The sequence below is a fragment of the Klebsiella sp. K-Nf6 genome, assembly GCF_002806655.1.
Taxonomy (GTDB): Bacteria; Pseudomonadota; Gammaproteobacteria; order Enterobacterales; family Enterobacteriaceae; genus Klebsiella; species Klebsiella variicola.
The window spans coordinates 170875-401016 of the sequence record NZ_PIBN01000002.1 but is presented as its reverse complement, the minus strand read 5'-3'; the positions used below and the strand labels follow the sequence as shown (position 1 = coordinate 401016).

Here is a 230142-nt window from a genome sequence, read left to right as displayed (position 1 = left end):
GCGCTGTCACATCCTCTCCCGTTGTGGTTGCGCTCGACTATGATAATCGCGATAAAGCGCTGGCATTTGTCGACCGCATCGACCCGCGAGACTGCCGCCTGAAGGTGGGCAAAGAGATGTTCACCCTGCTGGGCCCGCAGTTTGTTCGCGATCTACATCAGCGTGGGTTTGAGGTGTTCCTTGACCTTAAGTTTCACGATATCCCCAACACCACGGCTCGCGCGGTGGCGGCGGCGGCCGAACTCGGTGTATGGATGGTGAATGTTCATGCCTCCGGCGGCGCGCGGATGATGACCGCCGCGCGTGAAGCGCTGCTGCCGTTTGGCAAAGACGCTCCGCTGCTGATCGCCGTCACCGTACTCACCAGCATGGAGGCCAGCGACCTGCAGGATCTGGGCATTACCTTATCCCCGGCTGATTACGCGGCGAAGCTGGCAGCGTTGACCCAACGCTGCGGCCTTGACGGGGTCGTGTGCTCAGCTCAGGAGGCGGTGCGCTTCAAACAGGAGCTGGGACAGGCGTTTAAGCTGGTGACCCCGGGGATCCGTCCGCAGGGGAGCGAGGCCGGGGATCAGCGGCGGATTATGACCCCCGAGCAGGCCCTGGCGGCGGGAGTGGATTATATGGTTATTGGTCGCCCGGTGACTCAGTCGGCCGATCCTGCCGCAACGCTGCGGGCAATCAACGTCTCGTTGTCAAAGGAGGCATAATGAGCGATTCCAATAGCCGCCTGGTCTACTCCACGGAAACCGGGCGTATCGACGAGGCGAAACCGGCGCCGGTGCGGCCTAAAGGCGATGGTATTGTCCGTATTCAGCGCCAGACCAGCGGTCGCAAGGGCAAAGGCGTGTGCCTGATTAGCGGCATCGATGCTGACGATGCCGCGCTTAACGCTCTGGCAGCAGAGCTGAAAAAGAAATGTGGTTGCGGCGGCGCAGTGAAAGATGGCGTGATCGAGATCCAGGGTGATAAACGGGATTTACTTAAGTCGCTGCTCGAGGCGAAAGGGATGAAGGTTAAGTTAGCCGGTGGTTGAATGCTATTTCGACACTAATTAAATAGAGTGCTGAAATAACAAGGCCGCGGTGAATGCCGCGGCCTTGAATGATTTAACGTGCGTAAGTCAATTCGTGTGAATTATTCTTTTATTTCGTCAGGTAATTATATTATTTGCCAACCTGGTGACCAATAATACCACCGACTGCCGCGCCACCCAGGGTACCGAGTGCGCTACCGTCAGTTAACACCGCACCACCGATGGCGCCGGCGCCAGCACCGATCGCGGTGTTACGGTCGCGTTTAGACATGTTAGAACAAGCGCTCAGAGACATTGCTACAGTGACAGCCAGAACGACGGCAGCCATTTTTTTGCTCGTTGAAGTCATCATTTTTTTCTCCTGAATAATCTATTCATGGATACTACGCTCCTTTAAGCATAGCCTGAAATAGCAGCTTTAGGGCAATTCCATGAAGTTAGGGTGCGCAGGTGTCACGAAAATCACGCAGGTGATAGTCACTTCCTGTTATATCGCTAATAATAATTTTACTTTTTTTTAAATGTATCGTCAGGTAAAAAATCTTAATTAGCGGCTCGGAATACTCTCAGAGCGTAATAACGCCCCGAACGGCGCTATGGCATGGCTCGGGGCAGGGTAAACATCAGGCGTACGGCACAATATCGACGGTCAAGCCGCTGTGCAGTAACTGGTCGCGGCAGGCTGCCGGCAGGCGATCGTCGGTAATAACGCGGTTAAAGCGCCCGGCGGGACCGAGGGGATAGGGATGAACCGCGCTGAATTTTGAACTGTCGCTGAGAATAATCGCTTCACAGTGCTTTTCCAGCACGGCGTTAACCACATCCGCACGCATCATATCGCGACCGGTAAAGCCGGTTTCTGCCTGCCAGCCATCGATCCCAATGAAGGCTTTGCTGAAATGCACCTGCTGGATGAACTGGCGGGTCAGCGGGCCCACCATGCTTTCACTGCGTTTCTGGTAAATCCCGCCCAGCAGGATCACCTCTCCCGGCGTCTCTTTCAGCAGATGGGCGATATAGCTGCTCACGGTAATGATGGTGATATCGCCGCGTTCGGCGAGGGTGCGCGCCAGCAGGGCGTTGCTGCTGCCGTTTTCGATGAATACCGTTTCGCCGGCGCTCACCAGCGCCGCCGCCCGGCTGGCCAGTTCACGCTTAATGGCAAAATGGGTCATCATGCGGGTTTCGACATCTTCACTGTCCAGTGGGACTGCATAGCCATGGGTGCGGCGCAAATAGCTCTGCTTTTCCAGCAGATTCAGATCCTGGCGAATAGTGACCTCTGAGACACCGGTCATCTTCGCCAGATCGGCGACGCTCATCCGGCCTTTATCAATGACCACTTGCAAAATACTTTGTTGTCGGGCGTTCATAGCAACATCACTGTTAGGGGGCTATATGGCGAGCAACCGGTATGAGTCACCGGTTGCGGCATGGGCGATAATCAGATTTCCCAGGGGGCCTTGGGCTGGTTTTTTTGCTCAGCGTCGTCCGCTGCCAGTGCCAGCAGCTCCGCTTTGAGGATTTCCAGATTATGGATCGCAGAGTGGTAATCACCGGCAACCAGAATATCCAGCACGGTATCGATACGTTGGGCGAGCAGGTGGGCATTCACATCTGACATGGCATTATCCTGGTAACAAAAACGAATGAAATCAATGATGCTAAAAATGAGTGAAAAAGAGAAGCGAAAAAAACGCACAACCTTAATCGGTACGACGGAAATCGCTGGATGGAGAGGAAAGAAGCAGCGGTTCCCGGAGGAACCGCTGTGAAGGGGCGTCAGACTGCCGGACGCGCAATAATGCTGCGGGTTTCCATGCGGACTTCAGCGATGGTGACATCGATAACGTCAGTCACTTTGTAGACCACCTCGCCCTTGATCTGCACGGTGCCGTTCTCCTGGCTGCACACCAGTTCGTCGCGTACCGCGTGAAGGAACGGAGCCGGAATAAAGGCGACCGCGCCATTGTCCACCAGGCGCACGCGCATCCCGCCGCGGCTGATGTCGATGATCTCCGCCGCAAAGCGGGTATCGGTCCCGGCTTTATCGTTGAGGAAACGAGCATACAGCCAGTCGGCGACATCGCGCTCTGCCATCCGGTTAAGACGACGGCGCTCCGCCATCTGCACGGTGGCATCATCCTGCGGGCGCGCAATGGTCTCGCCTTTGATGATGGCCTTCAGCAGACGGTGGTTGATCATGTCGCCATATTTACGGATCGGCGAGGTCCAGGTGGCATAGGCCTCAAGGCCGAGGCCAAAGTGCGGGCCTGGCTCGGTGCTGATTTCCGCAAACGACTGGAAGCGGCGGATGCGGCTGTCGAGGAATCCGGTCGGCTGGGCGTCCAGTTCCCGGCGCAGCTTGCAGAACCCTTCCAGCGTCAGCACCTCCGTCGGGTCGACGTGCACGTCGTGGGTTTTCAGCAGCGCCGCCAGCTGTTCGGTATTCGCCGGGTCGAAGCCGGTATGGACGTTATAAACGCCGAAGCCGAGCTTGTCGCGCAGAACGCGGGCGGCACAGATGTTGGCGGCGATCATCGACTCTTCGACAATACGGTTGGCAATGCGACGTGGTTCCGCGACGATATCCAGCACTTCGCCTTTTTCGCCAAGAACGAAACGGTAGTCCGGACGGTCTTTGAACACCAGCGCATGGGTCTGACGCCATTCGCTACGACGCTGGCACACATCTTTCAACAGCGTAATTTGCTGCGCGATGGCGTCGCTGCCCGGCTGCCAGCTGCCGCGGCCTTCCAGCCAGTCAGAGACATCGTCATAGGCCAGCTTGGCTTTCGACTCGATGGTGGCGGCAAAGAACTCGATGTTGTCTTCGATGGTGCCATCGGCCGCCAGAGTCATCTGGCAGGCCAGCACCGGGCGCACTTCGTTAGCGCGCAGGGAGCACAGGTCGTCTGACAGCTCGCGGGGCAGCATCGGAATATTGAAGCCCGGCAGATAGTTGGTAAAGGCGCGCACTTTTGCGGCCTTATCCAGCTTGCTACCTTCGGCAATCCAGGCGGTCGGGTCAGCAATGGCGACCGTCAGCAGCAGTTTGCCATCAGCAGTGGATTCGGCATACAGCGCATCGTCCATATCTTCGGTGCTGGCGCTGTCGATAGTGACGAAGTCGAGAGCGGTTAAATCGCGGCGCGTCAGCCCTTCATCGAGCATTTCCGCGGCCACGCCGTCCGGCGCTTCTTTTTCAAGGTTATGGCGCGCCAGGGTTACCCACCAGGGGACGAAGTGATCGTCGCTGAAGGTGATGAACTGGGTCAGCTCCGCGTAAAACCCGCGGTCGCCTTTTAACGGATGACGGCGCATCTCGGCGACGGCCCAGTCACCCTGTTTGAAATCATGCTCAACGCCACGGGCGGCGCGGCAGGGAATGGCATCTTTCAGCAGCGGATGGTCAGGAACGATAGCGAGGCGATCGTCTTTCTTCTGGACTTTACCGACGAAACGGGTCAGGAACGGCTCAACCAGGGTTTCTGGTTCGGCGCTTTCGCGATCTTTTTCAGAATGGATCACCGCGACGATACGGTCGCCATGCATCACTTTTTTCATCTGCGGCGGCGGAATGAAGTAGCTCTTCTGAGCGTCCACTTCGAGGAAGCCAAAGCCCTTTTCCGTGCCCTTAACGACCCCTTCAGCGCGCGGCGTCTGGGAATGCAGTTGCTGTTTAAGCTGCGCTAGCAGCGGGTTATCCTGAAACATAATTAGGTATTTTCGTGGCTAAAAGAGCGGCTGACATTTTTACGCGAATATGCCTGCCGCAGCAAGCGCTGTTTCAGCAATTTACGTCTGCTGACGCACATTGCCGAGGGCGATTTTCAGACGATTCATCCATCCGCACAGCCCGCTCCAGGTCAACAGATCGATCGCTTGTTCCGCAGAGAGTCCATATTCCGCGAGGGGAGTTAACTGGGCGGCGCTAAACCGGTCCGGCGAGCGGGTTAACAGCTGCACCGCGGTAACGAGGGCCCGGGACTGAGGATGCTGCTGGAGCCAGCGATGGAGGGCCTGGTCGCCTTCCCGCAGGTGGCTGGCGAACTCTTCTTCACCGTGCCAGTGGGGGAGCCAGGCATCAAAACAGGTAGGGCTGCCATTGGTGCGTGCCGTGAGTAAGGCGACCTGCGGGCCAAAGGCATCATTCGTGCTGAGCTGACGGATCAAGGTCTCCAGAGGCGCGATCAACGGTGGGTCGCAGGCCAGCAATGGGGCCAACTCGCCCCGGCCGGGCAGCGACTGCCAGCCAGCGATACGCCGCTGGCGCTCATCATCGGCATACTGCAGATCGGGGTCCTCAAGGTCGCTCTGCCACTCTCCTGGTGGCGCGGTGAACAGTTCGGCGGGGGCCTCTTCTTGCTGAGGCATGCCGGGGATCCAACGCACCGGATAGCCCAGCGCCGCCTGCAGGACAGCAATCGCCCGGGCCTGGAAGCCGACGAAACCGATAATCTGGTTGATCAGGATAATATCCCGGCTGGTTAAGCCTACTTCGTCCAGCTGGCTGCGTGAGAGGGCGTTAATGACGGAGGGCGAACTGGCGAGCTGACGAGCGTACTGAGTGATCTGCGCCAGGCGACGGTTGCTCTCACGCGAAGAGTCAGGGCCAGGCAAGGGAGCCAGACGGGCGGCATAGTGGTTACACAACCGCTGGACGCCGTAGACCTGGGCGACAGTCAGCGCGGTGCTCAGGCGATCATAGGCGGTAAAAGTTTGCAGTCGGCTCACCGTCACCTGATCGGGAAACAGCCGCACTGCCAGCTCGCGAGCAGGATGTAGCCAGCCTGCGTGGATGTGTAGCCAGGCATCCGGCAGCGTCAGGTCCAGCAAAAAGCGGTCTTCAACATGGGCGGCTTCAGGGACAAGTGGCAGAACATCCACCGGGCAGATTGTTGACTGGGTTTCGTGATACCAGTGGTTTTTGCCATTCACGCGGCGTGGCTCCATGGGCTTTCCTTGTTCGGTATGTGGCGAACCGCCGTTCCGCGGATCGTTTATGCAGAACTATCCTGGCGTAACCCGGAAGCAGGAGAAAATATTGATACGTGCTAACAAATAGCCGATTGGAATAACAAGAGACAGCGCAACGGAAGGGAGTAAGGGATAAGCCCTCCTCACCAGGGTGAGGAGGGTATGGAACTTATTTCAGTTCCAGTTCGTTCATGGCGGCGATGCTGAACCCGCCGTCAACGTGAACGACTTCACCGGAGATCCCCGCAGACAGGTTGGAGCACAGGAAGGCTGCGCTGTTACCCACATCTTCAATGGTGACGGTGCGACGGATCGGGGTGACCGCTTCGCAGTGTGCCAGCATTTTACGGAAATCTTTAATGCCAGAAGCAGCCAGCGTACGGATCGGTCCGGCAGAGATGGCGTTGACGCGAATGCCTTCCGGACCCATGGCGTTAGCCATATAACGGACGTTAGCTTCCAGAGAGGCTTTGGCCAGACCCATCACGTTGTAGTTCGGGATCGCGCGCTCTGCACCCAGGTAGGAGAGCGTCAGCAGGGCTGAATCCGGGTTCAGCATGCTGCGGCAGGCTTTAGCCATCGCCACGAAGCTGTAAGCGCTGATGTCGTGCGCGATTTTGAAACCTTCGCGGGTCACGGCATTGACGTAGTCGCCATCTAACTGGTCAGCCGGAGCATAACCGATAGAGTGGACGAAACCATCGAATTTCGGCCAGACTTTTTCCAGCTCGGTGAACAGTGCGGTAATGCTCTCATCTTCAGCAACGTCGCACGGCAGCACAATGTTAGAACCCAGCGCGGCAGCAAATTCTTCTACGCGACCTTTCAGTTTTTCATTCTGATAGGTGAATGCCAGTTCCGCGCCTTCGCGGTGCATTGCTTGCGCAATACCGTAGGCGATGGACAGTTTGCTGGCGACGCCAGTGATCAAAATGCGCTTACCGGAAAGAAAACCCATAGCTTTAATCCTTATCGTTATTGCGTATTTTTACTTTAACAATCATAGCGTTAACATTGTTATTTCAAAATAACTCAAATTTAGCCGGGAATTATATCCCACTGACGACCCCTTGTGTCACGATATTTTTCAGCCGGCCCGCGCCCCGCGGGGCAAAAGCTCATCGCGACGGCTCCAGTATACCATCTCTCCTGACGATTATTTGAGCGCGATCTCCGCCAGCAGCAGACGCCCATTGGCGCCGAGGGGCAATAGCTCGCCTGGGGATTCACCGCGCCAGCAGAGACCGCTGCCGGCCGCGCTTCGCTGCCCGGCCAGATCCCACTCGCCCTGAAGAACATAAGCGACTCCCTCAGTGGCAGGGCGTTGCTGGTCGTTTATCACCTTTACTCTCGCCGAGGCACGTCCGCGCTGAGTCATGATATTGAAGTCCAGCCCTGGCTCAACGATCCCGACGCTGGACAGCGCCCATTCGCCGGGGAACGCCCACGGCTGCCAGAGCGTCAGCGGATGGTCGATGTCCTCGCCGCACAGTCGTAGCGGTTGTCCCGCCAGCAGGGTAATCACCCGGTCGACGCCGGGGAAGGGGGAAAATGGACCATCTGCCTGCAGGGTGGCAATGCTCGCTCGCCAGAGAAAGGGAGCCTCTGTGGAAGGAACGGCGATAATTTCCCGGGTGGCACCGGCACCGTTCTTCCATGGCGTGATGGGTAAGGTGGCGATATCAAAAAAAAAGATCATGGTCTGCTCGGCGGAATTCAGAGGGTGGATGGTATTTGTTACATGTGTGTCTCAACATGCTTACAAATTATTTACAACAGGGCTCACAAATCCATCATCGAGCGCGTGTGTGGGTTTGTCAATGCTTGTATATACATGAGCAGTCATCTACGAATTATCTTATCGCAGTGACCAGAGCCATCATGACAAAACGCGATCGGGAGAATGAAAATGCAACAGCGTATTACTTTCCGCCAGGCCTGCCTGGTCACCCTGTTTTCGGGGCTACTGCTGTCTGGTGGCTCAACATACGCTAAAGAGTGGAAATCAATCACCATCGCTACGGAAGGCGGCTATGAACCTTGGAACCTGACACTTCCCGGAGGGAAGTTGAGCGGCTTCGAACCTGAGCTCATGGCGAATTTATGCCAGCGGATGCAGATCGAATGCAAGCTGGTGGTACAGAACTGGGATGGCATGATTGCCGGACTTAACGCCGGAAAATATGACGTGATCATGGACGCTATTGTCGTCACCCCGGAGCGATCGAAGGTCGTGGCGTTTACCCAGGCCTACGCTGCTACGCCAGCCTCGTTCATTGCGGTAAAAGGGTCACTGCTCCCTCCATCTCCGACGGTCAAGCTTCATGATGATGAGAAAGAGATTCAGGCGGCGATTGCGCCTCTGCGCGCGGCGTTGAAAGGGAAAACTATCGGCATCGCTTCCGGCACCGTGTACACCCCGTTTATTGATAAATATTTCAAGGATATCGCTGACGTCCGGGAATATAACAACTCAGCGGATGCGATCCTCGACCTGCAGGCTGAGCGCATCGATGCGGTGTTTGATGATATTACCTTTGCCAACACCACCCTGTCGCGACCGGAGAATAACAATCTGGCATTGAGCGGTCCGCTGATGAGCGGGCCGATCTGGGGAGGCGGTGAGGCGATGGGCGTGCGCCTGACCGATACCGATCTTAAAGCGAAACTGGATAGCGCCATTCAGGCGGCGCTGGCCGATGGGACGGTAAAAAAACTGAGTGAGAAATGGTTTAAAAGCGACGTTACCCCCTGAGTGAGGCTGTTATGTTGAATCTTCTGAGTTTTGGTGAAAACGGGTGGGGGACGCTGATCCTCAGTGCCACGCTGACCACCTTGCTGCTGTCGCTCGCCGCGCTGGCCGTCGGTGCGGCGGTGGGCGGCGTCATTGCCGCCGCGAAGCTATCCCGGCACGCGCCAGCGCGCTGGTTTGGCGCCGCCTGGTCGGTGGTATTCCGCGGTATCCCCGAATTACTGGTGATCTACCTGTTTTATTTTGGCGGCTCAGGGATGATTTCATGGGTGGGGCGTCTGTTTGGCGCTGATGGCTTTATTGAGGTTCCGCCCTTTCTGATTGGCGCCCTGGCGATTGGTTTGATCTCCTCCTCGTATCAGGCGGAAGTCTACCGTGCTGCTCGCCTGGCGCTGATGCCCGGTGAAGTGGAGGCGGCTACCGCCATCGGCATGCCGCGCTGGCGGATCCTGCAGCGCATTCTGTTGCCGCAGATTGTCCGTTATTCGCTGCCGGGGTTATCCAACGTGTGGCAAATGAGCCTCAAAGATTCGGCGCTGGTATCGGTGACCGGGATGGTTGAACTGATGCGCGCCAGCCAGATTGCCGCAGGCTCGACCCGCGAATATTTCCTGTTCTATCTCATCGGCGGCGGCTGTTATCTGATCCTGACGCTGCTCTCTAACCGCGCGTTTACCCGGGCGGAGAGCCATCTCAACCGCGCCTGGCTGCGTCGCAGCACCGCGCAGGCGTAAGGAGCCCGTATGTTTATCGATTTTGCCTTCCTCGGTGAGACGTTGTTGAAGCTCGGCGCGGCGCTGCCGGTGACGCTGGGGCTCTTTATTTGCTCTTTTATCCTCGGCGGCGTACTGGCCCTCGGCGTTCTGGCGCTGCGAATGAGCCACTGGCCGCTGGCTAGCGGTTTCGCCAAAGGCTATATCCTGATCTTTCGCGGTTCACCACTGCTGATCCAGTTGTTTCTCATTTATTACGGGCTGGGTCAGTTTGGGGTGATCCGTCACAGTTTCCTGTGGCCACTGCTGCGCGAACCCTTTATCTGCGCCGTTCTGGCGCTGGCGCTCTGTACGGCGGCCTACACCGCGGAAATTCTGCGCGGCGGGTTGCTGGCGATACCGCCGGGGCAGATTGAAGCCGGTCAGGCTTGCGGTATGTCGCGCTGGCTGTTGCTGCGGCGGATCATTGCCCCAGTGATGCTACGTTATGCACTGCCAGCCTACTCCACGGAGGCCATTCTGCTGGTCAAGTCGACGGCGCTGGCAAGCCTGGTGACCGTCTGGGACGTCACCGGGGTGGCGCAACAGATTATTCAGCGTACCTACCGGACGATGGAGGTATTCCTCTGCGCGGCGGCCATCTACCTGCTGCTTAATTTCATCATTGTGCAACTGTACGCCCTGCTTGAACGGCGTTTAACGCCGCATACCCGGCAAAACCCGGCGACCGTGTCGCTCAAGCCGATAACCAAAGGAGAGTAAGATGCTCGATTCACGTCCGGTGACCTTATCGGTCAGCGATATTCATAAGTCCTTTGGCTCCCTGGATGTCCTGAAGGGGATCACCATCCAGGCCCAGCAGGGCGATGTCATTTCGATCCTCGGCGCCAGCGGCTCAGGTAAAAGTACGCTGCTGCGCTGCATTAATCTGCTGGAAACCCCCGATGCCGGGGTGGTCAGCGTCGGGGGAGAGACGATTGAAATGAAGCACCACGCCCGCGGGCATCGGCTGGCGGCGAATCCCCGGCAGATAGAGCGCCTGCGTTCGCGGCTGGGGATGGTCTTTCAAAGTTTTAACCTGTGGTCGCATATGACGGTCCTGCAGAATGTCATTGAGGGGCCGCATTATGTGCTCAAACGGGATAAACGGACCTGCATTGAACAGGCTGAGCAGCTGCTGGAGCGGGTGGGGATGTTGAACCGAAAGGATTTCTATCCGGCACAGCTCTCCGGCGGCCAACAGCAGCGCGTGGCAATAGCCCGCGCGCTGGCGATGGAGCCAGACGTCATGCTCTTTGATGAACCCACCTCCGCGCTGGATCCCGAACTGGTCGGCGAGGTGTTAAAGGTCATGCGCAGCCTGGCGGAAGAGGGGCGGACGATGCTGGTGGTCACCCACGAACTGGGATTCGCCCGCCATGTCTCCAATCGGGTGGTATTTATGCACCAGGGGACGATTGACTGCGACGGTGCGCCTGAGGCGCTATTTGGCACTCAGGGTTCCGCGCGCTTTAAGCAATTTATCTCCAGCCATCAACAGCCAGGACAGGTCGTATGAATATGATCCAGTGGGGCGATGCACCGATACGCTGGCAGGAGGTGGCTTGTGTCGCCCGGGGCGAGGCGACCTTGAGCCTTAGCGAAAGCGCCTGGGCGCGTATCGAGCAGGGACGGGCGATTGTCCAGCATATCGTTAACGCCGGTCAGGTGGCCTATGGGATTAACACCGGGCTGGGGGCGCTGTGCAACATTACGCTGCCGGAAGCGCAGTTACACCAGCTGTCGCGCAATACGCTGCTTAGTCATGCCTGCGGGGTGGGTCCGCTGCTGGAGGTCGCCCCAACCCGGGCCATTATGTGCGCCGCGGTGGCCAATTTCAGCCACGGTAAATCCGGTATCTCCGCCGGAATAGTGCGACAACTGCTGACGTTTTTGCAGCATGGCGTGACACCGCAGGTGCCCTCTCAGGGGTCGGTTGGCTATTTAACGCATATGGCGCACGTTGGCCTTGCCCTGATGGGAGTCGGCGATGTGCTATGGCAAGGGCGAACGTGGTCTGCGGCAGAGGTCCTGTCGCAGCTGAATCTGCAGCCCATCGCGCCGGGAGCGAAAGAGGGGCTCAGTCTGGTCAACGGTACGCCGTGCATGACCGGCCTGGCCTGCCTGGCCTTAGACGACGCTGAGCGCTTAATGAACTGGGCTGATGTGACCGGAGCGATGAGCTTTGAAGCGCTGCGCGGCCAGCTTGTGGCGTTTGATGCCGAGATCCTGGCGCTGAAAGCCAGTCCCGGGATCCAGATCAGCGGCCAGCGGCTGCGTGAGCTGCTGGCGGACAGCCATCTTCTGGCCGAAAGCGAAGGTCTTCGCACCCAGGATGCGCTGAGTCTTCGCTCGATGCCTCAGGTGCATGGCGCCTGCCGCGACCAGTTTAGCCATGCAGAGACGCAGATTAATATCGAACTTAACGCCTGTACCGATAATCCCCTAATCCTGGGTACCCTTGAGCAGTGGCGGGTGGTATCCCAGGCGCATCCCCACGGCGAATCGGTGGCAATGGCCTGCGATTTACTGGCCATTGCCATGGCAGAGCTGGGTACCATCGCCGAACGACGTCTTGACCGGCTGGTGAATCCTCTGGTGAGCGGCTTGCCGGCCTTTCTGGTCGCCCGACCCGGTGTGAATTCAGGCATGATGATTGCCCAGTACGTCGCTGCGTCGTTGTGCGCGGAAAATAAGCAGCTGGCGCAGCCGGCGGTGCTGGATAATTTTGTTACCTCGGCTTTGCAGGAGGATCATTTAAGCCTGGGCACCAGCGCCGCGCTGAAACTACAGCGCCTGCTCGGCAACCTCTATCAGATCCTGGGTATCGAATATTTACTCGCGGCGCAGGGGCTCGATTTTCACGAGCCGCAGAAACTGGCGGCGGGGACGCGTCGGGCGCGCGATCTGCTGCGCCAAAGCGTGCCCACCTGGGAGGACGATCGCTGGCTGGCGCCGGACATCGCCAACGCGGTGGCTATCCTCAAGCGGACGGCTGGCCACGCGCCGGTGTGAGGTCACCGGGCGAGGTGAATGAGATGGGGCTATTTCCCGTCTTTGCGCCAGGCGTCGGCGGTGAGGGCTTCACCGAAGTGGCCGGCGATCAGGCGTCGGGTCAGGTCGTGCAGCGGTGAGGCCAGCACATCGGCGGTGCTGCCGCGCTCGACCACTTCGCCGTTATGCATCACCAGCACCTGATCGCTGATGTGCTTCATCATTCCCAGGTGCTGAGTGACATAGATATAGGAGATGCCCTGTTTCTCCTGCAGCTCCAGCATCAGGTTAATGAGCTGGGAGCGCATCGACATATCCAGCGAGGCCAGCGCCTCATCGCAGACGATGACCTTCGGGCGCAGGATCAGCGCCCTGGCGAGGCCGAGACGCTGCTTCTGACCGGGCGCCAGCATATGGGGATAATAGCTGACGTGGTCCGGCAGCAGACCGACCATGCGCAACGTGTCGATAATCTGCTTCTGCCGCGCCTCGGCGTCGAGGTCGGTATTCAGCCGCAGTGGAAAATCGAGGATCTGCGAGATACGCTGGCGCGGATTCAGTGAGGTCGACGGATCCTGAAAGATCATGCGAATCTTCTGGCTGCGGTAGGAGTAATCCCCGAAGGTCAGCGGATGGTCGTCGATCAGCAGCTCGCCGCTGGTGGGTTCCACCATCCCCGCCAGCATCTTCGCGAGGGTGGATTTCCCGGAGCCGTTCTCGCCGATGATCGCCAGCGTCTGCCGTTCGCGCAGAGTAAAACTCAGCGGCTTGACGGCCTCCACCGTCTGGCGGTGAAACCAGCCGGTGCGGTAGCGAAAGGTCTTACTGAGTTGGCGAACTTCCAGCAATGTTTCGACCATTTCACTCTTTCTCCATGTTCAGCGGGAAATGACAGGCGTACAGATGGTTGCGCGCCCCGGTAAGACGCGGCGTTTCAATACACTCGCGCTGGGCGTAAGGGCAGCGCGGCCCCAGCCGACAGCCGATGGGCAACTGCTCCAGCAGCGGGATCGCCCCCGGCAGGGTGTTGAGGCGGCTTTTATGTGGCATGGCGCTGCCAAAATCCGGGATCGCACGGATTAATGCCTGAGTGTACGGGTGGTGCGGGAGGGTGATCAGCTCTTCACTCGGTCCGCTCTCTACCGTCTGTCCGCAATACATGACGTTGATTTTATCCGCCCATTTGCTGAGCATCTGCAGGTCGTGGCTGATCAGCAAAATAGTGGTGTTGTTATTCTGGTTGAGCCGCGTCAGCAGACGAATAATCTGCGCCTGGGTGGTGGGTTCCATGGCATTGGTGGGTTCATCGGCGATCAGCAGACGCGGCTGGTTGGCCAGGGCGATGGCAATCATCACCTTCTGACACTCACCGTCGGTGAGCTGATAGGGGAAGCTGCGCATCGCGTCTTTGTGATCCTTAATGCCGACGCGGTGCAACAGCTCTATCGCCCGGCGCTTACGCCAGCCCAGCCGTTGCCACCAGCGGCCCTTATAGGTCCAGCCGGGGATACTCTGGATCAGCTGCTGGCCGATGCGCTCAGAGGGATCAAGACAGGACTGCGGCTCCTGGAAAATCATCGACACGTTGTGGCCGATCAGTTTCCGTCGCTCGCGGTTCGACAGCCGCAGCAGGTCGATATCATCGAAACGCATGCGGTCGGCGGTGACCCGCCAGTTGTCTTTGGTCACCCCACAGATGGCTTTGGCGATGAGGCTTTTCCCGGAACCGGATTCGCCCACCAGGCCGCGGATCTCGCCTTCAGTCAGGGTCAGACTGACGCGATCGACGGCTTTCACCCAACCTTCGTTGGTTCTAAATTCGATAGTTAAGTGACGAATATCGAGTAACGGCATTATTGTACCCCGGCAATGATCGCCCGGCGAATACCGTCGCCCAGCAGGTTGACCAGCAGTACGCTGAGCATAATCGCGGCCCCGGGCAGCATCACGGTCCACGGTGCGACATAGATAAGCTCCAGCGCATCGCCCAGCATGGCTCCCCATTCCGGTGAAGGCAGCTGGGCGCCGAGATCAAGAAAGCCCAGCGCGGCAATATCCAGAATGGCCATCGACAGGGCGCGGGTGATCTCGGTCACCAGGCCAGAGGCAATATTGGGCAGAATGGCAAACAGCAAAATGTTCAGCGTCGACGCCCCGTCGAGGCGAGCGGCGATGATGTACTCTTTCTCCAGCTCGTCGTGGACCATGCTGTAGACGGAACGCACCATGCGCGGGAGCAGCGCCAGCCAGACGGCGAACATCGCATGGCTGAGGTGCGGCCCGGCGAACGCGACGACGATAATCGCCAGCAGCAGCGAGGGAATAGAGAGCAGGGTATCGAGAATATGGTTCATCACCGCCGAACGCAGGCCGTGGGTCGACCCGGCAATCACGCCCAGCACCAGGCCAAACAGCGTCGCGCCGAGGGTGACGACGAAGGCCCCGCCGACGGTCGGCGCCGCGCCGCTCAGCAGCCGGCTCAGCACATCGCGGCCCAGGTCATCGGTTCCCAGGAAGAAGGAGACTTCGCCATAGCGCGACCACGACGGCGGCAGCAACTGGTAGCCAAGGAACTGCTGATCGATACCATAGGGGGCGAACCAGCCGCCGAAGACGCAGAGCAACAGCAGACCCGCGCAGCCGTACAGGCCGATCATCGCCGTGGTGTCACCATAGAATTTACGCCATACGGTGCGCAGCGCGCCGGGCGGACGCTTTTCCAGATAAACGCTATCGTAGGGCATACCATTCCTTATGTTTCAGCGGGTTAGCCATGGCACCGAGGATATCGGAAATCACGTTGACGATAATAACCAGTGCACCAATCACCATGACGCCGGCGGAGATCGCCGCGTAGTCCTGCTGGCGGATCGCGTTGATCAGCCAGCGTCCCAGTCCGGGCCAGCTGAACACCATCTCAGTGATCATCGCCAGGGTGAGCATGGTGGAAAACTGCAGGCCGAGGCGCGGGATCACCGGCGGCAGGGCGTTGTGCAGTACATGGCGCAGTAAAATTTTGCGTCGCGACACGCCGCGGGTGGCTGCCGCTTTGACATAGTTGGTGTCATACACCTCGCTGGTGCTGATGCGCATCAGGCGGATCACCTCGGTGGTGGGGGCCACCGCCAGGGTCAGCACCGGCAGCACCATATGTCGTGCGGCGCTGACGATCATCTCATGGCGCCATGGCGAGTCCGAGATCCAGGCGTCAATCAGCGCAAAACCGGTGACGGTTTTCACCTCATACAGCAGATCGAAGCGGCCAGAGACCGGAAACCAGCCAAGAGTCAGCGAGAAGAAGAGGGTCAGCAGCAGCGCCAGCCAGAACACCGGAATCGAGAAACCAACCAGCGCGATGGCGCTGATCAACGTATCGGGCCATTTATTGCGCATTACGCCGGCGATCATGCCCACCGGAATGCCAATCAGCAGGGCAAAGCCGAAGGCGAGGATGCACAGCTCCATGGTCGCCGGGAACACGTCGCGCAACTGTTCGGAAATCAGCTGGCCGTTAATGCTGGAGACGCCAAAATCCCAGTGCAGCACCCCTTGAAACCAGAACAGCCACGCATTCCACAAGGAGGCGCCCTGTAGCGGCGCATGAGGGGTAAAATAACTCAGGCTGAAGCCGATAAAGGTCAGAAAAAAGAGGGTGACCAGCAGCAACAGCAGACGACGCAGGGTAAAAATAATCATGGCTTTTTCACCTCTTCGGTTTTCTCCCGCGATACGCCAGCGAACGAAGCGTTACCGAAGGGGCTCAGCACGAGGCCTTTCATATCATAGCGATAGGCCTGCAAACGCAGCGAGGAGGCCAGCGGCAGGACCGGCAGTTCGCGAGCGAGGATCCGCTGCGCCTCTTTGTAAGCGTCCATCCGCGAGGAGAGCTGTTGCGAGAGCAGCGCTTTTTGCAGCACGTCATCAAACTCCCGGTTACACCAGTGGGCAAAGTTGGTTTGTGAGGCGATCGCCGCGCAGCTTAGCAGCGGCCGGAAGAAACTGTCCGGATCGTTGCTGTCCGTCGCCCAGCCGGAGAGCGTCAGATCATGGTTCATGTCCATCAGGCGCGCTTCCTGGAAGCGCCCCTCCACCGGCACAATAATCACCTTGACGCCAATCTGCGCCATATCCGCCTGGATAAGCTCCGCCGTTTTCAGCGGGCTGGGGTTCCACGCCTGCGAGCTGGTGGGCACCCACAGCTTGAGGGTCAGGTTTTCCAGCCCCAGGGCCTTCAGGCGCGTGCGGGCCTCCTTGGGATTATATTCGGTAATCTTAGCGTCGTTATCATAGGCCCACGAGGCGCGCGGCAGCATGGATGCCGCCGTCTCTGCGGTGCCGTAGTAGATGGACTGCATCAGGCGCTGGTTGTTAATGGCCAGCGCCAGCGCGTGGCGCACCTCGGGGTTATCCAGCGGCGGCTTGGCGGTGTTGAAGGCCAGCCAGGCAATGTTCATTCCCGGGCGTAGCGTCAGGCGCAGGCGCGGGTCGTCGCGCAGGATTGTCAACTGGCTGGCGGCGGGCCAGGCCAGCACGTCGCATTCCCCGGTGAGCAGTTTCGACAGTCGGCCGGTACCGCCAGAGCCAAGGTCCACCACCACCTGCGGCATCAACGGTTTGCCGCGCCAGTAGTCGGGGTGACGCTGCAGACGGATATATTGCCCGGAGCGGTACTCGGACAACTGGAACGGACCGGTGCCGACCGGCTGGCGATCCAGTTGTTCCTGGCGGTCGTCTTGCGTTAAGCGGGCGGCATATTCGGCAGAGGTAATCGACGCATAGTGAGTGGCCAGATGCCAGAGGAACGAGGCGTCCGGCCGCTTGAGGCGAAACTCCACGGTCTGATTATCCAGCTTACGCACACTCTCCACGCTGTCAGCAAACTGCAGACTGTCGAAGTAGGGGAAGCTGCTGCCGTTGACGTTGTGCCACGGATGGTCGCGGTTAAAAATGCGACCAAAGGTGAAAATGACGTCATCCGCGTTGAAGTCCCGCGTTGGGGTGAACCATGCCGTGCGTTGAAACGGGACATGGCGGCGCAGGTGGAAGCGGTATGTGGCGCCGTTATCGAGGACTTCCCAGCTCTCCGCCAGCTCGGGGACCAGCCGGTAGGTATAGGGGTCGACGTCAAGCAGACGATCGTAGATCTGAGCGGCCAGCGTATCGACAATCAGGCCGCTGCTGACTTTCTGCGGATTAAAGGTATTCACCTGGCCGCTGACGCAATAGACGAAACCGCTGTCGCGGATATCGGCGCGGTCAGGGAGCACAGGGGCGGCAAAGGCCTGCCCACACAGCAGGGAAACCGCTGCCAGGAGAGATGACAATTTCAGGCGCATATTTTCTGTTTGATTATAGAGTTGAACTCTATCTTATTAAGATTAATAGACATTCACCACCGCCTTCAACAAGCCTGAGGGATAATGCGGTCACCGGGAGCGTATAGTATTCAGTCAATTGATTAAAATAGTAGCGGAACCGAGTCTGTATATTGAAACATGGTAACTTTTTATCGCCGATATCGCCAGTCAGGTCTGTTTGGCCGCGGTTTGCAAGACGATGAAACAGGCGCTGACGCCGGGGAGATGTATTCAGTATAGCGGGGAGAGAGCAGAGGGGCTGACGGGCAGCGGGCGAGCCCGTCAGGAAATAAGCAGGGGCCGTGCCTGCTTATGGTGACAACGTCACTTTTTGGTAATCCATGTTCCGCAGGTCCTCCAGCAGCCCGGGGCCAACCGGCTGCCACTGCAATCGCTCACGGGTCCATGCGGAGCTGGCGCGCAGATCGAGAGCGGTAAATGGCGCAAACCAGCCGAACCAGGCGTCGACCTGCGACTCATCCAGGTGGGTCAGCGGCAGGTTTACTCCCTGAGCAATGAGCGCAGCAATATCCCGCAATGCGATCCCCTCTTCGTCCACCGCATGATAGCGCTCACCGGCCGCGCCCTGCAGCAGGGCGCTAACGTACAGTCGCGCGACGTCATCGACATGGGCGGCGGACCAGCGATTGCTTCCCTCGCCGCGCAGGGCCACCGCCCCGTTGGCGACCGCGCGTTCGATGTAGCTGGTCAGTAGCCCCTGACGCACGGTGTCATGCACCTGCGGCAGGCGGACCACCCGGACATCCACTCCCGCTTCCAGCAACTGCTGGCCGGCAAGCTCAGAGGCGGTGCGTGGGCTGGGGTGCCCTGCGTTAAAGCACGACTCCCGGGCCGGGATGCCGCTCCCGTCGTCGCCCATCAACGTGCCGGAGGTGATGATCAGTGGCCGCGGGCTACCTTGCAGCGCCCGACCCATGGTCAGGATCGCCTGGCGGTCTTTTTCACAGTTGGCGGCAAAGCGGCTGAAGTCGTGGTCGAAAGCGGTATGGATCACGGCGTCAGCGCCCTCGACGCCTGCCAGTAGCGACTCCGGGGCGTCCAGCGTGCCGCGGTGCACCTCGACGCCATGCGCCTTCAGGGTCTGCGCTGCGGTGTCGCTGCGCGCGAGGCCGATAACCTGATGGCCCGACGCCTGTAGCGCCGGAAGAATACGTGAGCCGATAAAGCCGCTCGCGCCGGTAAGAAATATACGCATCATGGATCTCCTGAACGGGTTTCAGGCGTATCCTACCCGCGATGCCATACTATAAAAGTAGAGACATTATCGGGGTATAAATTCTAACAGGCAGATCCCACAGGCAGATGATGAACACTTCTGACAACCATGCTTTAGGCGATTTTCTCCGCGCCCGGCGCCAGCGTCTCGATCCGGTGACGTTTGGCTTCCCTGCGGGACGTCGACGCACGCCGGGGCTGCGCCGCGAAGAGGTCGCGCAGCTCGCCAGTATCAGCCCGACCTGGTATACCTGGCTTGAACAGGGGCGCGGCGGGGCGCCCTCCCGCGAGGTGCTGGAGCGGATCGCCTGCGGTCTGCGGCTGACCACCCCGGAGCGCGAGCATCTGTTTATTCTCGCCTTTGGCCATCCGCCGCAGACGCGTCTGACGGTGACAGATGATATGACGCCGCGGCTGCAGCGGGTGCTTGATGCTTTCACCATTCCGGCGATTATCCGCACCGCCAGCTGGGACGTCATCGCCTGGAACGCGGCGGCGGCCAGGGTGCTAACCGACTACAGCCAGCTTCCGCTGGCGGAGCGCAACGTACTGCGCCGCCTGTTTACCCGACCTGAAGCCCGCAGCACGCTGGAAGACTGGCAGACGGTGGGGCAGCTTATCGTCAACGCTTTTCGCGCCGACGTCACCCGGATGGGGGCGACGGCGGAAACTGACCAGTTGATCGCTGAACTCACGCAGCAGAGCGTTGAGTTCGCCCGTTTCTGGCAAAGCCATGACGTCGCCGGCCACGGAGAAGGCTATAAGCGCATTCACCACCCGCAGATGGGCCCGCTCGATCTGGAGTTCACCTCTTTTGCCGTGGAAGGCCGCCCCGATCTTTCGCTACTGGTCTTTAATCCGGCAACGACGGAAAGTCAGCGGAAAATTCACGGTTTGCTTGCGGGGGCGGGATCCTCGCCTGGTGAGCGCTGAGGCGTAAATTCGTACAGCGCCAGAGCATTGCTCTCCAGCGAGTCGACCCGCAGCCAGTGTCCGTCGAGCCGGGCATCTTCCACGCTGAGCGCCGGACGGGCCTGATGCATCAGCCACTGGTAATCCTCGGCGTCAGGGCCGCTGCGGCTGCGAAAGGCGTCGACCAGCGGGAATAACGCGCCATGATGCTGATCGAACAGGTGCTGTTTGACGCGCCAGCCGCCCTCCAGTCCCTGCAGCCGCACGCTGTAGGGCTGGCTGAAGCGCTGGATAAAAGCCGCTTCGCTGGAGAGCCAGGGATTGTAGACCACCGTATTGCGCAGCAGCAGCTGGTAGTGCCCCTGGTGGTGAAGCAACAGCAGGTTTTTATCCTGAAACAGGATCTCGCCGCGTAGCCGCCGCCAGAGCCACAGTACCCAGTAAACCGGGCGAGGCAGGCCATGCAGATAGTGCAGCGCCAGGCTGGAGGTATCGAGCTTCCCGTTAGCACGGGCTTCGCCCTGGAGGCCTGAATTTAACCAGAAGCCCGCCAGCCAGACCTGGTCCGCCACCCCCAGCAGATTATCCATCAACAGCGCGCCGCGAAAAAAGCGGCCGTTGGTATCCCGCGTATCGCCGGTCAGGGTATTCCAGGAGAGCAGCCACAGCGGCAGGTTAAGCTGTCGCTGGCGCAGGGCGCTGTGGATCTGCCGCAACTTGTGCAGCGGATAATGTTCGCTGGACGCCAGGCGGCTGCTGTCTGCCTGCGCCAGATCCAGCTGTTCGTTGGCATCTGCCTGGCAGGCGAGAAAATCCGCCTCCGCCAGCAGCGGTGAGTGAAACAGCGGATCGTTCCCGGGATCGCTGGGTGCAAAGCGGTGCCAGATCCCCAGCTGCGGCTGCGGCAGCAGGCGGTGAAGAACCTCGCGCTGCTGGCGCCAGGCCGCCTGGCGGGCCGCTTCGCTGGCCTGCGGCGACCAGTGCCAGACAAAGCGCCAGCTGTTGAGCGTGGCCGGCGGAAAATGGTTGGCGGCGAGCAGCAGAAACCGCTGCAGCAGGTCGCTGCGGGTGGTGACGCCGGTGTGAAGGATCACGTTCCAGCCCATCGCCGCCAGCCAGCTAAAAATCTGCTGCAGGTTATACCAGCAGGCGTAGCCGGCCATCTGCGGATCGTCCCAGCCGGTGCCGAACAGCCGGCTGCTGAGAAAGGGATCGTTGATATCGATGGCATACACCGGCAGGGCGCGGTGCAACTGCTCCAGTTCCCGGCGCACATCCTCCCGCAGCAGATCGTCCAGCTCGCGCACGGTCACCACCATCCGGGTATGGCGCAGCACGGCGGCGCGCGCCGGGCGTTCCTGCAGGTTGATCTCCCGGGTCTGCGGCGGATTGATCGGCAGCGGGGGACTTTCCCGGTCGCGTGGTTCCGGTTCATTGAGGCGAGCATAGAGCCGGTCGACAGCGACCGGCTGCCAGCGGTCGGCCTGCGGCGGACGCGGCCGGGCAATCTCCCGGGGATGCTGTTCACGATACTGGCGCGGCGTCACGCCGTGCTGGCGCTTAAACAGATCGCTCATCATACGGGTACTGGCGAACCCCTGTTCGCGGGCGATTTGCTGGGCGGGTTTGCGGGTGGTCAACAACTGTTCGGCGGCGTGGCGCAGGCGCAGCGCGGTGAGGTATTGAACAAAACTCACCCCGACCTCTTTGTGAAATAAGCGTGACAGCCAGGCCTCGGAGACAAATTCCGCTGCCGCCACCTCCTGTAACGAGAGGCGGCGCTGATAGTTGGCGTCGATCCGCGCCACCACGCTGGCGATTCGCCGGCTCCAGTTCTCCGCCCCACGGCGTGGCGTGGAGGCGATGGGCTGGCTGAAGCGCGTGGCCAGCAGGAGCGCTATCTCACTCAGCCAGCGATTGGCCTCCAGCCGGTAATGGCCAGGATGATTGACGAGGCCGCTCACCAGCAGCTGGCGCATCAGGCGGCGCAGGCCGTCCTCCGCATCCCGGGTGCGCGGCGTTATCTGGTAATCGACGGCAAAAAAAGCGCTGTCAATGCGGGTCAACCAGCTGGCGGAAAGGGTCAGGAACATCACCGCATTGGCCCCGTCGCCGCGCAGGTTCCAGCGACGATTGCGGTTAACGATCGCCAGCCCGTCGGCGGCGAGCGGCTGCGCAGCGTCGGCCTCCGTCAGCGTCACAGACCCCTCCAGCACCCACAGCAGCGTCAGCAGATCGCTTTCCGGCTGGTTCAACTGACGGACATCGCGCACGGCAACGCTAAAGTCCCCTGAATGCTGCTCCACGTAACACTCCTCCGCAGACAAAAAACAACCCGTTATTTTTTGTCATAACTGATATGTATGAAAAACAGTCATTGATTTCTCGTCAATATAAAACAAAAAAGCGCACCTGAAAGCTGTTTCACCCGCATAAACTCGAAAGTGTCGTGCAAACACAACACAGGAATAACAAAAATGACACATCCGTTGCTTGAAGCCTTGCAGGTCAACGAGGCGCAATTTATTGCCCTGCGTCGCCAGTTCCACCAGCAGCCGGAGATCGGCTTTGAAGAGCATCAGACCAGCAGCGAGGTCGCCCGACTGCTTGGCGAGTGGGGATACGAGGTTCACCGCGGCCTGGCGGGCACCGGAGTGGTGGGCACGCTGCGCGTCGGCCACGGGAAAAAACGCCTCGGCCTGCGGGCGGATATGGATGCCCTGCCGATGCAGGAGCGGAGCGGGAAGCCGTGGGCAAGCCAGGTCGAGGGGCGATTCCACGGCTGCGGCCATGACGGGCACACCACCACGCTGCTCTACGCGGCAGAATATCTGGCGCGCACCCGCCAGTTTACCGGGACGCTGCAGCTGATTTTCCAGCCCGCGGAAGAGTTGCTGTACGGCGGGCGAGTGATGGTCGAGGACGGTCTGTTTGACCAGTTCCCCTGCGATGCCATCTTTGGCCTGCACAATATGCCGGGTCAGCCGCTGGGCAAGATCGGCCTGCGCGACGGGGCGATGATGGCCTCCTCCGATACGCTGCATATTGAGGTGAAAGGCGTTGGCGGCCACGGCGCGGTACCGGAGCATACCGTGGATGCCACGCTGGTCGCCTGCCATATCACCCTCGCGCTGCAGTCGATCGTCTCGCGCAATATCACCCCGTTCGAACCGGCGGTGGTGACCGTCGGCAGCATCCAGGCCGGACACGCGCCCAATATCATTAACGATCACGTGCTGATGAAGCTCACGGTGCGCACCCTCAATGAGCAGGTGCGCGAGACCGTGCTGCAGCGGATCCATGATATCGCCATGGCTCAGGCGGAGAGCTTCAACGCCACGGCCACGCTGACGCACGTCAACGGCAGCCCGGTATTGCGTAACGATCCGGCGGCCAACGCGATGGTGCGGGAGGTGGCGACATCGCTGTTTGGCGCAGAGCAGGTGGGCGAGGTGAAGCCGTTTATGGGCAGTGAAGATTTTGCCTTCATGCTGGAGCAGCACCCGCATGGCAGCTATTTCACCATCGGCGCCGGCGATGAGCCGGATCGCTGCATGGTCCATAACCCGGGCTATGACTTCAACGACGCGCTGTTGCTGACCGGGGCGGCGCTGTGGTGCGGTCTGGCGGAACACTATCTGCGTTAATCACCGGAAACAGGAGGGCCATGCGATGAGCACTGTCACCGTGAGCGACACCCCCTTTGTCGGCAGCGATCGCCTGCTGGTGGGGATTGTGCTAAGCGTTTTAACCTTCTGGCTGTTTGCCCAGTCGGTGATTAACGTGGTGCCGGCGATGAAAAGCAGTCTTGATATCTCCCTTGAAACCTTAACTCTGGCCGTCAGCCTTAGCGCGCTGTTCAGCGGCTGTTTCGTGGTCGCCAGCGGCGGCCTGGCGGACAAGTTTGGCCGGATGCGGATGACCACCCTCGGACTGGGGCTGAGTATCGTCGGCAGCGCCATGCTGGTGGTCGCTCAGGGACCGGGGCTGTTCCTGGCCGGCCGGGTGCTACAGGGGCTGTCGGCGGCGTGCATTATGCCGGCGACGCTGGCGCTGATTAAGACCTGGTATGAGGGGCGTGCGCGTCAGCGGGCGGTCAGCTTCTGGGTCATCGGCTCGTGGGGCGGCAGCGGTCTCTGTTCCTTCGTTGGCGGGGCCATCGCCACCGGGCTCGGCTGGCGCTGGATCTTCGTCTTCTCCATCGCCGTCGCCCTGCTGGCGCTGTTTTTGCTGCGCGGCACGCCGGAGAGCCGCAGCGCCAGCGCCAGCCAGCATAAGCTGGACGTTGGCGGTCTGCTGAGCCTGATTGCCGCGCTGGTGCTGGTGAATTTGTTTATCAGCAAAGGCCACGGCTGGGGCTGGAGCAGCCCGTTGTCGTTGACCATGCTGGTCGGGGCGCTGGCGGCGGGAGCGGTATTTATCCGCAACGGCATGCGCAAAGGCGAGGCGGCGCTGATTGATTTTGCGCTGTTTCGTAACCGGGCCTACGGCGCGGCAGTGCTGTCGAACTTTCTGCTCAATGGGGCGATTGGCACCATGATGATCGCCAGCATCTGGCTGCAGCAGGGGCACCACCTGACGCCGCTGGAGAGCGGGATGATGACCCTCGGCTATCTGGTGACCGTCCTGGCGATGATCCGGGTCGGCGAGAAGCTGCTGCAGCGCTATGGCGCCCGGCTGCCGATGATGGCCGGGCCGGTGCTGACCGCCATTGCCATCGGCCTGATATCCTGCACTTTTCTCGATAAGGCGCTGTATATCGGGGTGGTGTTCGCCAGCAATGTGCTGTTTGGTCTCGGGCTGGGCTGCTACGCCACGCCGTCAACGGATACGGCGGTGGCCAACGCGCCGGAGAACAAAATCGGCGTCGCCTCGGGGATCTACAAGATGGGCAGCTCGCTGGGCGGGGCAATGGGCATTGCCGTGACGGCGTCACTTTTTGCGCTGTTTTTACCGCTGGGCATGGCCCATGCCGCCCAGTATGCCCTGTGGTTCAACGCCGTCTTATGCCTGGGCGCGATGGCGGTGAGCGCGCTGCTGCTGCCGCGCACCTCTCACAGCTGATGCTTTTTCAGTAGCGCGCGGAGCTGGTGATAGGTCAACCCCAGCAGCTCCGCCGCCTGCTTCTGATGATACTTCGCCTGCTCCAGACTCCGCTGCAGCAGGCGTTTTTCCTGCTGGAGCTGAAAATCGCGCAAATCCAGCGGCAAAGCGGGCAGATCATCGTCGGACGCGGCTTCCGGGGTGGGAGTGGTAGTCTGGCGGAAAGGATTAAGGATAATCGCGTCCAGCTCATGCTCGCTGTCGCCGTGGCGATACACCGAGCGCTCGACGACATTCTTCAGTTCGCGAATATTGCCCGGCCAGCGGTAGCCGAGCAGCGTTGCGGTCGCCCGCTCGCTAAAGCCGGGAAACAGCGGCAGGCCAAGTTCGCGGCACATCTGAATGGCGAACTGGTTGGCGAGCAGCATGATGTCGCTCTGCCGTTCACGCAGCGGGGGGAGCTGTACCACGTCGAAGGCCAGACGGTCGAGCAGGTCGGCGCGAAAATGGCCTTCCTCTACCATCTGCGGCAGATCGGCGTTGGTGGCGCACACCAGCCGGACGTTGACCTGCAGCGGCTGGCTGCCGCCAACGCGCTCCAGCTCGCCATATTCAATCACCCGCAGCAGTTTCTCCTGCACCAGCATCGGCGCCGTCGCCAGCTCATCGAGAAACAGCGTCCCGCCGTCGGCGCGCTCGAAGCGCCCGGGATGGCGCTTGCTGGCCCCGGTGAAGGCCCCGGCTTCGTGGCCGAACAGCTCCGAGTCGAGCAGATTGTCGTTCAGCGCCGCGCAGTTCAGCGAGATAAACGGCCCCTGCCAGCGGCTGGAGAGGTAGTGCAGACGGTTGGCGATAAGCTCTTTCCCGGTACCGCGCTCGCCGATGACCAGCACCGGTTTATCCAGCGGGGCCAGCCGGGAAACCTGTTCCAGCACCTCGAGAAAGCTGTTGGCCTCGCCCAGCAGATTATCCTTGTACTGCGCCATGATGAATTTCGCCATTAAGTAGTGTGATTAACCAGGTGACTGTAGCAACGCCTTGCACAATTCGCAACCACTCTGTTTAAAATCAATAAGATAAAAAGTTGGCACGCCATTTGTATTAGCTAAGCCACAGGTGAATACCTGAAACCAGAACTATGAGGATTGAAATTATGGGTATTTTTTCTCGTTTTGCCGACATCGTGAACGCCAACATCAACTCCCTGCTGGAGAAAGCGGAGGACCCGCAAAAGCTGGTGCGTCTGATGATCCAGGAGATGGAAGACACGCTGGTGGAGGTGCGTTCGACGTCGGCCCGCGCGCTGGCGGAAAAGAAACAGCTGTCCCGTCGTATTGAGCAGGCGGTCGCCCAGCAGGCGGAATGGCAGGAAAAAGCCGAGCTGGCGCTGCGTAAAGAGAAAGAGGATCTGGCCCGGGCGGCGCTGATCGAAAAACAGAAGCTGACCGACCTGATTGCTCAGTTGGACCACGAAGTGCAACTGGTGGATGAAACGCTGGCGCGCATGAAAAAAGAGATTGGCGAGCTGGAGAACAAACTCAGCGAAACCCGCGCCCGTCAGCAGGCGCTGGCGCTGCGCCATCAGGCGGCGAGTTCGTCCCGCGATGTGCGTCGCCAGCTGGACAGCGGTAAACTGGATGAGGCGATGGCCCGCTTTGAATCGTTTGAGCGCCGCATCGATCAGATGGAAGCGGAAGCGGAGAGCCATCGCTTTGGCAAGCAGCAGACGCTGGATCAGCAGTTTGCCGAACTGAAAGCAGATGACGAAATCAGCGATCAACTGGCGGCGTTGAAAGCCAAAATGAACCAGTCGAACCAGTAAGTACGATTGCGCGGCGCGGCGTTGCGCCGCGGCTCACCCCCCTGTAAGGAGTACACATGAGCATGCTTTTTCTCGCCATTCCGCTGACGCTGTTTGTGCTGTTTGTTCTGCCGGTCTGGCTGTGGCTGCATTATAACAATCGCGGCGCCAACGGCAGTCTGACACAAAATGAACAGCAACGGCTGCTGCAGTTGACCGATGACGCGAAGCGGATGCGCGAACGTATTCAGGCGCTGGAAGCGATCCTGGATGCCGAACATCCGAACTGGAGAGACAAATAATGGCCGGACTGGATCTGAATAAAAAACTGTGGCGTATCCCGCAGCGCGGGATGGTGAAGGGCGTCTGCGCGGGCATTGCTCAGCATCTTGATGTCCCGGTGAAGCTGGTGCGACTGATTACCGTGCTGGCGATGATTTTCGGCCTCTTTTTCTTTGTCCTGGTGGCCTACATCATTTTGACCTTTGCCCTGGACCCGATACCGGACAGCGAGCTGTACGGTCATAAAGCGCCGAGCAATGGCGATCTGCTGGCCGCCGTGGATGCCGAGCTGGCCTCCGGTGAACAGCGTCTGCGTGAAATGGAGCGGTATGTGACCTCCGACACCTTTACGCTGCGCAGCCGCTTTCGCCAGCTGTAAATCCTGTTTTTAACGAGTGAGGCAACGCATGAATAGCAAATGGCAACGCGCCGGGCAGCAGGTAAAGCCCGGTCTGAAAATCGTCGGTAAGCTGGCGCTGCTGACCGCGCTGCGTTATGGCCCGGCGGGCGTTGCCGGCTGGGCGGTCAAATCGGTCGCGCGTCGGCCGCTGAAAATGCTGCTGGCGGTGGCACTGGAGCCGCTGCTCAGCCGGCTGGCCAACCGCGTCACGCGCGGGATGAAATAATGCCGCCGTGAGGAAATCCCCCAGGGATGAACGTTGCCCTGCTTATCCTCACCAGATAGCTTATGATAACGAGAACCACCTTCAGGGCATAACGGACTGGCGATGAAGCGACTGAAAACTGAATTGAATGCGCTGGTCAACCGCGGGGTTGACCGGCATTTACGTCTGGCGGTGACCGGCCTGAGCCGCAGCGGTAAAACGGCGTTTATCACCGCGCTGGTCAATCAACTGTTGAATATCCACACCGGCGCCCGCCTGCCGCTGTTGAGCGCCGCACGCGAAGAGCGGCTGCTCGGCGTCAAGCGCGTGCCGCAGCGGGACTTTGGCATTCCCCGATTCACCTACGACGAAGGGCTGGCCCAGCTGTACGGCCAGCCTCCTATGTGGCCAACCCCGACGCGCGGGGTGAGCGAGATCCGTCTCGCGCTGCGCTACCGTTCGAATGACTCCCTGCTGCGCCATTTTAAAGACACCTCCACGCTGTATCTGGAGATCGTCGACTATCCGGGCGAGTGGCTGCTCGACCTGCCGATGCTGGCACAGGATTATCTGAGCTGGTCACGACAGATGACCGGACTCCTGCAGGGACAGCGTGCGGAGTGGTCGGCCCGCTGGCGGCAGCTGTGCGCCGGGCTGGATCCGCTGGCACCTGCCGACGAGGCCCGTCTGGCTGATATCGCCGCCGCCTGGACGGACTATCTGCACGCCTGTAAGCGTGAAGGGCTGCACTTTATCCAGCCCGGGCGCTTTGTCCTGCCCGGTGAAATGGCGGGCGCGCCGGCGCTGCAGTTTTTCCCATGGCCTGACGTCGATGCCGTCGGCGAAGCCAAGCTGGCGCAGGCGGACAAACACAGCAACGCCGGCATGCTGCGCGAACGCTACAAATACTATTGCGAAAGGGTGGTGAAGGGGTTCTACAAAGAGCACTTCCTGCGCTTCGATCGGCAGATTGTGCTGGTGGACTGTCTGCAGCCGCTCAACAGCGGGCCGCAGGCCTTTAACGATATGCGTCTGGCGTTGACCCAGCTGATGCAAAGTTTCCATTACGGGCAGCGCACCTTGTTCCGCCGGTTGTTTTCGCCGGTCATCGACAAGCTGCTGTTTGCCGCCACCAAAGCCGATCACGTCACGGTCGATCAGCACAGCAATATGGTGTCGCTCCTGCAGCAGTTGATTCAGGACGCGTGGCAGAACGCCGCCTTTGAGGGGATCAGTATGGATTGCCTGGGGCTGGCGTCCATTCAGGCGACCCAGAGCGGGTTGATTGAGGTGAATGGCGAGAAAATTCCCGCCCTGCGCGGCGATCGGCTGAGCGATGGCCAGCCGTTGACCATCTATCCTGGCGAGGTACCCGCGCGCCTGCCGGGCCAGGCCTTCTGGCAGCAGCAGGGATTTCAGTTTGAAAACTTTCGTCCGCAGGTCATGGATGTCGATCGGCCTTTGCCGCACATTCGCCTCGACGCGGCGCTGGAATTTTTGATTGGAGATAAACTGCGATGAGCGAACCCTTAAAACCGCGGATTGATTTTGATGGCCCGTTGCAAGCGGAAAAAATACCGCCGCTGAAAAGCGCCCGCGCCTTCGACCGCCTGGAGGCGGACAACTTCGCGCCAGCGCGGCTGGTGACCGGCGAAGAGGAAGAGGGGGCGGCGGAAGCGGTGGTGGAGTCAGTCCTGCGACCCAAACGCAGCCTGTGGCGGCGGATGGTCAGCGCCGGACTGGCGATCTTCGGCGTCAGCGTCGTGGCGCAAGGCGTGCAGTGGACGGCCAACGCCTGGCAGACCCAGGACTGGATTGCGCTGGGCGGCTGCGTCGCCGGGGCGCTGATCGTCGGCGCCGGCGTCGGATCGGTAGCTACCGAATGGCGCCGCCTGTGGCGACTGCGCCAGCGCGCCCACGAACGCGATGAAGCGCGCGATATGCTGCACAGTCACGCGGTCGGCAAAGGGAAAGCCTTTTGCGAGAAACTGGCGCAGCAGGCGGGTCTGGATCAGTCGCATCCGGCGCTGCAGCGCTGGTATGCCGCTATCCACGAAACGCAAAGCGATCGTGAAGTGGTGAGCCTTTATGCGCAGCTGGTGCAGCCGGTGCTGGATGCCCAGGCGCGGCGGGAAATCAGCCGTTCGGCGGCGGAGTCGACGCTGATGATTGCCGTCAGCCCGCTGGCACTGGTGGATATGGCGTTTATCGCCTGGCGTAACCTGCGGCTGATCAACCGAATTGCCACGTTGTACGGCATTGAGCTCGGGTATTACAGCCGTCTGCGACTGTTTCGCCTGGTGTTGCTGAATATCGCTTTCGCTGGCGCCAGCGAACTGGTGCGCGAGGTGGGGATGGACTGGATGTCGCAGGATCTGGCGGCCCGGCTGTCGGCGCGCGCCGCGCAGGGCATCGGCGCCGGACTGCTGACCGCCCGTCTCGGGATCAAGGCAATGGAGCTGTGCCGCCCACTGCCGTGGATCGCCGATGATAAACCGCGGCTCGGCGATTTTCGTCGCGAGCTGATTGGGCAGTTGAAAGAGACCCTGCAGAAAAGCAAAACCCGCCCGGAGAACTGATCCCCGCTGAAAGACATTGCCGGGCGGCGGTTTCGCCTTGCCCGGCCGGCAGGGCACGTCGAATCCCGGCTCGCCGAGGCGGTCATTTAGCCACTGACCGCCTGACTTTACGGCACAACGCCCATTTTTCCGCCATACTGTCAATAATTGTTGACAGTTATCTTCCCGAAAACCCATTCCTGTCCTATTATTCTCCCGTCATTGGCACTTTTAGGGTGAACACTCCCATGCGTCTTGAAGTCTTTTGTGAAGACCGTCTCGGTCTGACTCGTGAATTGCTCGATTTGCTGGTGCTGCGCGGCATTGATCTACGTGGTATCGATATTGACCCTATTGGCCGAATTTACCTCAATTTTGCCGAACTGGAGTTCGCCACGTTCAGCAGCCTGATGGCAGAGATCCGTCGTATCGCCGGCGTGACAGATGTGCGCACCGTGCCGTGGATGCCATCGGAGCGTGAACACCTGGCGCTCAGCGCCCTGCTGGTGGCGATGCCGGAGCCGGTGCTGTCGCTGGATACCAAAGGCAAGGTGGAACTGGCCAACCCCGCCAGTTGTCTGCTGTTTGGTCAAAGCCAGGCGAAGCTGCGTAACCATCCGGTGGCCCAGCTGATCGCCGATTTTAACGTTCAGCGCTGGCTGGAGAGCAACCCGCTGGAGACGCATGCGGAACATGTGGTGGTGAATGGTCAGAATTACCTGCTGGAAGTGACTCCGGTCTATCTGGAGGGGGAGCATAACGAGCGGGTGCTGACCGGCGCCGTGGCGATGCTGCGCTCAACCGTGCGCATGGGACGTCAGCTGCAGACCATGACCAGCCAGGACACCAGCGCCTTCAGCCAGATCCTCGCGGTGGGGCCGAAAATGCGCCACGTGGTGGAGCAAGCGCGCAAGCTGGCGATGCTCAGCGCGCCGCTGCTGATTGTCGGCGACACCGGTACCGGCAAAGATCTGCTGGCGCATGCCTGCCATCTGGCCAGTCCGCGGGCGGGCAAACCTTATCTGGCGCTCAACTGCGGCTCCATTCCCGAGGACGCGGTCGAGAGCGAACTGTTTGGCGACGCGCTGCAGGGCAAGAAGGGCTTCTTCGAGCAGGCCAACGGCGGCTCGGTGTTGCTGGATGAAATTGGCGAGATGTCGCCGCGAATGCAGACTAAGCTGCTGCGCTTCCTCAACGACGGCACCTTCCGCCGCGTTGGCGAGGATCATGAAGTGCACGTCGATGTGCGGGTGATCTGCGCGACGCAGAAAAACCTGGTCGAGCTGGTGCAGAAAGGGCTGTTCCGTGAAGATCTCTACTATCGCCTCAACGTCCTGACGCTGTATCTGCCGCCGCTGCGCGACTGCCCGCAGGACATTATGCCGCTGACGGAGCTGTTCGTGGCCCGCTTTGCTGATGAGCAGGGCGTCCCGCGGCCGAAGCTCTCCGCCGATCTCAGTACGGTGCTCACCCGCTACAGCTGGCCCGGCAACGTTCGCCAGTTGAAGAATGCCGTCTATCGCGCGCTGACCCAACTGGAGGGATTTGAGCTGCGCCCACAGGACATTCTGCTGCCGGACCATGACGTCGCGTCGCTGCCAGTGGGCGAGGAGGCGATGGAAGGGTCGCTGGACGACATCACCCGCCGCTTTGAGCGCTCGGTGCTGACCCAGCTCTATCGCAGCTACCCCAGCACCCGTAAGCTGGCGAAGCGGCTGGGGGTGTCGCATACCGCCATCGCCAATAAGCTGCGTGAATATGGTCTGAGTCAGAAAAAGGGCGACGAATAATCCCGCCAGGCCGGCGACCCTCGTTGCCGGCATCCTGGCCTGCAAAGCGGGCCAAACCTGTATATACTGGTTTTTTAATCCTTTTTCCGGGGTGGTGCATCTTGGCGTCGCGTCGCGCGATCGGGCAATGGCTGGCATTGCTGCTGCTCTCTGTTCTCTTTTCCTCGCTGCTGTTACGCCTTCATCTGCCGGCGGCGCTGCTGCTGGGGCCGCTAATCGCCGGCATCATCTTCAGCCTGCGCGGGGTGACGCTGCAGCTTCCCCGCCCCTGTTACCTGGCGGCGCAGGCCATTGTCGGCTGCATGATTGCCCGGGCGATCAACCCCTCTGTTTTTGGTGTGCTGTTCAACAACTGGGCGCTGGTACTGGCGATCCTGTTGACAACCCTGGCGATTAGCGGCCTCACCGGCTGGCTACTGGTCCGCTATAGCGCGCTGCCGGGCGCCACTGGCGCCTGGGGAAGCTCTCCCGGCGGCGCGTCGGCAATGGTGGTGATGGCCCAGGAGTACGGGGCCGATGTGCGGCTGGTGGCGCTGATGCAGTATCTGCGGGTGCTGTTTGTCGTCGGCGCGGCGGCGCTGGTGGTGCGTTATGCGTTGGGCAATGAAGCGCAGGAAATGACTCAGGATATTGTCTGGTTTCCATCGTTGACCCTGAATTTCCCTTTCACGCTGCTGCTGACGGCGCTAGCCTGTTGGCTGGGCATGCGGCTGCGCATCCCCTCCGGGGCCATGCTGTTGCCGATGCTGCTCGGCGCACTCGCACAGGGCAGCGGTGGGGTGATGCTGGAGCTGCCGGAGTGGCTGCTGGCGATGGCCTATGCGGTGCTGGGCTGGACGGTGGGGCTCCAGTTTAATAAAGCCATTTTTCTGCTGGCGCTGAAGACGCTGCCGCAGATTATCGCCTCTATTCTCGGGCTGATCATGATGTGCGCCCTGATGGCCCTCGGCCTGACTCACATTTTGCAGATGGACTTTATGACCGCCTATCTGGCCACCAGCCCCGGCGGGCTGGACACGGTGGCGATTATCGCCGCCGGCACCCCGGCGGATATGTCGTTCATTATGGCGCTACAGACGCTGCGGCTGTTTACCATTTTACTGACCGGCCCGGCGATGGCGCGGGCTATCTCCCGCTATGCGCCACGGCAATAAAAAGCCCCCGCAGAGCGGGGGCTGAGCAAAGAGAATGTCCGCAGGCGCGATGCGCCCGGGCACGCTGTTATCAGGCTTTCAGAGCGGCCAGCGCGGCGTCGTAGTCCGGCTCTTCGGTGATTTCGTTCACCAGCTGGCTGTAGACGACCTGATCGTTTTCATCGATAACGACCACGGCGCGAGCAGCCAGGCCAGCCAGCGGACCGGCGGCGATGGCGACACCGTAGTCAGCGAGGAACGACGCGCCGCGCAGCGTGGAAAGGGTCACCACGTTGCTCAGGCCTTCCGCGCCGCAGAAGCGGGACTGGGCGAACGGCAGGTCAGCGGAAATGCACAGCACCACGGTGTTGTCCAGTTCAGCGGCCAGCTGGTTGAATTTACGCACTGATGCGGCACACACGCCGGTATCAATGCTCGGGAAAATATTCAGTACTTTACGTTTGCCGGCGTACTGGCTCAGCGCGACGTCAGAGAGATCTTTGGCGACCAGCGTAAACGGCTGCGCTTTAGCGCCTGCCTGCGGAATGGTGCCCTGAACAGAAACGGGGTTGCCCTGGAAATGCACGGTTTGTGACATGGTTATCTTCCTGTTTACATATAGTTAACGTCACGAGTAGTGTATGACATCCGCCAGCTACACGGCAAACCCTATTTAACATCTACCAGAGAGGACAAGGGAATGCGCAACGTGCGAGTGTATGAGGAAGCCTGGCCGCTACATACCCCTTTTGTGATCGCCCGCGGCAGCCGCAGCGAGGCAAAAGTGGTGGTGGTGGAACTGGAGGAGGACGGTGTGAAAGGGGTGGGCGAATGCACACCTTATCCCCGCTATGGCGAGAGCATCGCTTCGGTCATGGCCCAGGTGATGGCGATCGGCGAGCAACTGGAAGCGGGCCTCACCCGCGAACAGCTGCAGCGACTGCTGCCGGCAGGCGCCGCGCGCAATGCCGTTGACTGCGCGCTGTGGGATCTGCAGGCGCGGCGCGAAGGCAAAACCTTGCCCCAGCTGCTGGGTGTGGCGTTACCCAACCGGGTGATCACCGCCCAAACGGTGGTCATTGGTACGGCGGATCAGATGGCAGCCAGCGCCGCGGCGTTGTGGCAGAAGGGGGCCCAGCTGTTGAAAGTGAAGCTTGACGACCGGCTGATCAGCGAGCGGTTAATCGCTATCCGTCAGGCGGCGCCGCAGGCCACCCTGATTGTCGACGCCAATGAATCCTGGCACAGCGAGGGGCTGGCGGCGCGCTGTCAGCTGCTGGCGGACCTCGGCGTGGCGATGCTCGAGCAGCCGCTCCCGGCTGACGCCGATGCGGCGCTGGAAAACTTCGTTCATCCGTTACCGATTTGCGCCGACGAGAGCTGCCATACCCGGGAGAGCCTGCCGAGGCTGCGCGGGCGCTATGAGATGGTCAATATCAAACTGGATAAAACGGGCGGTCTGACCGAAGCGCTGGCTCTGGCCGAGGAGGCGGAACGGCAGGGGTTTGAACGGATGCTGGGCTGTATGCTCTGCACCTCGCGCGGGATCGCCGCCGCGCTCCCCCTGGCGCCGCTGGCGCGCTTCGCCGATCTCGACGGCCCGACATGGCTGGCGGTGGACGTTGAGCCGGCGCTGCGGTTCAGCACCGGCGTGCTTCATCTTTAAGCCTGCCAGCGCAGCAGGTCGGTCATCGCCGGCAGGTAACGCTCCGTTGCCTCGTCGGCGGAGACCGGCGGGAACTCGGCGGTGATGCAGGGGAGTCCGATATCGGCGCACCAGCTGCCAAAGGAGCCCGGCGTGTCGTAGCCCACGCTGCCGACCAGCGGCAGGGAGAAGGCATTAGCCAGCCAGTGCCCCAGCGGGCTGTGGCCCGGGTCTTCGATACAGGCCAGCGGATCGTGAAAGGAGACCACCCACGCCGGATGGATCTGATGGATCAACTGACACAGGGCCTGGGTCTCCCGCTCCGAACCCGGCTGCTCGCCGGTCAACAGCACCACGTCGCGCTCCTCTGCCGCGCTGTTCCAGCGATAAACCGTTTCCCCTTGTCGCCAGTTAGCGGCTGGAAAGTTACGGTTGAGGTCAACCCCGCGGGCATTGGCACGCAGCCCGAGCTGACAGCCGTCAGGATTGACCGTTAGCACCACGTGGTGACGGCGCAGCTCGGGTTTCAGGGTGCGCAGGGCGCAGGAGAGGGTCACAATCGACGAATTTTCATCACCGTGGGTGCCGGCAATAATCAGGCCACTGCGACTGTCGGCCTGCGGTGCAGGAAACCACAGCAACGGCGCGCCCAGTTCCGAGCTGCCGTACTGCCGGGTTCCCGGCGGAAAGTCGCCGCGCTGCGGACGAGGACGTGAAATAGACATAGGGCTTCCTGTGTGTCGTTATTATTCAGTGTTGGCGAAAAGCGTGTCGTGATCAAACCCATTCCCTGAGGCGTGAAATCCGACGACACATCAATTTTCTATCATATGTCGTTTGCAATTTCAGGTGATGAAACAAATAATTATCGCTCTGTTGGCGGTATTTTTTTCATTTTAAAGGGGATCTTATGAAGTATCCTGTCGCTTTGACATGCGGCGCGCTGTGGTTAGCCAGCGTATCTTCTTTAGCCTGGGCGGCGGACGTACCGCCGGGCACGGTACTGGCTGAAAAACAGCTGTTAGTACGCCATATCAAAGATGAACCCGCCTCGTTAGATCCCGCCAAAGCGGTGGGCCTGCCGGAAATCCAGGTGATCCGCGATCTGTTTGAAGGTTTAGTCAATCAGGATGCGAAAGGCAACCTGGTTCCAGGCGTGGCGACCCGCTGGCAGAGCAACGATAACCGCGTCTGGACCTTTACCCTGCGCGATGACGCGCGCTGGTCCGACGGCACGCCGGTTACCGCCGAGGATTTTGTCTATAGCTGGCAACGTCTGGTGGATCCGAAAACCACTTCGCCGTTCGCCTGGTTCGCGGCGCTGGCGGGGATCGCTAACGCGCAGAACATCATCGACGGCAAAGCCGCGCCGGAGACCCTGGGGGTCACCGCCGTCGATGCCCACACCCTGCGGGTACAGCTGGATAAACCACTGCCGTGGTTCAGCAACCTGACCGCCAGCTTTGCCTTCTACCCGGTACAAAAGGCGAACGTCGACAGCGGGGCAAACTGGACGCGGCCCGGCAGCCTGGTGGGCAACGGCGCCTATGTTCTGAAAGACCGCGTCGTGAATGAAAAGCTGGTGCTGGTGCCGAACACGCACTACTGGGATAACGCCAAAACGGTGATCCAGCAGGTCACCTTTGTGCCGATCAACCAGGAGTCTGCCGCCACCAAGCGCTATCTTGCCGGCGATATCGATATCACCGAATCTTTCCCGAAAAATATGTATCAGAAGCTGCTGAAGGATATTCCGGGGCAGGTTTATACCCCGCCGCAGCTGGGCACTTACTATTACGCCTTTAATACCCAAAAGGGGCCGACGGCGGACGAGCGGGTGCGACTGGCGCTGAGTATGACCATCGATCGCCGGGTGATGGCGGAGAAAGTGCTGGGAACCGGGGAAAAACCGGCCTGGCGCTTCACGCCGGACGTGACGGCGGGCTTCACCCCCCAGCCTTCACAGTTTGAGAGCATGAGTCAGGCCGAGCTTAACGCCCAGGCGAAAGCCCTGCTGGCTGCCGCCGGCTACGGCCCGAATCGTCCGCTGAAGCTGACGCTGCTGTATAACACCTCTGAGAACCATCAGAAGATTGCCATCGCGGTGGCGTCGATGTGGAAGAAAAACCTCGGCGTGGAGGTGAAACTGCAGAACCAGGAGTGGAAAACCTATATCGACAGCCGTAACACCGGCAATTTCGACGTGATCCGCGCCTCGTGGGTGGGGGATTACAACGAGCCGTCCACCTTCCTGTCGCTACTGACCTCCACCCACAGCGGAAATATCTCGCGCTTTAACGATCCGGCGTACGATAAAATCCTCGCCCAGGCGGCGGTGGAGAATTCGGCCAAAGCGCGTAACGACGATTACAACGCGGCGGAGAAGATCATTATGGTCAAAGCACCGATCGCGCCGATCTACCAGTACACGAACGGCCGGCTGATTAAGCCGTGGCTGAAAGGCTACCCGATCACCAACCCGGAAGATGTGGCCTACAGCCGTACCATGTATATCGAGAAGCACTAATCGGTCGTGGTTGCCTGATGATGTCAGGCAACCCTTGCTACGCCGGTAGTGCAAAGCCCATCAGATCTGCCGAAGAGGAGTAATACCGAGCCGTTTCCTCCTCCATCACGCTCGTAAGCAGTTCGTTAACCTTTATCTTATGTCCGGGCAAATTTCGCCGCGCTTTGGCAATAATTTCGCCATCGCTAAGCGGGCGTTCGGCGCTGCCGAGGGGTTTGTAGCGTTCCTGCTCTGCACGTTCACCACAGCTGTTTGTGACCACAACGCGCGCGCCAGGCTGGCGTGCCGGACCGTTCATTCGCTGTGTAAATTCAGGTGTGACAGTGGCCGTGACTTTATCCGCCACCGCCAGCAAGGCTGGGTTTTGCATATTGTCTTCTGTATACCAGCCGGCACCAGGTGGCAGGCCAGCGGCGACCGCTGCCAGCGTCCACGGCAGGCTGAACTGCGCGTCGGTCACCGTTTGCGGCCGGTAGTCCATCATATCGTTGACCAGGCGGGGAAAGCTTTGTACCTCAATGGTGCGGAGATCCGCAACAGACCAGCCGGTCTGCTGCATAATGCCCTCCATGCATTCCAGCGCGCAGGCCAGCCAGCGGCAGGCGGGATATCGCTTAAAGCTACCGTAACCAGCGTACCAGTGGCTGCCGAGATCGTCGGTCAACCTGTCTGGCGCGAACTGGTCAGAGCCAATCATCCGCCAGAAGCCCTGTTCGCCATCGAGTACGTCAAGGCTGCCGCTGAGGCCTTGCTGCGCCATTATCACCGCCTGGACGGCGACTTGCGCGGCGGGCGCCACGGCATCTTTGAGCGACAACAGCGGCCGTTGTCGCCAGTTATACTGGTGCAGGCTGGGGAGCGGGGTTAACGCGGCGGCCAGGCCCACCGCGTGATGTAATTGCTCAGGGTTTAACCCCAACAACCGACCGGCCACCACGGCTGCGCCGATAGATTGGTGCTGCGCCACGCCGTAGACCTGGCTGAAGCGTTCTGCCGAAGGTTGAATGGCGTGGATGAGCCGGTTATTCACCTCGAAACCGGCCGTCAGGGTGGTAATCAGCACGTCCTGAGCTACCGGCTCAGGATTGAGGTCAAGCGCAACCATCGCGGCGGCAACCAGCGTGGCTCCCGGATGGCCGAGCCCTTTTCCGTCGATCTCCACACCGTCATCGTGATCCAGGCCGTTTATCATGGCGGCGTTCGCGAACGCGGCCGCTAATGGGCTGAAACCGGACTCACCGAAGACGCTACAGTGACCGTTTCCGCCAAATAGCCGGGAGGCGCGTATCATCGGTTCACTGACCCGGTGACCACTGGCCGCCCAACCGCAGGCGAGAGCATCCAGTAAATGCAGTCGAATTTTGCGCCGAAGGGGAGCCGGGATAGCTGGCGCAGATAAGGTACTGGCAAAATTGACCAGCTGGCGTGTTGCGGAAATAGTCATGGTTACTCAACGTTTGAAGTAGCGGCTGCGGATCCGGCGCTCGGCATAGCTTGCCAGCAGTGACAGCGGAAGAATGGTGGCGACGAAAAACAGCGCCACAAAAGTCAGTGTTTCCAGAGGGCGGAAGGTGGCGGTACTCAGCCGTTGCCCTTGATAGAGGATCTCACCCGTTGCGATATAACTCGCCAGCACGGAATTCTTAACCGACATCACGCACTGGCTGACAAACGCCGGTAGAATTCGTAAAAAGGCTACCGGCCCGGTAATGCGAACTAATACTTTCAGCGGTGACATCCCCACCGACAGGCCCGCTTCGACCAGACCATGATCGACCGACTGCATACCAGAACGAAATATTTCAGCAAAAAATACGCTGCCATATAACGAGATGGCGAGGACACAGGTCAGATACGAGGAGAGGGTCAGGCCGAACAAAATGGGCAGACAGTAGTAGGCCCAGACAATCAGCACCAGAGGGGGGATTGAACGCACAATCTCAATCAACCCCTGGGTGGGTAAGCGGATGACCGCCCTGGACGCGCCGCGCAACGGGGCCAACAGCGCTCCGCCAAGAATGCTTAACGTGACTGAGGCCAGCACAATTTTAAAAGTGGTCAATATCCCTTCCAGCAAAACCGCGTGATATTGCCACAGTATTGAGAAATCCCAGTGATAAGACATTAGCGCAGCTCCTCTGCCGTTACGCCGGACAGCGTCATAAAGCGTCGGATAGGGGCATCGGGCGGTCGTGACCAGATCTCCTGCGGGGATGCTTCTTCCACCAGTTTGCCATTATCCATCAACAGCAGCCGGCTACAGACCTGCAGGGCAAAACGCATTTCATGGGTAACCACCAGCATGGTGGTGCCGCTGGCCGCCAGTTCGGAAATAACGGACAGCACCTCCCCGACAGATTCCGGATCGAGTGCGGAAGTCGGTTCGTCGAACAGGATCACTTGCGGCGCCATAGCCAGGGCGCGGGCGATAGATACCCGCTGCTGCTGACCGCCTGAAAGTTGCACCGGGAAGTCTCCGGCTTTTTCTTGCAGGCCCATACGCGTGAGCAGCGCCATGGCTTTTTCGATGGCTTTTTTACGCGGCACGCCCAGGACCTGTACCGGACCTTCAATAATATTCTGCAATACACTGCGGTGTGGCCACAGATTAAAGTGCTGGAATACCATCGTCATTGAGGCACGCTGGCGCGCTAATGTGCGCTGTGTGACCTGTTTTCTCTGCGCGCCGTGAAAGCCTATTTCTTCCTCACCCAGCCAGATATGCCCACTATCCGGGACTTCAAGCATGTTCAGGCAACGCAGCAGGGTGGATTTACCCGCGCCGCTGCGGCCAATGATGCCAATCACCTCCGAGGGACGAACCGCGAAGGAAACATCATCTATAATTTTATTACCTGAAAATGATTTGCTAAGCGCTTCAATTTTCAGCAACGGTAATAATGATTGTGGGTTCATCAGAGTTATTTCGCTGGGTGAGTATATTTCTGCCAGATTTTTTTCAGCGTGCCGTCTTTATCCAGCTGTTCGAGCCGTCCATTCAGCCACGCCTGTAATTCCGGACGATCTTTACGCAGGCCCATATTGGTTGCCTGTTCTTTGACCGGCTGCGGGATGATCATCGTGCCCTGATGACGCTTTTGAATATATTGCGCCATCTGGATGTCGTTAGTGACGATGGCATCCGCGCGGCCGCTCTCCATCTGGAGCTGCATGTTGTCGCTATCGGGAACGATAATCCACTGGGCTTTGTCCAGTTGAGGCTGCAGCAGCGTGACGGCTGCCGAGCCATCAATCGCGCTGAGTCTGGTCTGTGAAGTGTTGATAGTGTCCCAGCGCTGATATTTCTGCGTCTCTTTCTCCAGAGTCAGGACGCCCATCTGGTGCGAGCCCATTGGGCGGGTAAAGTCGACGGCTTTGGCCCTTTCTGGCGTATTATTAAAACCACCTAAAATATCGAAACGGTCAGATTGTAAACCCGCGACGGCGGTGCCCCATTGCGTATCAACGTATTCAATCTTGATATCGGTGTTTTTAAATATCGCCTGCACAACATCCGGAACCAGCCCGGTCCACTGGTTGGTCAGCAGATCTTTCTGATACCACGGCGGTGCGTTGACCGCACCGACGCGGATCACATGGTCTGGCAGAATCGTATTGATTTCTTCCCCGGCCTGAGCAGGAGACTGGGCTAAGAACATCCCCGGTATAAGCAACAATATCGACATGAAGCGTGACGTGAAAAATTTCATTTTATGCCCTCTGGTGAATATAATTATGGATTCTATAACCCTGAGTGCATATTTTTTAAATGCATAATCAGCATATCGTTATCAGGAAAATGGCAATGACACCCAAGCAACTCGAGGTCTTTATCAGTATTGTTCAGCTAGGTTCAGTGACAGCGGCAGCGGCGCAGCTGGCCATGTCGCAGCCTTCGGTGAGTAAAAGCCTGGCGCTTATCGAGCAGCAGATGGGGTTCAGCCTGTTTGAGCGCTATCAAGGCAAGATGCAGCCAACCGCGGAAGCCAGAGCGCTGTATAAAGAGGCGCTGCGCGTGCATCAGGATCGGCTTCGTTTTGAGCGTTTTGTTGATCACATCCGCCAGTATCGCGTTGGTCAGTTGCGGGTCTGCGCCACGCCTGCGCTGGCGCTGAATATATTGCCACTGGCGGTGGCGCGTTTTCGCCAGACCTTTCCCGATTATGGTGTGGTGGCGGATATGTGTCTCAACAATCAAATTGAGACAGCGGTTGAAGAAGGGCGTTACGATCTCGGTTTTCTGGTGAAACCCGGCTACGAACCAGAGGATAACCCGCTGGCCATCTGCCGGGGCGAAATGGTGTGTGTGCTGCCCGAGCAGCATCCGCTGGCGCAGCAGACGGAAATCCGTTGGCAGGATATCCCGACGCGCGACCTGGTGTATATCACGACCGACGCGCGGCTGGTTGCCATGATTGCCGAAGAGGTGCCGGCGTTCCGCCAGCGCCAGGTGGCGGCGGTAGAAACCAACCGCTACAGCATGGCGATTAATCTTGTCAGACACGGCAACAACAGTATGACTATTGTTGACAGTTTCTCTCTACAGGGCGTCGACACCAGCGGTCTGGCGGTGCGGCCGTTCCGTCATGCGTTGCCGGTTTCTGTCGTCGCGGTGACGGATGGACATAGCACCCTGTCTCAGCCGGGCGAAGTGTTTGCGAAAGTGATGACGGAATTAATGGCTGAAACATGAGATCAGCGTGAGGCTCTGTGGCTGGCCGCTCTTGCAGATTCATCACTATTCTGCAACGCGAACTTTCACTCCCAGTCACCGTGGACTAACTCACCGGGAGTGGTGTCTGTGGTTTACCGCCAGGCCGCCTTCCAGTACTTTTGTTGAATAGTAGAGGGAAGGGAGTGGATCGATGCATCTGGATTTTCGCCAGTTACGCAATTTTGTGGCGCTAGTGGAGTACGGCAGTTTTAATCGTGCGGCGGAGGCGGTTTGCCTGTCGCAGTCGGCGTTTAGCCGCAGCATTCAGGCGCTGGAGCAGAGTGTCGGTCATCCTTTATTCGACCGCCAGAGCAAGCTACCGACGCTCACGCTGCATGGGCAAAAGCTGCTGCCTTATGCGCGCCGTTTTCAGGAACTCAATATCGAGCTCAGTAGCCAGCTGCGTGAGGCGGACGATGCGCAAAATGGCGAGGTCGCTTTTGGCTGCGGCCCGGCCCCCGGCGCGAGGCTGATTCCGGCGGCCATCGGTGAGTTTCATCGTCTTTTGCCGCAGGCGAGGGTGCGTTTTCACATTGATAACTGGCTTGCTCTGCATCAGGCGCTTACCTCCCAGCACTATCCTTTTGTGGTCGCCGATAGCTGGCAGGCCGAGCTTGACCCGCAGTTACGCGTGCAGCCGCTCAGCCCACAACGCTGTTTCTTTGTCTGCCATGCCGAACATCCGCTGGCAAAACAGGGGACGATCTCGATTCAGGAGATGCTGCGCTATCCTTTTGCCGCCCCCTATTTGCCGCCGGGGGTACGCAAGGTACTGGCAACCCTCAGCCAGCAACAGGACTTTACGCCCGCGATCCAGTGCGACCATATTTACGCGCTGCTTTCCACTCTGGCGCAAACCCACGCGATAAGCTTCGCCAGCGAGGACGGCTTCGCGTTGTGCCAGCACAGCCATCGGCTGGTGAAACTGGAACTTAGCGATCTGCCAGATGAGTGGCGGCTAATGCAGACCCGGTTTGCCATTATCTCCCCGGTTCATGCGATTCAGCCGCCGCTGGTTGAGAGGCTGATTGAGATTATCCTCCACACCGACCGTCAGCATCAGCTTCAGCTGCTGGCGCAGGAGGAGGGGGATTAACCGGCGTTTTTCGCCTCACCTTTGGCATCGTACAGTGGCCAGCGGTTTTCCAGTTGCTGCGTTTTCAGCGCCTGCTCGACAAACTGGCCGTCCACCCACTGCTTAACGTCAAAGGCGCTGCGGATCAGACGACCCGATTTAGCCTGCTCGACGCTACTGCTGAAGCTGTCGGTCAGGAACGGGTCAATACGCGGTGAGGTGGTAAAGTTCAGATCCTGCGGCTGCAGCGCTTCCAGAAATAACGCCTTGGGGATCTGGCTTTGCTGCGCCATCTCGGCAGACCAGGCGTCTCGATTAGCCGGATCGCTGATTTCAGCGGCATTCTTCACCAGCACATTAACGATCTGCTGAGTCGCCTGCGGCCAGGTCTCGATAAACGTCTGCGTGCCGAGGAACCCCGCCTGGGTGGTGTTCTGGCGGCCTGAGTCGCCGCTTTTAACCACCACATCAATTTTGTCGCCGCGTAGCGCCAGCAGGGAGACGCCTCCCCATACCGCATCGACGCGACCGGCCGCCAGCGCTGCTTTACCCGCGTTCCAGTCAAGGTTGATGACCTGCAAACTGCGCTCATTGAGGCCGGCGGTTTGCAGCGCCCGGTCAAAGGCCAACTGGTCCGCCGTACCGCGATAGACCGCTACCCGTTTGCCTTTCAGGTCGGCCAGCGTTTTAATACCCGAGGCTTTGGTTACCGCGAGCCAGGATTCCGAGCCGCGGCTGCCCAGAAGCAGGCGTGTCGGCAGACCATTGGCCTTACCGATAATCGCCGCCAGATCGCCGAGGTAAACAAAATCAAGCTGTCGGTTGGCTAACGCTTCATTCACCGCCGGGCCTGCCCCCTTGAAAAACTGCCACTGCACTTCCACACCCTGCGGTTTAAACACCTCTTCCAGCTGATGGCGGATAAACGCCATGCCGACCGGCCCCTCAATAAAAGGTTGACTGCCTGCGCTCTGATCCGGCACGCCGATGCGAATGGTTCGTAGCGTCTCGGCCTGGGCGTTTGCCGCCAGACCGATGACCGTGACCAATGCCAGCAAGGTGCGGCTAAAAAATGCTTTCATCATAACGTATTGCTCCCTTGAGTTTTTTTCTCACCCTAAAGAGCCGGCGGGCGGTGTGTTAAATGCTTTTATTCGCCAAGCATGGGTGAAAAAAAGCTAAATCAGACGCAGCGTGCCCGCCAGGCTGAAATGCATTCGATGCATCGGGATTATTCACCTTACGCAATAGCGGGGCAGCGTGAGTCACGTTTTCATAGCGGCATCACTTTCCGATGAGTGGACCGATATGTCGCAGATGATCTTAAGAACCGATGCCCCTGGCAGGCCGGGTTTCCGGCTTAACGGCTGGCCGTGGCTGCTGCCAACGCTACTGCTATTGCTGTGGTACATCGCCGCCCGCGAGGGATGGATGCCCGCGCAAATTTTGCCCGCGCCGTCGGTGGTTGCCGATACCGCGTTGTCGCTGCTGAGCGGCGATCTGCTGGCGCAGTGGGGATTTAGCCTCCAGCATCTGGCGCTTGGCCTGCTGCTGGGCGCCATCGCCGGCACGCTGCTCGGGGCGCTGTTTGGCCTGGTGCCAGCGGCCGCGCAGCGGGTGGAACCGCTGTTCTACGCGCTGGCGCAAATTCCGACGCTCGGCTGGATCCCGCTATTGATGGTGCTGTTCGGGATTGATAACGGCCTCAAGCTGGCGGTTATCGTGAAAACCACCGTGGTGCCGATGACCATCAACACTCAGCAGGCAGTTGCCAGCGTGCCGCTGACCCTGAGCGAAGCCGGCAGGGTGATGAACTTTTCCCGCTGGCAGCGGCTGCGCTGGCTGGTGATCCCGGCAAGCCTGCCGGGCTGGTTTACCGGTCTGCGTCTGGCGCTTTCGCAGGCCTGGGTATCGCTTATCGTTGTCGAGCTGTTGGCTTCTTCAGAAGGTATTGGCTACCTGATGGTCTGGGGCCGCCAGCTGTTTCAGCTGGATATTGTCTTCGTCACCATCGCGGTGGTTGGCCTGAGCGGCATGTTGATGGAGTGGGCGGCGAATCGGGCCTGTTCCCGACTGGTGTTCTGGCCGCAGCCAGCCGCCGGACGCCTGGCGTGGAAACCGCAGGCCAGCTGGCGGGCGTTGCAGCTGCCGATAGTCCTGCTGGCGCTGTGGCAGCTGGCCAGCCAGTGGGGCTGGATTGATGGCGGATTATTCTCTTCGCCGCTGGCGGTGGCGGCGCGTTTTGTTCAGGGGATCCTGAGCGGAGAGCTGAGCGCCGCGATGCTGGCCAGTCTGGGGAGAGCGGTTGTCGGCGGCGCGCTGGGGATTGCCGGCGGTTTGCTGTGCGGGCTGTTGCTGGCGCTGCGCCCACGCGCCGGACAAATTTTCACCCCCACGCTTAACGTGCTGCGCCATATTGCTCTGTTTGCCTGGCTGCCGCTGCTGACGGCATGGGTGGGTAACGATAACGGCGGCAAAATTGTCTTTATCGCGCTGGCGTCGTTCTTTCCGATGTTCTTCAGCACCCTGCAGGCGGTGCTTCAGCGAAATCCGCAACTCGATGAAGTCGCCAGGGTACTGCGGCTGGGCGAATTCGCGCGCCTGCGCCGGGTCATTCTTCCCGGTGCCGCGCCGGGGATCTTCGCCGGTCTGCGGCTGGCGCTGATTTACGCCTGGCTTGGCAATATCGGCGCGGAATATTTCATGTCCTCCGGCGTCGGGATCGGCAGCCTGATGATCAATGCCCAGCAGCTGCTGGATATGCCCACCATTCTCTGCGGCATGGTGCTGGTCGGTATCACCGGCGCGGCGCTGGATAAAGCCGGACGTTTACTGGAAATGCGCGCCACCCGCTGGCGTCAACAGGAGCAGTTATGACCTCTTCAACTCTGGTCTCTTTTCGCCACGTGCGTAAATCCTGGCAACAGGTGACGGCGCTACAGAATTTCAACCTGGATATCGCCGCCGGTGAACTGGTCGCGCTGGTGGGCAGCAGCGGCTGCGGTAAATCGACGCTGCTACGGATGCTGGTGGGCCTTGAGTCAGCCACCCAGGGGGATATTTGTATTAACGGCGAGCCGGTCACCGGCGTGGGCAAAGAGCGCGGCATTGTGTTTCAGGAGCCGCGCCTGTTTCCGTGGCTTAACGTGCTCGACAACGTGATGCTCGGCCTGGCAGATGAAAAGCTCAGCCGGGCGACGAAGCGCCAGCGGGCACTGGAGATGCTGGCGCGCGTGCAGCTCAGCGAGTTCGCCAGCGCGCTGCCCGCGCAGCTTTCCGGCGGCATGGCCCAGCGGGTGGCTATTGCCCGCGGTCTGGTGGCCCGCCCGCAGATCCTGATGCTCGATGAGCCTTTCGGCGCGCTGGATGCCCTGACGCGTCACACCCTGCAGCAGGAACTTTTACAGATCCACCAAAGCGCGGGAACCACCACGTTACTGGTGACGCACGATGTGGAAGAGGCCGTCGCCCTGGCCGATCGCGTCGTCGTGCTCTCACCGCGTCCGGGGCGGATACGAGAAATCGTGAACCTGGCGCTGCCTCATCCGCGCCAGCGTGATGATGACTCGTTTACCGCCGCCTGCCGCCACATTCGCAACCTGATTACTTCTGTCTGATTTTATTATTTAAGGAGCAACATATGGGACATCCTTCCGTTTACCCGACCGGCGCCACACTTTATGATCCGCAGCGCGCCTGGAGCGGCTACACCCTTTTCCAGGCCACCGAACACGGCGCGGTACTGGTGGATATGAATGGTCACGTGGTGCGGGAATGGCCTGAACTGCATGGGTTTCCCAACAAAATTCTGCCCGGCGGTGCCATCCTTGGCCACAGCGGCGAGCGCGACCCGCGCTATGGCATGCAGGATATGCTCGATCTGATCCAGGTGGACTGGGAGGGCAACGTAACCTGGAAATTCGACCGCTACGAACAGGTCAGCGATCCCGGCAACGAAACGCGCTGGATGGCGCGCGCTCATCACGACTATCAGCGAGCGGGTAACCCGGTCGGCTACTACGCACCGGGGCTGGAGCCGCAGGTGGATGGCGGCAATACCCTGATCCTCGCCCACACCAATCTGGTTAATGAAGCGATCTCCGACAAGCTGCTGCTGGACGACACCATTATTGAAGTCGACTGGCAGGGCAATGTGGTCTGGGAGTGGCGCTGCAGCGACCATTTTCATGAGCTGGGCTTCGACGATGCGGCACGCACCGCGCTGTACAATAACCCGAATATGCGCGCCAGCGGCGGCGGAATGGGCGACTGGATGCATATCAACTCGATGTCGGCGCTGGGACCGAATAAATGGTATGACGCCGGCGATGCGCGCTTTCATCCTGATAACATTATCTGGGACGCCCGCGAATCCAACATTATCGCCATTATCGATAAGCAGAGCGGCAAAATTGTCTGGCAGCTCGGCCCGGACTACAGCAAACCGGAGCTGAAGCACATCGGCTGGATCATCGGCCAGCATCATGCGCATATGATCCCGCAGGGGCTGCCGGGCGCGGGCAATATCCTTATTTTCGACAACGGCGGTTGGGCCGGATACGGTGCGCCGAATCCGGCGTCGGCGGATGGGGTGAAAAACGCCTGGCGCGATTATTCACGGATCCTTGAGATCAACCCGCTGACCCTCGATATTGAGTGGCGCTACTCGCCTTATGAAGCGGATCTGCCGCAACCGACCGACTCCTATCGCTTCTACAGCCCGTATATCAGTAATATGCAGCGCCTGGAAAATGGCAATACGCTGATTAACGAAGGATCGAACGGCCGCATTTTTGAAGTGACCCGCGATCACGACATTGTCTGGGAATATATTTCGCCGTTCTGGGGCAAGACGCTGAATAATAATATGGTTTACCGCGCCTACCGCATTCCTTACGCGTGGATCCCGCAGCTTGCGCAACCGCAGGAGACGCCGATTGCGGCAGTCGATGTCCGCACTCTGCGTCAGCCGGGCGCGGCGGCGGCGGGCCCGGCGCAGAGCGTGGTGCGCGTGGCGGGCGTACAGCCGTACAGTAAAAGCGCCGATGCGCTATGCGTAGCTACCGATAACGATACGCTGCGCCGCAGTCCGAAGCTGTTCCGCGTTGCGGAAAGCGCATTCCGGCCGATAAGCGCGGCGAGTGAACTGCAGGGTGAACGACCCGTGCTGCTGTTCGTTGGCGCGGAGCGCTGTGTGCATTGCCGTAAACTCTGGCAGCTGCTGGCCCATGAAAAACTCAGCCAGCGTATTGCTCAGTTTGAAACGCGCTATCTGGATGCCGATTTGCATCAGGAACTGGCCAGCGACCTCGGCGTACGCGGCCTGCCGACGCTACTGCTGATAACATCGGGCCAACCGATATCGCGCGCACCGACGCAATACTCAGTGGAAAGTCTGCTCAACTGGTTGAACAGTGTCAGCCTGTGATGCTATCCGGTTGAGAGGATAACTGTGGCGCTGCGGCTGAGTCTGGCGCAGCGCTTAACCAGCCAGTGATGAGCAGTGGTTGCCTGATGATGTCAGAAAACCATGGTTAAACCTTACAAGGTCGCGACGTGCCGCGACCTTGTACTATTAGCTATCCATGCTATCTCTCGTTTCACTTAATTAAGTCTTAATATTTCATCCTGATAATTCATGTGGTTTTTAACTAACGAGTAATCTGGCGATGAAGAAAATATTATTCCCCCTCGCGCTTCTGCTACTGGCAGGCTGTGCCAGCAAATCCCCGCAACAGATGAACGGTCGTGAACTGGCGCGGTGCGCATGGAAAGGGAATGCTGATTGCAAAACTGAATTGCAGCACCGCCTGCAGATGAAGCAGGGTACGCCAACGGCGGTAAGCTCGCCAGCACCTGCGGCATAAGCTTATTCCTGCTCTTAACGGACGGGAATTATCCCGGATGTGACTCACTTAAATTTAATAATACGGATAACTATGATGAAACAATTCGCAATGGCGCTGGGTATCTGCGCGCTTATGGTTTGCGGCGCCGCCAATGCAGCAAATGGTCAGATGATTTCAAAAGCTAAATCAGCCTGCCAGAATAACCCGACGCAGTGTTCCCAGGCCAAGTCCACGGCAAAAGCGGATGCGCAAAAAGAAGCGAAAGCGGCTAAAGCAGCCTGCGCTAAAAATGAGACCGCCTGCAATAATGCAAAAAATAACGCCAAAAATGCAGTGAAAAAGTAATAACGAGACGGTGGGGGAACCCACCGTCATCATAGTGACGCTTGTTCTACCATTCTGCCATTATCTTTCAGCAGAACGCTTACGCCAGTCGTGCACCATCAGCCAGGCAATCATGAACATAATCGCGAGCCCGAAAATCAGGCTGGTGAGGTTTGCCCCTAAGCCGATACCACCGTTATCTACCGGTTGTGAAAGTAAATCTCCGCAGGCTGCGCCGAATGGGCGGGTCAGAATATACGCCGCCCAGAAGCAAAATACGCGGTTTGCTTTAAAGATAAAACAGGCGCCGGTGATAATCAGGATCCACGTCCCGAAGAACATTGCCGCACCGTAATAACCCAGACTCACGCCTTCCGCCAGCCAGTCACCTACCGCTGTACCGAGGGCAAATGTGGCCAGAATCGCCAGCCAGTAAAATGATTCACGGCTCCGGTTATCGATGTGATGAATCGACAGCGTACCTTCCCGCCGGTACCACGTGACAAAGATGACCAATAAGAGGACGCTGAACACCAGCGAAGAGAGCGCCAGCGGTACATGCCAGGCATCGGTTAAGTTATCTGTGATCAAGGTGCCGAATACGCTAATAAACACGACCGTGACCCAATACAACACCGGCTGATAGCGTGTGGCCCGCATCTGGAAAAAGATCGACAATGCGAGCAGCGCGCCAGTCACTATTGAAGTATTGGTTAAACCAAACTGCAAATCCATATTAAGGAAATCTGCCGCCGTTTCGCCAACGGTGGTCGACATCATTTTGATTAACCAGAATACAAGCGTAATCTCAGGTACTTTATTGAGCCACACTGAATGACTTTGCGGAATAGTCATAGGGGTCTTCTCATGTCAGGGAAAAGTGAATTTCCGGAATAAATGTTCTGCAATTATTCGCTTCTGACCATGACCAAAACTCAACGCCCGGATGACAATTTTGTCAGGTTGGCTGGCAACCTCATTACAGGGGAAGTACCAGCGTAAAGCAGCTTCCCTGGCCCGGAATACTTTCCACCTGAACGCTTCCTCCGTGTAATTCGGCAATGGTTTTTACCAGGGCCAGGCCCAGCCCGGTGTTATCCGCGCTGCTGCGTGCCGCATCCACGCGATAAAAGCGGTCAAAAATATGCGGCAAATGCTCCGGACTGATGCCCTCGCCATTATCCTGCACCGCCAGTAAGACTGAGCTGTTCGCCTGAGATGCTTTGAGATGTACCGTACCGCCCGAGCGGGTATGGCGAATAGCATTAGACAGCAGGTTAGAGAGCGCTCGCTGCAAATGCAGAGCATCGGCAGGGAAAGAGACATCCCCCTCATGGGTTAAACGGATGTTTTTATCTTCCGCCAGAATGTCGTAGTAACCGATGAGACGTTCAAATTCCGTGACGCTATTGAGTAACTCCCGGTGCAGCGTTTCGCGGCTGTTATCGGCTCGGGCCAGGAACAGCATAGAGGAAATCATGCGCGACAGTCGTTCGCCTTCTTCGACGATGGCGGCCAGGGTCTCCTGGTACTCTTGCGGGCTGCGGTCTTTACTTTGCGTCACGCTGGCGGCCGAGATCAGGTTGTTAATCGGGCCGCGAAGCTCATGAGCGATGTCGGAGGAGAAGCGGCTTAGCTGTTTAAAGGAGGCTTCAAGCCGGGTCATCATCCCGTCAAAGGAGGCCGCCAGCGCGTTCAATTCTGATGGCCAGTTTTGAGTTGCCAAGCGGGTATCCAGGTCTTCGGCATGAATATACGCAATTTCGCGACTGATTTTGCGCAACGGCAGCAGGCCACGCCGTGCGAGCCAGTAGCCAATGGCCGAAAAAACCACAATGGCCAGCGCTACAGCAATCTGCATCCGCTGCCAGTAATCTTCAATGATTTCATTGTTTCGCGAGACATTCAGCGCAGCCTGAACCAGCCACGGTTGATTGCCTTTCAGGATAAAATTGGTTGACGCGATCAGGTACTTTTCCTTTATCTCTCCTTCGTGATAACGCCATGAACGGTACGTAAAGTCACGGGATGGCGGGGGGAAAACTGCTTCTGGCGCCCGCATAGTCTTCGACTGCGCCCAGACTTTCCCATCAGGGCTGATAATGCGCAGCGAAAGCCGGTCCTGGCGGGCGATAAATTCGAACAGTTCCTGTTGCCAGAGGTCGGTTGGCCCCTGACGTTCGCTGATGGTGGTGGCAATCTCCTGCTGGTACTGCAGGGTGCTGCGCAGTTCGTTCTCATCCTTCTGGCTGAGCTGATTGCGCATAGTGGAGTACAATAGTCCGGAGACGCTGTACAGCACCAGCGACATCGCGAGGGTAAAGTAGAGCGTCAGCCGGAGGGTTATCGACATATTACGCGGGATCTGCATCTTGTCTCTCTTCCAGCACGTAGCCTGCGCCGCGAATGGTGTGAAGCAGTTTCACATCAAAACCATCATCAATTTTGCTGCGCAGACGGCGGATAGCGACGTCAATAACATTGGTTTCCGGGTCAAAGTTCATATCCCAGACCTGTTCTGCCAGCACGGTACGCGATAATACTTCGCCGCTGCGACGCATCAACAGGTTAAGCAGTAAAAACTCTTTCTGCGTCAACTCGATGCGTTTTCCATCACGAATAACGCGATGTTTATGGAAGTCGAGCTGCAGATTGCTGATTTGTAATACGGCGTCTTCCAGCGGTGTGCTATGGACGGTTTGACGACGCATGATGACGCGTACTCTCGCCAGCAATTCGCTAAATGAAAATGGCTTAACCAGATAATCTTCCGCACCCAGCTCAAGCCCTCTGACCCGATCCTCTACGTCATCCCGCGCGGTCAGAAACATCACCGGCGTGGCTTTCCCAGCCTGGCGCGCTAACTCAAGGATTTTCCAGCCGTTCATTCCCGGCAACATCACGTCGAGGACGGCCAGATCGTAGTCGTTGGTCAACAGGTAGTGCAGTCCGTCGACACCGTTATTGGCCACGTCCACGACGAAATCATTCTCTCTGAGCCCTTTTGCGATGTAGTCCGCGGCCATTGACTGGTCTTCTACCAACAGTAGTCTCATTGTTCCTCCAGCAATTGTGCTGCATTCTCCTGTGGACGGGCTTTCCGCTCAAACAGCAGGTATAAAACGGGCGTAATAAACAGCGTGATCAGTTGAGAAAAAAGCAGGCCGCCGACAATCGCCACGCCCATCGGCTGACGAAGCTCGGCGCCCGCGCCCCAGCCAAACGCGATAGGCAGGGCTCCCATCATGGCGCAAAAGGTCGTCATCATGATGGGTCTGAAGCGCTGCAGACAGGCCTGAGTGATTGCTTGATGGGCAGATAAATTATGCTGGCGCTGCGCCGCCAGCGCAAAATCTATCATCATGATGGCATTCTTTTTTACGATCCCGATCAGCAGCAGAATGCCAATCATGGCGATAAAGGTGAGATCCAGATTGCATAGCCTTAACGCCAGCAGCGCGCCGACTGCCGCCGAAGGCAGGCCGAGTAAAATGGTCAATGGGTGGATCCAGCTTTCATACAGCACGCCAAGGATCACGTAGATCACCGCCAGCGCCATCACAATCAGCCAAATCTGGCTACTCTGCGACTGCTGGTACAGCGCCGCCTGCCCGGCGTAGCTCCCAAAGACCGAGGCGGGCATCTGCATGTCGTTCTCGACCTGAGCTATCGCGGCGGTGGCATCCGACAGTGACTTACCGGGCGCCAGGTCGAATGAGACGGTTATCGCCGGCAACTGCCCTTGGTGGTTAACCGCGGTAATTCCTTGCGCACGCGAAATGTGGGTGAAGGTGGTTACCGGTAGCAGTGTGTTGGAAGATGAGCGCACATAGATCTTCGCCAGATCGCTTTCGTTCTGACGAAACGGCTGCTTCACTTCCATAATCACTTCATAGCTGTCTTCCGGGGCGTAGATGGTCGAGACCTGCTGAGTGCCAAAGGCGGCATACAAATTGCTGCGGATCTGGCTGGTATCGACACCGAGCAGTGAGGCTTTATTACGGTCTATCTGCAGATCAGCCTCCAGGCCGTTGAGCTGCGAGTCGCTGTTGACGCCCACAAATACGCCGGTTTTTTTCATCCCCTCCATCAGCTTGTTCGCCCAGTTATTCAGCGCTAACCCATCGCTGCTGTTGACGGATTGCAGCGTGTATTGATAGCTACTTTTCGACGAGCGGCCGCCGATTTTCAGATTTTGTACCGGGCTGAAGAACACGGTGATCCCCGGCATATAGCTGGTTTCTGCTCGCATTTGCTGCACCACCTGCGCCATGGCCGGACGCTGCGAACGATCTGTCAGCGTCAGTACCACCTGCGTGGTGTCATGATCGACCTTGGTGACCATGTCAGCCACGACGGGATCGGCGAGCAACGTTTTGCCGATCTGCTGCGCCACGGCGAGGCGACCGTCATAGGACATGTCCTGTGGCGTATCAATATTCGCTGTGATCTGACCGATATCTTCCTGCGGAAAGAAACTTTTCGGCGCGCTCCAGTAAAGGAAGACCGTCAGCAGTACTGTGGTAAGTGCCGTGAGCACCATCCACATTTTATGGGCGATCGCCACCTCCAGGGCACGTGCGTAACCTTTGAGCAGGGCATCAAATCCGCGTTCGAAATAACGGCTCCACGCAGGCTGCGCTTGCTCAATCTCATGGTCTTTAATCAGCAGCGATACCAGCAGCGGCACCAGCGTTAATGACGCCGCCGCCGAGACCAGGATCGCCAGGGAAACCACCCACGCGAACTCATGGAACAGCAGCCCCAGCGTGCCTGGCATCAGGAAAATGGGCAGGAAAACGGCAACCAGCGACAGCGATATGGAAATGACGGTAAACGCCACTTCGCGCACACCCAGCAGCGCCGCCCGCCATATTGTTTCTCCCTGCTCGCGATAGCGCATGATGTTCTCCAGCACCACGATCGCATCATCGACCACCAGCCCGACGGCGATCGTCAGTCCCATCAGGGAGATACTGTTCAGGCTCATGCCCATCACGTACATCAGGGCAAATGCCCCAAGCAGCGACACCGGCACGCTGAGCGCCGGGATCAGGGTCGCGCGCAGCTGACGAAGGAACAGCAGGATCACCAGAATCACCAGCGCGATAGTCACCAGCAGCGTGATGTTGACGTCATGGATCGCCTGACGGATAGATAAAGAACGGTCGTTGAGCAGTTGCAGGTGTACCGACGGCGGCATTTGTGACTGCAGCCGTGGCAGCAGTGCTTTGATGGCGTCGATAGTTGAGACGATGTTCGCGCCCGGCTGGCGGCTGATGTTCAGTACAATTGCCGTGTGGCCGTTTACCGAGCTGTAGCTCAGGGTGTTCTCAATACTATCCTGCACGCTGGCGATATCGGACAGGCGTACCGGCTGGCCGTTGCGGGTCGCAATAATGACCTGGGCAAAGTCGGCGGCATTACGCAGGTCGCCACGGGTTTGCAGCATCATCATTTGTCGCTTACCGTCCAGTTCTCCAATAGGCGCATTCGAATTTGCCGATTTCAGCGCCGACTGCACGTCAGTGAGCGTCAGGTCCATCGCCGCGAGCTTGTCAGGATCGATTTCAACCCGTACGGCATACTTTTTCTGGCCGTTCACGGTAACTTCAGCCACACCTTTAATCGTGGAAAGTGCCGGAGAAATCAGGTTGTCGCTGAAACGGTTAAGATCCGACAGCGTCATTGAGGGCGAGTCGATGGCAATAATGGCAATGGGGGCATCAGCCGGGTTGACCTTGCGAAACGAGGGTGGGGTGGTCATTTCTGACGGCAGATTTTTCATCGTCTGATACAGGGCGGCCTGTACATCCACCGCGGCTGAATCAATATTCACCGATGGGGCGAACTCCATCACAATGGTGGTGGCCCCCTGCAGACTGGTTGAGGTCAGCGTTGATATTCCGGCGATAGTGGAGAGGTTTTTTTCCAGCGGTGTCGCCACCGATGAGGCCATGGTCTCCGGGCTGGCACCGGAAAGCGATGCGTTAACTTTAATCGTCGGGGTATCAAACTCAGGCAGCGCGGCAACAGGCAGCTTCGTCCAGCAAATGATCCCGGTCACCATCACCGCCAGCCACAGCAGCATCACGGCAATGGGCCGTGACAGACACAATTCAGCAAACTTCATGACCTGGGCTCCTGGGTTGCCGCATGGCTTGCCAGCCTGACGGTCATGTCCGGGCGCAACGCGTTAGCGCCTTCCACGACCACCCGGGTTCCCTGCGCCACGCCATTGACGATCGCCATTCCCTGCTGCATGCGCAACAGCGTGATGGCCTGCGTGGACACGCGTCTGCTGCTATCGACGAGAAAGACGAAGTGACCTTCCGGACCGTTCTGTACAGCCTGAGGTGGCAGTACCACGACATGTTGCGAGCCGGCATCGACGCTGACATCCTCAAATGCCCCCGGCCACAGCAGATGGTCGGCATTCGAAAAACGGGCTTTAAAGACGACAGTGCCGCTATCCGTACTCACGGTGTTATTGATGAAATCCAGTTGTCCCGCGACGTCTTCGCCTCTGGCATTTTTCACCCATACTTTTACCGGTCCCTGGCTTTGCGCGGCCAGTACCGCATTGAGGCTGGCTTCAGGTAAGGTGAACGAAACGCCGACAGGATCGAACTGGTTAATGCTTACCATCGGCGAGGTACTCCCGGGCTGTACCAGACTACCGATGTGGACGTTCAACACCCCGGTTTTACCACTGACGGGGGCATAAATTTTCGTGTAGCCCAGTTGCGCCTGAGCCGTCTCGATATCCTGCTGCGCGGCGCTGCTTTGTGCAGCGTACTGCTGCTGAGTACTTTTTAACGTGTCCCAGTCTGACGCCGAAATATAATTCTTCGCCTTTAAGCTGCGGCCGCGGGCGAGATCGTTCTGCGCTTTTGTCAGCTCAGAGTGGGATTCAGCCAGCGTCGCCACCGCATGGCGTAGCGTGGCTTGTTGCGTGCTATCGTCGAGGGTAAACAGCAGTTGTCCCTGCTGAACGAAATCCCCCTCCTTGAAGGCCACCGATTTTACCGTGCCGGTCACCTGAGACTGGATATCGACCTGATTGAGGGAGACCACATGTCCCTGAGTAGAGAGCCGCAGCGGGACGAGTTTCACCTGTGCCTGACTGAGGCTGACAAGCGGTTCGGCGACGTTGTGTGCTGGCGCCGCATCGCTGGTCTGGTGGAGGATACCATACGAAAAAAGGCCAGCGCCTAACATCAGACCAATGATAAGCAGGGGTCTTGTGCGAAGTAGTGTCATGATCATTCGCTGTCTGGAAGAAATAGAGGCAGTCTACTCGTGGGAACCCGACAGAAAGGCGTTAACCAGATGACAATCCTGTCATCTTGCGGTGGAAGACCGAGCAGATAATTCAGTCTGTCCTCGCGGACATGGCTGACGTGAACGCTGCCCGAGGGGGCCGTGGCGGAAGGTGTGGCGTATGACCGTCTGCGATGGCGCAGCACTTTTGACCTGAGTGGGGCATCTCAGCGCACTGCGATTAATGAATTGAATGCATAAGTCAAATCAGGAATGACAGGCTAATCGTGACCGCGTTCCTGTCTTACCATGGTGTTTTAACAAGAGGGGAGCTTCACCGTGGAATATTCCGTATTAAGTAACAACCGTAAAATGCCGATGCTGGGTTTTGGGGTGTTCAAGGTGACCGATAAAGCAGAGTGTAAGCAGTCGGTGCTGAACGCCATTCGTACTGGCTACCGCCTCATCGATACCGCTGCCGTCTACGATAATGAAGATGCGGTGGGTGATGCCGTTCGCGAAGCCATCGCCGAAGGTCTGTGTACCCGAGAGGCGCTATTTATTACCTCCAAACTGTGGGTCCAGGACATGGCCAACACCGGGATGGCGAAAGCCGGGATTGCCGCATCCTTAAAAAAATCCGGGCTGGAATACTTCGATCTTTATCTGTTGCATCAGGCGATGGGCGATTATTTCAGCGCCTGGCGCGCGCTGGAAGACGCGTATGAAGCCGGGAAGCTGAAAGCGATTGGCGTCTCCAATTTCTATCCCCATGTGTTAGCTAACTTCTGCGAAACCGTCAGAATCAGGCCGATGGTGAACCAGGTTGAACTGCATCCCTATTTCGCGCAGCCAGCGGCGCTGGAAACCATGAAGCATTATCACGTTCAGCCTGAAGCCTGGGCGCCGTTAGGCGGCGGGAGACATCACCCGTATGAAGAGGCAATGCTGCAGGGGATTGCCGATGCCCATCAAAAAACCATTGCGCAGGTTATCCTGCGCTGGAACGTGCAGCGTGGCGTCACGGTGATCCCGAAATCCACCCGCCAGGAGCGTATTGAAGAGAACTTTGCCATCTGGGATTTCTCGCTCACCGCGAGCGAAATGGCGCAGATCGGCGCCCTGGATTTAGGTTATGTCGGCGAAGCGGTGAAACACTTTAACCCTGAATTTGTTCGCGGCTGTCTGGGGGTGAAAATCCATGACTGATCGCGGCTAAGCGTGAAGCCGCCTTCATTTAGCCGCCTGAGCTGCGGCGACGGGCTCGGTATGCTGGTTAGCACCCACGCGTTTGCCGCGACGGTTGTCAATGCGGTAGACGATCGTCACGGGCTGCTGGCTGGTGGGGGTGACGGTCAGCTCTCTGATCTTCTGGCCGGCGTCGGGCGGCAGGGTCAGCGTGGTTTCTCCCTGAGCGAGCATCTGGCCATTTTGCCTGACCTGCCAGCTCAGGCGACAATCCTCACAGGCTGCCCAGGTATCGTTAATCGCCCACAGGCGCACCGTCGCCGGGCTTCCCTGACGCCAGCTGGCGGTCACCGGCTCGATCGACGGCAGGATCGGCTGATAGGCGCGCTGCAGGGCATAGTAACCCGCCTTCGGCTGGCGCAGATAATCCACCACCCCCCAGTTGATGGAGGGCCATGGCTCGACAAACATAAAGTGGAACAGGGCGGTCACCGGCTGATAACGCTGGCGGCGATAGCTCTCCGCCGCCAGCGCCACCAGCTGGGCCTGATACGCCTGGGTATTGGCGATCATTTCCTGAATATTATTTCCCCGCGGAACGCCAGCGAATTTAAAGGTCTGGAAAGGCTGAAAATTATGGTACTTCCATCGCACCCAGCCGGGGTCGTCAGCGGCGGTCGTTTTCGGCCACAGCAGATGAGCCGGGATAATGGTCTTCAGGGTGGCGAGCCGGGGCAGCGCCTGGGCGCCAAACTCGGTAATAATCCCGGTCTTCGCCGGGGCGAGCAGGTCGCGTAGGGTACCGAAATACCAGCCGGCCCAGTAGTGTTCTTCGACGGAGGAAAACCGGTGCACGATGCGGGAGGTGTCTTCCGCCAGCGCCTCGCCCACCCGCTGCGTCAAGGTCTGGTTTAAGGTTTTATGCCAGTCGGGGAAGCGTTTTTCCATCCACGGCGAGTTCCACGGTGGTTCGTTGTGACCGCCCCAGACAATAATCGCCGGCGAATTGCCGAACTGCGCCATCATCGCCCGGGTCTGGCGCACGGCGTTATCGGCGAAGGCGACGCTGTCATCGTAACCCCACTGCAGGGGGACATCCTGCCAGATCATCAGCCCCATCTCATCGGCCACCTCATACAGCGCGCGGCCCGCCACGTGGCCGTGAACGCGGATGGCATTGGCGTTCATCGCCGTGACAAGCCTGAAATCCCGACGATACTTTTTCCGCGTCATGGTGCTTAGCCATGGGGAGCCAATATAGTTGCTGCCCTTAATGAACAGCCGTCTGTCGTTGATGCGCCAGCCCTGATTATCCGCCAGCGCTTCCACTTTACGTAATCCGGTGCGGGTGACGGCGGTATCCATCATCCCCCGGTTATCCGCAAGGGTGGCGCGCACCCGGTACAGGTTGGGTTTGCCCGCGCCCACGGGCCACCAGAGCTTTGCGGACGGCATGGGCAGCGAGACGTGCAGGACACCCGCGGTTTTCTCCAGGGTGACCGCGAAGGCCTGTTGAAAACGCGGGCCGGAAAAATTGTCCGGGGTAGCCGTCAGGCGTAGCGTGACGGGGCCGGGCGTCACGGCGCGATAGCGTATTTCGGCACGCAGCATGGGCTGCTCCAGCCCCTGTTGCCAGTCCGGGCGCAGGATCACCTCGTCGATGGTGACGCCGCGGCTCAGATGGAGCTTCACCGGCGCCCAGATCCCCCCGGAGTTGGCATCCTGCCCCTGAACCGACCAGGCGCCGCCCGGGCGGGTGTCGTGCTGATTCAGGATCCCTTTCATCAGCGTTTTGTGCAGCGGCCAGATCTTTTGCGGGTCTTCATAGGGGCTGTCGACCCGCACGGCGAGCTGATTATGGCGGCGTACGGCCCCGCTGATGTCCACCGGGAAGCGCTGAAAATAGCCCTCGTGCCGGGCCAGCGTCTTGCCGTTGAGCGCCACCTCGGCAAAGTAATCGACGCCGTCAAACACCAGCGTCGCCATGACATCCGGCGACAGGCCATGCAGGGTAAACTGATGGCGATACCACAGGGCACCCTGATGATCGTATCCGGCGCTGTACCAGTTTGCCGGTACCCGCAGCGTGCGCCAGTCGCCGTCGGAAGCCTGCGCGCCGTTGAAGGCGCTGTCGTTGGCGTCATGCACCCGCCATTGTCCGGCCAGTGACCAGGTCACCGGCGCAGAACCGGCATGCGCCAGCGGCAGGCAAACGACCAGCAGCAGAAGGCGTCTATGGATCACGGAGAACCTCCTGCGATCTGCGATGTAGCCACCGGTGGCAGCTTGTGGTCGCCTCGGCCAGCGCGTCGCGCAGGTCATCTGGCACGGTCTGGTCGGGCGACGTCGCCTGGCTCTCCAGTTGCTGGAGCACCCCGGCAAGGCGTTGAAAGCCGAGGGTGACCGCCTCGCCGCGCAGCTTGTGGGCGGTACGGCGCCACGTCTCCCGGTCATTGGCGTCAATGGCGTGGGTGAGGGCGATGATTGCGGCGTCAAGCCCTTCAGCGAAGAGTCCCAGCAACTCCTCGACCAGCTCCGGATCGTCGGCGCACTGTTTTAGCAGGTGGGCCTCGTCCGGCAGGCCTGCCTCTTCGTCCGGACCGCTATCTTCCGCTGCGCCGACGCGGGCGATGGCTTCCTTCAGCGCCTCCTGGCTCACCGGTTTGGCGATATAGTCGTCGAAGCCCATCGCCAGACAGCGATCTCTATCGCCCTGCATGGCGTGGGCGGTCATGGCAATCGCGGGCTGGTGCTCCCGGCCCCGCGCCAGCGTCTCTTCGCGCAGCAGGCGGATGGCGGTTTCACCGTCCATCTCCGGCATTTGCAGATCGATCAGCAGGAGATCCCAGCAGGCGGCGCGCCAGCGCTCCAGCGCCTCCCGGCCGTTATTCACCACTTCGCAGCGGTGGCCAAGCTGTTCCAGCAGTCGTCTGGCGACCTTTTGATTCACCAGGTTATCTTCGGCCAGCAGGATATGCAGCCCGGCCTGGGCCTTGATCGGCACCGCAACGGGGGCTGGCGTTGACGCCGCCACCGGTGCGGGAACCAGAATCCCGGCGATAACCTGATGCAGTTCGCGCTGCGCCACCGGTTTATGCAGATAGTGGGCGATACCGATGCGCTTAAGCATATTGGCGTCAAAATGGCGGCTCATGGAGCTGAGCATAATGATTTGGCTTTGTCTGGCCTCGGGCAGGGCGGAGAGCTCCAGCGCCAGCGACACGCCGTCCATATCCGGCATCTGCGCATCCAGCAGGATCAGCGGCCAGGGCGGCCCTTCGGCGGCCCGGCGTAGCGCCTCGCCGGCGTTGTCCACGCAGCTTGGCATCAGCCCCATCTGGCGAAGCATGGTGTCGAGCAGGCGCAGGTTGGTGCTGTTGTCGTCAACCACCAGCACCCGCTGGTTGTTGAAGCGGCTCAGCGGAGCGCTACCGGAGGCCGCGGCGTTCAGGCCTTCCAGCGGCAGGGTGAAGGCAAATTCGCTGCCCGCCCCGGGCTGGCTCTCCACCGTCAGCTCGCCGCCCATCAGGCTGACCAGGCGGGCCGAAATGGTTAACCCCAGCCCGGTGCCGCCGTAGCGGCGGGTGGTGGAGCTATCGGCCTGGCTGAAGGCCTCGAAGATCGCCTTTTGCTTCTCTGGGGCGATGCCGATCCCGGTATCGCGAATGCGAAAGCGCCAGCGGTTTTCGTCGCCGGCCGGCGCTATCGCCAGCAGGACCTCCCCCTGATGAGTGAACTTCAGCGCATTACCCAACAGGTTTGTCAGAATTTGCCGCAGCCGGGGGCCATCGACGATCAGCACCTCCGGTACCGCAGGGGAGATATCCACCAGCAGCTCAATGCCCTTTTCGCTGGCGGCAGGCATATGCGGGCGGATCAGCGACTGGATAAAGGGGCGGATCTCCAGCGGCTCTTCGTCCACCTGCATCTTGCCCGACTCAATGCGTGAGAAATCAAGAATGTCGTTAATAATGTGCAGCAGCGACTGGGCTGAGCTCATCACCAGCGAAAGGTACTCCCGCTGCTCCGCGGTCAGCGGCGTATCGAGGCACAGTTGCGTCATGCCGAGAATGCCGTTCATCGGGGTGCGGATTTCGTGGCTCATATTGGCGAGGAAGGCGCTTTTCGCTTCGTTCGCCTCGCGAGCCTCCTTCGCCGCCTCAATGGCCAGCAGCTCTGCGGCTTTGCGCCGGGTAATATCCTGCAACGTCCCGATCACCCGCTCTGCCTGCTGCTGCATATTGAGAGTGACGATCTGCCCGGAGAGCAGCATCCAGCGCCAGCCTTGCGTCGGGTGCTGGACGCGAAGTTCGCATTCAAAAACCGGCATATGTTCGTTTTGCGAGGCGATCATCGCCTGCTGCAGGGTAGTGCGATCGTCCTCGTGAACCAGATTGAGCATAAAACGCAGCGGATAACGCCACTGTGCGCGCGACTGGCCGACCATCGCCAGCAGGGTGTCATTCACCTGCAGGTTGTCGTGGGAGACCTGCCAGTCCCAGATACCGATCTGGATCGACTCCGCGGTGAATAAAAAATCGTCGTGAAGCTGGTGACGTGCGCGTCGGGCCTCGTCAAGCTCGGTGATGTCGGTATGCAGACTGACAATTCCACCATCCGCCAGCCGCTGATGCTGAACGTAAATCCGGCGGTTGCCCGACTGGCGGACCTCGCAGTGGTTCGTCTGGCGGCAGTTGCGGATAATCATCTCGCGTAGCGTCTGTTGCCGGCCAGGGTCGATGTTATACCCGGCATCGATGAACTTCTCCGCCAGGCTCTCCAGGGGGGCACCGACGGCCAGCCAGGGCGCGATCGCGGGATAAAACAGCGCCACCTTATCATTCCAGGCCTGCAGTCGTTCGCGCTCATCGTAGATCATCACCGCCGAGGGCAGGACGTTGAGGTCGACACGGTTAGCGGCGCACATGATTACTGACCTGCGGTCTGATAGTGGAGCTCCGCCTGGCGGCGTAGATACTCAAGGCCAGGGGCGATCGCCATCGCCCATGCAGTGAGGATCTCTTCATCGCACAGCGGATCGCTGGCGCGGACGGTTTTGAGCATGGCTTCCCGCCACAGTGCAAAAAAACGCGGCGGCAGGCGCAGGCCTTCCTCGCTCTGCTCGCGCGCCAGCCGTTCCAGAAAATCGGGTACGAAGAGATCACCGTTGACCGCCAGCATGGCGAAAAAGCTTTTAAAGATCATCTGCTGGCCTTCCTCGCCCGGGCGTCGTGAAAAGTGCTGCTCCGTCTCGGGAGACATATGGATAAAGGTGCTGTAGAAGGCCTGAAAAAAGCGCTTTTTATCGTGCTCCGGTACGACGCGATTCAGGCTGGCTTCAAAAAGATCGCGATAAAACTTCATGGTGCGTTCCTCATGACCCGTTCGCCCGGCAGGCAACGGCCGGGTGGATTAAATTCGTCCGTCGTGCGGTGGGCAAAATAGCTGTTGTCATCCGCGAGGCCGTTTTTGAACAACGGTCCGGCGTTGTGTTTGTAAAGCAGCGCCTCCAGCACCATGGCGTTGGTGGAGAGGGTGAGGGTGGTGTTGACGTCGCCGGTGGCCTCGACCCGCCCTTCAAACCAGCCGCGCTGTGGGTCGTTAAGATGGGCAGTGACCGCCATTAGCGCATCGGTATACTCGGCCTTCCATAGCGTCCACAGGACAAAGACCGCTTTGGTGGTCACCTGCGCCAGTCGGGGATAGTATTTCCCGTCGTCCCCGAGCGTATTCCAGGCGTAGCCATTCCCCCACACGGTGTCTTCCACGTGCCAGGGCGCCTGGCTAAGCGAAAAATCGGCCCGGGCGGTTAGCACTTTATCCTGTGTCCAGCGCGTTTTCTGGCTGAGCCATATCCCTTCCGCCCGTTCGCGCATGGCTTTTTGTACCTCTTCCGGCACGCCGGGCGGCTGCCAGCCGAACTCCAGTCCCGGTAGCATGGCGGGCAGAGTGGAGAGCACCACGGGTTGCCAGGTGGTGCGCGGGTCGCGGTCGTCAACGGCGAGGCGGCGCTGATACATAATCACATTGCGCGCCGGGGGAGAGAAGGCCTTGCCGACCGGGAATCCCCACAGGCGAAACGCGCTGGCGGCGTATTCACTGTCTCCCAGCCGAAGCTCCTCGCGGATCGTCTGCTGACCGTTCTGCAGTGAGGCGGACCACAGCTCTCCGTCTTTATCGATCACCGGGCAGAAGTTCCAGCGCAGGATAATTTTATCAATGTACTCGCCGTACTGCGGCGCACGTTCGGCGGTGAGCCGCAGGGCGAGCATGAGTCGCGCCATATCTTTCGCTGACCAGCCGCTGGCCGCCGGTTTGCCGCTAAAGTCGACAGGGGTCGCCGTCTGAGTGGCGTATAGCCTGCCCGGCGAACCGCCGTCGGTCAGCGTCAGGCGATTGAGGGTGCCAAGCAGGGGCGTCAGGCGGGCGTCGAATTCGGCTTCCTTTACCAGCCCCAGCTCTCTGGCGGCGAGGAGGGCGATAAGGGTATCGCCCATCTGCCACAGCGTCGCCCGCGGCTGTTTGTCGCTGCCGTTGACCAGGCCGGTTTGCGGCTGGGTATTGTTCTTGACATACTGCCAGGCGATCTGCGCCCACGTCCGCTCCTGCGGCGTCAGGCTGCTGATACGGGCGGTGGTGTGCCAGCCGCCTTTGGTCAGCCAGCGCCACCCCGCGCCTTCGCGACTGAACAGCGCCAGCGCGATAAGCAGCAGGACGACGGCGACAGCCAGCCAGCGAGCTAGGGTTTTAAGCATTGCGCGGTCACCGGCGGAAGTTTAACGGGCTCGTCAGCCTGGCAGGCGGCGCACTGGCAGGCCTGGCAGGCGGGTTTGGTGCGCTGCGTGGTCCCGGTCTGTTCGCACCATGTTTTGACGGCAGGAGTGTTGCTCAGGAACGGACGGTTGCGCGGGCTGTTATTCGGCTCAAAGAGATCCACCAGCTTTTTGTCCCACAGCGATGGGGCGAAATCGCGGTTTTTCGGATTGTCGCTGGAAAACTGCAGCAGTTTGCCCTCTTTTTTAAACAGCAGCGCTTCCAGCATGATGCCGTTATTATTGGCGGTGAATTCATTGATTGGGCCGTCGCCGTTTTCATACAGTCCCTCGTAATAGCCTTTTCCCGCTTCGTTCGCATTTTCAATGGCATCCAGCAGACGATCGGTATAGGGCGAGTTCCACAGCACCCACATCCCCATCGCCGCTTTGAGCGACACCGCGGCGCTGTTCGGTACGAACTGACCTTTGTCGGTTATCGTGTTCCAGTTAAAACCGTCGCTGAACACGGTGTCATAGACAAAGTACGGGGATTTATCGAGCTGATGCTCGGAGCGGGCAGTGAGGATCCCGGTGATGGCGTAGCGATTCTCCTGAGCCTGATAAACCCGGTCGGCGAAGTTTTTCATCCACGGATGGGAGTACTCGCGCGGGCTGTTGTTCCGGTCAGCAGGATTATCAAAGCCAAACTCCATGCCATACAGCACATAGGATTCACTGACCACATAGTTATGCTGGCTGGTTTGCCGCGGGTCGCGAGAATCATAAGGGACCATCACGCAGTAAATCTCCGCCAGCTCATACGGTTGAGGCCGGCTGGCCTGACAGGTGTTAAATCCCCATAGCTGAAAGCCCGCCGCGCCGTACTCCTCGTAGCCGAGGCGCCCTTCCTGAACGTATTTGGGCTGGCCGTTTTCCAGATACGCCCCGTACAGCGTGCCGCAGGGATCGACCACGTGGCTAAAATCCCACCCCAATACTACGTTATCGATGCTGTTGCTGTATTCCGGATAGCGCTCCTTGATCACCTTCAGCCAGATCAACATTCTGCCGATATCCAGCGCCGAATAGCCGATTTCACCCGGTTGGTTCTGGTAGTTCACCTTTTGTCCGCTAATGGTGTTATAGGCTTTGTTGGGCAGCTCATTACGGAATAAAACGAGCTTATTCAGCGTGGCGAGAAACTTCAGCATCCGACGGTCGAATTCCGCTTTGTCAATAATTCCCAGCTCACGGGCCGCGGTCATCGCGGCCAGATAGGAGGCACTGTCCCACATGGTGGTGGAGGGGTATTTATTAACCGCATTAACCAGTCCGGTCGTGGGTTGAAAGTTGGTGACGAAATATTGCCAGGCATTTTTGGCAATAGTCATCTCCCTTGGCGTCAGCTCCCCGCTGCGCGGGGCGTATTCCGCTGCCGGCAGCCCGGTTTCAGCCTGTACGGCAGAAAGTGAGAGCCACAGCGCCATGAGTCCGGCCAGCAGGGGGAAACGGGATAACAGTGTCAGCTTCATGGCGTTGCTCCTGCTGAGGACGTGAGTGGGGGGGCAGGGCTCAGGCAGGCCAGACACAGCATCTGCCCCCGGGAAATGTAGGCCAGGCTTTCGAGCACGATCGCGTTAGTATCGCCGTCAATAACGTCGTTGACGCTGCGGTTGAGATTTAACCCACGCTGCCAGCCCTTGCCCGGGACCTGCAGCGTCTGAACCTGCTGGCGCAGCGCCTCGCTCCAGCTATTACGGAACAGGGCGTACCAGGCAAAGGCGGTGCGGGTGGAGGTGATCGCCGTTTGCTCCGGGGCGGCGCTGCGTGGGGCGAAGGCGCTCGGCGGCTGCCGGTCGGCCAGCGCGCTGGCATAATCCGGGGCAGGCTCGGCGTAGTCGGTGCTGATCGGCGGCTTGCTGACCTTCAGGCTATGCCGCCGTTGTTGAATTTGCATAATACGCCAGGCGATCTCAGCGCTTTGCGCGTCGAAACCCAGCTCAAGCCCGGTTAACAAGTACGGCAGGCTGATCAGCGACGGCTGTCTCCCCCAGGGCGTGCGCAGCCCCTCGTCAGGCACCATGATGCCGTCGATATCGACCATCTGCTGCCCCTGGGGCGGATTGGTCACCGCCAGCCCCGCTGCGCTGTCGATCAGCCGTAATGTATGGCTGGCATAGAGTCGGTAGCCAAAGCTGTCCCGCGGTTCATCCGCCGCCAGCGCCCAGTGGTGCAGCGGCGCCGCGGCCTGGCTGGCGGGGCTGTTGCTGATGAGCGCGCCGACCTGCCACTGATTAAACAGATCTCGCACCGCATCCGCATGCTGAGGATAGCGCCAGAGCAGCGTTTGCAGGGCAGTGAGCAGGCGTCCCATACCGATGGCGGAGGCGTCCGGGTTGCCGAGGATCTGCAGCGTGTCGGCATGGTACTGGGCGGCGGGCAATCCCTGGTCGTTGAGCGGCAGTTGACCGAGTGTAAACAGGGCGGCGGCAATGCGCTCATCACCTTCGGCGACGGTCACAATATGCAGCTGCTGTGCGGCGACCACCGCGAAAAGATAGCTCCCGACGCTCCACAGGCTGAGCCAGGGTTCGCCATCGTGCGCGTTGGCCAGACCGTTTGGCTGGGTATTGTTGACATAATACTGCCAGGCCACCCGCGCCCAGATGGCCTCGTCAAAGGTCAGCGCGCGCGGGGCGGGCAGCGGCGGGAAATCCTGACTCAATATCAACCCGCCGCTGCTCTCGACGCGCGCAGGCATTTGCTTTTCCACCCACACGACAATCGCAAAGCCCAGCAGGAAGCCAATGAGGATGGTGAGATAGCTGCGGGCGGAAAGCAGGGCGTCGCGTATTCTCATTGGCTTGCCTCCTGCTCTTCGGGGGGCGTCCACATGGCGGCGAAGATCAGCGGCAGCATGGCGGCAATATTCACCGCGCCCCAGAAGATGTTGATGACATACCCTGAGGGGTCGTCAACCTGTCCGCGCGCCACCTGAATACCGCCCCATATCAGCCCCGCCAGGGTAAGCAAAACGATGGCAATTTGCGGCTTGACGAGATAGAGAAAGCGGCCCGTCTGTCGCTCTTTCGGCGTGACGTGAAATTTGATCTGCTCGCCGCGCAAAACGGTGTTCAGCGCCCGCAGGTTCATCGAGAAAAAGGAGAGGTAAGAGGCCCGGCCGTCCCAGGCCGAAATGCCCCAGGTACCGAACATAAAGGCCAGTTCGGAGACAATAAAAAAGGGTAAAAAGTGCAGATAGAAAGGGGTAGACCACGCCGACACCGGGGGAATGCCGGTGAAGAGATAGATAATGGGTGAAATCAGGAATACGGTATTCCACACGCAGGCCAGATAGGACCAGAAGGTGGTGGCGTACATCAGCGTTTGCGGCAGCGAGAGTTTAAAGCGGCGTCGGCTGAAGATGTTGTCATGGAACAGGATATCCAGCGATCCCGCGGCGTACTTAAAGCGCTGGATCATCCACGTCAGCATATCCTGTGGAGAGAGCATTTTTGATTCGATCCGCGGGTGCATTACCGAGCGCCAGCGACGCGCGGCGTCGCCGTGCAGCAGGATGGAGGTATAAATATCTTCCGAGACGTGAAACTTGTAGGGGGTGAGTTCGGTATCGAAGGCCACGTGGGGTCGCATGGCATCCTGTAGCGCTTCCCGCGTTGCGGGATCGCGAATGTCCCGCGTATGACGCGCGATCTCTGCCTCAACGCTCCAGACGTAGCTGCGCAGCGCCGCCTGCATTACTGCTTCGCGCCGGTGAACGGAGGCAGCGCCGCAGCAGAACGCGGCGTTAGCCCAGTTGCGGCGGCGTAAAATCACGTCGTAGAACATGCGCGGATCGTTGAAAAAGGGGTCGCGGCCGATGGTCACCGGACCGACGATTTTCTGCGCCAGCCAGCCCACCCCGTAGCCTGCGCTGCCTGCCTTACGCCGCAGCCAGCGCGCCAGGTTTTCGCCTTCTGGTAAATCGAAAAACCACTGCGGGGTTTGCACCCAGGCGACGTCCGGATCACGAAAATAGCCGAGCGTGTGACTGAGCAGAGTCGGGAAAACGCGGGTATCGGCGTCACAGATGATCAGAAAGTCGCCGTCGGTGTGTTCCAGCCCGTTGCGCAGGTTACCGGCTTTATAGCCGATATTGCTCTGACGGGTGATGTAGTTCGCCCCCTCCTGCTCGCAGACCGCCTTCATTTCCGGACGACGCCCGTCGTCAAGGACATGCACCTTATAGTCGAGCGGACCGGGATAGGTCATCTGCATAGCGTCACGAATCGACAGCCTGACCAGCTCCACATCTTCTGAATACGTGGCGATAAACAGATCGACTTTAATCGGCCTCGACTCCACTGCTTCATCCGCGCGCAAACAGTCGTTGATCTCCGTCGGCGGCGCGCTTTGCGGAGGATCTTTTTCCTGCCATAAATTAATGGTGAACAGGACGGTGCCAATCCACGCCAGGGTTTCCGCCAGCACCAGAGGGATCGCATACCACAGGGCGTCAGTGTTTAAGGACGCGGTCCAGCGCCAGTAAATATAATTGGCGCCAAGAACCAGGGCGGCCACAGCGAATACCTGCCAGATCATTCTCACCCAGTTCGGGGTGCTGAGCGGCTCAGGCGGTCGGCGATGTTCAAAACGGGAAAAATAAAAATCCATAGCAAGGATATCCTGATTCCGCGCTGAGTTTGAGTGACAGACCTGTTATCGACTGGGTGCATTCTGCAGGACGCATAAGGGCAGGTAAATAACAGTAAATTGAGTGTAGATGGTGGCGTAAAAATTTCCACAGCGTGAATTGACTGGCGCCTGGATGACTTAACATAGTGTGATGTCTGCAGGCGGAATTTATAAAAGGGGCATTGCAAGATAGCACATTCTACACTATCTAAATAATTTGTAATAAGTGTTGCAGGGTAGACGACAGGATCCCCCATGAGCCAGGCTGCTTCAGCGATTTTGCAAAAAGAAACTGATAAATCAATATCCTGGCGTTATTCCCTGGCCGGTGATCGTGACCTGCGTATCGACTTTATGCGTGGCATTGCCCTCGTTATGATGGTGGTGGCGCATACGGAAGTGATGTCGATATTTAATATTTTCAGCTGGGAACGTTTTGGTTTGACCACCGGCGCCGAGGGCTTTGTGATCCTGTCAGGTTTTATGTTAGGGATGCTAAATCGTGTCAGATTACAAAAAGCAGTATTACTGACGGTGGGCTGGGGACTTTATCTGCGCGCATGGAAAATATACTGGGTTAATATTATTATCATTGTCTCTTTTCTGTTGCTGGGATATTTTCCGTATATTAATGTCTTTGAAGTGACTCATTTTACCGACCGCTTTTCCGGTACCAGCTGGTCGCTCTACCCGCTCACCCCGCAAATAAAAGAAACGTGGTTTAACATTATCCTCTATCTGCAGATTGGCCCGCATCAGACGCAGATCCTCGGTCTCTATATTTTTCTGTTATTGCTCAGCCCGCTGTTTCTGGGAATGCTGCAAAAGGGTCACGTCTATCCATTACTGGGCGTCTCGCTGCTCATCTACGGCTGCTGGCAACGCTGGCCGATACGGGTGACGCTCTGCGAATTTGAATTCGCCTTTCCCCTGCTGGCCTGGCAATTTATCTTTGTGCTGGGGATGTGCTGCGGCTGGTACAAAGCGGAGTTGCTCTCTTTCGCCCGCACACCGCCCGGCAAAGTCGCCGTCGCGGCGCTGGTGTTCATCGCGCTTATCCTTGCGTTTGTCGCCCAGAACCATACCAATCCTTTTATGCCGCCCGCGCTGCTGATGCACGTGATCCCACCGGCGGAGTTTAACGCTTTTTACCATACCTGGGCGGCGAAAAACGGCCTGGGGCCGGTGCGGATCCTGAATGATATCAGTCTGATGGTAACCATTTATCTACTATTGAGCTGGTGCTGGCGGCCCCTTAACTGGCTGGCAGGCTGGTTCCTGATCCCGCTCGGTCAGCGTTCGCTCTACACCTTTATTTTGCATGTTTACGTCGTGCTCGCCGTAAGCCAGGTGGTCACCTTCGATCTGTGGCGCCAGGACTGGATAGTGAACACCCTGATCCACGCGACCGCGCTGGGCGTGCTGTGGCTGATGGCGAAATATCATGTCGCCGCACGCTGGATACCTAACTAAGGAAGGGCAAATGCGGGAGAAATATATGCTGGCCTGTGCGCTATGGTGCGCGGTCTCGGGTGCGGAAGGCGCAGACAAAAACGAGACTGAACCACTGCGCGACAAAAATGGTGAACCGGTGCAGGCCGGTGTGTTTACCAGCCGCTGGGGACGACTTTTTTCCGGTAATGATAAGGTTTTCTCTGGCGCGCTGAGCTTCAGTTCGGGCCTGAAAGAGCAGTGGATGACGATTCCCAACAGCTCCGACAGCGCGGAAAAGAAGAAAAAATATAACCAGACATTAAATCTTAGCCTGCAATATTCGCCTTACAGCTTCTGGTTCGCCAACGTGACATCGCGTCTACCGGTAACTGACACCAGCCGCTATACCGCCGATTTTCGCTATAGTTTTGGCTATGACGACTGGCATGCCAACACCGTCAGCCTGGTTTACAGTAACTATGGTGATAACCATTTCTGGACCTCAGGCAGCACGCGTCATACCTATTTTGAACAGGGAGCCATCACTTTGGCATATAAATTTTCCCTGCCGAAGAAAATGGAGAATGCGCTGCTGATCAATAAAGGCGATGCCATCATGTGCCAGGTGGGCTACAGCTGGGTCCCGCGTTATTACGATCTGGAGAGCGACGATATCCGCAAAAACAAAAACGTGCTGCTCGGGGGATGCGGATATACCTTTAAGCAACATTTCTTTATCCGTGCGACGGCGTTCTGGTACCCCGACAGCAGCCAACAGCAGCCGTGGAACGGTGACTACAGCTACAGCTTCGGCTACGCGGGCTATACGCCAGGGTCATTTTCAGTGCAGTACGCCAACTATGCCGGCACCCGCTATCCGGGCCATGACAGTGGCAGCGGCAAGTTTCGTGAAGGCACGGTCAGCCTTATCTGGTTCCTGCCGATTTAGGAGGCGCGATGTCGGTGCAGCACGTCCTGATTGTTGAAGATTCACTGGTTTATCGTCGGCTGTTGAGTCGAATGTTGACGCAGTGGGGTTATATCGTCAGCGAGGCGGAAAACGGCGTCGCTGCGCTGACGATCCTGGAGAACCAGCCCGTCAGCCTGGTGATTAGCGACTGGGAAATGCCGGAGATGAATGGCCTGACGCTGTGCCGGGAAGTGCGCCGCCGCCACTTTGGTCACTATGTTTATCTGATATTGCTCACTGCCCGCGAAAATCCAGGCGATCTGACGCTGGGGTTTGAGGCCGGTGCCGATGATTTTCTCAGTAAGCCGGTGGAGCAGAGTGAACTGCGGGCGCGACTGCACGCCGGGGCGCGGATCCTCTCCCTTGAAGCCGATCTCGCCGCGCGCAATACGCGGCTAAGCGAAGCACTGCATCAGATTGAACAAGATCTGGAGCTGGCGGCCCGCATCCAGCAGTCGGTTCTCCCGGCCCATCAGCTGCGCCATCAGGGCTTCTTCTCCGACTGGATATTCCTGCCGTCGGCCTGGGTGTCGGGGGATATTTTTAATGTTTTCACGCTGGGGGATCATCTCGGATTTTACTGTGTGGATGTCTCCGGCCACGGTGTGGGGGCGGCGATGATGTCGCTCGCCGTCGCCCGTCAGTTTCTGCATGGCAGAGCGGTTGAGCGTTTTCTTTTTACTGCAGACAACCAGCCGGCGTCACCAGCCGAGGTGGTGCAGATCCTGAATGGTCGTTTTTGTAGCGACGAGGCAGAGATCGTCAGCTATTTCACCCTGATCTATGGCGTCATCGACCTGGCAACCGGCGAGGGGAAACTGTGTCAGGCCGGGCATCCCACACCGTTTATCGTCACCGTGGACGGAGATGTGCGCACGGTCGGCAGCGGTGGGGCGCCGGTGGGGTTGATGTCCAATCTCACGTGGTCAGATGTTAGCTTCTCGCTGGCGGCGGGTGAGCGGCTGTGCTTGTTCAGCGACGGTATAACCGAATGTGAAACCCGTAACGGTGAACAGTTTGGCGAAGCGCGCCTGCAGCGCCGTTTGCAGGATGGCGTAACGCTTTCGCTACCCACGCTGCTGGCGCAGTTTGCCGAGCATCTTACTTGCTGGCGCAATGGTGATGACCGGGAGTCGCAGGCAATGGCTGATGATGTTTCACTCTTGATTATTGAACGTACAGGGGACAGTGATGAAAATTGAAACCGAACGGCAGGCCTCGGTGACGATCCTGACGCCGGCCGTGCGTCGGCTGGATGCTTCCGTCGCAGTAGCCTTTAAATCGGCAATCGCCCAGGAGATAGGCGAATCTCGCACCGATCTGATTGTTGATTTCAGCAAAATCGATTTTATCGACAGTAGCGGTCTGGGAACCCTGGTTTCTCTGATGAAGATGATGAACGGCAAAGGTGAGATGATGCTGTGCGCGCTGAATCCTGGCATCCGCAATATGTTCACGCTGACCCGTATGGATCGTATTTTCCGCATTTGCGAGGATCGTACCTCGGCACTTGCGCAGTTAAATGAGTGACGTGCCCGTGAACAACATCATGATGTTTCCTGCCGAACTCACCTCGCTTTCACCGCTGGCGGAGTGGCTTGCCCAGCGAATGGCGCCGCTGCCTGTTGCGGACGAGTGGCGCTTCGCGCTCGATCTCGCTGCCTGTGAAACGGCAACGAATATTATTCGCTATGCGCTGCATGAGGATCGGGAAAGTCGTTTTGGTGTGGAATTTAGGGTCGCGGACCGACGGGTGACGCTGCGCTTTACCGACGCGGGGGAAATCTTTCCCGCCGAGCGCCTGGCGCTGGCGCGTAGCGATGAGCGCTTCGATGTCGACCCGTTAGCGGAAAGTGGTAGAGGATTGCGACTTATTTTGCGCGCGGTGGACTATTTTAACGTTGAAATGAATGCAGGGAAGAATATCACCACCCTGATAAAAGCGTTGCCTGATCCCGGCGTTAATTATTCAACCGACAAAAACCGCGATTGAAAAAAAGACGTTATCCCCAGGCGGATAACGGGCACTCTTTTCCTGCGCATTCTTATTGTTGCGCGTGCGCGGTGGACAACGCACCCAGATGATGAGGGCGGATAGCATCAAATGTCATCATTGCCGATTTGCAGAAAATGCATTTCGCACCAAAGGGATTTTTTTCAGTCACGTCAAACTGGGACGTTCTGTACTGGGAGCCATGGCAGCATGGGCATCTAAAATGGATATGTTCGATCATAATGTAAACCTTGTATGGGTAATGTTCTGTTGAAAAGACAATGGTCGTTTTCAGGGAAATTAACGCGGCTGATTTTAGTTAGTGGTAAGCCGGGTATTGGGTCAGACGGAGGGCTTTATTAACGAGCCAGCAGGGGTCTGACAGAGCCTGTTTACAGAAAAAGCAAAATACTAACGGGACTGCTCAAAGGAAGGTGGTATCAGGGATAACGCCTGGAGATGAGAACTCGTACTCAGATAATAACTTTTCGTCTGGTAAATCGACACAACGATTAACGCACGTGCCGCGAATAATAGCAAATATTATTTTAGCCTTCCGGATGCCTGCTGTGTCAGGGGTGCCTTCATCAGCGCGGTAACCCAGTCGATAAACACCTGAACCCGGGCAGAGAGCTGCCGATTACTGGGATAGAGCAGGGAGAGCGGCAGCGGCGCAGGGCGAAAATCGGCCAGCACCTCAGTTAACGCGCCTGACGCCAGATCGACCTGAACGCGGGAAGAGGGGGCCTGATACAGGCCAAAGCCAAGCCTTGCCGCTTCGGCGCCGACGTCAGCATCGGAGGTCAGCAGCCGACAGGGCAAACTGACCTCCGTCTGCCTGCCATCCAGGGTAAAGCTCAGCGGCAGGGTCCGGTGGGTACGCGTTGAAACAAACCCGATCATCACGTGGCCTGTCAGTCCGTCGATGGTTTCCGGGGTACCATACCGGGCAAGGTAGGCCGGGCTGGCGCAGGTGATCTCCTGCAGCCTGGCGAGCGGCCGGCAAATCATCTCGCTGTCGGGGAGATGGCCGCCGCGAATAACGCAGTCGACCCCTTCGCGAACCAGATCGACGTCGCGTTCGCTTTCGCCGATCTGCAGCGTAATGGCGGGATAGCGGGCGAGAAACTGCGGCAGCGCGGGCAACAGCAGGGTTCGCGCCAGATTGCCCGCCACGTCCACGCGGATCATACCGGCAATGCTCCCCCCGGCGCTGCGGTTAGCCTCCTCAAGGGCCGCCAGAATGGACACGCAGCGCTGATAATACAGCGTGCCCTCTGCCGTGGGCTGCACGTGCCGGGTGGTGCGCTGCAGCAGTCGCGCCCCGAGGCTGGCCTCCAGCGCCTGAATCGCCGCGGTCGCCACCGGCCGGGAAAGACCGAGGTCCGCGGCGGCGGCGCTGAATGAGCCGCGTTCGACGATGCGCACGAACAGGGTCAGGGTATCCAGTTTATCCATGACATTGTTCCAGCTGGCAAAACAATCCTGTCGCGCAACGCGGTCTTATCGTCGGCATGCAGAAGCCTATAATCGCTCATGTTTTCAGCAGAGATAAAAGGGGGAAACATGAACAATAGCGCAAAAATTGCCCTGGTGACAGGCGGCAGTCGCGGCCTGGGGCGCGCGACCGTTGAAGCGCTGGCTCAGCGCGGCGTGAACGTGGTATTGACCTACAAAACGCGTCTTGCCGAGGCGAACGAGGTGGTCGCGCGGGTTACAGACTTGGGCGCGCGGGCGATCGCGCTGCCCTTCAGCGCCGGCGACATCGACACCTTTGACGCGTTTGTTAGCGCCTTTCAGGGCGCGCTGGCGGAGCTGGGTGCCGATAAATTTGATTATCTGGTCAATAACGCCGGCAACGCCAGCGGTATGGGTTTTCTTAACGCCACGGAAGCGGAATTCGATGCGCTGTATCGTATCCACGTGAAGGGCGTTTTTTTCCTCAGCCAAAAACTATTGCCGCTGATGGCAGATGGCGGACGGATAGTGAATGTCTCGTCCGGGCTAACCCGTATCGTGATGGCGAACCGGGCGCCCTATGCGATCATGAAGTCCGCGGTGGAAACCCTGACCCGCTATATGGCGTTTGAGCTGGGCAGTCGCGGAATTACGGTGAACTGCGTGGCGCCCGGCGCCATCGCCACCGATTTCAGCGGCGGGGCGGTGCGGGATAACCCGCAGGTCGCCCAGGCTGTCGCCGGGATGACGGCGCTGGGGCGGCCTGGTCTGCCAGAGGATATCGGGCCGATGATCGCCTCGCTGCTATCTGACGATCATCGCTGGGTGAATGCCCAGCGAATTGAAGTTTCCGGGGGAATGCGGATCTAAATCGCGGGATATTGCCCGGTCAATGTCATGCGGAGTTGAGTCAGGTTAAGCTGCTGCGGGAACGGCTGATCAAACACCGCCGTGCCGGTGGGCAGGAGAGCACCAGCGCGGCGATGGACAATTCCCTTCGTCAGAACACGCTTTCTCTACAGGCCGTTATTCCGCCAGCAGAGCGGCGAATTTCGCCAGCCACTGCGGGTGGGCCGGCCACGCGGGGGCGGTAACAAGATTGCCGTCCACATGCGCCTGGTCGATACCAATATCCGCATAGTGCCCACCGCTCAGGCGCACTTCCGGAGCGCAGGCGGGATAGGCGCTGCAGGTGCGGCCCTGCAGAATACCGGCGGCGGCCAGCAGCTGCGGGCCGTGGCAGACGGCGGCGATAGGTTTACGCGCGGCGTCGAATGCCTGTACCAGTTTAATAACCTCCTCGTTCAGGCGCAGATACTCTGGCGCCCGGCCGCCGGGGATCACGAGCGCGTCGTAGTCCTCGGCCTTCACTGCGGCAAAGTCGGCGTTCAGGGTGAAGCGGTGCCCCGGTTTTTCGCTATAGGTCTGGGCGCCGTCAAAGTCATGGATTGCGGTCATGACATAGTCGCCAGCGGCTTTATCCGGGCAGACGGCATCGACCTGGTGGCCAATCATCTGCAGTGCCTGGAAAGGGACCATCGTTTCGTAATCTTCGGCATAATCGCCGACCAGCATCAGAATCTTCTTGCTCATCATTTTTACTCGTTGTGGGAGAAAGGTGTCTTAGATATAGCCTGGCGATCCGCAGAATGCGACCCCCTCAGGATGCCGAAGACGGTGGCGTGCGTATCTTGTTATCGGGGTCATGTTTTTCTGGCAATGACAACTTTTTCCGGCATCGCCGCCCTGCGGTCAGTCACCCGGAAAAATATCCTTTTCAGCTACAGACGGCTGTCTGCGGTGGAAAATATCGCGGGTTCCGCAAACCATTCCTCGTCACGTCTGGTGCATGCAGATCGGTAAGTCATAATTTTTACCCGCCAGCAGGGGTTAATTGCGTTGATATCTGGATGATTTTATCCCAGGTGATGCTTTCGCTATGTTTATTATTTTATTTTAATTTTGCGCGGAATTTATTGTGATTATTGTTTGCGGGTTTTGCATTGACTTATTAAATATTCACGTTGAGTGTCGAGGGAAATAAATTCATTCACCTTGTGAGTATGTTTAATCAATCTTCTTGTTAAGTTGATCGATAATCTATTTTTGCTTTATCATCCTCAGGTTTTTTACCGTCAATTCTTCAACAATTATTCCTCAAGGAAAGGAACTACTATGGCTGATACGTTCCAGAATGAAGTCCCCAGGGCGCGCATTAATCTCAAATTATCTCTTCATACCGGCGGCGCGCAAAAGAAGGTCGAACTGCCGCTGAAGCTGCTTACCATTGGCGATTTTAGTCATGGTAAGGAAAGCCGGCCTTTATCAGAAAGAGAAAAAATCAACGTCAATAAAAATAACTTTAACAGTGTACTTTCGGAATTTAGCCCGGAGGTGAATCTCTCGGTGCCAAATACGTTGGCCGGCAACGGCGAAGAGGAGAATGTCAGACTGCGTTTTACCGACATCAAAGATTTTGAACCGGAGCAGGTTGCCCGGCAAATTCCGCAACTCCGCGCCATGCTGGCGATGCGTAATTTATTACGCGATCTCAAATCCAATCTGCTTGATAACGCCACTTTCAGAAAAGAGCTTGAGGCAATCCTGAAAGATCCGGCGCTGTCCCAGGAATTACGTGACGAAATGAGTGCACTTGCCCCGAAATAATTTCGAGGCAAGTCTGTTAATGGATTAACCGGGAAAATGCTAATGTCTGTTACCACAGAAAATGCTCCTGTTCAGGGGCAAACCACGCTGCAGGAAAATAGGGCGGGCGAGGGCGTTTACGCCTCGCTGTTTGAGAAAATTAATCTCGCCCCGGCGTCTCGCCTCGGGGATATCAACGACTTTCTGGACGATGCCGCGCTCTCCGAGGCGCCGGCGGCAGAACGTCTCACCGCGGCGATGCAGGTGTTTATGGAGCGCATCCGACAGTCCGGCCAGCGGGTGGAAAAGCTCGACAAAACGCTGATTGATCACCATATCGCCGAACTGGATTTCCAGATAAGCCGCCAGCTGGACGCGGTGATGCACCACCAGGAGTTTCAGCAGGTCGAATCCCTGTGGCGCGGCCTCAAACAGCTGGTGGACAACACCGACTATCGCCAGAACGTCAAAACGGAGATCCTGGACGTCGCCAAAGATGATCTGCGCCAGGACTTTGAGGACGCGCCGGAGCTTATCCAGAGCGGACTCTACTGGCACACCTATACCGCGGAGTATGACACTCCCGGCGGCGAGCCGATCGGCTCGGTGATCTCGGCTTATGAGTTCGATGCCAGCCCGCAGGATGTGGCGCTGCTGCGCAATATCTCCCGCGTCTCTGCTGCCGCCCATATGCCGTTTATCGGCGCCGTCGGTCCGGCCTTTTTCCTGAAAGAGACCATGGAAGAGGTGGCTGCTATTAAGGATATCGGCAACTACTTTGATCGCGCGGAATATATTCGCTGGAAATCATTTCGTGAAACCGACGATGCCCGCTATATCGGCCTGGTGATGCCGCGCGTGCTGGGCCGTCTGCCGTACGGTCCGGATACCGTGCCGGTGCGCAGCTTCAACTATGTCGAGCAGGTGAAGGGCCCGGACCACGAAAAGTATCTGTGGACCAGCGCGGCGTTTTCCTTCGCTTCCAATATGGTGAAGAGCTTTGTCAATAACGGCTGGTGCGTGCAGATCCGCGGTCCGCAGGCCGGTGGTGCGGTGAAAGATCTGCCCATCCACCTGTACGATCTGGGCACCGGCAACCAGGTGAAGATCCCTTCCGAGGTGATGATCCCGGAAACGCGGGAGTTTGAGTTCGCCAGCCTGGGCTTTATTCCGCTGTCGTACTACAAAAATCGCGATTATGCCTGCTTCTTCTCGGCCAACTCCGCGCAGAAACCGGCGCTGTACGATACCGCCGACGCCACCGCCAACAGCCGCATCAACGCGCGTCTGCCTTACATCTTCCTGCTCTCGCGCATCGCGCACTACCTGAAGATGATCCAGCGCGAGAATATCGGCACCACCAAGGACCGGCGACTGCTGGAGCTGGAGCTGAACACCTGGGTGCGGAGCCTGGTGACCGAAATGACCGACCCTGGCGACGAGCTGCAGGCCTCCCATCCGCTGCGCGATGCCAGCGTGGTGGTGGAAGATATTGAGGATAACCCGGGCTTCTTCCGCGTGAAGCTGTACGCGGTGCCGCACTTCCAGGTCGAGGGGATGGACGTCAATCTGTCGCTGGTCAGCCAGATGCCGAAGGCGAAGGCGTAGGTCCGGACGATGATGAAAACGGAACGTCCGTTGTGGGGTCGGGGCATTATGGTGTCGCCCCAGCATTTTCAACAGCAGGCTGCGTATGCAGCCTGGACTGCGGAAATGATTGCCCGGATGGGGCTTAACCACCCCTGGGGAGTGGTTCAGGTTACCTTCGAACCAGAGATGCTCAAACTGGGCCGCCTGCAGGTTCACAGGCTGCAGGTCCGGTTCCAGGATGGCACGATGATTGATACGGACAATGCCGATGCGCTGCCGTCCGCGCTGTCACTGGACAGGGTGGACGGCGAGGCGGTGATCGTGCTGGCGCTGCCCCTGATGCAGGCGAATGGCGGCAACTGTCTGAAGCCGGAGGAGGTGGCCGAAAGGCCGGTGCGCTTCCGGCAGCGCTGGCGTGATGTCCGCAACCAGTTCGGGGATGATACCCGGCAGATTGCCGTCATGCAGCCGGAGCTGACCCTCCGCTTCGCCCATCAGGACAACAGCGATTACCTGACCTGTCCGCTTGCTCGCCTGCAGCGGGACTCGCAGGGGGCCTGGCTTATCGACGAGACGTTTCTCCCGCCGCTGCTGCAGATCCAGGGCAGCCGCTGGCTGGCGACGCAGCTTGAACAGCTGCTTACTCAGCTTCGGGCTCGTCTGACGCGCCTGATGGCTATGCGTCGCGAGAGCAATGAACGGATGGCTGATTTTGCCGTGGCCGATGTCTCTCTGTTCTGGTTGCTGAATGCGCTGAACAGCGCCGAGCCGGTGCTGGGGTACTTTCTGCGTGACCAACAGAGTCCGCCGGAACGCCTCTATCCGGAGCTGGCGCGCCTGGCTGGCAGCCTGCTGACCTTTTCGCTTACCCATCAGGCGAATACCGTCCCGATCTATCAACATGACCAGCTGAACGCGGTTTTTCCGCCGCTGTTTGATTTACTGAGCGACCTGCTGGAGGCGAGCCTGCCGTCGCGGGTGGTGGCGATTGCGCTGGAGCATGATGCCCGGCTGCACTTCTGGCAGGCGCGCCTGCACGATGCCCGGCTGCGGGAAGGGGCTGATTACTATCTGTCGGTTCGTTCGTCGGTACCGGTCGCCCGGCTGCAGGAGCAGTTTCCGCGACAGTGCAAAGTGGGCAGTCCGGATCATGTCAAAGCCATCGTCAACTCCTCGCGGACAGGGGTGCCCCTGACGCCATTGCGTCATGTGCCGGCGGCGATCCCGCTGCGTCTGGAAAATCAGTATTTCAGCCTCGATGTGTCCCACCCTCTGGCGACGGAAATGCTGCAGAGCGGCACCTGTATGTTTTACGTCCCGGGGATGCTCGGTGAGCCTGAACTTGAACTTTTTGCGGTACTACGAACGTGAATGAGCCTAAACGCGGCAACGCCGCGTCCATTGATATTGATGCGCTGCTGCAGAACACCTGGCTGCAGGTTATCAGCCTGCGCCACGGCCCGCAGTTCCGCGATGAGGAAGGGTACACGCTATGGCAGCGCTGTATTGCTGATGTCGAGCGCGTGCAACATGAGCTGAAGGCGAGCGGGCTTGATGACGCCAGCTGTCAGCATATTCTCACCGCCCAGTGCGCGCTGCTCGATGAAGCCGTGAAAGGGCGCGGGGTGGAGGATGAGGCCTGCCTGCAGTGGTATGACATTCCGCTGCAGGGGCACTTCCTCGGCACCATGGATGCCGGTGATACGCTGTGCGATCGGATGCGTGATGTGCTGCGTGAACCGGCGCCCGACCTGGCCGTGGTCACCTGTTTTCAGCGGGTGATGCTGCTAGGTTTTGTTGGCAGCTTTCGCTCCCTCAACGATCCCGAGCGCCTGAAGCTGATCAACGCGCTCAGTGAGCATGTCCCACCTTTTCAGTGCCCGTCAGCCGCTCCCGTACTGGTAGAGAGTCGGGCCGGACTGGGGATAAGCGGCTGGCTGGCCTCCTGGCCGGTACGTATTGGCCTGAGCGTGATGGTGGTACTCGTCCTGTGGTGGGGGCTGAACCACTGGCTCGATCACCTGCTGCTGACGCTGTTACCGGGGGAGGTGAAATGAGCCCCGCGCAGCAGCGTGGGCTGGCGCTGTGGGCCAGTCTGCTGAGTGCGCTGGTGTGCCTGCTATTTTTGCCGGTTCCCCGCTGGGGGGCGTGGCTCATTCTGCTGGTCACGCTGGCCCTGATCATCGGGATCTGGCGCATCGCCAGTCGTCGTTCCGGGCGTAACGTTACGTCAAGCCTGGACGATCTCCCGGCGGCCGCTTATCGCCAGCCGGTGGTCCTCGTTTGCGGCGATCTGCCGTGTGTCTGGTCGCAAAAGTCTCCGGTGCGGGTCGTCAAACAGGGCTGCTGGATCCGCGTGGAAAAGACGGAGGAGCTGCAGCAGGTCGCGCGTCAGATATTGAGCCAGCGGCCGGAATGGGGGCCTCAGCTGTCGGTGCTGCTCTGCGTCTGCCCGCAGCGGCACGCACAAAGCGATGCGCTGACCAGCGCTCTGCTGGCCCTGCGCTGGCAACTCAGCCAGCTGCGCCAGCAGACGGGGTATGCTGTACCGCTGGCGCTGCAGGGGCAGGTGGGCAGCACGATGAGTCGCGACCTGCTCTGGCAGGCGGCGATGCCGGGTGAGGCGGTGAAAGTCTGGCAGCCCTCCTGCGCCCCCTGTTCCGTACCGGCCTGGGTAAGCGCCGGCGGGGCGGCCGCGCTGGAGCAGCAGGTGCTGATGAACAGCCTGATGGGCTGGTTTGAACAGCACGTCCATGCCGTGTTGACGGAAGAGAATACCGACCTGCCACCTCTGACCCCAGCGGCCGTGCTGTGGGGCCTCGGGCCCTCGCTGCCTGGCAGTCTGGCGTCGTCGGCCTGGACGACGTGGTTATCCCGACATAGCGGCCTGTCGCGGGTAGCTGGCTGGCAGCCTGGCGAGAGTGACACCGAAGACGCTTCAGCATTGCCGGAATTCATCCTGCCGCAGTTACCGGCGGGACGGGGACTCACGCCACGAGGCAGGGCCTGGCGCGCGGCGCTCGCGATTTTCACCCTTGCGGCTGTCGCCGCGCTGCTCAGCAGTGGCTGGAACAATCGACTGCTGCTGCAGCGCGTGGGCGTCGATATTGCCCGTTATGAGCGGATTGCGATGGATGATTATCGGCCAAAAGCCAGCGCTGTCAGGGTGCTGCGTGAAGATGCCGCGCTGCTGGATAGCTGGGCGCGTAACGGTGTCCCGCTGCGCCTGAGTCTGGGCTTGTATCGCGGGGAGCGGATTCGCCTGCCGCTGCTGGAGGCGATTCGCGGTTACGTGCCGCCGCCACCGCCGCCCAGGCCGGTGCAGCGCGTCGCGCCGAACGTCATCCGCCTTGACAGCATGTCGCTGTTCGATACCGGGAAATGGGTACTGAAGCCCGGTTCGACAAAGCGGCTGGTCAACTCGCTGGTGGACATTAAGGCCAGGCCCGGGTGGCTGATCGTGGTGGCGGGCCACACCGACAGCGTGGGTGAGGAAAAAGCCAACCAGCTGTTGTCGCTGAAACGCGCGGAATCGGTCCGCGACTGGATGCGCGATACCGGCGACGTGCCGAACAGCTGCTTTGCCGTTCAGGGCTATGGCGAAAGCCGACCAATTGCAACAAACGATACGCCGGAAGGCCGTGCGCTGAACCGCCGTGTCGAAATCAGTCTGGTGCCGCAGGTAGACGCCTGCCGGTTACCGGACCAACCCTCTGCGTCATCCCAGGATGATGGCGCTTCACTACACAATGGAGAGTAATTCCATGGCAATTCCTGTTTATCTTTGGCTGAAAGACGATGGCGGCGCGGACATTAAAGGGTCTGTCGACGTTCAGGATCGTGAAGGCAGTATCGAAGTGGTGGCCCAGGAGCATAACCTGTACATCCCGACCGATAACAACACCGGCAAACTGACCGGCACGCGTATTCATACGCCGTTCCTGTTCACCAAGGAGATCGACTCCTCCAGCCCCTACCTGTACAAGGCGGTGACCACCGGTCAGACCCTGAAGTCCGCCGAGTTTAAGTGGTACAGAATCAACGATGCCGGCCAGGAAGTGGAGTATTTCAATACCAAACTTGAGAACGTCAAGGTGGTGAAAGTGAATCCCCTGATGCACGACATCAAAGACCCCGCCTACGAGAAGCACAACCATCTGGAACAGATTGAGCTGCGCTACGAGAAGATCACCTGGACCTATAAAGACGGCAACATCATTCACTCCGATAGCTGGAACGAACGCGCCACCGCGTAATTGCCCGTCATATTTCGCGCCGCTGGCGCGCAGGCGACGTTCGCTCACCCCGGCCGCATTGTTATCTCTGCGACCGGGGTTTATTGCGGACTATCGCCTGATGCGGGCAGCGTTTCTCTGCCCGCCGTTTTTTGCTGAGTGCCTGAGATGCGGGTTCTCAGCAAAGAAAAACACAATCTGTCTGCCTGACCTTGTGCGCTTGGGGTTCCTGTTCGGGAACAGCGACGGGCGGTAGCGTGTTCGGAACCAATAAGAGAGGATCTCATGGAAAATCCAGCCAGCCTGTTACGCCGTCTTAATCCCTGCTGTGCCCGCGCAATGGAGGGGGCGGCCTCCCTGTGCCAGACCCGGGCGCATGCCGAGATCCTGCCCGAGCACTGGCTGCTCAAGCTGCTGGAACAGGGGGAAGGCGATCTGACGGTGCTGGCGCGGCGCTATGAATGGGATATGGATGCGCTGTGGCAGGATCTGCTGAGCTGGCTGGATAAACAGCCGCGCTCGGTACGTCATCGTCCCCAGCTCTCTGATCCTATCCTGAGGCTGATGCAGGAGGCCTGGCTGATTGCCTCGCTCAGCGGCGAAGCGCAGATCCGCAGTGTTCACCTGCTGATGGCGCTGGTTGAAAAACAGAATCTGATCCAGTGCGATGGGCTGTGGCCGCTGTTAACGCTGGGCCAGAGCCAGCTGGATCGCCTGCGCCCCTTACTGGATGCCCAGTCCGACGAACGTCCGCCAGCGCTGCAGGAAGCGGCGCTGGCGCAGCGCCATGGCGGGGATGTGGAATTTGTGGGGCGTCCTGCGGGCAGCGAACTGAATGCTGATGGGCTCAACCCGGCGCTGCAGAATGCGCTGGACAAATTCACGCTCGACGTCACCGCCAAAGCCAGAGACGGCCAGATTGACCCGGTGTTCGGACGTGACACGGAAATCCGCCAGATGGTGGACATTCTCTCCCGTCGGCGTAAAAACAACCCGATCCTCGTCGGCGAGCCGGGTGTGGGCAAGACCGCGCTGGTGGAAGGCCTGGCGCTGCGCATTGCCGAAGGCAACGTCCCCGACGCGCTGAAGCCAGTGTCGGTGCGCACCCTCGACCTCGGTCTGCTGCAGGCCGGCGCCGGGGTCAAAGGCGAGTTTGAGCAGCGGCTGAAAAATATCATTGAGGCGGTGCAGCAGTCGCCTTCGCCAGTGCTGCTGTTTATCGACGAGGCGCACACGATCATCGGCGCGGGTAATCAGGCGGGCGGCGCGGATGCCGCCAACCTGCTGAAGCCGGCGCTGGCCCGGGGCGAGCTGCGGACCATCGCCGCCACCACCTGGAGTGAATACAAGCAGTACTTCGAGCGCGACGCCGCGCTGGAGCGCCGCTTTCAGATGGTCAAGGTGGATGAGCCGGACGACGACACCGCCTGCCTGATGCTGCGCGGCCTGAAGCCCCGCTATGCCCACCACCACGGGGTGCATATCACGGATGATGCGGTGCGCGCCGCCGTGACGTTGTCACGACGCTACCTCACCGGCCGCCAGCTGCCGGACAAAGCGGTGGATTTACTCGACACCGCTTCCGCCCGCCTGCGCATGAGTCTTGATACCGTGCCTGAGCCGCTGACTCGCATGAAGGCGCAGCTCACCGCGCTGGCGATGGAGAAGCAGGCGCTGCTGGAAGATATTGCGCTGGGCAACAGCGCCCACGGCGAACGGCTGGCGGCCATTGAGCAGGAGGAGATCCGCCTTATTCTGGCGCTGGATACCCTCGAAACTCAGTATGGTCAGGAGCTGCAGCTGACGGAGGCGCTGCGGGCCTGTCGTCGCGATATCTCCCGCCAGGCGGAAATCAGCGATCTACAAACCGCGCTTATTGCTGTCCAGCAGGGCAATCCGCTGCTCGGGCTGGACGTCGACGTCCGCACCGTGGCGACGGTGATTGCCGACTGGACCGGCGTGCCGCTTTCCTCGCTAATGAAAGATGAGCAGACGGAGCTGCTGAGTCTGGAAGAGAGTCTCGGCAAACGGGTGGTTGGCCAGGAGGCGGCCCTGAGCGCTATTGCCCGGCGCCTGCGCGCCGCGAAAACCGGCCTGACGCCGGAGAACGGTCCGCAGGGGGTGTTCCTGCTGGTCGGGCCGAGCGGCACCGGCAAAACGGAAACGGCGCTCGCCCTGGCCGATGCGCTGTTCGGCGGCGAGAAAGCGCTGATCACCATCAATCTCTCCGAGTACCAGGAGCCGCACACCGTCAGCCAGCTGAAGGGTTCTCCGCCGGGCTACGTCGGCTACGGCCAGGGCGGGATCCTGACCGAGGCGGTGCGCAAACGCCCCTACAGCGTGGTGCTGCTCGATGAGGTGGAGAAGGCCCATCGCGATGTGATGAACCTGTTCTATCAGGTCTTCGACCGGGGGGTGATGCGCGACGGCGAGGGGCGTGAAATTGACTTTCGCAACACCGTGATCCTGATGACCGCCAACCTCGGTAGCGACCTCCTGATGCAGTTGCTGGATGAACAGCCGGAGGCCAGCGAATCAGACCTGCACGAGCTGCTGCGCCCGGTGCTGCGCGGCCACTTCCAGCCGGCGCTGCTGGCCCGCTTCCAGACGGTGATTTACCGTCCGCTGCCGGCGGCAGCGCTGCGCGCCATTGTCGGGATGAAGCTCGGGCAGGTGAGCCAGCGTCTGGCTTGCCATTACGGAATCACCACCACCCTCAGCGAGAGCCTGTTCGACGCGCTGACCGAGGCCTGCCTGCTGCCGGACACCGGCGCCCGCAACGTCGACAGCCTGCTGAATCAGCAGATCCTGCCGGCGCTGAGTCAGCAGCTATTGAGCCATATGGCGGCGGGGCAGAAACCGCGCCAGGTGACGCTGGGGTATCACGAAGAGGAAGGCGTCGTGATGGCGTTTGACGAGGGGGCAATCGCCGATGAGTAGCGTGAAATCGTTGTTGTTCAACCACAACCACCACCTGCTTTCGGTGAAAGGATGTGAAGCCGGGCTTGATGTGCTGGCGTTTGAGGGCGATGAAGCCCTGAGCCAGCCGTTCCGCTACCGTATCGAATTCACCAGCGCAGACCATGCCATCAGCAAAGAGATGATGCTGATGAAGGCAGCCTCCCTGACGCTGCAGGCGCCGGTGGCTCAGGGCTTCGGCATCAATGTTCAGCAACCCGTGCGGGTGATCCAGGGCGTGGTGACGGGGTTTGAACGGCTCAGTACCTCCAGGGATGAAACGCACTACGCGCTGACGCTCCAGCCGCGCCTGGCGCTGCTTAACCGCTCGCACCAGAACGGCATTTACCAGGACCAGTCCGTTCCGCAGATTGTGGAAAAAATCCTCCGCGAGCGCCACGGCCTGCGCGGTCAGGATTTTCTGTTCTCACTGACAAAAACGTATCCGCGACGCGAGCAGGTGATGCAGTACGGCGAGGATGACCTGCGCTTTATCACCCGGCTGCTGGGTGAGGTGGGGATCTGGTTTCGCTTTACCACCGACACGCGGCTGCACATCGACGTCGCTGAGTTCTGCGACAGTCAGCAGGGCTATGAGAAGGGACTGACGCTGCCTTCGGTCCCGCCGTCCGGGCAGCAGTCGGCCGGGGTGGACGCGGTGTGGGAGATGGCATGCCGCCTCCGCGTCGTGGAGCAGCAGGTCAGTACCCGCGACTACAACTACCGCGAGGCGACGGCGGACATGAACGCGCAGGTGGATGTCACCCGCGGGGAGACCACCACCTTCGGGGAGGCTTACCACTGGGGAGATAACTACCTGACCGCGGGGAATGTCCATGACCGCCATCCGGCGCCGGAGTCCGGGGCGTTTTACGCCCGCCTTCGTCATGAGCGTTATCTTAACGGCCAGACCCGGATGCAGGCCACCACCAGCTGCCCGACGCTCTGCCCGGGTCAGGTGCTGAAAGTCACCGGCGGAGAGGAGGTGGCCGGGGAATTTGCTGATGGCGTGCTCATCACGGCGATGCACAGCCACGCCCGGCGCGATGCCGACTTTGCGGTGGAGTTCGCCGGCATACCGGACAGCCCGGACGTCGGCTACCGACCTGAGCCCGGCGCGCGTCCGGTGATGGCCGGGACGCTGCCGGCCCGCGTGACCAGCACCCGGGAAAACGACACCTACGGGCATATCGACAAACACGGGCGCTACCGGGTGAATATGCTGTTTGACCGGGCGCGCTGGGAAACCGGGTTCGAGAGCCTGTGGGTCCGCCAGTCGCGGCCGTATGCCGGAGACACTTACGGCCTGCACCTGCCGCTGCTGGCGGGGACGGAGGTGGCGATTGGCTTTGAGGACGGTAACCCTGACCGGCCGTATATCGCGGGCGTGCTGCACGACTCGGCGCACGGCGACCACGTCACCATCCGCAATGACAAACGTAACGTCCTGCGCACCCCGGCCAACAACAAAATCCGCCTCGACGACGAGCGCGGGAAAGAGCATATCAAGGTGTCGACGGAGTATGGTGGCAAGAGCCAGCTGAACCTCGGCCATCTCGTGGATGCTGAGAAGCGGCAGCGCGGCGAAGGCTTTGAGCTGAGAACCGACAGCCGGGGCGCCATCCGGGCACAGAAAGGGATATTTATCAGCGCGGACGGACAGGCGCAGGCTCAGGGGCAGGTGCTGGCGATGGAGCCGGCGGTCAGCAATCTGGCTGAAGCCCGGGAGCAGATGATGTCCATCTCCGGTGACGCGCGGAAGGCGACCGCGAACCCGGCCGATCTCCAGGCGCAAATTACCCTGCTGGAGCAGCAGCTGACAGACCTCAAAAAATCAGTACTGCTGCTCAGCGCGCCGGAGGGGATAGCGCTGACCAGCGGGGAGCACCTGCAGGTCTCAGCCGGACATAACCTGATTGCCACGGCCGGAAAGAATGCGGATGTCAGCGTGGTGAAAAATCTGTTCATCGGGGTGGGCAGTGCGCTGAGCGTGTTTGTGCGAAAGCTTGGGATCAGGCTGATAGCGAACCAGGGACCGGTACAGATGCAGGCGCAGAATGACCTGATGGCGCTGCTTGCCCGGAAGGAAATCAGCATTGTCAGCACGGAGGATGAAATCAAAATCATCGCGAAGAAGAAGCTGACCTTGAATGGTGGAGGGAGCTATATCAGACTTGATGCAAATGCGATTGAATCTGCTACTGCAGGCGAATATCGCACGAAAGCAGGATATTACGGGCGTCAGGAAAGCGCTTCTGAAAAAGTCAAAATGCCTGTATTTCCTGTAATGGAGCCTGGAGAGCACAGTTTACGTTTTGCTTTTCCAGGTGCGGATAGTGTCAGCCAAAGTATGAACTGGCTGATAAATCAGCCGTACAGTATTACTGATAGCGCTGGAAAAATTCTGTCTACCGGAACAGTAGACAGTTCAGGTCGTTTCCCCAAAATAGTACTTCCTGAAAGCGATACATTAAATTTAATCATTGGCCGAGAAACTTGGAGTAAAGAGGATCATTCTGTCTCATCAACTGAAGACGACAGTATGGAGGATTTTGAGGATGAAGCACCTGATGCCGATCTTTATTTAAGTGAAGTGGGTTTTGAAGATGATAGAACATCAGCATTGACTGAATCAATGATTTCAACTTTATTAAGTTTAACAAAGGATAGTTGATAGTGTTAAGTATGCTTATGAAACTTACGTTGAGTCTGGCTATCTTATTTTATAACTTCGGTGTATATGCTGCATGCCTGAAAGAGGGGGATAAGATTGTACTCACAGGAATAATGAAAGAAGAAATATTTTACGGCCCCCCAAATTGGGGGGAAGATAGGGCGCATGACGAAAAATTACTCTACTGGATCCTGCATATAAATAGTCCGCTAAAGTGCGTGGTTGATGCTAATACTGAGCAAAAAGGTTGGGATAGCAATATTCAGCTCATTGTTAGTGGTGACGATTATAAAACTAAACGCAATCTACTTAATCACCATGTCATTGTAGATGGAAAAGTTATGCTTGCTGTCACAGGCTATCATATGACTTCCGTCTTATTAAACGACACCAGCTTTCAGCCAACAGAATAAAATAAAAAGGATGATGTATGAGATTTATAAAAGCGACATACCATCTTGAAACCAAGACGGTTGAGTACGAAGCTGGTGATGGGACTCGTTTGCTAAAAACTGCAGGGACATTAAACTGGAGATTTAACAACCCCGGAAATATTATGGCATTGCCTGATGCAAGTAAGCAAAAAGGGCGAATAGGTGTCGGTACTGTATATAATCCGAAAGAAAATACATTTGCGATTTTTTCCAGCATTGAAGCTGGGGAGCGTGAAAAATGTGCATTATTGAGGCGAAAATATCAAAATGACACCATATCTGAGATGATGTCGCAGTATGCTCCTGAAACCGCAGGCAATGATCCCGTTGCTTATGCTAACTTTATAAGTTCAGAGAGTGGCGTTGCAAAAGATAAAAAAATATCTGACTTGGATGATAAAGAATTCGGCAAAGTTGTGGATGCGATCAGTAAAAAAGAAGGGGGCCTGAAGGCTGGTACTGAAAAATGGGTGTATGTGACAAACTTGACGGTTTCAGACGGCTCTCGCCCAGTTGCTAATGTGCCATTTAAGGTAACACTAGAAAGTACTAGCTACGAGTGGAAAACAGACGCTTACGGCAAGCTCAAGACAATTATTCATACGAAACAAGGAATGGTTATTGTCGTCAAATATACTAATTCTGCTGGAAAAGAGGATGTTGTTTATTCAGCAGTTGCTGGGGATGAAACGAAGAATATACTGCTCACGCGAAATTTTTCTCAATTCTCTGCAAAAACACTTGCCGAGACTCCCAAAGTGCCACGTGAGAAGAGCGCTCTGAAACCGATAGAGTATATAGTCATGCCAGGAGATTCTCTATCAAAAATTGCCAAACGTTATAAGACAAGTGCTGATGAAATTGCCAAAAACAATAATATAAAAGATGTGAGTAAGATCTTCCCTGGTCAACACTTGATGATTTATGGTGCCAAAACTAATAGCCCCTTAATCTATATCGTTGTACCTGGTGACACGCTGGCGAAGATCGCAGAAAAAAATGGTGCGAATGTTGACGATATTGCGCGTCAGAATAATATATCAGACCCTAATAAAATATATCCGGGGCAATCAATTTCTATAAGAAAAAATGGTAGCAATACTGCGGTCGAGTCCGATAACTCAGCAGTTAATCCTCCAACCTCAAAAACAGTGAGTAAAAAACAACTACAAAACAAAGAAGTAAATTCCAATAAAAAAACGCTGGAATCAGTCGGAGGAAAAAATTCCGGTAATCCGATTGCGTTACTTCCTCATGATCAGCGAGAGGCTCCGTGGATGGCGGTTGCATTCGAGGAGGGAGAGACTCGATGGAAATGGGGGCGTGTAAAGGAAGGCGATGGCGGAATAAACTACCATAAGAAGACAGGCATTAATATGTCATCCATGGTTGGTGACTCTAATCCGTGGTGTGCTTCTTTTGTAAATTATTGCCTTAAAGAATCTGGATATTCAACATCTGGTAGCGCCAGTTCTCAATCTTTCTCGAAAAATAAAAGTTTTATAAAAGTGTCTCAACCTATATACGGTGCAATAGTCGTTTTACGGAAAAAAGGATCTTGGAAAGGGCACGTTGCTTTTATATACTGTCTTTTTGAGGATGGAGAAATAGGTGTGCTTGGCGGAAATCAGGGAGATAGTGTAACAATAAACCCATTATATCAAGTTTATATCAATGGACGGTTACATTATGAGTTGATAGGGTTCTATGTACCTGATTCATATTATTCTTATGCACAAAAAATAATAAATTCTGGCTCGAGAGAAGCAGCGATTTCTAATATTGCAGAGTTGCGTGAAAGCCTTGGAGCCAATCTACTCTCGAACGAGGATGGAAGAACAAGGTGATAAATAAAAATTTAATACTGGAGGTGATGTGAAGTATTATTATGTTTTAGCATTGTTACTTGGTTACAGCTCCTGTGTACTGGCAGAAGAGTGTATGGATAACTCAAATATAGATTCTCTAAGAGAGGTTTTTAAAAAAAACAATAAGAAGTTGTTGATTGAAATGTCTTCAAAAGAAGTGAGGCATTATGTTGAAAGTGATTTACTTATCAAAAATAAATACAGTACACTTGTCAATGTATCTGAGGTTTACTATGGCTGGGGAGTGGACAAAAAATCAAAGTATCTTGTTAACACATCGGCAGTTTTCCCAAATGAAAAAGTGTGTGTATGGAATGTATCTTTTGCACTACCAGAGTCTATTAGAAAAAAATGTGATGATGATGGTGCTTATGGGTATTTTATTGAATTTAAGAAAGTTAATGGGAAAACAGTCCTATATAACTTTACCTCTTTGTTTGATTCTCTTCCCGACGGAACTTTAGCTTGCAAAGCTGCCAATAAATTTATGCTGCAAAAATAGCTTGTGAGTATTGAAGTAAGCATCTCGCTATAAATTAAGGGTGTTGTTGATGAATCATTATTCGGCGTTCTTGCTGCTTTTTAGGTTGTGTTGCATATTATTTTGTAGCCAATAAATTCTACTTTTACTAAAAATCTAATCTTTTCTACAAAGTGGGAAGGTAATTCTGGTAAGCATTTACTGGTGATGAAAAAGGAAATCAACCAGAATAATACTGCAGAGCATTTATCTGTAAAACAGGTGACAAAGGGTAAGGATGATTGCATTTCAAATGATTATATTATTGACTATGAAATGGATATTAATGTGAATGGGGTAAAAGAATCAATTGAAATAAACAGTCGCTTTACTAATGACGAAGGCACTGTTTTATTTGCTTATAAATTGGATGTATTGATGGGATAGACCCAGTTACTGTCAAGTATTTCGCGTATAAAATGGATTGAAATATGCACTACGAGGGGAAGAGAATATCATAGTTGAAAATGGTAGGTGTGGTGGAGAAAACCCTCCGATTCCAGATTATAATTAAAAAAGACAAGTCTCTGTTAAATTACATGCTGAAAAAAATGGAAGGCCGTTTCAACGACAAAAGTAAACTAGCACGTTGATTTATGTTTTGTTACCAAAAGGATGGTCGTATGTTTAAGTGTGAGTTTGCTAATGAGAGAAATATAATGTGGTAAATTTTGTTTCGTCTGCATATCAAGCTAATTTAGCCATCCTGTAACATGAGGAAATTAATGCCATTTACACTTAAACATTTGCCAGAACGCTACCCCAGACCTAAGCCTCTGAAATTCTCTCGTTGGCTTGTTGCTCTGGTTGTCATGCTTTCGGTCAGTATTATCATAATGCGTATATTTGGGCGTTATGTTGAAAATCTGTACTTCTGGAGATTAGCTGTAGGTTTTCCTGTTGCTTTATGGAGTGTCTTGCTTTCTTCTCGTCTGCTTGTTTGGTCTTTACAGGATAGCAAAGCAAACGCTTTTGACAAACAGCGAGAACAGTGGATTCTTCGAGAAACCCGTAAGGCACGGCGTGCATTACAAGTGCTGAGTGCAACATTTATTACCGGCCACTCATCAGTTGCTCAGAAAGATACCGCTATTGCTATGCAAAATAACGACAGCATTATTGTTTCACAGGTCGGCCGGGATGGTAATGAAAGCGCCAGAATGAGCCAAATTTCTTCCAGCCCGCAGGATTCTATGGAATTCGTGATAATAAATATTTTTTCGCAGATGATTGCAGACATTCCTTTTACACAAATCCCTGATAAATGCCCATTAGTAGTAGTTTTTGATGTAACAACATCGCTGCCTTTGGAGAACATTCGCCATTACTGGGATGAGGCATGGCAAAAGAACAATATCACTTTTCCTGTTGAACACGGTGAAGGGAGTGGTCTTAGTGTAATTGACCGTTGGTTAAATGAACGTATTAAAGATAAAGCAATGCTATTGATTGTTGGCCTCCAGATTGATCCGATTGTTACAAACAATACTGCTGAAGCAGCTGTTGCTCTACTTCTTGGCAACCGCCTAACGCAAGAGGCGCTTGACCCCCTCGCATTACTACACCGGCCAGATGCTGCTCCATCAGGTGAACTGAGCGAGGGGATGAGGATGGCCGCCTGGAACGTCCCGCTAAAAGAAAATATGGTGGAAAATTTATGGCTCGCTGGAATGACAGGTGAGCAACGTGCAGAAGCGATTGGATGTCAGAATGCACATCCTGCGCAGTGCGTAAAAGATGAGGCTGTCATTTCACTCGATATATCCATGGGGAATGCTGGAGCCGCTGCACCCTGGCTGGCTATTGCTGCCGCCACTGAAATCGCCCGACAAACACAATCCCCGCAGATGATTATCTGCGGGGATACCACTCAGAAAGTGCTATGGAGCACGCTTATTACCCCGATAGCTTCAAGACAGGAGATGGATCTGTGAAGTTACTTTTAGCACCGAAAACTGCGGAAGGTCGCTATCTTTCAGTCGTATTCATTCTCTTTTTACTCTTGGCTGCAATGACATTTATCGTCTGGAAACATCCTGACATGGCCGGACTTGAGGGCGATAGTCAGCAGCAGAATTACTGGCTTATTGGTGGGTGCTGCATTACCGGATGTATCTTTATCATGTTAGTTATGCTCCTGTGGACAGCTCGCAGTGCCGGTAAAAAGGAGTTTGAGGCTCTCCTGGATGTCACTCGTGGTGATGACAATAAGAGAAAAGATGAGAGTGAAAACATCTCTGTTTCTCCAGCAGTGGTGATGTGTGCCAGGATTCGTGACCATCTGCGAACCCGAATTGGAATTCACTGGCGACGCAAAGTCCGCCTGCTTTTAGTCACCGGCGACGAGGCGGCAATCGAACAACTGGCACCGGGTCTGCGTCAGCAGCGCTGGCTGGAGGGCCAGCGTACCGTTCTGATTTACGGCGGCAGCTTGCTCTCCGAACCCGATCGCCAACAATACGCCGCGCTGCGCAAGCTGCGCCGCGGTCGTCCTCTGGACGGAATTGTGCGGGTGATGCCGTCGTCTCTCACCCTGACGCCGCAGATAAGTGAGAGCGACCTGCGTGGGCTGGAAAAAATCAGCGAACTGCTGCGCTATGCCGCCCCGGTCTGGCTGTGGAAACTGTGCGACAGTGAGTGGTCGCAGGCTGACCGCGTGGTGCAGGCGGTAGGGGTTAGCTTCCCGTTACGCGCTACCGAGGACGATGTCGCCCGTCAGCTTGCGCAGATGCTGCCCACGCTGCGGGAGCAGGGGATGCGCCAGATCGCGGAGGAGACCCGCCACGACTTCCTGCTGCGTCTGGGGCAGCGACTTATCGACGGAGGGATCGCGCAATGGCGCTGGCAGCTGGCGCCGTGGCTGACCGCCTCGCGGCAGCGGCTTGCGCTGCGTGGCCTGATGTTTAGCCTGCCAGAACCTCGCGCCGTGGATCCGTATCAGGAAGCTGATGCCCTGCCTGCGGGCCAGCCTCATCTCCTGACGCTGCCCGCCACCTGGCAGGGCATTGTGGATGACTGCACCCGTGTACGTGGCCACCGTGTCGGTATGGCGTGGGAACAGACGCTGGCCTGGACACTGCAGGCCACCCTCGGCCTGTGGGCGGCGGGACTGCTGCTCTCCTTTGCCCTCAATTACAGTCAGATTGCTTCGGTAGCGGGAAAAGCCCGCGACCTGGTGGCCCACCCCTCTGTTTCTGACTATCAACTGACGGCCCTCCATGCCCTGCGCAATGAGGCCGGCCGTCTTGTGCACGATGGACAGAAGGGGGCTCCCTGGTATCGGCGTTTTGGCCTGGATCATCATCAGCAACTATTAGACGCCGTCCTGCCCTGGTACGGTGTGGCGAATCATCGCCTGATACGTGACCCGGCCAATGCCGCGTTGCAGCAGGCGCTCAGTGCGCTGGTCAACTCCGCCCCCAACAGCGACCAACGAGCCCAGCTGGCGAAACCGGGCTATGACCAGCTGAAAGCCTGGCTGATGATGGCTCGTCCGGATAAAGCCGATGGCGCATTTTTCGCGCAGACCATGAAAACGGTCCAGCCGACGCGAATGGGGATCTCGACCGGTCTGTGGCAAAGTCTGGCGCCGGATTTGTGGGCCTTTTATCTCTCCTTGCTGGCCGAACGGCCTGAATGGAAGATAACTCCGGATGCGCAACGGGTAAGTCAGAGCCGCCAGGTTCTGTTACAGCAGCTAGGTCGCCGCAATGCCGAAAGCACCTTATATGAGAACATGCTTAAATCCGTGCGTCGTAATTTTGCCGATGTGTCGCTGGAAGACATGACCAGTGGCACCGATGCGCGCCGCCTGTTTACCACCGATGAAGTGGTCCCGGGGATGTTTACCCGCCAGGCATGGGAAGGCGGCATTCAGCAGGCCATTGATAAGGCAGCCAGCTCGCGCCGGGAAGAAATCGACTGGGTGCTGAGCGATTCGCGCAAAACGGTGTCGACAGACCTGTCGCCGGAGGCGCTGAAAGCGCGTCTGACCCGACGCTACTTCACCGATTTCGCCGGCAGCTGGCTGAATTTTCTCAACAGTCTGCGACTTAATCCGGCGACCAATATCGCCGATGTTACCGACCAGCTCACGCTGATAAGCGATGTCCGTCAGTCACCGCTGATTGCCCTGATGAATACCCTTGCCTGGCAGGGGCAGGCGGGGCAACAAAAGGAGGGGCTGTCGGACAGCCTTATTAAATCGGCCAGGGATCTGGTGGGCGGGAAAGACAAGCCGGTCATCGACCAGTCGGCTGCCGGCCCGCAGGGGCCTCTGGATGACACGTTCGGCCCACTGCTCCAGCTGATGGGGAAAAACACGGGCAGCAACGTCATGTCGGCCGATAGCACCCTGAGCCTGCAAACCTATCTGACTCGGATCACCCGCCTGCGCCTGCGCCTGCAGCAGGTTGCGAATGCCTCCGATCCGCAGGAGATGATGCAGACCCTGGCGCAGACCGTCTTCCAGGGGAAAAGCGTCGACCTGACCGACACGCAACAGTACGGTAGCCTGATTTCGGCAAGCCTTGGCGAAGAGTGGAGTGGCTTCGGCAACACTCTGTTTGTGCAACCGCTGACCCAGGCATGGGAAACCGTGCTTCTGCCGTCGGCGGCCAGTCTGAATGATAAATGGCGCCGCTCGGTGGTCGCCAACTGGCACACCGCCTTTGACGGACGCTTTCCGTTTGCCGCCAGCAAAAGTGACGCCTCGCTGCCGATGCTGGCTGAGTTTGTGCGCAAGGACAGCGGGCGGATCGAACGTTTTCTCACGACGGAGCTGAACGGTGTCCTGCATAAAGAAGGCAGTCAGTGGGTGCCGGATAAGGTCAACAGTCACGGTCTGGTCTTTAATCCTGCCTTCCTGCGCACCATCAACCAGCTAAGCCAGCTGTCCGATATTCTTTTTACCGACGGCAGCCAGGGGATCAGCTTTGAGTTACAGGCCAGGCCTGCCCCGGAGGTTGTGGAGACACAGCTGACGATAGACGGCCAAAAATTGCGCTATTTCAATCAGATGGCCGACTGGCAGACTTTCCGCTGGCCGGGGGAGACGTATAAACCCGGCACTCTGCTGACCTGGACCACCGTCAATGCGGGCACGCGCCTGTTTGGTGACTACAGCGGTACCTGGGGCTTTATTCGCTGGCTGGAGCAGGGTAAGCGCCAGCAGCTCGAACGCAGCCAGTGGATGATGAGCTTCACCGCTCCGGATGGCCGCACCCTGCAGTGGGTATTGCGCTCCCAGCTTGGGAGCGGCCCGCTGGTGCTTCTGGCGCTGCGCGGATTGACCCTGCCGGATCAGATTTTTAGTGTCGATGCGGCTGAGAGCGCACAGGCCCTGACGACGGGGGGAGGGAATAGTGACATGGATGAGATGGAATTATGAGCATTTTACAAAATCTGGTTGCCGCCAGTCAGTTGGATGAAAGCGTACTGCGCCAGCAGGCCCGGTCACGCCAGGCGCAGTGGCAGTCCTGGCTTGCGCCAATCAGTGACACCCAGCCAACCGGGGACGATCCGAGCTATGACGATGATTTTCAGCGTATCCGCGAGGAGGTCAATAAGATCTCCGGTGTCGATACCGAACTGATTTGCCAGTTGGCTGGACAGTTACTGGCAACAACAAAAGATATCCGGATTGTTACCTATTACTGCTGGGCCCGTTTGCACCAGGACGGGGAAGCTGGCTTGGCCGATGGGCTGGAGCTGCTGGCAGGCTTGCTGCAACGATATAGTATGCAGCTTTATCCGCAGCGCGACCGTAGCCGCAAAGCAGCCCTCGAGTGGCTGGCGGGTACTCGTATCTTAGACAGTCTTTCACTTTTTCCAGAAGTTGTGCGGGAGGACGCAAGGCGTACCGTCGGCGCGCTGCTTCTCATTGATGATTGTCTGACGACAGAACCAGAAACATCACGGCCAGATCTGCAAGCACTCTGGGGCGCACTGGAGTCTCGTTTGATAAAGGGCGGGGGAGTCGATGCAGTGGTGCCGCAGAACGTCGGAAACCGGGGGCTGGCTCAAACTGCTTCCCGCACGGCTGAATACGAAGCGCCGGTTCTCAGTAACATCACCTCCGGTCAGGATCTGCTGGCCCAGGCGCGAACCCTGACAGCATACCTGCGCGTTCAACCCGATGGCTGGCTTGCCGCACATCGGCTAATGAAAAGCCTTCGTCATGACACCCTGACAATCATCCCTGCGCCTGATGCTGAAGGAAAAACACGTATCGAGCCTCCCAGAGCAGATCAGCGGGCCATGCTCAAGCGGCTGTACCTGCAACAGAGCTGGTCGGAGATACTGGAACAGGCGGACAGTACCTTCTCACGTGGCGCTAACCACCTCTGGCTTGACCTGCAATGGTATATCCATCAGGCGCTGGCGAGGTCGGGTCAGGATGTACTGGCCGATATTATCATTGCCGATCTGAAAGGATTGCTGCGCCGTCTCACCGGGCTTGAAACATTAGCTTTTAACGACGGCACACCCTTTGCCGATGAGGTCACGCTGAACTGGATAAATCAGAGTGTACTTGACGATATGTCCGTCTGGCAGGATGAGCCAGTATCGGCTGCCAGCGGCGCTGATAACGACATTCTGGCACTTGAACCTGAAGCGCTTGAGAAAGCTGACACTGACGGTCTCGATGCTGCACTCCACTGGATTCAGACGCGCCCGGGCACGGAATCCACTAAAGAAAAATGGCTGTTGCGCCTGCTGATGGCCCGCGTGGCCGAACAAAAGGGGAAGAATGACCTCGCGCTCTATCTGCTGCGAGAACTCGACGATACGGCGGGATCAATCACCCTCACGCAGTGGATCCCAGCTCTGTTGTTCGAGATTAAATCGCGACGGCTCAGGCTACTGCGCATGAAAGCTACGCGCAGCGAGAGTGAAAAATTACGGTTGCAACCGGAGATGGATCAATTGCTGGCAGGTCTGATTGCGCTCGATCCAGCCAGTAGCGCGGTGCTTTGCGGCTAACAGAACGGAAACTGACACTGACACTAAGGAGAACGTATGGCAGCAAAAGGTTTTTATCTGGTACAGGGAGACAGAACGACCTGCGGCGGAAGAATCACTACAGGCGCAGAAGATCACACTCTGTTTGATAAACCTGTTGTCCGGGAGCAGGACAGCGTCACTTGCGGAAAGCACGCGGGGCTATACAAGATTGCCGGTGGCATCGACAACGATACCATTCACGGCCGGCGAATGGCCGGAACCCTCGACAGCTGTAGTACTTGCCCCTGTAAGGCGAAGTTTATTCCATCAATGATGAATGATACTTATGAGAAAGGAGGTGAGTGCATAACTACTTTATTTTCACTCGATGGGCTTATGGCATCTTTACAGGAACCCTACAAGAATCTTCATCCAGAAAATAAGACTGAACGACAGTGTACTCACACAGATGGGGCGATTAAAGTTGCAGAATATATACTAAGTGAAATAAAGGCGAATGTCAGAAGCGATACGGCAGAAACAATACGATATTTAATTGACGAAGATTTTTTAATAAAAAGACTTACTGAATGGAATAAACTTCCCTTTTATGCAAGGCTGGGTCCGCCCCCTAAAGCAGATTTACTTGCTGCAATGGCTATTTGGTATCAGACCGTGAAAACAGGTTCAATCTGGGATCATAAACCGAAGATCCGCGATCTGTTTTCATCCGTTGCAGTAGCACGACCACTTCCCAGGAAAGGAAAATCATCAAAGTCTTATTATCATAAATTCAAACAGCATGATTATTTTTATGATGTTTGGTCAAACATACATTATGGTTATGTTGGACGTAGTGTCGGTTTTTCTGAAGCAATTCTCTTGAAAGGGTCCACTTGGGAACAAAACATGACGCCAGGTGCAATGGGGGATGATACCATGGATGACATTACTAGCATGAAAATAGGGTTTAATCTATTTTATGAACATGGGAAATTTGCTGAGACGTTGACGGCAGATAATATTCTTTGCGTTTTAGAAACAACACCTGGCGCGCACCTTCCTCACTCAAGAGAAAATCATTGGTGCTGGAATACAGATAATCCAGAAAAAAGTGACTCATCATTTTGAAAAAAATAAAAACGTTAACGGGTATTGCATTATTTATGGTGGTGTTAGTCCTTGTCGCTCATTTTATTCCGATAAGGCCAGTTGTTGTTATTATAAATAACACTAATGAAACTATATTCGTGTATGCAGGTGAGAGTGTATATAATGTCGAACCTGAGCCTGACGAAGTCGCGCGCATAGTACGATCAAAGCCTGAAATTATAGCACCTGGAAAAAGAGTTAAGATTAAAGCTTCGTTTACATCTCTGATTAGGAAAGATGCAGCGCTTGACATTGGTTGGAGGGTTGGTGGTCAATACGAATATAACGCTGCAGGTAGCGGTGGTCAAAATTTTATTCTTTCTTCAAAAGAGGGCGTGTGCTACGCATCGATTTATATAAAAGATGATTTTTTTAAGGGTGCGATTAAAAATGGTTCAAGCAATAAGTGTTTTAAAAAAATAAAGGCATTTAATTATAAGTATTAATTCAGGTGTTATAAAGGTTATTTTTTAGATGCCTGTTTCAAAATCTGATGATTGAAAGGAAATCAATATTAATTTATGGACGATTTAACCCTGCGTTATTACGACGCTGAAATGCGCTACCTGCTGGAAGCGGGTGAAGAGTTTGCCCGCGCTCATCCTGAGCAGGCGGCAATGCTCAATCTCGACAAAGCGGGCGCCCGCGACCCCTTTGTCGAGCGCCTGTTTGAAGGTTTTGCCTTCCTGATGGGCCGCATGCGCGAGAAACTCGATGACGATCTGCCTGAGCTGACCGAAGGCGTGGTCAGTCTGCTGTGGCCACATTATTTACGTACCATTCCCTCGATGTCGGTCGTGGAATTCACCCCCGACTGGCCGGAAATGAAAGAGCCGATGACGATGGCTAAAGGCTTTGAAGTGCTTTCCCGGCCGATCGGTGAAAAGGGCACGCGCTGCCGGTACACCATCACCAAAGCGATCGCTCTGCAGCCGTTATCCCTTGAGCGTGTCCAGCTGGCCACTGATACGGATGGCCGGTCGGTGATCACGCTGCGCTTTAACTGCAGCCAGCTGACGGACTGGAGCCGGGTCGATCTCAGCCATATCCCGCTCTACTGCAACGCCGATGCGCCGCTGGCCTGCGCCATGCACGAGGCCTTTACCCTCAATGTGGCCCGGATGTGGCTGCGCATGCCCGATGAGGTGGACAGAAGGCCGCTGGACGGGTATTTCAGCGCGCTGGGATTTGGCGAGGATGACGGCCTCTGGCCTGAAGATGGCCGCAGTTTTCGCGGTTATCAGCTGCTGCTGGAGTATTTTACCTTCCGCGAAAAGTTCATGTTCATCGACCTGCGCGGACTGGAGACAGTGGATTTACCGGCCGGACTGGCGTGGTTTGAAATCGACGTCGTGCTGGCGGAACGCTGGGAACATGACTTCCGCTTCAGCGAAAAGCAGCTGCGCCTGCACTGCGTGCCAGTGATCAACCTCTTTCCGCTGGAGTCCGATCCGCTGACCATCAACTCCCTGCAGACCGAATACCCGCTGCGCCCGATGCGCGTGCAGGACGGCCACACCGAAATTTACACCGTCGATTCCGTGATCTCCTCGCACCAGCAGGTTTACACGCCGTTCTCAAGTTTTCGCCACAAAGGCGGCATGATGCGTCATGACGCGGCGGAATATTACTATCATACCCGGGTGCGCCGTGGCCCCTCCGGGCTGTACAACACCTGGCTTATCGTCGGCGGAGAAGCCTTTGATAATCATACCGTACCGGAAGATGAAAGCCTGTCGCTGACCCTCACCGGAACTAACGGCCAACTGCCGCGTCGCGCGCTGCAGAGCACCGTGCTTGATACGGTGATGAAAACCACTTCGGCCAGCGTCGCGGTGCGTAACCTCTGCGCACCAACGCTGCCGTGCTATCCCCCCGCCCAGGATCGTTTTCACTGGCGGGTGCTGAGCCATCTGGGCAGCAGTTTTCTTTCCCTGATGGACAACGCTGAAGTCCTGCGCGGCACCCTGGCGCTGTATGAATGGACCGACAGCGAGATGAATCGTCGGCGTCTGGAAGCCATCCTCGACGTGAAGCACCGCGCAACAGAGCGCTTTGCGCGGGGCCATCTGGTGCGCGGCGTGCAGATCGAAGTCACCCTCGACAGTCACGGCTTTGCCGGACGAGGCGACATATGCCTGTTTGGCGAGATGCTTAGCCGCTTCTTTGCGCTCTACACCGACATCTACTTGTTCAACCGCCTGATTATCATTCTGCAACCAACCGGAGAACGACTGGAATGGGAAGAGAAGCACAGCCGACGCATTCCCGGCTGACCCCGCGGCTGGAGGCCGATCTGCCGCGGATCAATTTTTACCGATTCTGCCAGCTTCTGGAAAAACGGCGTCCCGGCCAACAGCTGATGGGGGCGACCAGCCATCCGGCTGACGATCCGGTGCGTTTTTACCCGCATCCGGGGATGGGATTCCCGGCCAGCGAACTCAGAGCCGTGGAATACGATGAGGCCGATGACTGCGGGCCGCCGGTCATTCGCACCACCTTTATGGGGTTGTACGGTGTCGATTCGCCGCTCCCGACGGCATATCTCGATGATATCGCCCAGCGCAGGGAAGGGCATGAAGCGCTGCAGGGCTTACTGGATATCTTCAGCCACCGGATCATGACGCAGTTTTACCGCATCTGGCGGAAATACTCCTGGCCCGCCACCTTTGAGCCTGGCGGCACCGATCGTCTCTCGCAGTCGCTGCTGGGCCTGGCGGGGTTGGGCATCCCCGGCACGACGCAACATATCGCCTCGCCGGCGTCGCGCTTTCTGGCGCTAACTGGCGTGCTGCGTCAGCCTGGCAAAACCCAGCAGGGGATCCAGGCGCTGGTCACCCTGCTGGCCCCGGAGACCACCGTCAGGGTGAGCCCGTATAGCCTGCGTCCGGTGGCGATCAGCCAGCCGCTGGGGTTTTACGGCGATGATGACTTCTTACTGGACGGCAATACGCCGCTGGGTGACGAAGCGACGGACGCCAGCAGCCAGCTCCTCGTCGCCCTTACCACCGACAATCCCGCGGAGGCGCAGGGCTGGAAGCCTGACGGCCCGCTGTTTCGGGACTTTCTCATCCTGCTGCGGGTATACCTCGGCTGGCGATTCCGGGCCAACATCACCCTGACCGCGCCGACCCGACTGCTGGCTGTCCCACCGCTGGGGGACGAGCCGTTCTGGCTCGGTATGAACGGCGTGCTGGGTGTGGGGGAGGGCGAGAGTCAGGACGATATTCCTCAGACCTTTACCACCGAGCTGGGTACCTATACGGGCCTGCAGCCTGCCACCTTTCTACAAGGAAACCGACGTGTTACGTACAAGTTTGACTAAAACAGCCTGCCTGCTGCCCTTGCTTGCACTTTGTCTGAGCGGGTGCGGGCTCACTCAGCGCGTCTCGGAGGGGACCAAAACTGCCTTCAACGCCGTTTTTTATAAGCAAATTAATACGCTGCATCTGGACTTTACCGCGCGTGAAGCGCTCAACACCGATGCCAGAGAGAATCACTCGCTCTCTGAACCGGTGGTGGTGCGCATCTATCAGCTTAAAGATCGCCAGACCTTTGACCGGCTGGTTTATCAGCAGCTGCTGGAGGAGGGGGATATTCTGCTCGCCGCCGATCTCCTCGCCAGTCGCGATGTGGTGATCAGTCCCGGAGGGGGTGCCAGTCTGAATATGCCGCTGGAAGCGGAGGCGACGTTCGTGGCGGTTGTCGGCCTGTTCCGCCATCCGGACACAGACAGGAATACCTGGAAGCAGGTGCTGGCGCGTGAGGAATTGGATCCGGACAAGCCGCGCATTTTGACCGCCGAACACAACCAGCTACGGCTCAGGCCTGAAGCGGCGAAGTAACGTCGAAAACAAACATTTGTGGCGGGGCCATCGCGCCAGTTCGCCCTCAATCTTCGTAACCAGCGAACGGGCGATAACCATCTTCACCACAGCACAGGGAGATAACGTGACAGCGAGGGAACGTTTTTTTAAGAAACTGCAGCAACAGCAAAATCCGCAGCGGACAGCGGCCCTCGACGGGTCGGCCGCCGCGGATATCGCCAGGTTTCGCCAGCAAATGGCGGCGCTGGCTCAGCAGATAAGTCAGTGGTTTGATGGAACCGGTATCGAGGTGGTGATTTCGACCCGCCATCTCCACGACCTGAGCACTCTTGGCTACAGCCTCAACAGCGGCATCTGCCGCTACGATATCCCGACCATCCGCCTGCAAAACGGCGAACGTAGCGTCAATATCGTGCCACAGCAGCTGTTGGATGGCGTGGAAAAGGGGATCGTGACGCTGAGTCTCGAGACACCCGGCGGCGCGGGATCCCGGGAGATGTTTTATCTGAGCCTGGCCCCGGAGGATGGCTGGATGATCCGCAAGGCGCACCAGTCCCCGGAAGTGCGGCTGATGCTTACCGAAGATCGCTTTTTTATGGCGGTCGACAGTCTGGCCTGATGATCCCTGACAGGCCATGACATCACCGCGGCGGCGGTGCAAAGCGCGCGCCGCCGCCCTGGAGTATCAGGCGCCAAACGCGCCGTCGATGGTGTGCATGGCGCCAGTGACAAACGACGCCTCCGGACCGGCCAGCCACGCCACCATTCCCGCCACCTCTTCCGGGCGGCCATGACGCTTAATGGCCATAAAGCTGTGCATCAGCTCCTTCATCGGGCCGTTCTCCGGGTTGGCGTCGGTATCAACAGGGCCGGGCTGGACGACGTTGACCGTGATGCCGCGCGGGCCAAAATCCCGCGCCAGGCCGCGCGCCAGCCCCTGCAGGGCCGATTTACTGACCGCATAGGCCGCCATCCCAGGCACCGGCATGCGATCGCCATTAACCGAACCGATGACAATAATGCGCCCGCCTTCCGGCATCCGGCGCGCCGCTTCCACGGAGGCATGGTAGGGGGCATGAATATTGATGCGGAACAGGCGATCGATGGCATCGCTGTCCTGCTCGAGAGCGTCACCGAAAATCGCGATCCCGGCATTGACCACTAACACGTCCAGCGGGCCGCTGTCGCGGACCAGGCTTATCACCGCATCGCGATCGGCGCTGTCCGCTTGCACCGCCGTGCTGCCGGTCTCCGCCGCCAGCCGCTCGGCCGCTTCCGGCGAACCGGAATAGCTAAACACCACCGATGCGCCATCGGCGACAAAACGCCTGACGATCGCCGCGCCAATTCCCCGACTCCCGCCTAAAACCAGCACTGATTTGTTGTGAAATGCTGTCATATCCCGTACCTCATGATATTGTAGTGATGATTACAATATGCTGCGGCAAAACAGGCTGTCAAGGATTAATATAGTGACCACTACAAAACAAGGGCGTACTCCGGGACGTCCTCGCCAGTTTGATGCGGAACAGGCCATTGAAACGGCGCAACGCCTCTTTCACGCGCGAGGCTACGACGCGGTGAGCGTGGCCGATCTGACCCAGGCTTTCGGTATCAATCCCCCGAGTTTTTATGCCGCTTTCGGCAGCAAGCTCGGGCTGTATACCCGCGTCCTGCAGCGCTACAGCCAGACCGGGGCCATTCCCATCGACGCCCTGCTGCGAGACGACCAGCCGGTGGCGGCGTCGCTCATCGCCGTGCTGCAGGAGGCGGCTCGCCGCTATGTGGCCGATCCGGCCGCCGCCGGCTGTCTGGTGCTGGAGGGGGGGCATTGTCAGGATGCCGACGCCCGGGTGGCGGCAGGCGAATGGCATGCTGCGGCAAGAGCCAAAATCCAGCAGTATATCGCCCGCCATCACCCGCAGGACGCGCTGCGGGTGACTGACTATATGGATACACTGATGCTTGGCCTGTCGGCGAAAGCGCGGGAAGGGGATAGCCTGCCGCGTCTTCTGGAGACCGTGCGGCTGGCAGGCCTGGCGCTGGAGCGCATCCTGCCAGCCTGAGTCGTCAGATGGTTTGTCCGCCCGACACCTCGATCCGCTGGGCGGTCACCCAGCGGTTATCGTCGCGCAGCAGGCTGGCGATCATCGGCCCAATATCCTCAGGAACGCCCACCCGTCCCAGCGCCGTCATGGCGGCAAACTGCGCGTTAACCCCTGCGTCGTCCCGCACCAGCCCACCGCCAAAATCGGTGGCGATAGCGCCGGGGGCGATGGTATTGACGGTGATGCCGCGCCCGCCCAGCTCGCGGGCCATATACACGCTCAGCATCTCCACAGCCGCTTTGGCCGCGGCGTAGGCGGAGAAGCCAGGATAGGAGACGCGGGTCAGCCCGGAAGAAAAGTTAACGATCCGTCCGCCGTCCGCCAGCAGCGGCAGCAGGGTTTGTACGAGGAAAAATACCCCCTTAACGTGGACGTTAAACAGCCCGTCGAACTGCGCTTCGCGCGTTTCGGCCAGCGAGGCAAATTCGCCGTGTCCGGCGTTATTGATCAGATGGTCGAAGGTGACCCGCCCCCAGACGCTGGCCAGCGCAGCGCTCAGGCTGTCGGCGAAGGCCGGGAAACTGGCGGTTTGCGCCATATCCAGCGGCAGGGCGATGGCCTTGCGACCCAGGGCGCGGATGTCCGCGACCACCCCTTCCGCCTGTTCGAGATTGCCACGGCAGGTGACGATGATATCCCCACCCTGGCGGGCGATATCCAGTGCGGTCTGACGGCCAAGGCCGCGGTTGGCGCCGGTAATAAGTGCAATCTTAGTCATGTTCGGTCCTCTCTGGTATGTTGAGGCTCTACAATAGGGGCCGCGCGTCAGGTCGGGTTGCCCAATCCTTGTTATTTTTTGCCCATTTCTCTCCATTCACTCCCTTTCCCCGGGAAATAGCGCATACTCAGGCTTTAAAACTTGCCTGAAAGGATCTTATGCGCGACGCCCTGTTTGATCTCTGCCGCCGGTTTGCCGATGCTCATGTCGATAGCAGCGGGGTGGCGGTTACCCCGGTTCCCGGCATCACCCTGGTGCGGGCCCTCCATCCTGGCGATTTACAGGCGGCTATCGCCAGGCCGCTGGTGGCCATGCTGCTCCAGGGGCGTAAGAGCGTGACCACCGGTCTGGCGAGCTTTGACTATGGCCCGGGCGAGGCGATGGTGATTGCCGCGGATGTCCCCACCACCAGCCAGATCACCGAGGCCAGTCAGCGTTTTCCCTATTACGCGCTGGTGCTGGAGCTGGACCTGGCTATCCTGCGCGAGCTGCAGGAGGCCGGGCCGTCAGGGCCGGATGAGGCGCCCCGCGTCGGTATCGAACCGATGAATGCCGATGTGACAGACGCCGCTTACCGGCTGGCAAGGCTGTTTGATCAACCGGGGGCGCTGGCGGTGCTGGGGGAAGGTCTGCGGCGGGAGCTGCATTACTGGCTGTTGCAGAGTGTCCATGGGCCGGCCATTCGGGCGCTGGGCGCCGTAGACAGCCATTCGGCGCGGATCCGCCGGGCGGTGGCGATGCTGCGCCGGGATTTTATGCAGCCCGTCAGCGTCGACGCGCTGGCCGACGCCGCCGGGATGAGCGTCTCTGTCTTTCACCGTCATTTCCGCGCCATGACCACGCTGTCGCCGCTGCAGTTTCAGAAGCAGTTGCGCCTGATCCACGCCCGCCGCCTGATGCTGGCGGAAGGGATGAGCATTGCGCAGGCTGCCGGGGAGGTGGGCTATCTCAGCGTGTCGCAGTTTACCCGGGAATACGCTCGCCTGTACGGCGCGCCGCCGGGCCGCGATCGTCGGCGGGAAAAAATGAGCGCCTGACCTGGTGCGCGGGCAAGCGACAGCGGTAGCTCGTCCCTGAGCCTGGCGCCGGTGGTTTAGTCCGTGATTTTCGCCGTGATATGCACTTTGTTGCCCATTCGCGCTTCAGTAATGCGATAGGCGGTCGCACCCTCGCGGGCGGCCTGCTGGCGGATTTTGCTCTCCGCATGGTCCAGGGTATCGCCGGTGGCGGTGATGGTCCTGGCATTTGCCGCCAGGGGCAGCAGACAACTCACTACGATCAGTGGAATCAACTTTTTCATCTTCATTCTGTCCTGTGAGAGAAAATCAGCGCGCGGCCTGCAGCCAGCCGGCAATGTTCTGGGTCGGCAGGTGATGCCGGGCATTCCAGGTATCCTCCATCGGCCACCACATGCCGACGCCCCGGGCGAAGGCGGCGCGATAGCGCAGCATGGTGTTCTCCGGGTCCGCCCGCAGCTGCTCCAGCAGGGCGGGCAGGGTGTGGACGGCTTTGCTGAACGTCTGCTGTGTTACGCGCTCCACGGTATCCGCCAGCTGGCGGTAAGAGATCGTCTCGCCGGCAACAAACACCACTTCGTTGGCAATCCGCGGCTGATGCAGATAAATCGCCGTGGTCAGGCGGCCAATATCCGCCGGCGAAGTGACGGTCACCTGGGTATCCCAGCTGCCAAGAGCGTGAAGGGTTCGGTTGGATAAATTCACCACATCGAAGTCTGGCTCGAAGAGAAAGCTGGTAAACATCCCGGTGGAGACAATGACCCATTCCGTGGCCTGCTGTGCGCGCAGCAGGGTCCGGACATCGTACTGCTCGTCCCAGACCGGCTGGCCGCTGCCTTTGCCGACCACATCGTAATTGACGCCAAACTGCCAGGGAAAATAGCGGGGTACCCCGGCCGCCAGCACCGCGCGGGTAATTTTCAGCTGTGTCCCCGGACCGGCGACAAACCCCATGCAGTTAATCACGGTGGTGAATCCGCGAAACTGACCGGCCAGTGTCTCCATAGCGCTACCGGCGATGTCGACGGCGAGAAAAGTGGCCCCGGCGTCGGCCAGCGCCTGATGGCTTGCCGATCGCAGCTGGCCGGTTTCATCCCAGGCCGCCGGCGAGACGATAACCGATACCGTGCCCTGGCGCTGGATCACCGCAGGCACCAGCGCATTGAGAACGGCGGTGCCCAGTTGTCCCGCTCCCAGCACCAATACCTTTTCCTCATGATTAAGATTATCAGTTTTCATTTTGACTCCTTGCTCAGTTAAGCCTTGTACTGACTGGCTACAGGCTCAGTGTAGGGGGGCGGGCATCATTCGATAAGAACAGGATTTCGGGTTAGACTGTTCGTGATAATGGGATAATAATTGCCGGGGGAGTACGAAATGGACAGACTGGATGCCATGCAGTTGTATGTTGCTGTTGTGGATGCCCACAGCTTCGCCCGTGCGGCGGAGGTGCTCGGGCAACCGCGCTCCACGGTGTCTCGGGTAGTGAAGGAGCTGGAAGCCTGGCTTGGGGCGCAGCTTCTTCAGCGCACCACCCGCAAGCTCAGCGTGACGGCGGAGGGGCGCCGGTACTACGAGGAGTGTAAAAGGCTACTGGCCGAGATGGCGGCGATGGAAGCCTCCTTTCCCGGGCGCTCGGCTCAGCCCGCCGGGCGGTTCAAGGTGGGGATGCCGCAATCCCTTGCCCGCCACTGCATTCTGCCAAGGATCGGCGAGTTTTTGCAGCAGTATCCCGACCTGGAGCTGATCCTCTGCTCAAGCGACAACGTGGAAGATATTATCCAGGAGGGGTATGACTGCGTGATCCGTACCGGGCGGATCGAAGATTCCACCACCCTGGTGGCGCGTCCTCTGGCCCGCTACCGCTGGATGGTCCTCGCCGCGCCAGCCTGGCTCGCGGCCCACGGCCGGCCGCAGGGCATCGACGATCTGCACCACCACCGGGCAGTGGGCTACCTGAACCACCGTACCGGGCGGACCATCGACTGGCTTTTCTCCCTCGATGACGGCGACTGCGCGATCCGTATGCAGGAGACGCTGGTGGTCGACGATACCGATGCCTATATCCAGGCCGGCGTTCAGGGGCTGGGCCTGATCCGCGTCGCCAGCTATCTGGCGCAACCTTATCTGCAGAGCGGCGCACTGGTCGCCTGTCTGGAGCAGGCCGCTTCTGATCTTCACTTGTCGCTGGTCTATCCGCAAAACCGCTATCTGCCGCCGGCGGTGCGCGCGTTTTATGACTGGAGCAGGCGCGTTCTGCAACCCCCGCTCAGCGAGGCCTGATGCCGGGCATCGGCCCGGTTATTGACCGCGCATGGCCTGTTTTAACTTCGTCACTAGCCAGTTCAGCGCCGGATCCTGCGCCCGGCGTTTGTGCCGCAAAATGCACAGCGTAAATTCCGGGTAGGCTACCGGCGGGGCGTCTGCACGCAACGCGTACTGCGCCTGCCAGCGCTGCGCCAGCCCCTGCGGGACGGTGGCGAACAGCGGCAGGGTGGTCAGCAGCAGGGGAAAGGTGGAGAAATTCTGCGTGGCAAAGCGCACGCGCCGCGCGAGCCCCTGGCTGGCGAGCTGGCGGTCTATTTCCCCGTGGCCGGTTTCACGATAGGCCACCATCACGTGTTCCCAGGCGACAAAGTCGCTCACCGATAGCGGCCCGCGACAGGGGATCTGCTGCGGCGACCACAGGGTGGTGACTCCCATGGTCATCACCGGCTCGCTGACCACCTCCCCGCGGCTCTGTTTGTTGAGGGACACCGCGACATCAATGCGCTCCTCCTCCAGCAGCTGGCGAACCTGGAAGGGGTCGGCGGCTATCGACTGCAGTGAGACCCCGGGCGCTTCCTGCATCATCCCGGGTAACAGCGGGGGCATCAGCCAGTGTTCGCTCCAGTCGCTGAGGCCGATGCGAAAAAGCTGCTGCGCGCGCGCCGGGACGAACTCCCCGGCGCCAAACATCGCCGAATGCAGGTTTTCCATCAGCGGCTGCAGGTCGGTCATCAGCGCTTGCGCCCGCGGCGTCGGCAGCATGCCTCTGGCGCTGCGCACGAACAGCGGATCGTCAAACATCTCGCGCAGCCGCTTCAGCGCCCCGCTGATAGCCGGCTGGCCAAGATGCAGCACCTCTGCGGTGCGGGTGACGCTCCCTTCGCGGTACAGCACCATCAAGACCGTCAACAGATTCAGATCGATACGACTAAAATCATTTTCAATGATTTTCTTCATTATGATAATCAATTTGAATGTGGGTTATCCCGGCAGCATAGTGAATCTCACCCCGATAAATCAACCAGCGCAATGTGCGCGGAGGGTGTGATGCAAACTTACCAGACAGGCGATAGCCTGATTTTCAAAGTGCCGGAGCGTGAGATGACCCTGCAGCCAGCGGCGCTCTATCCACAGGCGTTCCCGGTAGCGGAGGCGGACAACGTTATTCAGTCGATTGCGCTGTCGATCCACAGCTGGGTGGTGCAGACCCCCCACGATCTGATTGTTATCGATACCGCCACTGGCAACGGTCGGGAGCGCGGCGGCAATCCGCTCTATCATCAACTTAACACGCCGTATCTGGAGAATCTCCGCGCCGCGGGAGTGAACCCGGAGGACGTGACCCTGGTGCTACTGACCCACCTGCATACCGACCATGTCGGATGGAATACCGTCTGGCAGGACGATCGCTGGGTGCCGCTGTTTCCCAACGCCCGCTACCTGTGCTCGGCAAAAGAGCTGACGCGGGTGAAAAACAGCGAACGCTACCGGGCGCTGTGGCTCGACAGCCTGCTGCCGGTGATCGAGGCCGGCCAGCTGGAAACCGTCGATGTGGCGGCCCGGCCGCGGGTCGGCGGGCGGATCGCCTTTGTTCCCACCCCCGGCCACAGTCCGGACCATGCGGCGCTGATCCTCGTTGCCGGAGATGATTACGCCTGTTTCTCCGGCGATCTCCTTCATTCCCCGCTCCAGTTTATCCATCCGCAGTGGAACTCAGCGTTCTGCGGCGATCCCCGGCAGGCGGAAGCCTCGCGACGGGAGATGATGGCGTGGGGAGCCAGCCATCATGCTCAATGGTTCACCGGGCATTTTGCCGGGCCTTCCTGTGGCTGGCTGGAGAAGGATAAGCAAGGTGACTATCGCTGGCGAGAGGCCGGGCAACAGGCTGCAGATAAGGGGAAACAGTGATGAATAATGCGCAAAGCGTGTTGGTTTTTGGCGCCACCGGTCAGCAGGGCGGCTCGGTTGCGCGGGCGCTGCTGCACCGCGGCTGGCGGGTTCGGGCGCTGGTCAGGGATCCTTTCTCCGCCGGGGCCGTCGCGCTGGCGGCACGGGGAGCCGAGCTGGTGGTGGGTACCTTTGAAGACCGGGCGGCAATGCGATCGGCAATGGCCGGGGTCGACGGCGTCTTCAGCGTCCAGCCCAGTTCGCCGGGAGGGACGGTGACCGATGAGCAGGAGGTACGCTACGGGATAACCATCGCCGATCTCGCCGTCGAGTGCGGGGTGAAGCATCTGGTGTACAGCTCCGGCAGCGCGGCAGGGGAGACGCCCACCGGCGTAGCGCATTATGACACCAAAGCGGAAATTGAACGGCATATCCGCCGCCTGCCGCTGGTGGCGACCATCGTGCGGCCCGCCACCTTTATGGAGCTGCTGGTGATGCCCGGTTTTGGCCTTGATGAAGGTCATTTTCACTTTTTTATGCTGCCGGAGGGGAGGATGCAGGTGCTGGCGGTGGAGGATATTGGCCATCTTGTCGCGGCGGTTTTTGCCGCGCCAGCGCGGTTTGCCGGCAAGACGTTTGAGATCGCCAGCGACAGCGTGACCGGCCGTCAGCTGGAGGGGTTATTCTCCGCGGCGGCGGGACGGCCGATCCCCTATTCGCGATTTTCCGATGAGGTGCTGGCCGCCAGCCCTTTTCTGCACAAGCTGACCGGGCTGGTGGACGACGGGCGGCTGGCCGGGCACGCCGACCTCGACGCCATGCGCCAGCTGCACCCGCAGCTGCACACCTTCGCCGGCTGGCTGTCCGGCCCCGGCCGTCCCGCTTTCGAGCAGGCACTGACCAGCGGGGCCAACTGGGCGTTTAATCGTTAAAGGCAGGCGTACCGGTCACTCTCCAGGCGTGTGCTGTCTCGCCGGTGGCTGGCCGCCGCTAGCCGGCAGTCAGGATCGCGTCGGCCAGCACCGCTAAAATCCGCTCTGCGCGTGGGGCATGGGAGGGCTGCTCCCGCAGCCAGGCAAGCGCGGCAATCAGATCGAACAGTTCGTCTCCGCTGAGATCTGGCCGTGCCTGGCCGGCCTGCTGCGCGCGGGTCAGCAGCGACGTACCGGCGGCGCGCAGGGCAACGCAGGCGCTGTGCAGGGCGGACTCAGGATCGTCGATGGCGCTCATCAGCGGAGCGATGATCCCGCGATGCTGATGGGTAAACGCCACGCTCTCGGCCAGCCACTCCAGCAGCGCCGCGGCAGGATCGGCGGCGAGCAGAAGCGACTCAGCCCGGGCGGTTAGCGCCGCAAAGCGGCTGCGAAGCAGGGCTTCCAGCAGGCTGTCGCGGTTGGGAAAGTGGCGGTAAAGGGTTCCCATTCCGACGCCCGCCCGGCGGGCGATATCGCGCAGCGAGGCCTCGGCGCCTTGCTCCACAAAGACGTCCCGGGCCACGTCGATTAACAGATCATAGTTTTTTCTGGCATCAGCTCTCATTGGCGTTCCTTGACAAGCGGAGCACCGCTCCATATATTCGGAACAGTGCTCCGTTAAATATAACGCATTTCCATATGAGGAGAAAGCGATGTCGACGCAGATGATGAAGGCCGTTCAACAGCACGCCTTTGGCGGGCCGGAAGTCCTGAACTATGAGGATGCGCCACTGCCGGTGCTGCAGGCCGGCGAGGTGCTGGTGCAGGTGCACGCGGTGGGCGTGAACCCACCGGACAGCTATCTGCGCGATGGCTATCAACAGCTGCCCCCGGAGTGGCGGCCCGAGGTCCGCTTTCCCTTGATCCTCGGGACCGATCTCTCCGGGGTGGTGGTGGCGCGGGCGGATGACGTCCGGGAGGTGGCGGTCGGCGACGAAGTCTACGCCATGGCGCGTTTTCCCGAAGGGGCGGCAGGGGGCAGCCGCACTTACGCCGAGTACGTTAGCGTGCCGGTCAGCGATCTGGCCCGCAAACCCCTAACCCTGAGCCATCAGCAGGCCGCCGCGGTGCCGATGTCACTCCTCACCGCCTGGCAGTTCATGATCGAGCCCGGGCATGAGGTGGCGAATCCGCTGCAGCCGGGGCCGCATCGGCCGGTGCCGCTGGCAGGTAAACGCGTCCTGGTCAACGGCGCGGCGGGCGGCGTTGGTCATTTCGCCGTACAGCTGGCGAAGTGGCAGGGCGCCCAAGTGATTGCCGTCGCCGCGGGCCGCCATGAAGCTTTTTTGCGTCAGCTCGGCGCCGATGCTTTTATCGACTATACGACCACTGCCGTTGAGGAGGCGGTGCGTGACCTGGATCTGGTCATCGATGCGCCGGGCGGGCCGGCCAGCGGCCGTTTTCTTCGTACCCTGCGGCCCGGCGGCGCGCTGTACCCGGTCTTTCCGCTCGGCTTTGCCGGGGCGGAAGAGGCACGACAGCGCGGAGTGACGGTCTCGACCACCCAGGTGCGCTCCAGCGGCGCGCAGCTCGCCCGGCTTGCCGACCTGCTGGACGCCGGAGTCATCCGGGTGGCGATTGACAGCGTTTTCCCCCTTGCGCAGGCGCAGATGGCGCATGAGCGAGCGGTGCAAGGTCGTCTGCAGGGTAAAATTGTGCTGTCGGTGATGGACTCGTCAGCGGAGTAATCCCCGGCGGCCAGGGTTACGTGTTATCACTTCTCCCGACGGCGGACTAAAACAGCGCCAGCCGGGCGAGACGGTCCAGCGCGTTGCTCAGCGCGTCGTCGCCTGCCGTGAGGCTGATGCGAATAAACCCTTCACCCCCTTCGCCAAAACCAGTGCCCGGCGCCACCAGAATATGCGCTTCCTGCAGCAGCAGGCGGGCAAACTCCTGCGAACGGTAGCCGGGCGGCACGCCGAGCCAGAGGAAGAAAGTGCCTTGTGCGGCACGCGCCGGCCAGCGCAGCGCGGCCAGTCGACGCAGAACCCACTCCCGACGTTGATGATAGACCGCCGTCAACTGCGCAATCCGCTCAGCCGGCAGGTTGAGCGCAGCGATCGCCGCATCCTGAATCGCGCCAAACACCGTGCTGTAGCTATGGGTGTGCAGCTTTTTAAACGCCCGGATAATCGAGGCGTTGCCGACCGCGAAGCCGAAGCGCCAGCCGGCCATATTAAAGGTCTTGGAAAAGGTATAGGTTTCCACTCCCCACGCTTTCGCGTCGGGCTGGGAGAAGAGGCTCAGCGGCGCATCGCCAGCCGCGCTGCCGATGGCCGCATAGGCAAAATCATGGAGGATCGGCACCTGGTGACGACGGGCAAATTGCAGAGCGCTGGCGAACAGCGCCGGCGTGGCGAGGGCGCCGGTTGGATTATGCGGGTAGTTCAGCACCACCAGCCCGGCCTTGTCAGCCACCTCCTGGGGGAGGTCGTTAAAATCCGGCAGGAAATGGTTCTCCGCCCTGAGCGGCAGGCCATAAAACGCGGCCTGGGACTGCAGCGCCGCCGAGCGGTAAATCGGATAGCAGGGATCGGTGGAGATCAGATATTGCCCGGGGCTGAGCAGCGCCCGCGGGATGCCGCCAATGCCGATATGCGAACCCTGAAACACGGCGACTTCGCTGTGCGGATCGAGTTCCACATCATACTGCCGGCGATAGAACTGGGCGATCGCCTCGCGGACCTGTGGTTTGCCCCAGAACGACGGGTAGCCATGGTTTTCACGACGATGAATGGCGCTCTGCAGCGAGTCAATCACTTCCGGCGGAGTGGGTTGATCCGGACTGCCGCTGGAAAGATCGATCAGCGGCAGCGCTTCGGTGTTGACCTCCGCGGCCAGTTTTTCCAGCAGGCTGAACAGATTCTCTTCCAGCGCGTCCACCAGCGGTGAAGCAGTAAAATCAGGCATAACATTCCCGGTTTAAGTCACGAATAATTAGCCATCTTTAAGGGATTTATTACGCCTGGCTAAATAACAAAATACGCAAAGGATTCTTGTTTTTAGGATATGTCGATATAGCAAAAGTTAATGAGGAATTAGCAAAAGGAAATCCGGCGTTCTGGCTTACAACCCTCAGTCGGCTGTGATTTAATCGCTCAATATCGTCAACCTTCCAGGAAAATACCTTATGAACAAGTCAGTTGCGCTCGGGATGACCCTCGCCCTGTTGTCGGCCACCTCTTTTTATGCCGCCGCCGAAGACCACCTTATTCGCGTCGGCTTTAACCCCGGGCCGTATAAAGAGCAATTTGAGAAAGGCGTTGCGCCCTATTTATTGAGTAAAGGGTATAAAATCGAATATAAGGATTTCAGCGACGGTATTCAGGTGAATGACGCGGTAGCCCGCGGCGATATCGAAGCGAATATTATGCAGCATCCGGTATATCTGAAAGCAATTAATGAGCGGCTGGGGATTGATAATGTGGGCATTGTGCAGGTCCCCACGCCGCCGATGGGGCTGTACGGCGGTAAACTGACCACCCTGGGGACGCCGGCGGCAGGGACCGTCGTGTCGGTACCGAACCAGCCGTCGAACGAATATCGCGCGGTACTGGTGCTGCAGAGCCTGGGCTGGGTGAAGGTCAAACCGGACAGCGACCCCGCCACCTTTTCGCAGCGCAATATCGTTGATAATCCCTACAAAATTGTCCTCAAAGAGATGGATAATGCCCAGCAGGTACGCGCTCTGCCGGACGTCGACTATGGCCTGATTCAGGGCAATTTCGCCGTCTCCAGCGGTATGTCTCTGACTTCGGCATTAAAGCTGGAGGCAGCCACCAGCCATTTTATTAATGTCGTGACCGTCGCCGGTAAAAATCAGAAGGCGCAGTTTGCCAAAGATATTATCGATGGCTACCACTCTGCCGATTTCAAAAAATATATTCTCAGCCATCCGCAGTATGATGGTTACCTGCTTCCTGATTATTTAAAATGAATAACGCGATGATAGAGTTTCGCCACGTCAGTAAAAGCTTTTTCAGGAAAGGACATCCGGTTCTGGCCTTGCAGGATATTAATCTCAGCATTGAACGAGGCGATATTTTCGGCATTATTGGCTACAGCGGGGCAGGAAAAAGCACCTTATTACGGCTGATTAATCGTCTGGAAACGCCCGGCGAGGGCGAGGTGCTGTTAAACGGCGAGCCGCTACAGGCCTGCAGCGGCCAGCGCCTGCAGGTCATCAAAAAAGATATCGGCATGATCTTTCAGAATTTTAATCTGCTGAATTCAAAAACCGTTTTCCATAACATCGCCATCCCGCTGATTTTACAAGGCCGCGACAAGGCCTTTATCCAGGCGCGGGTGGCGGAACTGCTGGCGTTCGTCGATCTGAGCGACAAAATCCATAGCTACCCTAATGAGCTGTCGGGTGGACAAAAGCAGCGGGTCGGTATTGCCCGGGCGCTGGCCACCAACCCGTCGGTGCTGTTGTGCGATGAAGCCACCTCGGCGCTCGATCCTCACACCACGGTGCAGATCTTACTGCTCTTGCAGGAGATTAATCGCCGCTATGGTATCACTATCGTACTGATCACCCATGAAATGTCGGTGATCCAGAAAATCTGTCACAAAGTGGCGGTGATGCAGGCGGGCCGTATCGTTGAGCAGGGGACGGTTTTCGACCTCTTTGCCCAGCCGCAGCATCCGGTAACGGCCAGTTTCGTGCAGTCGGTGGTGCACGATCGTCTGCCGCAGCGGGTGGCGTCGCTCCTGCAGCGCGATAAAGGCGCCCGGGCTTTACGTCTCGAATTTATCGGCGCAACGGCGCAGCAGCCGATCATTAACCACCTGATCCGCGAGTATGCTGTCGAGGTGAATATCCTGTTTGCCAGCATGTCTGAAGTTCAGGGCCGGATTCTGGGATTTATGATTGTGCAACTCCTCGGCGAGCCTGACGAAACCGAACGCGCCATCACCCATCTGGCCGATGCAGGAGTGAAAATCACCCATGTTTGATCTTATTGATACCGCCATTACCGGCGATCAGTTTCTGCTGGCGCTGCATGACACGCTGATTATGGTCGCCGTCTCGCTGGGCTTTGGCGCGCTGATCGGCGTACCGTTAGGGATTGTGCTGGTGGTTTGCCGTCCCGGCGGCATCGTGGCCAACCCGGTGGTGCATCAGGCGCTGAATCCGCTGATTAACGTGCTGCGTTCGCTGCCGTTTATCATTTTGCTGATTGTGATCCTGCCCTTTACCCGACTGCTGGTGGGCACCACTATCGGCACCGCGGGGGCCATCGTGCCGCTGATCGTTTTTGTCGCCCCCTACATTGCCCGGCTGGTGGAGAGCTCACTGCTGGAGGTGGATGAGGGGATCCTCGAAGCCGCGGATGCTATGGGCGCGACCCCCCTGCAGACGGTCTGGCACTTTATGCTGCCGGAGGCGGCAGCGTCGCTGATTCTGGCCCTCACCACGGCGACCATCGGCCTGCTTGGCGCGACCGCCATGGCGGGAACGGTGGGCGGCGGCGGAATTGGCGACCTGGCGATCACCTATGGCTATCAGCGCTTCGACGCCTTTGCCACCCTCACCACCGCCCTGGTGCTGATTGTGATTGTCCAGCTCATTCAGACGCTGGGCACCCGCCTGGCTCGCCGACTGCGTCGCGAATAACCGTCGTCCCGCCCCGGGGTAACCGCGGTTGGCGGGACAGCGGCTTAGCGCGTGGAGACCGGGGCAAAAGCAGTGTCATAGATCACTGCCAGGCCGCCGACCAAAAGTGAAACCATTACACTGCGTAGCGTCCGGGACGGTGGTTCATGGCAATAATCGAATTCAAAACGACGGCGCCGAGGATAGAGACCAGCAGCATCGGCAAGCTCACTACCCACAGCGAGGCGGTGACGATGCAGGCGTCAACCACCATCTGGAATTTACCGGCGCGGATGCCGCTTTTGTCCTGCAGATAGAGGGCCAGAATATTAACGCCGCCGAGGCTCGCTTTATGGCGAAACAGCACCACAAAGCCAATGCCGACCATGATGTTGCCGAAGAGGGTGGCGTAATAGGGGTTCAGGCGATCGACATGAATAAAGTAGCCGTGCAGGTCAGAGAACAGGGACACCAGTCCGACCGCGCAGAAGGTTTTCAGCGTGAAGGCAGCCCCCATCCGCCGGACGGAGAGCCAGTAGAAAGGCAGGTTAATGACGAAGAAGACCACGCCAAACGGCAGGTGGGTGGCATAGTGGATCAGAAAGGCCATACCCGCCGTCCCGCCGGTCAGGGCACCCGCCTGGCGAAATAAAATAATGCCAAAGGAGATCATCAGCGTGCCGAACAGCAGCGCCAGGGTATCCTCCAGCCAGGTGTGGGTCAGTTTTTCAGGGGAAAGGATATTATCCATAAATAAGCACTATCTTTTCGTTAACAAGGATAAGTCCCTATTTGCAAAAATCGCACCAGAGGAGGGGGCCTGGCGATCGTTTGCGGAAAAAACAGGCGCCATTCAGCCTAACGTATTGTTATGCCGAAAAGAGAAAATTGCACAAGTCATGCGATTTTCTGCAATGTATTGCGCGATCTGTGTAAATTGTTATGCCATGATGCATTGAGTAACCCTGCGTTTGCACCACCGCAGGGCACAGTGCCCCGGTTCAGCGCAGCGGATCCGTCCCCGGCATCAGCTGACCATTCTCTTTGAGGCGGTTGAGTATTACCGCCGTTTTCAAATGGGCGACCCCTTTGTTTTGCGACAGAATATGGCTGATCAAATGGCTCAGGCCGGGCAGATCCGGAACCGTCACCCGCAGCAGATAGTCGGCGTCGCCGGTGGTTTTCCAGGCGTCCAGAATGGCGTCCACTTCACTGAGCATCTGGTGAAAGCTCTCCACGCATTGCGGGGTGTGATTCAGCAAGCGCACTTCTATCAGACCCAGCATCTCCTTCCCGGCAGCATCCGGCGCCAGCCGCGCATGGTAGCCGAGAATAAGCTGTGCCTGTTCAAGGGCGATGCGGCGCCGTGAGCATTGGGAGGCTGACAGGCCGATGAGATCGCTCAGTTCCTGATTGGTCAAACGGCCATTGGCCTGCAGCAGGGTGAGTATTTTCAGATCATAGTCGTCGATGTTGTACATGGTGGCCACTAGCGGAGCGTAAGAGTGGCTAACAGCCTAACAGCTTTTTTCCCTGCGTGAAGCCCGCCAGGCTAGCCGGAGGACGAAGCGCACCAAAACGGGTCAGATTCATGCATGAAATGGCTGGTTTTCTCATGAACTGTGCGATTTAAGGCGATTTTTCGCGCGTTATGTTTGACCTGGCAGCGCATGACTCACGCCCCGGAGCAGACGGATAAATAATATTTTAATGAAATTCAATATATTGCTCTTGCTCTTACGCCGGGTTGCTGCGCCCTGGCCTGAAAGTTGCTATCGCCGAAGGTGACTTTTTACAGACAGGGGCAGGTCAGAGATGACAACGCAGCAAGAGCATCAATTAAAACGTGGGTTAAAAAACCGCCATATCCAGTTGATCGCCCTCGGGGGCGCAGTCGGCACCGGATTGTTTTTAGGTATCGCGCAGACGATCCGCATGGCAGGCCCCTCGGTCCTGCTGGGCTACGCCATCGCTGGAGCGATCGCCTTCTTCATCATGCGTCAGCTTGGCGAAATGGTAGTGGAAGAGCCGGTGGCCGGGTCATTCAGCCATTTTGCCAACCGCTACTGGGGACCCTTCGCCGGGTTTATGTCCGGCTGGAATTACTGGGTGTTGTACGTGCTGGTGAGCATGGCGGAGCTGACGGCGGTGGGGATCTATATTCAGTACTGGTGGCCGGAAGTACCCGCCTGGCTGTCGGCGGCGATCTTCTTCGTGGCGATCAACGCCATCAACCTGACGAATGTCAAAGTGTATGGCGAGCTGGAGTTTTGGTTCTCGATTGTCAAAGTGGCCGCCATCATCAGCATGATCGCCTTTGGCAGCTATCTGTTATTTAGCGGCCACGGCGGTCCGGCGGCGACGGTCGCCAACCTGTGGCAGGATGGGGGATTTTTCCCTAACGGCATCACTGGCTTAGTGATGGCGATGGCGGTAATCATGTTCTCCTTCGGCGGGCTTGAGCTGGTGGGGATCACCGCGGCGGAAGCCGACGAACCGCATAAAACCATTCCCAAAGCCACTAACCAGGTGATCTATCGCATTCTGCTGTTTTATGTGGGATCGTTGGCGGTCCTGCTGTCACTCTACCCGTGGCGTAACGTCGTGGAAGGAGGCAGTCCCTTTGTCCTGATCTTTCATGCCATTGACAGCAATATTGTGGCCAACGCTCTCAATCTGGTGGTGCTCACCGCCGCGCTGTCGGTCTACAACAGCTGCGTTTACTGCAACAGCCGGATGCTGTTCGGCCTGGCTCAGCAGGGCAATGCTCCGCGGGCGCTGCTGCGGGTTAACCGCCGGGGGATCCCGTTGACCGCGCTGGCGGTATCTGCCTTCGCTACGGCGCTTTGCGTGGTGATTAACTATGTGATGCCAGGTAAGGCGTTTGGCCTGCTGATGGCGCTGGTGGTGGCGGCCCTGGTGATTAACTGGGCGATGATCTGCATCACCCATCTTAAGTTCCGCCGCGCTATGCAGCGGGCCGGAAAGGTAACGGCCTTCCAAAGCCTCGGTTATCCCCTGACTAACTGGCTGTGCCTGCTGTTTCTCGCCGGGATCCTCGTGGTGATGTATCTCACCCCCGACATCCGCATCTCCGTCTGCCTGATCCCGGTATGGCTGCTGATCCTCGCCGCCGGTTATCTGTTGCGGAAGAAAAGCGCCCCGGCGCTGGTGGCGATGAAAGAGGGTTAATAGCCAACACCCTGCCGGGCGGCAGGGTGATATTCTCATCGTGAAAAATAACGTCAATACTTATAGTTGATTATATAATTCCGATAAATGATAACAGGACATGTTAATCTGGGAATAGAGTAAGTGGACATGCTTTTTATTGATCTTGCGTGGTGCTTTGGTAATATCCAGGCGGCATTCAGGTTTATTTTATAATGCCACCGAATGGAATAGCAAAATACATAATGGAGTATGGAATGAAGCATGTTCATAAGCTGGTCTGGATAGGCCTGTTCGTCAATATTATTATCTGTTTTGTCGCGCGAAATTTATTACTCGATGAAGGACAGCTGAACTTTCATCGTCGGGCGGACAGCATGTGGTCCTGGCTGGTGCTCGCCCTGTTTATCGCCGTGGTGGTTCAGGCTGTCAGTATTATACTGTCAGGCCGCTATCCTTATCTGGCCATCGTGCTGGCGTTTATTGGCGGTATCGTCATGGTACCTGCCAGCATGATCTTTCTGGTTGGCTGTATGTTCAGCTTTCAAACGCGGATTAACGCCGGTTTTACCCTGTGGCGGTCAACAACCGGGGCGATGGGCAGCGACGATAATCACCGGCTATTAACCTTTAATGCGTCCGGTTTTTATCCTCAGGGAGGACTGGCGCTCATTGCCGGCATTATTATCTTAATGATTGGCATGGGGATTGGTGGCGTGTTTATTGCCGCCGGTATTCTGGCGCTGTGCAACGGCTATCGTCTGCAGAATCGGGTGGTGATTGGCGTGAGCGGCGAGTCGATGATATTTACGCCGGGACTCTATGCCGATACTTACGTTATTCCCTTGCGTGACGTTGTGCTGGCTGAGCGCGGGAATAATGATGCGAAAGTTCGACTACTGATCCGTTCCAGCGGCAGAAGCTTCACGTTGCGTAAAAAACTGCTCGCCGGCGATGACGTCAATGACGCCTTTGCCGCCATTCTGGCCAAACTGTCCACGGTTTAACGCAGACGGGGGAAGGGATGCCGCCAGGGGGAGAAACACCCGGCGGCGAAAGCGTGGGTTCGCATGCACGGTCATCGCGCCAGCCTGCACCCACGCCCTACAGCGCCAGGTTGCATGTTAATCCACGTTGGTAAAATAATCGCGCGCGGCGGTCTCGACGCGTTTCGCATCCAGCCCGGTCTTCTCAGTGATCTGTTCAATAAAGGGTTTAAATTTGTCGTCCATCACGTTACCCCCGTCCCAGTGGGCCACGTAAAATTTGCACTGATAGCGATAAAAATGGAGAGTGGTATCTCCTAACGTGTAATACATGAGCTTCTCCTGTCCATTAATGCGGTCGCCACGTCCACAGCGTCAGCAACCCTTTTCTCATCACGATCGATCTGCTCTCTATCCTCCTCCCAATTGGCTGAAATTTCCAGCGGTGCTTTGCGCTAAAAAGCAGGATAAAGAAAGGTTAAATTTCGTATGGGTAGTGATTTTTTCTGACGTTGGGCGGGAGATCCGGTTACCTGCGGGGTGCGCAGATAACCGGAGAACAGGCAGGATTAGCGCAGCGCGTTGCGCTCGTCGTCGGTCAGGTCCAGGGTCTGCACCATGCCACTTTCTGCAGCGCGCACCGCCGCTTCCAGAACGGCCATTACCGCCAGCGCTTCAACCGGCGGCACCGGATTGGCGATCTGACCTTTCAGGGCATCGCGGATCTGCATATAGTACTGGCGCTGATCGCCCTGCGGGGTGGTCTGGGTTTGGGTCTGCAGCGAGGCGTCATAGATCACCAGCTTGTCATCATCCTGACCCCAGCCGGCGCTTCCGGGCTCCACGCCCGCCAGCAACTGGCTCTCCTGCTGGTCGGCCCGCGCTTTGATGACGCTGCCTTTATCGCCGTGCACGATGAAGCGCGACGAGCCGCCCGCGACCAGCATGCTGCAGTGCAGGATCGCTTTATGCGCCGGGTAGTTTAAGACCACATGCGCCCAGTCGTTGATCTCCGCGCCGTCGCGGAGGGTGGCGATATTGCCTTGTACCGACTGCGGCAAACCAAACAGCTGCAGCGCCTGATCGATCAGGTGCGGCCCCAGATCGAACCATAAACCACTGCCCGGGACGTTCTGCTCACGCCAGCGGACGCGAACTTCAGGACGGAAGCGGTCAAAATGCGACTCGAAGTGTTTCACGGTGCCGATGGCGCCCTGCTCAATGACCTGACGGATCCCGAGGTAATCGCTGTCCCAGCGGCGGTTATGGAAGACGGAGAGCAGGCGCTGCTTCTCCTCAGCCAGGGCGATCAGCTCCCGGGCCTCCTGCATATCGAGGGTAAAGGGTTTATCCACCACCACATGCTTGCCGGCGTTGAGCGCCAGACGGGCCAGCGGCGCGTGGGTGGCGTTGGGGGAGGCGATGACCACCAGATCGACATCCGGATGCTGGACCGCTGCCTCCGGGGAGGCGATGACCGTGACGTCCGGCAGGTCTCGTTTGACTTTCTCTTCATCTCGCGAGGCGACGAACGCCAGATTCAGGCCCGGCACTGAACGGATAAGCGGCGCGTGGAAGGTCTTACCGACGAAGCCATAGCCAATCAGGGCGATATTTATTGTGTTGTTACTCATCAGGTTCTCCACGCGGTTAAGCGTCAGCAATGTGTACAGAGAGGGCGGGGTCATCCCCCAGCTCAGCCCAGGGACGATCAAGAAAAAGATGGTGAATGTCGCTGAGCCCGGCCACCAGCCACGGCTCGCAATGGTTGACTTTGGTATGGTCTGCCACCAGCCAGTGCTCTGCGCTGGCGGCCAGCATGGCGCGCTTCACGTCAGCATCGGCCTCCTGGCTGGCGCTCAGCCCCAGCCCGGCATGGAGCGCGCAGGCGCCGAGAATGGCGATGTCGGCGCGGTAGCGGGCGACAAGCGACAGCGTGGCGCTGCCGGCGAACAGCCGCTGTTCACTGTCCCACTGGCCGCCAAGCAGGATCAGCTGGATATCCGCACGGTCGCTAAACAGCTGGGCGATATCCAGCGAAGGCGTGATCACGGTCATCGGCCCTTTAAGCTGGGCGGCGACCGCCAGCACCGTGCTTCCGGCGTCGAGAAACAGCGTTGAGCCGAGGGGGATGCGCGCGGCGACCCGCTGGCCCAGGCGCTGCTTGGTCTGGGGGAGCAGGGCGTTTCGACCCTGGCGCGTCATCGCCGGGACGTTAAGAGCGATGGCGCCGCCGTGACTTTTCTGCAGGACGCCCTGTTTTTCCAGCTCGCTCAGATCCCGGCGAATAGTATCGGCCGAGACCTGTAGCCCTTCGACCAGTTCGCTGATGCTTAGCTGGCCGTTTTCACTCAGCCTGTCGAGGATGTGTTTTTGTCTGGCGAGCTTATGCATGGCAAGCGCCTCCGCAAATTAACGCAATAAACAGCATAATACAGCAATGAATGGCAAAATAAACCGCAAAAAGACGCAGTGAGATCGGCAAAACGGGAAGAACTTGATTTCACTACGCTTTAACGTTAAATGAGGAGAGCGGCGCGACCCGGGGCAAAAGCGCTTTTCAATGAAGCCATTAGCCAGTCTTCCGGGCAATAAAAAGCGAAAAAGCGCGCTTTCGCGTACCTTATAGAGAGTACGCGCAATGTGACAGGTATGGATTAACGGAGGTTGAGTGGACGCGATTAAAGGCTCGGAGTTGCAGATACCGGACGCGATCTTCGCGTGGGTGCTCGACGGGCAGGGCGGCGTGAAGCCGCTTACCGATAACGATATTATCGACAAGGACAAGCCCTGCTGGCTGCATCTGAACTATACCCATAGCGACAGCGCTGACTGGCTGGCGGCCACCCCGTTGCTGCCCAATAACGTGCGTGACGCCCTGGCGGGGGAGAGCACCCGGCCACGGGTGACGCGGATCGGCGACGGGGCGCTGATCACCCTGCGCTGCATTAACGGCAGTACCGATGAGCGTCCCGACCAGCTGGTGGCGATGCGTCTGTATATGGACGAGCGGCTGATCGTTTCCACCCGTCAGCGCAAGGTGCTGGCGCTGGATGATGTGCTTGGCGACCTGCGCGAAGGCAATGGCCCGACGGACGGCGGCAGCTGGCTGGTGGAGGTCTGCGATGCGCTGACCGATCATGCCAGCGAGTTTATCGAACAGCTGCACGACCGCATTATCGACCTGGAAGATGACCTGCTTGACCAGCAGGTGCCGCCGCGCGGTTTTCTCGCGCTGCTGCGTAAGCAACTGATTGTGATGCGCCGCTATATGGCGCCGCAGCGCGACGTTTACGCCCGACTGGCCAGCGAGCGGCTGCCGTGGATGAGTGACGATCAGCGGCGGCGGATGCAGGATATCGCTGAGCGGCTGGGGCGCGGTCTGGATGAGATCGACAGCTGTATCGCCCGGACGGCGATCATGAGCGACGAGATCGCCCAGATTATGCAGGAGTCGCTGGCGCGGCGGACCTACACGATGTCGTTGATGGCGATGGTGTTTCTGCCCAGCACCTTTTTAACCGGCCTGTTCGGCGTCAACCTTGGCGGGATCCCCGGCAACGGCTGGCATCTGGGATTTAGCCTCTTCTGCCTGATGTTAGTTGTTGTCATCGGTGGTGTTGCGTGGTGGTTACATCGCAGTAAATGGTTGTAAAGAATCGCCTTTTAGCGGCCGCATTGCCGGGAAAACCCGGCAATGTTTGAGCGAAATCAATAAACCACCTACCCATTCAGGGCAATATCTCTCTCGCAGGTGAATGCAACGTCAAGCGATGGGCGTTGCGCTCCATATTGTCTTACTTCCTTTTTTGAATTACTGCATAGCACAATTGATTCGTACGACGCCGACTTTGTTGAGTCGGCTTTTTTTTTGCGCTCTCCGGACCAGCTTCTACGCTTACTAAGACACCCGACGGTCTTCAGGCCGTTAAGCCTGCGGGTACGCCCGTATTACTCTCCGGGAGGCCTCTATGCATTACGCTTCAGGGCTGACAGCCCAGTCTATCCCCATCTCACCCGAGCCGAACGATCCGGCTCCTTTACCCGACCCACGACCGCGTCCGCAGCCGCAGCCCGATCCGCCGCCTGACGAAGAGCCGATTAAATTGTCGCATCAGGCGCGGAGATCTGCGAGGATACGCGCCTGCAGATTGTCCGTCCTTTAATACGAGAATACATTGTGACCGCTTTTTCTACCCTGACTGTTTTACCTGCCGCCCAATTAGCCAACCTTAATGAGCTGGGTTATCTGTCGATGACCCCGGTTCAGGCCGCCGCCCTGCCGGCGATCCTTGCGGGGAAAGATGTGCGCGTGCAGGCAAAAACCGGCAGCGGAAAAACGGCCGCATTTGGGCTGGGTCTGCTGCAGCATATCGATCCGGCGCGCTTTGAAACCCAGTCGCTGGTCCTGTGTCCGACTCGCGAGCTGGCCGATCAGGTTGCCGGCGAGCTGCGTCGCCTGGCGCGCTGCCTGCCGAACATCAAGATTCTGATGCTCTGCGGCGGGCAGCCCTTTGGCGCCCAGCGAGATTCACTCCAGCACGCCCCGCATATCATCGTCGCCACCCCGGGCCGTCTGCTCGATCATCTGCAGAAGGGGACGGTCTCCCTTGACGCGTTGCAGACGCTGGTGATGGATGAAGCGGACCGCATGCTCGATATGGGCTTCAGCGACGCCATCGACGAGGTGATCCGCTTCGCGCCGGCTGACCGGCAGACCCTGCTGTTTTCCGCCACCTGGCCGGCGGCAATCGCGGCGATCAGCGGCCGGGTGCAGCGCAATCCGCAGACGATAGAGATCGACACTGTCGATGCGCTCCCGGCGATTGAGCAGCAGTTTTTTGAAGTTTCCCGCCACGGTAAGATTGCCCTGCTGCAGCGCCTGCTCAGCCAGCATCAGCCCGCATCCTGTGTGGTGTTCTGCAACACCAAACGCGATTGCCAGGCGGTCTGCGATGCGCTCAACGCCGCCGGGCAGAGCGCCTTGTCGCTGCACGGTGATCTCGAGCAGCGCGACCGCGATCAGACGCTGGTGCGCTTCGCCAACGGCAGCGTCCGGGTTCTGGTGGCGACCGACGTCGCCGCCCGCGGCCTCGACATCAAATCCCTCGCGCTGGTGGTGAACTTCGAGCTGGCCTGGGATCCGGAGGTGCATGTTCACCGCATCGGCCGTACCGCCCGCGCCGGCGAACAAGGGCTGGCCATCAGCTTCTGTGCGCCGGAAGAGGCGCAGCGCGCCACGATCCTGGCCGACATGCTGCAGCTCTCCCTGAACTGGCTGCCGGCGCCGACGGGCAACACCATCGCACCGCTGACGGCGGAGATGGCCACGCTGTGTATTGACGGCGGTAAAAAGGCGAAAATGCGCCCGGGAGATGTGCTGGGAGCCCTGACCGGGGATATGGGCTTTGATGGCGCCGATATCGGCAAAATTACCGTCCATCCGGCTCATGTCTATGTGGCGATCCGCCAGAATATGGCGCAGAAGGCGTATAAGCAGTTACAAAACGGTAAGATTAAGGGCAAAGCCTGCCGCGTTCGACTGCTGAAGTAAGGGCAGGTTAGTGCGTCTCAGGCGGCTGCCTGAGACGCGTGAGGGTTACTTCAATTCCACCACGTTCAGACGCAGTTCATCGAGACGGGCGTCTTCTTCTTCCGGCTGCCAGCCGGCGGGCTGCAAGGGAATATCCTCCCGGTCAAACGCCAGATCGCCACCGTCCACCACCTCGGAGCCGTGGGTGATGCCTTTAAAATCAAACAGATTGACATCGCTCAGATGTGAAGGCACCACGTTCTGCATCGCGCTGAACATGGTTTCAATGCGCCCAGGATAACGCTTATCCCAGTCGCGGAGCATATCGGCGATCACCTGACGCTGCAGGTTTGGCTGCGAACCGCACAGGTTGCACGGAATAATCGGGAAGCCTTTGGCCTGGGAGAAGCGCTCGATGTCCTTTTCGCGGCAGTAGGCCAGCGGGCGGATGACGATGTGTTTTCCGTCGTCGCTCATCAGCTTCGGTGGCATCCCTTTCATTTTGCCGCCGTAGAACATATTCAGGAACAGCGTCTGCAGGATGTCGTCGCGATGATGGCCGAGGGCGATCTTGGTCGCCCCGAGCTCGGTGGCGGTACGGTAGAGGATGCCGCGACGCAGGCGAGAGCACAGCGAGCAGGTGGTTTTCCCTTCCGGGATCTTCTCTTTGACGATGCCGTAGGTATTCTCTTCGACAATCTTGTACTCCACGCCCAGCTGCTCAAGATACGCCGGCAGAATATGCTCCGGGAACCCAGGCTGTTTCTGATCGAGGTTCACCGCCACCAGCGAGAAGGAGATGGGCGCGCTTTTCTGCAGATTACGCAGGATCTCCAGCATGGTATAGCTGTCCTTGCCGCCAGAAAGACAAACCATAATGCGGTCGCCCTCTTCAATCATATTGAAGTCGGCAATCGCCTCACCGACGTTGCGGCGCAGACGTTTCTGCAGCTTATCGATGTTGTATTTTTCTTTTTTACTGATTTCTTGATTTTGCAGCATGTAATAGTGGCTCAATTCATAGTGTGGCATCAGAAGAGCACGCGTTCTGCCAGCCTGGACAACGTGGCGCTGGCGCGTAGCAATTAATGAGGTCTGACAGACAACCGTGGCGTGTATGGTACGGATTCAGGGGCGGAATGTCAGCATCTTTCCGGCACTTTCCGCTGCGGGCAGGCAGGCGGAGGCGGTGTAAGCGGAAATAAAAAGCCCGCCGGGCGGCGGGCTGTGGCGTTAACGAACCACCAGGACTGAGCACTCGGCGTGGCGGACCACCGCGGCGGCGTTGGAGCCCAGCAGATAGGTGGTGATATCTGGCCGGTGCGAAGCGATGATCACCAGGTCGGCGGGTAGCGACTTGGCCAGTGCGAGGATCTTATCTTTTGGCGACCCTTCGGCGACGTGAAAATGTATCCGATCTTCTGGGATGGAAAATTGTTTGGCGATCTCTTTAAGCTGCGTTTCCGTTCCTTCGCGCAGCTCATCCATACCGGGCAGCTCGGCGGTGTAGGCCATTCCCAGTGAGGCATAATAGGGCAGGGAAGGGATCACGGAGAGGAAATGGACCTCGGCGTCGTCAATCCGTGCTTCCGATTCAACGTGACTGATAATGCGTTCAGTAAATTCTTTATCAGAGATATCGATGGGGACAAGAATCATTCTGCTCATAAAACCTCCTGTTTAAGTATCCCCTCATATTGTACGGCATTAGAGCACGTTTTGTATCATGACCGAGGTCACACTTTGACATTAACGTGGCTTGCGTTCGGGAAATTTCCCTTTGATCACGCCGTCATAAAATCGACCTTTTGACACCACCTGTAAAAAGTCACGGAAAATACGCGGTGGCACGCCGGTATATTGCAACGGTGGCTGGTGATAAAAATAGATTTCCAGTGTGGCGGAGGCGTCATCGTAGGCGACAGAGATAATTCGGGATGATTTTACCGGGTGATGATGCATGGTGGACGTCCTCGGGCAAGCACTGACTGAGCACGACTATATCACTAAATGGACGGCTATTTTAACCGGCGGGATATATTGTTTTGTTTTATCTACTGTACGGCAGGAGGAAGAAGCCCGCCGGAACCGGCGGGCTGGCGCATCAGAACTGGTAAACCAGGCCCAGGGCGACGATGTTGTCGGTAGAGATACCGTTGTCTTTGTAGAAGTTGTCGTTGTCATCCAGCAGGTTGATTTTGTAATCAACGTAGGTAGACATATTACGGTTGAAGTAATAGGTGGCGCCAACGTCCATATATTTGACCAGATCTTTATCGGCGTAGCGGCCGTTATTATAGAGATCTTTGCCTTTGGACTGCAGGTAGGAGATAGCCGGACGCAGGCCGAAGTCGAACTGGTACTGCGCGGTGACTTCGAAGTTTTGCGTTTTATTGGCCACGCCGTCATTGCCGTACGGGGTCATGTTGCGGGTTTCTGAGTACATGGTCGCCAGGTAGATATCGTTGGCGTCGTACTTCAGGCCGGCGGTCCAGGCTTCGGCTTTATCGCCGCGGGCGTTGGTCTGGGTCATCTGATCGTTGGTACGGTCAGAAGAGGTGTAGGCTGCCGCCGCGCTGATTCCCATGCCGAAGTCGTAGGAGGTGGAGAGACCGAAACCGTCGCCATTATCAAAGCGAACATCGCTGTCGCTGCTGCGGTTGTTGGTGCCGACGTTGATATCCTGCGCGTTCTGGCCTTCGTTTTTACCCTGATACTGGAGGGCGAAGTTCAGACCCTCCACCAGGCCGAAGAAATCGCTGTTGCGGTAGGTCGCGACGCCGTTGGCGCGGCCTGCCATAAAGTTATCCGCATAGGTGTAGGAGTCGCCGCCGAACTCCGGCAGCATATCGGTCCAGCCTTCAACATCGTACAGCACGCCGTAGTTACGACCGTAGTCGAAGGAGCCGTAATCGCCGACCTTGATACCTGCGAATGCCAGACGGGTCCACGCCTGATCGCTGGAGCTCTCGGTGTTGTTGGCCTGAACGTTATATTCCCACTGACCGTAACCGGTGAGCATATCGTTGATCTGAGTTTCGCCTTTAAAGCCAAAACGTAAGTAAGTTTGGTCGCCGTCTTTTTTCGAGTCGCTGGAGAAATAGTGCAGACCGTCTACCTTGCCATAGAGATCTAATTTATTTCCGTCTTTATTATAAATTTCTGCCGCATGGGCGGCGCCGGCGGCTAATAAAGCCGGAATAACGAGGGCCAGTACTTTTCTTTTCATGAAGAAATTCCTTTAACTGTTTTTATGTTTTAGCTTCCGGGAAGGAAGTGAACTCATGCTAAAGGAGCGGTCTGAGATCCGGTAAGACTCAATTGTTACGATATAAGTAAAATCTAAAATAAATAATACCGAAGAAATGGTGATAATTATGCTGAATATATCCATGGAAAATATACAAAATAAAAATTATACATGCCCAGGATAATCACGTATTATTCGCGCGTTATATGCCTTTATTGTCATGCCAATCATTTATTGCTGCCGTCTCATTCTGCGGAATGATTTTGTTTATCGGTAAAACGACAAGCCCGAACAACATGTTCGGGCTTTTTTTATGGCTACCGTGTGGAAAAGAACCTTAGCCTTCGCTCGGTGATTTCTCCGCTTTGCCAGCCAGCTGGGCGAGGAAGTCATACCGTTTCTGCAGATCCGCGGCGGCGTCTTTCCACAACTGCTCCGCCACCTCCGGCTGCTGGGCGTTCAGGCGGCGAAAACGTTGCTCATTGAGCAGCGTCTCGGCCAGCGCGTCGGACGGCGGGCGAGAGTCCAGCGCCAGCGGCAGTTTGCCTTCGTCGGCGCGACGCGGGTCGAAGCGGTAGAGCGGCCAGAAGCCGGTGGCGGTCAGCTGACGCATCTGATCGTGGCTGAGCGCCAGATCGTAGCCGTGCTCTTCGCAAGGGCTGTAGGCGATGATCAGCGACGGTCCCGGATAGGCTTCTGCTTCCTGAATCGCTTTCACCGTCTGGTTCAGCTGCGCGCCGAGCGAAATCTGCGCCACATAGACATGACCGTACATCATCATGCTGACGCCAAGATCTTTGCGCGCCTTGCGTTTGCCGTGTTCGCCAAACTTGGTGACTGCCCCCAGCGGGGTGGCTTTTGACGCCTGGCCGCCGGTGTTGGAGTAACACTGGGTATCCAGCACCAGAATGTTGACGTTTTCCGTCAGGCTCAGCACATGATCCAGACCGCCGAAGCCAATATCGTAGGCCCAGCCGTCGCCGCCGATCAGCCAGACGGATTTCTCCACCAGCGCGTCAGCATCGGTCAGCAGCTCTTCAGCGCCATCCATGCCGGCCAGCGCCTGGCGCAGGGCCGCCACCTGTTCGCGGCGGACTTCCGGCGTCGCCTCGGCATGTAACGCCGCGTTTAACTCTGCCGGCAGTTTGTCGGCAAATTCGCTCAGCAGGCGCATCACGCGCTGACGGTGCTGGTCGACGGTTAAGCGGAAGCCGAGCCCGAATTCAGCGTTATCCTCAAACAGCGAGTTGGCCCATGCCGGGCCGCGGCCGTTGGCGTCGGTCGTGTACGGCGTCGAGGGCAGGTTGCCGCCGTAAATGGAGGAGCAGCCGGTAGCATTGGCAATCAACATCCGATCGCCATACAGCTGGGTCAGCAGTTTGATATACGGCGTTTCGCCACAGCCGGAGCAGGCGCCGGAGTATTCAAACAGCGGGCTGATCAGCTGCGAGGTGCGAATATCAATCCGCTCCAGTTTTGTGCGGTCGATTTCCGGCAGGTTGAGGAAGTAATCGTAATTGACCTTCTCCTCTTCCACATGCTCCAGGCGCGACATCATATTGATGGCCTTGATCTCCGGGTTCTGGCGATCTTTCGCCGGGCACACTTCAACGCACAGGTTACAGCCAGTGCAGTCTTCCGGGGCGACCTGCAGAACGTATTTTTGTCCGCGCATATCGCGGGATTTGACGTCCAGCGAGTGCAGACTGGCTGGCGCGTTCTCCATCTCTTCCGGGGCGACCACTTTGGCGCGGATCGCCGAGTGCGGGCAGGCGGCGACGCAGTGGTTGCACTGGGTACACAGCGCTTCCTTCCAGATGGGGATCTCTTCGGCGATATTGCGTTTCTCCCAGCGCGTGGTGCCCATGGGCCAGGTGCCGTCCGGCGGCAGGGCGGAGACCGGCAGCGCATCGCCGAGGCCGGCCAGCATCGCGGCGGTGACCGTTTTGACGAAATCCGGTGCGGCGTCGGAGACCACCGGAGGGCGGTTCGGACTGCTGGCGTTCACCGGCTGCAGCGTCACTTCCGCCAGCGATTCGCGGGCCAGGGCCAGCGCCTGCCAGTTGCGTTCCACCAGCTCCTGGCCTTTGCTGCTGTAGCTTTTGGCGATCGCCGCCTGCAGTTCCGCCAGCGCGCTGTCGCCCGGCAGGATGCGGGTGAGATGGAAGAACGCCATCTGCATCACGGTATTAATGCGCGCGCCGAGGCTGCACTCGCGGGCGATTTTCGCCGCGTTGACCACGTAAAATCGCGCTTTTTTCTGATTCAGAGTGGCCTGAACTTCCTGCGGCAGGCGAGACCAGACCTCATCGGCGCTGTACGGCGTGTTGAGCAGGAAAATACCGCCGGGCTTCAGCCGCTCGGCCATCTGGTATTTATCGATAAACTGTAGCTGGTGGCAGCCGACGAAATCAGCCTGCGAAATCAGATACGAAGAACGAATCGGTTTTTCGCTGACGCGCAGATGCGAGACGGTGAGGCCGCCCGCTTTCTTCGAGTCATAGACAAAATAGCCCTGCGAGAACCACGGGGTCGAGTTGCCGATGATTTTGATGTTGTTTTTGGTGGCCGACACGCTGCCATCGCTGCCGAGACCGTAGAACAGGGCCTCGAGTTTGGCCTCAGCCGGCAGGGTATTTTCTCCCAGCGGCAGCGACAGATTGGTCACGTCATCATAGATACCGACGGTAAAGCGTGGCTTCGGCTGAGCGGACTGCAGTTCACTAAATACCGCCAGCACGCATTCCGGGCCGAACTCCTTGGAGGAGAGGCCATAGCGGCCGCCGATGGTGCGCGGCAGCGTCTCGCGCTCGCCGCGGTTAAAGGCTTCCGCCAGGGCGGTCATCACATCGAGATACAGCGGCTCGGCAAGCGCGCCAGGCTCTTTGGTGCGATCGAGCACCGCTACCGCCCGGGCGCTTTCCGGCAGTGCTGCCAGCAGGTGGGCGGCGGAGAACGGGCGATAGAGGCGCACTTTCAGCACGCCGACTTTCTCGCCGCGGCTCAGCAGTTCATCAACCACCTCTTCGCAAGTACCGATAGCCGAACCCATAATGACGATCACGCGCTCTGCCTGCGGGTGGCCGTAAAACTCAAACGGTTTGTACTGACGGCCGGTGGCGGCGGCGAAGTCGTTCATCGCCGTCTCAACATGGTCATAGACCGCGTCGTACCACGGATTGGTGGCCTCCCGGGACTGGAAGTACGTGTCGGGGTTGGCCGAGGTTCCGCGGATCACCGGGTGTTCCGGATTGAGCGCGCGCTGGCGATGCTCGGCGATTTTATCCTGCGGTAGCAGGGCGCGAATGGTGTCATCCGCCAGCGGGGCGATTTTGTTGATTTCGTGCGAGGTGCGGAAACCATCAAAGAAATGAATAAACGGCACCCGGCTTTGCAGGGTGGCGATATGCGAGATCAGCGCAAAATCCTGCGCCTCCTGGACGCTGCTGGCGCACAGCATGGCGCAACCGGTTTGCCGCACGGCCATGACGTCGGAATGATCGCCGAAGATCGATAGCGCGTGGGTGGCGACGGTGCGGGCGGCGACGTGCAGCACAAACGGCATCAGCTGGCCGGCCAGTTTGTACAGCGTGGGGATCATCAGCAGCAGGCCCTGCGATGAGGTAAAGGAGGTGGAGAGGGCGCCGGTCTGCAGCGCGCCATGTACGGCGCCAATGGCGCCTGCCTCCGACTGCATTTCGACCACGCGGGGTACATCGCCCCAGACGTTTTTCAGCCCATTGCCGGCCCAGGCGTCGGCCTGTTCCGCCATCGTTGAACTGGGCGTGATCGGGTAGATGGCGATAACTTCACTGGTGCGAAACGCGACGGAAGCGACCGCGCCATTACCATCAATCGTAATCATATGAAGACACCCTTACATTGCGCAAAAGAATGGACACGTGAAACCGCGACGCGCCCTGTAATTATATAAGGGGTAGTTTAGCAAACCGTTGGCGCGGCCATTTTTGCATTTGTGTCCTCAATGCGCCGGGCACCCGTGACCAGATCAATATTTTGCATGGTTCGCGGAGAAAATGGCTGCCTGCAGAGGGGGGGAACCACGCGCGCCCGGCGACCAGGCCGGAGCAGATCAAGCTTTCGGCGAAAATTTGCTAGAAAATGTTAATGAGGCGCATAAATACGTACTTCCCCTCTCGACGCCGCCCGCCACGCTGCCTATTATTCTGGGGTTTGCTTTTTTAAGACGTTTCCGAGGGGAGAGAGAATGCGAGCTGCGATGTTAGTAGGTTGTGCGGCGCTGTTGCTGTCGGCGTGCAGTAGTGAACCCGTTCAGCAGGCCACGGCGGCGCACGTCACGCCAGGCATGCGGGCGGCGATGAGCGACGCCGGTCAGGCCAACTGCGCCATGATAGGCGGCTCGTTATCGGTGGCTCGTCAGCTCGATGGTTCGGCGATTGGCATGTGTGCGCTGCCGAACGGCAAACGCTGCAGCGAGCAGGCGCTGGCAGGCGGCAGCTGCGGCTACTAACGGCGCCCCGTCGCGGGGCAGCGTCAGCGGCACCTCAATGCCGGCTAGTGCATCAGGTCGGCGAGCTTATAGACCAGCGTCTGGTCGGCGGTCGCCAGCGTCAACTGGTTTTCCGTCAGATCGACCTGTGCGCCCTCGCGCAGCATCTTGCCGATCGTCGCGTCAAGGGTATTAAGCTGGGCATCGTTGCACAGCATCCGGGTCATTGCCAGCGACTTCACCTTCAGCGCGCCGTCCGACACCTTACCTTCCCCGCTAAAGCCGTTGCACATATTGCCCGTTACATACACCTTGCCTGTAATAGCCATCTTCTCACCGAAGCTCAGCTCCAGCGGCCGGTCGCCGGCGTTGACCGCCTGGCCGTTGACGCTGGTCAGCACGAAGCGATGATGTTGCAGCTGTTCCGCGCCGGTGGACACCTTACTGTTGTAGACACAGCCGGACAGCAGCATACCTGCCGCCAGTAGCGCTGCAAATTTGTTCATTTGTACTCCGAAACATTCACATTACTAATAAAATAAAGCCAGTGTAACGGTATCGCAGCGGGGATCTGTGGGGATTATCTGAATGTGCTCCCCCCGGGAGAGGAGCACAAAAGGGAAAGGAATCAGACGATGGCGTTCGGGCAGGTTTCGCCGTTGGCGACCTGCTGCAGGTTGCCCAGAGTGGTCTCCGAAATGCTGATCAGCGCCTCAGCGGTGAGGAACGCCTGGTGGCCGGTGAACAGTACGTTGTGGCAGGCGGAGAGGCGGCGGAAGACGTCGTCCTGGATAACGTCGTTGGATTTGTCTTCAAAGAACAGATCGCGTTCGTTCTCATAAACGTCCAGCCCCAGCGCGCCAATTTTCTGGTGCTTCAGGGCGTCGATGGCCGCCTGAGAGTCGATCAGCGCGCCGCGGCTGGTGTTAATCACCATCACCCCGTCCTTCATCTGGTTAAACGCCTCGCGATTGAGCAGGTGGTAGTTTTCGTCGGTCAGCGGGCAGTGCAGGGAGATCACGTCCGATTCCTTGTACAGCGTGGCGAGGTCGACATATTCCACCCCCAGCTCCAGCGCGGCGGCGCTTGGGTACGGGTCGAACGCCAGCAGACGCATACCGAAACCTTTGAGGATCCGCAGCATCGCCACGCCAATTTTGCCGGTGCCGATCACCCCGGCGGTTTTGCCGTACATGGTGAAACCGGTGAGGCCTTCGAGAGAGAAGTTGGCATCACGGGTACGCTGGTAGGCGCGGTGGATGCGGCGGTTGAGCGACATCATCATGCCGATCGCATGCTCAGCGACGGCTTCCGGAGAGTACGCCGGGACGCGGACCACGCGCAGGCCAAGCTCTTTCGCCGCCTCGAGGTCGACGTTGTTAAACCCGGCGCAGCGCAGGGCGATATACTTCACGCCGTGGGCTTTCAGCTCTTCCAGCACCGGGCGGCTGCCATCGTCATTGACGAAGATACACACCGCTTCGCAACCGTTGGCGGTTTTGGCGGTCTTCGCTGTCAGCAGGAAGTCGAAGAATTCCAGTTCAAAGCCGTGGGTATCATTCACGTGCTGCAGGTACTTTTTATCGTACTGCTTCGTACTGTAAACCGCGATTTTCATAAGACTTTTCTCCAGTGATTATAACGTCACGGTAGCATATTTAAAATAATCGTACAATTATTAAAAAATAGTTTAAATAGCAGGTGCTTATGCTAATTCTAGAGCATATCGCGGATTTGCGGAATCTCTTTGAAAGACAAAGTTTTTTCACCACAAACTGAGGCTAAAAGCGCCGGGGGAGAGCAGCAGGAGCGGCCACAGTAATCCAGAGGTAACGTTAGCCCACTGAAATGGCCACAGCGGCAGGCCGCTGGCGCCGCTGACCAGGGGCAGGGTGGCGCGCAGGGGAGAGAGGAAGCGACTGAAAAAGACCGCCCACAGCCCGCGGCGCTGAAAAAAGAGTCGGCTGCGGGCCAGCCGCTCGGCGGTCAGCCAGCGTAACTGTGTGAGGCGGTGACGATAGCGAACGCCTAACCACCACGAGAGCCAGAATCCGCCGATGGCGCCGAGGCTGGCGCTGGACCACATTAACAGGAAATGACCGAGGCTGGCGGAAGCGAATGTCCCCAACAGCAGCAGACCGGAGGTGCCCGGGATCGCCAGCGACACCAGCGCGCAGGATTTAGTGAAGGTGAGCAGGAAAACAATCAGCAACACCCATGGATAGTGGCCCTGTGCGCTCTCAATGAGCGAAATAATGAACGACACCGTCTCTCCCGCAAGCCATTCTGTCTGGCTGGAGTGTGGCAGGCGTTGCTTAAACAAAAGCTAAATGATGACGGCCGATCGCCGCGCCGCGATACCCGCTGGCAACTATGTTTTAACAGGCCGCAAACTTTCACTCACTGGTCGAACGTGTCACAATAGACGCCATTCGGCTTTTACTTATGTTGAATCAGGATATTAACTGCCCATGAAGGGTAAATATAAAGCCGCCATCGCGCTGGTGTTAGTGCTGGTGTTATTGCCGCTAACGCTGCTGTTGACGCTGACCCACTGGGTGCCGACGCTGGCGGGCATTTGGCTGCCCGTGGGCACTCGTATCTCGCTGCAGGAGAGCCCGCGTCTGACGCGGTCCGCTCTGCTGATCCCCGACCTGCGCTATCTGGTGGGTGACTGTGAACTCGCCCGGGTGACCGATACCCGCCTCTCGCGTCCCAGCCGCTGGCGGCTGCATATTGGCCAGCTGGACATCAACAGCGCTTGTCTGAGCAAATTGCCGGCCAGCGAGCCCACGCCGGGATCGCCGCGCACCCTCGCCGAATGGCAATCGATGTTGCCCTACAGCTGGTTAACGATTGATAACCTGCGGCTGTCGCCGTGGGAGAAATGGCAGGGGCGGCTGGTGATGTCGTTGACGCCAGCGCAGCAGGACATCGGCTTTGCCGGTAAGGAACTGAGTCTGCAGGCGCGCCTGCGCGGCCAGGCCCTCACCGTCAGCCAGTTCAGCGCCCGGCTGACTGACGATCAGCCGCCGGTGAAGCTGGTGGGGACCTTCCATCTGCCGCTGGTGCCGGATGGCCTGCCGGTCGACGGCCAGATGCAGGGCACCTTTGAATTTCCACAGACCGCGGAATGGATCGATGCCGAGCTCGAGTGGCAGCACAATCGCGGCCAGCTGCTGGTGACGCCGCGCGGCGAGGTAGAACCGATCCTGGACTTACCGTGGGAGATCACTCCGGAGCGGATCACCATCAGCGACGGCCGCTGGCGCACCCGCTACCAGAACTATCCGCTCAGCGGGCGTGTCGCACTGTCGGTGGGCAACTGGCAGCAGGGGACCGAGCAGATGACCGTCAGCGGTCGCTTAAATGTCCTCACCGAGGGGCATGCTGGCAAAGGCAACGCAGTGCTGAATATCGGTCCGGGCAAGCTAAGCATGGATAACAGCGACATGCCGCTGCGGCTCACCGGCGAGGCCAAGCTGGGTGAGATGATCTTCTACGCGGCGCTGCCGGCCCAGCTCAGCGGGTCGTTGGTCAGCCCGCAGCTGGCGTTTCATCCCGGGGCGCTGCTGCGTTCGCGAGGACGGGTGATCGATGCGCTGAATATTGATGAAATTCGCTGGCCGCTGGCTGGGGTGAAAGTGACCCAGCAGGGCGTCGATGGCCGCCTGCAGGCGATCCTCCGCGCCCATGAGCAGCAGATGGGCGACTTTACGCTGCATCTGGACGGTCAGGCGAGCGATTTTCTGCCTGACAGCGGCCGCTGGCAATGGCGCTACTGGGGTGAGGGACACTTCACCCCGATGCAGGCGCGTTGGGATGTGAAGGGCAGCGGGGAGTGGCGCGACAATGCCATTACCCTGAGCAGCCTCTCCACCGGCTTCGATAAGCTCGAGTACGGCACGATGCGGGTCAGTACGCCGCGTCTGACGCTCGAGCAGCCGATCCGCTGGCTGCGTGATGCCCAGCACCCGCGGCTGACCGGCGCGCTGTCGCTGGACGCGGCAAAAACCACCTTCTCCGGCGGCAGCTATCTCCCGGCGTCAACGCTGAAATTTGCCCTCGACGGCCGGGATCCGACGTGGTTCCAGTTCACCGGCTCCCTGCACGCCGATACCATTGGCCCGGTGCGGCTGACCGGGCGTTGGGACGGCGAACGGCTGCGCGGCCAGGCGTGGTGGCCAAAACAGTCGCTGACGGTGTTCCAGCCGCTGGTGCCACCAGACTGGAAGATGAACCTGCGGGAAGGGAGTCTCTATGCGCAGGTGGCCTTTTCGGCGGCAGCCGGGCAGGGATTTGAGGCGGGCGGCCACGGCGTGCTGAAGGGAGGCAGCGCCTGGATGCCGGATAACCAGATTAACGGCGTCGACTTCGTGCTGCCATTCCGTTTCAGCGATGGCCAATGGCAACTGGGCACCCGCCGTCCGGTCTCCCTGCGTATTGGCGAAATCGTCAACCAGGTTACCGCGCGCAATCTGACGGCGGACCTGCAGGGCACCTGGCCGTGGAGTGAGGCCAATCCGCTGCAGCTCAGCGACGTCAGCGTCGATCTGTTAGGCGGAAAACTGACCCTGCTGCAGCTGCGCATACCGCAGCGCGACCCGGCGCTGATCCGTCTGCAACATATCTCCAGCAGCGAACTCACCAGCGCCGTCAAGGTGAAGCAGTTCGCCATGTCCGGCGCGGTGAGCGGCGCGCTGCCGCTGTGGCTGGAAAACAACCAATGGATCATCCACGACGGCTGGCTGCGTAATGACGGGCCGATGACCCTGCGGCTGGATAAAGACACTGCCGATGCGCTGGTGGCGGACAATGTCTCCGCCGGGGCGGCGATTAACTGGCTGCGCTATATGGAGATCTCCCGCTCGTGGACGCGGATTAACCTCGACAATCTGGGCGTGTTGACGCTTAAGGCCACCATCAACGGCACCAGCCGGGTGGAAGGGAAAAGCAGTACCGTGCATTTAAACTACGCTCATGAAGAGAATATTTTCGACCTGTGGCGCAGTTTACGCTTCGGCGACAATTTACAGGCGTGGCTCGAACAGAATGCCATGCTGCCCGTGCGGCACTGTACGGACGGTAAGACATGTAAGGAACCTAAATGAATAAGTTGCTACTGGCCATGGTGGCGCCGATGCTGCTCGCCGGCTGTACGCCGCGTATCGAAATTGCGGCATCGAAAGAGCCCATCACCATTAATATGAATGTCAAAATTGAGCATGAGATCCACATCAAGGTCGATAAGGATGTGGAAAACCTGCTGAAATCCCGCAGCGATTTGTTCTGAGGCGACGATGAGAAAACGACTGTTAAGCGCAGCGCTGGCGCTGACCTTACTCAGCGCGCCCGCGCTGGCGTTGACCCTGAGCGAAGCGCGGCAGCAGGGGCGGGTGGGGGAAACGCTGAACGGCTATCTGGCGCCGCTGCGCCAGGATAAAGAGACCTTAGCGCTGGTGAAGCAGATCAACGCGGCGCGCAGTGAAAGCTACCAGCAGCTGGCGGATGACAACAATCTGCCGGTAGATGAAGTGGCGAAAATGGCCGGGCAGAAGCTGGTGGCCCGCGCTCAGCCCGGGGAGTACGTCCAGGGGCTGAACGGCCAGTGGCGGCGTAAATGATCAGCGGCAGCGCTTGCGGTATTCGCCCGGCGAGACGCCAAAGCGCTGCTTAAAGGCGGTGGAGAAATGGCTGTGGTCGCTGAAGCCCCAGCGGTAGCCGATCCCCGCTAGCTTTTCGTCGTCATGGACGTTCTGTAACGCCCGGGCGCACAGATCCAACCGCCGGTTCTTAATATACTGCGCCACCACCAGCCCTTTGTCGGCAAACAGCCGGTACAGGCTGCGTACCGACATCCCCGTCTCGCTGGCCAGCCACTCCGGGCGCAAATGCTCCGACTGAATGGACGCATCGATTAACGCAATAATCTTCTGAAACTGCTTTTCCCGCCGGGAAGGGGTAGGCTCGCGCTGATGCAGCACCGGGCGTAACAGGCAGGCGATCGCCTCCAGCGCCGCTTCACTCTCGCTGGCGGAGAGTGTCGTGCCGCCCATGCTTTCCAGCAACAGTCGCTGGCTGAGCTGCACCATTGGCAGGGATTTGTCCAGCCGGCAGGCGGTGGCGATGTCGCCTGTGGGCGCCACCCGCTGGCGCGGCAGCAGCAGGGAGGCCTGACGCGAGGTCTGCTGCCAGACAATCGAGCAGGGGCGGGCGGCGTCGATTAACGTGATATCGCCCGCCGCCAGCGTCACCTGGCGATCGTCCTGTTCGATGATGGCTTCGCCGGCAAGCTGAAACACGGTATAGAACCAGGCGTCGTTATCGCGTTTTATCTCATTGCGCGTGCGGTATAAATTGACGCCAGCGGCGGTGACCGTACTGACCTTGAGGCTGCCGGCGTAGCGGGCGTCAATCTCGCCGTGGAAGCGCCCCTCCAGCGGCCGGGCGGCGAAATGGCCGCAGACCTGATTGATCGTCGCCAGCCAGCGCTGGTACGCCAGCCCCCCCTCTGCCGTGGTCATCATTCGCCCTTCTCCTGTAATAACAATGTTTCCGCATTGTTGCATTTATGCCGCCTCAGGCAAGGCCGCGATGGCGGGTATATGAAAGAACTATTACCTGCGGCACATTTCTGCCAGGGCAAGCCGCGGATTTGCGGCGACTGTCACAGCGGCGCAAACGAATGTCACAGAGAAAAAAGCGCCAGCCGCCAACCGGACATAGACTGAAAGCACTATCCGCGAAGAATAAGGAAAGGGTATGTCCACCTCTCAGATAGCGCTGCTTGCCAGCGTCCAGCAGTTTTTAGACCGTCAGCATGGCCTGTATATCGACGGCGCCCCCTGCGCCGCGCAGAGCGAAAACCGGTTAACCGTCTGGGATCCGGCCACCGGGCAGGCGATTGCCACCACCGCCGACGCCAGCCCGGCGGATGTTGACCGGGCGGTGATGTCCGCCTGGCGCGCTTTTGTCGATCGCCGCTGGGCCGGGCGCACCCCGGCCGACCGTGAACGCATCCTGCTGCGTTTTGCCGATCTGGTGGAGCAGCACGGCGAAGAGCTGGCGCAACTGGAAACCCTCGAGCAGGGCAAATCCATTGCGATCTCTCGCGCCTTTGAGGTCGGCTGCACCCTGAACTGGATGCGCTACACCGCGGGGCTGACCACCAAGATCAGCGGCCGGACGCTGGACGTGTCGATCCCGTTCCCGCAAGGGGCGCGTTACCAGGCGTGGACCAAAAAAGAGCCGGTCGGGGTGGTGGCGGGCATCGTCCCGTGGAATTTCCCGCTGATGATCGGCATGTGGAAGGTCATGCCGGCGCTGGCGGCGGGCTGTTCGATCGTCATCAAACCCTCTGAAACCACCCCGCTGACCCTGCTGCGGGTGGCGGAGCTGGCGACCCAGGCGGGCATTCCTGACGGGGTGTTCAACGTGGTCACCGGCAGCGGTGCCGGCTGTGGCGCGGCGCTGACCGCCCATCCGCAGGTGGCGAAGGTCAGCTTTACCGGCTCGACGGCGACCGGGAAACAGATTGCCCGCGTGGCCGCCGACCGCCTGACCCGCGTGACGCTGGAACTGGGCGGCAAGAACCCGGCGATTGTGCTCAAAGATGCCGATCCCCAGTGGGTTATTGAGGGGCTGATGACCGGTAGCTTCCTCAATCAGGGACAGGTCTGCGCCGCCAGCTCGCGGATCTACATCGAAGCGCCGCTGTTTGACACCCTGGTCAGCGGTTTCGAGCAGGCGGTGAAATCGCTGCAGGTGGGGCCGGGGATGCAGGAGACGGCGCAGATCAACCCGGTGGTTTCCCGGGCCCACTGCGACAAGGTGGCGGCCTACCTCGAAGAGGCTCGCCAGCAGAAGGCAGAGCTCATCAGCGGCAGCGCCGGACCGGATGCGGGGGGGTACTATATTCCGCCGACGCTGGTGGTTAACCCCGACGCCGGGCTGCGCCTCACCCGTGAGGAGGTATTTGGCCCGGTGGTGAACCTGGTGCGGGTAGCCGACGGCGAGGAGGCGCTGCGCCTGGCCAACGACAGCGATTTTGGCCTGACCGCCAGCGTCTGGACCCGCGATCTGACCCAGGCCCTGAACTACACCGACCGTCTGCAGGCGGGAACGGTATGGGTCAACAGCCATACCCTGATTGACGCCAACCTGCCTTTCGGCGGCATGAAGCAGTCTGGTACCGGCCGCGATTTCGGCCCTGACTGGCTCGACGGCTGGTGCGAAACCAAATCCGTTTGCGTGCGTTACTAGACCGCTGTCGGGGAAAGCGAATGGCTTTTCCCGACGCGCCGCTTGCCGACCTCCGGTCTTTCTCGCTACTGTGGAGGGCAATCTTTGCCCAACCAGGGCGGTGAATCACCAGGAGGTCTTCGGCATGACAGCATTTCCTAAGGTTGCACTTATTGGTCCCGGCGCCATCGGCACGACTATCGCCGCCGCCTTGTTTGAGGTGGGGAGGGCGCCGATGGTCTGCGGGCGTACCGCCCATTCGGCGCTGGTGCTGCGCACTGACGAGGGCGAGATCGTGGTGCCCGGCCCGGTGCACACCGACCCAACGGCGATAGCCGCCCCCTTCGACCTGGTCTTTGTCGCGGTGAAAACCACCCAGACGGAGGCCATCGCCCCCTGGCTGACGGCCCTGTGTTCCGCGGACACCGTGGTGTGCGTGCTGCAAAACGGCGTCGAGCAGCGCCAGCAGTTTGCTCCCCTGACCGGCGGCGCGACGGTGTTGCCCTCGGTGGTCTGGTTTCCGGCGCAGCGCGATGCCGATGCCTCTGTCTGGCTGCGCGCCACACCGCGCCTGACCCTCCCGGATCTGCCGGGGGCAGAGCGAGTGCAGCAGGCGCTGGCGGGGACCCGCTGCGCGGTGGACCTGGCGGCGGATTTTACCACCGTGGCCTGGCGTAAACTGTTGCAGAACGCCGTCGCCGGACTGATGGTGCTGACCGGACGCCGCGCCGGGATGTTTGCCCGGGAAGACATCACTGCCCTCGGACTGGCTTATCTGCGCGAATGTCTGCAGGTGGCGCGGGCGGAAGGGGCCGCCCTGGGCGACAGCGTGCCGGAGGAGATTATCGCCGGCTTTCACCGGGCGCCTGCCGACTTAAGCACCTCTATTATGATCGATCGCCTGAATGGCCGACCGCTGGAGTGGGATATTCGTAACGGCGTGGTGCAGCGTCGCGGGCGTCAGCACGGCATTCCGACACCGCTCAGCGATATCATCGTGCCGCTGCTGGCGGCAGCCAGCGACGGCCCGGGCTGACCCGGGCAGGCGCGGGGTTAGTCCACCAGGGAGGGATCGAGGTCGATCATTAACTGCTTCATTTCGGCAAAATGCTGACGCGAGAAATCGGCGATCTTCTCCCAGTCCTGGGCCGTTTTTTCCGCTACCGCGTCTGACAGTACCTTCAGCGGCTGGCCGGTGGACCAGGCGGTGATCAGGATCTGACAGGCGCGCTCCAGGGTCCAGATATCATCGAACGCTTCGCCGATGGTCGGGGCGGTCACCAGCACCCCGTGATTGCCCATCAGCAGGCGGCGTTTGTTCGCCAGCAGGCCCGCCAGCCGGGCGCCTTCTGCCGCGGTGTCCGCCATCCCGCCGTACAGGGTATCGACGGCGACCCGGTTAAAATAGCGGGCCGTGTTCTGGTCGATGGGCAGGATCTGCGGCGTCGCCAGACAGGCGACGCTGGTGGTGTACACCGGGTGCAAATGCAGCACCACCCTTACGTCCGGGAGCCGCTGATGGATCTGCCCGTGAATAGCCCACGCGGTGGCATCGACGTCAGGGCGCGCGGCGCAACCTTCATCATCGGCGTTCAGCACCAGCAGATCGCTGGCGCGGATGCGCGAAAAGTGTTTCCACTTCGGGTTGAGTAAAAACGTTTTCCCGTCGGCGGAGAGCGCGGCGCTGAAATGGTTGGCCACCGCCTCATGCATGCCAAGATGGGCAATGATGCGAAAGGTGGCCGCCAGGTCGATGCGGATCTGCTCTTCATCGGAATCGCGCATGGGCATTACTCCGCTTTCGGCATCAGGGTCTGCAGATCGTCCGCCGTCGGCGCCTGGAAGTGATATTTCTTCAGCAGGGCGGCATATTCCGGCGTCGCGCTGTATTTTTTCAGCGCCTCTTCGAGGGCGGTTTTCACCTCAGTATTGCCTTTTTTAACGCCAAAGCCGTTCAGCACCGGATAGATCAGCGTGTCAGAGGAGATAACCACCCGGTCGCCCAGCTTTTCCACCACCCCGCGCGCCACGGCGGCGTCGGTGATCTGCGCATCCACTGCGCGCGACAGCAGCGCCTGGGTGGTCTGCGGGTCGGTGGTATAGACGCTCAGCGCAATCGGCTTCAACCCCTTCTTCAAGCAGTAGTCGGCGGAAAGCTTCTGCAATTGCGCCAGCCACGAGGTGGCGCCCATCGAGCCGATTTTATGCCCGCAGAAGTCCTCCGGGGTCTTAGGCTGGTAGTCGCCGCCTTTGCGGGCGAGGATCGCTTCCCCACTTTTCAGGTACGGCACCATATCGATCACCTTCAGGCGTTCGGCAGTAATGTACATCGACGAGTTGGTGATATCGAAGCGCCCACCCTGCAGCCCGGGGATCAGGTTGGGGAAGCGGGTATCGATATTCACGGCCTCACGGCCCATGGTCTTCGCCAGACCATCGAGCAGCTCGATGTCAAAACCGGCTGGCTTATTGTTTTCCATGTACTCGTAAGGAAAAAAGGTCATGTCAGAACCGGCGGTGATCTTACCGCTTTGCTGAAAGGCCAGTGCGCTAAAGGATGTCAGGGCAGCCGCTGCGCAGAGCAGCAGGGTCAGCGGGCGTGGTGCGAAAATGCGTGTCATAAAACCTCCGGAGTGTGGGCAAATTACATGCTGGCGCGATCGGCGCCGGCCTGCTGAACAAAAAACGAAGCGCCGCGCGGCTTCTGCGGCAGACGAAGCTGGTTATTGGTGCTGCGCACCAGACCGCTCTCTTCTCCCGCGACCAGTTGGCCGGCATGGCGGCTCGGCAGCGGGTTTTCGCCGTAGGGTAGCGCATCCTCCGCGGCGTAGACGCTGATGAACAGGGTGCGCGGCAGGGCGGTTTCGTTGGGACTGGAGGCGTGCAGTAGGCGGGTATGCATAAAGCAGACTGAGCCTGCCGGGCCAAAACAGGCCTGCGGCTGCTGGCAGTGCGTCGCCACCACCTCATCATCCACCGCCCCCGTGAAGCGCCCCTCCTGCCAGTGGGACCACAGCGGCCCCTGATGACTGCCCGGCACCACGTTGAGCGGGCCATTCTCTGGCGTCACCTCGCTGACCATCAGCAGGGCGGTGATGATGTCGTCATTGCTGTGCGGGGTGAAAAGGAAATCCTGATGCCATTTCACCTCGGTGGCGGTGTGCGGCAGCTTGGAGTTAATTTTGCTGTGATGAAAGCGGGTGCCGCTGCCGCCGATCAGCTGCGCGGCGATGGTCGCCATCCGCGAGTTCAGCGCAGTATGGCGATAGGCCTCGGAGATCTCCGTCGGGGAGGCGACCCGGCGCAGCGACGGATGGTCAGGAGCATGATCGCGCTCGATATCGAAGCGCGGCCGCCCGTCGAGGGTTTCTCCCCACACCGTCGCGTGACCGCGGCTCTCCTCGACCCAGCCGTCGAAATCGCTCTGCAGGGCGGCGATGTCGGCGCTGGAAAGCACCTCTTCGACCACCAGAAAACCCTGCTGATGAAACTGATCAATTTGCCACTGCGCAATCATAGTTTTTCCTCTTCACGTTCCGATAGTTAAGCCAGAGAAACATCTTTCAGAAAGGCCTCGACCCGCGGGTGTTGCCCGCTACGCATCGCCTGCGGCGTGTCATCGCACACCACCCGGCCTTTCTCCATAAACACGATCCGGTCGGACACTTTGAAGGCGAAGTTCATCTCGTGGGTGACGATGACCATGGTGATGCCTTCGTGGGCCAGGGATTCGATAACCTGCAGCACTTCATTCACTTTTTCCGGATCCAGCGCCGAGGTGGGCTCATCGAACAGCATGATCTGCGGACGCATCATCAGGGCGCGGGCGATAGCTACCCGCTGCTGCTGTCCGCCGGAGAGCTGGTGCGGATACTTCCAGGCGTGCTCCAGCATGCCCACTTTGTGCAGCAGTTCGCAGGCGTGCTGGCGCAGCTCCGCGTCGGTCGCCAGATGGTGATAGCGCGGGGCCAGCAGCAGATTGCCGAACACGGTCAGATGCGGGAACAGGTTAAAGCTCTGGAACACCATGCCGATGTTCAGGCGATGTTCGGCATTCTCCATAAAGCGCGGCTTCTGCTGCCCCTGACGGTCGAGGTGAATAAAGGGTTGACCGTTAATCTGAATTTCGCCGTTATCGATCTGCTCAAGACCGTTCAGCAGACGAATGAGGGTGGTTTTTCCCGAGCCTGACGGGCCGATGACCGAGACCACCTCGCCGGGCTGGATCTGCAGGCTCACCGCCCCCAGCACTTCGACGTTGTTGTAGGCCTTATGCAGCTTAGAGGCCTGCAGCGCCGGCTCATGACTCTGGGTGACGCTGCGCGCCATCGCCGGGCGGCGGGCGCTGGCCAGCCGCTGCATCTCGGCATCTACCGGACGAGCGGTATTGCGCTGGGTCACGTCAAGGTAGTTCTCCAGCCGTTTCAGCAGAAAATCGAACACCGTGACGATAAAGATGTAATAAAACGCCACGGCCGTCATGGTCTCCATGACCAGAAAGTTCTGCGAGTAGAGCTGCTGGCCGACCATCAATATTTCGGTCAGTGAGATGACCGACACCAGCGAACTGAGCTTCACGATGGCGATATATTCATTGGCCAGCGCCGGCAGGGCGACGCGCAGCGCCTGGGGGATGATCACCCGCCACTGGATCCCGGCGTAGCGCAACCCCAGGGCCCGCGCGGCTTCGCTCTGCCCACGAGGGATGGAGAGCAACCCGCCGCGATGGATCTCGGCGATATAAGCCGCTTCGCTGAGGACCATCGCCAGCAGGCCGGCCCAGAAGGGATCGTTCAGCACCGGGGCGAAGGAGGGCAGCGCCTGCGGCATGTTGTAGACAAAAATCAGCAGGACCAGCAGCGGCATACTGCGAAATAACCAGATATACAGCCGGGCTGGGGTGGATAACCAGCCGCGCGGCGACTGTTTGGCCAGCGCCAGAATAAATCCGAGCACAATACTGCAGCCCCAGGTCAGCAGACTTAATTTAATGACGGTCCAGGTGGCCCACCAAAAATCGGCATCGCTGAGCAGGCTTAACATGTAGTTCCAGTTAAACGTCATGGGCTATTTCACTCGTCATAATTATCAAAAATGAAAGTGGCTCGGCTGTGCCGTAATGGAGCGCCACCGGTATTCATCGTGCGAATACACTATGCTGGCAGGATGCTTTCAGAGGCAATTAGTAAATTTTTGGCCTTTAAGTTTAAAAAAACTATACAGCGATATTAACGATATGGAATTTAAAGTGATTGCTGAGATACTTTGTGTAAACAATTTAAAAACAATGACAGTAATTCAATAACGCTATTTTGTGGAAGAAGGTTATTTTGCGCGAAACTGGGGCAGACGCTGCCTGTCTGGCGTGCAGCGTGGCGCATGATGGTGCAACGGCGGAAATAAACCAGGCGGGCGTAGAGCAATAATAAATATTGTCGCCCCTTGTCGGGCAACGCGCCGCTCTTTTCCGCGGGTGGCACGCGGATTGCTTGGGACTTAGAGGAAAACTATTCCCCGTGTGCGCCGGACCATATTTTATCAATGGTGATGCTATGAACCGATTTACCCTGAAGCAGCTCAAATATTTCGTCACCGTGGTGGAGACGGAGAGTATCGCCGAGGCCTCCCGCCAGCTGCACATTGCGCAGCCGTCGATTTCGATTGCCATCAAGAATCTGGAGAGCACCTTCGACCAGCAGCTGTTTATTCGCCACCATGCGCAGGGCGTTTCGCTCACCTCCAGCGGTCGGCGGATCTACGATAAAGCGAAAGAACTGCTGCGCCTGTCCTGGGAGTTCGAACAGAATTCGCGAGCGGATAAAGAGCTGGTTTCTGGCATGATCTCCATCGGTTGCTTTGAATCGGTGGCTCCGCTGTATATGCCGAAGCTGGTGGCCGGGTTTAAGAAATGCTATCCGGAAATCACCCTGCATCTGTACGACGGCGAACAGCATGAGCTGATGCATGGCCTGCACCGCGGCCGCTTCGACCTGGCGCTGGTTTACGATCTGGAGCTCGGCCATTCGATCAATAAAGAGCGGCTCAATGCCCCGCATAAACCCTACGCGCTGCTGCCCGCCGCGCATCCGCTGGCGCAGAAGGCGCAGGTGACGCTGCAGGAGCTGAGCCGCGAGCCGATGATCCTCCTCGATGCGGTCCCCAGTAAAAATTATTTTATCTCCATCTTTAAGGAAAAGGGTTATCACCCGGAAGTGGCTTACAGTTCCCCCTCCATTGAAATGGTGCGCTGTATGGTGGGTCAGGGGTTGGGTTTTTCGGTGCTGGTCACCCGGCCCTGCTGCGATATGACCTACGATGGCGAAAGAGTGGTGCAGCGGGATATTGCCGACGAGATGCCCGCCTCGACCTTAATTATGGCGCATCTCGCGAATAATGAGCCCACGCGGCCGACGCAACTGTTTATGGATTATTGTCGCAGCATCGAATTAACCCCAACTCACGCCTGAAATAACGCCTGTCGATCCGGCAGGCATTATTTTTTGTCGTCACTCAGCCTCGTAAAATTCTATTCAGTCGATCGTTTTATAATATTTTACCAATTCGTCACAGTTAAATAACCTGAAAGCCGTCAATTCCGGCGACGTCGTCGGCAACTGTGCTTGAAGGATAGCGAAATGACTGAACAGATTACCGAGATCGATACCCTGGTGGTGGGCGCGGGGCAGGCGGGCGTCGCCATGAGCGAGCATCTGACCCGGCTGGATATCCCCCACCTGGTGCTGGAAAAGCAGGGTATTGCCCAGGCCTGGCGCAGCGGACGCTGGGATTCGCTGGTCGCCAACGGCCCGGCCTGGCACGATCGGTTCCCGGGCATGGTGTTCCCGGACTGCCCGGCAGACAGCTTTGTCGGCAAAGAGCAGGTGGCAGACTATTTTGCCGCCTATGCCCGCAGCTTCAATGCGCCGATCCGTACCGGGGTGGAGGTTTTCAGCGCCGAACGCCTCGTCGGACGGCCGGGCTTTCGTATCGACACCTCGCAGGGGGTGATTGAAGCGCAGCGGATCGTAGCGGCCACCGGGCCGTTTCAGCGGCCAGTGATCCCGGCCATCGCCCCACAGAGTCAGGCTATTCAGCAGCTCCACTCCGCGCACTATTTTAACCCGCAGCAGCTACCGGAGGGCGGTGTGCTGGTGATTGGCGCAGGCTCCTCCGGCGTGCAGATTGCCGATGAGCTGCAGCGGGCCGGACGCGCGGTGTGGCTGTCGGTGGGAGCGCACGACCGCCCGCCGCGTCGCTATCGTCAGCGCGATTTTTGCTGGTGGCTCGGGGTGCTGGGAATGTGGGATGCCGCGGCCAATGCGCCGGGTAAAGAGCATGTCACTATCGCGGTGAGCGGCGCGCGCGGCGGTCATACCGTCGATTTTCGCCAGCTGGCGCATCAGGGGGTCACGTTAGTGGGGCAGACCCGCGGCTTTGACGGTGACAAAGCACTGTTTCACCACGACCTGGCGGAGAATATCCGCCGCGGCGATGCCTCCTACCTTGCGCTGCTCGACGCCGCGGACGCGTGGGTGGCCCGCAACGGCATGGACCTGCCCGAAGAGCCCTCCGCCCGCGAATTTCTGCCCGATCCGGCCTGCGTTACCGACCCGCTGCTCAGTCTCAATCTGGCGGAGGCCGGGATCGGCACCATCATCTGGGCGACGGGCTACACCACCGACTATCGCTGGCTGAAGGTCAACGCCTTCGATGACGCACAGCGGCCACAGCATCACCGCGGCGTATCGACGGAGCCGGGCGTCTATTTCCTCGGCCTGCCGTGGCTCTCGCGGCGCGGGTCTACCTTTATCTGGGGCGTCTGGCACGATGCCAAATATATTGCCGACCAGATCGCCATTCAGCGCCAGTACCAGCGTTACCAGCCGTCCTGTTAACCGTTTTCCTTAAGGAGTGCTTTGATGCCAACTCATACCCGTATTCGCATGTTTAACACCAAAGAGACCTACCCGAACCAGACGCTGAACAACGATCTGTGCCAGGCGGTGCGGGCCGGCAATACCGTCTACGTTCGCGGCCAGGTTGGCACCGACTTCGCCGGTAATCTGATTGGCCTCGGCGACCCGCGAGCGCAGGCGGAGCAGGCGATGAAGAATGTCGCGCAGTTGCTGAAAGAGGCCGGCAGCGACCTCACGCATATCGTCAAGACCACCACTTATCTGATCGATCCTCGTTATCGCGAGCCGGTCTATCAGGAGGTGGGCAAATGGTTAAAAGGCGTCTTTCCCATCTCCACCGGGGTGGTGGTGTCGGCCCTCGCGCAGCCGCAGTGGCTGATGGAGATTGACGTTACGGCGGTGATCCCCGACGACTGGCAGGGGGAGGCAGCAGAATGACTCTCTCTATTAGCGCCCGTTGTCCGGAATCAGGTCAGCTGGGCATTGCCATTAGTTCGTCGAGCATGGCCGTGGGATCGCGCTGTCCGTGGCTATTGCCCGGTGTCGGCGCGGTCGCCAGTCAGAACATAACCTTACCGTCGCTGGGGCCGCATATTCTTGGTGCGCTTGAGGCGGGGGCCTCCGTTGAGCAGGCTCTGAACCTGGCCCTGGCGGAGGACCGCTTCCGCGAATATCGCCAGGTCGCGGCGATTGATGCCAACGGTGAAGTGGCGGCGTTCAGCGGAGAACATACTCTCGGGATCGGTGGCACCCTGGCGGGAGATAACTGCGTGGCGGCGGGCAACATGCTGGCCAGTCACGAGGTGATCGCCGCGATGGTGGCCGCCTTCGAGACGGCGAGCGGTGAACTGGCCAGCCGGCTGCTGGCCGGGCTGCGCGCGGGGATTGCCGCCGGGGGCGAGGCCGGCCCGGTCCACTCGGCGGCGGTGAAGGTGGTGGACGATTACCCGTGGCCGGTGGTCGATCTGCGTATTGACTGGGCGGAGACGGATCCGCTGGCGGCCCTTGAGCAACTGTGGCTGGCCTGGGAGCCGCAAATGGACGCCTACATTACCCGGGCGCTCGACCCGCGCGATGCGCCCGCCTATGGCGTCCCCGGCGATGAATAACACGCCGGGGGCGATCCTGGCCGCGCTGCTGGCCTTTGACACCACCAGCCGCCATTCGAACCTGGCGATGATCGACTGGATCGCCGATTTTCTCACTGCCCGCGGCGTGGCGTCCCGCCGCTTTTATGACCCGTCGGGCGGCAAGGCCAATCTCTACGCCCGGCTGGGGCCGTCCGGCGGCGGCGGAGTGATGCTCTCGGGCCATACCGACGTGGTCCCGGTGGACGGCCAGGCGTGGAGCGTTCCGCCTTTCAGCCTCACCGAGCGCGATGGCCGCTACTATGGCCGCGGTAGCGCCGATATGAAGGGGTTTCTCGCCTGCGTGCTGGCGGCAGTGGATGACTTTCTGGCGGCGCCGCTGCGCATGCCACTGCATCTGGCCTTCTCCTATGACGAAGAGGTCGGCTGTCTCGGTGTGCGCAGCCTGGTGGATTTTCTGCAGGCCTCGCCGGAGAAACCGGCGCTGTGCCTCATCGGCGAGCCGACGGAGATGCAGCCGGTGTTCGGTCATAAAGGCAAACTGGCCATGCGCTGCTGCATCGAGGGGCAGGCCTGCCATTCGGCCTATGCCCCGCAAGGAGTGAACGCCATCCGCTACGCGGCCAGACTGATCAACCACCTGGATCGGCTGGGCGTGCGTCTGGCCCGGCAGCAGGACAGCCGCTTTTCGCCGCCCTTCAGCACGCTGCAGGTGGGCACCATTCAGGGTGGGGCCGCGCTGAATATTGTTCCGCAGTCCTGCCGCTTTGATTTTGAGATCCGCTACCTGCCGGGGATGCGTCCCGAAGCGGTCACCGAGGCGCTGGCGGCCTACGCCCGTCGCCAGCTGCTGCCGGAGATGCGCCGGGTAGGCAGCGGGAGCGACATCCAGTTCCAGCTGTTAAGCCACTATCCGCCGCTGCTCAGCGATCCGCAGTCCGACTTCGCCCGCTGGCTGGCGCAGTGGTGCGGCAGCGACCGCTTCTCCACCGTGGCGTTCGGCACCGAAGGAGGGCTGTTCGATGAGATGGGCGTCGCGACCCTGGTCTGCGGACCGGGCAGCATGGCCCAGGGCCATAAGGCCGATGAGTACATCAGCATCGCGCAGACCGAGCGCTGTATGACGATGCTGCGACAGCTTTGCGCGTGGATGCGTGCCGAACCGGCGGAACCGCTCACCTGATCCCTCAACACAGGAACCCAAGCGATGCACAATCAACACTCTCCCCACATCGATCAAGCGACCATCGACCGCTGGCAGGCGGATGGCGCGGTGTTATTAAAAGGCGTCTTTACCCCCTGGGTCGAGCGCCTCGCCGAGGGGGTCACGGCGCTGATGGCCAGCCCCAGCGAGTATGGTCATGCGCGCACGGTGATCCCCAAAGATGGTTCGCCGCCTTTTTTTCAGGACTACTGCAACTGGTCGCGGATCCCGGCGTTTAGCGAATTTGTCTTTCAGTCAGCGGCCGCCGAGATCGCGGCGGCGCTGATGCAGTCGCAAACGGCGAAATTTTTCCATGAACATACGCTGGTCAAACCGGCCGGAGGCAGCACGGTGACTCCCTGGCATCATGACCAGCCTTACTATTGCGTCTCCGGCAGACAGAACGTCAGCTTCTGGATCCCGCTGGACCCGGTGGCGGAGGCCACCTCGCTGCGCTGCATTCGCGGGTCGCATCGCTGGGAGGAGGAGTTCAGTCCTACCCGTTTCAATGGCACTAAGCTTTACGAGCACACCCGGTTCAGCACCCTGCCGGATATCGACGCCCATGAGGACGAATACGATATCGTCAGCTGGGCGCTGGAGCCGGGGGATGCGGTGGCCTTCCATTTCCGCACCGTCCATGGCGCCCGCGGCAACCCCGGCGCGCGGGCGCGACGGGTCTTCTCCGCCCGCTGGGTGGGGGATGACGCCGCGTTTGCCGATCGCGGCGGCGTGACGTCGCCACCGTTCCCCGAGCTGACCCTGCGGGACGGCGACCCGCTGGATTCCCCGCTGTTCCCCCAGGTTTGGCCGCGGGCGTGAGCCACTGGCGGCGGGATCTGCTATGATCCCGCCTTTCGCTGTCTGGAGCCTGTCGATGTTCAACGACGCCATTGTTTATGATCGCTACGGGCCGCCGGCCGCGGTGCTGATCCTGAAACGCCTGCCGCTGGCGCCGCTGGCGGGCGGACGGGTGCGGGTCAGGATGCGCTATGCCCCGGTGAATCCCTCAGATCTGATCCCCGTGACCGGCGCCTATCGCCACCGCACCCGACTGCCGGCCGTCGCCGGCTATGAAGGCCTTGGCGAGGTGGTCGCCGCGCCATACGGCAGCCGGCTGACCGCGGGCCAGCGGGTGCTGCCTCTGCGTGGGGGCGGCACCTGGCAGCGGTTTATCGATCTGGATGAGACCTGGCTGGTGCCGGTGCCGCCAGCGGTTGACGATCTGCTGGCTGCCCGCGGGTATATCAATCCGCTGACAGCTATGCTGATGCTCAAGCGCTGGCCGGTTGCCGGAAAACACCTTGTGCTGACCGCGGCATCGTCCTCCTGCGCCAGTCTGCTGGGACAGTGGGCGCTGGCGATGGGCGCCCGCTCGGTGAGCGGGATTATTCGCTCGCCTCAGCACCGGGCGCGCCTGGAACAGTCCGGGATCTATCCGATCCTCGATACCGACCGGGCGCTGATGGAGAAGGTCAGCCAACACAGCGATCTGGTGTTTGACGCGGTGGGCGGCGAACTGGCGAATACGCTGCTGTCGGTGCTGCCCGCATCGTCGACCCTGATCTCCTATGGGCTGTTATCCGGGCGGCCGCTGACCCAGACGCGCGGTAGCGCGACGGTGCGCAAGTTTCATCTGCGGGAGGCGTTGCCGACACTCAGCGTGGCGGCGTGGCGGGCGGCGTTTGACGAGATTTGGCTGCGCTTGCCAACGACCACCCAGCCGCCGGCCCAGCGCATAGCGTTGAACGACTGGCGTGAGGCAATTACCGCCGCCGACCAGCCGGGAAGAGGCGGTAAAATCCTGCTCGATTTCACCGCCGGTTAAGATTACTTTTTCTTCTCGCCAAGGGTTGGGGTTTCGTCAAAGAAGTTCCACGGCTTCAGCAGGGCGTGCGCCCATTCGGTCGGCATGATCGGCCACTCTTCGGCGCGCGCCACGTGAGTGGTGCCGGTGGTGATCCACACGACGTCGTCGTGGTTAGTCAGCGACTCATCATCCTTTGCGTACTGCCCTAAGCCGGTATCCTGGGCGGAACGGTTCGGGTATTTCCCTTCCGGATAACGCTCTGTCGGGTGGTAGCGCGTCACCCACAGCTGTTTATCCATAAAGCTCAGGCGATGGTAGATCCACTCGTCCGGGGCGAACTTCGCGCCGGTCGCCGCCGGGTGCGTACCGCCGGCATACGGGATGATCTGATAAGAGACCGGGTTGCCCATGCGGTTCTCTTTGCTGGTGTTGCTCAGCAGGCGAATGGTGCCCGGGTCGAATTTCTGCGCTGCTTTCTGCTCGCTGTCAATGGTGTACTGATTCACCTGCATGGTACTGGTGCGCGGGCCACCGGCGGTGTTGGGCTTCACTTCAGGATCCATCGCCACCAGGGTGTTGTTTTCGCCGTCCACGTCGAGGTCGAGGCGGAAGTTATAGATGTGCTGGTGGGTGGTGCCGACAATATTATGGTCGATCAGCGTCCCGTAGCGGGTATCCTCTTTGGCGCTGGGGTCGTGCATGGTCTTCGCCATCACGCCTTTGACGGCTTCAATCCCGGTGGCGCCTGCGTCGATACCGATGGTGCCGTTGTCGTGGAACACCCAGTCAAAGATATAGTCGTAGTTGCCGACGGTGCTGATCCAGCGCACCACCAGCTCCCGGCGCTCGGTACTGACGTTGGGCTTGCCCATCTCCAGGTGCTTATATTCCGGCCCGGCGTAGCGTTCGAATAGGGCGACTGCGTGCGGGATGGTGGTCGGCGCGCCGGTGTAGTCGGCGATGGTTTCATCCAGCAGCACCGCATTCGACGGTGCGTCCTTGCCGCGGACAATCGGCGAGGTCAGGGTGCCCATGCCGTAATCGCCGGAGTCCAGATAGGCTTTGAAATACCAGCCGACGTCCGGGTCGCCGTAGGGAACGATCATCCCACCGAGGGAACCTTCATACATCACCTGGCGTTTTTTGCCGTTATCGTTGTAGGTCACCGTCGAGAGGATTGGCCCGACGCGCGAGTTAAGGCGCAGGTGGAAATCCCAGTTCTGCCAGTGAATGGTATCCCCGGTAATGGTGTAGTTTTTGCCCTCTGGTTCCGTAATATCCAGCGGTTTCACCGCCGGGGCGTTGCGGTCGCGGCCATCATACGGACGGGGTTCCATCGGCACCGGGATCACCGGGCCTTCCTCAATTTTGATGATTTTCTTCGCTTCAAGGTCGACCACCGCCACCAGGTTTTCAATCGGGTGCGCCCAGTAGTTGCCGTCGCCGGTATCGAGATAACTCACTACCTTCAACAGACGCGCATCCTGTTGCAGGCCATCTTTGCCATCAAAATAGCCGACGGTGAGCGGGGTGGTGACCACTTTGCCAGGATCGGTAATGCCGTGCTTTTTCAGCACCTCAGCGAATTCGCTGCTGGCATTGATAATGTTCTGCACGCTAACAAAATCATCGAGCAGTACCATCCCGTGGGCGCCTTTAACTGGCGTCCAGGAGAGGATTTTTTTGTTTTGCAGATCGACGACGGCTTCAATCACGTGTTTGCCATCCAGCATCACCACATCGGCGGTGCGCGGGGCGTCAACGGGTGTTCCCTGCAAAGCAAAGGCCCACACCGCCGCTTTATCCGGCTCGTGCAGGGAAATTTCGGTAAAGCGGGTATTGGGCTGGAATTCCGGCGCGGCTTTGACAAGGGTCACCGCTTCACTGATTTCCGCCGCCGAGAGCGAGTTTAACGGGTGCGGGCGCTTTTCCACCTGGAAGGTCTGATCGAGACCGGACTGGAATACATCGTTGATAAAGGTATCGGAGACCCAGGCTTTTCCTTCCTTCATCACCACCGGCACCTGCAGGTCAAGGGTTTTACCGTTGACGATCGCGGTTTTGGCGCCGGGCTTCACTTTGACGTAAGCGCCGTCTTTTATCAGGGTGAACATTTGCGCGTAGTCATCCCACTGCACATCGGCGCCGAACGCCTGCAGCGTTTTATCCAGCGGTACCATGTGGGCTTCGCTGCCGTGGGCGAAGACCGGTGATTGCCAGGCGCAAACCACCGCGACGGCCAGCGCCAGCGCGGTTTTACGAGGAGAAAATTTCAAGCCGTTTGCCATAGTGACCTCATCTTATTGTTGTGTTGTCTCTTGCCGCTGCGAATGTCGGCTTTGTCACCCTTAAGCTACCAGCCAGCGGCGCCGGGGCGTTTGTTTGCTTTTGCCAGCTTGTTTGTCAGTTTTGCCAGACGGACGTAAAAAATGCCTCCGCAGAGGCATTGAGAACGTGCGCCGATTTTTTTGCCGGGTGGCGGCTGACGCCTTACCCGGCCTACCCAACCGGGTCTGACTGTCTGTAGGCCCGCGCAAGCGCAGCGCCGCCGGGCGATTTTCAGCGCATCACGCCGGGAAATCCCCTTGCTGGCGCGCCACCAGGGTCAGAATGGAATACAGCGCCACCGCCTGCTGGTGCTGGTTGAAAATCTCCACCGCCCATTCCACCACGCCGGTGGCTTTCTCATCGGCGCTGCGCTGACGTTTGACCGTTTTCCGCTTACAGGTCAGGCGAACCTGAATGGTATCTCCCGGTTTGACCGGCTCAATAAAGCGCAGGTTTTCCATGCCGTAGTTGGCGATCACCGGCCCGACGCCGGCATCGACGAACAGCCCGGCCGCGGCGGAGATCAGGAAATAACCGTGGACCACGCGCTCGCCGAAAATCGACTCAGCGGCGGCGATTTTGTCCATATGCGCATAAAAATGGTCGCCGCTCAGGCAGGCGAAGTTAACGATATCCGCTTCGGTCAGCGTTCGGCGCGGGGTCAGTAAACTGTCGCCAGGCTGGATCTCTTCGAAGTATTTACGGAACGGGTGAATGCGGTCTTCGCTAACCTGCGCGCCTCGCACCCACTGCTGGCCGATGGTCGCCAGCATCGTTGGGCTGCCCTGGACCGCGGTACGCTGCATATAGTGTTTCACCGAGCGCAGTCCGCCAAGCTCTTCTCCGCCGCCAGCGCGGCCAGGGCCGCCGTGTATCAGCTGCGGCAGCGGCGAGCCGTGGCCGGTCGACTCTGCCGAGGACGCTTCGTTAAGGATCTGAATACGACCATGCGCGCGCGCGGCGCCAAGGATAAACTCGCGGGCCAGCTCGCCGCTGGCGGTGACCAGCGTACCGGCCAGACTACCGCCACCGGCGCGCGCCAGCGTCAGCGCATGCTGGCGGTCGCGATACGGCATTAGCGTCGCCACCGGGCCAAAGGCTTCAATGGCGTGAACCGCCGGCGTTTCATCCGGCTGCGGGCAGTACAGCAGGGTCGGTGGGAAGAACGCGCCGGCCGCGCTGAGGTCCGCTTCTCCGCCAAGCAGCGCTTCGCAGCCGGCGGCAATTAGTTTATTCACGCTCTCCTGTACGTCCTGACGCTGCTCGCTATTGACCAGCGCCCCCATTTTTATGCCTTCCTGCGCCGGGTCGCCGACGGTCACTTTATGCAGGCGGGCGATCAGTGCATCGCTAACCGCATTGATCTGCGCCAGCGGAACAATGATGCGACGGATAGCGGTACATTTTTGCCCGGCTTTTGCCGTCATCTCGCGGACCACCTCGCGGATAAACAGCGCGAATTCCGGTTGCTCCGGGGTGACATCTTCGCCTAACACACAGCAGTTGAGCGAATCCGCTTCCATCGTAAAGGGAATCGATTTGGCCACCAGGTTAGGGTGCGCCCGCAGCTGCTGGCCGGTGGCGGCTGAGCCGGTAAAGGTCACCACGTCCTGGCTATCGAGATGGTCGAGAAGATCGCCCGCGCCGCCGCAAATCAGGCTGATAGCGCCTTCCGGCACCAGGCCGCTGTCGACAATCGCTTTTACCATTGCCTGGGTGAGCCGGGCGGTAGCGGTGGCCGGTTTAATGATAGCCGGCATACCGGCAAGCCACGTAGGCGCCAGTTTTTCCAGCATTCCCCAGCAGGGGAAGTTGAAGGCGTTGATATGGACGGCGACGCCTGATTTCGAGGTCAGCACATGACGCGCGGCAAAACCGCCTTGTTTGGAGAGCGGGATCAGCTCGTCCTCCGGCCACAGGATATCGTCCGGCAATTCGCGACTACCGAGCCCGGCATAGGTGAAAAGGGTGCCGATGCCGCCTTCAATATCCACCCAACTGTCGGCGCGGGTGGCGCCGGTTTGCGCGGAGATGGCGTAGAACTCGTCTTTCTGCTCCAGCAACCGTTTTGCTACCGCTTTCAGCATTGCGCTGCGTTCAATAAAGGTCATGGCTTGCAGAGCCTTACCGCCGCGCTCAATCGCGAAGCGGCGCGCTTGCGCCATATCCAGGCCTTCGCTGGTCACCTCCCACAGCGCCGCCCCGGTAATGGCGTGATGGATAGTACGGGCGCGGCCCCGGCCGGTCTGCCAGGCGCCGGATAAGTAGCTGGCTAACTGCTGCATCGTCAATCTCCAAATGTGTTACGTGTGATATCTATAAATAGTTCTTTTATGAATCATAAAAATCAAGTCTGTATTTAATAATTTATTAACATTGTGATCGGCGGTCGATGGGGCGTTGCGTTTATGCTACTGATTTATCGGCTGCTTACAAAAGGTTTTGCGGTTAGCATCACAAAAAGAACAAACAAAATTTGTGGTTTTATTTAACCAATATGTAACCTTCAATAAACAAAGTGATTCACATAAATGTTTTTGTTGTGAATATCGGAATCATAAAGGTGATGACGTGACAGAAGAACAACGCTTTGACCAGCGCATCGCGCAGGAAACGGCCATCGAACCGCGGGACTGGATGCCGGATGCCTACCGTAAGACCTTGATTCGGCAGATAGGCCAGCACGCGCACTCGGAAATCGTCGGCATGCTGCCGGAAGGCAACTGGATCACCCGCGCGCCGACGCTGCGCCGCAAAGCGATCCTGCTGGCTAAGGTACAGGATGAGGCCGGGCATGGGCTTTATCTCTATAGCGCCGCGGAAACGCTGGGCTGCGCGCGGGAAGACCTGTATCAGAAAATGCTCGACGGGCAGATGAAATATTCCTCCATTTTTAACTACCCGACCCTGAGCTGGGCGGATATCGGCGTGATCGGCTGGCTGGTCGATGGCGCGGCCATCGTCAACCAGGTGGCGCTGTGCCGGACCTCCTATGGCCCCTATGCCCGGGCGATGGTCAAAATCTGCAAAGAAGAGAGCTTTCACCAGCGTCAGGGTTTTGAAGCCTGCATGGCGCTGGCGCAGGGCAATGACGCGCAGCGGCAGATGCTGCAGGACGCCATTAACCGCTTCTGGTGGCCGGCGCTGATGATGTTTGGCCCCAACGACGACAACTCGCCGAACAGCGCCCGCAGCATGGCGTGGAAAATCAAACTGCACTCCAACGACGAACTGCGTCAGCGCTTCGTCGATAACACCGTGCCGCAAGTAGAGATCCTCGGCATGACCGTCCCGGACCCGGATTTGCAGTTTGATGAAGCCAGCGGCCATTACCGCTTCGGCGAAATCGACTGGCAGGAGTTTAACGAGGTGATTAGCGGCCGTGGCATTTGCAATCACGAGCGGCTTGCCGCCAAGCGTAAGGCCTGGGAAGAGGGTGAATGGGTGCGCGAAGCCGCGCTGGCCCATGCGCAAAAACAGCAGACCCGCAGCGCGGCATGAGGAGAGACAACATGAGCAAAGTTTACTGGCCGTTATATGAAGTGTTCGTTCGCAGCAAACAGGGGTTATCCCATCGTCACGTCGGCAGTCTGCACGCCGCCGATGATCAAATGGCGCTGGAGAATGCCCGCGATGCCTATACCCGCCGCAGCGAAGGCTGCTCAATTTGGGTGGTGAAGGCCAGCGAAATCGTGGCTTCGCAGCCGGAAGAGCGCGGCGAATTCTTCGACCCGGCGGAAAGCAAAGTCTACCGTCATCCGACTTTCTATACCGTGCCGGACGGCATGGAACATATGTGAGGCGGCGATGAATACCCCTAACCCCGTAGCCACCTACGCCCTGCGGCTTGGCGACAATGGTCTGGTTCTGGCCCAGCGTTTAGGCGCCTGGTGCGGCCATGCTCCTGAGCTCGAGATCGATCTTGCGCTGGCCAATATCGGCCTCGACCTGCTCGGCCAGGCGCGCAACTTTTTAAGCTATGCCGCCGAGCTTAACGGCTGCGGCGACGAAGATACGCTGGCCTTTGGCCGCGATGAACGCCAGTTCAGCAACCTGCTGCTGGTGGAGCAGCCAAACGGCAATTTTGCCGACACTCTCGCCCGTCAGTTCTTTATCGACGTCTGGCACGTCGCCCTGTTCAGCCGCCTGGTGAACAGCCGCGACACGCAGCTGGCGGCCATTGCCGCCAAAGGGCTGAAAGAGGTGCGTTACCACCAGCGCTTTAGCCGCGGCTGGCTGGAGCGTCTTGGTAACGGCACCGAGGTATCAAATCGCAAAATGCAGCAGGCGGTCGACAATCTGTGGCGCTTCACTGGCGAACTGTTCCTTGCCGATGAAGTGGAGCTCAGCCTGGTTGAGCAGGGTATTGCGGTTGATCCGCGCGAGCTTCAGGCCGAATGGCAAAGCGCGGTACATACGGCGCTGCTCGACTCCGGTTTACAGATCCCGCAGGAAGCGGCCTTCCGCAGCGGCGGCAAACAGGGGCTGCACAGTGAACATCTCGGCCCGCTGCTGGCGGAGATGCAATATCTGCAGCGTTCGCATCCCGGACTGCAGTGGTAAGTGAGGTGACTATGCAACGTCTTGCCGATATCGCTCCTGCAGAGGTTCGCACCATCTGGGGATTATTAAGCGCGATCCCGGATCCGGAAGTGCCGGTACTCACCATCACCGACCTCGGTATGGTACGCAGCGTCGCGCGCCACGGCGACGGCTGGGTGATTGGCTTTACCCCGACCTATTCGGGCTGTCCGGCGACGGAACATCTGCTGGGCGAGATCCGCACGGTCATGAGCGAGCATGGCTTTCTGCCGGTGCATATCGTCCTGCAGCTGGATCCGCCGTGGACCACCGACTGGATGAGTCAGGATGCCCGCGAGCGCCTGCGCCAGTACGGCATCAGCCCGCCCCAGGGGCATGCCTGCCATGCGGACATGCCCACCGAGGTGAGCTGTCCGCGCTGCGGCAGCACCCATACCTCGCTGATTAGCGAATTCGGTTCCACGGCCTGCAAAGCGCTCTATCGCTGCGACAGCTGCCGGGAACCTTTTGATTACTTTAAATGTATTTGAGGTTGCCATGACGACGTTCCATTCGCTTAAGGTGGTGAGAGTCGAGCCGGAAACCCGCGATGCGGTGACCATCACTTTTGCGATCCCGCAAGCCCTGCAGGCGGAATACTGCTTTCGTCCGGGCCAGCATCTGACGCTAAAAGCCCGTCTGGGCGGTGAAGAACTGCGCCGCTGTTACTCCATTTGTCGCAGCCGCACGCCCGGCGAAATTAGCGTCGCGGTCAAAGCTATCGACGGCGGGCGCTTCTCGCGCTACGCCCAGCACGATATCCAGCAGGGGATGGAGCTGGACGTGATGGTGCCGCAGGGGCATTTCGGTTATCAACCGCAGGCCGAACGGCAGGGTGAGTATCTGGCGATTGCCGCCGGCTCCGGGATCACGCCGATGATGGCGATCATGAGCGCGACGCTGGCGACCGAGCCGCACAGCCGCTTCACGCTGATCTACGGCAACCGCAGCAGCGATAGCATGATGTTCCGCCAGGCGCTGGCCGATTTAAAAGACCGCTATCCGCAGCGCCTGCAGGTGATACATCTGTTTAGCCAGGAGTCGATGGACAGCGATCTGCTACAGGGGCGCATTGACGGCGACAAACTGCGCCAGCTCGCTGACCATCTGCTGGATTTTAGCCGTTTCGACGAGGCCTTTATCTGCGGTCCGGCGGTGATGATGGACGAGGCGGAAGCGGCGTTACGTGAACTTGGCGTAGCGGAGAAATCGATTCATCTCGAACGCTTTAATACACCAGGCGGCAATGTGAAGCGCGCCGCTGGCGTGCAGGCGGAAGGGCGCACGGTGACCATCCGCCAGGACGGGCGCGATAGGCTGATCGCCCTCAGCGCCGAAGACGACAGCATTCTGGATGCCGCGTTGCGTCAGGGCGCGGATCTGCCGTTCGCCTGTAAGGGCGGGGTATGCGCCACCTGTAAATGCAAAGTGCTGCGCGGTGAAGTGGCGATGGCCGCCAATTACAGCCTGGAAGCGGATGAGCTGGCGGCGGGATATGTCCTGAGCTGCCAGTCGCTGCCAACCAGCGGCGACGTGGTGGTCGACTTTGACGCGCGGGGGATGGCATGAGTGACCTGCTGATCCACCGTCATGGCCGGGTGCTACAGCTGACACTAAACCGTCCGCAGGCCCGCAACGCGCTGAACAATGCCTTATTGACCCAGATTGCCGAGGCGCTGGAGGTTGCGGCAGTTGATGACAGCGTCGGCGTCTGCGTTATCAGCGGCAACCCGCGTTTTTTCGCCGCCGGGGCCGACCTCAATGAGATGGCGGAGAAAGATCTGCCAGCCACCCTTGACGATATTCGCCCACGGTTGTGGGCACGAATTGATGCTTTCACTAAACCGCTCATCGCTTCGGTCAACGGCTACGCGCTTGGCGCCGGCTGCGAGCTGGCCCTGCTGTGCGACCTGATTGTCGCCGGCGACAACGCCCGCTTTGGCCTGCCGGAAATTACCCTCGGCATTATGCCGGGCGCTGGCGGCACCCAGCGGCTGATCCGCAGCGTTGGCAAGGCGCTGGCCAGCCGAATGGTGCTGAGCGGCGAGAGTATTGACGCCCACCAGGCCCTGCAGGCCGGGTTGGTCAGCGATATCCATCCGGCGGCGTTAACCGATGAGTACGCCCTGAAACTGGCAACCACCATCGCACGCCATTCGCCGCTGGCGCTACGGGCGGCAAAACAGTCGCTGCGCCTGTCGCAGGAAGTCAGTTTGCAGGCCGGTCTGCAACAGGAGCGTCAGTTGTTTAGCCTGCTGAGCGCCACCGAGGACCGCCGCGAAGGCATCGACGCCTTCTTACAAAAACGTACACCGGAATTTAAAGGACGCTAATCGTGGAAGCTTTCATTCTCAGCGCAGTGGAACAGGGCGTCATGACCATTACCCTCAATCGCCCGGACCGCCTTAACAGTTTTAACGACCTGATGCATCAACAGCTGGCGGACTGTCTGAAGCAGGCCGAGCGCGACGACGGCGTACGCTGCTTGCTGATCACCGGCGCCGGACGCGGCTTCTGCGCCGGCCAGGATTTGAACGACCGCAATGTCGACCCCAGCGGCCCGCCGCCGGATCTTGGTCTGTCGGTAGAACGCTTTTATAACCCGCTGGTACGCCGTCTGGCGGCGCTGCCGAAACCGGTCATCTGCGCGGTTAACGGCGTGGCCGCTGGCGCAGGCGCTACCCTGGCGCTGGGCTGCGATATCGTGCTGGCCGCGCGTTCGGCCAAATTTGTGATGGCGTTCAGTAAGCTCGGCCTGGTGCCGGACTGTGGCGGTAGCTGGTTCCTGCCGCGGGTGGCCGGCCGCGCGCGCGCGATGGGGCTGGCGCTGCTGGGCGACAGCCTCAGCGCGGAACAAGCCGCGCAGTGGGGAATGATCTGGCAGCTGGTGGACGATTCAGAACTGGCGGATACCAGTCTGCAACTGGCGCGCCATCTGGCGGCGCAACCAACGTTTGGTCTTGGGCTGATTAAAAAGGCGCTGCTGGCTGCTGAAACCAACAGTCTCGACGCGCAGCTGGACCTGGAGCGCGATTATCAACGTCTGGCCGGGCGCAGCGATGATTACCGCGAAGGGGTCAGCGCGTTTCTGGCCAAACGACCACCACAGTTCAGCGGGAAATAGGTCATGACAACATCCTTATCCACGGTGGCAGTGATCGGCAGCGGCACCATGGGGGCCGGTATTGCCGAAGTGGCCGCCGCCGCTGGACATCCGGTACTAATTTACGACATCGATCATCAGGCCATTGCCCGGGCGATCGACGGCATTGCCAGGCGTCTGGCATCACGGGTCGAGCGCGGTAAACTGGCCCCTGAGCAGGCCGACGCGTTGCTGGCGCGCCTGCAGCCGGCCCATGATTTAGCCGCGCTTGCCGACGCGGATTTAGTGATTGAAGCGGCCGCTGAACGGCTGGAGGTCAAAACGGCGCTGTTCGCGCAGCTGGCGGCGATCTGCGCGCCGTCAACGTTGTTGACCAGTAACACTTCGTCTATTTCGATTACCGCCATCGCCGCCGGGGTCAAAAACCCGGAGCGGGTGGCCGGGCTGCACTTTTTTAATCCGGCGCCGGTGATGAAGCTGGTCGAGGTGGTGAGTGGCCTGGAGACGTCTGCGGAGGTGGTAGAGCAGCTGTGCCAGTGCGTAAGCCACTGGGGGAAACAGCCGGTGCGCTGCCGCTCAACGCCCGGCTTTATCGTTAACCGGGTAGCGCGTCCGTTCTACGCCGAGGCCTGGCGCGCGCTGGAAGAGCAGGTTGCCGCCCCTGAGGTTATTGATGCCGCTTTGCGTGACGGCGGTGGTTTTCCGATGGGGCCGTTAGCGCTGACGGACCTGATTGGTCAGGACGTTAACTTCGCCGTGACCTGCTCGGTATTTAACGCCTTCTGGCAGGACCGCCGCTACCTGCCATCGCTCCTGCAGCAAGAGCTGGCGCTGGCCGGGCGGCTGGGTAAAAAGAGCGGTCACGGCGTTTATCACTGGCCTACGGAGACGCAGCCGGACGCGGCGTTGCCGCCCGTATCTACTGGCGCTCAATCCATTACAGTTGTAAGTGACAACGTCACTGAATTAGATGATCTCTTGTTGCTGGAGACCGAAGGCGAGACGGCGCTGGCGCTGAGTGTGAAGCACCACCGCCCGGTGGTGGTGTATGACCTGTGCGCCAGCGATACGGTGGTGCTGGCCGCAGCGGCGACCAACGCGCCGGCGGCGACGGACAAAGCGGTGCACTACTTCCAGCAGCAGGGCAAGAAAGTGCTGCGTATTGCCGATTATCCCGGCCTGCTGGTGTGGCGCACGGTGGCGATGCTGATTAACGAAGCGCTGGATGCGGTACAAAAAGGCGTCGCCAGCCCGCAAGACATCGATACCGCCATGCGCCTTGGCGTCAACTATCCGCAAGGCCCACTGGCGTGGGGAGAACGCCTTGGCTGGCGACGGGTGCTGCAACTGCTGGAGAACCTGCAACACCATTACGGCGAGGAGCGCTATCGCCCCTGTTCCCTGTTGCGCCAGAAGGCGCTGATGGAGAAGCACCATGAGCAATGATCCGTGGCGCAACGCGCGCGTGATGTACGAAAAAGATACCTGCGCCAGAAAGATGGGGATCGAACTTATCGAAATGGACGACGGCTTTGCGCAGATGAGCATGACCGTCTCGGCGGACATGCTTAACGGCCATCAAACCTGTCACGGCGGTCAGCTATTTACGCTTGCCGATACCGCTTTCGCCTACGCCTGTAACAGCCAGGGGCTGGCGGCGGTGGCCTCGGCGGCGAGCATTGATTTTCTTCGTCCGGCGTTTGCCGGCGACCGGCTGGTCGCCACCGCCAGAGTCAAACAGCAGGGCAAGCTGACCGGCGTCTACGACATTGAAATTGTTAATCAACAGCAAAAAATTGTGGCCCTGTTCCGCGGCAAATCGCACCGCATCGGCGGCACAATCACAGGAGACGTGTAATGCGCGACGCCTTTATTTGTGACGGGATCCGCACGCCGATTGGCCGCTACGGCGGCGCGCTGGCCGGCGTCCGCGCCGACGACCTGGCGGCGATCCCGCTGCGTGAGCTGCTGAGCCGTAACCCCGGGCTCGACCCGGCAGCGATTGATGATGTGATTTTCGGCTGTGCGAATCAGGCCGGTGAAGATAACCGCAACGTGGCGCACATGGCGACGCTGTTGGCCGGTTACCCGCATAGCGTGCCGGGCACCACGATTAACCGCTTGTGCGGATCGGGTCTGGATGCAATTGGTTTTGCCGCCAGGGCGATCAAAGCTGGCGATGCCGATCTGCTGATTGCCGGCGGCGTGGAATCGATGTCGCGCGCGCCGTTCGTGATGGGAAAAGCCAGCGCGCCGTATCAGCGTCAGGCGGAACTCTTTGATACCACGATTGGCTGGCGTTTTGTGAACCCGCTCATGGCGCAACACTTCGGAACTGACAGCATGCCGGAAACGGCCGAGAATGTAGCTGAATTGTTAAATATTAGCCGGGCCGATCAGGACGCTTTCGCCTGGCGCAGCCAGCAGCGCACGTCGCAGGCCCAGCGCGACGGCATTCTGGCCCAGGAGATCGTGCCGGTGCAGATCATCGGCAAGAAAGGGGCGGTTAGCGATGTGCGCGAGGACGAGCATCCCCGCCCGGAAACCACGCTTGAGCAGCTGGCGAAACTGAAAGCGCCGTTTCGCCAGGGCGGCGTCATTACCGCAGGCAATGCTTCCGGCGTTAACGATGGCGCCGCGGCGCTGATTATCGCCAGCGAACAGCAGGCCGCTATCCAGGGGCTCACGCCGCGGGCGCGTATCGTGGCGATGGCGACGGCGGGTGTTGAACCGCGCCTGATGGGACTGGGGCCGGTGCCGGCGGTGCGTAAAGTGCTGGAGCGAGCCGGACTCAATATTAACGATATGGATCTGATTGAGCTGAATGAGGCCTTCGCCGCCCAGGCGCTGGGGGTGCTCAGACAGCTTGGCGTGCCGGATGATGCGGCGCACGTGAATCCCAACGGCGGTGCCATCGCGTTAGGCCATCCGCTGGGCATGAGCGGCGCGCGGTTAGCGCTGAGCGCCAGTCTTGAGCTGCAACGCCGGGGCGGGCGCTATGCGCTGTGTACGATGTGTATTGGCGTGGGTCAGGGCATTGCCATGATCCTCGAGCGAGTGTGAGCTAATTTACCTGCGAGTACCCTACAATGATAACTACTACAAAATTAGATCCGATTGAAACCGCATCGCGTGACGAACTGCAGGCCCTGCAAACCCAGCGCCTGAAATGGACGCTGAAGCATGCGTATGACAATGTGCCGATGTATCGCCGCAAATTCGACGCCGCCGGCGTGCACCCTGACGACTTCCGGGAATTAAACGACCTGAAAAAATTCCCCTGTACCACCAAACAGGATCTGCGCGACAACTATCCCTTCGATACCTTCGCGGTGCCGATGGAGCAGGTGGTGCGCATTCACGCCTCTTCCGGCACCACCGGCAAACCGACGGTGGTGGGTTATACGCAAAACGATATTGATAACTGGGCCAATATTGTCGCCCGTTCGCTGCGCGCGGCCGGTGGTTCAGCAAAAGATAAAATTCACGTCGCCTACGGCTACGGCCTGTTTACCGGCGGCCTTGGTGCGCACTACGGCGCGGAGCGTTTAGGCGCGACGGTGATCCCGATGTCTGGCGGACAGACCGAAAAACAGGCGCAACTGATCCGCGACTTCCAGCCGGATATGATCATGGTGACGCCGTCCTACTGTCTGAATCTGATTGAAGAGTTGGAGCGCCAGATGGGCGGCGATGCGCGCGGTTGTTCATTGCGGGTCGGCGTGTTTGGCGCCGAGCCGTGGACGCTGGCGATGCGCGCGGAGATCGAGCGCCGTCTGGGGATCACCGCGCTGGATATTTACGGTTTGTCAGAGGTGATGGGGCCAGGGGTGGCAATGGAGTGCCTGGAAACCGTTGACGGCCCGACCATCTGGGAAGACCACTTCTTCCCGGAAATCGTCAACCCGGACGACGGTACGCCGCTGGAAGATGGCGAGCATGGCGAACTGCTGTTTACCACGTTGACCAAAGAAGCGCTGCCGGTGATCCGCTATCGTACCCGCGATCTGACGCGCCTGCTGCCGGGCACCGCGCGGACCATGCGCCGCATGGATCGCATCAGTGGACGCAGCGACGATATGCTGATTATCCGCGGGGTTAACGTCTTCCCCTCGCAGCTGGAAGAGGAGATCCTCAAGTTTGAACACCTGGCGCCGCACTATCAGTTAGAGGTCAATCGCCGCGGTCATCTTGATTCGCTGGCGGTACGCGTTGAGCTGAAAGAGAGCGGGCTGGCGTTAAGTCATGAACAACGCTGCCAGATTTGCCATCAGCTGCGCCATCGCATTAAGTCGATGGTCGGGATCTCTACCGATATTACTATCGTCAACTGCGGCAGCATTCCTCGCTCGGAAGGGAAAGCCTGTCGGGTATTCGACCTGCGTAAAGTGGTGGTCAGCGGTTAATTCTCTCCCCGGTAACCCGGCTGAGGCCTTTACGCCGTAAGCCGGGATTTTCCTGTGCTATGATTCATAAAGGAAAAATATAACAACAGAATGAATCAGATGAGTAAACTCGACGTCTTTATTCAACAAGCGGTGACGGCGACGCCGATCAGCGGCACGTCATTAATTGCCTCGCTGTATGGCGATGCCCTGTTACAACGCGGTGGGGAAGTGTGGCTGGGTAGCGTCGCGGCGCTGCTGGAAGGATTAGGATTTGGCGAGCGCTTTGTCCGCACTGCGCTGTTTCGCCTCAATAAAGAAGAGTGGCTCGATGTCGTGCGTATCGGCCGGCGTAGCTTCTATCGCCTGAGCGATAAAGGCCTGCGCCTGACCCGGCGCGCGGAACATAAAATTTATCGCGCGAACGCGCCGGAATGGGACGGCACCTGGCTGCTGCTGCTCTCGGAAGGCCTGGAGAAAAATGTGCTGGCCGACGTCAAAAAGCAACTGCTGTGGCAGGGGTTTGGCGCACTGGCGCCGAGCCTGTTGGCCTCGCCGTCGCAAAAGCTGGCCGATGTCCAGTCGCTGCTCCATGAAGCGGGCGTCGCCGAAAACGTCATCTGTTTTGAAGCCCATTCGCCGCTGGCGCTCTCCCGTGCGGCGCTGCGCAGCCGCGTGGAGGAGTGCTGGCATCTCACCGAACAAAACGAGATGTATGAATCGTTCATCTCGCTATTCCGACCGTTACTGCCGCTGCTGCGCGACTGCGACCCGGCCGAGCTGACGCCGGCGCGCTGTTTCCAGATCCAGCTGCTGCTGATCCATTTTTATCGCCGGGTGGTGCTCAAAGATCCGCTGCTGCCGGAAGAGCTGCTGCCGGCGCACTGGGCGGGGCAAACCGCCCGCCAGCTGTGTATCAATATTTATCAACGCGTGAATCCCGGCGCGCTGGCGTTCGTCAGCGAGAAAGGGGAAAGCTCGGTGGGCGAGCTTCCCGCGCCGGGCCCGCTCTATTATCAGCGCTTTGGCGGTTTGCCGGGCGCATAAGGAGGTTGCATGCCGATTTATCAGATTGATGGACTGACGCCAGTGGTGCCGGAGGAGAGCTACGTCCACCCAACCGCCGTGCTGATTGGCGACGTGATCCTCGGTAAAGGGGTGTATGTTGGGCCCAACGCCAGCCTGCGCGGCGATTTTGGCCGCATTGTGGTCAAAGACGGCGCCAATATTCAGGACAACTGCGTCATGCACGGTTTCCCCGGCCAGGATACGGTGGTGGAAGAGGATGGCCACATCGGTCACGGCGCTATTCTGCACGGCTGCGTGATTGGCCGCAACGCGCTGGTGGGGATGAGCGCGGTGATTATCGACGGGGCGGTCATTGGCGAAAACAGCATTGTCGGCGCTTCGGCCTTTGTCAAAGCCAACGCCGAGATGCCCGCGAATCATTTAATTATCGGCAGTCCGGCGAAAGCGATTCGTACGCTGAGCGAACAGGAGCTGGCGTGGAAAAAACAGGGTACCCGTGAATACCAGGTGCTGGTGGAGCGCTGTAAGCAGACGCTGCATCAGGTTGAACCGTTGCGGGAAGTGGAAGCAGGACGTAAGCGACTGGAGTTTGATGAAAACCTGCGGCCAAAAACGCAGCGCTAACTTCCCAGGGCAACCCGGAGAGGTTGAGTGGATTAGTGCTTAGCCAGTTCGCGAAAGAACGCTGGGTTGGCCTGGATAACCGCCAGTACTTTTGCTGCCAGGCCTGTCGGGTTGCGCCGCCTGGACTCCCAGCTTTTGATGGTATCCACGCTGGTACCCAGCGCTTTTGCCATTTCCGCCTGCGAAACATTAAGCTGCGCGCGGATGGCTTTCACATCAGCCACTTCATAGCGCGTCGCCCGGGCTGGGGCCTTGTTGCCGTCTTTGATCTCAACAGCCTCTTCCAGAGACGCTTTAAGCTCGTCAAAGTAACCCATTTCAAGCCTCATTTTTTAGTCGCCGGGTCAGTTTCCTGAGTTCGTGTTTTTCCGCTGCGCTCAGGCTCTCTTTGGTGTGCTTCGGGTAGGCTAAGACGAGATAGATAATCTCGCGGGTTGCCAGAAAATAAATCACCCGCACGCCGCCGCTTTTTCCCTGTGAGCCTGTCGCCATTCTTATTTTCCGTAACCCGCCGGTATCCTGGATAAGATCGCCAAAATCCGGGTTGCCTATGAGTTGCCTCTGCAGTGCCCTCAGATCTTCATCGCTAGCCAGCTGTTTTATTTGGCGGGTAAATAGCGACGTTTCGATAAACTCAATGGCATGACACACGAAAACGCGCCTTGCTAAGGTACCATGTACACCATTGAGTGTACATAGTACGCACTCCTGTTTTTGACCATGACAACGGTTGCCGTCAGCCACCGGCAGTGAGCCAGATTCGTGCGGCGACAGCCATGGTACAGGCTGGATGCTTAAGGCGTTGGAATGATGCGTGAATTTACGAGGCGGCTCGTAAAAGGGGAAACGGGCGAGGGGAAAAAACACTCCCACCGGGCGGTGGGAGTGGAAATCTTAGGCTGCAACCACGCTGTCGATGGCCGCTTTCGCGTCGGACTGCGCTTTGGCCGCCACTTCCGGGCCGTAAGCGATACCTTCGGCGAACACGAAGTTCACGTCGGTGATGCCGATGAAGCCGAGGAAAGTGGACAGGTACGGGGTGACCAGGTCGGTCGGGGTATCTTTATGGATACCGCCGCGGCTGGTGACGACGATCGCACGTTTACCGGTCACCAGACCTTCCGGCCCTTTCTCGGTGTAGCGGAAGGTGACGCCGGCGCGAGCGACCAGGTCAAAATAGTTTTTCAGCTGCGTCGGGATGTTGAAGTTGTACATCGGGGCAGCGATAACAATCACATCGTTCGCTTTCAGTTCGGCGATCAGCTTGTCGGAAAGGGACAGCGCTTCCTGCTGACGCGGAGTCAGCGGCGCGTCGCTCGGACGCAGGGCACCAACCAGTTCACCATCCAGAACCGGGATCGGATTAGCGGCCAGGTCACGCACGGTGATCTCGTCGCCCGGGTGTTTTTCCTGCCATTGTTCAACAAAATAGTCGGAAAGCTGACCAGATTGTGAGTACCCTGCCAGAATACTGGATTTCAGAACTAATACTTTGCTCATGGGTGTTTCCTTTTTTAATGTGATTGACGGGTCAATGCCCTGGTGCTTGTTGACACTGTATTCACAATCGCGCCACAGAGATAGCGCAATATATCGAATCCTATGTTCAGATTTTTTGAACAAGGCGCGAATGACACAGATGTGGTACTCTAAGGCAATACTTCAAAAGAGATTTTCCCGGCAGAGCTCTGCCCGATAACGCTATGACAGAACAACAAAAAATCACCTTCCCCCAGCTTTATCAACAGCTCGACGGCCTGATGCTGCGCGATAAAACGCGCTTTGCCCGCCGTCTGCACGGTGTGAAGAAGGTTAAAAATCCTGAATCGCAACAGGCCATTCTGCAGGAGATGGCGCAGGAGATAAGCCAGGCAGCCGGTAAAGTCCTGCTGCGCGAAGCGGCGCGTCCGGCCATCACCTATCCGGAAAACCTGCCGGTTAGCCAGAAAAAACAAGAGATTCTCGAGGCGGTGCGCGACCACCAGGTGGTGATTGTCGCCGGGGAGACCGGTTCGGGCAAAACCACCCAGTTGCCCAAAATCTGCATGGAGTTGGGGCGCGGGCTGAAAGGACTCATCGGTCATACCCAGCCGCGTCGTCTGGCCGCGCGAACCGTCGCCAACCGTATCGCCGAGGAGCTGCAAACGGAGCCGGGCGGTTGCATCGGCTATAAAGTCCGCTTTAGCGATCACGTCAGCGACAACACCATGGTCAAGCTGATGACCGACGGTATTCTGCTGGCGGAGATCCAGCAGGATCGCCTGCTGATGCAGTACGACACCATCATTATCGATGAAGCGCACGAGCGCAGTCTGAACATTGATTTTCTGCTCGGCTATCTGAAAGAGCTCCTGCCGCGCCGCCCGGACCTGAAAATCATCATTACCTCGGCGACCATCGACCCGGAACGTTTCTCAAAGCATTTCAATCATGCGCCCATTATCGAAGTCTCCGGGCGGACTTACCCGGTGGAAGTTCGCTACCGGCCGATAGTGGAAGAGGCGGACGACACCGAGCGCGATCAGTTACAGGCGATTTTTGATGCGGTCGACGAGCTGGGGCGCGAAGGGCCCGGTGATATTCTGATCTTTATGAGCGGTGAGCGGGAGATTCGCGATACCGCCGATGCGCTGAATAAACTGGATCTGCGCCATACCGAAGTGCTGCCGTTGTACGCTCGTTTGTCCAACAGCGAGCAGAACCGCGTCTTCCAGCCGCACAGCGGACGACGCATCGTGCTGGCGACCAACGTGGCGGAAACCTCGCTGACCGTGCCGGGCATTAAATACGTTATCGATCCCGGTACTGCGCGTATCAGCCGTTACAGCTATCGCACCAAGGTGCAGCGCCTGCCTATCGAGCCGGTTTCCCAGGCGTCCGCCAACCAGCGTAAGGGCCGCTGCGGCCGCGTTTCGGAAGGGATCTGTATTCGTCTTTATTCGGAAGACGATTTCCTGTCGCGCCCGGCGTTTACCGACCCGGAAATTCTGCGTACCAACCTGGCGTCGGTCATCCTGCAGATGACCGCCCTTGGACTGGGGGATATCGCCGCCTTCCCGTTTGTCGAAGCGCCGGATAAGCGCAATATCCAGGACGGCGTGCGCCTGCTGGAAGAGCTGGGCGCCATCACCACCGATGAGCAGGCCACCGCCTATAAGCTAACGCCGATGGGCCGCCAGCTCAGCCAGCTGCCGGTGGATCCGCGTCTGGCGCGCATGGTGCTGGAGGCGCAGAAGCACGGCTGCGTGCGGGAAGCGATGATCATCACCTCCGCGCTGTCGATTCAGGACCCGCGCGAGCGGCCGATGGATAAGCAGCAAGCGTCGGATGAAAAACACCGCCGCTTCCATGATAAAGAGTCCGATTTCCTCGCCTTCGTCAATCTGTGGAACTACCTTGGCGAGCAGCAGAAGGCGCTGTCGTCGAATCAGTTCCGCCGCCAGTGCCGGGTCGATTTTCTTAACTATCTGCGCGTGCGCGAGTGGCAGGACATCTACACCCAGCTGCGCCAGGTGGTAAAAGAGCTCGGCCTGCCGATCAACAGCGAGCCGGCGGAATATCGCGAGATCCATACCGCGTTGCTGACCGGTTTGCTGTCGCACATCGGCATGAAGGATGCCGATAAGCAGGAGTTTACCGGCGCGCGCAACGCCCGCTTCTCCATCTTCCCGGGTTCCGGCTTGTTTAAAAAGCCGCCGAAGTGGACGATGGTGGCCGAGCTGGTAGAAACCAGCCGACTGTGGGGGCGCATCGCCGCCCGCATTGAGCCGGAGTGGGTGGAGCCGGTAGCGCAGCACCTGATCAAGCGCTCGTACAGCGAACCGCACTGGGAGCGGGCGCAGGGCGCGGTGATGGCGACGGAGAAGGTCACCGTCTACGGCCTGCCGATCGTTGGCGCGCGCAAGGTCAACTACAGCCAGATCGACCCGACGCTGTGCCGCGAACTGTTTATCCGCCACGCGCTGGTGGAGGGCGACTGGCAGACGCGGCATGCCTTCTTCCGGGAAAACCTGAAGCTGCGGGCGGAAATCGAAGAGCTGGAGCATAAATCGCGCCGCCGCGACATTCTGGTGGATGACGAAACCCTGTTCGAGTTCTACGACCAGCGCATTAGCCACGACGTCATCTCCGCCCGTCATTTTGATGCCTGGTGGAAGCAGGCCAGCCGCGAAACGCCAGACTTGCTCAATTTTGAAAAGAGCATGCTGATTAAAGAAGGGGCGGAGCAGGTCAGCAAGCTGGACTACCCGAACTTCTGGCATCAGGGGAATCTCAAGCTGCGGCTTAGCTACCAGTTTGAACCGGGCGCCGATGCCGATGGCGTGACGGTGCATATTCCGCTGCCTCTGCTGAACCAGGTGGAGGAGGCCGGATTTGAGTGGCAGATCCCAGGCCTGCGTCGCGAGCTGATTATCGCGCTGATAAAATCGCTGCCGAAGCCGGTGCGGCGCAATTTCGTCCCGGCCCCTAACTATGCGGAAGCGTTTCTCGGCCGGGCGACGCCGCTTGAGCTGCCGCTGCTTGATTCGCTGGAGCGTGAGCTGCGTAAGATGACCGGCGTGACCATCGACCGCGAGGCCTGGCAGTGGGATCAGGTGCCCGATCACCTCAAAATCACCTTCCGGGTGGTAGATGACAAAAACAAGAAGCTGCAGGAAGGGCGCTCGCTGCAGGCGTTGAAAGACGCGCTGAAGGGCAAAGTTCAGGAGACGCTGTCGGCGGTGGCCGATGACGGCATCGAGCAGAGCGGGCTGCATATCTGGAGCTTTGGTACGCTGGCGGAAAGTTACGAACAGAAACGCGGCAACTATAAGGTGAAAGCCTGGCCGGCGCTGGTGGACGAGCGCGACAGCGTGGCTATCAAGCTGTTTGATAATCCACAGGAACAGCAGCAGGCCATGTGGCGCGGTCTGCGTCGCCTGCTGCTGCTCAACATCCCGTCGCCAATTAAGTATCTGCACGAAAAACTGCCGAACAAAGCCAAGCTTGGGCTCTATTTTAACCCGTACGGTAAAGTGCTGGATCTGATTGACGATTGCATCTCCTGCGGCGTTGATAAGCTTATCGACGAGGCGGGTGGTCCGGTGTGGACGGAAGAGGGCTTCAGTCAATTGCACGATAAAGTGCGAGCCGAGCTCAACGACACGGTGGTGGAGATCGCTAAACAGGTCGAGCAGATCCTCACCGCGGTGTTCAATATCAACAAACGGCTGAAAGGCCGCGTGGATATGACCATGGCGCTGGGGCTGTCGGATATCAAAGCGCAGATGGCGGGTCTGGTGTATCGCGGTTTTGTCACCGGCAACGGTTTCCGCCGTCTTGGCGATACGCTGCGCTATCTGCAGGCGATTGAAAAGCGTCTGGAGAAGATGGCTATCGATCCGCACCGCGATCGCGCACAAATGCTGAAAATTGAGAGCGTGCAGCAGGCATGGCAGCAGTGGCTGAATAAGCTGCCGCCGAACCGCCGTGAGGACGACGATGTTCGGGAGATCCGCTGGATGATCGAGGAACTGCGGGTGAGCTTCTTCGCCCAGCAGCTGGGCACCCCGTATCCTATCTCGGACAAACGCGTCCTGCAGGCGATGGAGCAGATCACGCCGTAATCCCCTCCTTCCCCCCGCCCGGTGGCGCTGTGCTTGCCGGGCGGGGGCATATCCTGAGGCTGATACTCATCAGTACGCCGCACCCGATAATCTTCCCGCCCCTGATGTGACTCATTCCGGTTATCCCGGACGTAAAATTAACGGATTCTGAAAATCAACCCGGTGGCTTGGGGAACCTGCTTTATTGGCGTATTTTTATCCTCGCTTTGCCGGATAAACAGGACACGGAGTCTATTTTTACCATGATGGCTATGTACAGACTATTTATGCTGGTGTCGGCCATTCTTGTTATTACGGCGTGTAAACCCTTCGTTGACGCTTTCTCCTGTGATGAAACACAGCGGGCGATCAACGATGCCAATTTTTTTATTTTGACCTATCTTACGCCGCTGACTGGCGAGGTGCAGAGCGTGCAAATCGTCGGTAGCCAAAATAACGAGTCTGGCACCCTTCGTTTTGCCCAGTGCCGTCGGCTGGAACGTTACGAGCGAGCAAAAACCTTTAATACCGCGAATGACTCCACGATAGTCAGAGATAATGTTCACTGGCGAAATGATAAAGGATGGATGCGGGAATATATCCGACAGACCCGGAGCGCGACGGGAAATATCAGCAAGATGATTATACGCACTCAGTTTTATACCGATAATCTCGGGCGCATTGTACGTTCAGAGAATCTACTCGTGTCGCAGCAACCGCCCAAAGCCATGAGCACGACCACCTATCACTATGACGACCGCCACCGGCTGGTGCGTAAAACGGTCAATGGCGGCATGATGGCCATGCTTGCTGTCAATTATCGCTACGCGGAAGGGCATTTAAGCCGCATTGCCGACTCGGATGCGACCACGACGCTGCGTTGGGATGAAAAAGGGCGGTGGTTATCCGAGGTAAGAACCACCACGTATAGTACAAAACACCAGTCGCGCTGTTTAGGCTGGGACCCCGAGGGGAACTGTACCGGGGAATATGGCGAGCATGAAGGATACGGCGGAAAAAGCGAAGCGTCTCTGCACTATCAGTATACGTACTATCCCCAATGATCGTCAGCGGAAGAATGCCGCTGATGTCCTCACCCATTCACCAGCGCCAGCGTAAACCCATCCCATCCCTTGATGCCCACCGTCTGCAACGCGGTGGCGGTGAGCCGCGGGTTATCCCCGATCATTTCGATAAACCGACGCACGCCCTGCACGCGCGCATCATCGCTTTGTCCGTTAATCACTTCGCCATCGCGCACCACGTTATCGCCCACGATCAGCGTCCCGGGGCGCGAATAGTGCAGCGCCCACTCCAGATAGCGAGGATTATTAGGTTTATCGGCATCAATAAAGATCAGGTCGAACGGCTGCACCTCCGCGAAATTTTCCAGCGTATTCAGCGCCGGTCCTTCAATGAGTTCAATGCGCTCGTTTAGCCCCGCAAGGCGGATATTCTGGCGCGCCACCCCGGCATGGCCAGGATCGGCCTCGAGGGTCATCAGCTTTCCGTCGGCGGGCAGCGCGCGCGCCATCCAGATAGCGCTATAGGCGCCGAGCGTGCCAATTTCCAGGATCCGCCGCGCCTGCGTTATGCGCACCAACAGCGCCAGAAGTTGCCCCTGATTGGCCGCAACATCATGTTCAGGTAGCCCGGCGCGTTTGTTGTTTTCCAGTACCTGACTCAGTACGTCATCTTCAGGAATAAGCGAAGAAATCATGAAATTATCGACGGCAGACCACTGTTGTTGCATAGATTGACTCCCTGGTGGTAGTTGCCGGGTAGCGCGACGCTATCCCGGTCTGAATATGGGTTTCTGCGCTCTCCACGGTTGTGGACCGGCGCGCACAGGGTATTCACGCGTTCACCCAGCCGCCTCCGAGCGCCCGGTACAGATCGATCTGCGCCAGCAGCAGGTTGTTCTTCACCTGCACCACGCTCAACTGGGTGGAGAACAGCGTTCGCTGGGCATCAAGCACATCCAGGTACGAAGAGTAGCCGTTACGGTAGCGGTTCTGCGCAATGCGCAATGTTTCCACCGCCACCGCCACCTGTCCCTGCAGTTCGGTCAGCTGTTCATCGTAGCGGCTAATGGCGTCAAGGCTGTCATTCACCTCTTTAAACGCGCCGCGCACCGTTTTCTCATAGCTGTAGAGCGCCTGGTTGCGCTGGGCCATGGAGACATCCACCTGGGCATTTAGCGCCTGGCGGTTAAGCAGCGGCGCCAGAATACTGCCGCCGACGCTCCACAGCCGCAGCGGGTTGTCCAGCAGGTCCGGCAGTGTACGATCCTGCAGGCTGCCGGTGGCGGTGAGGTTGATGACGGGGAGCAGCTGCGCCTGCGACGAGGCCAGCGTGGCATCGGCGGCCACCAGCTGACGCTGAGCCTGTACGATATCCGGGCGGCGGTTGAGTAAGGTGGACGGCAGTTGCGACGGCAGACGCAGCGGAGTGAGCTGGGCGAACTCGCCGCGTTTTACCGCGCCGGGGTTATCACCCAGCAGCACGCTGAGCGCATTTTCCTGCTGCGCAATCTGATGCTGCAGCGGCGGGATCTGCGCCCGCGTTGAGCGCAGCTCCGAATCTGCCTGCATCAGCTCAAGGCGTGAAGTATACCCGGTTTCAAACTGACGCTTCGCCAGGCGCCACGCGTCTTCCCGTGATTTCAGCGTCTGCTGGGTAACCCGCAGCTGCTCATCCAGCGACAACAGCGTCACGTAGCCGACGGCCACCGAGCTGGCGACGCTCAAATTGGCCGCGGCTGCAGCGGCTTTTTGCGCCTCGAGGCTGGCCCCGGCGGCGCTGGCCGCGCTGCGGTTCGCTCCCCAGATATCGACGTCATAGCTGGCGGTCAGGCCGCCTTTGTACAGCGTGCTGTGGATCGGCAGGCCGGTGGCGGCGGACTGGGCGCGGGCGCGGGTGCCGGTCAGGCTGGCGTCCAGCGAGGGGAAAAGGCTGCTGTCGGCGGCATAGGCCCGCGCCTGATACTCATTCACCCGTTCCCGGGCGATCAGCACATCGCTGTTATAGCGCAGCGCCCGGTCGACATACTGATTGAGCGTGCTGTCATGGAAATTACGCCACCAGACGCCTTCCACCGGGCTGGCAGGGCCAACGTCGGCCCGCCAGGCGGCAGGGATGGTGAGCGTCGGTTGCGCCTGCTGCACGTCGGCGGACTGACAGCCGACCAGCGCCAGGGCGAGGGCAAGGGTGACCGGGCGGATCATGGCTGTTTCTCCGCGCGGGTATCAATGGTCACCTGCACCGACATACCGGGACGCAGGTGTTCGCTGTACTTCTGCCCGTCGTTGACCGTAATGCGCACCGGGATCCGCTGGGCGATCTTGACGAAGTTGCCGGTGGCGTTGTCCGGTGAGATGGCGCTGAATTCCACCCCGGTCGCCGGGGAGATGCTCTGCACCTTGCCGTGGAAACGCTCGCCGTTGAGCGCGTCGACGGTGAAGGTCACCGGCTGACCGAGACGCACATCGGCCAGCTGGGTCTCTTTCAGGTTGGCGATCACCCAGTGCTGGGGCGGGACCAGCGAAGTCAGATGGGTTCCGGCGCTGACGTAGGCGCCAAGACGCACCGAAATCTGACCCAGCTGGCCGCCGGTGGGGGCGATGATCTGCGTATTCTGCAGGTCAATCTGCGCCAGCTCGAGGGCGGCTTTGGCGCTGGCGACGTCGGCTTCCAGCGAATCGCGATTGACGATGGTCGATTCACGGTCCTGGCGCGACATCTCCAGCGCCGCTTTCGCCTGTTCAATATCCGCAGCCCCTTGCGCCGCGCTGGCGCGCGCCGAATCACGCTCGCGGATCGACAGCGAACCATCGGCAGTCAGCTCCTGCACCCGTTTTAAATCAGCCTGGATTTTCAGATTCTGCGCGCGGGCGTTTTGCAGCGCGGCTTCATTTTTGGCGATCGTCGCCTCGGCGCTTTTGCGCTGCTGCAGGTTGTTGCGCAGCGCGGCCTCCTTCATCGCCAGCGTAGCCTGAGCCTGATGCACCCGCTGCTTATAGATGCGATCGTCTATCTGGAACAGCACCTCGCCCGGCTCGACAATCGCGAAATCTTTGACGTTGACGGCAGTGATGTAGCCGTTGACCTGCGGGCTGATAAAGGTGGTCTGCCCGCGCACATAGGCGTTGTCGGTAAACTGGCTATGCCGGGTGAACGGCGGCAGTTGCCAGGCGTAGAGGATCACCAGTACGCCGACGATACCTATCGCCGCGGCGGAAAAAATGGAGACCACGCGAATGTTGTTCCGGGTGTTGGCCTGTTGTTTGGCCGCATCCTGCTGACTCATAACGACTCCAGAGATGAAATGATGATAATTATTTGCTGCCGGTGGCGCGTTTTAAGGCGATACGGGCGGTCAGTCGTAAGCGAATTAAGCGCCAGAAAACCCACACTAATGTGCCGGCGGAGATCGCCGCCGTCAGCAGATAGGTGTCATTCCAGGCGAGAATATTGGCCTGCAGTGTCGCGGCGTTTTGCAGCAAGGTGGTGGCCTGGACGTTAAGCAGGGTGCTGTCGCCGATCTGGCTCTGGTACATCTGGCTGTACTGCTGCAGCCGCTCGACGATCAGCGGGTTCAGAGTGGTTATCTGGTCCGCCAGCTGGCTGGAATGAAATTTTTCCCGCCAGGTCTGGAAGGTGCCGAGGATCGCCGACCCCAGCAGGCCGCCGATGTTCTGGCTCATGCCGAATAGCACCGAGAAGCTGACCAGGTTGCGCGGATCGGCAAACACGCCGCCAATGCCGGCGAGCATCGCCGGGGCCAGGAAGAAGGCGCTGCCGAAGCCAAGTAAAAACTGGCTGAACATTAATTGTTCCGGACGGGTGAGGGCGTTGGACTGGCTGTCGAGCAGCGAGGCTACCATGATCAGCGCCAGGGCGGTGGCGGTCGGCCAGTAGAGCTTCTGCGGGTTGAGCGTCAGACAGCTGGCGATGATCCCGCACAGAATGCCGGCGAAAATAGACCACGCGAGGTTAGTCATCTGTTCGTTTTGCAGGCCAACGTACTGCAACCAGCCGATGACCCCGGTGTTCTGCTCCGCCAGCACGATGCGGATTAGCAGCATAATCAGGCCGAGGCGTACGATGCTGCCGCTGGAGAGCCATTTGGTATTGAGCAGGGGATTGCTGCGGTTATGCTCAAAGGCGATAGCGGCGACGATCAGCACCACGGCGGCCGCCAGTGACCAGCCGATCCACGGCGCTTCAAACCACCACTCGAGCCGCCCCAGCGACAGCACGGCGCACACCAGCGCCATGCCGGGCGCCAGCAGAAAGAAGGTGATAAAATCCTTCTTCTCGAACACCTTTTTACGATCGCTCGGCGGCAGTTTCAGCGCGATGACGCAGGCCAGCGACACCAGCGCCAGCCCCAGTTCAAAGAAGTAAAGGCCGCGCCATTCATCGATCTGCAGCAGCTCGGTGGAAAAGAGACGCGCCAGCGGTATGGCCAGCGACGAGCCGGTGATGCCGATGGTCAGCCCTTTCAGGCGGTGGCGTGCGGGCCAGGCCTGCACCTGATAGTAGATCCCCAGCGAGCTGAGCGCTGCGGCCACCATGCCGTGGGCGGCGCGGACCATCATCGCCGAGCTGAGATCGTTGACGAACAGGTGGAAAAAGGTGACCAGTACATAGAGCACCAGAAAGCCTTCGGTAAAGGCGCGCAGCCCAAACTGCTGGCGAAATTTCACCAGCAGCAGGTTGATGGAGACGTTGGTCATGACGTACACCGCCGGCAGCCAGGCGATCTCGGTCGACCAGGCGGCGAAGGTGCCCTGCAGCAGCTGCAGGTTGGCGGTGACCACCGCGTTGCCCAGCGCGCCGGTGAGGCACACCAGCAGGCCGACCACGCCATAGGCGAGACGTTTCGCCGGGCTGTGCAGCGGCGTCGAGGGCGAGCCGAGCAGGGCCGGTTTTTCATGCGGCGCCCAGTCATGCGGGGCGTAGGGGTTACCCTGGCGACGGGGCATTATTTCTTCTCCACTTCGCGCAGCAGTTTTTCCAGCACCCGCTGAGTTTGCTCCCGCTCCTGCGGGGTAATCGCCGTCAGGATCTCTTCGCGCAGATCGTCCGCCACCGTTTTGACCTGCTCATACAGCGCCATTCCCTGCTCGGTGGCGACCAGCAGCCGCTTACGTTTATCTCTGACGGTGGTGACACGCTCCACCAGGCCGAGGGCGACCAGCCGGTTGATCAGCGGCACAATGGTCGGACTCTCTACCCCCAGCTCCTGCGCCAGTTCGCTTTGCGACAGCGGCTGTGGCTGGCGGGCAATGGCCGCGACCGCCACCCAACTGGCCTGGCTCAGGCCAAGGTCCTTTAGCCGACGGTTGACCGCCAGCCGCCAGTGATGGGCGGTGAGGTATAAAAGATGAGAGAAGTTTAGCTGTCGGTTATCCATAGGTCGTCTGCCAATATCGTTAGAGCTCTAACGAGTTTATGCCGGGCGACCGCCATAATTCAAGGCGAAGGAAAAAAAGTGGTTAACGGTATGTGCGTTTATTGTGGCAAATAGCGATGGGTTAACCCGCGAACCCTTTACTCACTGAGGATGTTCTTATTCTGCGCCATCACCCAGGTGATAAAGGCCCGTAGCGGCACCGGGATATGTTTCCGGCTCGGGTAGTAGACGCAAAAATGGTCTGCCGGATAGTGGTAGTCGGGTAACAAACGGACCAGACTGCCCGCGCTCAGCTGCTGCGTCACCAGCGACTGATAGACAAAGGCGATGCCTAATCCGCTCTCCGCCGCCTGGATCATCGCCGTATCGGAATCAACGACCAGATCGCCTCTGACCGAGACTTCGCTCGGCTCCCCGCTGGGGCTAATAAACTCCCAACGGTACTTTTCACCGCTGGGAAAACAGCGGTTGATGCAGCGGAAATTGACCAGCGACTGCGGGGTGTTGGGCTCTCCGGCCTCGCGGATATAGGCCGGGCTGGCCACCGGGATCAGCGACAGCTTCTCGCCAAAGGGGATGGCAATCATATCTTTGGGCACATCCTGCGAGTAGCGAATACCGGCGTCAAAACCGGACTCAATAATATTGACTTTCCGATCGGTGGTATACAGTTCGAGCGTCACATCGGGATAGGCGGTTTTAAAGGCAATAAAATAGTGTTGAAAAAACAGGTCAAGAACAATACGCGGTAAATTGACTTTCACCACGCCTTCCGGCGTCAGGCGATGATAATTCAGGCTGTCAACCACCCGGCGATAATCATTGACCACCGGCGTCATATTATTAAGAAATTCCTCACCCACGGCAGTTAATGACAAACTGCGCGTCGAGCGATTTAGCAGGCGCACGCCTAACTTTTCTTCCAGATGATTAATAGCGCTGGTGAGGGCCGGTGGTGAAAGATTTAATGCCCTGGCGGCCTGGCGAAAACTGCCATGTTTCACTATGAGTATTAATATTTCAATTTGTTGCAAATCCGGCAAGGTTTTCATTGTTAATTTCCAGCTAACACCGCGTTCGGAATAGATTAATTGTTATCAATGTAAAAGGGAAGTATATATTTAATAACATTCAGCACGTAAGGAAAATAAGGTGAAAACACGTTATCTCGGAAAAGAGAAGTTCCAGGTTCCCGCATTGGGTCTCGGGTGTATGGGAATGAGTTTTGCCTACGGCGGCGCCGAGGAGTCGCAGGCGATTAATACGATTCATGCCGCGGTGGACATGGGCGTGACCTTCCTGGATTCTGCCGAAGTGTATGGCCCTTTCGATAATGAAGTCCTTGTCGGGAAAGCGATTAAAGGTATCCGCGATAAGGTGCAGATTGCCACCAAGTTTGGTTTTCGAATTTTGCCGACCGGCCAGGGACTGGAACGCATGGCGGGCGTCGACAGCCGTCCGGAACATATTCGCGAGTCAGTGGAAGGGTCGCTGAAGCGGCTGAATATCGAGACCATCGATCTGCTCTATCAGCACCGCGTCGATCCGGCGGTACCGGTGGAAGACGTGGTGGGCACCATGGCCGACCTGGTTAAAGAGGGTAAAATTCGCCATATCGGACTGTCGGAAGTCTCAGCCCAGACGCTGCGTCGGGCCTGCAAGGTGCATCCGATTACCGCCGTGCAGACGGAATACTCGCTGTGGACCCGCGAGCCGGAGGCCGGTATTCTCAACGCCTGCCGCGAGCTGGGGGTGGGTTTTGTCCCATACAGCCCGCTGGGGCGCGGCTTCCTGACGGGAAAAATCACCGATCCTGGCGTCTTCGCTGAGGATGATTTCCGCCGCAATCTGCCGCGCTTCCAGGCCGAGACCATGCGCAAAAACCAGCTGCTGCTTGAGCGCCTGCAGCAGGTGGCCACGCGCTATGACGCGACGCTTGCGCAGATTGCCCTTGCCTGGGTCATGAGCAAAGGCGAGGATATTGTGCCTATCCCGGGGGCGAGAAAAATTGCCCATCTGCGTGATAATGCCGGAGCCGCGAATATTACCCTCTCTCCTGAGGATATTCTCACCATCGAAGATATTTTCACTCCCGATAACGTCACTGGCTTACGCTATAACCAGGGCGACTTTAACTTAATCGAAAAATAACTCCCTGAATACTATTCTCCCGCCGTCCTGGCGGGAGATGAGGTTACTTATGACTATTGCTGTTTCCCGTTCGGCGGGATTGCCTGCGGCAGTTTATGCGCTTTCCGTGGGCTCATTTGGTATTGGTACCACCGAATTTGTGATTATGGGATTATTACTTGATGTGGCCCATGATTTTCATATATCCATTACGCTTGCCGCCTGGTCTATTACCGCTTATGCCTGTGGGGTGGTGATTGGCGCGCCGCTCCTCACACCGCTATTAAGCCGCTACCCCAAAAAACCGGCGTTGTTATTTCTGATGATCTTATTTTCCATCGGTAATTTAGGTTGCGGTATTGCCGGTAATATGACCATGCTCATTATTTTCCGGGTAATAACCGCCTTAGCTCACGCCTCATTCTTCGGCATCAGTTCGGTCTATGCCGCGGAGCTGGCGCCGGTGGATAAACGGGCTTCGGCGGTCTCCGCCGTCTTTCTCGGCGCCACCCTGGCCAATATTCTGGGTGTGCCCCTCGGCGCCTGGGTAGGGCAATACCTTGGCTGGCGCTACACCTTCTTTATGGTCACGCTGATTGGCATTCTTTCCGCCCTGGCAGTCATTGCCCTGGTGCCCGGCCGTCAGGCCCAACCGGCGGTGCAGAGTCGGATCCGCGACGAGCTGAAGGTGCTGCGCCATCCGACGGTACTGCGCAGCCTGCTGATCACCGCGCTCGGGTTTTCCGGCGTCTTCGCCGCCTTTACCTACATTGCGCCCATGCTGAAAACCGTCACCGGGATGAGCGAACATCTCATTCCACCTGTGCTGGTGCTGTTTGGCGTCGGGATGGTCGCCGGGAATCACCTCGGCGGCCGCCTGACCGACGGTGGGGTCCGCCGGGCGCTGCTGCTGACCCTGGCCTTGCTTATCGTCGTCCTGTGCCTCTTTCCGTTCGCCATTCAGACGCTACCCGGCGCCTGCGCGGCGGTGTTTCTGCTGGGGGCGGCGATGTTCTCCACCATTCCGCCGCTGCAGATGCAGGCGCTGGACAGCAGTGAGACCGGCAAAAGCATGGTCTCCTCGTGCAATATCGCCGCCTTTAACCTCGGCAATGCCGCTGGCGCCTGGTTTGGTGGGTTGTTGCTCACCGCCGGCGTCTCCCTCTCGCATATTCCCCTGGCCGGTGCGTGCCTGACCGCCAGCGGATTTATTATCGCTAGTGTGACGTTGTCACCTTTAAAAGGAAGTCAAGCATGAAGTATCGGTATTTAGGTTCCACCGGGCTGTCGGTGTCAGAGCTCTGTTTTGGCGCCATGACGTTTGGTGAAAAAGGGGCCTTTCTCGGCGCGCCGGGACGCAACTGGTCGGAATTCGGCGTGGTGCCTGAGCATACGGCATACGATCTGGTGTACAAAGCGCTGGACGCCGGGATTAACTTTTTTGATACCGCGGACTGTTATAAAAATGGTCAGGGCGAAGAGCTGCTTGGCAACGCGCTGAAGGGGAAACGCCAGCAGGTGATTATCGGTACCAAAGGACGCTGGCAAACCGACCCCAATCCGAACGCGCTGGGGGCATCGCGCTACCATATTATTAATGCCGTCGACGCCAGCCTGCAGCGGCTGAAAACGGATTATATCGATATCTATCATCTCCACGGGTTCGATCCGCGCACCGCGCTGGAGGATACCCTGCGGACGCTGGATGCGTTGATTCGCGCCGGGAAAATTCGCTACATCGGGGTCTCCAACTATGCGGCCTGGCAGCTGGCGAAGGCGCTGGGGATCTCAGAGCGCCTCGGACTGGAAAAATTCTGCGTCTATCAGGGCTATTACAATATCGCCGCGCGTGAACTGGAACATGAGATTATCCCGCTCAGCGTCGATCAGAACGTCGGCATCACCGTCTGGAGCCCGCTGGCCGGGGGCTTCCTCACCGGTAAATACCCGCGTAATCAGGCGTTTCCTGAGGGCAGTCGGCTGGCGAACGCCACCCCGTTTGAGTCGGCGCCGATCGCCAATCGCGAACAAGCCTGGCAGACTCTGGAAGTGATGCAGGAGATTGCCCGTCAGCGCAACGCCAGCGTGGCGCAGGTGGCGCTCAACTGGTTGCGTACCCGCCCGGGGATCACATCGCTGGTGATCGGCGCGACCAAACTCGTCCAGCTGGAGGATAACCTGGCGGCACTGCACTGGACGCTGAGCGACGAGGAGGCGGCGATCCTCAACAGCGTGAGCGAAAAAGAGAAGCCTTATCCCTACTGGCATATCTGCAATGTCGCCGGCGATCGCCGTCTGGCCGACGATATCTACCCCTAACTCACCCTGCACCCAGGCAACACGCGTATGCCCCCTCGGGGGCATACAGAGAGGCTCGATCGTGAAAAAAGTACTCATTGTTGGCGCCGGCCCGGTAGGGTTAATCATTGGCTGCTATCTGAATAAGTATGGAATTGATTTTGATATTATTGATAAAAATACACACAGCACCACCTGGTCCAAAGCGCTGAGCGTCAGTCCGGCGACGATTAAAGCCTTCCACGGCTTAGCCCTTGCCGGGGAACTGGTCGCCCAGGGCAAGCAGGTTCAGTCAATTTACGCCTGGTATAAAAACCGCAAATTTCTGCACATCGATAACCGCCATCTCCCCACCTGCTATCCCTTCCATGTCAGTATCCCGCAGCCGCGGACGGAGAAGATCCTTGAAACGGCGCTGGCCGAGGCCGGGCAGCAGGTGAAACGCGGGCATCAGCTGGTTTCCTGGCGGCGGGAGGAAGGGCGCTATCACGTCTCTCTGCTCGACGATGCCCGCCGGGCCTGTTCCGCCACTTATGACTATATTATCGGTGCCGACGGCGCGGCCAGCACCGTTCGGGAGCTGGCCGGGATTGGCTTTAGCGGCCATGATTACCCGCTGCATTTTGTGATGGCGGACGTGCAGTTCGCCAGCGCGGCGACGCTCCCGGGAACCTCTTACTATATTGACGAGCAGGGCTTTCTGATCTTTCTGCCCATGCCGGACAATCAGGTCAGGATCGTGATTAAAAGAGCCGGCCGATTACCGTCGCCGCGTCCGGTGCCGGATCTGCAGGAGATCAATGTGGCGCTGGCGCGCTTCTGCCCCGAGGTTCCTCCGGCGCAGGCGCTGACCTGGTCCTCCAGCGCCAACTTCTATAACCGGATCGCCGATGACAATCTGCAGCACAATATCATGCTGGCGGGCGATGCTTTCCATCTGTTCAGTCCGATTGGCGGGCAGGGGATGAATACCGGTATTCAGGATGCGATTAACCTGGCCTGGAAGCTGGCCTTTTACCTGCATGGCGTCGCCAGCGACCGGCTGCTGGGATCCTATCGCACCGAGCGTTTCGCCGCGGTGAGCGGCGTGCTGCACGCCACCGATCACGATACCGGCCTGATCGCTGGTCTGGTGCCGAAAAATCATATCGACGCGGTCTACTTTCCGGAGTTTTGCAACCGTCACTATTATCGCCACCAGCTGCCGCTGCAGTACGCCGGCTTTGCCGCGCCGCAGAGCGCTCACCCGAACGGCCTGATGGGCCACCATGTCCCGTGGTACGTCTTTACCTCGCCGCAGGCGAGGTTTCGCAACAGTTATGACACCTTCGCCAGCGGTAAGGTCGTGGTCTTTTCCGCACGCGTCGACTGTCCTCCCTTATCCCGCCTGAAACATAGCGGCTGGTTTATATTCTGCGCCCTTGACCCGGCGGACGAGGCGTTTCTTGAGGCGCTACAGATTGGCCGCGATGACTATGCGGTGATCAATCCCGATGGCTATGTGGGCTTTACCGGCAGCGAAGCCGGGACATCGCAGTATCTTTCCTCGCTCTACGTAATGGAATAATCATGAATAAAGTGTATATCGTCGCGGCCTGCCGTACGCCGGTGGGGCGCTTTCTTGGCGCCCTGAAAACGGTCTCTGCGGTGGAACTGGCCGCGCTCACCGTCCGCCACAACCTGCAGCAGGCCGGGATTGACCCGGCGTGGATTGACGAAGTGATCTGCGGCAGCGTCCTCTCTGCCGGACAGGGGATGGGGCCGGCGCGTCAGGTTGCGCTGCGGGCGGGGATCCCGGTGCAAAAGCCGGCTTACACCCTGAATATGATCTGCGGTAGCGGCATGAAAAGTATTACCGAGGGGGCGATCCATATCCAGAGCGGTTATGCTGACCTGGTCGTCGCTGGTGGGATGGAAAACATGAGCCAGGCGCCGTTTTTGCTGCGGGGAGAGATAAGGGGCGGCATGAAATTTGGCGCGTTCAGCAGCGAGGATCTGATCCAGAGCGATGGCTTAACCGATCCGCTGTTGCATATTCCGATGGGGGAAACGGCGGAGGCCATCGCCGCGCATGAGCAGATCTCGCGCGCAGAACAGGACCAGTACGCGCTGGACAGCCATCAAAAAGCCTCCGCCGCCAGCCGCGCCGGCCATTTTGCCGAGGAGATCGTGCCGGTGACGGTCAGCGCGAAGCGGGGCGTCAGCGTGGTCCGCGAGGATGAGCAGATCCGCCATGACCTTAGCGCCGACCAGCTGGCGGCGCTGAAACCGGCTTTTCGTCGCGACGGGAGCGTCACGGCGGGCAACGCCTCGGGGCTGAACGACGGCGCGGCGTCAGTGATCCTCGCCTCGGCACGCGCCGTTGCGCAGTACGGCCTGCGGCCGCTGGCTGAGATAGTCTCCTTCGGCGAGGGCGGTGTCGACCCGGCGATGATGGGGCTTGGGCCGCTGCCGGCCATGACGTGCGCCCTGCGCCGCGGGCGGTTTCAGCTCAGCGATATGGCGCGACTGGAAATTAACGAAGCCTTTGCCGCGCAGGTGCTGGGGGTGGTCAAGGGGCTGGCCCGAGAGCATCAGATGACGGCGGAGGAGATAGCCGCCCGCCTGAACGTCAACGGCGGCGCGATTGCCCTCGGGCACCCGCTCGGCAGTTCCGGAACCCGGATTGTCGTGAGCCTCCTGCACGCGCTGCGCCGGGAGAATAAACCGACCGGCCTGGCCTCGCTGTGTATCGGCGGTGGGATGGGTATTGCGTTAATTGTGAAAACGATCTGAGGAGACAAGCGCCATGGAAAAATTAATTGTGGTGGGTGAGAAATTTACCGATTTTGCCCGGCGGCATCAGCATGTGCTGACCGTCAACGAGTTTGAGCGTTTTGTCTGGAGCGGCGAGCTCGCCGGCGTCGATAAAATCGTCATTGGTCAGGGCGTGCAGCTCGACGACATCTCCCGCACGGTCTGCATTATTCGTCAGCACTATCCGGATAAAATCCGCCAGATCGTCAATCTGCAGGATCTCTATTATCAAAACAACCGCGATCATCAGCGGCTGGTGCATAAACGTAAAAAAGAGAACATCCTCATCACCTCGCCGGAAAAACGCGATGAAGATAGCTATTGCGCGCGTCTGATCCTGCAGGACGCCTCGGAGCTGCTCTGCGACCACCAGACCGGGCAACACATCCAGGGGATGGTGCTGATCGAGGCGGCGCGGCAAACCATCATCGCCACCTCGGAGAAATTTCTGCTGGCGGAGGCGGGCGTGGCGATGGACGAGAAGTACTTCACGCTGAGCTCGCTGCAGGTGGCTTTTTCCAGCTTTGTTTTCCCGCTGCCGGTGACCATTGTGCTGAATGTGGTGTCGCGCAAAAGCTCAGCCCACGGCCGCTTTACCTGCGAGTGTTCGGTCGGTTTTGACCAGACCGGCACCCGCAAAGCGGAAGTCGGCTTTAGCTTCAGCGTCTATGACCTGAACTACATTACTCGTAAGGAGTGTGAGCAGGCGGCGCTATGCCATCAACATTATCTGGTCAGTATTGAGCAGGGGGACGGGGATGAGCATCGCCTTTTTTGACGTGGATGAAACCCTCATCAACGGCAAGAGTATGTTTCTGTTTCTGCACCGCTATGCCTGGGAGTATCCGCTGCAGTGCGGCCTGACTGCCGCAGCGATTGTCCAGATGGTGCAGGGTCTCAGCAGGGCAGGCAGTTCGCGTGAGGCGATCAATCGCTACTACTATTCGCTGTTTCGCCATGAGCCGCGCGCCCAGGTACGGGCGGTCGCGGAGACACTGTATCGCGAAGGTGGATATGGTTTTCACCGTGAGGTGGTGGCGATCCTCAAGCAGCATCAGGCGCGGGGGGATGATGTGGTATTTGTCTCCGGGTCAATGACCGACATTCTCTGGCCAGCGATGGCGGCGCTGGGGGTGGAGCATGCTCTGTGTTCAGAGCCAGTAGTGGTTGACGATCACTATACCGGGGAACTCTGGCGGACCGCCATTGGCGAACATAAGGCGCTGCATGCCCAACGCTACGCGCAGGAACAGGGCCAGCCGTTAGCGGCGTGCTATGCCTTTGGGGATCATATCTCGGATCTGCCGTTGCTCGCGCTGGTTGGGCACCCCTGTGCGGTCAATCCGTGCGCGGCGCTGCTGGCGGAGTCGCAGCGTCGGGGATGGCCGGTGCTGTGGTCCACCGGCAGCTGACGGTACGATAGCGAAAAAAAGGGGGGCGGCACTACGCCACCCCCCTGATTCAGTCCCTGACGGGGATCAGCCCGGGTAGATGCCGCGGTCTTTACGCGCCATCAGGATGCGCTCGCAGGCCACGATATAGGCGGCAGTACGCAGCGTACACGCTTTCTCGGCGGCTTTATCGCAGACGTGAATGATGGCGTCGGTCATGATGCGGTCCATCTTGGCGTTGATCTCCTCTTCGCTCCAGAAGAAGCTGGCCATATCCTGCACCCACTCAAAATAGCTGACGGTCACCCCGCCGGCGTTGCAGATGACGTCCGGCACCACGATCACACCGCGTTCAGCCAGTACGTCGTCCGCTTCCGGATAGGTTGGGCCGTTGGCCCCTTCCAGCACCAGTTTGCAGCTCAGCTTCTCAGCGCGCTCGCGGGTGATTTGCCCTTCCAGTGCCGCCGGGATCAGGATGTCCATCGAGGTGGTCCAGAAAGCGTCTTTATCGATCTCCTGGGCGCCCGGGAAACCGGCAATCTGCTTTTTCTCCGCCTGCCAGGCGGTGAGGGCGGCCATATCAATTCCGCCTTCGTTATACAGGGTCGCGGTATGATCCTGAATGACCACCACGCGGGCGCCGACGCCGGCGAACAGGCGGGCTGCTTCGCTACCGACGTTACCAAAGCCCTGCAGCGCCACTTTGGCGCCTTCAATTTCGATACCGGCGCGACGAGCCACTTCCCGGCCGGTGACGAATACGCCACGCCCGGTGGCCTTTTCACGGCCGAGGGAGCCGCCGAGGTGGATCGGTTTGCCGGTGACCACGCCGGTGATGGTGGTGCCATGGTTCATGGAGTAGGTGTCCATCATCCATGCCATCACTTTACCGTTGGTGCCGACGTCCGGCGCCGGGATATCTTTCTGCGGCCCGATAATAATGCCGATTTCGCTGGTGTAGCGGCGGGTCAGACGCTCCAGTTCACCTTCTGACAGTGAGAAGGGGTCGACGCGAATGCCGCCTTTGGCCCCGCCGTAAGGAATATTGACCGCGGCGCACTTAATAGTCATCCAGGCAGAAAGTGCCATGACTTCGTTGAGATCGACATCCGGATGGTAGCGAACACCGCCTTTACCCGGTCCACGCGACAGATTGTGCTGAACGCGATAGCCCTCGAAGTGGCGGATGGTGCCGTCGTCCATTTGCACAGGAATGTCGACGATCAGCGCACGCTTCGGATGGCGCAGGGTTTCCACCCAGTAGGCAAGATCGCCGAGATAAGGCGCGACACGGTCGATCTGGCGCAGGTAGGTGGTCCAGGGAGATGTACTACTTTCGGATGCGTAAGATAACTTTTCCATAAGAGTCCTGTTTCTCAGTGTTATTTATGTCGTGTAAAACCGTGGAATAGCTACAGCAGTAAACTCTGTGCAATGAATGGTATCACCAATTTTATAAAGCGGTATTTGACGGCAATTCCGATTTTTAAATTTTTGTTAGATTTTTTATTTTTTAAGTGAATAACTACGCACGCCAACCACCTGCAAGCTGTGCATTTTAATTCACTTTTTATTCACTTAAGTGCATAGAAAAATATTTTTTCTATGTTTTTCATTATCTTGATGATCTTCAAAAAGTGAATAAATTGCTTCCACCCGTATTGACAATCTTATTGTTCACAGGCCAGCATTAGCCCACACAACAACATGGCGTTAACCATGAATTAACAATTACCCGTAAAATAAATAGGGCTTATTTTTCCTGTGGTGAATATTTTTGCCATCACAGCGGGCGCACTCGTGCCCAAAATAAGCCGAGGGTCAGGGTTAATGTCGATTGTCCAACGCGGCGGGAGCGTTTTCCGTCGTCTTACGTTCCGGAGATGAATGATGTCAGGCACTATGACTCGCGAAGATTTTGACGCTTACCTGGTTCCCTGTTTTGCCCCCGCGCCGTTTATTCCGGTCAGGGCGGCGGGCTCCCGCGTCTGGGACCAGCAGGGGAAAGAGTATATCGATATGGCGGGCGGCATTGCGGTGAACGCCTTAGGCCATGCCCATCCGGCACTGGCCCAGGCCCTGCAGGATCAACTGGCGAAGCTGTGGCATATCGGCAATGGCTATACCAACGAGCCGGTGCTGCAGCTGGCGAAAACCCTCGTGCAGTCGACCTTTGCCGATAAGGTGTTTTTCTGCAACTCCGGCGCCGAAGCCAACGAGGCCGCTCTCAAACTGGCACGGAAATACGCTCACGATAAGTTTGGTGGTGAAAAAAGCGAAATCATCGCCTTCAACCATGCCTTCCATGGCCGGACGCTGTTCACCGTCTCCGTCGGCGGCCAGCCGAAATATTCCAGCGATTATGCTCCGCTGCCGCAGGGCATTACCCATCTGCCCTATAACGATATCGAGGCGGTCACCGCGGCCATCTCTTCACGCACCTGTGCGGTGATCGTCGAGCCGATCATCGGCGAAGGCGGCGTGATACCCGCTGATCCGGCGTTCCTGCAGGCGCTGCGCTCCCTCTGCGATCGCCATCACGCGACCCTGATATTCGATGAGGTGCAGACCGGGGCGGGCCGTACCGGCCATCTCTACGCCTACCAGCACTACAACGTCGTCCCGGACATCCTCACCAGCGCCAAAGGGCTGGGGGGCGGCTTCCCAATCGGCGCGATGCTGGCGAAAGAGGCCTGGGCGCAGGTCTTTCAGCCCGGCACCCATGGCACCACCTTCGGCGGCAACCCGCTGGCGGCGACCGTCGCTAACGCCGTGCTGGCCCATCTCGATGCGCCGCTGCTGGCGGGCGTTGGCGAGCGCCATGCGCTGATTGTTGACCAGTTGAATGCGATCTCTGCCCGTTACGATGCGTTCAGCGCAGTGCGCGGCACCGGTCTGCTGATCGGCGCTGAGCTGGCGGGGCCGCTGCGCGGCAAGGCCAAAACGTTGACCAACCTGGCGGCGGAAGAGGGGCTGATCGCCCTGATTGCCGGCCCGGACGTGCTGCGCTTCGCGCCGGCGCTCAATATCCCGCTGGCGGATATTGCGGAAGCCTTCGTGCGCCTTGATCGCGCCGTTGCTCGCTTAACCCGCTAACCGGGAGGACGGCCTGTGATGCTATTTCGTCCCGTACGGGAAAACGATCTCGACGACATCGTCCGCCTTGCCGCGCGGGCGGGGGTCGGCATGACCTCCTTACCGCATGACGTCGAGCGCCTGGCGGCCCGGATCCGGCGCAGTATCGAGACCTTCGCCGGCGAACTGCCGCGCGGCCAGCAGGGTTTCCTGTTTGTACTGGAAGACACCGCGCTGGCGCGGGTGGTGGGGGTGAGCGCCATTGAGGTCGCGGTAGGCCTGGACGAGCCGTTTTACAATTTTCGCATTCAGAAAACGGTTCGCGCCTCGAAAGCGCTGGGAGTCTATAAGCCTCAGGAGCTGCTTAATCTCAGCTATGACCACACCGGGCACAGCGAACTGTGTACGCTGTTTCTCGACCCGGCCTATCAGCGCAACCGCAATGGTCTGCTGCTCTCCAAGGCGCGCTTTTTATTTATCGCCGCCTTCCGCGAGTGGTTTTCCCCGCACCTGTTTGCCGAACTGCGCGGCTGCAGCGATGAGCAGGGGCAGTCGCCGTTCTGGGATGCGCTGGGCCATCACTTCTTCGACATCCCGTTTGCCGATGCCGACCGGCTGACCGGCACCGGCATGAAAACCTTTATTGCCGAACTGATGCCGGCTTACCCGATCTATATCTCACTGCTGCCGGAAGCGGCCCGCGAGGTCATCGGTCAGGTGCATCCCAATACCGCCCCGGCGCGGGCGATCCTCGAGAAAGAGGGATTCAGCTGGCGCGGCTCGGTGGATATTTTCGATGCCGGTCCGGTGCTGGAGGCGAACACCGATCAGATCCGCGCCGTGCGCGACAGCCAGTGCCTGCCGGCCCAGCAGCTGATGGGCACCCTGCCGGCGCCGACGCTCGTCGCCAACGGTCAGTTCGACAACTTTCGGGCGCTGCTGGTGGCCCACGAAGAGCAGGTCTCACTGGATGCCGCCGCGCTGGACGCGCTGCAGGTCAGTGAAACCGACCGCGTTTATACGGTAACCCTGAATCCAGAGGAAAACAGATCATGGCGGTAAAAGCACAGTTTATAGCCGGGCAGTGGCAGGCGGGCAGCGGCGCAACGATGAGCAAACTGGCCCCGGAGGATCAGTCGCTGCTGTGGCAGGCGGCCAGCGCGGGAGCCGACGACGTCCAGACGGCCTGCGCCGCGGCGCGCGCGGCGTTTTACCCCTGGTCGCACCGGCCGCTGGCCGAGCGTATTGCCGTGGTGGAGCGTTTTGCCGCGCTGCTGGAGACGCATAAAGAGGCGCTGGCGACCCTGATTTCCCGGGAGACCAGCAAGCCGCTGTGGGAGACCCGCACAGAAGTGCAGGCGATGATCGGCAAGGCCGCGATCTCCATCGAGGCCTATCACCAGCGGACGGGCTTTCACGAGTCGACGCTGCCGGACGGAAAAGCACAGCTGCGCCACAAACCGCACGGTGTGATGGCGGTCTTTGGCCCCTACAACTTCCCGGGCCACCTGCCCAACGGACATATTATTCCGGCACTGATTGCCGGGAACACCATCGTGTTTAAACCCAGCGAGCTGACGCCGGCCACCGCCGAAATGACGGTCCAGCTGTGGCAGCAGGCGGGCGTCCCCGCCGGGGTGATTAATCTGCTGCAGGGCGGAAAAACCACTGGCCAGGCGCTGCTGGAAAATCGTGATATCGACGGCGTGCTGTTCACCGGCAGCGCGGCGGCGGGTTTCCACTTCCATCGCTATTTCGGCGGCCAGCCGGAGAAGATGCTGGCGCTGGAGATGGGCGGCAACAACGCGCTGATCGTCGCCGACGTGGCCGATGTCGATGCGGCGCTGCATGTGATTATCCAGTCGGCGTTTATCTCCGCCGGACAGCGCTGCACCTGCGCGCGCCGGCTGATCGTTCCGCGTGGCGAGCAGGGGGATGCGCTGCTGCAGCGGCTGGTCGCGGCCAGCGCGCAGATCCGCGCCGGCAAATGGGATGACCAGCCGGCGCCGTTTATGGGCGGGGTGATTTCTCTCGACGCCGCGCAGAACATGCTGGCGGCGCAGCAAAAACTGGAGGGGCTCGGCGGCAAGGTGCTGCTGCGCATGCGCCAGCCCGACCCACGTTCCACGGTACTGACGCCGGGGATCGTTGATGTCACCGGTATCGACGTGCCGGATGAAGAGTACTTTGGCCCGCTGCTGACGGTTATCCGTTATGACGGCTTCCCGGAGGCCATCCGCCTCGCCAACCAGACCCGCTATGGCCTGGCCGTCGGGCTGATCTCCAGCGATGCGGCGCAGTTTGACCAGCTGGCGGACGAGGCGCGGGCCGGGATCGTCAACTGGAACAAGCCGCTGACCGGCGCCTCCAGTAAAGCGCCGTTTGGCGGGGTGGGCGCCTCCGGCAACCATCGCGCGGCAGCGTGGTACGCCGCCGATTACTGTGCCTGGCCGATGGCCTCTCTGGTCAGCGATACGCTGACGCTTCCGGCGACGGTATCGCCGGGCCTGCCATTCTGATAACGGATCCTGTGAGGACATATGTCTGGTTTTGAAGCAAACTTTGATGGCCTGGTCGGGCCGACGCACCACTACGCCGGACTCTCCGTCGGCAATGAAGCCTCGCAAAATAACCGCGATGGTCTCTCTAACCCTAAAAAGGCGGCGCTGCAGGGGTTGTATAAAATGAAAGCCCTTGCCGATCGCGGATTCGTGCAGGGCATTCTGCCGCCACAGCCGCGGCCGAATCTGCGTCTGCTACGCGAACTGGGTTTCCAGGGCAGCGATGAGCAGGTTATCCAGCAGGCGGCCCACGCGGCGCCGCAGCTGCTCTCCGCCTTCAGCTCCGCCTCGTCGATGTGGACCGCCAACGCGGCGACCGTCTCACCGTCGGCGGACAGCGCCGATGGCAAAGTTCATTTCACCGTCGCCAACCTGAACAATAAGCTGCACCGTATGCAGGAGGCGCCCACCACCTCGGCGATCCTGGGCGCCACGTTCGCCGATCCGCGCTACTTCGCCCACCATGCGGCGCTGCCGCAGCATGGCGACCTCGGCGATGAAGGGGCGGCCAACCATAACCGCTTCTGCCGGGAGTATGACCGGCAGGGGGTGCAGTTTTTTGTCTACGGTCGACGCGCCAGCGGTGGGATCGCCCCGGTGAAGTATCCGGCGCGGCAGACCCTCGAGGCCAGCGAAGCAGTGGCTCGCCTGCATCAGTTGGATCCGCGCTACACGGTGTTTGCTCAGCAGGCGCCGCAGGCTATCGATCGCGGCGTGTTTCACAACGACGTCATTGCGGTCAGCAATCGCCATGTGCTGTTCCACCATCAGCAGGCGTTTGTCGATCAGGCGACGGTGCTGGCGACGCTGCGGGCTAAAAGCGACAGTCTGGATATCCCGTTCACCAGCGTGGAAGTGCCGGACGAGCGGGTGTCGCTTGATGACGCCGTGGCCTCTTACCTGTTCAACAGCCAGCTGCTGAGCAAACCTGACGGCAAGATGCTGATCGTGGTCCCGGAGGAGTGCCGTCAGCGGGAAAACGTCTGGCGCTATCTGAGCGACCTGGCCGCCGACAGCGCATCGCCGATCGATGAAGTGGCGGTCTTTGATCTGCGGGAAAGCATGCGCAACGGCGGCGGCCCGGCCTGTCTGCGGCTGCGGGTGGTGCTCAACGAGGCTGAACGCCAGGCGGTCAACGCGCATAGCCTGATGAACGACGAGCGTTATCAGCAGCTGACGGCATGGGTGGAAAAACACTATCGCGACCGGCTGCACGCCCGCGATCTGGCGGACCCGCAGCTGCTGCGCGAGGTTTATCAGGCGCTGGATGAGCTGACGCAGATCCTGCGCCTGGGTGCGGTCTATGATTTTCAGCGTTAAGGAGCGGCAGATGGAGCACCTGGTTAACGATTTACTGCACTGCCGCCTGCAGGAGTGGACCTTCCCGGCGGGCATCGAGGCCCGCTGGCTGGGCGAGGGGATCCTGCAGTTGCTGCCGACGGCGCCATGGCGCCAGGCGACGATCCTCTCCGCGGGCGTGCATGGCAATGAGACCGCGCCGACGGAGCTGCTGCTGCAGTTGACCCACGATCTGAGCCAGGGGCGGCAGCCGCTCACTCAGGCGCTGCTGATCGTCTTTGGTAACCTGCCGGCGATCCGCGCCGCGCGTCGCTATCTGCACAACGACCTGAATCGCCTGTTCGGCGGCCGCCATCTGGCGGTCACCCCGGGGAATGAGTCGCGGCGGGCTTTTGCGCTGGAGCAGGCGGTGCAGGCCTTCTATCGCGCCGCCGATGCGGCGGGTCCGGTCAACCGTAGCCATCTCGATATGCACACCGCTATTCGCGGGTCGCTGTATCGCCAGTTTGCGCTGCTCCCGGCCCACGCGGGGGATTTTTCGTCCGGCTTCTATCAGCTGTTGCAGGCCAGCGGGATGGACGCCATCGTGCGCCATACCGAAGCGGGCGGCACTTTCACCCATTTCACCTGCGAAAAGTTTGCCGCGCAAAGCGCCACCCTGGAGCTGGGGAAAGTGATGCCGTTCGGCGCCAACGATCTCAGCCTGTTCGCCGCCACCGACGCGGCGATCCGGGCCTGGATTTCTGACGCGCCGCTGCCGCCGCGCGACAAAGCGCCGGTGGACTACTTCCTGGTCGAGGAGAGCATCATCAAGCGCGAGGGGGAATTTACGCTTAACCTCGCGGCCAACGTTGAGAACTTCACCGCGCTCCCGGCGGGATACGAAATCGCTCGCCAGGCGGAGACACGGTGGGTGGTGCAGGCCCGGGCCCCCTATATCCTCTTTCCCAACGCCGGGGTTGCCACCGGTCAGCGCGCCGGGCTGCTGCTGCGCGCTGCGGCCCTTCGCCTCCCACAACCAGCCTGAGGAAACACCATGACTGAACATCAACATCAGGCGTCACCTGCCGCCGGAGGTGAGGACGCGTCACAGCTTAAACGCGGGCTCGGCGCCCGCCACATTCAAATGATTGCCCTCGGGGGCGCCATCGGCACCGGGCTGTTTATGGGGGCGGGGCGCAACATCGCCGTCGCCGGCACCTCGATTCTGGTTATCTACGTGCTGGTCGGGTTCTTTACCTATATGGTGATGCGGGCGATGGGGGAGCTGCTGCTCACCCGCCATGACTACCGCTCGTTTGCCGACTTTGTCGGCGAGTATCTCGGGCCGCAGGCGAGCTTTTACCTCGGCTGGACCTACTGGCTAAGCTGGGTGGTGACCTGTATCGCCGACGTGGTGGTCTGCGGGAGCTATATGCAGTACTGGTTCCCGGAACTGTCGGCATGGATGCCGGCCCTCAGCATGCTGGCGATCCTGTTCCTGCTTAACCTGCTGTCGGTGAAAATGTTTGGCGAGGCGGAGTTCTGGTTCGCCCTGATCAAGGTGATCACCATTATCGCCCTGATCTGCACTGGCGGCTGGATGATTGCCACCGGCTGGACTTCCCCGGACGGCGTGACGGCTTCTCTCAGCCATCTTACCGACCCGACGGCCTTTATGCCTCACGGTATCACCGGTTTTTTCGCCGGCTTCCAGATAGCGATCTTCTCCTTTACCGGCATTGAGCTGCTGGGCACCATGACGGCGGAGACCCGCGATCCGCAGCGCATTTTGCCCAAGGCGATCAATGCTCTGCCGCTGCGGATTATCATCTTCTATCTGCTGTCGATGGTGGTGATTATCGCCGTCGCCTCCTGGCCGGGGGTGTCGGCGGAGACCAGTCCGTTCGTGACGCTGTTTGCCAAAGCTGGGCTACCTGCCGCCGCGGCGGTGATTAACTTCGTGGCGCTGACCTCGGCGATGTCCTCGGCCAACAGCGGCGTCTTCTCCAGCACCCGCATGTTGTACGGCCTGTCGGTGGAGAAGCACGCGCACTGGCAGTTTCGCATCCTGTCGCGCAATACCCGCATCCCGGTGCGTAGCCTGCTGTTCTCCTGCTTCTGCATGCTGATCGGCACGCTGCTGCTGTTCCTGGTGCCGAATGTGATGACCCTGTTCACCATCGTCTCGACCCTGGCGGCGATTATGGTGGTGTTCAGCTGGGGGATGATCCTCGTGGCTTATCTGGTCTATCGCCGTCAGCGTCCGGACCTGCACGCCGGGTCGAACTTTAAGATGCCTGCCGGGGTGGTGATGAGCTGGGTGAGCCTGCTGTTCTTCGCCTTCGCCATCTTCATCATGATCTTTGACCCGGACACGCTGCTGGCGCTGTTGGCTTCTCCACTGTGGTTTATCGCGCTGTGGGGCTTCTGGAAGCTGAAGCAGCGGCGCGAGGGGCAGCTGACGCTGGACAACCAGAGCGCCTGACACTCGCCGACCAACCTGGCCGGCTAAGCAGGAGGTGAAGACTGGACGTCTGTTTGTGCCCGGTGGCGGCTGGCGCCTTACCGGGCCTACTGTCTTACCGGATCTGGGATGAGCGGTTTCTCCCGCGGCGTGATCCCCCCGTAGGCCCGCGCAAGCGCAGCGCCGCCGGGCGGGATAGTCGGCTCCGCAGCGGCTTTACTGCCCGGTAGCGGCTGGCGCCTTACCGGGCCTACTGTCTTACCGGACCTGGGATGAGCGGTTTCCCCCGCGGTGTGATCTCCCTCTGTAGGCCCGCGCAAGCGCAGCGCCGCCGGGCGGGATAGTCGGCTCCGCAGCGGCTTTACTGCCCGGTGGCGGCGGGTGCCTTACCGGGCCTACATGCTTACCGGACCTGGGATGAGCGGTTTCCCCCGCAGTGTGATCCCCCTCTGTAGGCCCGCGCAAGCGCAGCGCCGCCGGGCAGGATAGTCGGCTCCGCAGCGGCTTTACTGCCCGGTGGCGGCGGGTGCCTTACCGGGCCTACATGCTTACCGGACCTGGGATGAGCGGTTTCCCCCGCGGAGCGATCTCCCCTGTAGGCCCGCGCAAGCGCAGCGCCGACGGGCGGGATACTCAGCTCCGTAGCGGCTTTACTGCCCGGTGGCGGCTGGCGCCTTACCGGGCCTATATGCTTACCGGGCCTGGGATGAGCGGTTTCCCCTGCGGCGCGATCTCCCTGTAGGCCCGCGCAAGCGTAGCGCCGCCGGGCGGGATACTCGGCGCCGTAGTAGCCCGGGCGGGCGGCGGTTAGACGCTTTGCGCGCGGGAAGGGGCCGCACCGGGCGCGGACTTCATCCGGCTGGCGCAGAAAATTGCCAGCAGCGAAATCACCACCGTAACGCCCAGATAAACGGCCACCGGCCGCCAGTCCCCGTCATATTTCGCCAGCAGACCGGTGGCGATAAGCGGCGCGGTGCCCCCGGCCAGCGCGGCACCCAACTGGTAGCCGAGGGTGATCCCGGTATAGCGCACATTGGCGCTGAAAATCTCAGAGCACAAGGTGCCGAGTACCGCAGTTACCGGCGCCCACAGGATGCCGAAGGCCACGACCGTCGCCAGCATGATGCCCCAGCTGGTGCCGGTGTCGAGCAGCAGGAACCACGGGACGATAAACAGCCCCAGCAGCACCACGCTTAGGGTGTACATTTTTTGCCGACCCACCTTGTCTGACAGCAGCCCCATCAGCGGGATCATCACGGTGGCCACCAGCGCGCCCAGGGTCACGGATTCCAGCGCCTGCGACTTCTGGTAGCTCAGGGTGGTGGTGGCATAGCTGACCACAAAGGTGGAGAAGATATAGAATGGGGCGGTCTCCACCACTTTCAGACCGGCGGCAATCAGCACTTCCCGCCAGTGGTGCTTGAGCGTTTCGCGCAGCGGAGCCTTTGCCACCTGGCCGGATTTTTTCACCTGCTTAAAGGCGGGCGTTTCGTCGATATCTTTGCGGATCCACAGGCCGAGAAAAACGAGGACGGAGCTGAGCAGGAACGGTATACGCCAGCCCCAGGCGAGAAACTGTGTCTCGTCAAACAGGGTCATCAGCGAGACGATAAACGTCGCCATCAGCATGCCGATGGTCACGCCGGCCTGGGGAATGCTGCCGAAAAAGCCTTTCCGCTTTTCCGGCGCGTATTCGTAGGCAAGCAGCAGCGCACCGCCCCATTCACCGCCGATACCCATGCCCTGAATAATGCGCAGGGTAATCAGCAGGGCGGGCGCCCAGAGGCCCACCATCTCATAGGTGGGAAGCAGGCCGATCGCCACCGTGGCGCTGCCCATCAGCGACAGGGTCAGCACCAGCGTCTTCTTGCGGCCGATGCGATCGCCGATATGAGCGAAAATGACGCCGCCGATGGGGCGGATAAAAAACGTCAGCGAGAAGGAGAGCCAGGAGAGGATCAGGCCGATGACCGGGTCGACCATCGGAAAGAAGATTTTGTTGAACACCAGCGCGGCGGCGGTGCCATAGAGAAAATAATCGAACCATTCGATGGCGCTGCCTGTCAGGCTCGCTATCAGGACCTTCTTGTTTTTCTGCAGAATGGATGCAGTGTTGTCTTGTGGATTGCTCATTACGAAACGTTCTCCCGCCACGGTAAATAGGTCAGGTGTCACTCTGTGTAAGCAGGGTGCAACCTGGTGTGAAAAAGGTTGTGTAATTGTTAAGCAAATTAGGGTTGAAGGTTACAATTGGCAAGTTCATCGCTGGCAAACTGGGCGACATGGCGAGGTTTGGTGTGGTGTAACCGCGACGCTATTTTTTATTTTCCACCTGATTTTGCTGTTTTTTGTTATTTTCATAGTGAGTTGTTCAGGTGCAACCCGCCTGTTTTTAGATGTTTCTTGTTATTTCAAAATGGTTACAAATCGACGCCGCTTTGCGTCCCGCGAGGCGGCGTTTATGATGGCGAATGCATCCTCTCCGATCGGCTGAGAGGGGATTAAGGAGACAGAATGGCAGAACAATTTCCCCCGTTGTCGGCGGCGACGCTGGCGGCGGCTAACCAGGTCGGCGCCTGGCTGGCGCAGGACGATCTGGCGACGCTGCCCGCGCTGCCGCAGGTGGACGTGGTGGTGCTGGCCGGCAACGCCGTGATCCCGACCATCGACGCCGCCTGCCGGCTGGCGGCGGCGCAGGAGGTCCCGCTGCTGATCAGCGGCGGCGTGGGGCATTCTACGGGCTTTCTCTACGAGGCGGTGCGTCAGGACAGCCGCTACCGTACGTTGCCGGTGGAGGGGCGTCCGGAAGCGCATATTCTGGCCGATATTGCTCATGACTACTGGCACATTCCGCGCTCGCGGCTGGTCGTGGAGGACCAGTCGACCAACTGCGGCGAGAACGCCCGTTTTACCCGTACAACGCTGGAGAGCCGGGGGATCCTGCATCGTCGCGGGATCGTCATTCAGGACCCCACCATGCAGCGGCGAACCATGGCTACCTTCGCCCGCGTCTGGCAGGGGGCGACGACGCCGCCACAGTGGCTGAGCTTTCCCGGCTGCTCGCCGGTGCTGGAGCAGACCGATGGCCAGCTGAGGTTCGCGGGCGGCGGGGCGGGGCTGTGGCCGGTCACTCGCTACCTGGCGCTGCTGCTGGGCGAGCTGCCGCGCCTGCAGGATACGCCTGAAGGATACGGTCCGCGCGGGAAAGACTTCATTAGCCACGTCACCTTCCCGCCTGAGGTCCTCGATGCCTGGCGACAGCTGCGGGAGGACGCCCAGCTTGCCGGGGCGCTGCAGGCCCGCACCCTCGGCTAAAAACTGCCCGTTTGCGGCAAATTTGTCGCAAACGGGCAGTTTGTGTTATTGAAATGTAACCTCAATCGGGCATTTTTGGCCCGGTTTTATGAATCAGCTCACAGAACTGCGCCAACGTGCTGCGAAGCCACGGCTTATCCGCCCGATATTTAACAAAAAAATTACTTGTTAAATACAAACGCACTACAGGAGCAGCCATGACAGCACCCGTTCAACACCAAATGTATATTGATGGCCAGTTCGTTTCCGGTCGCGGCGACGGCTGGATCGACGTGCTTAACCCGACGACCGAAGCGCTGCTGTCGCGGATCCCGGACGGGACTGCTGAAGAGGCGCGGCTGGCGATTGACGCGGCTGAGCGCGCCCAGCCCGCCTGGGAAGCACTGCCGGCCATTGAGCGCGCGGGCTGGCTGCGCAAGATTGCCGCGGGTATCCGCCAGCGTGCTGAAGAGATTGCCGGGCTGATCGTGGCTGAAGGCGGCAAGATCCAGCAGCTGGCGGCGGTGGAAGTCGCATTCACCGCGGACTATCTCGACTATATGGCGGAATGGGCGCGCCGTTACGAAGGCGAGATCGTGCAGAGCGATCACCCGGGAGAGAGTATCCTCGTCTTTAAACGCGCGCTGGGGGTGACCACCGGGATCCTGCCGTGGAACTTCCCGTTCTTTCTTATCGCCCGCAAGCTGGCGCCGGCGCTGATCACCGGGAATACCATCGTCATTAAGCCCAGCGAATTTACGCCCAATAATGCCATCGCCTTTGCCGAGATTGTCCATCAGGTAGGGTTGCCGAAAGGGGTCTTTAACCTGGTGCTCGGCCGCGGGGAAACCGTTGGTCAGGAGCTGGCCGGCAATCCGAAGGTGGCGATGGTCAGCATGACCGGTAGCGTGGCGGCAGGAGAGAAAATCATGGCCGCTGCGGCGAAAAATATCACCAAAGTGTGCCTCGAGCTCGGCGGCAAAGCGCCTGCCATTGTGATGGACGATGCGGATCTGGAGCTGGCGGTGAAAGCGGTAGTGGACTCACGGGTGATTAACACCGGACAGGTGTGTAACTGCGTCGAGCGGGTCTATGTTCAGCAGGGCATTTACGACCGCTTCGTCAACCGCCTCGGCGAGGCGATGAAGGCCGTGCAGTTTGGCGACCCGGCGGCGCGCGATGACATCGCGATGGGGCCGCTGATCAACGCCGCGGCGCGGGATCAGGTGGCGGGCAAAGTGGCGAAGGCGGTGGCGCAGGGGGCACGGGTGGCGCTGGGCGGCCAGCCGCTGGAGGGCAAAGGCTATTTTTATCCGCCGACCCTGCTGCTGGATGTGCGTCAGGAGATGGACATTATCCACGAGGAAACCTTCGGGCCGGTGCTGCCGGTGGTCGCGTTTTCGACCCTCGATGAGGCGCTGGCGATGGCCAATGACAGCGACTATGGCCTGACCTCCTCGATCTATACCCGCGATCTGAACGTGGCGATGAAGGCGATTAAGGGACTGAAGTTCGGCGAAACCTATATCAACCGGGAAAACTTTGAGGCGATGCAGGGTTTCCACGCCGGCTGGCGCAAATCGGGGATCGGCGGCGCTGATGGCCGCCACGGGTTGAATGAGTACCTGCAGACCCAGGTGGTCTATCTGCAGGCCTGAGGCACTCAACACAGAACGGCGGACAGCTCAGGCTGCCCGCCGTTCGCTTAGCGGGCAAATTTCTCCAGCACGCGGATCAGCTGGGTGACGAAGCCGTATTCGTTATCGTACCAGGCGACGGTTTTCACCAGCTGTACGCCGCCGGCTTCCACAATCTCCAGCTGAGTGGCATCGTAGATCGAGCCGAAATGGCTGCCGATAATATCCGATGAGACAATCTCTTCTTCGGTGTAGCCGAAAGATTCATTGCCCTCGGCCGCCTGCTTCATCGCCTGATTGATTTCCTCAACGCTGACCTTTTTCTCCAGCACCGACACCAGTTCCGTCACCGAGCCGGTTTTGGTCGGTACGCGCTGGGCATGGCCCTTCAGTTTACCGCTCAGGGCGGGGATCACCAGACCAATGGCTTTTGCTGCGCCAGTGGTGTGCGGGATAACGTTTTCTGCCGCCGCTCTGGAGGCGCGCAGATCTTTGCCGCGCGGCCCGTCCACCAGCGACTGGGTGCCGGTATAAGCATGGATGGTGGTCATGGTGCCCACGGTGATGCCGAAGGCATCCTGGAGTACTTTGGCCATCGGCGCCAGGCAGTTGGTGGTGCAGGAGGCCACGGAGATGATGGTATCTTCCGGGGTCAGGGTGTCATCGTTGACGTTGTAGACGATGGTTTTCATCTCGCCAGCGGGGGCGGAAATCAGCACTTTGCGCGCGCCGGCCTGGAGATGGGCTTGCGATTTCTCTGCCGAGGTGTAGAACCCGGTACACTCCACAATCACCTCGGCGCCTGCCGCCTGCCACGGAATATGCTGCGCCTCTTTTTCGGCATACACCGTAATGGTTTTGCCGTTGACGATCAGCGCATCTTCCGTAAAGTCGACGCTCCACGGGAAGGGGCCGTAGTTTGAATCATGCTTTAACAGGTAGGCCAGCACCTTTGGCGAGGTGAGGTCGTTGATAGCCACCACTTCCAGGCTGCTGTCGACTTCTAATAAACGGCGTAACACCAAACGTCCGATACGACCAAATCCATTAATCCCAAGTTTACTCATGGACATTCTCCGGTTGGTAAAACGACTCGATGTGATAAAACTCCTCCAGGCTTAGTCCTGTCCCCCTGATTGGTCAACTGACAATCTGTGCGGTATGCCAGCGCTTCCGGCCCGGAGAGGGAAAAAGTGAATGTTTTCCCGGCCTTTTTTAGCGCTGACAGCAGGGAATAATTTTTGTTACCGGAGATGAGGTTGCCGCCTGCTGGCGAAGCGGTGAAAAGTGGCTATGCTTAACTATTGAATAGCTTAGTAAAATATTGACGTTAGACGAAGGGAGAGGTTATGGGATTCTGGAGAATCGTTTTCACTATCATTCTGCCGCCGCTGGGCGTATTGCTGGGTAAAGGCTTCGGCTGGGCGTTTATTCTCAACATTATTCTGACCCTGCTGGGCTATATTCCTGGCCTGATCCACGCCTTCTGGGTACAGACCCGCGACTGAGGGCCGAGCAGATAACCACGTCTCCCCCCTGTGACCCGCTCAGGGGGGCATCAGGTTCTCTTTATACAGCAGCGTATTATCCTTCGACCAGTAGTGCCGGGTCTCCTCTTCCAGATCAACGATCCACTTAAACACGCCGGCGCTGGCGAGATCCTTGCAGTACTGTTCAAAGTTGATGGCGCCGGCAAAATGGCGGATGACCGCGGCCGAGGTCAGCCGATGGCTGGGGGCGCTGCGCACGCGTAGCAGGCCGCGGGCGCTTTTTATCGAAATCACCTCGTCGTTTGCCATCACGAAATTCATATTGCCGGTGGAGACAAAATAGATGTAGTAGGAGACCTGATGCCGGCGGAGTTCACTGGCGAAGGTGGTAAAATCGGCATCCGCGCGAACCTGTTCGAAAAAGTGACCCAGCCTTGCCAGCAGTTCCATTTCAATCCTTGTTGTGTTGTTGCTGCGCATGGTTTCGGCGTCTGTCGGCATAAACCATTCACACGTTTACTTATTCGTATTTTAATAATATAGGCGCGTTATATTAATGGTTATTATGTAACTGGAACACCGTTTCAAGTGTTACAAGCTATTGCAAAGGTTCGCAGGGGATCCTCGAGGCAGGCAGAGGGTGTGATAAGACGGGAAGGGGCGAAATTATCGCCGGCGATGATCGTCGCCGGCGGGGCCATGAGCCGCGGCTATTTCTGGATCAGATAGCGAATGGTTGGGCCATCCTGCTGAATATCCAGCACCGTATAGCCATGGTTCCTGGCATCGAGTGGAATGTTATTGATCGACTGCGGACAGTCGCTGACCACTTCCAGGATCTCGCCTTTTTGCAGGGAGGGCATTGCCTCCAGCGTGGCCACGGCCGGATAGGGACAGGGTTCGCCGACCATATCCAGGCGATAATCAGGGATGATGTTTTTCATGCGCTCTCCTTCACGGTCCGGACCGCCGTCGACTGGCGGCGGAAAAAATGTCTTTCCCAGGCGATCACCAGCAGCAGGGCGATCAGCAGCAGCAGATAGGTCGCCAGCAGCCCGCCGAAGGGGCCGAAGGCGTTCAGCAGGTTGATTTTCTGCCAGTGGGTGGCGAGCGGAGCGGCGATATCGTCCCAGCACCAGGCGAGCAGCGTTGAGCCAATGACATTGCCCAGCCCAACCCACCAGTAGTGAACCTGGCCCTCCACCGCCCGGTACATCCAGCCGGTTTCACAGCCGCCGGCCAGCACGATGCCAAAGCCAAACAGCAGCCCGCCAATCGCCGCGTTGGGACCGGCCCACATAATTTTGGGCGCCATCCCCAATTGCACATAGCTGAAGATACCGATGGCGCTCGCCGCCATGCCGAAGATAATCGCCTTTGCCATCACCGTCCGGCCGGTGATCCACATATCGCGAAAGGCGGAGGTAAAGCAGATCTGCGCGCGCTCGATAAGCAGACCGAAGCCGATGCCGAACAGCATCGCCAGGCCGAGCGCCGGGTGGTCTGCGGCGGTGAGCAGGCCCCAGCCGATCATAGCGAAAAAGACCACCATGCCCAGCCGGAAACGGCGACGCGCCTGCTGCGGTTTTTGGGTTAACGGCGAGGCGGCGGACACCTTTTGCATTTTTACCGGGATGCGAAAAAGGGGCAGCAGCGTGAAGCGGGCGCCAAACCAGGAGCCGATGGCGGTGGCGATGGCAAACAGCCAGGCGTGCAGGGAGAACTGCGGAATGCCGGTGAAAAAGGCCGCCAGGTTACAGCCCATCGCCAGCCGCGCGCCGAACCCGGCGATGATGCCGCCTGCCACGGCCTGCACAATGCGGATCCGGCTGCGTGGAAAGCGCAGTTTGACGTTATTGGCCCACAGCGCGGCGGCCAGGCAGCCGCCGAACATGCCGATGATCATCCTACCATCGATGCGGGTCAGCGGCGTCCCTTCGAGATGAATCAGCTGGTAATAGCCCCACTGTTCGCTGTGGACGCCCAGCAACTGCAGCAGCTGACCGCCCCAGCGGGTGAATTCGCCGGTCACCGCCCAGAAGGTGCCGGTGATGCCAAAATAGTAGGTGGAGAGGATGCCCGCGGCGATGACCGCCGGGACAGGGGACCAGAACCGGATAAGCCAGGCCTGTTTGAAGGATTGCCATGTCATAAAAATGCCTCTGAACTCAGAAGGTATTAAAGGTCGATGACCGACCGAAAGGGGCAAATAATACCCGCCTCAGCGCCTGCTTTCTCTGTTTTGGATCAAGCCCCTACGCTTGCGCCAGCATGGCAAGCAGCGCCAGCAGTGCGGGCAGCGCCTGAATATAAAGAATTTTGCGGCTGGCGGTCAGCGCGCCGAAAATCCCGGCGGCCAGCACGCAGGCCAGGAAAAAGATAACCACCTGCACCCCCGGCGCCCCCAGCCACAGCCCCCACGCCAGGCCGGCGGCCAGAAAACCGTTATACAATCCCTGGTTGGCCGCCAGCACCCGGGTCTCCCGGGCGAAATCGGCGCTGAGGTTAAAGGCCCGGCGCCCGGCGGGGGCCTCCCAGAAAAATATCTCCAGCACCAGGATGGCGAGATGAATAATAGCGACCAGCGCAACGAGGAAAGTGGTTAACACAGCGGTCCTTAATCAATAAGAGGAATGTGTCTGCAGTATAGCTGCAAGCGCTAACGAAGCGGGAGCGTCGCTGCTATAGTGCAGATAGGGTCATGTTTTCTGCCGCGACCAGCGTCGGTTTATCCGATTGCCCTTTGGTTTAGCTTAGCGGTGCTAGTATGCCGGGTTCTTTTTTTCGGGTGTGGTGTAGGTTACTGAATGTTAAATAAATTATGGATTTTGTTATCAGGGCTACTGATGGTTGCCATGCCGTCGGCGCAGGCCGGGGAATTAAACCTCTATTCGATGAATACCGGCTCCTATGTTTATCATATGACCGGTAACCACGGACAATATAACGAACATTTCAATAACAACTTTTTCTCGGTGGAGCGCAAGTTTTCTCAGGATTCAAAATACAGCGTGCTGGTCGGAACGATGAAAAACAGCTTTGACGATCGCTGCCTGACCCTCGGCGTGCGCCGCGACTGGCTGAAAAACGATACCGGCTGGGTGCTGAAAGGGGTGTATGCCTATACCGGGGAATTTTTCTTTGATGCCTTCAGCCACTGTGGGGATTCCGGCACCTACCGCACCGCCAAAAAAATGACCGGCGTCGGTTTTTCGCCCTACATCTATCATGGTCTGCAATATAACTTCACCGATTATTTCGGTGTGGAAGGCGGCATTATTGTGCCGGCGATCTTTGTGATGAGTATTCAGTGGAGCTTTCGCTAGACGCTTTATTAGTCGGGAAAAGAGCAGGCCACCTCAGGTGGCCTGATACTGATGACCTGGCGGCAGGAATTAATGGAAGCCGAGACGGATCAGATCTAACGGGCAAAAGCGGCCCTCGCAGCCGTCGATTTCAACGCAGTCCGCCCGGCGAAGCTGCTCGGCGGTTTTCCCTTCACCATGGATAGCTTTAATCACGCCTGTCGTGCCGTTACCGGCGATCATTACCCTGCTGCCGGTAGCAATAGCGTTACGATTACGGTCATAGGTTTTCATGGTCTCCTCCTCAATAAACCAGTGTAAGCAATGATTAAGCGGCTTAATTAATACGCTTTTTTGCCTAAAAAAGTTTTGAGGATAATCAAATTTATTTTAATAACCCTGGAGCGAAAAGGGCCAGAAGCCTCCTCCATTCGCACCGATCGCATCGCCTGCGTGGCGCGCGACACTGACGGCAATATGTCATTCAGGTTACTGTTTTATGACCAGATTATTAACCTTGCCAGCCCGCGGAAAATAGCGAAAGATGGCGCTATTCGGGCATCAACAGTGCCAGTGCGTGTCCTGAGGGAGCCATGAGTCAAGACGTCACCGCGAAGATGTTAAAGCCCGATTTTGATAGTGAAGTTTCCGGTCTGGTGCATGGTTATCTGTTTCATGAACAGCGCCCCCCGCAGCCCATTGCCTCTGGCGAGGTGTGCGCCCGCTATCAGGCGCTCGCCGATGACAAGGCGTTTATCTGGTTACACCTGAATCTCAATCATGCCACCGCCGAGAAATGGTTAACCAGCCACTTTCCGGTGGCGGACTTTTTCTTCGAGGAGATCCGCAGCGGTTCGCACACCACCCGCATCGAGCGACAGGGGGAGAATCTGTTCGCTGTGCTCAACGATGTGCTGTTTCGGCCGCAGGATACCAGCGCGGAAACCGCCACGCTGTGGCTCTACTGTAGCCCTAAGCTGGTGGTGACGGCGCGCTTCAAACCGTTGCGGTTTATCGAATGGATGCTGCCGCGTCTGCAGACGCTCAGGGTGAATACCTCTACCGAGCTGCTGGCTTTTCTGCTGGAGGAGCAGGAGGAGGTGCTGGAGCAGGTCGTCCGCCAGGCCAGCCGCCATGTCGACCTTATCGAAGAGCGTCTCCTGAGCAATCATGTGCAGCGCAACCGGGCCGATCTGGCGCGGCTGCGGCGGATGCTTTTACGCTTTCAGCGGCTGCTGGCGCCGGAGCCGGCAGCGATGTTCCGTCTGCTTAACCGGCCGCCGGCGTGGATGGATCGTGCAGTGGTGCAGGCGTTTCGTCAGTTCACCGAAGAGTTTAGCGTGGTGCTCAATGACCTGTCCGGCCTGATCGAGCGCATTAGTCTGCTGCAGGAGGAGATTGGCGCCCGCCAGCTGGAGCAGAGCAACCGCACCCTCTACACCCTGACGGTGATCACGGTCCTCGCGCTGCCGATTAACATCGTCGCCGGTTTCTTCGGCATGAACGTCGGTGGGATCCCGCTGGCGAGTAACCACCACGGGTTTATCCTGCTGGTGGTGATAGTCGCCATCTTTACCCTCGGCGCCGGCTACCTGGCATTCCGCCGGCGCGATGACCTGTAGATTGCGCGTCGAATCAGCTGAGGCTACGCAGGGCGGCAATCAGTCCTTCGACACCGCGTTCCAGCTTCTCGCGCGGGCAGCCGACGTTGAGGCGCAGAAAGCCGTTGCCCTCAGGACCATAGGTATAACCCGGCATAATCGCCACCTTCTGTTCGGCGATCAGCGCCTGCTGTAGCGCATGGTCGTCGATGTTTAGGGGGCGCAGGTCGATCCACGCCAGGTAGGTGGCCTCCGGCGGCTGCCAGCAGAGTGCGGGGAAGGCATTATTAAGCGTGTCGGCGACATAGCGCATATTCGCCTGCAGATAGTCACGCAAGGCGTCGAGCCAGGGAGCCCCGTCGCGATAGGCGGCGATATGGGCGACCAGCGCTGGCACTGAGGGAGAAGAGAGCCCGTCGCGGGCCTTCAGCGCCTGCAGGTAGCTGTCGCGCGCGTTCGCCTCGGGGATAAAGCCATAGGCCCCGGTAAAGGCCGGAATATTAAAGCTCTTTGAACCGGAGGTGAACAGCGCCCACGGTCCCTGAGCGACCTCGCTCCACGGGATATGGCAGTGTTCGCCCCAGGTCATGTCCATATGAATTTCGTCGCTAATCACCCTGACGCCATGTTTTTGACACAGGGCCGCCATGGTCTCCAGCTCCTCGCGACGCCAGACTTTCCCCGTGGGGTTATGCGGGCTGCACAGCAGCAGCAGGGTATTCTTCGGTTCCGCCAGCACGGCTTCCAGGCGGGCCATATCGCAGTGCCACTGGTTATCCGTCAGGGTCAATGGCACCGGGGCAATCTCCCGGCGGTTAGCGGTGATGGTCTTATAGAACGCATCGTAGGCGGGAGTATGGACGACGACGCCGTCGCCTTCGCTTGACCACTGGCGGATGGTTTCCGCCACCATGTAGATAACCGACGGCCCGTAGACCACCGTTTGCGGATCGATGACGCTGTTAAATCGGCTGGCGTACCAGTGGGCAATCGCCCCGAGAAACGCCTCGTTCTGCCAGCGGCTGTAGCCGAACACACCGTGGGCCAGCCGCTGGCTGACGGCGTCGAGAATGCAGGGCGCAGTGGCGAAATCCATATCGGAGATGGTGAACGGCAGCAGGTCGGCGGCGCCAAACCGGTCGGCGACATAGTCCCACTGTGTGCACCAGGTACCGTGGCGGTCGATGGGGGTGGCAAAATCAAACATCGGAACTTCCTTAGCGAATGTCCCCCTCCGCGCGGAAGGGGGACCAGTAGGGTCAGGCCTGAACAGTATTCATCAATACGGCCATTTCATCTTTTACTGACTGCACCTGCGGGCCAATAACCACCTGCAGGTTATGCTGATTGAGCTGAACCACCCCGATGGCGCGATGGGCTTTCAGCGCGGCGGCGTCCACTTTGCTCATATCGTGTACCGACAGACGCAGACGAGTAATGCAGTTATCCAGCGAAACAATGTTCTCGGCACCGCCGAGCGCCGCCAGAATCGCCGGCACGTTATAGCCGGATTTGCCGATGGTACCGGCGACGGCTTTCTCCACGCTGGCGGCGGTGTCGATATCGCGGCCCGGCGTTTTCAGATTGAAGCGGGTAATGGCGAAGCGGAAGATGGCATAGTAGACCGCGAACCAGATAGCCGCCACCACCGGCACCAGATACCACTTGGTCGCCAGGCCATGCAGGATGCCAAACACCACGAAGTCGATGATATTGCCGTCGGTGTTGCCGATGGTGACCCCGAGCACCGCCATGATGGTAAAGCCGAGACCGGTCAGCAGCGCGTGGATGACATACAGCACCGGCGCGACGAACAGGAACAGGAACTCCAGCGGCTCGGTGGTGCCGCCGACCACGCAGGCGATGACCCCGGAGATCAGCAGGCCTTTAATTTTATGCCGGTTTTCCGGACGGGCGCAGTGGTACATCGCCAGCGCGGCTCCCGGCAGGCCGCCGAGGAAAGCCGGCATTTTACCCTGCGACAGGAAGCGGGTGGCGCTTTCGGAGAAGCCGTGGGTGGTCGGGCAGCTCAGTTGCGCCTGGAAGATGGTCAGCGCGCCGCTGACGCTGTGGCCGCAGACGTCGAGGGTACCGCCGGCTTCAGTGAAGCGGATCAGCGCCACCAGAATGTGGTGCAGGCCAAACGGGAGCAGCAGTCGCTCGCCGGTGCCGAAGATCATCGGGCCAAAATCCCCGGCGCTGTTGATCATCTTCCCGAGGGCGTTGATCCCCATGGCGAAGACTGGCCACACCAGCGGGATTGCCAGCCCGACCAGACCCAGCACCACGGTGGTGATGATCGGCACGAAGCGGGTGCCGCCGAAGAAGGCCAGGGCGTCCGGCAGGCGAATGTTATGGAAGCGTTCATGCAGCAGCCAGACGATAATCCCGGCGATAACCGCGCCGAGGATCCCGGTATCGATCGACGGAATACCGATGATGTTCTGGATATTGTTGGCCTTCAGGATCGCGGCGTCGGTGGTGGGCAGAATGCCTTTCGCCGTCAGCCAGAAGTTGACCGCCAGGTTCATGACCGCGTAGCCGACAAAGCCGGCGAAGGCGGCGACGCCTTTGTTCTCCCGCGCCAGCCCCAGTGGGATGGCGATACAGAACATGACCGGCAGGAAGCTGAAAGCAAAGGAGCCGACTTTGCTCATCCAGATAAAGATGGCCTGCAGCAGCGGCATATCCAGCCACGGCAACAGCGTCAAAACATCGTGACTGCTTAACGAACTGCCAATCCCCAGCATGATCCCACAAAACGAGAGCAACGCTACGGGCAGCATAAAGGTTTTTCCGAGCTGCTGGAAAAACTCCCATAAAGTGATTTTTGGTGCTGTTTTCGCCGTCATAACACGGTTCCTGATTCTCAAGTGGTCGGGAAGAACTAACGCCACGGCAAGATAAAACGTTTTACCACTTTTTAGTGCGATAAAAATCACATAATCAAGCGATAATAAGGTTTATAAAGATCGCACAATGATAAAACGTTTTATCGACAGGCAAGGGAGTCAGCCAGCGCGTTATGGCTATCGCAAAAAAGATCACCATCAATGATGTGGCGCAGGCCGCCGGGGTCTCCGTGAGCACCGTCTCGCTGGTGCTGAGCGGTAAAGGGCGCATCTCCAGCGCCACTGGCGAGCGGGTTAATCAGGCCATCGAACAGCTGGGATTTGTGCGCAACCGCCAGGCCGCCTCGCTGCGTGGCGGGCAGAGCGGGGTGATTGGCCTTATCGTTAGCGATCTGTCAAAGCCGTTTTACGCCGAATTAACCGCCGGCCTCACCGACGCCCTGGAAAGGCAGGGGAAAATGGTGTTCCTCACCCAGGGCGGGCGCAGCGGCGAGAAGATAGACCAGCGGTTTGATACCCTCGCGGCGCAGGGGGTCGACGGGGTGATCATCGCCGGGTCGATCGATCGCGGGAGCGAACTGCGCGAGCGGGCCGCGCAGGCTGGCGTGCCGCTGGTGTTTGCTTCCCGCGCCAGCTACCTTGACGATGTCGACCTGATCCGCCCGGACAACATGCAGGCGGCGCAGCTGGTGACCGAGCATCTTATCCGCCGCGGCCATCAGCGGATCGCCTGGCTTGGTGGGCAGAGTTCTTCGCTGACGCGCGCCGAGCGGGTCGGCGGCTATTGCGCCACCTTGCTGAAATACGGTCTGCCGTTTCACAGCGAATGGGTGCTGGAGTGCGAGTCGAGCCAGAAGCAGGCGGCGGAGGCGATGGCGGGGCTGTTGCGCCAGAATCCGACCATCACCGCGGTGCTGTGCTACAACAACGTGGTGGCGACCGGCGCGTGGTTTGGTTTACTGCGGGCCGGAAGGCAGAGCGGAGAGGATGGCGTCGAGAGCTATTTCGAACAGCGGGTGGCGCTGGCGGCCTTCGCCGACGTGCCGGAGGCGGCACTGGATGACCTGCCGCTCACCTGGGTAACGACCCCGGCGCGCGAGATGGGGAAAACCCTGGCAGAGTCGATGCTGCGACGGCTTGAGGAAGGCACCGGCGAGGCGCGCAACCAGATTATGCCGCCGCGGCTGGTGACACGGAAATGAGGGAGACGGCGCGCGATGGCCGTCTCCTGAGCCGATAAGTTACGGCTGCGGGGCGGCGTCGTCCTGCTGAGGAGCGGCGTCATCTTGCTGCGGAGCGGCGTCATCCTGTTGCGGCTGGCCTTCCTGCGGCGCCGCGTCCGGTTGAGCAGGCGCTTCCAGACCAAACATCGCGGCAAAATCCTCCAGCGGCATTTTCTGCCCGTTCAGCGTCACCTGGCCGTTAGCGTACTGCAGGCTGCTGCTGATGGCGTTATCTTCCATGGTGGTGATGCGGAACATCTGGCCCATCGCCGCCAGGCCTTTGACCTGCTGATCGGCGAGCTTGGCCGCATCGGCTGGCTGGTAACCTTCCAGACCGGCGATCTTAGTCATTAACTCCGTCGCCATATCCACCGGGATCACCACCTTGCCGTCAAGCGACTGCACCACGCGATCCAGGCTGTCCGCCAGGGTCTGCGGTGGGGTGGTCACCTGGGCCGGATCCTTCAGCAGAACCGACAGATTCAGGGTACTTTCCCCTTTGGCATTGCGCCAGCTCAGCGGAGAGAGGGTCACCGACGGATTGCCTTTAAGCAGGATCGGCAGCGCATTGAACAGGGCTTCGGTTAACGCCTGCTGGTACAGTTCCGGGTTTTGCGCCAGCTCCGGTTTTGCCAGCAGCGCCTGAGACTGTGCGCTGTACTGCTGACTGAACTGGTGCCACGCCTGACCGTCGACATTATCCACTTTCAGCGTCAGTTTGCCGCTGCCCATATCCTGCCCCTGCAGCTTGAGGCTGTTGACGGTGTAGTTCACCTGGCTGTTCACGCCTTTACCGTCCTGGGTCAGCGTCGAGCCGCCGTCCAGCGCCATCCCGTCAACCAGCGCCAGCTCTTTGCCTTCGACGCTGATGGCCAGTTTATCGAGGGTCATTTTTTGCTGGCCGATACGTTCGTTGAAGCTGGCCAGCTCGGTGGCGCCGTCGGTGGTCAGATTGACGAAGCGCAGCTGCACCTTCTGATTATATTCGTTGAGCGCATCGATCTGCCCGCTGCCGGCCTGGCCCTTCAGGCTGATGTTTTTGCCGTCGCGGTCGGCGTCGAGCTGGAACTGACCGCCGCTGAAGGTGACTTTCTCATCACCTTTGGCATAGTCGAGGGCATTGAGCACGATCGCCGACTGGCTGTCGCCGCGGTAGGCGATGCGTGTATCGACGGTAAAGGGAGTGTTGCCTTTGGCGATCTCGAACAGCGCCTGGCTGGCGTCATTTTTCACCAGCGTGGTGTGGACCGAGGCCATCGCCGGCGCCAGATTAAAGGTTTTTAATGAGGCCAGCGGGAAGGGGCCATGATCGACCACCTCGTCAAGCACCACGCTCTGTCCGGCGGCCAGCCAGCTGTTGGCCTGTCCGGCGATCGGCTTCACCACCAGCTGCAGATGGCTGCTGAACAGCCCGCGCCGGTAATCCTGATAGCTCAGCTCCAGCCCTGATTCCGGCGCGCTGCTGCGTAGCTGCGCGTTAGCCTGCTGCACCATATCGGCGATCCTGCCTTCCAGCTGTTTGCCGGTGTACCAGGCGCCGCCTGTCCATACCACGCCCAGCGCCACGATGATGCCTGCTGCGACCAGCGATTTTTTCATAGCATTTGTCCATAAATGAAGCCAGGCGGAGAGACCGCCTGGCTGAGTTGTCATCATTCAGTAAGCGCGACCTGAAAGGTCAGTCACTTACTGGAGCTTATTAAACACGCGCGCCACGCGGCCGCGGCCGCTGACCTGCACCGGTGATTCGTTGGCGGCCACGAAAGCTGACTCGCCCGGCTTGAGCGTTAGGCTCTGGTCACCTTTGTGCAGTACGGCCTCGCCGTCGACGCAGAAAATAATCGCCGCGCTTGCCTGAGCCAGATCGCTGGCCTCGGCGGAGAGGTCGTGCAGCGAGAAGGCAAAATCTTCCACCGGGATCGGGAAGTCCAGCTCTGCGCCGTGCTGCTGCGGCTGGGTCAACAGCTCACCCGCCGGTTTGGCTTCGAACTTGACGTTAGCGACCAGCTCAGGAATATCAATGTATTTCGGCGTCAGACCGGCGCGCAGTACGTTATCCGAGTTGGCCATCACCTCCAGCGCCACCCCCTGCAGATAGGCATGCGGCGTTTCGGCGAACAGGAACATGGCTTCGCCAGGGTTCAGCTTCACCACGTTCAGCAGCAGCGGCGAGAAGAGGCCGCTGTCGTCCGGATAGAATTCCGCGATCAGGCGGATAGTCTGCCACGGTTCGCCCTGTTCACGGGCCAGTAGGTCGCGCAGTACCTGCAGCGCCTTGGCTTTTTCCTCACCCTGCATATTGAGCAGGCTGGCAAACAGCTGGCTCAGGTGAGCCGCGTCCGGCTGCTGCAGGAAGGCGCCAATCGCCGGATGCGCGCTTGCCACCGGCTGCAGCAGGGTGACAATCTCGCTGAACTCGCGAAACGCATTCATCGCCAGGAACGGCGTCAGGGCAAAAACCAGCTCCGGCTTGTGGTTTGGATCTTTATAGTTACGCTCGGCGGCGGAGAGCGGGATGCCGGCGGCGTTCTCGCGGGCGAAACCTTCTTCCGAGGCCTGCTTGTTGGGATGTACCTGAATAGAGAGCGGCTGAGCGGCGCACAGCACTTTAAACAGGAACGGCAGCTCACCAAAGCGGGCGGCAACCTTGTCGCCGAGCAGGGCGGTTTTATCCGCGTCAATCACCTCGCGCAGCGAACGCGGCTGGCCGTCGGCCGCCAGGATCTGCGAGCTGCTCTTCGGATGCGCCCCCATCCACAGCTCTGCCATCGGCAGGTTGTCCGGGTTGGCAATGCCATACAGTTCAGTTAAAGCGGTGTGGCTTCCCCATGCGTAGTTCTGTACGGCGTTGATCAGCTTTTGCATTCTCATTCCCTGTATCAATCAAAGTAAAAATTATTGCTCTATTAAACCAGCAAACCGTGGAGAAGCAACTGCTGAAAGAAAAAGTCGTCCCTGTCTCAGTTTTTGTTAAAAAATTGTGTAAGATTGATCGACTCGCTTTTCTACAGGCACATGGAGTCCCTGCCTGAAACATAATCAGCCAAAGCAGTAAGTGAGAGTACAATGTCGAATAAACCGTTTGTTTACCAGGATCCTTTTCCCCTCAAAAAGGATGACACCGAGTATTATCTCCTCAGCAGTGATTACGTCTCCGTCGCCGAATTTGCCGGCCAGGAAGTGCTAAAAGTCGACCCTCAGGCGCTGACCCTTCTGGCGCAGCATGCTTTCCACGACGCTTCCTTTATGCTTCGCCCGGCGCATCAGCAGCAGGTGGCGGATATCCTTAACGACCCGGAAGCCAGCGAAAACGACAAATACGTGGCGCTGCAGTTCCTGCGCAACTCGGATATCGCCGCCAAAGGCATTCTGCCCACCTGCCAGGACACCGGCACCGCGATCATCATGGGTAAAAAAGGCCAGCGCGTGTGGACCGGCGGCGGCGATGAAGCCGCGCTGGCGCAGGGTGTGTACAACACCTATATCCAGGACAACCTGCGCTACTCGCAGAACGCGCCGCTGGATATGTATAAAGAGGTTAACACCGGTACTAACCTGCCGGCGCAGATCGATCTCTATGCTACCGATGGCGATGAGTATAAATTCCTCTGCATCGCCAAGGGCGGCGGTTCGGCGAACAAAACCTATCTGTACCAGGAAACCAAAGCGCTGATCACCCCGGCGAAGCTGAAAAACTATCTGGTTGAGAAGATGCGCACCCTCGGTACGGCCGCTTGTCCGCCGTACCATATCGCCTTTGTGATTGGCGGAACTTCGGCGGAAGCGACGCTGAAGACCGTGAAGCTGGCCTCCACCAAATACTACGATGGCCTGCCGACCGAAGGTAACGAACATGGTCAGGCGTTCCGCGATGTGCAACTGGAGCAAGAGCTGCTGCTGGAAGCGCAGAACCTCGGCCTCGGCGCGCAGTTCGGCGGGAAATACTTCGCCCACGATATCCGGGTGATCCGTCTGCCGCGTCACGGGGCTTCCTGCCCGGTAGGGATGGGCGTCTCCTGTTCCGCCGACCGCAACATCAAAGCCAAAATCAACCGCGACGGCATCTGGATCGAGAAGCTGGAGAGCAATCCGGGGAAATATATCCCTGAGCATCTGCGCCAGGCCGGCGAAGGCGAAGCGGTGAAGGTGAATCTTAACCAGCCGATGAGCGAGATCCTGGCGCTGCTGTCGCAGTACCCGGTGTCCACCCGCCTGTCGCTGAGCGGCACTATTATCGTGGCCCGCGATATCGCCCACGCCAAGCTGAAGGAGCTGATCGACAGCGGTGAAGCACTGCCGCAGTACGTCAAAGATCACCCGATCTACTACGCGGGCCCGGCCAAGACGCCGGACGGTTACGCCTCCGGCTCTCTGGGGCCGACCACCGCAGGCCGCATGGATTCTTACGTCGATCTGCTGCAGTCGCACGGCGCGAGCAAAATCATGCTGGCGAAAGGCAACCGCAGCCAGCAGGTGACCGATGCGTGCCACAAACACGGCGGCTTCTACCTCGGCAGTATCGGCGGCCCTGCGGCGGTGCTGGCCCAGCAGAGCATCCGCAGCCTCGAGTGCGTGGCGTATCCGGAGCTGGGTATGGAGGCTATCTGGAAAATTGAAGTGGAAGATTTCCCGGCGTTTATCCTCGTCGATGATAAAGGCAATGACTTCTTCCAGCAGATCCAGACGTCGCAGTGCGCCCGCTGCGTGAAGTAACCCAGGCCGCCCTTCGGGGCGGCTCTGGCCGATGACAAACCGGTTTTCGTTATTGTGATCGCCTTTCTGCCGGGTGGCAGCTTTCGCCTTACCCGGCCTACGAAAACAGCAATATCGAACAGTTATGCAGTTCTCTGTAGGTCCGCGCAAGCGCAGCGCCGCCGGGCAATCCCGACGATTGCATTTTGTCAGCGGTCTGGGCCGCCCTTCGGGGCGGCTTTTTTATGTCGCTTCGCGGCACGAACCACCAAAACAACTTATAAATCTGGCCAATACTTAGTCTTTTAAGCAGGTGAGCTTTGTCGCTATGACGCACTTTGAATCCAAGGAGAAAGTAATGACAACGCATCGCAGTGAAAAAGACTCGATGGGCGCCATCGACGTCCCGGCCGATAAACTCTGGGGCGCCCAGACCCAGCGCTCGCTGGAGCATTTCCGCATCTCGACCGAAAAAATGCCCGGGGAGCTGATATACGCCCTGGCGCTGACCAAGCGGGCGGCGGCGAAGGTTAATCAGGATCTCGGGTTGCTGACGGCGGAGAAAGCCGGGGCGATCGTCGCTGCCGCTGACGAAGTCCTGGCCGGAAAGCACTCGCAGGAGTTCCCGCTGGCTATCTGGCAGACCGGCTCCGGCACCCAAAGCAATATGAATATGAACGAGGTGCTGGCCAACCGCGCCAGTGAACTGCTGGGCGGTGAACGGGGGATGGCGCGAAAAATTCATCCCAATGACGATGTGAATAAGAGCCAGAGCTCAAATGACGTGTTCCCCACCGCCATGCACGTCGCGGCGCTGATTGCCCTGCGGGAAAAAGTGATCCCGTCGCTGCAGGCGCTGCGGGCGACACTCAACGAAAAAGCGCTGGCCTTCAGGGATATCGTCAAGATCGGCCGCACTCATCTGCAGGACGCCACGCCGCTCACGTTAGGCCAGGAGATCTCCGGCTGGGTGGCGATGCTGGACCATAGCCTGAAGCACATCGAAGCCAGTCAGCCGCATCTTGCCGAGCTGGCGCTGGGCGGGACGGCGGTAGGAACCGGGCTGAATACCCATCCGGAGTATGCCGTGCGGGTGGCGGCCGAGCTGGCGTCGCTCAGCGGACAGCCATTTGTCACCGCGCCGAACAAATTCGAAGCGCTGGCTACTGTGGATGCCCTGGTCCATGCCCACGGCGCGCTGAAAGGCCTGGCGGCGTCGCTGATGAAGATCGCTAACGATGTCCGCTGGCTGGCCTCCGGCCCCCGCTGCGGCATTGGCGAAATCGCCATCCCGGAGAATGAGCCGGGTTCTTCAATCATGCCCGGCAAGGTTAACCCAACCCAGTGCGAAGCGTTGACCATGGTCTGCTGCCAGGTGATGGGCAATGACGTGGCGGTAAATATCGGCGGCGCCTCGGGTAACTTTGAGCTTAACGTCTATCGTCCGATGGTCATTCACAACGTCCTGCAGTCGGTGCGTCTGCTGGCGGACGGTATGGAGAGCTTTAATGAGCACTGTGCGGTGGGTATTGAACCGAATCGCGAGCGGATCAGCCAGCTGCTCAATGAGTCGCTGATGCTGGTAACCGCGCTGAATACCCATATCGGCTACGACAAGGCGGCGGAAATCGCTAAAAAAGCGCACCATGAGGGGCTTACCCTCAAAGCCTCGGCGCTGGCGCTGGGCTACCTGACGGAAGCCGAATTCGACAGCTGGGTGCGCCCGGAAGAGATGGTCGGCAGCCTGGCTACTCGTTAGCCAGCCAGAGGTGCAGGCGCGGGATAAGTAATCTCAGCGACTGCGCCTCCGGTTTGTAGCGGTACTGGACATTGTCGGCGTCATAGTTCAGCAATTCGCCGATATCCGGGACGCTGACCCCCTGGCTACCGGTTATCAGCGCGATCAGCGGGCTGGGGCAGGCATACTGCACCTGTTTCTGCTCGCTGGCGTACCAGACGCGGGCAATCGGCTGCACTTTCACCGGCCGTTTGATTTTCAGCCGCGCCCGCTGCGGCAGGGCGGCGATGTCCTGATACTCCCTCTCAAGCTTGCTCTGCCACTGCTCACGGGTCCACGGCGGCACCGCCCGCGGCGATTGCAGGCTTTTCTCCAGCATCATCAGTACCTGGTCGCGGGTCAGGTTCTTGATCACGTGTTTATTGGCCCAGCCGAAGCGGATGGTGCTCGGGTCGACGAGGGGCGTCAGCGTGCGGTAGGCGCTGAGGGTGATCAAGCCCGGCAGGTGGCGATGCACCCATTCAAAACGGGCAGTGGGGGGCAGGCCAGAATCGACGGTGACGATTTTCTCGAAGGTAGCCTTCAGGGCGTTAATATGCTGAATGCGCGCCAGCAGATCCTGCTGCTCCACGGCGGTGACCTGCAGGCAGATAGCCCCCGGCAGACGAACGGCGGCTTTGCTGCTGCGGGTTTCCGACTGCTGCTGGATAAACAGATGGCTGTAATGGCGTAGGGCGAGGGTCAGCGCCGCCTTGCCGATGTGTTGCACCACCGGAATGTTGGCCAGCGGATCGTGCTCGGCATCCTTACTGACCGCCGGCAGTTCAAATACCCGGGCCGCCAGCAGCCGGCAGCTGCTTAGCGCCTGCTGGAGCGTCTGCAGCTCCAGCTCGATCTGACGAAAGGTATCATTCAGACGTTCAACAAGGTCGTAGCGAGCCATCGATTCACCTTAGTTACAACATGCTATTCGATGTTTGCAGCATACGCAGCGCGCGGCCTCTGCGCAAGTTTTATTCAGGCAGAGGTAAAATCGGGCAACTGATGATAAACCGGCCAGCTAAAGCAGAAGCGGGCGCCGCCGAGAGGGCTGGCCTCGCAGCGCACGTCACCGCCCATCGCCTGGGCAATACTGTGCACAATCGCCAGGCCGAGGCCGCATCCTCCGGTCGCCCGATCGCGGCTGGGGTCAAGACGGACAAAGGGCTCAAACACTCGCTCGCGCTCTTCAGGGGCAATGCCCGGGCCGTCATCCTCGACCTGCAACGAGGCACGCGCTCCCTGCAGGGTCAGGCTGACCGCCACCCGCTGGGTGCTGTAGCGCAGGGCGTTATTCACCAGATTATCCAGTACCCGCTCCATCAGCCGCATATCCAGCGCGCCATAGTTGCCGTGGGTCAGCGTCGCCAGAGCGACCTCGCGCTGCGGGTTGACCATCTGAATATCCTCGACATGATCGCTGATCCAGGCGGGGAAATCAGGGGTGGTCAGACTGAGTTCCGTCTGCGGACGGTCGAGGCGGGCGTAGGTCAGGAGTTCTTCAATCAGTGCCTCGAGCTGGCCGATATCGCGGTTCAGCGCTTGCGATTCCGCCTCAGTGAGGTTTTCGCTCATCTCCAGACGATAGCGCAGGCGGACCAGCGGCGTCCTGAGCTCATGGGCGATACCGTCAATCAGTTGCTTTTTACTGGCAATGAGGGCGTTAATGTTATCGGCCATCTGATTAAAGGCCACGCCGAGCCGTTCAAAGCTGGACATGCTGTCAAAATGAATGCGCTCGCTGAAGTGGCCCTCGCCAAAGCGCTGGGCAGCGGTTTCAATGCGCAACATGTCCTGCCAGTGCGGACGCATCCAGATAAACACCGGAAAGGCCAGCGAGATAGCGATAAACGCCATCAGCGCAATGTCCAGCAGGCGCATTTCATGCAGAAAATAGAGATAGGGCACCGGGCCCACCGACAGCACATAATGGCTGCGGGGAATACGCTGAATGAAGGTGTACTGGTCATCCAGCGCGACAATATCGCCGGCGCGCAGGTGCTGCATCGAGCTTTCCGATAGCTTGAATTTGCTCATCGGCTCGATGTGCAGATCGAACGACAGGTTCAGATCCAGCTCTTTGAGCGTCTTGCTCCAGTCGCGCGGCGGAATTTCCCGCAGCTCGCTGCGCATCAGATACAGCGAGCTTTTCATCAGATCGTCAAGCGACTGTCGTCCGGCGCGTTCAGCGGTAAATTTATAGACCAGGCCGACCAGCATGGTCATGACCAGAAAGCAGACGAAGAGCAAAAGATAGAACTGCACAAACAGCTTTTTCATTAAATCTCACTTAAATCAGAATGTTAATTACCTATCTTTTGCCTTCATGGCGCGGTGTGGTATGTGCCTTTCCGCTAAAGCGGAGATGCAGGAACGAAACCAGACCGCTGTCCAGGGCGTTTGTCACGGCAGAATATACCGCAAAAATCACTTCTGCGTTTCACGCCCTGTTTAATGCGCTATCAAAGCAGGGTTCACCCTCACTGACAACATCCCGCAGGCATAAATAATGACGCAGCCCTTATAAGCGCAGCAGTCCGCCATCCACCACATACTGGCTACCCGTCACATACCCGGCATCATCCGATAATAAAAACAGCGCAACCGCCGCCGCTTCATCCGGCGTTCCCGGGCGTTTTAGCGGCACGGTAGCCCTGATCTGCGCATCATACTGCTCGCGGAAGGGGGCGGGGATCGCGTCAAGCAGAGGGGTATCGATTGCCCCGGGGACCAGCGCGTTAACTCTGATCCCACGGGCGGAGAAGGCCGTTGCCCAGCTGCGAACCAGTGCAAGCTGCGCGCCTTTGCTGGCGGCATAGAGCGCCGCCAGTGGCGTGCCTTCGTAGGCGGCCGTAGAGGCGGTGATGACCACCGAGGCTCCGGTATTCAAAAAACGCGAAAGTGCGGCGATTTGCAGGACGGCAGAACGAACATTGTTGGCCATGATGGTATCGAACTGCGTTTCGGTGGTATTTTCCACCGTTGAAAAGGCGAGCTGGCCGGCGTTCAGCCACAGGCCATCCAGCATGCCAAAGGATTCTACAGACTCGGCGAGGGCATGTGCTGCCTCAGGTTCCGCGCCATCGTTCTGGAGAAACCAGGCGCGCTCGGGCAGCACTGTGCGTAACGATTCCAGTTTTTGCTGATGGCGTCCGGTCAGCATCACTTCGCCCCCTTCATCAATGATGCGCATTGCCCCTGCCAGACCAATACCACTGCTCGCCCCTGTAATCACAATTTTCTTACCTGAGAACCGTCCCATTGTCTCTCCCGTACCGCGTGAGTGTTGAGTTAACTCACACTAGAACAATGAAAATTTATTGTAAAACGACCATCTTTGGGGGGCCCGGCGTGTTGCGACTTGCCATCTTTGTGGCGCCGCTATACCCGATGTATGCAGCGTCTCCGGGGTGACATTCGCCGGGAAGGTCGCACAGGGAGGTGTGTATGTGACGGTGTCACAAATAAAGTTTATTCACCAGACCTGCGCCTTCCAGGGAATCGAACGGGGTATTGCTACTCGCGAAAGTAGGGAATATCCACCGGATAGAGGGTCGTCAGACTCAGCAGCCGACAGCGCACCAGCTTTTCCGTTTCGGCATACCAGTAAGCAAACTCGCCGGTGGTTTGGTGGTAAATCATCTGATCGAGGTTGGCAAACGGGATCACCAGCAGCGGTCCCTGGCGAACGTGGCCGCCTCCCGTTTCAAAATGATGCTGTCCCCAGGGTTGCTGGGTATGTTCATAGCGGTGGAGGATCACCTCGATTTGCCCGCGCTGTGGACAGAGGAGTCGAATATCGGCGTTGTCGAGGGAAAAAGCCCAGCCAGAGAGTGAAGTGAAGAGTGAGAGTGCCAAAAGTACAACGTATTTCATCATGCAAAAGTCCTGTGTTTTCAGGCTTTATGCCACTCTGATAACGGTAAGTCCTTGAGCACAATCATATTGAGGGCTTATGTGATGGGGAACTGTACGGCTAAATTTATTGATTTACGCAATATGACAAATTCGCAGCGGGCAGTCGGCGCGCAGAGGGAAACCCGCGCAGTCGCCCTAAGCAGCCAAAGCTGAGGCGGTTATCGCCGTGGAGTGCGCCATAAAACGGGCCCCTCGCAGGGCCGCGGGGGAAGCTTAGTTGTCCCAGGCGTGAGGGGCGAACAGGTAGCCTTTGTTGCGAACGGTCTTAATCCGATAAGGCTCCGTGGCGTTGTCGAGCAGTTTTTTACGCAGGCGGGAGATGGCCACGTCGACGCTGCGATCCATCCCGTCGTAGGTGACACCGCGTAAATTTTTCAGCAGCGCGTCGCGGTCCATAATTTGCCCGGCATGGGTGGCCAACTCCCACAGCAGATCGAAATCGGCCGTCGACAATGCGACGCTTTCCCCGCCGAGCAGCACCTGACGGTTGACCGGGTCGATGGTCAGCGAACCAAAGGAGATGGTTTTATGTGGCGTGAGTGTTGAGGGGGTTCCGGCGCCCGCCGGAGCGATATGCTGGCGTAGATGCAGACGCAGTCGCGCGAGAAGTACCGCTGGCGGCGTGGTTTTCAGGATATAATCGCTGGCGCCCATCTCCAGGGAGAGGATATGGTTCATATCGCTGTCGAGCGAGGTCAGCAGGACAATGGGCCCTTGCCATTGCCCGCGCAGGTCGCGGCAGAGCGTCATCCCGTCTTTGCCGGGCAGCATAATGTCCAGCAGCACGAGGTCCGGTTTCTCCCGCGCGATCACGTCCTCTGCGCGGTCGCCGCGAGGCTCGACCACCACATCCATATCATGCTTGCCGAGATAGGCGGCGATCAGCGCCCCTACCTCAGGGTCATCCTCAACAAAAACGATTTTATTCATGTCTATTGCACATCAGTAAAAGAAGTAACATACACCGCGCGTATTTTACCCGCCATTACTCTTTTATAAACAGCGCTATTTCCGCTATGCTGCGCTAACTTGTTGATTCATTGTTAAGGCATACGGACATGGGGCTGTTAATCAAAGGGCTGCTGGGTGCGCTGGTGGTGGTGCTGATTGGCGTGCTGGCAAAAACGAAAAATTACGCTCTCGCCGGGCTGATCCCGCTGTTTCCTACCTTTGCGCTCATCGCCCACTATATCGTCGCCAGCGAGCGCGGTATTGAAGCCCTGCGCACCACTATCGTGTTCGGCATGTGGTCGATCGTTCCCTATTTTGTCTATTTGTTATCGCTGTGGTACTTCACCGGGATCATGCGCCTGCCGTTGGCACTGGCAGGCGCAGTGGGATGCTGGGGGCTATGCGCCTGGCTGTTAATTGTTGGCTGGAGCCGCTTCCACTAGCGCAGCGGGCGGCCGCCGTCGACGGCGAATGACCGGCCGGTGACATAGCGGCTGGTAAACAGGTAGTCGATAAGGTCGCTAATCTCTTTTTCGCCTGGGGCAATTTTCATCAGCGATTTATCCAGCGCCTGCTGACGATAGGCTTCGTCATCACTCTCATTAAATATGATCAGCGACGGGGCGATGGCGTTGACCTTGATCTCCGGCGCCAGCTTGCGGGCGAAGGAGCGGGTCATATTGTCCAGCGCGGCTTTGCTGGCGGCGTAGGCGATATGTTTATCGCTGCCGCGCTCCACGACGTAATCGGTAATATGGATGATATCACTGGCGGCATGGCCGTGGCCGCGCAGCAGATCCTCCAGTGCGTGGTTGAGCAGATAGGGGGCATGGACGTGGATCTGCATCATGCGGTTGATCACTGTGCTCAGCGCGACCCCCGGCTTCTCCGCCATCCAGTCGCTGGCGTTGTGGATGATGGCGCGCAGGCCGCTGGTATGCGATTTGACCGCTTCGGCGAAGGTGAGTATGCCGTCATCGCTACTGAAATCGGCCTGCAGACAGAGGGCGCCCGCGTCGCGCAGGCCCTCGATCGCCGGATAGGGCGTGCGATAGCTGACGATGACCGGCTGGTGTTGCAGCAGTAAATGGTGTGCCAGCGCGAGACCGATGCGGCGGCCTCCTCCTGTGATCAGAACCG

The 230142-nt window shown here is 59.0% G+C and carries 210 protein-coding genes and 4 pseudogenes (2 of these 214 cut by a window edge); 120 read left to right on the top strand and 94 right to left on the bottom strand.

Going from position 1 to position 230142, the window contains the following annotated elements; all coding sequences use genetic code 11:
• Both pyrF and yciH read left to right on the top strand, forming a co-directional pair.
• Positions 1-710: the 3' portion of an orotidine-5'-phosphate decarboxylase gene (gene pyrF / locus CWM61_RS06195; protein ID WP_074386103.1), read on the top strand. It extends 28 nt beyond the left edge of the window; only the last 710 of its 738 coding nucleotides appear in the window; its start codon lies beyond the left edge, outside the window; it ends in the stop codon at positions 708-710.
• Positions 710-1036 (top strand): stress response translation initiation inhibitor YciH, encoded by a 327-nt coding sequence (gene yciH / locus CWM61_RS06190; RefSeq protein WP_008807792.1) that lies wholly within the window; start codon positions 710-712, stop codon positions 1034-1036. Before pyrF ends, yciH begins: the two co-directional genes overlap by 1 nt.
• A gap of 130 nt (positions 1037-1166) precedes the next feature.
• Here the strand turns inward: yciH and osmB are convergent, their stop codons facing one another.
• The 7 genes from osmB to CWM61_RS06155 all read right to left on the bottom strand — a co-directional run bounded on the left by osmB (position 1167) and on the right by CWM61_RS06155 (position 7715).
• Positions 1167-1385 (bottom strand): osmotically-inducible lipoprotein OsmB, encoded by a 219-nt coding sequence (osmB, locus tag CWM61_RS06185; RefSeq protein ID WP_002901783.1) that lies wholly within the window; start codon positions 1383-1385, stop codon positions 1167-1169.
• Positions 1386-1659: 274 nt separating this feature from the next.
• Positions 1660-2409 carry a DNA-binding transcriptional regulator YciT gene (locus CWM61_RS06180; protein WP_100630918.1) on the bottom strand — a complete coding sequence of 250 codons (750 nt, stop codon included), beginning with the start codon at positions 2407-2409 and terminating at the stop codon, positions 1660-1662.
• 71 nt (positions 2410-2480) lie between these two features.
• Entirely contained in the window at positions 2481-2660 is a 180-nt protein-coding gene (locus CWM61_RS06175) for a hypothetical protein (RefSeq protein ID WP_012542045.1), read from the bottom strand.
• Positions 2661-2818: 158 nt separating this feature from the next.
• Positions 2819-4753, bottom strand: coding sequence for an exoribonuclease II (locus tag CWM61_RS06170; protein ID WP_038422375.1), 1935 nt, complete (start codon positions 4751-4753; stop codon positions 2819-2821).
• 81 nt (positions 4754-4834) lie between these two features.
• A complete protein-coding gene (locus CWM61_RS06165; RefSeq protein ID WP_100630917.1) occupies positions 4835-5992 on the bottom strand; it encodes a CMD domain-containing protein in 1158 nt (385 codons plus the stop codon).
• 193 nt (positions 5993-6185) lie between these two features.
• Positions 6186-6974, bottom strand: coding sequence for an enoyl-ACP reductase FabI (gene fabI, locus CWM61_RS06160; RefSeq protein WP_061154898.1), 789 nt, complete (start codon positions 6972-6974; stop codon positions 6186-6188).
• 198 nt (positions 6975-7172) lie between these two features.
• Positions 7173-7715 carry a HutD family protein gene (locus tag CWM61_RS06155; protein WP_074386100.1) on the bottom strand — a complete coding sequence of 181 codons (543 nt, stop codon included), beginning with the start codon at positions 7713-7715 and terminating at the stop codon, positions 7173-7175.
• A 210-nt stretch (positions 7716-7925) separates the two neighbouring features.
• Here CWM61_RS06155 and CWM61_RS06150 point away from each other — a divergent pair, with 210 nt between their 5' ends.
• From CWM61_RS06150 to CWM61_RS06130, 5 genes are read left to right on the top strand one after another with little or no spacing between them, the layout of a single operon-like run.
• Entirely contained in the window at positions 7926-8771 is an 846-nt protein-coding gene (locus CWM61_RS06150) for a transporter substrate-binding domain-containing protein (RefSeq protein WP_074386099.1), read from the top strand.
• 11 nt (positions 8772-8782) lie between these two features.
• Positions 8783-9502, top strand: coding sequence for an ABC transporter permease (locus CWM61_RS06145; protein WP_061154895.1), 720 nt, complete (start codon positions 8783-8785; stop codon positions 9500-9502).
• Positions 9503-9511: 9 nt separating this feature from the next.
• Positions 9512-10243 (top strand): ABC transporter permease, encoded by a 732-nt coding sequence (locus CWM61_RS06140; protein ID WP_012968438.1) that lies wholly within the window; start codon positions 9512-9514, stop codon positions 10241-10243.
• Between the two features lies 1 nt (position 10244).
• Entirely contained in the window at positions 10245-11039 is a 795-nt protein-coding gene (locus CWM61_RS06135; protein WP_061154894.1) for an ABC transporter ATP-binding protein, read from the top strand.
• The gene (locus CWM61_RS06130; protein ID WP_100630916.1) at positions 11036-12535 is read left to right on the top strand and encodes an HAL/PAL/TAL family ammonia-lyase; all 1500 of its coding nucleotides are present in this window, start codon (positions 11036-11038) and stop codon (positions 12533-12535) included. The genes CWM61_RS06135 and CWM61_RS06130 overlap by 4 nt, the downstream gene beginning before the upstream one ends.
• 29 nt (positions 12536-12564) lie before the next feature.
• On the opposite strand, the gene sapF is transcribed toward CWM61_RS06130, so the two are convergent.
• The 6 genes from sapF to CWM61_RS06100 all read right to left on the bottom strand — a co-directional run bounded on the left by sapF (position 12565) and on the right by CWM61_RS06100 (position 19090).
• The gene (gene sapF / locus CWM61_RS06125) at positions 12565-13374 is read right to left on the bottom strand and encodes a putrescine export ABC transporter ATP-binding protein SapF (RefSeq protein WP_004140269.1); all 810 of its coding nucleotides are present in this window, start codon (positions 13372-13374) and stop codon (positions 12565-12567) included.
• A gap of 1 nt (position 13375) precedes the next feature.
• Positions 13376-14368 (bottom strand): putrescine export ABC transporter ATP-binding protein SapD, encoded by a 993-nt coding sequence (gene sapD / locus CWM61_RS06120; RefSeq protein ID WP_061154892.1) that lies wholly within the window; start codon positions 14366-14368, stop codon positions 13376-13378.
• The gene (gene sapC / locus CWM61_RS06115) at positions 14368-15258 is read right to left on the bottom strand and encodes a putrescine export ABC transporter permease SapC (protein WP_061154891.1); all 891 of its coding nucleotides are present in this window, start codon (positions 15256-15258) and stop codon (positions 14368-14370) included. Before sapC ends, sapD begins: the two co-directional genes overlap by 1 nt.
• Complete coding sequence (gene sapB, locus CWM61_RS06110; protein ID WP_061154890.1) at positions 15245-16210, bottom strand: putrescine export ABC transporter permease SapB; 966 nt, start codon at positions 16208-16210, stop codon at positions 15245-15247. The genes sapC and sapB overlap by 14 nt, the downstream gene beginning before the upstream one ends.
• Positions 16207-17850, bottom strand: a complete 1644-nt coding sequence (gene sapA / locus CWM61_RS06105; RefSeq protein WP_061154889.1) for an ABC transporter substrate-binding protein SapA — start codon at positions 17848-17850, stop codon at positions 16207-16209. The genes sapB and sapA overlap by 4 nt, the downstream gene beginning before the upstream one ends.
• Positions 17851-18181: 331 nt before the next feature.
• On the bottom strand, positions 18182-19090 hold the full coding sequence (locus CWM61_RS06100; RefSeq protein ID WP_165785250.1) for an SDR family oxidoreductase: 909 nt from the start codon (positions 19088-19090) through the stop codon (positions 18182-18184).
• A 107-nt stretch (positions 19091-19197) separates the two neighbouring features.
• Between CWM61_RS06100 and CWM61_RS06095 the strand changes: the two genes are divergently transcribed.
• A complete protein-coding gene (locus tag CWM61_RS06095; protein ID WP_061154887.1) occupies positions 19198-20040 on the top strand; it encodes a helix-turn-helix transcriptional regulator in 843 nt (280 codons plus the stop codon).
• Here CWM61_RS06095 and CWM61_RS06090 read toward each other — a convergent pair.
• Positions 19995-22325 carry a helix-turn-helix domain-containing protein gene (locus CWM61_RS06090; protein WP_074386094.1) on the bottom strand — a complete coding sequence of 777 codons (2331 nt, stop codon included), beginning with the start codon at positions 22323-22325 and terminating at the stop codon, positions 19995-19997. The two genes, CWM61_RS06095 and CWM61_RS06090, sit on opposite strands and share 46 nt — an antisense overlap.
• A 171-nt stretch (positions 22326-22496) precedes the next feature.
• Here CWM61_RS06090 and CWM61_RS06085 point away from each other — a divergent pair, with 171 nt between their 5' ends.
• Together CWM61_RS06085 and CWM61_RS06080 are read left to right on the top strand one after the other, a co-directional pair.
• Positions 22497-23666: a M20 aminoacylase family protein gene (locus CWM61_RS06085; protein ID WP_074386093.1), complete on the top strand. Its 1170-nt coding sequence runs from the start codon at positions 22497-22499 to the stop codon at positions 23664-23666.
• Between the two features lie 25 nt (positions 23667-23691).
• Entirely contained in the window at positions 23692-25083 is a 1392-nt protein-coding gene (locus CWM61_RS06080; protein WP_100630914.1) for an MFS transporter, read from the top strand.
• Here CWM61_RS06080 and pspF read toward each other — a convergent pair.
• Positions 25074-26063, bottom strand: coding sequence for a phage shock protein operon transcriptional activator (pspF, locus tag CWM61_RS06075; RefSeq protein ID WP_165785249.1), 990 nt, complete (start codon positions 26061-26063; stop codon positions 25074-25076). The genes CWM61_RS06080 and pspF overlap by 10 nt on opposite strands.
• A gap of 152 nt (positions 26064-26215) precedes the next feature.
• On the opposite strand from pspF, the gene pspA reads away from it, so the two are divergent.
• The 8 genes from pspA to CWM61_RS06035 all read left to right on the top strand — a co-directional run bounded on the left by pspA (position 26216) and on the right by CWM61_RS06035 (position 33252).
• The gene (pspA, locus tag CWM61_RS06070) at positions 26216-26884 is read left to right on the top strand and encodes a phage shock protein PspA (protein ID WP_061154884.1); all 669 of its coding nucleotides are present in this window, start codon (positions 26216-26218) and stop codon (positions 26882-26884) included.
• Between the two features lie 56 nt (positions 26885-26940).
• Complete coding sequence (pspB, locus tag CWM61_RS06065; protein ID WP_002901911.1) at positions 26941-27165, top strand: envelope stress response membrane protein PspB; 225 nt, start codon at positions 26941-26943, stop codon at positions 27163-27165.
• Entirely contained in the window at positions 27165-27524 is a 360-nt protein-coding gene (pspC, locus tag CWM61_RS06060; RefSeq protein ID WP_002901913.1) for an envelope stress response membrane protein PspC, read from the top strand. The genes pspB and pspC overlap by 1 nt, the downstream gene beginning before the upstream one ends.
• Before the next feature lie 28 nt (positions 27525-27552).
• Positions 27553-27771 (top strand): phage shock protein PspD, encoded by a 219-nt coding sequence (gene pspD / locus CWM61_RS06055; RefSeq protein WP_002901915.1) that lies wholly within the window; start codon positions 27553-27555, stop codon positions 27769-27771.
• 102 nt (positions 27772-27873) lie between these two features.
• Complete coding sequence (locus CWM61_RS06050; protein WP_023297458.1) at positions 27874-29271, top strand: YcjX family protein; 1398 nt, start codon at positions 27874-27876, stop codon at positions 29269-29271.
• Positions 29268-30329 (top strand): YcjF family protein, encoded by a 1062-nt coding sequence (locus CWM61_RS06045; protein ID WP_074386090.1) that lies wholly within the window; start codon positions 29268-29270, stop codon positions 30327-30329. The genes CWM61_RS06050 and CWM61_RS06045 overlap by 4 nt, the downstream gene beginning before the upstream one ends.
• A gap of 227 nt (positions 30330-30556) precedes the next feature.
• Positions 30557-32098: a transcriptional regulator TyrR gene (gene tyrR / locus CWM61_RS06040; protein ID WP_061154881.1), complete on the top strand. Its 1542-nt coding sequence runs from the start codon at positions 30557-30559 to the stop codon at positions 32096-32098.
• 101 nt (positions 32099-32199) lie between these two features.
• Entirely contained in the window at positions 32200-33252 is a 1053-nt protein-coding gene (locus CWM61_RS06035) for an AbrB family transcriptional regulator (RefSeq protein ID WP_165785005.1), read from the top strand.
• A 70-nt stretch (positions 33253-33322) separates the two neighbouring features.
• On the opposite strand, the gene tpx is transcribed toward CWM61_RS06035, so the two are convergent.
• Positions 33323-33829, bottom strand: coding sequence for a thiol peroxidase (gene tpx / locus CWM61_RS06030; protein ID WP_008805229.1), 507 nt, complete (start codon positions 33827-33829; stop codon positions 33323-33325).
• 102 nt (positions 33830-33931) lie between these two features.
• Here tpx and ycjG point away from each other — a divergent pair, with 102 nt between their 5' ends.
• Positions 33932-34897, top strand: a complete 966-nt coding sequence (gene ycjG, locus CWM61_RS06025; RefSeq protein WP_074386089.1) for an L-Ala-D/L-Glu epimerase — start codon at positions 33932-33934, stop codon at positions 34895-34897.
• On the opposite strand, the gene mpaA is transcribed toward ycjG, so the two are convergent.
• Positions 34894-35601 carry a murein tripeptide amidase MpaA gene (mpaA, locus tag CWM61_RS06020; RefSeq protein ID WP_061154878.1) on the bottom strand — a complete coding sequence of 236 codons (708 nt, stop codon included), beginning with the start codon at positions 35599-35601 and terminating at the stop codon, positions 34894-34896. The genes ycjG and mpaA overlap by 4 nt on opposite strands.
• Positions 35602-35673: 72 nt before the next feature.
• Between mpaA and CWM61_RS29080 the strand changes: the two genes are divergently transcribed.
• Together CWM61_RS29080 and CWM61_RS06015 are read left to right on the top strand one after the other, a co-directional pair.
• The gene (locus tag CWM61_RS29080) at positions 35674-35790 is read left to right on the top strand and encodes a hypothetical protein (RefSeq protein ID WP_012542015.1); all 117 of its coding nucleotides are present in this window, start codon (positions 35674-35676) and stop codon (positions 35788-35790) included.
• Entirely contained in the window at positions 35787-37403 is a 1617-nt protein-coding gene (locus CWM61_RS06015; protein WP_100630913.1) for a peptide ABC transporter substrate-binding protein, read from the top strand. Before CWM61_RS29080 ends, CWM61_RS06015 begins: the two co-directional genes overlap by 4 nt.
• A gap of 37 nt (positions 37404-37440) precedes the next feature.
• Here CWM61_RS06015 and CWM61_RS06010 read toward each other — a convergent pair whose 3' ends face one another.
• The 4 genes from CWM61_RS06010 to CWM61_RS05995 are packed head-to-tail and all read right to left on the bottom strand — an operon-like array spanning position 37441 to position 41113.
• The gene (locus CWM61_RS06010; protein ID WP_100630912.1) at positions 37441-38847 is read right to left on the bottom strand and encodes an MmgE/PrpD family protein; all 1407 of its coding nucleotides are present in this window, start codon (positions 38845-38847) and stop codon (positions 37441-37443) included.
• A gap of 6 nt (positions 38848-38853) precedes the next feature.
• Positions 38854-39528 (bottom strand): amino acid ABC transporter permease, encoded by a 675-nt coding sequence (locus tag CWM61_RS06005; protein ID WP_063106100.1) that lies wholly within the window; start codon positions 39526-39528, stop codon positions 38854-38856.
• Positions 39528-40319, bottom strand: a complete 792-nt coding sequence (locus CWM61_RS06000) for an amino acid ABC transporter ATP-binding protein (RefSeq protein ID WP_012968429.1) — start codon at positions 40317-40319, stop codon at positions 39528-39530. Before CWM61_RS06000 ends, CWM61_RS06005 begins: the two co-directional genes overlap by 1 nt.
• A 5-nt stretch (positions 40320-40324) precedes the next feature.
• Complete coding sequence (locus CWM61_RS05995; protein ID WP_100630911.1) at positions 40325-41113, bottom strand: substrate-binding periplasmic protein; 789 nt, start codon at positions 41111-41113, stop codon at positions 40325-40327.
• Between the two features lie 95 nt (positions 41114-41208).
• Between CWM61_RS05995 and CWM61_RS05990 the strand changes: the two genes are divergently transcribed.
• Both CWM61_RS05990 and CWM61_RS05985 read left to right on the top strand, forming a co-directional pair.
• Entirely contained in the window at positions 41209-42096 is an 888-nt protein-coding gene (locus CWM61_RS05990; protein ID WP_100630910.1) for a LysR family transcriptional regulator, read from the top strand.
• A gap of 172 nt (positions 42097-42268) precedes the next feature.
• Positions 42269-43213, top strand: coding sequence for a LysR family transcriptional regulator (locus tag CWM61_RS05985; RefSeq protein ID WP_012542009.1), 945 nt, complete (start codon positions 42269-42271; stop codon positions 43211-43213).
• Here the strand turns inward: CWM61_RS05985 and CWM61_RS05980 are convergent.
• Positions 43210-44277: an ABC transporter substrate-binding protein gene (locus CWM61_RS05980; RefSeq protein ID WP_074386083.1), complete on the bottom strand. Its 1068-nt coding sequence runs from the start codon at positions 44275-44277 to the stop codon at positions 43210-43212. The genes CWM61_RS05985 and CWM61_RS05980 overlap by 4 nt on opposite strands.
• Before the next feature lie 223 nt (positions 44278-44500).
• Between CWM61_RS05980 and CWM61_RS05975 the strand changes: the two genes are divergently transcribed.
• From CWM61_RS05975 to CWM61_RS05965, 3 genes are read left to right on the top strand one after another with little or no spacing between them, the layout of a single operon-like run.
• The gene (locus tag CWM61_RS05975; protein ID WP_074386082.1) at positions 44501-46069 is read left to right on the top strand and encodes an ABC transporter permease; all 1569 of its coding nucleotides are present in this window, start codon (positions 44501-44503) and stop codon (positions 46067-46069) included.
• On the top strand, positions 46066-46809 hold the full coding sequence (locus CWM61_RS05970; RefSeq protein ID WP_061154870.1) for an ABC transporter ATP-binding protein: 744 nt from the start codon (positions 46066-46068) through the stop codon (positions 46807-46809). Before CWM61_RS05975 ends, CWM61_RS05970 begins: the two co-directional genes overlap by 4 nt.
• Positions 46810-46832: 23 nt before the next feature.
• Positions 46833-48620: an aryl-sulfate sulfotransferase gene (locus tag CWM61_RS05965; RefSeq protein WP_074386081.1), complete on the top strand. Its 1788-nt coding sequence runs from the start codon at positions 46833-46835 to the stop codon at positions 48618-48620.
• 176 nt (positions 48621-48796) lie between these two features.
• Here the strand turns inward: CWM61_RS05965 and CWM61_RS28770 are convergent, their stop codons facing one another.
• A complete protein-coding gene (locus CWM61_RS28770; protein WP_133122268.1) occupies positions 48797-49057 on the bottom strand; it encodes a hypothetical protein in 261 nt (86 codons plus the stop codon).
• Between the two features lie 74 nt (positions 49058-49131).
• Between CWM61_RS28770 and CWM61_RS05960 the strand changes: the two genes are divergently transcribed.
• Entirely contained in the window at positions 49132-49386 is a 255-nt protein-coding gene (locus CWM61_RS05960) for a hypothetical protein (protein ID WP_061154867.1), read from the top strand.
• A gap of 60 nt (positions 49387-49446) precedes the next feature.
• Here the strand turns inward: CWM61_RS05960 and CWM61_RS05955 are convergent, their stop codons facing one another.
• The 5 genes from CWM61_RS05955 to CWM61_RS05935 form a co-directional block, all read right to left on the bottom strand.
• Positions 49447-50220, bottom strand: coding sequence for a hypothetical protein (locus tag CWM61_RS05955; RefSeq protein WP_100630909.1), 774 nt, complete (start codon positions 50218-50220; stop codon positions 49447-49449).
• Positions 50221-50344: 124 nt separating this feature from the next.
• The gene (locus tag CWM61_RS05950) at positions 50345-51736 is read right to left on the bottom strand and encodes a heavy metal sensor histidine kinase (RefSeq protein WP_100630908.1); all 1392 of its coding nucleotides are present in this window, start codon (positions 51734-51736) and stop codon (positions 50345-50347) included.
• Positions 51720-52421: a heavy metal response regulator transcription factor gene (locus CWM61_RS05945; protein WP_061154864.1), complete on the bottom strand. Its 702-nt coding sequence runs from the start codon at positions 52419-52421 to the stop codon at positions 51720-51722. The genes CWM61_RS05950 and CWM61_RS05945 overlap by 17 nt, the downstream gene beginning before the upstream one ends.
• Entirely contained in the window at positions 52418-55498 is a 3081-nt protein-coding gene (locus CWM61_RS05940; RefSeq protein ID WP_100630907.1) for an efflux RND transporter permease subunit, read from the bottom strand. The genes CWM61_RS05945 and CWM61_RS05940 overlap by 4 nt, the downstream gene beginning before the upstream one ends.
• On the bottom strand, positions 55495-56628 hold the full coding sequence (locus CWM61_RS05935; protein ID WP_074386214.1) for an efflux RND transporter periplasmic adaptor subunit: 1134 nt from the start codon (positions 56626-56628) through the stop codon (positions 55495-55497). The genes CWM61_RS05940 and CWM61_RS05935 overlap by 4 nt, the downstream gene beginning before the upstream one ends.
• A gap of 156 nt (positions 56629-56784) precedes the next feature.
• Between CWM61_RS05935 and CWM61_RS30095 the strand changes: the two are divergent.
• Together CWM61_RS30095 and CWM61_RS05930 are read left to right on the top strand one after the other, a co-directional pair.
• Positions 56785-56889: pseudogene (locus tag CWM61_RS30095) on the top strand (hypothetical protein); the annotation flags it as partial.
• Positions 56890-56967: 78 nt separating this feature from the next.
• On the top strand, positions 56968-57837 hold the full coding sequence (locus CWM61_RS05930) for an aldo/keto reductase (protein ID WP_100630906.1): 870 nt from the start codon (positions 56968-56970) through the stop codon (positions 57835-57837).
• A 24-nt stretch (positions 57838-57861) separates the two neighbouring features.
• Here the strand turns inward: CWM61_RS05930 and CWM61_RS05925 are convergent, their stop codons facing one another.
• The 7 genes from CWM61_RS05925 to CWM61_RS05895 are packed head-to-tail and all read right to left on the bottom strand — an operon-like array spanning position 57862 to position 69245.
• Entirely contained in the window at positions 57862-60060 is a 2199-nt protein-coding gene (locus tag CWM61_RS05925; protein WP_100630905.1) for a glycoside hydrolase family 2 protein, read from the bottom strand.
• The gene (locus CWM61_RS05920; RefSeq protein WP_100630904.1) at positions 60050-62743 is read right to left on the bottom strand and encodes a response regulator; all 2694 of its coding nucleotides are present in this window, start codon (positions 62741-62743) and stop codon (positions 60050-60052) included. The genes CWM61_RS05925 and CWM61_RS05920 overlap by 11 nt, the downstream gene beginning before the upstream one ends.
• A 2-nt stretch (positions 62744-62745) precedes the next feature.
• Complete coding sequence (locus CWM61_RS05915; RefSeq protein WP_025714185.1) at positions 62746-63180, bottom strand: globin; 435 nt, start codon at positions 63178-63180, stop codon at positions 62746-62748.
• Positions 63177-64571, bottom strand: a complete 1395-nt coding sequence (locus tag CWM61_RS05910) for a DUF3131 domain-containing protein (protein ID WP_100630903.1) — start codon at positions 64569-64571, stop codon at positions 63177-63179. Before CWM61_RS05910 ends, CWM61_RS05915 begins: the two co-directional genes overlap by 4 nt.
• The gene (locus CWM61_RS05905; RefSeq protein ID WP_100630902.1) at positions 64556-66103 is read right to left on the bottom strand and encodes a DUF3131 domain-containing protein; all 1548 of its coding nucleotides are present in this window, start codon (positions 66101-66103) and stop codon (positions 64556-64558) included. Before CWM61_RS05905 ends, CWM61_RS05910 begins: the two co-directional genes overlap by 16 nt.
• Positions 66100-67431, bottom strand: a complete 1332-nt coding sequence (locus CWM61_RS05900; RefSeq protein ID WP_074386073.1) for a DUF3131 domain-containing protein — start codon at positions 67429-67431, stop codon at positions 66100-66102. The genes CWM61_RS05905 and CWM61_RS05900 overlap by 4 nt, the downstream gene beginning before the upstream one ends.
• The gene (locus tag CWM61_RS05895) at positions 67428-69245 is read right to left on the bottom strand and encodes a glycosyltransferase (RefSeq protein ID WP_100630901.1); all 1818 of its coding nucleotides are present in this window, start codon (positions 69243-69245) and stop codon (positions 67428-67430) included. The genes CWM61_RS05900 and CWM61_RS05895 overlap by 4 nt, the downstream gene beginning before the upstream one ends.
• Before the next feature lie 276 nt (positions 69246-69521).
• Between CWM61_RS05895 and opgC the strand changes: the two genes are divergently transcribed.
• The 5 genes from opgC to CWM61_RS05870 are packed head-to-tail and all read left to right on the top strand — an operon-like array spanning position 69522 to position 73663.
• A complete protein-coding gene (opgC, locus tag CWM61_RS05890) occupies positions 69522-70739 on the top strand; it encodes an OpgC domain-containing protein (protein ID WP_100630900.1) in 1218 nt (405 codons plus the stop codon).
• 10 nt (positions 70740-70749) lie between these two features.
• Positions 70750-71649: a hypothetical protein gene (locus CWM61_RS05885; protein ID WP_061154854.1), complete on the top strand. Its 900-nt coding sequence runs from the start codon at positions 70750-70752 to the stop codon at positions 71647-71649.
• An 8-nt stretch (positions 71650-71657) separates the two neighbouring features.
• Positions 71658-72872: a PP2C family protein-serine/threonine phosphatase gene (locus tag CWM61_RS05880; protein ID WP_074386070.1), complete on the top strand. Its 1215-nt coding sequence runs from the start codon at positions 71658-71660 to the stop codon at positions 72870-72872.
• Entirely contained in the window at positions 72862-73200 is a 339-nt protein-coding gene (locus CWM61_RS05875; protein WP_074386069.1) for an STAS domain-containing protein, read from the top strand. The genes CWM61_RS05880 and CWM61_RS05875 overlap by 11 nt, the downstream gene beginning before the upstream one ends.
• Positions 73193-73663, top strand: a complete 471-nt coding sequence (locus CWM61_RS05870) for an ATP-binding protein (RefSeq protein WP_074386068.1) — start codon at positions 73193-73195, stop codon at positions 73661-73663. The genes CWM61_RS05875 and CWM61_RS05870 overlap by 8 nt, the downstream gene beginning before the upstream one ends.
• A 52-nt stretch (positions 73664-73715) precedes the next feature.
• On the opposite strand, the gene CWM61_RS05865 is transcribed toward CWM61_RS05870, so the two are convergent.
• On the bottom strand, positions 73716-73904 hold the full coding sequence (locus CWM61_RS05865; RefSeq protein ID WP_071839087.1) for a cold-shock protein: 189 nt from the start codon (positions 73902-73904) through the stop codon (positions 73716-73718).
• A gap of 302 nt (positions 73905-74206) precedes the next feature.
• Positions 74207-75121 (bottom strand): LysR family transcriptional regulator, encoded by a 915-nt coding sequence (locus tag CWM61_RS05860; protein ID WP_074386067.1) that lies wholly within the window; start codon positions 75119-75121, stop codon positions 74207-74209.
• A gap of 108 nt (positions 75122-75229) precedes the next feature.
• On the opposite strand from CWM61_RS05860, the gene CWM61_RS05855 reads away from it, so the two are divergent.
• The gene (locus tag CWM61_RS05855; protein WP_074386066.1) at positions 75230-75991 is read left to right on the top strand and encodes an SDR family NAD(P)-dependent oxidoreductase; all 762 of its coding nucleotides are present in this window, start codon (positions 75230-75232) and stop codon (positions 75989-75991) included.
• A 156-nt stretch (positions 75992-76147) separates the two neighbouring features.
• Here CWM61_RS05855 and CWM61_RS05850 read toward each other — a convergent pair whose 3' ends face one another.
• The gene (locus CWM61_RS05850; protein ID WP_074386212.1) at positions 76148-76714 is read right to left on the bottom strand and encodes a DJ-1/PfpI family protein; all 567 of its coding nucleotides are present in this window, start codon (positions 76712-76714) and stop codon (positions 76148-76150) included.
• 582 nt (positions 76715-77296) lie between these two features.
• Between CWM61_RS05850 and tssB the strand changes: the two genes are divergently transcribed.
• The 21 genes from tssB to CWM61_RS05745 all read left to right on the top strand — a co-directional run bounded on the left by tssB (position 77297) and on the right by CWM61_RS05745 (position 104589).
• Complete coding sequence (gene tssB / locus CWM61_RS05845) at positions 77297-77788, top strand: type VI secretion system contractile sheath small subunit (protein WP_074386065.1); 492 nt, start codon at positions 77297-77299, stop codon at positions 77786-77788.
• A gap of 42 nt (positions 77789-77830) precedes the next feature.
• Positions 77831-79375 (top strand): type VI secretion system contractile sheath large subunit, encoded by a 1545-nt coding sequence (gene tssC, locus CWM61_RS05840; protein WP_064159186.1) that lies wholly within the window; start codon positions 77831-77833, stop codon positions 79373-79375.
• A gap of 9 nt (positions 79376-79384) precedes the next feature.
• Positions 79385-80728, top strand: a complete 1344-nt coding sequence (tssK, locus tag CWM61_RS05835) for a type VI secretion system baseplate subunit TssK (protein WP_165785248.1) — start codon at positions 79385-79387, stop codon at positions 80726-80728.
• Positions 80725-81414: a type VI secretion system protein TssL, short form gene (gene tssL, locus CWM61_RS05830; protein WP_100630899.1), complete on the top strand. Its 690-nt coding sequence runs from the start codon at positions 80725-80727 to the stop codon at positions 81412-81414. Before tssK ends, tssL begins: the two co-directional genes overlap by 4 nt.
• Positions 81411-83117: an OmpA family protein gene (locus CWM61_RS05825; protein ID WP_100630898.1), complete on the top strand. Its 1707-nt coding sequence runs from the start codon at positions 81411-81413 to the stop codon at positions 83115-83117. The genes tssL and CWM61_RS05825 overlap by 4 nt, the downstream gene beginning before the upstream one ends.
• 4 nt (positions 83118-83121) lie before the next feature.
• On the top strand, positions 83122-83613 hold the full coding sequence (hcp, locus tag CWM61_RS05820) for a type VI secretion system effector Hcp (RefSeq protein ID WP_023340018.1): 492 nt from the start codon (positions 83122-83124) through the stop codon (positions 83611-83613).
• Positions 83614-83877: 264 nt separating this feature from the next.
• Positions 83878-86532, top strand: coding sequence for a type VI secretion system ATPase TssH (gene tssH, locus CWM61_RS05815; protein WP_100630897.1), 2655 nt, complete (start codon positions 83878-83880; stop codon positions 86530-86532).
• A 1-nt stretch (position 86533) separates the two neighbouring features.
• Positions 86534-89224, top strand: a complete 2691-nt coding sequence (locus CWM61_RS05810) for a type VI secretion system Vgr family protein (RefSeq protein ID WP_165785254.1) — start codon at positions 86534-86536, stop codon at positions 89222-89224.
• 11 nt (positions 89225-89235) lie between these two features.
• A complete protein-coding gene (locus CWM61_RS05805; protein WP_226682273.1) occupies positions 89236-89637 on the top strand; it encodes a DUF4431 domain-containing protein in 402 nt (133 codons plus the stop codon).
• A 17-nt stretch (positions 89638-89654) separates the two neighbouring features.
• Positions 89655-91505: a TIGR02594 family protein gene (locus CWM61_RS05800; RefSeq protein WP_074386059.1), complete on the top strand. Its 1851-nt coding sequence runs from the start codon at positions 89655-89657 to the stop codon at positions 91503-91505.
• Positions 91506-91533: 28 nt separating this feature from the next.
• Positions 91534-92028, top strand: coding sequence for a sugar ABC transporter permease (locus CWM61_RS05795; RefSeq protein ID WP_227521375.1), 495 nt, complete (start codon positions 91534-91536; stop codon positions 92026-92028).
• A gap of 186 nt (positions 92029-92214) precedes the next feature.
• The gene (locus tag CWM61_RS05790; protein ID WP_165785244.1) at positions 92215-92433 is read left to right on the top strand and encodes a hypothetical protein; all 219 of its coding nucleotides are present in this window, start codon (positions 92215-92217) and stop codon (positions 92431-92433) included.
• A 338-nt stretch (positions 92434-92771) separates the two neighbouring features.
• Positions 92772-93980, top strand: coding sequence for a hypothetical protein (locus tag CWM61_RS05785; RefSeq protein ID WP_074386057.1), 1209 nt, complete (start codon positions 92772-92774; stop codon positions 93978-93980).
• Complete coding sequence (locus CWM61_RS05780; protein WP_100630892.1) at positions 93977-97435, top strand: ImcF-related family protein; 3459 nt, start codon at positions 93977-93979, stop codon at positions 97433-97435. Before CWM61_RS05785 ends, CWM61_RS05780 begins: the two co-directional genes overlap by 4 nt.
• Positions 97432-99030 (top strand): type VI secretion system protein TssA, encoded by a 1599-nt coding sequence (gene tssA, locus CWM61_RS05775; protein ID WP_100630891.1) that lies wholly within the window; start codon positions 97432-97434, stop codon positions 99028-99030. The genes CWM61_RS05780 and tssA overlap by 4 nt, the downstream gene beginning before the upstream one ends.
• A 36-nt stretch (positions 99031-99066) precedes the next feature.
• Complete coding sequence (locus CWM61_RS05770) at positions 99067-100122, top strand: polymorphic toxin type 44 domain-containing protein (protein WP_100630890.1); 1056 nt, start codon at positions 99067-99069, stop codon at positions 100120-100122.
• On the top strand, positions 100119-100589 hold the full coding sequence (locus tag CWM61_RS05765; RefSeq protein WP_100630889.1) for a hypothetical protein: 471 nt from the start codon (positions 100119-100121) through the stop codon (positions 100587-100589). The genes CWM61_RS05770 and CWM61_RS05765 overlap by 4 nt, the downstream gene beginning before the upstream one ends.
• A 75-nt stretch (positions 100590-100664) precedes the next feature.
• A complete protein-coding gene (gene tssF / locus CWM61_RS05760; protein ID WP_074386052.1) occupies positions 100665-102419 on the top strand; it encodes a type VI secretion system baseplate subunit TssF in 1755 nt (584 codons plus the stop codon).
• On the top strand, positions 102383-103468 hold the full coding sequence (tssG, locus tag CWM61_RS05755; protein ID WP_074386051.1) for a type VI secretion system baseplate subunit TssG: 1086 nt from the start codon (positions 102383-102385) through the stop codon (positions 103466-103468). Before tssF ends, tssG begins: the two co-directional genes overlap by 37 nt.
• Complete coding sequence (tssJ, locus tag CWM61_RS05750) at positions 103446-103988, top strand: type VI secretion system lipoprotein TssJ (RefSeq protein WP_100630888.1); 543 nt, start codon at positions 103446-103448, stop codon at positions 103986-103988. The genes tssG and tssJ overlap by 23 nt, the downstream gene beginning before the upstream one ends.
• A gap of 106 nt (positions 103989-104094) precedes the next feature.
• Complete coding sequence (locus tag CWM61_RS05745) at positions 104095-104589, top strand: hypothetical protein (RefSeq protein WP_100630887.1); 495 nt, start codon at positions 104095-104097, stop codon at positions 104587-104589.
• 66 nt (positions 104590-104655) lie between these two features.
• On the opposite strand, the gene bdcA is transcribed toward CWM61_RS05745, so the two are convergent.
• Positions 104656-105369, bottom strand: coding sequence for an SDR family oxidoreductase (bdcA, locus tag CWM61_RS05740; protein WP_008805173.1), 714 nt, complete (start codon positions 105367-105369; stop codon positions 104656-104658).
• A 73-nt stretch (positions 105370-105442) separates the two neighbouring features.
• On the opposite strand from bdcA, the gene CWM61_RS05735 reads away from it, so the two are divergent.
• The gene (locus CWM61_RS05735) at positions 105443-106036 is read left to right on the top strand and encodes a TetR/AcrR family transcriptional regulator (protein WP_074386048.1); all 594 of its coding nucleotides are present in this window, start codon (positions 105443-105445) and stop codon (positions 106034-106036) included.
• 4 nt (positions 106037-106040) lie between these two features.
• Here the strand turns inward: CWM61_RS05735 and CWM61_RS05730 are convergent, their stop codons facing one another.
• Positions 106041-106796: an SDR family NAD(P)-dependent oxidoreductase gene (locus tag CWM61_RS05730; protein ID WP_100630886.1), complete on the bottom strand. Its 756-nt coding sequence runs from the start codon at positions 106794-106796 to the stop codon at positions 106041-106043.
• A 158-nt stretch (positions 106797-106954) separates the two neighbouring features.
• Here CWM61_RS05730 and CWM61_RS05725 point away from each other — a divergent pair, with 158 nt between their 5' ends.
• Positions 106955-107833, top strand: a complete 879-nt coding sequence (locus CWM61_RS05725; protein ID WP_100630885.1) for an AraC family transcriptional regulator — start codon at positions 106955-106957, stop codon at positions 107831-107833.
• A gap of 56 nt (positions 107834-107889) precedes the next feature.
• Here CWM61_RS05725 and CWM61_RS05720 read toward each other — a convergent pair whose 3' ends face one another.
• Both CWM61_RS05720 and CWM61_RS05715 read right to left on the bottom strand, forming a co-directional pair.
• Positions 107890-108096: a DUF1471 domain-containing protein gene (locus CWM61_RS05720; RefSeq protein WP_100630884.1), complete on the bottom strand. Its 207-nt coding sequence runs from the start codon at positions 108094-108096 to the stop codon at positions 107890-107892.
• A 25-nt stretch (positions 108097-108121) separates the two neighbouring features.
• A complete protein-coding gene (locus tag CWM61_RS05715; protein WP_100630883.1) occupies positions 108122-109051 on the bottom strand; it encodes an aromatic alcohol reductase in 930 nt (309 codons plus the stop codon).
• Between the two features lie 138 nt (positions 109052-109189).
• On the opposite strand from CWM61_RS05715, the gene CWM61_RS05710 reads away from it, so the two are divergent.
• Positions 109190-110095 carry a LysR family transcriptional regulator gene (locus CWM61_RS05710; protein WP_074386044.1) on the top strand — a complete coding sequence of 302 codons (906 nt, stop codon included), beginning with the start codon at positions 109190-109192 and terminating at the stop codon, positions 110093-110095.
• A gap of 18 nt (positions 110096-110113) precedes the next feature.
• Here CWM61_RS05710 and CWM61_RS05705 read toward each other — a convergent pair whose 3' ends face one another.
• Positions 110114-111037: a LysR family transcriptional regulator gene (locus tag CWM61_RS05705; RefSeq protein ID WP_100630882.1), complete on the bottom strand. Its 924-nt coding sequence runs from the start codon at positions 111035-111037 to the stop codon at positions 110114-110116.
• Positions 111038-111124: 87 nt separating this feature from the next.
• Between CWM61_RS05705 and CWM61_RS05700 the strand changes: the two are divergent.
• Both CWM61_RS05700 and CWM61_RS05695 read left to right on the top strand, forming a co-directional pair.
• Positions 111125-111995, top strand: a pseudogene (locus CWM61_RS05700) (MBL fold metallo-hydrolase).
• Positions 111988-112899 carry an NmrA/HSCARG family protein gene (locus CWM61_RS05695; RefSeq protein ID WP_100630880.1) on the top strand — a complete coding sequence of 304 codons (912 nt, stop codon included), beginning with the start codon at positions 111988-111990 and terminating at the stop codon, positions 112897-112899. The pseudogene CWM61_RS05700 and the gene CWM61_RS05695 overlap by 8 nt, the downstream one beginning before the upstream one ends.
• Before the next feature lie 58 nt (positions 112900-112957).
• Here CWM61_RS05695 and CWM61_RS05690 read toward each other — a convergent pair whose 3' ends face one another.
• Positions 112958-113506, bottom strand: coding sequence for a TetR/AcrR family transcriptional regulator (locus CWM61_RS05690; RefSeq protein ID WP_049155418.1), 549 nt, complete (start codon positions 113504-113506; stop codon positions 112958-112960).
• Positions 113507-113594: 88 nt separating this feature from the next.
• Here CWM61_RS05690 and CWM61_RS05685 point away from each other — a divergent pair, with 88 nt between their 5' ends.
• A complete protein-coding gene (locus CWM61_RS05685) occupies positions 113595-114629 on the top strand; it encodes an NADP-dependent oxidoreductase (RefSeq protein ID WP_100630879.1) in 1035 nt (344 codons plus the stop codon).
• A gap of 46 nt (positions 114630-114675) precedes the next feature.
• Here the strand turns inward: CWM61_RS05685 and CWM61_RS05680 are convergent, their stop codons facing one another.
• Positions 114676-115851 (bottom strand): aminotransferase class I/II-fold pyridoxal phosphate-dependent enzyme, encoded by a 1176-nt coding sequence (locus tag CWM61_RS05680; protein WP_100630878.1) that lies wholly within the window; start codon positions 115849-115851, stop codon positions 114676-114678.
• A 220-nt stretch (positions 115852-116071) separates the two neighbouring features.
• On the opposite strand from CWM61_RS05680, the gene CWM61_RS05675 reads away from it, so the two are divergent.
• Genes CWM61_RS05675 through CWM61_RS05665 form a run of 3 tightly spaced genes read left to right on the top strand, consistent with a single transcriptional unit; the run spans position 116072 to position 118561 of the window.
• On the top strand, positions 116072-116878 hold the full coding sequence (locus CWM61_RS05675) for a MetQ/NlpA family ABC transporter substrate-binding protein (RefSeq protein ID WP_100630877.1): 807 nt from the start codon (positions 116072-116074) through the stop codon (positions 116876-116878).
• Between the two features lie 8 nt (positions 116879-116886).
• Positions 116887-117900 carry a methionine ABC transporter ATP-binding protein gene (locus tag CWM61_RS05670; RefSeq protein WP_074386210.1) on the top strand — a complete coding sequence of 338 codons (1014 nt, stop codon included), beginning with the start codon at positions 116887-116889 and terminating at the stop codon, positions 117898-117900.
• The gene (locus CWM61_RS05665; protein ID WP_004892563.1) at positions 117893-118561 is read left to right on the top strand and encodes a methionine ABC transporter permease; all 669 of its coding nucleotides are present in this window, start codon (positions 117893-117895) and stop codon (positions 118559-118561) included. Before CWM61_RS05670 ends, CWM61_RS05665 begins: the two co-directional genes overlap by 8 nt.
• A gap of 115 nt (positions 118562-118676) precedes the next feature.
• Here CWM61_RS05665 and CWM61_RS05660 read toward each other — a convergent pair whose 3' ends face one another.
• Both CWM61_RS05660 and CWM61_RS05655 read right to left on the bottom strand, forming a co-directional pair.
• Entirely contained in the window at positions 118677-119291 is a 615-nt protein-coding gene (locus CWM61_RS05660) for a YitT family protein (protein ID WP_023322497.1), read from the bottom strand.
• A 250-nt stretch (positions 119292-119541) separates the two neighbouring features.
• Positions 119542-120021: an Lrp/AsnC family transcriptional regulator gene (locus tag CWM61_RS05655; RefSeq protein WP_061154814.1), complete on the bottom strand. Its 480-nt coding sequence runs from the start codon at positions 120019-120021 to the stop codon at positions 119542-119544.
• A gap of 334 nt (positions 120022-120355) precedes the next feature.
• Between CWM61_RS05655 and CWM61_RS05650 the strand changes: the two genes are divergently transcribed.
• Both CWM61_RS05650 and CWM61_RS05645 read left to right on the top strand, forming a co-directional pair.
• On the top strand, positions 120356-121732 hold the full coding sequence (locus CWM61_RS05650) for an amino acid permease (RefSeq protein WP_100630876.1): 1377 nt from the start codon (positions 120356-120358) through the stop codon (positions 121730-121732).
• A gap of 236 nt (positions 121733-121968) precedes the next feature.
• Positions 121969-122718, top strand: coding sequence for a hypothetical protein (locus tag CWM61_RS05645; RefSeq protein WP_100630875.1), 750 nt, complete (start codon positions 121969-121971; stop codon positions 122716-122718).
• A 117-nt stretch (positions 122719-122835) separates the two neighbouring features.
• On the opposite strand, the gene CWM61_RS05640 is transcribed toward CWM61_RS05645, so the two are convergent.
• From CWM61_RS05640 to CWM61_RS05630, 3 genes are all read right to left on the bottom strand, one after another.
• Positions 122836-123030, bottom strand: coding sequence for a hypothetical protein (locus tag CWM61_RS05640; RefSeq protein ID WP_061154812.1), 195 nt, complete (start codon positions 123028-123030; stop codon positions 122836-122838).
• A 236-nt stretch (positions 123031-123266) separates the two neighbouring features.
• Positions 123267-124385 carry an oxidoreductase gene (locus tag CWM61_RS05635; protein WP_074386036.1) on the bottom strand — a complete coding sequence of 373 codons (1119 nt, stop codon included), beginning with the start codon at positions 124383-124385 and terminating at the stop codon, positions 123267-123269.
• Complete coding sequence (locus tag CWM61_RS05630; protein WP_074386035.1) at positions 124348-125091, bottom strand: DeoR/GlpR family DNA-binding transcription regulator; 744 nt, start codon at positions 125089-125091, stop codon at positions 124348-124350. Before CWM61_RS05630 ends, CWM61_RS05635 begins: the two co-directional genes overlap by 38 nt.
• Before the next feature lie 277 nt (positions 125092-125368).
• Here CWM61_RS05630 and zntB point away from each other — a divergent pair, with 277 nt between their 5' ends.
• From zntB to dbpA, 3 genes are all read left to right on the top strand, one after another.
• On the top strand, positions 125369-126352 hold the full coding sequence (zntB, locus tag CWM61_RS05620; RefSeq protein ID WP_061154809.1) for a zinc transporter ZntB: 984 nt from the start codon (positions 125369-125371) through the stop codon (positions 126350-126352).
• 334 nt (positions 126353-126686) lie between these two features.
• Positions 126687-126863 carry a hypothetical protein gene (locus CWM61_RS30045; protein WP_369707647.1) on the top strand — a complete coding sequence of 59 codons (177 nt, stop codon included), beginning with the start codon at positions 126687-126689 and terminating at the stop codon, positions 126861-126863.
• 14 nt (positions 126864-126877) lie between these two features.
• Positions 126878-128251: an ATP-dependent RNA helicase DbpA gene (gene dbpA, locus CWM61_RS05610; protein ID WP_008805151.1), complete on the top strand. Its 1374-nt coding sequence runs from the start codon at positions 126878-126880 to the stop codon at positions 128249-128251.
• Positions 128252-128296: 45 nt separating this feature from the next.
• Here dbpA and ttcA read toward each other — a convergent pair whose 3' ends face one another.
• From ttcA to nifJ, 5 genes are all read right to left on the bottom strand, one after another.
• A complete protein-coding gene (gene ttcA, locus CWM61_RS05605; RefSeq protein WP_100630874.1) occupies positions 128297-129232 on the bottom strand; it encodes a tRNA 2-thiocytidine(32) synthetase TtcA in 936 nt (311 codons plus the stop codon).
• A 231-nt stretch (positions 129233-129463) separates the two neighbouring features.
• The gene (uspF, locus tag CWM61_RS05600) at positions 129464-129898 is read right to left on the bottom strand and encodes a universal stress protein UspF (RefSeq protein ID WP_100630873.1); all 435 of its coding nucleotides are present in this window, start codon (positions 129896-129898) and stop codon (positions 129464-129466) included.
• Positions 129899-129979: 81 nt separating this feature from the next.
• Positions 129980-130192 (bottom strand): KTSC domain-containing protein, encoded by a 213-nt coding sequence (locus tag CWM61_RS05595; protein ID WP_008805148.1) that lies wholly within the window; start codon positions 130190-130192, stop codon positions 129980-129982.
• A gap of 142 nt (positions 130193-130334) precedes the next feature.
• On the bottom strand, positions 130335-131459 hold the full coding sequence (ompK37, locus tag CWM61_RS05590) for a porin OmpK37 (protein ID WP_088716947.1): 1125 nt from the start codon (positions 131457-131459) through the stop codon (positions 130335-130337).
• Positions 131460-131817: 358 nt separating this feature from the next.
• Positions 131818-135345, bottom strand: coding sequence for a pyruvate:ferredoxin (flavodoxin) oxidoreductase (gene nifJ, locus CWM61_RS05585; RefSeq protein WP_100630872.1), 3528 nt, complete (start codon positions 135343-135345; stop codon positions 131818-131820).
• Between the two features lie 363 nt (positions 135346-135708).
• Between nifJ and CWM61_RS05575 the strand changes: the two genes are divergently transcribed.
• Positions 135709-135972: a DUF333 domain-containing protein gene (locus tag CWM61_RS05575; protein WP_004140155.1), complete on the top strand. Its 264-nt coding sequence runs from the start codon at positions 135709-135711 to the stop codon at positions 135970-135972.
• Between the two features lie 44 nt (positions 135973-136016).
• Here CWM61_RS05575 and hslJ read toward each other — a convergent pair whose 3' ends face one another.
• The 3 genes from hslJ to CWM61_RS05560 form a co-directional block, all read right to left on the bottom strand.
• Positions 136017-136457, bottom strand: coding sequence for a heat shock protein HslJ (gene hslJ / locus CWM61_RS05570; RefSeq protein ID WP_074386031.1), 441 nt, complete (start codon positions 136455-136457; stop codon positions 136017-136019).
• Between the two features lie 122 nt (positions 136458-136579).
• On the bottom strand, positions 136580-137569 hold the full coding sequence (locus CWM61_RS05565; protein WP_100630871.1) for a 2-hydroxyacid dehydrogenase: 990 nt from the start codon (positions 137567-137569) through the stop codon (positions 136580-136582).
• A 147-nt stretch (positions 137570-137716) separates the two neighbouring features.
• Entirely contained in the window at positions 137717-138217 is a 501-nt protein-coding gene (locus tag CWM61_RS05560) for a DedA family protein (RefSeq protein ID WP_074386029.1), read from the bottom strand.
• Positions 138218-138422: 205 nt separating this feature from the next.
• Here CWM61_RS05560 and CWM61_RS05550 point away from each other — a divergent pair, with 205 nt between their 5' ends.
• From CWM61_RS05550 to CWM61_RS05540, 3 genes are read left to right on the top strand one after another with little or no spacing between them, the layout of a single operon-like run.
• Positions 138423-141062: a YdbH family protein gene (locus CWM61_RS05550; protein ID WP_100630870.1), complete on the top strand. Its 2640-nt coding sequence runs from the start codon at positions 138423-138425 to the stop codon at positions 141060-141062.
• Positions 141059-141244, top strand: coding sequence for a YnbE family lipoprotein (locus CWM61_RS05545; protein ID WP_012968375.1), 186 nt, complete (start codon positions 141059-141061; stop codon positions 141242-141244). Before CWM61_RS05550 ends, CWM61_RS05545 begins: the two co-directional genes overlap by 4 nt.
• A 7-nt stretch (positions 141245-141251) precedes the next feature.
• Positions 141252-141575: a YdbL family protein gene (locus CWM61_RS05540; RefSeq protein WP_012541948.1), complete on the top strand. Its 324-nt coding sequence runs from the start codon at positions 141252-141254 to the stop codon at positions 141573-141575.
• Here the strand turns inward: CWM61_RS05540 and feaR are convergent, their stop codons facing one another.
• A complete protein-coding gene (gene feaR, locus CWM61_RS05535) occupies positions 141576-142478 on the bottom strand; it encodes a transcriptional regulator FeaR (RefSeq protein ID WP_061154800.1) in 903 nt (300 codons plus the stop codon).
• Between the two features lie 235 nt (positions 142479-142713).
• Here feaR and CWM61_RS05530 point away from each other — a divergent pair, with 235 nt between their 5' ends.
• Complete coding sequence (locus CWM61_RS05530; RefSeq protein ID WP_061154799.1) at positions 142714-144213, top strand: aldehyde dehydrogenase family protein; 1500 nt, start codon at positions 142714-142716, stop codon at positions 144211-144213.
• A 124-nt stretch (positions 144214-144337) separates the two neighbouring features.
• Entirely contained in the window at positions 144338-145228 is an 891-nt protein-coding gene (locus tag CWM61_RS05525; protein WP_023340049.1) for an oxidoreductase, read from the top strand.
• Positions 145229-145245: 17 nt separating this feature from the next.
• Here CWM61_RS05525 and CWM61_RS05520 read toward each other — a convergent pair whose 3' ends face one another.
• The 4 genes from CWM61_RS05520 to CWM61_RS05505 are packed head-to-tail and all read right to left on the bottom strand — an operon-like array spanning position 145246 to position 149256.
• Positions 145246-145977 (bottom strand): class II aldolase and adducin N-terminal domain-containing protein, encoded by a 732-nt coding sequence (locus CWM61_RS05520; protein ID WP_100630869.1) that lies wholly within the window; start codon positions 145975-145977, stop codon positions 145246-145248.
• 5 nt (positions 145978-145982) lie between these two features.
• Positions 145983-146813 carry an ABC transporter substrate-binding protein gene (locus CWM61_RS05515; RefSeq protein ID WP_100630868.1) on the bottom strand — a complete coding sequence of 277 codons (831 nt, stop codon included), beginning with the start codon at positions 146811-146813 and terminating at the stop codon, positions 145983-145985.
• Between the two features lie 23 nt (positions 146814-146836).
• On the bottom strand, positions 146837-147709 hold the full coding sequence (locus CWM61_RS05510) for a phytanoyl-CoA dioxygenase family protein (protein ID WP_004224469.1): 873 nt from the start codon (positions 147707-147709) through the stop codon (positions 146837-146839).
• A 26-nt stretch (positions 147710-147735) separates the two neighbouring features.
• The gene (locus CWM61_RS05505) at positions 147736-149256 is read right to left on the bottom strand and encodes an amino acid ABC transporter permease/ATP-binding protein (RefSeq protein ID WP_074386024.1); all 1521 of its coding nucleotides are present in this window, start codon (positions 149254-149256) and stop codon (positions 147736-147738) included.
• 488 nt (positions 149257-149744) lie between these two features.
• Here CWM61_RS05505 and CWM61_RS05500 point away from each other — a divergent pair, with 488 nt between their 5' ends.
• From CWM61_RS05500 to CWM61_RS05470, 7 genes are all read left to right on the top strand, one after another.
• Positions 149745-150659, top strand: coding sequence for a LysR substrate-binding domain-containing protein (locus CWM61_RS05500; RefSeq protein WP_004190428.1), 915 nt, complete (start codon positions 149745-149747; stop codon positions 150657-150659).
• Positions 150660-150827: 168 nt separating this feature from the next.
• The gene (locus CWM61_RS05495) at positions 150828-152087 is read left to right on the top strand and encodes a flavin-containing monooxygenase (protein WP_022065437.1); all 1260 of its coding nucleotides are present in this window, start codon (positions 150828-150830) and stop codon (positions 152085-152087) included.
• Positions 152088-152111: 24 nt separating this feature from the next.
• Positions 152112-152546, top strand: a complete 435-nt coding sequence (locus CWM61_RS05490; protein WP_061154791.1) for a RidA family protein — start codon at positions 152112-152114, stop codon at positions 152544-152546.
• Entirely contained in the window at positions 152543-153217 is a 675-nt protein-coding gene (locus CWM61_RS05485; RefSeq protein WP_008805132.1) for a DUF1028 domain-containing protein, read from the top strand. Before CWM61_RS05490 ends, CWM61_RS05485 begins: the two co-directional genes overlap by 4 nt.
• Positions 153210-154379, top strand: a complete 1170-nt coding sequence (gene argE, locus CWM61_RS05480; protein WP_100630937.1) for an acetylornithine deacetylase — start codon at positions 153210-153212, stop codon at positions 154377-154379. The genes CWM61_RS05485 and argE overlap by 8 nt, the downstream gene beginning before the upstream one ends.
• Positions 154380-154403: 24 nt before the next feature.
• Positions 154404-155222: a phytanoyl-CoA dioxygenase family protein gene (locus CWM61_RS05475; RefSeq protein WP_064142375.1), complete on the top strand. Its 819-nt coding sequence runs from the start codon at positions 154404-154406 to the stop codon at positions 155220-155222.
• Positions 155223-155244: 22 nt separating this feature from the next.
• Positions 155245-156228: a zinc-dependent alcohol dehydrogenase family protein gene (locus CWM61_RS05470; RefSeq protein WP_165785246.1), complete on the top strand. Its 984-nt coding sequence runs from the start codon at positions 155245-155247 to the stop codon at positions 156226-156228.
• Positions 156229-156230: 2 nt separating this feature from the next.
• Here the strand turns inward: CWM61_RS05470 and tynA are convergent, their stop codons facing one another.
• A complete protein-coding gene (gene tynA, locus CWM61_RS05465; RefSeq protein WP_100630866.1) occupies positions 156231-158498 on the bottom strand; it encodes a primary-amine oxidase in 2268 nt (755 codons plus the stop codon).
• A 279-nt stretch (positions 158499-158777) separates the two neighbouring features.
• The gene (paaZ, locus tag CWM61_RS05455) at positions 158778-160823 is read right to left on the bottom strand and encodes a phenylacetic acid degradation bifunctional protein PaaZ (protein ID WP_100630865.1); all 2046 of its coding nucleotides are present in this window, start codon (positions 160821-160823) and stop codon (positions 158778-158780) included.
• Positions 160824-161109: 286 nt separating this feature from the next.
• Between paaZ and paaA the strand changes: the two genes are divergently transcribed.
• From paaA to paaY, 13 genes are all read left to right on the top strand, one after another.
• Entirely contained in the window at positions 161110-162039 is a 930-nt protein-coding gene (paaA, locus tag CWM61_RS05450) for a 1,2-phenylacetyl-CoA epoxidase subunit PaaA (RefSeq protein ID WP_206054234.1), read from the top strand.
• Between the two features lie 11 nt (positions 162040-162050).
• Positions 162051-162338 (top strand): 1,2-phenylacetyl-CoA epoxidase subunit PaaB, encoded by a 288-nt coding sequence (gene paaB / locus CWM61_RS05445; RefSeq protein WP_004224492.1) that lies wholly within the window; start codon positions 162051-162053, stop codon positions 162336-162338.
• Positions 162339-162345: 7 nt separating this feature from the next.
• Positions 162346-163101 carry a 1,2-phenylacetyl-CoA epoxidase subunit PaaC gene (paaC, locus tag CWM61_RS05440; RefSeq protein WP_100630863.1) on the top strand — a complete coding sequence of 252 codons (756 nt, stop codon included), beginning with the start codon at positions 162346-162348 and terminating at the stop codon, positions 163099-163101.
• 11 nt (positions 163102-163112) lie between these two features.
• Positions 163113-163610: a 1,2-phenylacetyl-CoA epoxidase subunit PaaD gene (gene paaD / locus CWM61_RS05435; RefSeq protein WP_100630862.1), complete on the top strand. Its 498-nt coding sequence runs from the start codon at positions 163113-163115 to the stop codon at positions 163608-163610.
• Positions 163611-163617: 7 nt separating this feature from the next.
• Positions 163618-164688, top strand: coding sequence for a 1,2-phenylacetyl-CoA epoxidase subunit PaaE (paaE, locus tag CWM61_RS05430; RefSeq protein ID WP_100630861.1), 1071 nt, complete (start codon positions 163618-163620; stop codon positions 164686-164688).
• Positions 164685-165452 carry a 2,3-dehydroadipyl-CoA hydratase PaaF gene (gene paaF, locus CWM61_RS05425; RefSeq protein WP_100630860.1) on the top strand — a complete coding sequence of 256 codons (768 nt, stop codon included), beginning with the start codon at positions 164685-164687 and terminating at the stop codon, positions 165450-165452. The genes paaE and paaF overlap by 4 nt, the downstream gene beginning before the upstream one ends.
• A gap of 2 nt (positions 165453-165454) precedes the next feature.
• On the top strand, positions 165455-166243 hold the full coding sequence (gene paaG / locus CWM61_RS05420; protein WP_100630859.1) for a 2-(1,2-epoxy-1,2-dihydrophenyl)acetyl-CoA isomerase PaaG: 789 nt from the start codon (positions 165455-165457) through the stop codon (positions 166241-166243).
• Positions 166244-166246: 3 nt separating this feature from the next.
• Positions 166247-167668, top strand: coding sequence for a 3-hydroxyacyl-CoA dehydrogenase (locus CWM61_RS05415; RefSeq protein WP_100630858.1), 1422 nt, complete (start codon positions 166247-166249; stop codon positions 167666-167668).
• Positions 167658-168080 (top strand): hydroxyphenylacetyl-CoA thioesterase PaaI, encoded by a 423-nt coding sequence (paaI, locus tag CWM61_RS05410; RefSeq protein WP_002902876.1) that lies wholly within the window; start codon positions 167658-167660, stop codon positions 168078-168080. The genes CWM61_RS05415 and paaI overlap by 11 nt, the downstream gene beginning before the upstream one ends.
• A complete protein-coding gene (pcaF, locus tag CWM61_RS05405) occupies positions 168080-169285 on the top strand; it encodes a 3-oxoadipyl-CoA thiolase (RefSeq protein ID WP_088716959.1) in 1206 nt (401 codons plus the stop codon). Before paaI ends, pcaF begins: the two co-directional genes overlap by 1 nt.
• Before the next feature lie 26 nt (positions 169286-169311).
• Positions 169312-170628 carry a phenylacetate--CoA ligase PaaK gene (gene paaK, locus CWM61_RS05400; RefSeq protein ID WP_100630857.1) on the top strand — a complete coding sequence of 439 codons (1317 nt, stop codon included), beginning with the start codon at positions 169312-169314 and terminating at the stop codon, positions 170626-170628.
• A 99-nt stretch (positions 170629-170727) separates the two neighbouring features.
• Positions 170728-171654: a phenylacetic acid degradation operon negative regulatory protein PaaX gene (paaX, locus tag CWM61_RS05395; protein WP_165451785.1), complete on the top strand. Its 927-nt coding sequence runs from the start codon at positions 170728-170730 to the stop codon at positions 171652-171654.
• 9 nt (positions 171655-171663) lie between these two features.
• A complete protein-coding gene (gene paaY / locus CWM61_RS05390) occupies positions 171664-172260 on the top strand; it encodes a phenylacetic acid degradation protein PaaY (RefSeq protein ID WP_008805114.1) in 597 nt (198 codons plus the stop codon).
• A 32-nt stretch (positions 172261-172292) separates the two neighbouring features.
• On the opposite strand, the gene nadS is transcribed toward paaY, so the two are convergent.
• From nadS to azoR, 3 genes are all read right to left on the bottom strand, one after another.
• Entirely contained in the window at positions 172293-172577 is a 285-nt protein-coding gene (gene nadS / locus CWM61_RS05385; RefSeq protein WP_100630856.1) for a NadS family protein, read from the bottom strand.
• A gap of 1 nt (position 172578) precedes the next feature.
• A complete protein-coding gene (locus CWM61_RS05380) occupies positions 172579-172911 on the bottom strand; it encodes a type II toxin-antitoxin system RelE/ParE family toxin (RefSeq protein WP_100630855.1) in 333 nt (110 codons plus the stop codon).
• A gap of 243 nt (positions 172912-173154) precedes the next feature.
• The gene (gene azoR / locus CWM61_RS05375) at positions 173155-173760 is read right to left on the bottom strand and encodes an FMN-dependent NADH-azoreductase (RefSeq protein ID WP_100630854.1); all 606 of its coding nucleotides are present in this window, start codon (positions 173758-173760) and stop codon (positions 173155-173157) included.
• A gap of 260 nt (positions 173761-174020) precedes the next feature.
• On the opposite strand from azoR, the gene hrpA reads away from it, so the two are divergent.
• Entirely contained in the window at positions 174021-177866 is a 3846-nt protein-coding gene (gene hrpA / locus CWM61_RS05370; RefSeq protein WP_233446059.1) for an ATP-dependent RNA helicase HrpA, read from the top strand.
• A 242-nt stretch (positions 177867-178108) separates the two neighbouring features.
• Positions 178109-178909 (top strand): hypothetical protein, encoded by an 801-nt coding sequence (locus CWM61_RS05365; RefSeq protein WP_227521373.1) that lies wholly within the window; start codon positions 178109-178111, stop codon positions 178907-178909.
• Positions 178910-178938: 29 nt separating this feature from the next.
• Here the strand turns inward: CWM61_RS05365 and CWM61_RS05360 are convergent, their stop codons facing one another.
• From CWM61_RS05360 to CWM61_RS05335, 6 genes and pseudogenes are all read right to left on the bottom strand, one after another.
• On the bottom strand, positions 178939-179598 hold the full coding sequence (locus tag CWM61_RS05360) for an O-methyltransferase (RefSeq protein WP_100630852.1): 660 nt from the start codon (positions 179596-179598) through the stop codon (positions 178939-178941).
• A 103-nt stretch (positions 179599-179701) separates the two neighbouring features.
• A complete protein-coding gene (locus CWM61_RS05355; RefSeq protein ID WP_100630851.1) occupies positions 179702-181072 on the bottom strand; it encodes an efflux transporter outer membrane subunit in 1371 nt (456 codons plus the stop codon).
• On the bottom strand, positions 181069-182154 hold the full coding sequence (locus CWM61_RS05350) for an HlyD family secretion protein (protein ID WP_074386003.1): 1086 nt from the start codon (positions 182152-182154) through the stop codon (positions 181069-181071). The genes CWM61_RS05355 and CWM61_RS05350 overlap by 4 nt, the downstream gene beginning before the upstream one ends.
• A gap of 28 nt (positions 182155-182182) precedes the next feature.
• Positions 182183-183835: pseudogene (locus tag CWM61_RS05345) on the bottom strand (MFS transporter).
• Positions 183835-184266: a MarR family winged helix-turn-helix transcriptional regulator gene (locus CWM61_RS05340; protein WP_100630850.1), complete on the bottom strand. Its 432-nt coding sequence runs from the start codon at positions 184264-184266 to the stop codon at positions 183835-183837. The pseudogene CWM61_RS05345 and the gene CWM61_RS05340 overlap by 1 nt, the downstream one beginning before the upstream one ends.
• A gap of 137 nt (positions 184267-184403) precedes the next feature.
• Entirely contained in the window at positions 184404-185318 is a 915-nt protein-coding gene (locus tag CWM61_RS05335; RefSeq protein ID WP_100630849.1) for a LysR family transcriptional regulator, read from the bottom strand.
• Between the two features lie 100 nt (positions 185319-185418).
• Between CWM61_RS05335 and CWM61_RS05330 the strand changes: the two genes are divergently transcribed.
• From CWM61_RS05330 to CWM61_RS05300, 7 genes are all read left to right on the top strand, one after another.
• On the top strand, positions 185419-186417 hold the full coding sequence (locus CWM61_RS05330) for an aldo/keto reductase (protein ID WP_074386001.1): 999 nt from the start codon (positions 185419-185421) through the stop codon (positions 186415-186417).
• A 49-nt stretch (positions 186418-186466) separates the two neighbouring features.
• Entirely contained in the window at positions 186467-187654 is a 1188-nt protein-coding gene (locus CWM61_RS05325) for an MFS transporter (RefSeq protein ID WP_023322524.1), read from the top strand.
• Positions 187651-188715: an aldo/keto reductase gene (locus CWM61_RS05320; protein ID WP_074385999.1), complete on the top strand. Its 1065-nt coding sequence runs from the start codon at positions 187651-187653 to the stop codon at positions 188713-188715. Before CWM61_RS05325 ends, CWM61_RS05320 begins: the two co-directional genes overlap by 4 nt.
• Before the next feature lie 61 nt (positions 188716-188776).
• Positions 188777-190261 (top strand): FAD-dependent monooxygenase, encoded by a 1485-nt coding sequence (locus CWM61_RS05315; protein ID WP_074385998.1) that lies wholly within the window; start codon positions 188777-188779, stop codon positions 190259-190261.
• A gap of 2 nt (positions 190262-190263) precedes the next feature.
• Positions 190264-191469 (top strand): acetyl-CoA C-acyltransferase, encoded by a 1206-nt coding sequence (locus CWM61_RS05310; protein WP_061154766.1) that lies wholly within the window; start codon positions 190264-190266, stop codon positions 191467-191469.
• Positions 191470-191482: 13 nt separating this feature from the next.
• On the top strand, positions 191483-192268 hold the full coding sequence (locus tag CWM61_RS05305) for an AfsA-related hotdog domain-containing protein (protein WP_074385997.1): 786 nt from the start codon (positions 191483-191485) through the stop codon (positions 192266-192268).
• Positions 192249-192902, top strand: coding sequence for an HAD family hydrolase (locus tag CWM61_RS05300; RefSeq protein WP_061154765.1), 654 nt, complete (start codon positions 192249-192251; stop codon positions 192900-192902). Before CWM61_RS05305 ends, CWM61_RS05300 begins: the two co-directional genes overlap by 20 nt.
• Positions 192903-192968: 66 nt before the next feature.
• Here CWM61_RS05300 and CWM61_RS05295 read toward each other — a convergent pair whose 3' ends face one another.
• Together CWM61_RS05295 and CWM61_RS29070 are read right to left on the bottom strand one after the other, a co-directional pair.
• Complete coding sequence (locus tag CWM61_RS05295) at positions 192969-194243, bottom strand: Glu/Leu/Phe/Val family dehydrogenase (RefSeq protein ID WP_100630848.1); 1275 nt, start codon at positions 194241-194243, stop codon at positions 192969-192971.
• 212 nt (positions 194244-194455) lie between these two features.
• Positions 194456-194602: pseudogene (locus CWM61_RS29070) on the bottom strand (hypothetical protein).
• Between the two features lie 169 nt (positions 194603-194771).
• Between CWM61_RS29070 and CWM61_RS05290 the strand changes: the two are divergent.
• The 6 genes from CWM61_RS05290 to CWM61_RS05265 are packed head-to-tail and all read left to right on the top strand — an operon-like array spanning position 194772 to position 202283.
• Positions 194772-195977 carry a bifunctional succinylornithine transaminase/acetylornithine transaminase gene (locus tag CWM61_RS05290; protein WP_100630847.1) on the top strand — a complete coding sequence of 402 codons (1206 nt, stop codon included), beginning with the start codon at positions 194772-194774 and terminating at the stop codon, positions 195975-195977.
• A gap of 18 nt (positions 195978-195995) precedes the next feature.
• Entirely contained in the window at positions 195996-197018 is a 1023-nt protein-coding gene (gene astA, locus CWM61_RS05285) for an arginine N-succinyltransferase (protein WP_165785253.1), read from the top strand.
• Entirely contained in the window at positions 197009-198475 is a 1467-nt protein-coding gene (gene astD / locus CWM61_RS05280) for a succinylglutamate-semialdehyde dehydrogenase (protein WP_100630846.1), read from the top strand. Before astA ends, astD begins: the two co-directional genes overlap by 10 nt.
• Before the next feature lie 21 nt (positions 198476-198496).
• Complete coding sequence (astB, locus tag CWM61_RS05275) at positions 198497-199837, top strand: N-succinylarginine dihydrolase (RefSeq protein WP_074385993.1); 1341 nt, start codon at positions 198497-198499, stop codon at positions 199835-199837.
• A 10-nt stretch (positions 199838-199847) separates the two neighbouring features.
• Positions 199848-200843, top strand: a complete 996-nt coding sequence (gene astE, locus CWM61_RS05270; protein ID WP_100630845.1) for a succinylglutamate desuccinylase — start codon at positions 199848-199850, stop codon at positions 200841-200843.
• A gap of 9 nt (positions 200844-200852) precedes the next feature.
• Positions 200853-202283 (top strand): amino acid permease, encoded by a 1431-nt coding sequence (locus CWM61_RS05265; RefSeq protein WP_100630844.1) that lies wholly within the window; start codon positions 200853-200855, stop codon positions 202281-202283.
• 786 nt (positions 202284-203069) lie between these two features.
• Here CWM61_RS05265 and CWM61_RS05260 read toward each other — a convergent pair.
• The gene (locus CWM61_RS05260; RefSeq protein WP_100630843.1) at positions 203070-204395 is read right to left on the bottom strand and encodes an MFS transporter; all 1326 of its coding nucleotides are present in this window, start codon (positions 204393-204395) and stop codon (positions 203070-203072) included.
• Between the two features lie 381 nt (positions 204396-204776).
• Here CWM61_RS05260 and CWM61_RS05250 point away from each other — a divergent pair, with 381 nt between their 5' ends.
• Positions 204777-205577 (top strand): YdcF family protein, encoded by an 801-nt coding sequence (locus CWM61_RS05250; RefSeq protein ID WP_100630841.1) that lies wholly within the window; start codon positions 204777-204779, stop codon positions 205575-205577.
• 61 nt (positions 205578-205638) lie between these two features.
• Here the strand turns inward: CWM61_RS05250 and CWM61_RS29065 are convergent, their stop codons facing one another.
• Positions 205639-205776, bottom strand: a complete 138-nt coding sequence (locus tag CWM61_RS29065) for a hypothetical protein (protein ID WP_165784132.1) — start codon at positions 205774-205776, stop codon at positions 205639-205641.
• On the opposite strand from CWM61_RS29065, the gene aldA reads away from it, so the two are divergent.
• Positions 205775-207214 (top strand): aldehyde dehydrogenase, encoded by a 1440-nt coding sequence (aldA, locus tag CWM61_RS05245; protein ID WP_100630840.1) that lies wholly within the window; start codon positions 205775-205777, stop codon positions 207212-207214. The genes CWM61_RS29065 and aldA overlap by 2 nt on opposite strands.
• Positions 207215-207261: 47 nt before the next feature.
• Here aldA and gap read toward each other — a convergent pair whose 3' ends face one another.
• Entirely contained in the window at positions 207262-208260 is a 999-nt protein-coding gene (gene gap, locus CWM61_RS05240) for a type I glyceraldehyde-3-phosphate dehydrogenase (RefSeq protein WP_061154755.1), read from the bottom strand.
• A 282-nt stretch (positions 208261-208542) separates the two neighbouring features.
• Between gap and CWM61_RS05235 the strand changes: the two genes are divergently transcribed.
• Positions 208543-208701: a YqaE/Pmp3 family membrane protein gene (locus tag CWM61_RS05235; protein WP_002903230.1), complete on the top strand. Its 159-nt coding sequence runs from the start codon at positions 208543-208545 to the stop codon at positions 208699-208701.
• Between the two features lie 39 nt (positions 208702-208740).
• Here the strand turns inward: CWM61_RS05235 and CWM61_RS05230 are convergent, their stop codons facing one another.
• The 4 genes from CWM61_RS05230 to CWM61_RS05215 form a co-directional block, all read right to left on the bottom strand.
• Positions 208741-209133: a DUF1398 domain-containing protein gene (locus CWM61_RS05230; RefSeq protein WP_016160930.1), complete on the bottom strand. Its 393-nt coding sequence runs from the start codon at positions 209131-209133 to the stop codon at positions 208741-208743.
• 260 nt (positions 209134-209393) lie between these two features.
• The gene (gene yedF, locus CWM61_RS05225; protein ID WP_002903233.1) at positions 209394-209627 is read right to left on the bottom strand and encodes a sulfurtransferase-like selenium metabolism protein YedF; all 234 of its coding nucleotides are present in this window, start codon (positions 209625-209627) and stop codon (positions 209394-209396) included.
• Positions 209624-210835 (bottom strand): selenium metabolism membrane protein YedE/FdhT, encoded by a 1212-nt coding sequence (yedE, locus tag CWM61_RS05220; RefSeq protein WP_100630839.1) that lies wholly within the window; start codon positions 210833-210835, stop codon positions 209624-209626. The genes yedF and yedE overlap by 4 nt, the downstream gene beginning before the upstream one ends.
• Before the next feature lie 103 nt (positions 210836-210938).
• Positions 210939-211292 carry a DUF1304 domain-containing protein gene (locus tag CWM61_RS05215; RefSeq protein ID WP_100630838.1) on the bottom strand — a complete coding sequence of 118 codons (354 nt, stop codon included), beginning with the start codon at positions 211290-211292 and terminating at the stop codon, positions 210939-210941.
• A gap of 237 nt (positions 211293-211529) precedes the next feature.
• On the opposite strand from CWM61_RS05215, the gene CWM61_RS05210 reads away from it, so the two are divergent.
• Positions 211530-212009, top strand: a complete 480-nt coding sequence (locus CWM61_RS05210) for a hypothetical protein (RefSeq protein ID WP_165784151.1) — start codon at positions 211530-211532, stop codon at positions 212007-212009.
• 69 nt (positions 212010-212078) lie between these two features.
• Here the strand turns inward: CWM61_RS05210 and ydfZ are convergent, their stop codons facing one another.
• Positions 212079-212282: a putative selenium delivery protein YdfZ gene (ydfZ, locus tag CWM61_RS05205; RefSeq protein ID WP_061154751.1), complete on the bottom strand. Its 204-nt coding sequence runs from the start codon at positions 212280-212282 to the stop codon at positions 212079-212081.
• A gap of 299 nt (positions 212283-212581) precedes the next feature.
• On the opposite strand from ydfZ, the gene CWM61_RS05195 reads away from it, so the two are divergent.
• Positions 212582-213610 (top strand): CorA family divalent cation transporter, encoded by a 1029-nt coding sequence (locus CWM61_RS05195; RefSeq protein ID WP_008805082.1) that lies wholly within the window; start codon positions 212582-212584, stop codon positions 213608-213610.
• Between the two features lie 13 nt (positions 213611-213623).
• Here the strand turns inward: CWM61_RS05195 and CWM61_RS05190 are convergent, their stop codons facing one another.
• Both CWM61_RS05190 and malX read right to left on the bottom strand, forming a co-directional pair.
• The gene (locus CWM61_RS05190) at positions 213624-214796 is read right to left on the bottom strand and encodes a MalY/PatB family protein (protein WP_100630836.1); all 1173 of its coding nucleotides are present in this window, start codon (positions 214794-214796) and stop codon (positions 213624-213626) included.
• A 52-nt stretch (positions 214797-214848) separates the two neighbouring features.
• Complete coding sequence (gene malX / locus CWM61_RS05185) at positions 214849-216441, bottom strand: maltose/glucose-specific PTS transporter subunit IIBC (RefSeq protein WP_012541901.1); 1593 nt, start codon at positions 216439-216441, stop codon at positions 214849-214851.
• 173 nt (positions 216442-216614) lie between these two features.
• Here malX and CWM61_RS05180 point away from each other — a divergent pair, with 173 nt between their 5' ends.
• The gene (locus CWM61_RS05180; RefSeq protein WP_008805079.1) at positions 216615-217643 is read left to right on the top strand and encodes a Mal regulon transcriptional regulator MalI; all 1029 of its coding nucleotides are present in this window, start codon (positions 216615-216617) and stop codon (positions 217641-217643) included.
• Positions 217644-217682: 39 nt separating this feature from the next.
• On the opposite strand, the gene CWM61_RS05175 is transcribed toward CWM61_RS05180, so the two are convergent.
• Both CWM61_RS05175 and manA read right to left on the bottom strand, forming a co-directional pair.
• A complete protein-coding gene (locus tag CWM61_RS05175) occupies positions 217683-219263 on the bottom strand; it encodes a YdgA family protein (protein ID WP_074385982.1) in 1581 nt (526 codons plus the stop codon).
• 87 nt (positions 219264-219350) lie between these two features.
• Positions 219351-220529 (bottom strand): mannose-6-phosphate isomerase, encoded by a 1179-nt coding sequence (gene manA / locus CWM61_RS05170; protein ID WP_100630835.1) that lies wholly within the window; start codon positions 220527-220529, stop codon positions 219351-219353.
• Positions 220530-220730: 201 nt separating this feature from the next.
• Here manA and fumA point away from each other — a divergent pair, with 201 nt between their 5' ends.
• On the top strand, positions 220731-222377 hold the full coding sequence (gene fumA, locus CWM61_RS05165; RefSeq protein ID WP_023340069.1) for a class I fumarate hydratase FumA: 1647 nt from the start codon (positions 220731-220733) through the stop codon (positions 222375-222377).
• A gap of 337 nt (positions 222378-222714) precedes the next feature.
• Positions 222715-224115 carry a class II fumarate hydratase gene (fumC, locus tag CWM61_RS05160; RefSeq protein WP_100630834.1) on the top strand — a complete coding sequence of 467 codons (1401 nt, stop codon included), beginning with the start codon at positions 222715-222717 and terminating at the stop codon, positions 224113-224115.
• Here fumC and tus read toward each other — a convergent pair.
• The 5 genes from tus to rstA all read right to left on the bottom strand — a co-directional run bounded on the left by tus (position 224105) and on the right by rstA (position 228981).
• Positions 224105-225037 carry a DNA replication terminus site-binding protein gene (tus, locus tag CWM61_RS05155; protein ID WP_074385978.1) on the bottom strand — a complete coding sequence of 311 codons (933 nt, stop codon included), beginning with the start codon at positions 225035-225037 and terminating at the stop codon, positions 224105-224107. The genes fumC and tus overlap by 11 nt on opposite strands.
• Positions 225038-225111: 74 nt before the next feature.
• Positions 225112-226413, bottom strand: a complete 1302-nt coding sequence (gene rstB / locus CWM61_RS05150; RefSeq protein WP_074385977.1) for a two-component system sensor histidine kinase RstB — start codon at positions 226411-226413, stop codon at positions 225112-225114.
• A 241-nt stretch (positions 226414-226654) separates the two neighbouring features.
• On the bottom strand, positions 226655-227395 hold the full coding sequence (locus tag CWM61_RS05145) for an SDR family oxidoreductase (RefSeq protein WP_100630833.1): 741 nt from the start codon (positions 227393-227395) through the stop codon (positions 226655-226657).
• A 254-nt stretch (positions 227396-227649) separates the two neighbouring features.
• On the bottom strand, positions 227650-228012 hold the full coding sequence (locus CWM61_RS05140; RefSeq protein WP_100630832.1) for a hypothetical protein: 363 nt from the start codon (positions 228010-228012) through the stop codon (positions 227650-227652).
• A 252-nt stretch (positions 228013-228264) separates the two neighbouring features.
• Positions 228265-228981, bottom strand: coding sequence for a two-component system response regulator RstA (gene rstA, locus CWM61_RS05135; RefSeq protein ID WP_061154741.1), 717 nt, complete (start codon positions 228979-228981; stop codon positions 228265-228267).
• Between the two features lie 128 nt (positions 228982-229109).
• Here rstA and CWM61_RS05130 point away from each other — a divergent pair, with 128 nt between their 5' ends.
• The gene (locus CWM61_RS05130; RefSeq protein ID WP_061154740.1) at positions 229110-229445 is read left to right on the top strand and encodes a GlpM family protein; all 336 of its coding nucleotides are present in this window, start codon (positions 229110-229112) and stop codon (positions 229443-229445) included.
• Here CWM61_RS05130 and folM read toward each other — a convergent pair.
• Positions 229442-230142 carry the 3' portion of a dihydromonapterin reductase gene (folM, locus tag CWM61_RS05125; RefSeq protein ID WP_100630831.1) on the bottom strand. The gene runs 22 nt beyond the window's last position, so 701 of the gene's 723 nt are visible here — the last part of the coding sequence; the start codon falls outside the window, past its right edge — the gene reads right to left on this strand; it ends in the stop codon at positions 229442-229444. The two genes, CWM61_RS05130 and folM, sit on opposite strands and share 4 nt — an antisense overlap.

Coding starts and splice junctions, on each gene's coding strand:
- yciH (WP_008807792.1), top strand. CDS start 710: ATGAGCGATTCCAATAGCCGCCTGGTCTACTCCACGGAAACCGGGCGT.
- osmB (WP_002901783.1), bottom strand. CDS start 1,385: ATGACTTCAACGAGCAAAAAAATGGCTGCCGTCGTTCTGGCTGTCACT.
- CWM61_RS06180 (WP_100630918.1), bottom strand. CDS start 2,409: ATGAACGCCCGACAACAAAGTATTTTGCAAGTGGTCATTGATAAAGGC.
- CWM61_RS06175 (WP_012542045.1), bottom strand. CDS start 2,660: ATGTCAGATGTGAATGCCCACCTGCTCGCCCAACGTATCGATACCGTG.
- CWM61_RS06170 (WP_038422375.1), bottom strand. CDS start 4,753: ATGTTTCAGGATAACCCGCTGCTAGCGCAGCTTAAACAGCAACTGCAT.
- CWM61_RS06165 (WP_100630917.1), bottom strand. CDS start 5,992: ATGGAGCCACGCCGCGTGAATGGCAAAAACCACTGGTATCACGAAACC.
- fabI (WP_061154898.1), bottom strand. CDS start 6,974: ATGGGTTTTCTTTCCGGTAAGCGCATTTTGATCACTGGCGTCGCCAGC.
- CWM61_RS06155 (WP_074386100.1), bottom strand. CDS start 7,715: ATGATCTTTTTTTTTGATATCGCCACCTTACCCATCACGCCATGGAAG.
- CWM61_RS06150 (WP_074386099.1), top strand. CDS start 7,926: ATGCAACAGCGTATTACTTTCCGCCAGGCCTGCCTGGTCACCCTGTTT.
- CWM61_RS06145 (WP_061154895.1), top strand. CDS start 8,783: ATGTTGAATCTTCTGAGTTTTGGTGAAAACGGGTGGGGGACGCTGATC.
- CWM61_RS06140 (WP_012968438.1), top strand. CDS start 9,512: ATGTTTATCGATTTTGCCTTCCTCGGTGAGACGTTGTTGAAGCTCGGC.
- CWM61_RS06135 (WP_061154894.1), top strand. CDS start 10,245: ATGCTCGATTCACGTCCGGTGACCTTATCGGTCAGCGATATTCATAAG.
- CWM61_RS06130 (WP_100630916.1), top strand. CDS start 11,036: ATGAATATGATCCAGTGGGGCGATGCACCGATACGCTGGCAGGAGGTG.
- sapF (WP_004140269.1), bottom strand. CDS start 13,374: ATGGTCGAAACATTGCTGGAAGTTCGCCAACTCAGTAAGACCTTTCGC.
- sapD (WP_061154892.1), bottom strand. CDS start 14,368: ATGCCGTTACTCGATATTCGTCACTTAACTATCGAATTTAGAACCAAC.
- sapC (WP_061154891.1), bottom strand. CDS start 15,258: ATGCCCTACGATAGCGTTTATCTGGAAAAGCGTCCGCCCGGCGCGCTG.
- sapB (WP_061154890.1), bottom strand. CDS start 16,210: ATGATTATTTTTACCCTGCGTCGTCTGCTGTTGCTGCTGGTCACCCTC.
- sapA (WP_061154889.1), bottom strand. CDS start 17,850: ATGCGCCTGAAATTGTCATCTCTCCTGGCAGCGGTTTCCCTGCTGTGT.
- CWM61_RS06100 (WP_165785250.1), bottom strand. CDS start 19,090: ATGATGCGTATATTTCTTACCGGCGCGAGCGGCTTTATCGGCTCACGT.
- CWM61_RS06095 (WP_061154887.1), top strand. CDS start 19,198: ATGAACACTTCTGACAACCATGCTTTAGGCGATTTTCTCCGCGCCCGG.
- CWM61_RS06085 (WP_074386093.1), top strand. CDS start 22,497: ATGACACATCCGTTGCTTGAAGCCTTGCAGGTCAACGAGGCGCAATTT.
- CWM61_RS06080 (WP_100630914.1), top strand. CDS start 23,692: ATGAGCACTGTCACCGTGAGCGACACCCCCTTTGTCGGCAGCGATCGC.
- pspF (WP_165785249.1), bottom strand. CDS start 26,063: ATGGCGAAATTCATCATGGCGCAGTACAAGGATAATCTGCTGGGCGAG.
- pspA (WP_061154884.1), top strand. CDS start 26,216: ATGGGTATTTTTTCTCGTTTTGCCGACATCGTGAACGCCAACATCAAC.
- pspB (WP_002901911.1), top strand. CDS start 26,941: ATGAGCATGCTTTTTCTCGCCATTCCGCTGACGCTGTTTGTGCTGTTT.
- pspC (WP_002901913.1), top strand. CDS start 27,165: ATGGCCGGACTGGATCTGAATAAAAAACTGTGGCGTATCCCGCAGCGC.
- pspD (WP_002901915.1), top strand. CDS start 27,553: ATGAATAGCAAATGGCAACGCGCCGGGCAGCAGGTAAAGCCCGGTCTG.
- CWM61_RS06050 (WP_023297458.1), top strand. CDS start 27,874: ATGAAGCGACTGAAAACTGAATTGAATGCGCTGGTCAACCGCGGGGTT.
- CWM61_RS06045 (WP_074386090.1), top strand. CDS start 29,268: ATGAGCGAACCCTTAAAACCGCGGATTGATTTTGATGGCCCGTTGCAA.
- tyrR (WP_061154881.1), top strand. CDS start 30,557: ATGCGTCTTGAAGTCTTTTGTGAAGACCGTCTCGGTCTGACTCGTGAA.
- tpx (WP_008805229.1), bottom strand. CDS start 33,829: ATGTCACAAACCGTGCATTTCCAGGGCAACCCCGTTTCTGTTCAGGGC.
- ycjG (WP_074386089.1), top strand. CDS start 33,932: ATGCGCAACGTGCGAGTGTATGAGGAAGCCTGGCCGCTACATACCCCT.
- mpaA (WP_061154878.1), bottom strand. CDS start 35,601: ATGTCTATTTCACGTCCTCGTCCGCAGCGCGGCGACTTTCCGCCGGGA.
- CWM61_RS06015 (WP_100630913.1), top strand. CDS start 35,787: ATGAAGTATCCTGTCGCTTTGACATGCGGCGCGCTGTGGTTAGCCAGC.
- CWM61_RS06010 (WP_100630912.1), bottom strand. CDS start 38,847: ATGACTATTTCCGCAACACGCCAGCTGGTCAATTTTGCCAGTACCTTA.
- CWM61_RS06005 (WP_063106100.1), bottom strand. CDS start 39,528: ATGTCTTATCACTGGGATTTCTCAATACTGTGGCAATATCACGCGGTT.
- CWM61_RS06000 (WP_012968429.1), bottom strand. CDS start 40,319: ATGAACCCACAATCATTATTACCGTTGCTGAAAATTGAAGCGCTTAGC.
- CWM61_RS05995 (WP_100630911.1), bottom strand. CDS start 41,113: ATGAAATTTTTCACGTCACGCTTCATGTCGATATTGTTGCTTATACCG.
- CWM61_RS05990 (WP_100630910.1), top strand. CDS start 41,209: ATGACACCCAAGCAACTCGAGGTCTTTATCAGTATTGTTCAGCTAGGT.
- CWM61_RS05985 (WP_012542009.1), top strand. CDS start 42,269: ATGCATCTGGATTTTCGCCAGTTACGCAATTTTGTGGCGCTAGTGGAG.
- CWM61_RS05980 (WP_074386083.1), bottom strand. CDS start 44,277: ATGATGAAAGCATTTTTTAGCCGCACCTTGCTGGCATTGGTCACGGTC.
- CWM61_RS05975 (WP_074386082.1), top strand. CDS start 44,501: ATGTCGCAGATGATCTTAAGAACCGATGCCCCTGGCAGGCCGGGTTTC.
- CWM61_RS05970 (WP_061154870.1), top strand. CDS start 46,066: ATGACCTCTTCAACTCTGGTCTCTTTTCGCCACGTGCGTAAATCCTGG.
- CWM61_RS05965 (WP_074386081.1), top strand. CDS start 46,833: ATGGGACATCCTTCCGTTTACCCGACCGGCGCCACACTTTATGATCCG.
- CWM61_RS28770 (WP_133122268.1), bottom strand. CDS start 49,057: ATGCCGCAGGTGCTGGCGAGCTTACCGCCGTTGGCGTACCCTGCTTCA.
- CWM61_RS05960 (WP_061154867.1), top strand. CDS start 49,132: ATGATGAAACAATTCGCAATGGCGCTGGGTATCTGCGCGCTTATGGTT.
- CWM61_RS05955 (WP_100630909.1), bottom strand. CDS start 50,220: ATGACTATTCCGCAAAGTCATTCAGTGTGGCTCAATAAAGTACCTGAG.
- CWM61_RS05950 (WP_100630908.1), bottom strand. CDS start 51,736: ATGCAGATCCCGCGTAATATGTCGATAACCCTCCGGCTGACGCTCTAC.
- CWM61_RS05945 (WP_061154864.1), bottom strand. CDS start 52,421: ATGAGACTACTGTTGGTAGAAGACCAGTCAATGGCCGCGGACTACATC.
- CWM61_RS05940 (WP_100630907.1), bottom strand. CDS start 55,498: ATGAAGTTTGCTGAATTGTGTCTGTCACGGCCCATTGCCGTGATGCTG.
- CWM61_RS05935 (WP_074386214.1), bottom strand. CDS start 56,628: ATGACACTACTTCGCACAAGACCCCTGCTTATCATTGGTCTGATGTTA.
- CWM61_RS05920 (WP_100630904.1), bottom strand. CDS start 62,743: ATGTGCGCCGCTAACCGTGTCGACCTCAACGTCCTGCCCTCGGCGGTG.
- CWM61_RS05915 (WP_025714185.1), bottom strand. CDS start 63,180: ATGAAGTTTTATCGCGATCTTTTTGAAGCCAGCCTGAATCGCGTCGTA.
- CWM61_RS05910 (WP_100630903.1), bottom strand. CDS start 64,571: ATGCTTAAAACCCTAGCTCGCTGGCTGGCTGTCGCCGTCGTCCTGCTG.
- CWM61_RS05905 (WP_100630902.1), bottom strand. CDS start 66,103: ATGAAGCTGACACTGTTATCCCGTTTCCCCCTGCTGGCCGGACTCATG.
- CWM61_RS05900 (WP_074386073.1), bottom strand. CDS start 67,431: ATGAGAATACGCGACGCCCTGCTTTCCGCCCGCAGCTATCTCACCATC.
- CWM61_RS05895 (WP_100630901.1), bottom strand. CDS start 69,245: ATGGATTTTTATTTTTCCCGTTTTGAACATCGCCGACCGCCTGAGCCG.
- opgC (WP_100630900.1), top strand. CDS start 69,522: ATGAGCCAGGCTGCTTCAGCGATTTTGCAAAAAGAAACTGATAAATCA.
- CWM61_RS05885 (WP_061154854.1), top strand. CDS start 70,750: ATGCGGGAGAAATATATGCTGGCCTGTGCGCTATGGTGCGCGGTCTCG.
- CWM61_RS05880 (WP_074386070.1), top strand. CDS start 71,658: ATGTCGGTGCAGCACGTCCTGATTGTTGAAGATTCACTGGTTTATCGT.
- CWM61_RS05875 (WP_074386069.1), top strand. CDS start 72,862: ATGAAAATTGAAACCGAACGGCAGGCCTCGGTGACGATCCTGACGCCG.
- CWM61_RS05870 (WP_074386068.1), top strand. CDS start 73,193: ATGAGTGACGTGCCCGTGAACAACATCATGATGTTTCCTGCCGAACTC.
- CWM61_RS05865 (WP_071839087.1), bottom strand. CDS start 73,904: ATGATCGAACATATCCATTTTAGATGCCCATGCTGCCATGGCTCCCAG.
- CWM61_RS05860 (WP_074386067.1), bottom strand. CDS start 75,121: ATGGATAAACTGGATACCCTGACCCTGTTCGTGCGCATCGTCGAACGC.
- CWM61_RS05855 (WP_074386066.1), top strand. CDS start 75,230: ATGAACAATAGCGCAAAAATTGCCCTGGTGACAGGCGGCAGTCGCGGC.
- CWM61_RS05850 (WP_074386212.1), bottom strand. CDS start 76,714: ATGAGCAAGAAGATTCTGATGCTGGTCGGCGATTATGCCGAAGATTAC.
- tssB (WP_074386065.1), top strand. CDS start 77,297: ATGGCTGATACGTTCCAGAATGAAGTCCCCAGGGCGCGCATTAATCTC.
- tssC (WP_064159186.1), top strand. CDS start 77,831: ATGTCTGTTACCACAGAAAATGCTCCTGTTCAGGGGCAAACCACGCTG.
- tssK (WP_165785248.1), top strand. CDS start 79,385: ATGATGAAAACGGAACGTCCGTTGTGGGGTCGGGGCATTATGGTGTCG.
- CWM61_RS05825 (WP_100630898.1), top strand. CDS start 81,411: ATGAGCCCCGCGCAGCAGCGTGGGCTGGCGCTGTGGGCCAGTCTGCTG.
- hcp (WP_023340018.1), top strand. CDS start 83,122: ATGGCAATTCCTGTTTATCTTTGGCTGAAAGACGATGGCGGCGCGGAC.
- tssH (WP_100630897.1), top strand. CDS start 83,878: ATGGAAAATCCAGCCAGCCTGTTACGCCGTCTTAATCCCTGCTGTGCC.
- CWM61_RS05805 (WP_226682273.1), top strand. CDS start 89,236: ATGCTTATGAAACTTACGTTGAGTCTGGCTATCTTATTTTATAACTTC.
- CWM61_RS05800 (WP_074386059.1), top strand. CDS start 89,655: ATGAGATTTATAAAAGCGACATACCATCTTGAAACCAAGACGGTTGAG.
- CWM61_RS05790 (WP_165785244.1), top strand. CDS start 92,215: ATGAAAAAGGAAATCAACCAGAATAATACTGCAGAGCATTTATCTGTA.
- CWM61_RS05785 (WP_074386057.1), top strand. CDS start 92,772: ATGCCATTTACACTTAAACATTTGCCAGAACGCTACCCCAGACCTAAG.
- tssA (WP_100630891.1), top strand. CDS start 97,432: ATGAGCATTTTACAAAATCTGGTTGCCGCCAGTCAGTTGGATGAAAGC.
- CWM61_RS05770 (WP_100630890.1), top strand. CDS start 99,067: ATGGCAGCAAAAGGTTTTTATCTGGTACAGGGAGACAGAACGACCTGC.
- tssF (WP_074386052.1), top strand. CDS start 100,665: ATGGACGATTTAACCCTGCGTTATTACGACGCTGAAATGCGCTACCTG.
- tssG (WP_074386051.1), top strand. CDS start 102,383: ATGGGAAGAGAAGCACAGCCGACGCATTCCCGGCTGACCCCGCGGCTG.
- bdcA (WP_008805173.1), bottom strand. CDS start 105,369: ATGACAGCATTTCACAACAAATCAGTGCTGGTTTTAGGCGGGAGTCGG.
- CWM61_RS05730 (WP_100630886.1), bottom strand. CDS start 106,796: ATGACTAAGATTGCACTTATTACCGGCGCCAACCGCGGCCTTGGCCGT.
- CWM61_RS05725 (WP_100630885.1), top strand. CDS start 106,955: ATGCGCGACGCCCTGTTTGATCTCTGCCGCCGGTTTGCCGATGCTCAT.
- CWM61_RS05720 (WP_100630884.1), bottom strand. CDS start 108,096: ATGAAAAAGTTGATTCCACTGATCGTAGTGAGTTGTCTGCTGCCCCTG.
- CWM61_RS05715 (WP_100630883.1), bottom strand. CDS start 109,051: ATGAAAACTGATAATCTTAATCATGAGGAAAAGGTATTGGTGCTGGGA.
- CWM61_RS05710 (WP_074386044.1), top strand. CDS start 109,190: ATGGACAGACTGGATGCCATGCAGTTGTATGTTGCTGTTGTGGATGCC.
- CWM61_RS05705 (WP_100630882.1), bottom strand. CDS start 111,037: ATGAAGAAAATCATTGAAAATGATTTTAGTCGTATCGATCTGAATCTG.
- CWM61_RS05695 (WP_100630880.1), top strand. CDS start 111,988: ATGAATAATGCGCAAAGCGTGTTGGTTTTTGGCGCCACCGGTCAGCAG.
- CWM61_RS05690 (WP_049155418.1), bottom strand. CDS start 113,506: ATGAGAGCTGATGCCAGAAAAAACTATGATCTGTTAATCGACGTGGCC.
- CWM61_RS05685 (WP_100630879.1), top strand. CDS start 113,595: ATGTCGACGCAGATGATGAAGGCCGTTCAACAGCACGCCTTTGGCGGG.
- CWM61_RS05680 (WP_100630878.1), bottom strand. CDS start 115,851: ATGCCTGATTTTACTGCTTCACCGCTGGTGGACGCGCTGGAAGAGAAT.
- CWM61_RS05675 (WP_100630877.1), top strand. CDS start 116,072: ATGAACAAGTCAGTTGCGCTCGGGATGACCCTCGCCCTGTTGTCGGCC.
- CWM61_RS05670 (WP_074386210.1), top strand. CDS start 116,887: ATGATAGAGTTTCGCCACGTCAGTAAAAGCTTTTTCAGGAAAGGACAT.
- CWM61_RS05665 (WP_004892563.1), top strand. CDS start 117,893: ATGTTTGATCTTATTGATACCGCCATTACCGGCGATCAGTTTCTGCTG.
- CWM61_RS05660 (WP_023322497.1), bottom strand. CDS start 119,291: ATGGATAATATCCTTTCCCCTGAAAAACTGACCCACACCTGGCTGGAG.
- CWM61_RS05655 (WP_061154814.1), bottom strand. CDS start 120,021: ATGTACAACATCGACGACTATGATCTGAAAATACTCACCCTGCTGCAG.
- CWM61_RS05650 (WP_100630876.1), top strand. CDS start 120,356: ATGACAACGCAGCAAGAGCATCAATTAAAACGTGGGTTAAAAAACCGC.
- CWM61_RS05645 (WP_100630875.1), top strand. CDS start 121,969: ATGAAGCATGTTCATAAGCTGGTCTGGATAGGCCTGTTCGTCAATATT.
- CWM61_RS05640 (WP_061154812.1), bottom strand. CDS start 123,030: ATGTATTACACGTTAGGAGATACCACTCTCCATTTTTATCGCTATCAG.
- CWM61_RS05635 (WP_074386036.1), bottom strand. CDS start 124,385: ATGACCCCGCCCTCTCTGTACACATTGCTGACGCTTAACCGCGTGGAG.
- CWM61_RS05630 (WP_074386035.1), bottom strand. CDS start 125,091: ATGCATAAGCTCGCCAGACAAAAACACATCCTCGACAGGCTGAGTGAA.
- ttcA (WP_100630874.1), bottom strand. CDS start 129,232: ATGCTGCAAAATCAAGAAATCAGTAAAAAAGAAAAATACAACATCGAT.
- uspF (WP_100630873.1), bottom strand. CDS start 129,898: ATGAGCAGAATGATTCTTGTCCCCATCGATATCTCTGATAAAGAATTT.
- CWM61_RS05595 (WP_008805148.1), bottom strand. CDS start 130,192: ATGCATCATCACCCGGTAAAATCATCCCGAATTATCTCTGTCGCCTAC.
- ompK37 (WP_088716947.1), bottom strand. CDS start 131,459: ATGAAAAGAAAAGTACTGGCCCTCGTTATTCCGGCTTTATTAGCCGCC.
- nifJ (WP_100630872.1), bottom strand. CDS start 135,345: ATGATTACGATTGATGGTAATGGCGCGGTCGCTTCCGTCGCGTTTCGC.
- CWM61_RS05575 (WP_004140155.1), top strand. CDS start 135,709: ATGCGAGCTGCGATGTTAGTAGGTTGTGCGGCGCTGTTGCTGTCGGCG.
- hslJ (WP_074386031.1), bottom strand. CDS start 136,457: ATGAACAAATTTGCAGCGCTACTGGCGGCAGGTATGCTGCTGTCCGGC.
- CWM61_RS05565 (WP_100630871.1), bottom strand. CDS start 137,569: ATGAAAATCGCGGTTTACAGTACGAAGCAGTACGATAAAAAGTACCTG.
- CWM61_RS05550 (WP_100630870.1), top strand. CDS start 138,423: ATGAAGGGTAAATATAAAGCCGCCATCGCGCTGGTGTTAGTGCTGGTG.
- CWM61_RS05545 (WP_012968375.1), top strand. CDS start 141,059: ATGAATAAGTTGCTACTGGCCATGGTGGCGCCGATGCTGCTCGCCGGC.
- CWM61_RS05540 (WP_012541948.1), top strand. CDS start 141,252: ATGAGAAAACGACTGTTAAGCGCAGCGCTGGCGCTGACCTTACTCAGC.
- feaR (WP_061154800.1), bottom strand. CDS start 142,478: ATGATGACCACGGCAGAGGGGGGGCTGGCGTACCAGCGCTGGCTGGCG.
- CWM61_RS05530 (WP_061154799.1), top strand. CDS start 142,714: ATGTCCACCTCTCAGATAGCGCTGCTTGCCAGCGTCCAGCAGTTTTTA.
- CWM61_RS05525 (WP_023340049.1), top strand. CDS start 144,338: ATGACAGCATTTCCTAAGGTTGCACTTATTGGTCCCGGCGCCATCGGC.
- CWM61_RS05520 (WP_100630869.1), bottom strand. CDS start 145,977: ATGCGCGATTCCGATGAAGAGCAGATCCGCATCGACCTGGCGGCCACC.
- CWM61_RS05515 (WP_100630868.1), bottom strand. CDS start 146,813: ATGACACGCATTTTCGCACCACGCCCGCTGACCCTGCTGCTCTGCGCA.
- CWM61_RS05510 (WP_004224469.1), bottom strand. CDS start 147,709: ATGATTGCGCAGTGGCAAATTGATCAGTTTCATCAGCAGGGTTTTCTG.
- CWM61_RS05505 (WP_074386024.1), bottom strand. CDS start 149,256: ATGACGTTTAACTGGAACTACATGTTAAGCCTGCTCAGCGATGCCGAT.
- CWM61_RS05500 (WP_004190428.1), top strand. CDS start 149,745: ATGAACCGATTTACCCTGAAGCAGCTCAAATATTTCGTCACCGTGGTG.
- CWM61_RS05495 (WP_022065437.1), top strand. CDS start 150,828: ATGACTGAACAGATTACCGAGATCGATACCCTGGTGGTGGGCGCGGGG.
- CWM61_RS05490 (WP_061154791.1), top strand. CDS start 152,112: ATGCCAACTCATACCCGTATTCGCATGTTTAACACCAAAGAGACCTAC.
- CWM61_RS05485 (WP_008805132.1), top strand. CDS start 152,543: ATGACTCTCTCTATTAGCGCCCGTTGTCCGGAATCAGGTCAGCTGGGC.
- argE (WP_100630937.1), top strand. CDS start 153,210: ATGAATAACACGCCGGGGGCGATCCTGGCCGCGCTGCTGGCCTTTGAC.
- CWM61_RS05475 (WP_064142375.1), top strand. CDS start 154,404: ATGCACAATCAACACTCTCCCCACATCGATCAAGCGACCATCGACCGC.
- CWM61_RS05470 (WP_165785246.1), top strand. CDS start 155,245: ATGATCCCGCCTTTCGCTGTCTGGAGCCTGTCGATGTTCAACGACGCC.
- tynA (WP_100630866.1), bottom strand. CDS start 158,498: ATGGCAAACGGCTTGAAATTTTCTCCTCGTAAAACCGCGCTGGCGCTG.
- paaZ (WP_100630865.1), bottom strand. CDS start 160,823: ATGCAGCAGTTAGCCAGCTACTTATCCGGCGCCTGGCAGACCGGCCGG.
- paaB (WP_004224492.1), top strand. CDS start 162,051: ATGAGCAAAGTTTACTGGCCGTTATATGAAGTGTTCGTTCGCAGCAAA.
- paaC (WP_100630863.1), top strand. CDS start 162,346: ATGAATACCCCTAACCCCGTAGCCACCTACGCCCTGCGGCTTGGCGAC.
- paaD (WP_100630862.1), top strand. CDS start 163,113: ATGCAACGTCTTGCCGATATCGCTCCTGCAGAGGTTCGCACCATCTGG.
- paaE (WP_100630861.1), top strand. CDS start 163,618: ATGACGACGTTCCATTCGCTTAAGGTGGTGAGAGTCGAGCCGGAAACC.
- paaF (WP_100630860.1), top strand. CDS start 164,685: ATGAGTGACCTGCTGATCCACCGTCATGGCCGGGTGCTACAGCTGACA.
- CWM61_RS05415 (WP_100630858.1), top strand. CDS start 166,247: ATGACAACATCCTTATCCACGGTGGCAGTGATCGGCAGCGGCACCATG.
- paaI (WP_002902876.1), top strand. CDS start 167,658: ATGAGCAATGATCCGTGGCGCAACGCGCGCGTGATGTACGAAAAAGAT.
- pcaF (WP_088716959.1), top strand. CDS start 168,080: ATGCGCGACGCCTTTATTTGTGACGGGATCCGCACGCCGATTGGCCGC.
- paaK (WP_100630857.1), top strand. CDS start 169,312: ATGATAACTACTACAAAATTAGATCCGATTGAAACCGCATCGCGTGAC.
- paaX (WP_165451785.1), top strand. CDS start 170,728: ATGAGTAAACTCGACGTCTTTATTCAACAAGCGGTGACGGCGACGCCG.
- paaY (WP_008805114.1), top strand. CDS start 171,664: ATGCCGATTTATCAGATTGATGGACTGACGCCAGTGGTGCCGGAGGAG.
- nadS (WP_100630856.1), bottom strand. CDS start 172,577: ATGGGTTACTTTGACGAGCTTAAAGCGTCTCTGGAAGAGGCTGTTGAG.
- azoR (WP_100630854.1), bottom strand. CDS start 173,760: ATGAGCAAAGTATTAGTTCTGAAATCCAGTATTCTGGCAGGGTACTCA.
- hrpA (WP_233446059.1), top strand. CDS start 174,021: ATGCTGCGCGATAAAACGCGCTTTGCCCGCCGTCTGCACGGTGTGAAG.
- CWM61_RS05365 (WP_227521373.1), top strand. CDS start 178,109: ATGATGGCTATGTACAGACTATTTATGCTGGTGTCGGCCATTCTTGTT.
- CWM61_RS05360 (WP_100630852.1), bottom strand. CDS start 179,598: ATGCAACAACAGTGGTCTGCCGTCGATAATTTCATGATTTCTTCGCTT.
- CWM61_RS05355 (WP_100630851.1), bottom strand. CDS start 181,072: ATGATCCGCCCGGTCACCCTTGCCCTCGCCCTGGCGCTGGTCGGCTGT.
- CWM61_RS05350 (WP_074386003.1), bottom strand. CDS start 182,154: ATGAGTCAGCAGGATGCGGCCAAACAACAGGCCAACACCCGGAACAAC.
- CWM61_RS05340 (WP_100630850.1), bottom strand. CDS start 184,266: ATGGATAACCGACAGCTAAACTTCTCTCATCTTTTATACCTCACCGCC.
- CWM61_RS05335 (WP_100630849.1), bottom strand. CDS start 185,318: ATGAAAACCTTGCCGGATTTGCAACAAATTGAAATATTAATACTCATA.
- CWM61_RS05325 (WP_023322524.1), top strand. CDS start 186,467: ATGACTATTGCTGTTTCCCGTTCGGCGGGATTGCCTGCGGCAGTTTAT.
- CWM61_RS05320 (WP_074385999.1), top strand. CDS start 187,651: ATGAAGTATCGGTATTTAGGTTCCACCGGGCTGTCGGTGTCAGAGCTC.
- CWM61_RS05310 (WP_061154766.1), top strand. CDS start 190,264: ATGAATAAAGTGTATATCGTCGCGGCCTGCCGTACGCCGGTGGGGCGC.
- CWM61_RS05305 (WP_074385997.1), top strand. CDS start 191,483: ATGGAAAAATTAATTGTGGTGGGTGAGAAATTTACCGATTTTGCCCGG.
- CWM61_RS05300 (WP_061154765.1), top strand. CDS start 192,249: ATGAGCATCGCCTTTTTTGACGTGGATGAAACCCTCATCAACGGCAAG.
- CWM61_RS05295 (WP_100630848.1), bottom strand. CDS start 194,243: ATGGAAAAGTTATCTTACGCATCCGAAAGTAGTACATCTCCCTGGACC.
- CWM61_RS05290 (WP_100630847.1), top strand. CDS start 194,772: ATGTCAGGCACTATGACTCGCGAAGATTTTGACGCTTACCTGGTTCCC.
- astA (WP_165785253.1), top strand. CDS start 195,996: ATGCTATTTCGTCCCGTACGGGAAAACGATCTCGACGACATCGTCCGC.
- astD (WP_100630846.1), top strand. CDS start 197,009: ATGGCGGTAAAAGCACAGTTTATAGCCGGGCAGTGGCAGGCGGGCAGC.
- astB (WP_074385993.1), top strand. CDS start 198,497: ATGTCTGGTTTTGAAGCAAACTTTGATGGCCTGGTCGGGCCGACGCAC.
- astE (WP_100630845.1), top strand. CDS start 199,848: ATGGAGCACCTGGTTAACGATTTACTGCACTGCCGCCTGCAGGAGTGG.
- CWM61_RS05265 (WP_100630844.1), top strand. CDS start 200,853: ATGACTGAACATCAACATCAGGCGTCACCTGCCGCCGGAGGTGAGGAC.
- CWM61_RS05260 (WP_100630843.1), bottom strand. CDS start 204,395: ATGAGCAATCCACAAGACAACACTGCATCCATTCTGCAGAAAAACAAG.
- CWM61_RS05250 (WP_100630841.1), top strand. CDS start 204,777: ATGGCAGAACAATTTCCCCCGTTGTCGGCGGCGACGCTGGCGGCGGCT.
- aldA (WP_100630840.1), top strand. CDS start 205,775: ATGACAGCACCCGTTCAACACCAAATGTATATTGATGGCCAGTTCGTT.
- CWM61_RS29065 (WP_165784132.1), bottom strand. CDS start 205,776: ATGGCTGCTCCTGTAGTGCGTTTGTATTTAACAAGTAATTTTTTTGTT.
- gap (WP_061154755.1), bottom strand. CDS start 208,260: ATGAGTAAACTTGGGATTAATGGATTTGGTCGTATCGGACGTTTGGTG.
- CWM61_RS05235 (WP_002903230.1), top strand. CDS start 208,543: ATGGGATTCTGGAGAATCGTTTTCACTATCATTCTGCCGCCGCTGGGC.
- CWM61_RS05230 (WP_016160930.1), bottom strand. CDS start 209,133: ATGGAACTGCTGGCAAGGCTGGGTCACTTTTTCGAACAGGTTCGCGCG.
- yedF (WP_002903233.1), bottom strand. CDS start 209,627: ATGAAAAACATCATCCCTGATTATCGCCTGGATATGGTCGGCGAACCC.
- yedE (WP_100630839.1), bottom strand. CDS start 210,835: ATGACATGGCAATCCTTCAAACAGGCCTGGCTTATCCGGTTCTGGTCC.
- CWM61_RS05210 (WP_165784151.1), top strand. CDS start 211,530: ATGGTTGCCATGCCGTCGGCGCAGGCCGGGGAATTAAACCTCTATTCG.
- ydfZ (WP_061154751.1), bottom strand. CDS start 212,282: ATGAAAACCTATGACCGTAATCGTAACGCTATTGCTACCGGCAGCAGG.
- CWM61_RS05195 (WP_008805082.1), top strand. CDS start 212,582: ATGAGTCAAGACGTCACCGCGAAGATGTTAAAGCCCGATTTTGATAGT.
- CWM61_RS05190 (WP_100630836.1), bottom strand. CDS start 214,796: ATGTTTGATTTTGCCACCCCCATCGACCGCCACGGTACCTGGTGCACA.
- malX (WP_012541901.1), bottom strand. CDS start 216,441: ATGACGGCGAAAACAGCACCAAAAATCACTTTATGGGAGTTTTTCCAG.
- CWM61_RS05180 (WP_008805079.1), top strand. CDS start 216,615: ATGGCTATCGCAAAAAAGATCACCATCAATGATGTGGCGCAGGCCGCC.
- CWM61_RS05175 (WP_074385982.1), bottom strand. CDS start 219,263: ATGAAAAAATCGCTGGTCGCAGCAGGCATCATCGTGGCGCTGGGCGTG.
- manA (WP_100630835.1), bottom strand. CDS start 220,529: ATGCAAAAGCTGATCAACGCCGTACAGAACTACGCATGGGGAAGCCAC.
- fumA (WP_023340069.1), top strand. CDS start 220,731: ATGTCGAATAAACCGTTTGTTTACCAGGATCCTTTTCCCCTCAAAAAG.
- fumC (WP_100630834.1), top strand. CDS start 222,715: ATGACAACGCATCGCAGTGAAAAAGACTCGATGGGCGCCATCGACGTC.
- tus (WP_074385978.1), bottom strand. CDS start 225,037: ATGGCTCGCTACGACCTTGTTGAACGTCTGAATGATACCTTTCGTCAG.
- rstB (WP_074385977.1), bottom strand. CDS start 226,413: ATGAAAAAGCTGTTTGTGCAGTTCTATCTTTTGCTCTTCGTCTGCTTT.
- CWM61_RS05145 (WP_100630833.1), bottom strand. CDS start 227,395: ATGGGACGGTTCTCAGGTAAGAAAATTGTGATTACAGGGGCGAGCAGT.
- CWM61_RS05140 (WP_100630832.1), bottom strand. CDS start 228,012: ATGATGAAATACGTTGTACTTTTGGCACTCTCACTCTTCACTTCACTC.
- rstA (WP_061154741.1), bottom strand. CDS start 228,981: ATGAATAAAATCGTTTTTGTTGAGGATGACCCTGAGGTAGGGGCGCTG.
- CWM61_RS05130 (WP_061154740.1), top strand. CDS start 229,110: ATGGGGCTGTTAATCAAAGGGCTGCTGGGTGCGCTGGTGGTGGTGCTG.